Origin of the sequence: Streptomyces guryensis, assembly GCF_021261325.1 — a bacterium.
Lineage (GTDB): Bacteria > Actinomycetota > Actinomycetes > Streptomycetales > Streptomycetaceae > Streptomyces > Streptomyces guryensis.
Genome location: NZ_JAJSBI010000008.1, coordinates 170758 through 364319 on the forward strand (window position 1 = coordinate 170758; position 193562 = coordinate 364319).

At 70.5% G+C, this 193562-nt stretch carries 161 protein-coding genes, 2 tRNA genes and 4 pseudogenes (1 of these 167 running past the window's edge); 71 read left to right on the top strand and 96 right to left on the bottom strand.

Going from position 1 to position 193562, the window contains the following annotated elements; translation table 11 throughout:
• The 7 genes from LJ657_RS18310 to rsmI form a co-directional block, all read right to left on the bottom strand.
• Nucleotides 1-69, bottom strand: partial view of a peptidoglycan recognition protein family protein gene (locus tag LJ657_RS18310; protein WP_232649685.1) — the beginning only. The gene continues 1056 nt to the left of window position 1, outside the view; only the first 69 of its 1125 coding nucleotides appear in the window; its start codon is at nucleotides 67-69; its stop codon lies off the left edge, out of view.
• Nucleotides 70-576: 507 nt separating this feature from the next.
• A complete protein-coding gene (locus LJ657_RS18315) occupies nucleotides 577-1476 on the bottom strand; it encodes a 4-(cytidine 5'-diphospho)-2-C-methyl-D-erythritol kinase (RefSeq protein WP_232649686.1) in 900 nt (299 codons plus the stop codon).
• Nucleotides 1473-2393: a 16S rRNA (adenine(1518)-N(6)/adenine(1519)-N(6))-dimethyltransferase RsmA gene (gene rsmA / locus LJ657_RS18320; RefSeq protein ID WP_232649687.1), complete on the bottom strand. Its 921-nt coding sequence runs from the start codon at nucleotides 2391-2393 to the stop codon at nucleotides 1473-1475. The genes LJ657_RS18315 and rsmA overlap by 4 nt, the downstream gene beginning before the upstream one ends.
• Before the next feature lie 249 nt (nucleotides 2394-2642).
• A complete protein-coding gene (locus LJ657_RS18325) occupies nucleotides 2643-4040 on the bottom strand; it encodes a resuscitation-promoting factor (RefSeq protein ID WP_308117060.1) in 1398 nt (465 codons plus the stop codon).
• Nucleotides 4041-4204: 164 nt separating this feature from the next.
• Nucleotides 4205-5092 carry a TatD family hydrolase gene (locus LJ657_RS18330; protein ID WP_232649688.1) on the bottom strand — a complete coding sequence of 296 codons (888 nt, stop codon included), beginning with the start codon at nucleotides 5090-5092 and terminating at the stop codon, nucleotides 4205-4207.
• A 46-nt stretch (nucleotides 5093-5138) separates the two neighbouring features.
• Nucleotides 5139-5546 carry a hypothetical protein gene (locus tag LJ657_RS18335; protein ID WP_232649689.1) on the bottom strand — a complete coding sequence of 136 codons (408 nt, stop codon included), beginning with the start codon at nucleotides 5544-5546 and terminating at the stop codon, nucleotides 5139-5141.
• A 246-nt stretch (nucleotides 5547-5792) separates the two neighbouring features.
• Nucleotides 5793-6653, bottom strand: a complete 861-nt coding sequence (rsmI, locus tag LJ657_RS18340) for a 16S rRNA (cytidine(1402)-2'-O)-methyltransferase (RefSeq protein WP_232649690.1) — start codon at nucleotides 6651-6653, stop codon at nucleotides 5793-5795.
• 96 nt (nucleotides 6654-6749) lie between these two features.
• Here rsmI and LJ657_RS18345 point away from each other — a divergent pair, with 96 nt between their 5' ends.
• From LJ657_RS18345 to LJ657_RS18355, 3 genes are all read left to right on the top strand, one after another.
• Nucleotides 6750-8489 (top strand): dolichyl-phosphate-mannose--protein mannosyltransferase, encoded by a 1740-nt coding sequence (locus LJ657_RS18345; protein WP_232649691.1) that lies wholly within the window; start codon nucleotides 6750-6752, stop codon nucleotides 8487-8489.
• Between the two features lie 109 nt (nucleotides 8490-8598).
• Nucleotides 8599-10227, top strand: coding sequence for a penicillin-binding transpeptidase domain-containing protein (locus LJ657_RS18350; RefSeq protein WP_232649692.1), 1629 nt, complete (start codon nucleotides 8599-8601; stop codon nucleotides 10225-10227).
• 99 nt (nucleotides 10228-10326) lie between these two features.
• Nucleotides 10327-12003: a penicillin-binding transpeptidase domain-containing protein gene (locus LJ657_RS18355; RefSeq protein ID WP_232649693.1), complete on the top strand. Its 1677-nt coding sequence runs from the start codon at nucleotides 10327-10329 to the stop codon at nucleotides 12001-12003.
• 73 nt (nucleotides 12004-12076) lie between these two features.
• Here LJ657_RS18355 and LJ657_RS18360 read toward each other — a convergent pair whose 3' ends face one another.
• Entirely contained in the window at nucleotides 12077-12424 is a 348-nt protein-coding gene (locus LJ657_RS18360; RefSeq protein WP_232649694.1) for an SsgA family sporulation/cell division regulator, read from the bottom strand.
• 168 nt (nucleotides 12425-12592) lie between these two features.
• Here LJ657_RS18360 and LJ657_RS18365 point away from each other — a divergent pair, with 168 nt between their 5' ends.
• The 6 genes from LJ657_RS18365 (at nucleotide 12593) to LJ657_RS18390 (ending at nucleotide 17583) form a co-directional block, all read left to right on the top strand.
• Nucleotides 12593-13639 carry an energy-coupling factor ABC transporter permease gene (locus LJ657_RS18365; protein WP_232649695.1) on the top strand — a complete coding sequence of 349 codons (1047 nt, stop codon included), beginning with the start codon at nucleotides 12593-12595 and terminating at the stop codon, nucleotides 13637-13639.
• 1 nt (nucleotide 13640) lies between these two features.
• A complete protein-coding gene (cbiQ, locus tag LJ657_RS18370; RefSeq protein ID WP_232649696.1) occupies nucleotides 13641-14402 on the top strand; it encodes a cobalt ECF transporter T component CbiQ in 762 nt (253 codons plus the stop codon).
• Between the two features lie 209 nt (nucleotides 14403-14611).
• On the top strand, nucleotides 14612-15361 hold the full coding sequence (locus LJ657_RS18375) for an energy-coupling factor ABC transporter ATP-binding protein (protein WP_232649697.1): 750 nt from the start codon (nucleotides 14612-14614) through the stop codon (nucleotides 15359-15361).
• On the top strand, nucleotides 15358-15828 hold the full coding sequence (locus LJ657_RS18380) for a MarR family winged helix-turn-helix transcriptional regulator (protein WP_232649698.1): 471 nt from the start codon (nucleotides 15358-15360) through the stop codon (nucleotides 15826-15828). Before LJ657_RS18375 ends, LJ657_RS18380 begins: the two co-directional genes overlap by 4 nt.
• A 113-nt stretch (nucleotides 15829-15941) precedes the next feature.
• Nucleotides 15942-16391 carry an organic hydroperoxide resistance protein gene (locus tag LJ657_RS18385; protein WP_232649699.1) on the top strand — a complete coding sequence of 150 codons (450 nt, stop codon included), beginning with the start codon at nucleotides 15942-15944 and terminating at the stop codon, nucleotides 16389-16391.
• A 34-nt stretch (nucleotides 16392-16425) separates the two neighbouring features.
• Nucleotides 16426-17583 (top strand): serine hydrolase domain-containing protein, encoded by a 1158-nt coding sequence (locus tag LJ657_RS18390; RefSeq protein ID WP_232649700.1) that lies wholly within the window; start codon nucleotides 16426-16428, stop codon nucleotides 17581-17583.
• Between the two features lie 106 nt (nucleotides 17584-17689).
• Here the strand turns inward: LJ657_RS18390 and LJ657_RS18395 are convergent, their stop codons facing one another.
• From LJ657_RS18395 to LJ657_RS18430, 8 genes are all read right to left on the bottom strand, one after another.
• Nucleotides 17690-17965 carry a DUF1876 domain-containing protein gene (locus LJ657_RS18395; protein ID WP_232649701.1) on the bottom strand — a complete coding sequence of 92 codons (276 nt, stop codon included), beginning with the start codon at nucleotides 17963-17965 and terminating at the stop codon, nucleotides 17690-17692.
• A 113-nt stretch (nucleotides 17966-18078) separates the two neighbouring features.
• On the bottom strand, nucleotides 18079-20835 hold the full coding sequence (locus tag LJ657_RS18400) for a bifunctional YncE family protein/alkaline phosphatase family protein (RefSeq protein WP_232649702.1): 2757 nt from the start codon (nucleotides 20833-20835) through the stop codon (nucleotides 18079-18081).
• Nucleotides 20836-20883: 48 nt separating this feature from the next.
• A complete protein-coding gene (locus LJ657_RS18405) occupies nucleotides 20884-22233 on the bottom strand; it encodes an ABC transporter permease (RefSeq protein ID WP_232649703.1) in 1350 nt (449 codons plus the stop codon).
• A complete protein-coding gene (locus LJ657_RS18410; RefSeq protein WP_232649704.1) occupies nucleotides 22230-23171 on the bottom strand; it encodes an ABC transporter ATP-binding protein in 942 nt (313 codons plus the stop codon). The genes LJ657_RS18405 and LJ657_RS18410 overlap by 4 nt, the downstream gene beginning before the upstream one ends.
• 320 nt (nucleotides 23172-23491) lie before the next feature.
• Nucleotides 23492-24337 (bottom strand): EamA family transporter, encoded by an 846-nt coding sequence (locus LJ657_RS18415; RefSeq protein ID WP_232649705.1) that lies wholly within the window; start codon nucleotides 24335-24337, stop codon nucleotides 23492-23494.
• Entirely contained in the window at nucleotides 24334-24843 is a 510-nt protein-coding gene (locus LJ657_RS18420; RefSeq protein ID WP_232649706.1) for a YbaK/EbsC family protein, read from the bottom strand. The genes LJ657_RS18415 and LJ657_RS18420 overlap by 4 nt, the downstream gene beginning before the upstream one ends.
• A 59-nt stretch (nucleotides 24844-24902) precedes the next feature.
• Nucleotides 24903-25091: a DUF397 domain-containing protein gene (locus LJ657_RS18425; protein WP_232649707.1), complete on the bottom strand. Its 189-nt coding sequence runs from the start codon at nucleotides 25089-25091 to the stop codon at nucleotides 24903-24905.
• Nucleotides 25088-25933, bottom strand: coding sequence for a helix-turn-helix domain-containing protein (locus LJ657_RS18430; protein WP_232649708.1), 846 nt, complete (start codon nucleotides 25931-25933; stop codon nucleotides 25088-25090). Before LJ657_RS18430 ends, LJ657_RS18425 begins: the two co-directional genes overlap by 4 nt.
• A gap of 137 nt (nucleotides 25934-26070) precedes the next feature.
• Here LJ657_RS18430 and LJ657_RS18435 point away from each other — a divergent pair, with 137 nt between their 5' ends.
• Together LJ657_RS18435 and LJ657_RS18440 are read left to right on the top strand one after the other, a co-directional pair.
• A complete protein-coding gene (locus tag LJ657_RS18435; RefSeq protein WP_232649709.1) occupies nucleotides 26071-26541 on the top strand; it encodes an ATP-binding protein in 471 nt (156 codons plus the stop codon).
• Between the two features lie 18 nt (nucleotides 26542-26559).
• On the top strand, nucleotides 26560-28575 hold the full coding sequence (locus LJ657_RS18440; RefSeq protein ID WP_232649710.1) for a hypothetical protein: 2016 nt from the start codon (nucleotides 26560-26562) through the stop codon (nucleotides 28573-28575).
• A gap of 81 nt (nucleotides 28576-28656) precedes the next feature.
• Here LJ657_RS18440 and LJ657_RS18445 read toward each other — a convergent pair whose 3' ends face one another.
• The 4 genes from LJ657_RS18445 to LJ657_RS18465 form a co-directional block, all read right to left on the bottom strand.
• The gene (locus tag LJ657_RS18445) at nucleotides 28657-30849 is read right to left on the bottom strand and encodes a bifunctional glycosyltransferase/CDP-glycerol:glycerophosphate glycerophosphotransferase (RefSeq protein WP_232649711.1); all 2193 of its coding nucleotides are present in this window, start codon (nucleotides 30847-30849) and stop codon (nucleotides 28657-28659) included.
• 804 nt (nucleotides 30850-31653) lie between these two features.
• Complete coding sequence (locus tag LJ657_RS18455; RefSeq protein WP_232649712.1) at nucleotides 31654-32208, bottom strand: cysteine hydrolase family protein; 555 nt, start codon at nucleotides 32206-32208, stop codon at nucleotides 31654-31656.
• A 351-nt stretch (nucleotides 32209-32559) separates the two neighbouring features.
• Nucleotides 32560-34770 carry an MMPL family transporter gene (locus LJ657_RS18460; protein WP_232649713.1) on the bottom strand — a complete coding sequence of 737 codons (2211 nt, stop codon included), beginning with the start codon at nucleotides 34768-34770 and terminating at the stop codon, nucleotides 32560-32562.
• A 128-nt stretch (nucleotides 34771-34898) separates the two neighbouring features.
• Entirely contained in the window at nucleotides 34899-35495 is a 597-nt protein-coding gene (locus LJ657_RS18465; RefSeq protein WP_232649714.1) for a TetR/AcrR family transcriptional regulator, read from the bottom strand.
• A gap of 176 nt (nucleotides 35496-35671) precedes the next feature.
• On the opposite strand from LJ657_RS18465, the gene LJ657_RS18470 reads away from it, so the two are divergent.
• On the top strand, nucleotides 35672-38929 hold the full coding sequence (locus LJ657_RS18470; protein ID WP_232649715.1) for a S41 family peptidase: 3258 nt from the start codon (nucleotides 35672-35674) through the stop codon (nucleotides 38927-38929).
• Nucleotides 38930-39018: 89 nt separating this feature from the next.
• Here the strand turns inward: LJ657_RS18470 and LJ657_RS18475 are convergent, their stop codons facing one another.
• The 4 genes from LJ657_RS18475 to LJ657_RS18490 form a co-directional block, all read right to left on the bottom strand.
• Nucleotides 39019-39264, bottom strand: coding sequence for a hypothetical protein (locus LJ657_RS18475; protein ID WP_232649716.1), 246 nt, complete (start codon nucleotides 39262-39264; stop codon nucleotides 39019-39021).
• Between the two features lie 86 nt (nucleotides 39265-39350).
• Nucleotides 39351-40235, bottom strand: a complete 885-nt coding sequence (locus LJ657_RS18480; RefSeq protein WP_232649717.1) for an SDR family oxidoreductase — start codon at nucleotides 40233-40235, stop codon at nucleotides 39351-39353.
• A complete protein-coding gene (locus tag LJ657_RS18485; protein WP_232649718.1) occupies nucleotides 40232-41149 on the bottom strand; it encodes an alpha/beta fold hydrolase in 918 nt (305 codons plus the stop codon). The genes LJ657_RS18480 and LJ657_RS18485 overlap by 4 nt, the downstream gene beginning before the upstream one ends.
• Nucleotides 41146-42645: a flavin-containing monooxygenase gene (locus LJ657_RS18490; protein ID WP_232649719.1), complete on the bottom strand. Its 1500-nt coding sequence runs from the start codon at nucleotides 42643-42645 to the stop codon at nucleotides 41146-41148. Before LJ657_RS18490 ends, LJ657_RS18485 begins: the two co-directional genes overlap by 4 nt.
• Nucleotides 42646-42797: 152 nt before the next feature.
• Between LJ657_RS18490 and LJ657_RS18495 the strand changes: the two genes are divergently transcribed.
• Nucleotides 42798-43415 (top strand): MerR family transcriptional regulator, encoded by a 618-nt coding sequence (locus LJ657_RS18495; protein ID WP_269786655.1) that lies wholly within the window; start codon nucleotides 42798-42800, stop codon nucleotides 43413-43415.
• Nucleotides 43416-43561: 146 nt separating this feature from the next.
• Here LJ657_RS18495 and LJ657_RS18500 read toward each other — a convergent pair whose 3' ends face one another.
• The gene (locus LJ657_RS18500) at nucleotides 43562-44365 is read right to left on the bottom strand and encodes an exodeoxyribonuclease III (RefSeq protein WP_232649721.1); all 804 of its coding nucleotides are present in this window, start codon (nucleotides 44363-44365) and stop codon (nucleotides 43562-43564) included.
• A gap of 70 nt (nucleotides 44366-44435) precedes the next feature.
• Here LJ657_RS18500 and LJ657_RS18505 point away from each other — a divergent pair, with 70 nt between their 5' ends.
• Nucleotides 44436-44918, top strand: coding sequence for a GNAT family N-acetyltransferase (locus LJ657_RS18505; protein ID WP_232649722.1), 483 nt, complete (start codon nucleotides 44436-44438; stop codon nucleotides 44916-44918).
• Between the two features lie 149 nt (nucleotides 44919-45067).
• Here LJ657_RS18505 and LJ657_RS18510 read toward each other — a convergent pair.
• The 7 genes from LJ657_RS18510 to galU form a co-directional block, all read right to left on the bottom strand.
• Nucleotides 45068-45141, bottom strand: a tRNA-Ala gene (locus tag LJ657_RS18510).
• 93 nt (nucleotides 45142-45234) lie between these two features.
• Entirely contained in the window at nucleotides 45235-46428 is a 1194-nt protein-coding gene (gene sepX, locus LJ657_RS18515) for a divisome protein SepX/GlpR (RefSeq protein ID WP_232649723.1), read from the bottom strand.
• A 211-nt stretch (nucleotides 46429-46639) separates the two neighbouring features.
• Nucleotides 46640-47242, bottom strand: coding sequence for a GNAT family N-acetyltransferase (locus LJ657_RS18520; RefSeq protein ID WP_232649724.1), 603 nt, complete (start codon nucleotides 47240-47242; stop codon nucleotides 46640-46642).
• A gap of 20 nt (nucleotides 47243-47262) precedes the next feature.
• On the bottom strand, nucleotides 47263-47769 hold the full coding sequence (locus LJ657_RS18525) for a MogA/MoaB family molybdenum cofactor biosynthesis protein (RefSeq protein ID WP_232649725.1): 507 nt from the start codon (nucleotides 47767-47769) through the stop codon (nucleotides 47263-47265).
• Nucleotides 47766-48245 (bottom strand): cyclic pyranopterin monophosphate synthase MoaC, encoded by a 480-nt coding sequence (gene moaC / locus LJ657_RS18530; protein WP_030941990.1) that lies wholly within the window; start codon nucleotides 48243-48245, stop codon nucleotides 47766-47768. The genes LJ657_RS18525 and moaC overlap by 4 nt, the downstream gene beginning before the upstream one ends.
• 86 nt (nucleotides 48246-48331) lie before the next feature.
• Nucleotides 48332-49654: a molybdotransferase-like divisome protein Glp gene (glp, locus tag LJ657_RS18535; protein WP_232649726.1), complete on the bottom strand. Its 1323-nt coding sequence runs from the start codon at nucleotides 49652-49654 to the stop codon at nucleotides 48332-48334.
• Between the two features lie 5 nt (nucleotides 49655-49659).
• Nucleotides 49660-50559, bottom strand: a complete 900-nt coding sequence (galU, locus tag LJ657_RS18540; protein ID WP_232649727.1) for a UTP--glucose-1-phosphate uridylyltransferase GalU — start codon at nucleotides 50557-50559, stop codon at nucleotides 49660-49662.
• A 94-nt stretch (nucleotides 50560-50653) separates the two neighbouring features.
• Here galU and LJ657_RS18545 point away from each other — a divergent pair, with 94 nt between their 5' ends.
• The gene (locus LJ657_RS18545) at nucleotides 50654-51268 is read left to right on the top strand and encodes a 5-formyltetrahydrofolate cyclo-ligase (RefSeq protein ID WP_232649854.1); all 615 of its coding nucleotides are present in this window, start codon (nucleotides 50654-50656) and stop codon (nucleotides 51266-51268) included.
• Between the two features lie 90 nt (nucleotides 51269-51358).
• Here LJ657_RS18545 and LJ657_RS18550 read toward each other — a convergent pair whose 3' ends face one another.
• Complete coding sequence (locus LJ657_RS18550; protein WP_232649728.1) at nucleotides 51359-54139, bottom strand: penicillin acylase family protein; 2781 nt, start codon at nucleotides 54137-54139, stop codon at nucleotides 51359-51361.
• Between the two features lie 239 nt (nucleotides 54140-54378).
• Between LJ657_RS18550 and LJ657_RS18555 the strand changes: the two genes are divergently transcribed.
• The 6 genes from LJ657_RS18555 to mscL all read left to right on the top strand — a co-directional run bounded on the left by LJ657_RS18555 (nucleotide 54379) and on the right by mscL (nucleotide 60170).
• Complete coding sequence (locus LJ657_RS18555) at nucleotides 54379-55920, top strand: potassium/proton antiporter (RefSeq protein ID WP_232649855.1); 1542 nt, start codon at nucleotides 54379-54381, stop codon at nucleotides 55918-55920.
• Between the two features lie 276 nt (nucleotides 55921-56196).
• Nucleotides 56197-57459: an MFS transporter gene (locus LJ657_RS18560; RefSeq protein WP_232649729.1), complete on the top strand. Its 1263-nt coding sequence runs from the start codon at nucleotides 56197-56199 to the stop codon at nucleotides 57457-57459.
• A 67-nt stretch (nucleotides 57460-57526) separates the two neighbouring features.
• Complete coding sequence (locus tag LJ657_RS18565) at nucleotides 57527-57832, top strand: FmdB family zinc ribbon protein (protein ID WP_232649730.1); 306 nt, start codon at nucleotides 57527-57529, stop codon at nucleotides 57830-57832.
• A 97-nt stretch (nucleotides 57833-57929) separates the two neighbouring features.
• Nucleotides 57930-58787 carry an S-methyl-5'-thioadenosine phosphorylase gene (locus tag LJ657_RS18570; RefSeq protein ID WP_232649731.1) on the top strand — a complete coding sequence of 286 codons (858 nt, stop codon included), beginning with the start codon at nucleotides 57930-57932 and terminating at the stop codon, nucleotides 58785-58787.
• A 240-nt stretch (nucleotides 58788-59027) separates the two neighbouring features.
• Nucleotides 59028-59573, top strand: coding sequence for a CpaB family protein (locus LJ657_RS18575; protein ID WP_232649732.1), 546 nt, complete (start codon nucleotides 59028-59030; stop codon nucleotides 59571-59573).
• A gap of 138 nt (nucleotides 59574-59711) precedes the next feature.
• Nucleotides 59712-60170, top strand: a complete 459-nt coding sequence (gene mscL, locus LJ657_RS18580; RefSeq protein ID WP_232649733.1) for a large conductance mechanosensitive channel protein MscL — start codon at nucleotides 59712-59714, stop codon at nucleotides 60168-60170.
• A 19-nt stretch (nucleotides 60171-60189) separates the two neighbouring features.
• Here mscL and LJ657_RS18585 read toward each other — a convergent pair whose 3' ends face one another.
• Nucleotides 60190-60372, bottom strand: coding sequence for a hypothetical protein (locus LJ657_RS18585; protein ID WP_232649734.1), 183 nt, complete (start codon nucleotides 60370-60372; stop codon nucleotides 60190-60192).
• Nucleotides 60373-60512: 140 nt separating this feature from the next.
• Here LJ657_RS18585 and LJ657_RS18590 point away from each other — a divergent pair, with 140 nt between their 5' ends.
• From LJ657_RS18590 to LJ657_RS18605, 4 genes are all read left to right on the top strand, one after another.
• Nucleotides 60513-61769, top strand: a complete 1257-nt coding sequence (locus tag LJ657_RS18590) for a low temperature requirement protein A (RefSeq protein ID WP_232649735.1) — start codon at nucleotides 60513-60515, stop codon at nucleotides 61767-61769.
• A gap of 39 nt (nucleotides 61770-61808) precedes the next feature.
• Nucleotides 61809-62837, top strand: a complete 1029-nt coding sequence (locus LJ657_RS18595) for a P1 family peptidase (RefSeq protein ID WP_232649736.1) — start codon at nucleotides 61809-61811, stop codon at nucleotides 62835-62837.
• A gap of 147 nt (nucleotides 62838-62984) precedes the next feature.
• Nucleotides 62985-64235: a L,D-transpeptidase gene (locus tag LJ657_RS18600; protein WP_232649737.1), complete on the top strand. Its 1251-nt coding sequence runs from the start codon at nucleotides 62985-62987 to the stop codon at nucleotides 64233-64235.
• Nucleotides 64236-64403: 168 nt separating this feature from the next.
• A complete protein-coding gene (locus LJ657_RS18605) occupies nucleotides 64404-65150 on the top strand; it encodes a DUF6227 family protein (protein ID WP_232649738.1) in 747 nt (248 codons plus the stop codon).
• 91 nt (nucleotides 65151-65241) lie between these two features.
• Here LJ657_RS18605 and LJ657_RS18610 read toward each other — a convergent pair whose 3' ends face one another.
• From LJ657_RS18610 to LJ657_RS18625, 4 genes are all read right to left on the bottom strand, one after another.
• The gene (locus LJ657_RS18610; protein ID WP_232649739.1) at nucleotides 65242-65526 is read right to left on the bottom strand and encodes a hypothetical protein; all 285 of its coding nucleotides are present in this window, start codon (nucleotides 65524-65526) and stop codon (nucleotides 65242-65244) included.
• Nucleotides 65527-65664: 138 nt separating this feature from the next.
• On the bottom strand, nucleotides 65665-67752 hold the full coding sequence (locus tag LJ657_RS18615) for a PTS fructose transporter subunit IIABC (RefSeq protein WP_232649740.1): 2088 nt from the start codon (nucleotides 67750-67752) through the stop codon (nucleotides 65665-65667).
• Nucleotides 67753-68122: 370 nt separating this feature from the next.
• Nucleotides 68123-69070 carry a 1-phosphofructokinase gene (pfkB, locus tag LJ657_RS18620; RefSeq protein WP_232649741.1) on the bottom strand — a complete coding sequence of 316 codons (948 nt, stop codon included), beginning with the start codon at nucleotides 69068-69070 and terminating at the stop codon, nucleotides 68123-68125.
• Entirely contained in the window at nucleotides 69067-69828 is a 762-nt protein-coding gene (locus tag LJ657_RS18625) for a DeoR/GlpR family DNA-binding transcription regulator (protein WP_232649742.1), read from the bottom strand. Before LJ657_RS18625 ends, pfkB begins: the two co-directional genes overlap by 4 nt.
• A 170-nt stretch (nucleotides 69829-69998) precedes the next feature.
• On the opposite strand from LJ657_RS18625, the gene LJ657_RS18630 reads away from it, so the two are divergent.
• The 6 genes from LJ657_RS18630 (at nucleotide 69999) to fxsT (LJ657_RS18655) (ending at nucleotide 80932) form a co-directional block, all read left to right on the top strand.
• Entirely contained in the window at nucleotides 69999-70892 is an 894-nt protein-coding gene (locus LJ657_RS18630) for a toll/interleukin-1 receptor domain-containing protein (protein ID WP_232649743.1), read from the top strand.
• Complete coding sequence (gene fxsT / locus LJ657_RS18635) at nucleotides 70892-73423, top strand: FxSxx-COOH system tetratricopeptide repeat protein (protein ID WP_232649744.1); 2532 nt, start codon at nucleotides 70892-70894, stop codon at nucleotides 73421-73423. The genes LJ657_RS18630 and fxsT (LJ657_RS18635) overlap by 1 nt, the downstream gene beginning before the upstream one ends.
• Nucleotides 73424-73501: 78 nt before the next feature.
• Nucleotides 73502-74347, top strand: a complete 846-nt coding sequence (locus tag LJ657_RS18640) for a toll/interleukin-1 receptor domain-containing protein (protein WP_232649745.1) — start codon at nucleotides 73502-73504, stop codon at nucleotides 74345-74347.
• A complete protein-coding gene (locus LJ657_RS18645; protein WP_232649746.1) occupies nucleotides 74344-75891 on the top strand; it encodes a VMAP-C domain-containing protein in 1548 nt (515 codons plus the stop codon). Before LJ657_RS18640 ends, LJ657_RS18645 begins: the two co-directional genes overlap by 4 nt.
• A gap of 75 nt (nucleotides 75892-75966) precedes the next feature.
• Entirely contained in the window at nucleotides 75967-76887 is a 921-nt protein-coding gene (locus LJ657_RS18650; RefSeq protein WP_232649747.1) for a MoxR family ATPase, read from the top strand.
• 202 nt (nucleotides 76888-77089) lie between these two features.
• Nucleotides 77090-80932 (top strand): FxSxx-COOH system tetratricopeptide repeat protein, encoded by a 3843-nt coding sequence (gene fxsT, locus LJ657_RS18655; RefSeq protein WP_232649748.1) that lies wholly within the window; start codon nucleotides 77090-77092, stop codon nucleotides 80930-80932.
• Nucleotides 80933-80936: 4 nt separating this feature from the next.
• Here the strand turns inward: fxsT (LJ657_RS18655) and LJ657_RS18660 are convergent, their stop codons facing one another.
• Both LJ657_RS18660 and LJ657_RS18665 read right to left on the bottom strand, forming a co-directional pair.
• Complete coding sequence (locus LJ657_RS18660) at nucleotides 80937-82703, bottom strand: HEXXH motif domain-containing protein (RefSeq protein WP_232649749.1); 1767 nt, start codon at nucleotides 82701-82703, stop codon at nucleotides 80937-80939.
• Nucleotides 82704-83163: 460 nt separating this feature from the next.
• A complete protein-coding gene (locus LJ657_RS18665; protein WP_232649750.1) occupies nucleotides 83164-84726 on the bottom strand; it encodes an MFS transporter in 1563 nt (520 codons plus the stop codon).
• Between the two features lie 61 nt (nucleotides 84727-84787).
• Here LJ657_RS18665 and LJ657_RS18670 point away from each other — a divergent pair, with 61 nt between their 5' ends.
• Nucleotides 84788-85753 carry a helix-turn-helix transcriptional regulator gene (locus LJ657_RS18670; RefSeq protein WP_232649751.1) on the top strand — a complete coding sequence of 322 codons (966 nt, stop codon included), beginning with the start codon at nucleotides 84788-84790 and terminating at the stop codon, nucleotides 85751-85753.
• 606 nt (nucleotides 85754-86359) lie between these two features.
• Here LJ657_RS18670 and LJ657_RS18675 read toward each other — a convergent pair.
• Nucleotides 86360-87358, bottom strand: a complete 999-nt coding sequence (locus tag LJ657_RS18675; RefSeq protein WP_232649752.1) for a sigma-70 family RNA polymerase sigma factor — start codon at nucleotides 87356-87358, stop codon at nucleotides 86360-86362.
• Nucleotides 87359-87553: 195 nt separating this feature from the next.
• Here LJ657_RS18675 and LJ657_RS18680 point away from each other — a divergent pair, with 195 nt between their 5' ends.
• The gene (locus LJ657_RS18680; protein ID WP_232649753.1) at nucleotides 87554-88072 is read left to right on the top strand and encodes a GNAT family N-acetyltransferase; all 519 of its coding nucleotides are present in this window, start codon (nucleotides 87554-87556) and stop codon (nucleotides 88070-88072) included.
• A 75-nt stretch (nucleotides 88073-88147) separates the two neighbouring features.
• Here the strand turns inward: LJ657_RS18680 and LJ657_RS18685 are convergent, their stop codons facing one another.
• Entirely contained in the window at nucleotides 88148-88939 is a 792-nt protein-coding gene (locus LJ657_RS18685; RefSeq protein ID WP_232649754.1) for a dioxygenase family protein, read from the bottom strand.
• 106 nt (nucleotides 88940-89045) lie between these two features.
• Between LJ657_RS18685 and LJ657_RS18690 the strand changes: the two genes are divergently transcribed.
• Nucleotides 89046-89585: a MarR family winged helix-turn-helix transcriptional regulator gene (locus LJ657_RS18690; RefSeq protein ID WP_232649755.1), complete on the top strand. Its 540-nt coding sequence runs from the start codon at nucleotides 89046-89048 to the stop codon at nucleotides 89583-89585.
• A gap of 125 nt (nucleotides 89586-89710) precedes the next feature.
• On the opposite strand, the gene LJ657_RS18695 is transcribed toward LJ657_RS18690, so the two are convergent.
• Nucleotides 89711-91252: an MFS transporter gene (locus LJ657_RS18695; protein WP_232649756.1), complete on the bottom strand. Its 1542-nt coding sequence runs from the start codon at nucleotides 91250-91252 to the stop codon at nucleotides 89711-89713.
• Nucleotides 91253-91363: 111 nt separating this feature from the next.
• Nucleotides 91364-92026: a TetR/AcrR family transcriptional regulator gene (locus LJ657_RS18700; RefSeq protein ID WP_232649757.1), complete on the bottom strand. Its 663-nt coding sequence runs from the start codon at nucleotides 92024-92026 to the stop codon at nucleotides 91364-91366.
• A 257-nt stretch (nucleotides 92027-92283) separates the two neighbouring features.
• Between LJ657_RS18700 and LJ657_RS18705 the strand changes: the two genes are divergently transcribed.
• The 8 genes and pseudogenes from LJ657_RS18705 to LJ657_RS18735 all read left to right on the top strand — a co-directional run bounded on the left by LJ657_RS18705 (nucleotide 92284) and on the right by LJ657_RS18735 (nucleotide 101245).
• Nucleotides 92284-93570, top strand: coding sequence for a M6 family metalloprotease domain-containing protein (locus tag LJ657_RS18705; protein ID WP_232649758.1), 1287 nt, complete (start codon nucleotides 92284-92286; stop codon nucleotides 93568-93570).
• A gap of 121 nt (nucleotides 93571-93691) precedes the next feature.
• Nucleotides 93692-95362: an IclR family transcriptional regulator domain-containing protein gene (locus tag LJ657_RS18710; protein WP_232649759.1), complete on the top strand. Its 1671-nt coding sequence runs from the start codon at nucleotides 93692-93694 to the stop codon at nucleotides 95360-95362.
• 423 nt (nucleotides 95363-95785) lie between these two features.
• Nucleotides 95786-95950 (top strand): annotated as a pseudogene (locus LJ657_RS48960) (IS3-like element ISAar24 family transposase); the annotation flags it as partial.
• 860 nt (nucleotides 95951-96810) lie between these two features.
• Nucleotides 96811-97488, top strand: coding sequence for a hypothetical protein (locus LJ657_RS18715; RefSeq protein WP_232649760.1), 678 nt, complete (start codon nucleotides 96811-96813; stop codon nucleotides 97486-97488).
• 32 nt (nucleotides 97489-97520) lie between these two features.
• Nucleotides 97521-98051, top strand: a complete 531-nt coding sequence (locus tag LJ657_RS18720; protein WP_232649761.1) for a toxin-antitoxin system, toxin component — start codon at nucleotides 97521-97523, stop codon at nucleotides 98049-98051.
• Nucleotides 98052-98150: 99 nt separating this feature from the next.
• Entirely contained in the window at nucleotides 98151-99239 is a 1089-nt protein-coding gene (locus LJ657_RS18725) for a DUF6545 domain-containing protein (RefSeq protein WP_232649762.1), read from the top strand.
• A complete protein-coding gene (locus LJ657_RS18730) occupies nucleotides 99236-100648 on the top strand; it encodes an FAD-dependent oxidoreductase (protein WP_232649763.1) in 1413 nt (470 codons plus the stop codon). The genes LJ657_RS18725 and LJ657_RS18730 overlap by 4 nt, the downstream gene beginning before the upstream one ends.
• Before the next feature lie 524 nt (nucleotides 100649-101172).
• A tRNA-Arg gene (locus tag LJ657_RS18735) sits at nucleotides 101173-101245 on the top strand.
• A gap of 277 nt (nucleotides 101246-101522) precedes the next feature.
• Here the strand turns inward: LJ657_RS18735 and LJ657_RS18740 are convergent.
• Complete coding sequence (locus LJ657_RS18740; protein ID WP_232649764.1) at nucleotides 101523-101915, bottom strand: hypothetical protein; 393 nt, start codon at nucleotides 101913-101915, stop codon at nucleotides 101523-101525.
• A 242-nt stretch (nucleotides 101916-102157) separates the two neighbouring features.
• Between LJ657_RS18740 and LJ657_RS18745 the strand changes: the two genes are divergently transcribed.
• The 5 genes and pseudogenes from LJ657_RS18745 (at nucleotide 102158) to LJ657_RS18765 (ending at nucleotide 106329) form a co-directional block, all read left to right on the top strand.
• On the top strand, nucleotides 102158-103273 hold the full coding sequence (locus LJ657_RS18745) for an ArsR/SmtB family transcription factor (protein WP_232649765.1): 1116 nt from the start codon (nucleotides 102158-102160) through the stop codon (nucleotides 103271-103273).
• A gap of 52 nt (nucleotides 103274-103325) precedes the next feature.
• On the top strand, nucleotides 103326-104618 hold the full coding sequence (locus LJ657_RS18750; protein WP_232649766.1) for an MFS transporter: 1293 nt from the start codon (nucleotides 103326-103328) through the stop codon (nucleotides 104616-104618).
• A pseudogene (locus LJ657_RS18755) lies at nucleotides 104567-105064 on the top strand (Uma2 family endonuclease); the annotation flags it as partial. The gene LJ657_RS18750 and the pseudogene LJ657_RS18755, both read left to right, overlap by 52 nt.
• Before the next feature lie 579 nt (nucleotides 105065-105643).
• Entirely contained in the window at nucleotides 105644-105886 is a 243-nt protein-coding gene (locus LJ657_RS18760) for a type II toxin-antitoxin system Phd/YefM family antitoxin (protein WP_232649767.1), read from the top strand.
• Entirely contained in the window at nucleotides 105883-106329 is a 447-nt protein-coding gene (locus tag LJ657_RS18765; protein ID WP_232649768.1) for a PIN domain-containing protein, read from the top strand. Before LJ657_RS18760 ends, LJ657_RS18765 begins: the two co-directional genes overlap by 4 nt.
• A 559-nt stretch (nucleotides 106330-106888) precedes the next feature.
• Here the strand turns inward: LJ657_RS18765 and chvE are convergent.
• The 3 genes from chvE to LJ657_RS18780 form a co-directional block, all read right to left on the bottom strand.
• The gene (gene chvE / locus LJ657_RS18770; protein WP_232649769.1) at nucleotides 106889-107974 is read right to left on the bottom strand and encodes a multiple monosaccharide ABC transporter substrate-binding protein; all 1086 of its coding nucleotides are present in this window, start codon (nucleotides 107972-107974) and stop codon (nucleotides 106889-106891) included.
• A gap of 572 nt (nucleotides 107975-108546) precedes the next feature.
• The gene (locus LJ657_RS18775; protein ID WP_232649770.1) at nucleotides 108547-108906 is read right to left on the bottom strand and encodes a tyrosine-type recombinase/integrase; all 360 of its coding nucleotides are present in this window, start codon (nucleotides 108904-108906) and stop codon (nucleotides 108547-108549) included.
• On the bottom strand, nucleotides 108906-109766 hold the full coding sequence (locus tag LJ657_RS18780) for a TauD/TfdA dioxygenase family protein (RefSeq protein WP_232649771.1): 861 nt from the start codon (nucleotides 109764-109766) through the stop codon (nucleotides 108906-108908). The genes LJ657_RS18775 and LJ657_RS18780 overlap by 1 nt, the downstream gene beginning before the upstream one ends.
• 261 nt (nucleotides 109767-110027) lie before the next feature.
• On the opposite strand from LJ657_RS18780, the gene LJ657_RS18785 reads away from it, so the two are divergent.
• A complete protein-coding gene (locus tag LJ657_RS18785; protein ID WP_232649772.1) occupies nucleotides 110028-111065 on the top strand; it encodes a methyltransferase in 1038 nt (345 codons plus the stop codon).
• A gap of 6 nt (nucleotides 111066-111071) precedes the next feature.
• On the opposite strand, the gene LJ657_RS18790 is transcribed toward LJ657_RS18785, so the two are convergent.
• Genes LJ657_RS18790 through LJ657_RS18810 form a run of 5 tightly spaced genes read right to left on the bottom strand, consistent with a single transcriptional unit; the run spans nucleotide 111072 to nucleotide 117184 of the window.
• Nucleotides 111072-112334 (bottom strand): FAD-dependent oxidoreductase, encoded by a 1263-nt coding sequence (locus LJ657_RS18790; RefSeq protein WP_232649773.1) that lies wholly within the window; start codon nucleotides 112332-112334, stop codon nucleotides 111072-111074.
• On the bottom strand, nucleotides 112331-113998 hold the full coding sequence (locus LJ657_RS18795) for a prenyltransferase/squalene oxidase repeat-containing protein (protein ID WP_232649774.1): 1668 nt from the start codon (nucleotides 113996-113998) through the stop codon (nucleotides 112331-112333). Before LJ657_RS18795 ends, LJ657_RS18790 begins: the two co-directional genes overlap by 4 nt.
• Complete coding sequence (locus LJ657_RS18800) at nucleotides 113995-114996, bottom strand: UbiA family prenyltransferase (protein ID WP_232649775.1); 1002 nt, start codon at nucleotides 114994-114996, stop codon at nucleotides 113995-113997. The genes LJ657_RS18795 and LJ657_RS18800 overlap by 4 nt, the downstream gene beginning before the upstream one ends.
• A gap of 2 nt (nucleotides 114997-114998) precedes the next feature.
• Nucleotides 114999-116018, bottom strand: a complete 1020-nt coding sequence (locus LJ657_RS18805; protein WP_232649776.1) for a polyprenyl synthetase family protein — start codon at nucleotides 116016-116018, stop codon at nucleotides 114999-115001.
• Nucleotides 116015-117184: an aminotransferase class I/II-fold pyridoxal phosphate-dependent enzyme gene (locus LJ657_RS18810; protein ID WP_372487936.1), complete on the bottom strand. Its 1170-nt coding sequence runs from the start codon at nucleotides 117182-117184 to the stop codon at nucleotides 116015-116017. Before LJ657_RS18810 ends, LJ657_RS18805 begins: the two co-directional genes overlap by 4 nt.
• A 612-nt stretch (nucleotides 117185-117796) precedes the next feature.
• On the opposite strand from LJ657_RS18810, the gene LJ657_RS18815 reads away from it, so the two are divergent.
• On the top strand, nucleotides 117797-119002 hold the full coding sequence (locus tag LJ657_RS18815) for a cytochrome P450 (RefSeq protein ID WP_232649778.1): 1206 nt from the start codon (nucleotides 117797-117799) through the stop codon (nucleotides 119000-119002).
• Between the two features lie 635 nt (nucleotides 119003-119637).
• On the opposite strand, the gene LJ657_RS18820 is transcribed toward LJ657_RS18815, so the two are convergent.
• The 9 genes and pseudogenes from LJ657_RS18820 to LJ657_RS18855 all read right to left on the bottom strand — a co-directional run bounded on the left by LJ657_RS18820 (nucleotide 119638) and on the right by LJ657_RS18855 (nucleotide 132443).
• A complete protein-coding gene (locus LJ657_RS18820; RefSeq protein ID WP_232649779.1) occupies nucleotides 119638-120639 on the bottom strand; it encodes a cellulase family glycosylhydrolase in 1002 nt (333 codons plus the stop codon).
• Between the two features lie 199 nt (nucleotides 120640-120838).
• A pseudogene (locus LJ657_RS49340) lies at nucleotides 120839-120964 on the bottom strand (IS630 family transposase); the annotation flags it as partial.
• 110 nt (nucleotides 120965-121074) lie between these two features.
• Nucleotides 121075-124269 carry an RICIN domain-containing protein gene (locus LJ657_RS18825; RefSeq protein WP_232649780.1) on the bottom strand — a complete coding sequence of 1065 codons (3195 nt, stop codon included), beginning with the start codon at nucleotides 124267-124269 and terminating at the stop codon, nucleotides 121075-121077.
• A 115-nt stretch (nucleotides 124270-124384) separates the two neighbouring features.
• On the bottom strand, nucleotides 124385-126229 hold the full coding sequence (locus LJ657_RS18830) for an RICIN domain-containing protein (RefSeq protein WP_232649781.1): 1845 nt from the start codon (nucleotides 126227-126229) through the stop codon (nucleotides 124385-124387).
• Between the two features lie 70 nt (nucleotides 126230-126299).
• Nucleotides 126300-128036 carry an amylo-alpha-1,6-glucosidase gene (locus LJ657_RS18835; RefSeq protein WP_232649782.1) on the bottom strand — a complete coding sequence of 579 codons (1737 nt, stop codon included), beginning with the start codon at nucleotides 128034-128036 and terminating at the stop codon, nucleotides 126300-126302.
• 95 nt (nucleotides 128037-128131) lie between these two features.
• On the bottom strand, nucleotides 128132-128974 hold the full coding sequence (locus LJ657_RS18840) for a carbohydrate ABC transporter permease (protein ID WP_232649783.1): 843 nt from the start codon (nucleotides 128972-128974) through the stop codon (nucleotides 128132-128134).
• Nucleotides 128971-129987: a carbohydrate ABC transporter permease gene (locus tag LJ657_RS18845; RefSeq protein ID WP_232649784.1), complete on the bottom strand. Its 1017-nt coding sequence runs from the start codon at nucleotides 129985-129987 to the stop codon at nucleotides 128971-128973. Before LJ657_RS18845 ends, LJ657_RS18840 begins: the two co-directional genes overlap by 4 nt.
• Nucleotides 129988-130006: 19 nt before the next feature.
• Nucleotides 130007-131248, bottom strand: a complete 1242-nt coding sequence (locus LJ657_RS18850; RefSeq protein ID WP_232649785.1) for a sugar ABC transporter substrate-binding protein — start codon at nucleotides 131246-131248, stop codon at nucleotides 130007-130009.
• Nucleotides 131249-131387: 139 nt separating this feature from the next.
• Entirely contained in the window at nucleotides 131388-132443 is a 1056-nt protein-coding gene (locus tag LJ657_RS18855; RefSeq protein WP_232649786.1) for a LacI family DNA-binding transcriptional regulator, read from the bottom strand.
• Between the two features lie 387 nt (nucleotides 132444-132830).
• Between LJ657_RS18855 and LJ657_RS18860 the strand changes: the two genes are divergently transcribed.
• Both LJ657_RS18860 and LJ657_RS18865 read left to right on the top strand, forming a co-directional pair.
• A complete protein-coding gene (locus LJ657_RS18860; protein ID WP_232649787.1) occupies nucleotides 132831-133025 on the top strand; it encodes a hypothetical protein in 195 nt (64 codons plus the stop codon).
• Nucleotides 133026-133572: 547 nt separating this feature from the next.
• A complete protein-coding gene (locus tag LJ657_RS18865) occupies nucleotides 133573-134337 on the top strand; it encodes a glycoside hydrolase family 12 protein (protein WP_232649788.1) in 765 nt (254 codons plus the stop codon).
• Here the strand turns inward: LJ657_RS18865 and LJ657_RS48965 are convergent.
• From LJ657_RS48965 to LJ657_RS18885, 4 genes are all read right to left on the bottom strand, one after another.
• Nucleotides 134246-134848, bottom strand: a complete 603-nt coding sequence (locus LJ657_RS48965; protein WP_372487931.1) for a transposase — start codon at nucleotides 134846-134848, stop codon at nucleotides 134246-134248. The two genes, LJ657_RS18865 and LJ657_RS48965, sit on opposite strands and share 92 nt — an antisense overlap.
• A 75-nt stretch (nucleotides 134849-134923) precedes the next feature.
• On the bottom strand, nucleotides 134924-135868 hold the full coding sequence (locus LJ657_RS18875) for a fumarylacetoacetate hydrolase family protein (RefSeq protein WP_232649789.1): 945 nt from the start codon (nucleotides 135866-135868) through the stop codon (nucleotides 134924-134926).
• Nucleotides 135865-137463, bottom strand: coding sequence for an MFS transporter (locus LJ657_RS18880; protein ID WP_232649790.1), 1599 nt, complete (start codon nucleotides 137461-137463; stop codon nucleotides 135865-135867). Before LJ657_RS18880 ends, LJ657_RS18875 begins: the two co-directional genes overlap by 4 nt.
• Nucleotides 137464-137541: 78 nt before the next feature.
• The gene (locus tag LJ657_RS18885; RefSeq protein WP_232649791.1) at nucleotides 137542-138480 is read right to left on the bottom strand and encodes an MBL fold metallo-hydrolase; all 939 of its coding nucleotides are present in this window, start codon (nucleotides 138478-138480) and stop codon (nucleotides 137542-137544) included.
• Nucleotides 138481-138621: 141 nt separating this feature from the next.
• On the opposite strand from LJ657_RS18885, the gene LJ657_RS18890 reads away from it, so the two are divergent.
• The 3 genes from LJ657_RS18890 to bglX all read left to right on the top strand — a co-directional run bounded on the left by LJ657_RS18890 (nucleotide 138622) and on the right by bglX (nucleotide 142519).
• Nucleotides 138622-139251: a TetR/AcrR family transcriptional regulator gene (locus LJ657_RS18890; protein WP_232649792.1), complete on the top strand. Its 630-nt coding sequence runs from the start codon at nucleotides 138622-138624 to the stop codon at nucleotides 139249-139251.
• 38 nt (nucleotides 139252-139289) lie between these two features.
• A complete protein-coding gene (locus LJ657_RS18895) occupies nucleotides 139290-139958 on the top strand; it encodes an ROK family protein (protein WP_232649793.1) in 669 nt (222 codons plus the stop codon).
• A gap of 275 nt (nucleotides 139959-140233) precedes the next feature.
• Nucleotides 140234-142519, top strand: a complete 2286-nt coding sequence (bglX, locus tag LJ657_RS18900; RefSeq protein WP_232649794.1) for a beta-glucosidase BglX — start codon at nucleotides 140234-140236, stop codon at nucleotides 142517-142519.
• Between the two features lie 155 nt (nucleotides 142520-142674).
• Here the strand turns inward: bglX and LJ657_RS18905 are convergent, their stop codons facing one another.
• From LJ657_RS18905 to LJ657_RS18925, 5 genes are all read right to left on the bottom strand, one after another.
• Nucleotides 142675-144300: an RICIN domain-containing protein gene (locus LJ657_RS18905; protein WP_372487934.1), complete on the bottom strand. Its 1626-nt coding sequence runs from the start codon at nucleotides 144298-144300 to the stop codon at nucleotides 142675-142677.
• Nucleotides 144301-144780: 480 nt separating this feature from the next.
• The gene (locus tag LJ657_RS18910) at nucleotides 144781-147204 is read right to left on the bottom strand and encodes a non-reducing end alpha-L-arabinofuranosidase family hydrolase (RefSeq protein WP_232649795.1); all 2424 of its coding nucleotides are present in this window, start codon (nucleotides 147202-147204) and stop codon (nucleotides 144781-144783) included.
• 530 nt (nucleotides 147205-147734) lie between these two features.
• Nucleotides 147735-148520, bottom strand: a complete 786-nt coding sequence (locus tag LJ657_RS18915) for a hypothetical protein (RefSeq protein ID WP_232649796.1) — start codon at nucleotides 148518-148520, stop codon at nucleotides 147735-147737.
• A complete protein-coding gene (locus tag LJ657_RS18920) occupies nucleotides 148517-149047 on the bottom strand; it encodes a SigE family RNA polymerase sigma factor (protein WP_232649797.1) in 531 nt (176 codons plus the stop codon). Before LJ657_RS18920 ends, LJ657_RS18915 begins: the two co-directional genes overlap by 4 nt.
• A 146-nt stretch (nucleotides 149048-149193) precedes the next feature.
• Nucleotides 149194-150162 (bottom strand): expansin EXLX1 family cellulose-binding protein, encoded by a 969-nt coding sequence (locus LJ657_RS18925; RefSeq protein WP_232649798.1) that lies wholly within the window; start codon nucleotides 150160-150162, stop codon nucleotides 149194-149196.
• Nucleotides 150163-150403: 241 nt separating this feature from the next.
• On the opposite strand from LJ657_RS18925, the gene LJ657_RS18930 reads away from it, so the two are divergent.
• The 5 genes from LJ657_RS18930 to LJ657_RS18950 all read left to right on the top strand — a co-directional run bounded on the left by LJ657_RS18930 (nucleotide 150404) and on the right by LJ657_RS18950 (nucleotide 156121).
• A complete protein-coding gene (locus tag LJ657_RS18930; protein WP_232649799.1) occupies nucleotides 150404-152179 on the top strand; it encodes a cellulose-binding protein in 1776 nt (591 codons plus the stop codon).
• A gap of 350 nt (nucleotides 152180-152529) precedes the next feature.
• On the top strand, nucleotides 152530-152808 hold the full coding sequence (locus tag LJ657_RS18935) for a polyprenyl synthetase (protein WP_232649800.1): 279 nt from the start codon (nucleotides 152530-152532) through the stop codon (nucleotides 152806-152808).
• The gene (locus tag LJ657_RS18940) at nucleotides 152798-153853 is read left to right on the top strand and encodes a polyprenyl synthetase family protein (protein WP_232649801.1); all 1056 of its coding nucleotides are present in this window, start codon (nucleotides 152798-152800) and stop codon (nucleotides 153851-153853) included. The genes LJ657_RS18935 and LJ657_RS18940 overlap by 11 nt, the downstream gene beginning before the upstream one ends.
• 37 nt (nucleotides 153854-153890) lie before the next feature.
• On the top strand, nucleotides 153891-155051 hold the full coding sequence (locus LJ657_RS18945) for an oxygenase MpaB family protein (RefSeq protein WP_232649857.1): 1161 nt from the start codon (nucleotides 153891-153893) through the stop codon (nucleotides 155049-155051).
• A 632-nt stretch (nucleotides 155052-155683) separates the two neighbouring features.
• Complete coding sequence (locus LJ657_RS18950) at nucleotides 155684-156121, top strand: hypothetical protein (RefSeq protein WP_232649802.1); 438 nt, start codon at nucleotides 155684-155686, stop codon at nucleotides 156119-156121.
• A gap of 39 nt (nucleotides 156122-156160) precedes the next feature.
• On the opposite strand, the gene LJ657_RS18955 is transcribed toward LJ657_RS18950, so the two are convergent.
• The 8 genes from LJ657_RS18955 to LJ657_RS18990 all read right to left on the bottom strand — a co-directional run bounded on the left by LJ657_RS18955 (nucleotide 156161) and on the right by LJ657_RS18990 (nucleotide 162946).
• Entirely contained in the window at nucleotides 156161-156799 is a 639-nt protein-coding gene (locus LJ657_RS18955; RefSeq protein ID WP_232649803.1) for a hypothetical protein, read from the bottom strand.
• Nucleotides 156800-156917: 118 nt separating this feature from the next.
• Entirely contained in the window at nucleotides 156918-157163 is a 246-nt protein-coding gene (locus tag LJ657_RS18960; protein ID WP_232649804.1) for a ferredoxin, read from the bottom strand.
• Between the two features lie 5 nt (nucleotides 157164-157168).
• Complete coding sequence (locus LJ657_RS18965; RefSeq protein WP_232649805.1) at nucleotides 157169-158524, bottom strand: NADH-ubiquinone oxidoreductase-F iron-sulfur binding region domain-containing protein; 1356 nt, start codon at nucleotides 158522-158524, stop codon at nucleotides 157169-157171.
• Nucleotides 158521-159291, bottom strand: a complete 771-nt coding sequence (locus LJ657_RS18970) for a ferric reductase-like transmembrane domain-containing protein (protein ID WP_232649806.1) — start codon at nucleotides 159289-159291, stop codon at nucleotides 158521-158523. The genes LJ657_RS18965 and LJ657_RS18970 overlap by 4 nt, the downstream gene beginning before the upstream one ends.
• Nucleotides 159288-160235: an FAD:protein FMN transferase gene (locus tag LJ657_RS18975; RefSeq protein WP_232649807.1), complete on the bottom strand. Its 948-nt coding sequence runs from the start codon at nucleotides 160233-160235 to the stop codon at nucleotides 159288-159290. Before LJ657_RS18975 ends, LJ657_RS18970 begins: the two co-directional genes overlap by 4 nt.
• Entirely contained in the window at nucleotides 160232-160654 is a 423-nt protein-coding gene (locus tag LJ657_RS18980; protein ID WP_232649808.1) for a hypothetical protein, read from the bottom strand. The genes LJ657_RS18975 and LJ657_RS18980 overlap by 4 nt, the downstream gene beginning before the upstream one ends.
• A 192-nt stretch (nucleotides 160655-160846) precedes the next feature.
• Nucleotides 160847-162244, bottom strand: coding sequence for a sensor histidine kinase (locus LJ657_RS18985; protein WP_232649809.1), 1398 nt, complete (start codon nucleotides 162242-162244; stop codon nucleotides 160847-160849).
• 6 nt (nucleotides 162245-162250) lie between these two features.
• Entirely contained in the window at nucleotides 162251-162946 is a 696-nt protein-coding gene (locus tag LJ657_RS18990; RefSeq protein ID WP_232649810.1) for a response regulator transcription factor, read from the bottom strand.
• 210 nt (nucleotides 162947-163156) lie between these two features.
• Here LJ657_RS18990 and LJ657_RS18995 point away from each other — a divergent pair, with 210 nt between their 5' ends.
• Nucleotides 163157-163420 carry a hypothetical protein gene (locus LJ657_RS18995; RefSeq protein WP_232649811.1) on the top strand — a complete coding sequence of 88 codons (264 nt, stop codon included), beginning with the start codon at nucleotides 163157-163159 and terminating at the stop codon, nucleotides 163418-163420.
• Between the two features lie 278 nt (nucleotides 163421-163698).
• Here LJ657_RS18995 and LJ657_RS19000 read toward each other — a convergent pair whose 3' ends face one another.
• A complete protein-coding gene (locus tag LJ657_RS19000) occupies nucleotides 163699-164532 on the bottom strand; it encodes a PIG-L family deacetylase (protein WP_232649812.1) in 834 nt (277 codons plus the stop codon).
• A gap of 233 nt (nucleotides 164533-164765) precedes the next feature.
• Here LJ657_RS19000 and LJ657_RS19005 point away from each other — a divergent pair.
• Nucleotides 164766-164917: pseudogene (locus LJ657_RS19005) on the top strand (Uma2 family endonuclease); the annotation flags it as partial.
• 5 nt (nucleotides 164918-164922) lie between these two features.
• On the opposite strand, the gene LJ657_RS19010 reads toward LJ657_RS19005, so the two are convergent.
• From LJ657_RS19010 to LJ657_RS19025, 4 genes are all read right to left on the bottom strand, one after another.
• The gene (locus LJ657_RS19010; RefSeq protein ID WP_505016519.1) at nucleotides 164923-166173 is read right to left on the bottom strand and encodes an MptA/MptB family glycosyltransferase; all 1251 of its coding nucleotides are present in this window, start codon (nucleotides 166171-166173) and stop codon (nucleotides 164923-164925) included.
• 150 nt (nucleotides 166174-166323) lie between these two features.
• A complete protein-coding gene (locus LJ657_RS19015; protein ID WP_232649814.1) occupies nucleotides 166324-166506 on the bottom strand; it encodes a hypothetical protein in 183 nt (60 codons plus the stop codon).
• 183 nt (nucleotides 166507-166689) lie between these two features.
• Entirely contained in the window at nucleotides 166690-167964 is a 1275-nt protein-coding gene (locus LJ657_RS19020; RefSeq protein WP_232649815.1) for a COG4705 family protein, read from the bottom strand.
• A gap of 67 nt (nucleotides 167965-168031) precedes the next feature.
• Entirely contained in the window at nucleotides 168032-168280 is a 249-nt protein-coding gene (locus LJ657_RS19025) for a hypothetical protein (RefSeq protein WP_232649816.1), read from the bottom strand.
• A 292-nt stretch (nucleotides 168281-168572) separates the two neighbouring features.
• Here LJ657_RS19025 and LJ657_RS19030 point away from each other — a divergent pair, with 292 nt between their 5' ends.
• Nucleotides 168573-168794 carry a CarD family transcriptional regulator gene (locus LJ657_RS19030; RefSeq protein WP_232649817.1) on the top strand — a complete coding sequence of 74 codons (222 nt, stop codon included), beginning with the start codon at nucleotides 168573-168575 and terminating at the stop codon, nucleotides 168792-168794.
• A 339-nt stretch (nucleotides 168795-169133) separates the two neighbouring features.
• Here the strand turns inward: LJ657_RS19030 and LJ657_RS19035 are convergent, their stop codons facing one another.
• From LJ657_RS19035 to LJ657_RS19045, 3 genes are all read right to left on the bottom strand, one after another.
• Nucleotides 169134-169439 (bottom strand): hypothetical protein, encoded by a 306-nt coding sequence (locus LJ657_RS19035; protein ID WP_232649818.1) that lies wholly within the window; start codon nucleotides 169437-169439, stop codon nucleotides 169134-169136.
• Between the two features lie 303 nt (nucleotides 169440-169742).
• Nucleotides 169743-170432: an NAD(P)-dependent oxidoreductase gene (locus LJ657_RS19040; RefSeq protein ID WP_232649819.1), complete on the bottom strand. Its 690-nt coding sequence runs from the start codon at nucleotides 170430-170432 to the stop codon at nucleotides 169743-169745.
• A complete protein-coding gene (locus LJ657_RS19045) occupies nucleotides 170429-171454 on the bottom strand; it encodes an EamA family transporter (protein WP_232649820.1) in 1026 nt (341 codons plus the stop codon). Before LJ657_RS19045 ends, LJ657_RS19040 begins: the two co-directional genes overlap by 4 nt.
• A gap of 79 nt (nucleotides 171455-171533) precedes the next feature.
• On the opposite strand from LJ657_RS19045, the gene LJ657_RS19050 reads away from it, so the two are divergent.
• Together LJ657_RS19050 and LJ657_RS19055 are read left to right on the top strand one after the other, a co-directional pair.
• Entirely contained in the window at nucleotides 171534-172442 is a 909-nt protein-coding gene (locus tag LJ657_RS19050) for a LysR family transcriptional regulator (protein ID WP_232649821.1), read from the top strand.
• Nucleotides 172443-172669: 227 nt separating this feature from the next.
• Nucleotides 172670-175615, top strand: a complete 2946-nt coding sequence (locus LJ657_RS19055) for a SpoIIE family protein phosphatase (RefSeq protein WP_232649822.1) — start codon at nucleotides 172670-172672, stop codon at nucleotides 175613-175615.
• A gap of 63 nt (nucleotides 175616-175678) precedes the next feature.
• Here LJ657_RS19055 and LJ657_RS19060 read toward each other — a convergent pair whose 3' ends face one another.
• Nucleotides 175679-175972 carry a putative quinol monooxygenase gene (locus LJ657_RS19060; RefSeq protein ID WP_232649823.1) on the bottom strand — a complete coding sequence of 98 codons (294 nt, stop codon included), beginning with the start codon at nucleotides 175970-175972 and terminating at the stop codon, nucleotides 175679-175681.
• 42 nt (nucleotides 175973-176014) lie between these two features.
• A complete protein-coding gene (locus LJ657_RS19065; RefSeq protein WP_232649824.1) occupies nucleotides 176015-176959 on the bottom strand; it encodes a carbohydrate kinase family protein in 945 nt (314 codons plus the stop codon).
• A gap of 227 nt (nucleotides 176960-177186) precedes the next feature.
• Here LJ657_RS19065 and LJ657_RS19070 point away from each other — a divergent pair, with 227 nt between their 5' ends.
• From LJ657_RS19070 to LJ657_RS19085, 4 genes are all read left to right on the top strand, one after another.
• Nucleotides 177187-178203, top strand: a complete 1017-nt coding sequence (locus LJ657_RS19070) for a sugar ABC transporter substrate-binding protein (RefSeq protein WP_232649825.1) — start codon at nucleotides 177187-177189, stop codon at nucleotides 178201-178203.
• 152 nt (nucleotides 178204-178355) lie between these two features.
• Entirely contained in the window at nucleotides 178356-179369 is a 1014-nt protein-coding gene (locus tag LJ657_RS19075) for an ABC transporter permease (RefSeq protein WP_232649826.1), read from the top strand.
• Nucleotides 179366-180202: an ATP-binding cassette domain-containing protein gene (locus LJ657_RS19080; protein ID WP_232649827.1), complete on the top strand. Its 837-nt coding sequence runs from the start codon at nucleotides 179366-179368 to the stop codon at nucleotides 180200-180202. The genes LJ657_RS19075 and LJ657_RS19080 overlap by 4 nt, the downstream gene beginning before the upstream one ends.
• A 75-nt stretch (nucleotides 180203-180277) precedes the next feature.
• The gene (locus LJ657_RS19085; protein ID WP_232649828.1) at nucleotides 180278-181309 is read left to right on the top strand and encodes a LacI family DNA-binding transcriptional regulator; all 1032 of its coding nucleotides are present in this window, start codon (nucleotides 180278-180280) and stop codon (nucleotides 181307-181309) included.
• Between the two features lie 223 nt (nucleotides 181310-181532).
• On the opposite strand, the gene LJ657_RS19090 is transcribed toward LJ657_RS19085, so the two are convergent.
• The gene (locus LJ657_RS19090; RefSeq protein ID WP_232649829.1) at nucleotides 181533-182222 is read right to left on the bottom strand and encodes a response regulator; all 690 of its coding nucleotides are present in this window, start codon (nucleotides 182220-182222) and stop codon (nucleotides 181533-181535) included.
• Nucleotides 182219-183547, bottom strand: a complete 1329-nt coding sequence (locus tag LJ657_RS19095) for a sensor histidine kinase (protein WP_232649830.1) — start codon at nucleotides 183545-183547, stop codon at nucleotides 182219-182221. Before LJ657_RS19095 ends, LJ657_RS19090 begins: the two co-directional genes overlap by 4 nt.
• A gap of 204 nt (nucleotides 183548-183751) precedes the next feature.
• On the opposite strand from LJ657_RS19095, the gene LJ657_RS19100 reads away from it, so the two are divergent.
• Together LJ657_RS19100 and LJ657_RS19105 are read left to right on the top strand one after the other, a co-directional pair.
• Nucleotides 183752-184456 carry an ABC transporter ATP-binding protein gene (locus LJ657_RS19100; protein WP_232649831.1) on the top strand — a complete coding sequence of 235 codons (705 nt, stop codon included), beginning with the start codon at nucleotides 183752-183754 and terminating at the stop codon, nucleotides 184454-184456.
• A complete protein-coding gene (locus tag LJ657_RS19105) occupies nucleotides 184453-186855 on the top strand; it encodes an ABC transporter permease (protein WP_232649832.1) in 2403 nt (800 codons plus the stop codon). Before LJ657_RS19100 ends, LJ657_RS19105 begins: the two co-directional genes overlap by 4 nt.
• 144 nt (nucleotides 186856-186999) lie before the next feature.
• Here LJ657_RS19105 and LJ657_RS19110 read toward each other — a convergent pair whose 3' ends face one another.
• From LJ657_RS19110 to LJ657_RS19120, 3 genes are all read right to left on the bottom strand, one after another.
• Nucleotides 187000-190206, bottom strand: a complete 3207-nt coding sequence (locus LJ657_RS19110) for an amidohydrolase family protein (protein WP_232649833.1) — start codon at nucleotides 190204-190206, stop codon at nucleotides 187000-187002.
• 510 nt (nucleotides 190207-190716) lie between these two features.
• Complete coding sequence (locus LJ657_RS19115) at nucleotides 190717-191217, bottom strand: hypothetical protein (RefSeq protein ID WP_232649834.1); 501 nt, start codon at nucleotides 191215-191217, stop codon at nucleotides 190717-190719.
• 255 nt (nucleotides 191218-191472) lie between these two features.
• Nucleotides 191473-191787: a hypothetical protein gene (locus tag LJ657_RS19120; protein ID WP_232649835.1), complete on the bottom strand. Its 315-nt coding sequence runs from the start codon at nucleotides 191785-191787 to the stop codon at nucleotides 191473-191475.
• Between the two features lie 335 nt (nucleotides 191788-192122).
• Here LJ657_RS19120 and LJ657_RS19125 point away from each other — a divergent pair, with 335 nt between their 5' ends.
• Nucleotides 192123-192377 carry a hypothetical protein gene (locus LJ657_RS19125; protein ID WP_232649836.1) on the top strand — a complete coding sequence of 85 codons (255 nt, stop codon included), beginning with the start codon at nucleotides 192123-192125 and terminating at the stop codon, nucleotides 192375-192377.
• A 57-nt stretch (nucleotides 192378-192434) separates the two neighbouring features.
• Here the strand turns inward: LJ657_RS19125 and LJ657_RS19130 are convergent, their stop codons facing one another.
• Entirely contained in the window at nucleotides 192435-193043 is a 609-nt protein-coding gene (locus LJ657_RS19130; RefSeq protein WP_232649837.1) for a hypothetical protein, read from the bottom strand.
• An 84-nt stretch (nucleotides 193044-193127) separates the two neighbouring features.
• Nucleotides 193128-193382 carry a hypothetical protein gene (locus LJ657_RS19135; protein ID WP_232649838.1) on the bottom strand — a complete coding sequence of 85 codons (255 nt, stop codon included), beginning with the start codon at nucleotides 193380-193382 and terminating at the stop codon, nucleotides 193128-193130.
• Between the last annotated feature and the right edge of the window lie 180 nt (nucleotides 193383-193562).

Here is a 193562-nt window from a genome sequence, read left to right on the forward strand (position 1 = left end):
GATCGCGCCGCGACGGGACAGAGAGCGCTTCCTGCGATGGGCGGGGGTGGGCGTGGGGGATTCGGACACGTGCGTGACCCTTCGGCTGTGCAGATGGCGTAGGCGCGCCACACCGGGCGCTTGAAAGCTCAACCGACCCTATTGGCACCACCCGCCCCATCAGTACTGCGATTGCAGTACATCCGCGTGGAAATCCGGCTCTTCCGTGTGAAGATCGGGCGAAGATCGTGTACGGCGCCACCCGTCCGGATTCCGTGTGATCGGCGCCGAGGCGGGGGCCGGCCCGCGCCCGCCGGCCGCGCGTACGCCCACCGGCATGTCGTCGCGCGTCAGGTTCCCGGGGAGGAACACGGCGGCCGTCACACCGCCGTTCGGCGAGGACCGGAGCTCGACCCGCAGCCCCTGCGTGGACCTTGCGGCCGGCCTCGGCGAGGGCGTCCTCGTTCAAGCCGGAGCCGCTGTCCTCGACCTCGATGGGCACACCGTCCCAGTTCGGCCAGGAGGTGGATCACGTCGGCGACCGGGCCGCCCACCAAGGACACCTCGGGCACCGCGCAGGCCGTCGGACGACGGCCTTCAGCCGCCGATCACCGTCGCGCCCGCCGCCGGCCCCGACGCCGTACGGACCGTCCGGCAGGTGCCCGAACTGCGCAGTGTCTCCGCCACCTTGGCCGCCGACTCCGGGTCCCGGGCGAGGAAGGCCGTGGTCGGGCCCGAGCCGGAGACCAGCGCGGCGAGGGCGCCCGCGGCGGTCCCTGCGGCGAGGGTGCCGGCGAGCTCGGGGAAGAGGGAGAGGGCGGCGGGCTGCAGGTCGTTGGAGACGGCCGCGGCGAGCGCGTCGGGGTCGCCCTTCGCGAGGGCGCGCAGGAGTTCCTCGGAGGCGACGGGCTCGGGGATGCCGATCCCCTCCGAGAGCCGGTCGAACTCGCGGAAGACGGCCGGCGTGGACAGCCCGCGGCCGGCCATCGCGAACACCCAGTGGAAGGTGCCGCCGACCTCCAGCGTGCGCAGCTGCTCGCCGCGCCCGGTGCCCAGTGCCGCCCCGCCCACCAGACTGAACGGCACATCGCTGCCCAACTCGGCGCAGATGGCGAGGAGTTCGGCCCGGGAGGCGCCCGCCTGCCACAGCGCGTCGCAGGCCAGCAGCGCGCCCGCGCCGTCCGCGCTGCCGCCCGCCATGCCGCCGGCGACCGGGATGTCCTTGGCGATGTGGATGTGCACGGCGGGCTCGATGCCCCGCCGCCCGGCGAGCGCGATCGCCGCGCGCGCCGCCAGATTCGTCACGTCCAGCGGCACCTGGTCGGCGTCCGGCCCCTCGCACGTCACGCGCAGCTCGTCGGCGGGCGTCACGGTCACCTCGTCATGGAGGCCGACCGCCAGGAAGACGTTGGCCAGGTCGTGGAAGCCGTCGGGGCGGGCCGCACCCACCGCGAGCTGGACGTTGACCTTGGCGGGGACGCGTACGGTGACGCTCACTGGTGACCGGGCTCCTTGTTCGCAGTGTTCTCGGCGTGCTCGGCGGGCTTGGCGTGCTCGGCGTGCTCGGCGATGCGCGCGAACTCCTCGACCGTCAGGGCCTCCCCGCGCGCCTGCGGCGACACCCCGGCGGCCACGAGGGCAGCCTCCGCCGCCGCGGGCGACCCGGCCCACCCGGCGAGCGCGGCCCGCAGCGTCTTGCGCCGCTGGGCGAAGGCCGCGTCGACGACCGCGAACACGTCGCGCCGCGCGGCGGTGGTCTTGAGCGGCTCGGTGCGCCGGACCAGCGAGACGAGGCCGCTGTCGACGTTCGGCGCGGGCCAGAAGACGTTGCGGCCGATGGCGCCGGCCCGCTTGACCTCGGCGTACCAGTTGGCCTTCACGGACGGGACGCCGTACACCTTCGAGCCGGGCGCGGCGGCGAGGCGGTCGGCGACCTCCGACTGGACCATGACGAGGGTGCGTTCGATGCTCGGGAAGGTCTCGAGCATGTGCAGCAGCACGGGCACGGCGACGTTGTAGGGGAGGTTCGCGACGAGCGCGGTCGGGGCGGGGCCGGGCAGCTCGGTCACGCGCATCGCGTCGGAGTGCACCAGCGCGAAACGGTCGGCGCGCTCCGGCATCCGGGCCGCGACGGTGGCGGGCAGCGCCGCGGCCAGTACGTCGTCGATCTCGACGGCGGTGACGCGGTCGGCCACCTCCAGCAGAGCCAGGGTGAGGGAGCCGAGCCCCGGGCCCACCTCCACCACCACGTCGTCCGGGCGGACCCCGGCGGTGCGGACGATACGGCGGACCGTGTTCGCGTCGATCACGAAGTTCTGACCGCGCTGCTTGGTGGGGCGGACACCGAGGGCTGCCGCCAGTTCGCGGACGTCGGCGGGGCCCAGGAGGGCGTCGGGGGCTGGGCTGCTGCTCACGGCGACAAGGGTACGTGGCGGCAACCGAGCGGTTCGCTCGGTGCCGCGATCGGCCGTCGACCGCCTGCGGGCCGGTGGGGGCTGATCGCGCCCACGCGGCGGAGCCGCATATCGACACAGCCCCGCGCCCCTACGGGGCACGACCTGCCGCCGCTCAGCCGTGCCGCCCCAGGGGCGCGGGGAACCGCGCGACAAGCCACGACGCGCCCGCGGCGAACCACGGCCCGCACCGCCGTGCGGCCGCGCCCCTCACCCGTGCAACCGCGCCCCGCAATGCGGCCAAGGGCTCGCCCCCCGGCGTACGTACAGCTTCTTCGCTCGGAGTGTCTGCTCCTCCGGGGACGCGTCCTCGGGGCGTCCGCTGCCGCCGAGGCTCTGCCAGGTGCGGGACTCCAGCTGGTAGAGGCCGCCGTAGGTTCCCGAGGGGTCGACGGCGTGCGGACGGCCGCCCGACTCGCAGGCCGCGAGGCCCTTCCAGTTCAGGTCGTCGGCGCCGCGCACGGACGTCGGGAGCGGCTTCGTACCCACCTTGACGATCTGCGGCTGCGGCTCGCGCACCACCTCGGAGTCGGTCTGACGGGGCTTCTGCCTGACCCCGTTGACGATGCGCAGGGAGTACGTGATCCGCCGCAGGCCCGGCTGTCCCACGCGGTCGACGACCTCCGTGCCCTTGAACAGCCCTGGGTCGTCCGCCCGCTTCACCTTGAACGGGATCTCCTCCTCGCGGACCTCCTTGGTGCCGGTGACCCGCAGCACGGTGACGGTCTGCCCGTCGCGCGGGAAGCTGTCCGCCGGTACGGAGGTGGTGTCCTCGCCCTGCAGGGAGATCCCGGCCTCCTCGACGACCTCCCGCACGGTCGCCGCGTTCGTACGGACCGTGCGCGCGTGGCCGTCGGCCATGACCGTGACCGACCGCTCGGTGCGCACGTCGAGCGAGAGCCCGGCGCGTCCGATGTGCCGGGAGCGCGCGGCGGACAGATACGCGCCCTGGGCCCGCACCCCCATCTCCTCGAGCGCCTCCTGCACCGTGTGCGCGGTCGTCCACACCTCACGCCGGTGTCCGTCGATGGTGAGCCGCACGGGGCGCCCGTACTGCACCACGATCTCGTCGCCGCTGCGGATCGCGGTGCCGGGGCCGGGCGCGATCACGTCGTGCGACCCCACATCGACGCTCTCCTGTCCGAGCAGTTCGGTCACGTCGTCGGCGAAGGTGTGCAGGGTGCGCGGCTTGCCGTCGACGTTCAGCTCGATGGCCTTGTCCTTGGCGACGAAGGCGGTGGTGCCGCCGGCCAGGAAGGCGACGACCAGCGCCTGCGGCAGCAGCCGGCGCATCGAGCCGTCCGGGAGCTCGATGGGCCGCGCCCTGCGCCGGCGTGCGGCCCGGCGCCTGCGTCCGGTTCCGGTGCGCGCGGCGGGCTCGGGCTCTTCCTCGTCGGCCGCGCTCCCCACCTGCCGCGGGAGCGTCGGCTCGGGTGGCTGGGCCGCCTCGTAGGCGGGCCGGTACGTGTCCTCGTACGTCCCGGGCACCCCGTAGGCCAGGGTCTGCGCGCTGTGCACGTCGTAGGCGCCGTACGCCGGCGGGTACGCCGGGTCGTACGCCTCATGCGTCCCGTACTGCGAGTACTGCGAGTACTGCGAGTTGCTCACGCCGACACGCTCCAGGGGCCGTAGGGGTCCAGAGGGGTCCGGATCGGGCACCAGAACCTAGCGGAGCCCGTATCACTCTCCAAAGCGGCGTCGCTACACAGAGTGGCCAAGGGGGCGGCGGCGATCCCACCGCGGTGTTATCGGAGGGTTATGAACGACCACGCTCAGTAGTCGAAAGCGCGGGCCGTGTTCGCCGCGAGGGCTGTCGCCAGCGCGTCCTCGTCGATGCCCCGCACGTCGGCCATGGCGCGCACCGTGACCGGAATGAGATACGGGGCGTTGGGCCGTCCGCGGTACGGCGCCGGTGTCAGGAAGGGCGCGTCGGTCTCCACCAGGACCAGCTCCAGGGGGGCCACGGCGAGCGCGTCCCGCAGATGCCGGGCGTTCTTGAAGGTGACGTTGCCGGCGAAGGACATGAAGTACCCGGCGCGGGCGCACACCTGGGCCATGTCGGCGTCCCCGGAGTAGCAGTGGAACACCGTCCGCTCTGGGGCGCCCTCCTCCTTGAGGATGCGCAGCACGTCCGTGTGGGCGTCGCGGTCGTGGATGACGAGGGCCTTGCCGTGCCGCTTGGCGATCTCGATGTGGGCGCGGAAGGAGGTTTCCTGCGCCTCCTTGCCCTCGGGGCCGGTGCGGAAGTAGTCGAGGCCCGTCTCGCCGACGCCCTTGACCTGCGGGAGCGCGGCCAGGCGCGCGATCTCGGCGAGCGCCGTGTCGAGCGCCGCCGTGCCCCCCGGCTCGCGCGCGCCCTGCCTGGACCAGCCGTCGGGGTCGCCGTGGACGATGCGCGGCGCCTCGTTGGGGTGCAGGGCGACGGCCGCGTGGACGGCGTCGTACAGTCCCGCCGTCTCGGCGGCCCACCGCGAGCCCCGAACGTCGCAGCCGACCTGCACGACCGTCGTCACGCCCACCGAAGCGGCCTTCGCGAGAGCCTCCTCGACCGTGCCCGACTGCATGTCGAGGTGGGTGTGGGAGTCGGCGACGGCCACCCGGAGGGGTTCCGGGAGGGGCGGGGCCGGGTGCTTCTCGCTGGGGGAGCTGGAGGAGGGCATGCTCCGATCCTACGAAAGGGGCATGCCCGCCCCGCCGCCGGAGCTGTCAGCTCGCCTTGCGGTGGAAGGGGTGGAGGAGATCGGAGAGATGCCAGTGGTGGTCCCGCTCGCCGGCCTCGGCGCCCTCGGCTGCGGGCTCCTGGGTCTCTGCCTGCGGTGTCCGCCGCTGCTGCTTGTACACCGCGTCACGCACCGACGAGACCTGCCCGGGCCGCATGATCCGTACGACATGGCTGTCACAGTTCGTGCACGTCGGCTTGGACAGCGGGGACGGAACGATCTGTCCCTCGGCCACGTACATCACGAACTCGTGGCCCTCGGCGTCGTGGTGGTGCTCTATCTCGTACGACTGCTCCCAGCCGTGCCCGCAGCGCATGCAGGCGAAGGAATAGGACTCGTGTACGACTGGGTTCGCCGCGCCGCGGAGGCCGGACTGCCCTGAGATCTCGCTCATGCCAGCTCCTCTTGATCTGCTGGACCAAGGGACGGATACGTCCCTTCAACCAGTGGACGCCTCCTGCGGAGCGAATGCATCAGCCCTGTCGTCTGTTGGAGCCGATTTGGATTTTCCTTGCCATACCGGCCTCGGCAAGGGGGTCTGGGCTTTGCTTTCCACGGCCTTGCTTTGCCTGTTTGGGGGGCGCCTGCTCAGGCGAGATGCGCCCTGCTCAGAGGGGGTGTGGCTCGCTTCACGAAAGCCTCACGACCCACTCGCCGAATGGGCATTCTTCGCGGCCACAACCGCGTCGAACACCTCCCTTTTGGGCAGCCCCGCCTCTGCCGCGACCGCCGCGATGGCCTCTTTGCGGCGCTCCCCCGCCTCCTCCCTCACGCGCACCCGCCGCACCAGCTCGGCGGCGTCGAGTTCCTCGGGCCCCTTCTCGGGCGCGCCCTCGACCACGACGGTGATCTCGCCGCGCACCCCCTCCGCGGCCCAGGCGGCCAGCTCGCCGAGCCCGCCCCGCCTGACCTCCTCGTACGTCTTGGTCAGCTCCCGGCAGACGGCGGCCCGCCGCTCGGTGCCGAAGACCTCGGCCATGGCGGCCAGGGTGTCGTCGAGGCGGTGCGGGGCCTCGAAGTAGACGAGGGTCCGCCGCTCCTCGGCGACCTCCTTCAGGCGCGTCAGCCGCTCCCCCGCCTTGCGCGGCAGGAAGCCCTCGAAGCAGAACCGGTCGACGGGCAGCCCGGACAGCGCGAGCGCGGTGAGCACGGCGGACGGGCCGGGCACGGCGGTGACCCGGACGTCCTTCTCGACGGCGGCGGCGACCAGCCGGTACCCGGGGTCGGACACGGAGGGCATGCCGGCGTCCGTGACCAGCAGCACACGCGCACCGCCGACCAGTTCCTCGACGAGTTCGGGCGTACGGGCGGTCTCGTTGCCCTCGAAGTACGACACGATCCGCCCCCTGGGCGTGACGCCCAGCGCCTGCGTCAGCCGCCTGAGCCGCCGTGTGTCCTCGGCGGCGACGACATCGGCCCCCGCCAGCTCCTCGGCCAGCCGGGGCGGCGCGTCCGCGATGTCGCCGATGGGGGTGCCTGCGAGTACGAGGGTTCCGGTCACGCCCCCATCCTCCCAGGGGCACACGGATGGGGACGCATCCGATCCCTTACCGCCCATGCACGCGACTCACACAGAACGGTTCCCTACGATGGCGCGGTGACCAGTACCGCGTCCTCCCCGGACACCCGGCAAGGCCAGAGCCCGCAGGACCAGCGGCCGTCGTGGCAGCAGCGGCTGCGCCGTTTCGGCTACACGGCCGAGCCGAGAAGCGACGTCCGCGAGCGTCTGGTGCCGCCGTACGTGCGGACCGGCCCGCGGGTGTGGCAGGTGCTGGGAGCGCCGCCGCTGCTCGCCGAGCGGATCACACGCTGGTCGGCCTGGGGCGGCCCGCTGCTCGTCACGCTGATGGCGGGCCTGATGCGGTTCTGGCACCTGGGCAGCCCGAAGGCGGTGATATTCGACGAGACGTACTACGCCAAGGACGCCTGGGCACTCGTCCACCGCGGCTTCGAGGTCAACTGGGACAAGAACGCCAACGACCAGATCCTGGCGCTGAACGGACACGTCACGATCCCGACGGACGCGGCGTACGTCGTCCATCCGCCGGTCGGCAAGTACGTCATCGGGCTCGGGGAGCTGATCTTCGGGTTCAACCCGTTCGGCTGGCGCTTCATGACCGCGCTGCTGGGCACACTGTCGGTCCTGATGCTTTGCCGCATCGGCCGCCGCCTCTTCCGCTCGACCTTCCTCGGCTGCCTCGCGGGCGGGCTGATGGCGGTCGACGGGCTGGCCTTCGTGATGGCCCGCACCTCGCTGCTCGACGGTGTGCTGATGTTCTTCGTGCTGGCCGCGTTCGGCTGCCTGGTCATCGACCGTGACAAGTCCCGGGAGAAACTCGCGGCCGCGCTCCAGCCGGACGCCGACGGCCGCGTCCGCCCGGACGCGTACATCGCCGAGACCACCAGCCTGGGCCCGCGCCCGTGGCGCTGGCTGGCGGGACTGATGATGGGCCTGGCCATCGGCACCAAGTGGAACGGTCTGTACATCCTGCTCGCGTTCGTCCTGATGGCGATCCTGTGGGACATCGGCGCGCGCAAGGTGGCGGGCGCCGGGAACCCGTACAAGGCGGTGCTGCCGGACGCGGCGATCACCTTCGTGGCCACGGTCCCGGTCGCGATCGTCACCTACCTGGTCTCCTGGACCGGCTGGATCCTCTCCCCCACCAACGGCAAGGGCGGCTACTTCCGCAACTGGGCCGCCACCGACGGCAGGGGCGGCCACTGGACCTGGCTGTTCCCGGACTGGTGGCGCAGCCTGTGGCACTACGAGCACGAGGTCTACGAGTTCCACCGCCACCTGCACTCGCCGCACACGTACATGTCCAACCCCTGGAGCTGGATCGTCGACGGCCGCCCCGTCTCGTACTTCTACGAGTCCCCCTCGCCGGGCAAGGACGGCTGCCCCGTCGACGCGGGCCAGAAGTGCGCCCGCGAGGTCCTCGCGATCGGCACCCCGCTGCTGTGGTGGGTGGCCTGCTTCGCGGTCCTGTACATCCTGTGGCGCTGGCTGCTGCGCCGCGACTGGCGGGCGGGCGCCATTGCCTGCGGTATCGCGGCCGGTTATCTGCCCTGGTTCCTGTACCAGGAGCGGACGATCTTCTTCTTCTACGCCGTCGTCTTCGTGCCGTTCCTCTGCCTGGCGGTGGCGATGCTGCTGGGCGCGATCATCGGGCCACCGGGGTCGAGCGACATCCGCCGAGTGGCGGGCGCGACGGGCGCGGGCGTCCTGGTGCTGCTGATCGCCTGGAACTTCATCTACTTCTGGCCGCTGTACACCGGGATCGCCATCCCGATCGACGACTGGCGTTCACGTATGTGGATCGATACCTGGGTATAGCGGACCCGCCGGGTCTCCGATCGGACAACATACGGAAACACCCCTCACAGCTCCCCCTCACGCCACATACAGTGCGAGCACCAACGGGGAACGGGGAGGGGGGCCCTTCATGGGCAAGGGGGTCAAGGTCACCGTCATCAGCAGCGTCTTCGCTGTGATGGTGGGCGGCGCCGGATACGGCGCGTACAACATCGTGTCCGCGCTGAACGGCGACGGGGGGTCGGACGGATCGGCGTCCGTGAAGACCGGTCCGCCGAGCGGCGACGAGATCAAGGAGACGTCGGCCAAGTTCTTCGCGGCCTGGGAGAAGGGCCAGGCGGCCCGGGCGGCGACGTACACGAACAACGACACGGCGGCCGAACCGCTGCTGACCGCCTACGACAACACCGCGCACATCACCGCGGTGAAGATCACGCCGGGCACGGCGAAGGGCGCGACGGTCCCTTACACGGTCAAGGCAACGGTGTCGTACGAGGGCAGGTCGAAGCCCCTGACCTACCGGAGTGAGCTGACCGTCGTCCGCGGGAAGACCACCGGGCGGGCCCTGGTCGACTGGCAGCCGTCGGTCGTCCATCCGCAGCTGCGGAAGGGCGACACCCTGGTCACCGGCGAGGCGGCGAACCCTCCGATCGAGGCCGTGGACCGGGGCGGGGCCGCGCTCACGAAGGAGAAGTACCCGTCGCTCGGCCCGATCCTGGACGCCCTGCGCGACCGCTACGGCGACAAGGCGGGCGGGGTCCCCGGCATCGAGCTGTCGATCAAGCACGCGGCCCCGGACACGGCCGACACCTCGCTGCTCACCCTCACCAAGGGCAGAGCGGGCAGACTGCAGACCACGATCAGCGCGAGTGCGCAGGCGGCGGCCGAGACCGCGGTGAAGAAGTTCGCGCAGTCCTCGCTGGTGGCCGTCAAGCCCAGCACCGGTGAAGTACTGGCGGTGGCCAACAACCGCAAGGACCAGTTCAACGCGGCCTTCGAGGGGCAGGTCGCGCCCGGCTCCACCATGAAGATCATCACCGCCGCGATGCTCATCGACAACGGCGTGACCTCGATGAACGGGCCCGCGCCCTGCCCGCCCACCGCCACCTGGCAGAGCCAGACCTTCACCAACCTCAAGAACATGCCGCCAGACGAGAAGGCCACGCTCGCGGGCAGCTTCCTGCGCTCCTGCAACACGGCCTTCATCAAGCTCATCGACGAGAAGCCGCTCACCGACTCCTCGCTGACGACGGAGGCCCAGGACCGGTTCGGGCTCGGCCGGGACAACTGGAAGACCGGCATCGTCTCCTTCGACGGCAAGGTCCCCGCGGTGAGCGGCCCGGACCGCGCGGCGAACGCCATCGGCCAGGGCCAGGTCCAGATGAGCCCGCTGAACATGGCGTCGGTCACCGCGACCGCCATCACCGGCGACTTCCGGCAGCCGTACCTGGTGTCGCCGAAGCTCGACGACCGTCAACTGGCCACCGCGAAGGGCCTGTCCGCGGGCACGGCAGCGCAGCTGAAGCAGATGATGCGGCTCACCGCGACCCAGGGCACCGCCGCGCAGGCGATGGCCGGGCTGCGCGGGGACTTCGGCGCGAAGACCGGTTCCGCCGAGGTCGACGGACAGGCCGTGTCCAACAGCTGGTTCACGGGTTTCCGGGGTGACATCGCGGCGGCGGCCATGACCGAGGAGGGCGGCCACGGCGGCACGGCGGCCGGGCCGATTGTCGCAGCTGTGCTACGGACGGGCTCCTGAAGTCACCCGTTGAGGAAGGGACTCTAGGCTGTTGCCGTCGTTGGTTGGGATGGATGTGGGCAACGGGGACCCTGGGGATCTCTCGGAGGAACGGGAACAGTGGGCAACAGAAAGCGCGTCGCCGAGCGACGGAAGACCAAACCCGCCGTGGTCGGCGGGATGATCGCCGTGGTGGTCGGCGGCGCCGGTTTCGGCGCCTACGCGCTGTACGGCGGCGGGGCGTCGGCCGACGACCGGTCGGCCTCGACGTCCGCGACCTCCGACCACAAGGCCGTCAAGACCGGCCCGCTGTCCGCGACCGAGGTCCAGACGGCGGCCGAGCGGTTCCTCACGGGCTGGCAGCAGGGCAAGGTGACGCAGGCCGCCGCGGCCACGAACGACCCGGCGGCGGCCACCACCCTGCTGACGGGCTTCACCAAGGACGCCCACATCACGGGCGCCACGCTCACCGAGGGCACCCGCACCGGCGACAAGGTCCCCTTCTCCGTCAGGGGCACGGTCTCCTACAAGGGCACCAAGCTGCCGCTCGCGTACCGGAGTGCGCTCACGGTCGTGCGCAAGAAGGAGGACGGCAAGCCGTACGTCGACTGGCACTCCGCCGTCGTCCACCCCGACCTGAGGGACGGCGACACCCTGGTCACCGGCGAGTCCGGGACGCCGCCGGTCAAGGCGTACGACCGCCACGGCGGCGAGCTGACGACCGCCAAGTACCCCTCGCTCGGCCCGGTCCTGGACGGTCTGCGCGAGAAGTACGGCAAGACCGCCGGCGGCAAGGCGGGCGTCGAGCTGGACGTGGTGCGTGGCAAGGCGTCGCAGAAGGCCAAGCTGTCCGACAAGACGCTGCTGACGCTGACCAAGGGCACGCCGGGCAAGGTGAACACGACGCTGAGCCCGACCTTCCAGGCCGCCGCCGAGAAGCAGGTCGCGGCGAAGGACAGCTCCTCGGTCGTCGTCATGCGTCCGTCCACCGGCGAGATCCTTGCCGTGGCGAACCACAGCCCCGGCTTCAACGTCGCCTTCCAGGGCTCCCTGGCCCCGGGCTCCACGATGAAGATCGTGACGTCGACGATGCTGTTCGAGAAGGACCTCGTCCACCCCGACCAGTCGCACCCCTGCCCCAAGACGTACAAGCTCGCGGGCTGGACGTTCCACAACGACGACAACTCCGAGATCAAGCAGGGCTCGTTCAAGCTGGCCTTCGGGGCCTCCTGCAACAACGCCTTCATCAACTTCGCGCCGAAGCTGTCCAACAGCGACCTGACGCAGGAGGCCCAGCAGGTCTACGGCCTCGGCCTGAACAACTGGGCCATCGGCGTCCCGACCTTCGACGGCTCGATCCCGGTGATGAGCGGCGCACAGATGGGTGCCTCGCTGATCGGACAGGGCGGGGTGCGGATGAACCCGCTGAACATGGCGTCGGTGGCGGCGACGGTCGAGACGGGCTCCTTCCACCAGCCGTACCTGGTCGCCCCGTCGGTGGACAAACGGACACTGGCGAAGGCCTCGCGCACGATGTCGTCGAAGACGCAGGCCGAGCTGAAGGAGGTCATGTCCTACACGGCCTCCTACGGCACGGCGGCCAAGGCGATGTCGGGTCTGAGCTCCGGCTGCGGCGCCAAGACGGGCTCCGCCGAGGTCGACGGCCAGAAGAAGCCGAACGGCTGGTTCACCGCCTACTGCGGCGACCTGGCCGCATCAGGCGTGGTCCAGGCGGGCGGCCACGGCGGCGACACCGCGGGCCCGATCGTGGCAGCACTGCTCAGGATGGGCGGTTGATCAGCGCCCCTGAAGGGGCGCGGGGAACCGCGCGACCAGCCACGACGGCGTGGCAGACGAACGACGGCACAGCTCACCGGGAGACAGGCGCCGCAGCCATATAGGTGCGGCGCAGAAACCGCAGCAGGGTCTTCGACTCGAACTGCACCACCGAGACACCGTCCGCCGAGTGGAACTCGACAACGGCCTGAACCCGGCCGCAAGGCCACACCCGCACCTCACCGCTGCCGGCCGGGGCGCGCAGGCCCTGTTCCAGCAGGGAACGGGAAAAACTCCACTCGTCCGCCCCGGGCAGTCCGACCCGCACCTCACGCGGGTCGACGTCGGGGTCGTAGCGCAGGACCACCGGGACGGTCTCGTCGTCCGGTACCGCCGCATCCGTGACCAGGTGGGCTCGTGCGTACTGCTCGACTACAGACATCGTGACGGCCCTCTCACGCTGCGTGCCCTGTGCGGAAACTGTGCATCCATCCCTTCCCAATGTCCCATATTTTCCCGAATATGCCCCCTGGCGTCGTACAACCCACACAGCGACGCACGAGCGCCTCGCTCTTGCAAGTAGTTCGCAACAAGGCACTATCATCGAACGGTGCATGTGCCTGACGGATTCATCAACGCCCCCGTCTCCGCCGCGGCCGGAGTCGTCGCCGCGGGCGTCGTCGCGGTGAGCCTGCGCGGCGCGCGCCGCGAGCTGGACGAGCGGACGGCGCCACTGGCCGGGCTGGTGGCGGCGTTCATCTTCGCGGTGCAGATGCTGAACTTCCCCGTCGCTGCGGGGACCAGCGGCCATCTGCTCGGCGGCGCGCTCGCCGCGATCCTCGTCGGCCCCTTCACCGGCGTCCTGTGCGTGTCCGTCGTCCTGCTGATGCAGGGCATCCTCTTCGCGGACGGCGGCCTGACCGCGCTCGGCGTGAACATCACCGACATGGCGATCGTCACGACGGTGGTCGGATACGCCGTCTTCCGGGGCCTGGTGAAGGTGCTCCCGCGCGGGCGGCGCTCGGTGACCGTGGCCTCCTTCGTCGCCGCGCTCCTCTCGGTCCCGGCCGCCGCGGTCTGCTTCACGCTGATCTACGCCGTCGGCGGCACCACGGACGTCTCCATCGGCAAGGTCGCCACCGCGATGATCGGCGTACACGTACTGATCGGGATCGGCGAGGCGGCGATCACGGGGCTGACAGTGGGTGCGGTGATCGCCGTACGCCCTGATCTCGTGTACGGCGCGCGCGGTCTGGAGCAGAAGCTCAAGCTGCGCGTGAACGGCGAGCTCGTGGACGCTCCCCCGTCCCGCCCGGCGCCCGTCGCGGCGCGCACCTCCCGCCGCACACTGTGGATCACCGGCCTGGTCACCTCCCTCGTGCTGGCCGGCTTCGTCAGCTTCTACGCCTCCTCGAACCCCGACGGGCTGATGAAGGTCGCCCACGACAAGGGCCTCGACAGCAGGGCACAGAAGCACGCGTCGGACGGCTCCCCGCTCGCCGGCTACGGCGTCAGGGACGTCGCGGACGCAGGCCTCTCCAAGGGCCTGGCGGGCGTGATCGGTGTCGGCGTGACCGTCGTCGCGGGCAGCACGGTGTTCTGGGTGGTGCGCAGGCGCCGCACGGCCGACGCCTCTCCCGTCGGCACGGGCGTCTGACGTGGGCGCCGGGCACGCACACAGGCTCTACCGGCACGGGCACTCCCCCGTGCACGCCCTGCCGCCGCACACCAAGCTCGCCGCCGCCTTCGCGTTCGTGGTGGTCGTGGTGTCCACGCCACGGGAGGCGATGTGGGCGTTCGGCCTGTACGCCGTACTCCTGGGCGTCGTCGCGCGGCTCGCTCGCGTGCCCGCCGGGTTCCTGCTCAAGCGGCTGCTGATCGAGGTGCCGTTCGTCGCGTTCGCGGTGCTGATGCCCTTCGTGGCGGAGGGCGAGCGGGTGGACGTCCTCGGACTGTCCCTGAGCGTGAACGGCCTGTGGGGCGCCTGGAACGTGCTCGCGAAGGGCACGCTGGGTGTCGCCGCCTCCGTACTCCTCGCATCCACGACCGAACTGCGCGAACTCCTCCTCGGCCTCCAGCGGTTGAAGCTCCCGCCGCTCCTCGTGCAGATCGCGTCCTTCATGATCCGCTACGGCGACGTCATCACGGACGAGATGCGGCGGATGCGGATCGCTCGGGAGTCCCGGGGCTTCGAGGCCCGGGGCGTCCGGCACTGGGGCGTGCTCGCCAAGTCGGCGGGCGCCCTGTTCATCCGCTCCTACGAGCGCGGGGAGCGCGTCCACCTGGCCATGGTCAGCCGCGGTTACGCCGGTTCGATGCCGGTGATCGACGAGGTGACCGCGGACCGGTCGCAGTGGTCGTACGCCCTCATGCTCCCGAGCGCGGCTCTCGTTGTGTGTTTGCTGGGATGGACCCTTTGAACCCTGCCCCAGCCAGCAGCAGGGGGATTCCTGGCTCAGGAAGCCCCACAGGTCAGCGACCTGCGAGGTCCTACTCCCGCAGCACCAGCCGGGACGGAACCTGCCCGGTCTTCACAGTGAACGCCAAAAGGAATGCGCATGCTTGGTTCTCGCAATGCACCGCTCGTGATCGGCGGCACCCGATCACGCGCTGGGATTCGGAGGGTTCGGTGACGTTCTCACTGGAAGTGACCGGCCTCGCCTTCGCCTACCCCGACGGCCACCAGGCCCTCTTCGGCGTCGACTTCTCCATCGGGCACGGCGAGCGGGTCGCGCTGCTCGGGCCGAACGGTGCAGGCAAGACGACCCTGGTGCTGCACCTCAACGGCATCCTGGCCGGCGGCGCGGGCTCGGTCACGGTCGCCGGACTGCCCGTCGGCAAGCGGCACATGGCGGAGATCCGCCGCAGGGTCGGCATCGTCTTCCAGGACCCGGACGACCAGCTGTTCATGCCGACGGTCCGCGAGGACGTGGCGTTCGGTCCCGCGGCGGCCGGGCTGAAGGGGCCGGAGCTGGAGGAGCGCGTCGACCGGGCGCTCGCGCGGGTCGGCATGGCCGAGTTCAAGGACCGGCCCCCGCACCACCTCTCCTTCGGGCAGCGGCGCCGGGTGGCCGTGGCGACCGTACTCGCCATGGAGCCGGAGATCCTCGTCCTGGACGAGCCGTCCTCCAACCTCGACCCGGCCTCCCGGCGCGAACTGGCCGACATCCTGCGCTCGTTGGACGTCACCGTCCTCATGGTCACGCACGACCTGCCGTACGCCCTGGAGCTGTGCCCGCGCTCCCTGATCCTCAGCGAGGGCGTGATCGCGGCGGACGGCAGGACGGCCGAGCTGCTCCTGGACGAGGACCTGATGCGTGCCCACCGGCTGGAGCTGCCCTTCGGTTTCGACCCGCGGTCCGTGACAATGGGCGCGTGACGAACGAGGACCATACGGCGACGGGCCCCGAGGGCTCGCTGCTGCTCGACGACCAGCTGTGTTTCGCGCTGTACGCGGCCCAGCGTGCGGTGACGTCCTCCTACCGCCCGCTCCTCGACGAACTCGGCCTCACCTACCCGCAGTACCTGGTGCTGCTCGTCCTGTGGGAGCGCGGCGAGATCGCGGTCAAGGAGCTGGCGACCGCGCTGCGGCTCGACTACGGCACGGTGTCGCCGCTGCTGAAGCGGCTGGAGGCGGCGGGCCTGGTGCGCCGGGAGCGCGCGGCGCACGACGAGCGCTCGGTGCTGGTCGCGTGCACGGGGCGCGGCGAGGAACTGCGGGAGCGCGCGGCGTGCGTACCGGGCGCGCTGCTCGCGGCGACGGGGCTCGAAGCACCGGAGGTCGCACGGCTGCGCGAGGAGCTCTGGCGGCTGGCGGCGAAGGCCGAAGCCGCCGCACACCCCTGATCTCGGGTTACTCCCGGTTGCCACCCCCTGGTCAGGACTGCTGACCTACCAGCCAGTACCTTGTGCACGATGTACTTGCGCGCACTTGTTCTGGGGGGCCAACCATGAGCGCCATGAACGACGAAGTCACGGACGCCGACACCCGGCCGACGAAAATCATGTACGTCGCCGAGGCGACCGCACACGGCGGCCGGGACGGCTACGTCACCAGCCAGGACGGCCAGCTCGAACTCAAGGTCGCGATGCCACCGGAGCTGGGCGGCGACGGCAACGGCACCAACCCGGAGCAGTTGTTCGCGGCCGGCTACAGCTCCTGCTTCCACAACGCGCTGGTGCTGGTCGGCCGCCGTTCCGGCTTCGACCTCACCGGTTCCACGGTCGCCGCGAAGGTCGGCATCGGCCCCAACAAGCAGCGCGGTTACGGCCTCGCGGTCGCCCTCAGCGTCTCCCTCCCGGTGCTGGACCAGGACGTCGCGGCGAAGCTGGTGGACGCGGCGCACGAGGTGTGCCCGTACTCGAACGCGACCCGCGGGAACATCGACGTGACGATTCTGCTTGGGTGAGTGGGGAGTACACACAGGCAGGAGGCGTACGGGCGTGGATGTGAACGGTGCGGTCGCCGAGGGCTTCGAGCCGGTCAGGGAAGCGTTCGTACGGAACTTCGAGGTGCTCGGGGACCGGGGCGCGGCCGTCGCCGTCTACCGTGACGGGCACAAGGTCGTCGACCTGTGGGGCGGCACGAAGGACGTCGACGGCACGGACCCCTGGCAGCGGGGCACCGCCCAGATCGTGCGTTCGGCGACCAAGGGTGTCGCCGCCGCCGTACTCCTGCTGCTCCAACAGCGCGGTGAGCTGGACCTGGACGCGCCGGTCGGCGACTACTGGCCCGAGTTCAAGGCGGCCGGCAAGGAGCGGACGCGGGTGTGGCACCTGCTCGCGCACCGCGCCGGAGTGCCCGTGCTGGACCGCCCGCTCACTCCCGCCCAGGCCGCCGACCCCGACCTCGGTGCCGAGGCGGTCGCGGCGCAGGCACCGGCCTGGGAGCCGGGCACCGACCACGGGTACCACGCGCAGACGTACAGCTGGCTGACGGGCGAGCTGGTGCGGCGGATCACGGGACGGGGCATCGGCGAGTGGATCGCGGACGAGATCGCGGGCCCCGTCGGAGCGGACCTGTGGCTCGGGCTGCCGGCGTCCGAGGCGGGACGGGTGGGCCGGGTGTCCCAGATCGACCCCCCGGCGAACCCGCACGGCCTGCGGACCCGCCCCAAGCGCGCGGTCTCCGAGGCCTACGCCGAACCCGGCTCCCTCACCCGCCGCGCCTTCGCCGCGATCACCCCGCTGCCCGACGAGAACGACCCCGCCTACCGCGCCGCCGCCCTGCCCGCCTCCAACGGCATCGCGACAGCCGAGGGGCTCGCGCGTTTCTACGCGTCGCTGATCGGCGAAGTGGACGGCGGCACAAGGCTGTTCACGCCGGAGACCATGGAGCTGGCCCGCACCGGACGCAGCGCGGGGCCGGACCGCGTGCTGGTGGTGGGCACCCGGTTCGGCCTCGGCTACATGCTGCACGGGGCAGCGTCCCCGCTCCTCTCCCCCACCTCCTTCGGCCACCCGGGCCGCGGCGGCGCCCTCGGCTTCGCCGACCCCGACACGGGCATGGCCTTCGGCTACGTGACGAACGCCTTCCGCAAGAGCGTGACGGCGGACCCACGGGCGCAGGCCTTGGTGAGGGCAGTGCGGGCCGCGCCCTGAAGCGGCGCGGGGCTGTGGCTGTATGCGGCTCCACGCGTGGGCGCGACCAGCCACGCCTGACCCGCAGACGCCCGACGGCAGGTCCCGGCAGCCCGGGGAGCGCGGCTCACACGTTGATGGAGTGCGAGGTCCGCCCCGACGCCGAGTCGATCTCCCCATGCGCCTTGGTGAGCAACTGCATGGCGAGCTCGTTCAGCGCCCGCGCACCGGCGATCTCCTCCCCCACCCGTGGCTGATTCGAGTCGGTGTGGTGGCGGCTCGCGTGCCCGTGGGCCTTCACCTCGGTCCCGTCGGACAGCCGCACCAGCGCGACCGCCCGCGTGTGCGTCTCGTCCTCCTGGAACTCCAGCTCTATGTGCCATCCCACTGCGGTGTGCATCATGACGATCACCTCCGGAAGACCTGCTTCCAGGGTGCTCCTACGGGCCCGCGGATGCACGCAGACCCCGGGCCGGTGTGACGTCGGCCCGGGGTCTCGCGGCGGCGCGGGGCCGGCTAGCCGTCGTTCTCCGCCGACGGCAGGTAGGCGCCCGGCACGTCCTCGGGCGCGTACACCTTGCCGTCACCGGGGTACGGCTTGGTCCAGTTGTGGGTCTGGTACCAGGTGTAGCGGTTCATCTGCTCGTTGTTGGCGTAGTCGGGCACGGCGTGCGGACCGGTCAGGCGCTGGTGGGAGGCCCAGGTCTTCCACTGCGCGGCGAGCTTCTGCTGGGCCTGCGGCACCGCGGCGGTCGTCGGCGCGAGCGCCGCCCTGGTGTCCTGCGGCGCCGGGGTGTCCGAGCCGCAGGTGGGCTGGGGGCTCACGCCGAGGGTCAGGGAGGTCCGGTTGGGGACCGCCGTGAACGGCGTGTTGTCCGGCCTCAGGGAGAACGCCCCGTACATCGGGGTGGCCGCGCTGTCGAGCTGGTTCATCGGGTGGACGCCGAGGATCTGCTCTATGGTGCGGATCATCGTCATCTGCGAGTAGTAGTGGCTGTCGACGGTGTCGTGCCTGGCCCAGGGGCTGATGATCTGGACCGGGGCGCGGTGGCCGTCGACGTGGTCGAGGCCGTTCTGGGAGTCGTCCTCGACGACGAAGATCGCCGAGTTCTTCCAGAACTTGCTGTGGGAGATCTCGTCGACCATCCGGCCGACCGCGAGGTCGTTGTCGGCGACCTCGGAAGCGGCGTTCGCCGGGCCGCCGGTGTGGTCGTTGGAGAACCAGAACATGTTCAGGTTCGCCGGGCCGTTCCTCTCGAAGTCCTGCTTCCAGATCTGTTCCTTGTAGATGTCCGGGACGTCGAGGTCGAACATCGGGAAGCCCTGGACGGACACCTTGTTGAGCGAGGGGATCGCCGAGCCGGTCTGGATGGGGTACTGGGTCTGCGCCCCGGTGGCTTCCATGTTCTTGCTGTCGCAGTACAGGTTCTGCCAGGTCGCGCCGGCCGGCTTGGTCTCCAGCGACTGGAACTCACCGAAGTCCTTGACCGACTTTCCGACCGCCTGCGCACCGCTCCAGATGAAGCCGGTCTTCTGGTGGCCGAGGGCGTCGTTCTCGGTGTCGTAGCTGCGCTGGTACTCGCCCGCGGAGGACTCGGTGTACTCCGGGTTGTCCGACTGCATCAGCCAGTTGTGGCCCTCGGCGGAGTTCGTACCCACGTCGTAGAAGTTGTCGTAGAGCCCGAACTGCTCGGCCAGCGCGTGCTGGTTGGGCGTCACGTTCTCGCCGAACGTCGTGAGCGAGGGGTCTCCGTCGCCCTGCGGCAGGTCGCCGTAGACCTGGTCGTACGTCCGGTTCTCCTTGACGAGCAGGAAGACGTGCTTGATCGTCGAGGGGTCGCCGAGCCGAAGCGGGACCGGCAGCGCCTTCCCCGAGGTCTTGCCGCCCGCCGTGGTGACCGAGCCGGGCGTCCAGCCGTTCTGCCTGAAGACCTTGGCGGTCTGGGCCTTGACGGTCTTGTCGTCCGGCAGCGTGAACTGCGTCAGGCTCGACGTCGTGTCGTGGGTGTTGTGGCCGGAGGCGGCGGTGGGGCGGCGGGCGTCGATGCCGCGGGTGTTGGAGACGACGATGTTCCTGCCGACGGTGGCGATCCCGGAGGGGAAGTAGTCCGTGGGGAGCAGGCCGACGTAGCGGGCCGGCTCCTGTGGGGACTTGTACCGGTAGACGGCGACCGCGTTGGCCCGGCCGAGCGTCACCAGCAGACGGTTGTCGTCGGTGAGGGTCACCGCGTTGGGCTCGTAGCCGACCTTCGCCTCGGGCCACGGCTGGGTGGCGATGGTCTGTACGACCTTGTCCTTGGCCGTGCTGATGACCGAGACGCTGTTGTCGGCGGTGTTGGTGACGAACACCGCGCCCTTGTTCGCGTACACCGCGGTCGGGTGCAGGCCGACGTCGATGCTGCCGACGGCGGCGGACGGGTCCGCCGTGTCGATGACGCTGACGGTGCCGGTGGTTGCGGCGCCGGTGTCCGGGTCGGCGGGTACCTGGGTGCCGTAGGAGTTGATCGTGGTGTCGCCGTCCTTGGCCGGGCGGCCGCCCTCGTTGCTGACGTAGAGCTTGCCGCCGACCAGGGCGATGCCCCGGGGGGCGTTGCCGACTGCCCAGCTCTGCTTGACGGTTCCGGTCGCCGCGTCGATGGCGACGACCCGGTTCTGGCCGTTGACCGCGGAGTAGACGGTGGAGCCGTCGGCCGAGAACACCGCGGCGCCCACGAGGGCGTGCTTGGTGCCGTCGGCCGCGATCGGGACGGTCACCGGGCTGGAGAGGGTGCCGTCGGCGCCCACGGTGAACTTGGTGTAGCCGTCGGTCTGGCCCAGCCACAGCTGTGTGCCGTCGGGCGAGTACGTCGGGCCCTCCTGGCCGACGGAGCCGTTCTTGATGCGCAGGTCGTCCGCCACGTTGGTGCCGACCTTCTGGATCACCTGCCCGCTCGCGAGGTCCATGACGACCAGCGACGCGTCACCGTCGGCGACCGAGGCGGCGAGCCGGCTGCCGTCCGGGCTGACCGTCGACGACATGATCTTGCCGTCGTTGATGACGGTGCGGCTGCCGTACGGCTTGATGTACTGGTCGCTGGCGATGACCTGGCCGTTCGCGGTCTCGTCGGCGACCTGCTGGGTGCCGAACTGCCACGTCGACGCGACGGCGGTGCCCGTGACGCCGAGGGCGACCGCGATGCCCGCCGTGACCAGCACGGCGCGGCGGCCGACGCGTCTGCCGAAGAGGTTGACCTGATTCTTCTCGTTGATCCGGCGCTGGCGTGTGACCTGCACGGAGCTGTCCCTTCAGTGGACCAATCAGTGGAACCTTCGTTGGAACCTTCAGTGGGGGGTGAGCAACTCGACGTTGCCGTCGAACTGCCAAAGCGGATTCGGGGCGTCACCGGTCGAAGTCCGCAGCAGGAAGTAGCCGTTGACTTCCTTCGGACCGTCGCCGTCGGCCACGAACCGCCCGTCTGAGGTGATGTCGAGCTGGTAGACCGCCGTCCCGGGGACCGGGACCCCGGGCAGATCCCAGGTCACGACGCACCGCCAGTCGTTGCCCGCACCCTCCTGGGCCGCCTGGCCGTCGCTCTTGGTGCAGGCCGCCGAGGACCGCAGCTGCGCCTCGGTGACGGCGGGACGGTGCAGCTGCCGGGTCTGCATGCGGTAGAGATGGGCGAACGCCGTGGCCACCGACCGCTGGACCTTGTCCTGCTCGATGCCGGAACCGGTCGACGGGGTCGCCACGGCGACCACTGCGACGGTGCCGGCGGTCAGTGCCGCCAGGGGCAGCAGCCCGACGGTGATCGCGCGGCGCCCCGCACCGTCGTAGGCGAGGTTGGTGAAGTCGCGCCGCAGGAACAGCAGATACGCCAGCACGGTCGCGAGCACGGCCCACACCAGGCTGACCGCGACGCCGATCAGGAGAGGCGCGATCTGTGCCGGGCTGGTGAACAGGCCGTTCCAGGCGATGAAGGCGTAGCCGGGCAGGGCGAGGCGCACGGCGACGGGCAGCGGCAGCATCTGGGCGACCGACATCGCGAGCGCGACGATCGGGGGCAGCAGCAGCCCCATCGGGGACCGCCCCAGCGCGACCGACCCGAGCAGTCCGATCGCGGCGAGGGCCAGGGTCGGCGCGAGGGCCGCGGCCCAGGCGAGCAGGACCCGGCCGGCCGCGTCCCCGGGCGCCAGCAGGTGGCCGTCGAGGCCGACCAGCGGCTGGTTGCCGACCGACACCAGCCCGCCGGCCGCGCCGGACACGGCCAGCCCGGCCACCAGCAGCAGGATGACGCTGAGGCTGGCCAGGGACTTCGCCACGAAGATCCGTCGCGGCGACCGTACGGCGACCAGCAGATACCGCCAGGTGCCGAGCCGGTCCTCGGCGGCGAACACGTCACCGGCGACGACCGAGGAAAGCAGCGGCAGCGCGTAGGTGCCCGCGAACCCGAGCATCACCAGGGGTCCCGCCCACCCCGTGGCGTGCATCCAGCGCCCGAAGAGCGTGTCGGAGGGCAGCGTGCTCTGCTGACCGACACCCGCGACGAACAGGGCGGGAGCGATCCAGCACGCAAGCACCAGCAGCCGGATCCGCCACTGCGAGACCAGCTTGACCAGTTCGAAGCGGTAGCCGCGCGAGACGGGGACGCGGCGGGCACTGACAACCTTGTCGTCGGCGACGGTCGCGGTCATCGGCCGGCCTCCTGCTGCTCGGTGAGGTCGAGGAACGCGGCCTCCAGCGGCGATATGACGGGCGCGAGCTCGCGCACCGCGACGCCCGAGCGCACGAGGTTCGCCACCAGTTCGTCGAGCGCGGGCACCAGGGCGCGGACGACGAGCAGTTCGTCGTCCTGCCGTACCCCGGCGTCGTCGACGACCCGGATCCCGTTCGTGCCGTCGGCCAGCCGTCGCGCGGCCTGCGGATCGGAGGTCCGTACCCGGTAGTCGAGTTCACGGTTCTCGGCGGCCAGCTTGCCCAGCGGGCCGGAGAAGACGACCCGTCCGGTGGCGAGGATGGTGACCTCGGAGCACAGTGCCTCCAGGTCGTCCATACGGTGGCTGGACAGCACGACGGCGGTCCCGTCCGCGGCGAGCCGCGCAAGGACACCGTGCACGTGCCGTTTCCCGGCCGGATCAAGGCCGTTGGAGGGTTCGTCGAGCACGAGCAGCCGGGGTCTGGTGAGCAGGGCGGCGGCGAGCCCGAGCCGCTGCCGCATGCCGAGCGAGAAGCCGCGCGCCTTGTCGTCGGCGACGGCGGTGAGCCCGACCTGGTCGAGCACGTCGTCGATGCCCGCGGTGCGCGCGTCCGCGCCGCGCAGCCGGGCCAGCGCGGCGAGGTTCTGCCGGGCGGTGAGCGAGGGATAGAGACCGGGTCCGTCGACGAACCCGGCGACACCCTCGGGAGCGTCGAAGGCCCGCCCCACCGGCGTCCCCAGGATCTCGAGCCGCCCGCTGTCGGCGACGGCCAGACCCAGCAGCAGACCGAGCAGCGTCGTCTTGCCGGCGCCGTTCGGACCGACCAGGCCGTGGATCTGCCCCTGCGTCACATCCAGGTCGACACCGTCGAGCGCGACGACATCGCCGAAGCACTTGGTGATCCCGCGAGCCGCAACCGCGTGGAGCGTCCCCATGGGCCCCCCTTCTCCCGATGTCCGCAGGAACCATAGGGACACCACACAACCCAGGCACAGACGCCGAGTTGAACCCCCGTGAAACGGATCGTCAAGGCGTAGGCAAGTCGCACGCACGAACACCGACATGAATCGGACACGGGGGGTGCGGGACGCGAATCGCGCTACGGTGCAGCACCCGCCCCAAAGGGGCGCGGGGAACTGCGCGATCAGCCAAGACGAAGCAGACGACCGCGTCGCGGCACCGCCCCAAAGGGGCGCGGGTAACTGCGCGACCGGCCACGACGGCGCCGCATACGCTCGCCTGCCAAGCCGGGCGCTCAGCCGGCCCGCAGCATCAGCCCGATCCCCGCCACCAACAACACCGCCGCCGCGATCCGCGGCGCCCCGAACCGTTCCTTGAAGAACACCGCCCCTATGGCCGCCCCCACGATGATCGACGACTCACGCAGCGCGGCGATCGGCGCCAGTTCGGCCTTGGTCTGGGCCCACAGGACCAGGCCGTACGCGGCGACGGACATGGCCCCGCCGAGGAGGCCCACGCCCGCGAACGGCCGCAGAACGGCGAGGAACTCACCCCGCCAGCGGGTCAGCGCGTACACCGGGATCGCGAACCCCTCCACCGCCATCAGCCAGGCGATGTACCCGAGGGACGAGCCGGACGCCCGCACCCCCAGCCCGTCGACGACCGTGTACGCGGCGATGGTCAGCCCCGTGGCGAGCGCCGCGCCGATCGCCGCCCAGTTGGGCCGGCTGCCGCGCAACCCCCACAGGGCGACACCGGTCAGGCCCGCGCAGGACAGGGTGATTCCGGCGGCCGCCCACCCGTTCGGCACCTCGTGCGCGAACACGGCGGCGAGCAGCGTGACGACCAGGGGCGCGGTGCCGCGGGCGATCGGGTACGCCTGCCCGAAGTCGCCGAGCCGGAAGGACCGCATGAGCAGCACGTAGTAGGCGAGGTGGATGAAGGCGGAGAAGGCGAGATACGGCCAGGCCCCGGCCGCCGGGACGGGGACGAACGGCACCATCGCCAGCCCGATCAGCATGCCGCCGCCCGCGATCAGCGTGAACCCGACCAGCTTGTCCGTGATGCGGTGGGCTATCGCGTTCCAGCCGGCGTGGGTGACCGCGGCGCACAGGACGGCCGTGGCGACCAGCGGCGTCACGAGCCGAGCTCGCGCACGTCCACGAGGGTGGCTCCGGCGCGGGTGACGAGTTCCTTGGGCTCCATGGGGAACACGGCGTGCGGATTCCCCGCCGCGGCCCACACCACGTCATGCTCCAGCAGCGAACGATCGGCGAGCACCCGGGTCCTCGTACGGTGCCCGAAGGGCGGCACACCCCCGATCGCGTACCCGGTGGTCTCCCGTACGACGTCCGCCTTGGCCCGCGTCACCTTCTCGGCGCCGAGTTCCTCCCGCACCCGCTCGACGTCCACCCGGGACGCCCCGTCCATCAGCACCAGCACCGGAACCCCGTCCGCCGCGAAGATCAGCGACTTGCAGATCTCGCTCAGCTCACACCCGATCGCGGCGGCGGCCTCGGCGGCGGTGCGGGTGGCGTCCGGGAAGCGGCGGGTACGGGTGTGCAGGTCGTCGAGTCCCAGTTCGCTCAGGGCGGCGGCGAAACGGGGGTTGGCTCCGGAGCTGTCGGTGGCATCGGCGGTCGTCATGAACGGCACGCTAGCGCTGCGTGTACGTGGCACGCGACCGAGTTGTCCCCTGCGTGGGGTCAGTGTGTGGAGACGTGGCTGAGGAAGTTCTCCCACGTGGTGGGCGCCACCGCGAGGTGGGCGGTGTCGGGGGTCTTGGAGTCCCGGATGTGGATGGTGGCGGAGGTGATGGCTATCTCGACGCAATCGTTGCCATCGCTGCTGTCGCTGTAGCTGCTCTTGAACCAGTGGAGTTCCGGGGTGCTCATAGTTCTCCCAGCGCTTGCTCGATGAATGCCAGAGACTCCTCTGGCGTTAGCGCCTGAGCTCGGATGATGCCATAACGCAGCTCCATGATCCGGAGTTGCCTCGGATCAGAGACCGGACGGCCGCCGAAGCCGCCGTCGGTACGGCCGGCCCCCGTGCCGTCGCTGAACTTCAACACCTGAATCCGGCCGCCCGTCCCGGGGTGGTTCGCGCGGGAGGTCGGCATCACCTGAAGTTCCACGAACGGCAACCGGGCCACCTCCAGCAGATGTTCGAGCTGTCGACGCAGCACCATTGTGCCGCCGATAGGGCGCCGCAGCGTCACCTCTTCCTGGACAAAGCCGAGTTCCGGTGCCGGCGAGCGCTCGAAGATGCGCTTGCGAGCCATACGCGCAGCCACCATGCGCTCCAGCTCATCCGGGGAGTAAGCAGGTCGCCACGTCGCAAGCAGCGCCCGCGTGTGTTCCTCGGTCTGCAGCAGCCCATGGATGTTGTGGTTGCCGTACATCAGCAACTCGACGGCCCGCTCCTCCAGATCTGCCAGCTCCCGTACCTTCTTCGGGTACCGGGCTTTCTTCATGTCCTCCATGAACGCCTTGAGGTGCCCGCCCGCCCGCAGCACCCCGTCCGCCTTGTCCAGGAACTCCGGCCGAGGAATCCGCTGCCCGCGCTCCATCTTCCGGATCATGTCCTCGCCATAGCGCATGACATCGGCGAAATCCGCGACCCTCATTCCCGCCGCTTCGCGGCACAGCCTGAGCAGCCGTCCCACGGCCTCCACCAACGGCGCGATCTCGTCCCCCGGCTGAACATCCCAACCCGCCTCGTCCGCAACCTCGTTCATGCCCCACCTCCAACGCGCTTCCGTACCCGATCAACCCCCGAGACAGCCAAGACAGCACGAGACAAAGCCGAGACAGTCACGCTACGCACAGGCAACATCACTCACCCACCGAAGCAGAACCGGCCACGCTGAGTGACATGAATCAAGAAGCCGCCGAGCTGCGCCCCCAACTCGACAGCCCCATCCGCAACTTCAGCGTCCGTCTGTCCCCCACACCACTCGGCGCCCGCCTCGCCCGACTCCTCGCGGAGGAACAACTGCACACATGGGGGCTTCCGTTGGAGAGTGCGGCGCACATCGTTGCCGAGCTGGCGGCCAACGCCGCGACACACGGCCGCGTACCGGGAAGGGACTTCCGCCTGACCCTCTACGTCGTCGGGAGCACCCTCCGTATCGAGGTGACGGACACCCGCCCCGATCGTCTCCCTCGCCCCGCGTCGGCAGACCCCGCGTCCGAGTCGGGCCGCGGCCTGCTCCTGGTGGACGCGCTCGCGGACCGGTGGGGCGTCGCTCCGGGGCCGTATCCACGGAAAACCGTCTGGGCGGAGCTGCGCGTGCCGGTGATCGCCGACGCCGGTCTTGCCCGGGGACGGCAGACCGGGCTCTGATACAAGTGTCGAATGGCGGTGAGCACGATAAACCCGAGGAAACTGCTGGGCAGGGTGCCGGTGACGGCGGTTGCGGCGATCGCGGGGTTCCCGGCGGCGCTGCTCGGGCTGTTCGTGGCCGCGGTGGTGCCCAGCGGCTGGGCGTTCGCCGTGTTCGCGGCCGCGGACTACCTCGCCGAGCCCAAGGCACTGCGCCGGATCGCAGGCTCCATGCAGCCCCTCGGCCAGGTGTGCCTGAGCGTCACGGCGGGGTCGCTACTGCGGGGCGCGGCGGCGCTCGTGCTGCTGGCACGGCTGGGGGACGGCCGGACGGGCGCGTTCGTCCTGACCGCCCTCGGCTTCCTGGCGCTCCAGGCGCTGCGCGGCGGTTACGCGGGAGTGCTGCTGTTCGTCTGGTGGTGCCGGCGGCTGCCGGTGTTGACCCGGAACGTGGATCTGTCCGCGCTGCGGATCCCCGACGCGCCGCCGCGGCTGCTGATGGACCTCCACCGGGGGCCGCTCGCGCTCGTGGACCTGCCGCTGGTCGCCGGGGCGGCCGTCGCGGCGGCGGCCGGGGCGGAGTGGGCGGCGCTCGGCGCGGGGACCGCGGTGCTCGCCGCTCTGGCCACCGCCGCGTGGCTGGCCCTGCACGCCTGGCGGGGACGGCATCTGGCCGCGAAGGGCAAGGTGCTGCGCGCGGTGAACGAGCAGGTGGAGGCGTACCGTCCCGAGGTCGTCGTGTACTTCTCCGGCGCCCTGGAATCGGCGTACCAGCTGAACGGCTGGCTGCCGGTGCTCGACCGGCTACGGCGGCAGGTGGTCGTCGTGCTGCGCGAGCGCGAGATGCTCACCCGGCTCGATCCGACGTCCCGGCCCGTGGTGTGCCTGCCGCTGGGCAAGGACCTGACCGCCTTCCGGCTGCCCGAGGCGCAGGTGGCGCTGTTCGTGGCCAACGCCGCCAACAACACCCACCTGCTGCGGCTGCCGGAGTTCCGGAGCGTCTACCTCGGTCACGGCGACAGCGACAAGCCCACCAGCTCCAATCCGTTCACCAAGGTGTACGACGAGGTGTGGGTGGCGGGGCCCGCCGGGCGCGAACGTTACGCGCGCTCGGGGTCCGGCGTGTCCGACGCCGACGTCGTCGAGGTCGGCCGCCCGTCGCTGGGGCGGCTGGAGGCCGCCCGCGGCACTTCCTCGTCGCCGATGCCGACCGTGCTCTACGCGCCCACCTGGGAGGGCTTCCACGGCGACCCGGGTGCGGCGACGTCACTGACCGACATGGGGCCGCGGATCGTGAAGGCCCTGCTGGAGCGGGAGCCGCCGGTCCGCCTGGTCTACCGGCCGCACCCGCTGACCGGCACCCTGGACCCCCGGGCGCGCGCGGCGCACGCCGAGATCCTCACGATGATCGACGCCGCGAACACCGCCCGGGACGCCCGCGAGGAGTTCCGGCGGCAGGACACGCGGGAACAGGCCGCGCAGGCGTCCCGGCTCCCGGAGCTCGCCCGCCGCCTCGACGGGCTGCGCCGGCCCGCACGCGGGGACGAGGCGCAGGCCGCGCGGGACGCCGGAGTGTCCGAAGAGCCGCCCTCGGCTGCCTGGGAGTCGGCACTGGCGGAGTGGAACGAGGCGTACTGGGCGGCCGAGGGCTGGTGGCGCCACCGCGTGACGGGCGGCTCCCGACCGGGCCTGTACGACTGCTTCGACCACGCCGACCTGCTCATCGCCGACGTGTCCGGCGTCGTCACCGACTACCTGGCCACCGGCAAGCCGTACGCCGTCGCCAACCCCGCAGACCTCGCCCCCGAGACGTTCCGCGACCACTACCCGGCCGCCCGGGCCGCCCACCTCATCGCCCCCGACCTGACCGGCCTCGACGACCTCCTCGACCGCCTGGCCCACGACGGCACCGACCCACTGGCCGAGGAACGGCAGCACCTGCGCACCTACCTGCTGGGCGCGGGCACCAAGGACCCCCTGGCCCCCTTCGAACAGGCCCTGGACGCCCTCCTGACCCGTTCAGCGAAGTCGCGTACGGTTCGGCAGCTCCCCTAGGGGCGCGGGGCCGTGTCGGAATGCGGCTCCGCCGCGTGGGCGCGACCAGCCACGACGAGCCGGCAGACAATCGACGGCCCATCACTTCTCACCGAGAAACACCCGCCGCACAACCCGCTCAGCCGCATGCCCGTCGTCAAACGTGCAGAACCGGCGCCGGAACGCGGCGCGCAACTCACCCGCCGCGCCGGAGGCGACCGCCCCGGAGCGGAACACCTCAATGAGCTGCTCCTCGCTCTCCGCGACGGCCCCGGGCGGCTCGGCCATCAGGTCGAAGGTGACGCCCCGGGTGGCCCGGTACGTCTCCCAGTCGGGGGCGTAGACGACGATCGGCCGGTCGAGGCAGGCGTAGTCGAACATGATCGACGAGTAGTCGGTCACCAGCACATCGGCCGCCAGGCACAGGTCCTCGACGACCGGGTACGACGAGAGGTCGACGACCCGGGCGGCGCCCTCCGCCCGCCTCTCTGCGCCCGTCCTCGCGCCTTCGGCGTCGTAATAGTGGGAGCGCAGCATCAGCACATGATCCGGCCCGAGGGCGGCCGCCAGGCGGGACGGATCCGGCAGCGGACCGGCGCCCCCGTACTCCCGGAACGTCGGGGCGTACAGCACGGCGGTCTGGCCGGGCTCGATGCCCAGGCCGGCGCGGATGGCGGCGATCTCCTGCGGGCCGGTGCGGAAGTAACGGTCGTTGCGCGGATAGCCGGTCTCCAGCAGCTCGTAGCTGCCGGGGTAGACGCGCGGCCACACCTCGGAGGAGTGCGGGTTGGCCGACAGCAGGAAGTCCCAGCGGGCGGAGTGCTCACGCAGCCGCGTGAAGTTCATCCCCTGGGCACCGACCGGATAGTGCTGCTGGTCCAGGCCCATGGCCTTCAGCGGGGTCCCGTGCAGCGTCTGGACATGCACCGAGCCGCGGCGCTTGGACACGGTGTGCGGGAAGTTGACGTTGTTGACCAGGTATTTCGCCCGCGCCAGGACGCGCAGGGAGCGCAGCGAACCTTCCACGGCATGGTCCACCCCGGCGGGCAGAGAGGCGACCGCGTCCTTGCGGACCACCCACACCCCGTGGATGTCCGGGGCGAGTTCGCGGGCCGCCTCGTAGATGGCGCGGGGGTTGCACGAGTAGCTGCGGTACCAGTACGCCGCGTAGACGGCGAGCCTGTCGTCGACGGGGAGGCGCTTGTACGCCTCGTAGCAGAGGAGGGCCGGCAGGGCACGGGCCCGCCGCGTCGCCGTCCGGGCCGCGCCGACCGCTCCGCGCACGCCCCGGCGGGCCTTCAGGCGCAGCCGGTTGACCGGGCGCAGCGCGGCGAACAGCCGGTAGTCGCCGCGCTCGACCAGGCGGAACTTCACGCCTCGGGCGCCGGGCGGGTAGGTGTGATCCGCGGGCCGGAAGCGGGCGAAGTGCTCGGCCATCCGGCGAAAGAACTCCCGCTGCCGGGCCGCCGGGACCCGGCCGGGTTCGTCGATGATGGTCGTGTAGTGCCAGATCGCCCGGTCGAACAGCTGGGCGCGGAACTCCTCGGCCGCCGCGCCCCGGTCGTCCAGGAAGGCGAAGACCTTCTCGTACTGGCCGAACACGTCGAAGTGGCGGTCGCTGACGGTGGTGGTGATCGCGCCCGTGCGCCTCTCGCGGTAGAGGTAGCAGACCCGGTCCAGCAGCGATATTCGCCCCGCGGCCACCAGGATCGGGTAGGTGACCGGCAGGTCCTCGTACAGCCCCTGCCCGAAGCGCACGCCCAGACCGGTCAGGAAGTCACGGCGGATCGCCTTGTTCCACGCGGTCATCATCAGCTCGAGCACACTGGGCCTGCTCCGCAGCTCGAACGCCTCGGGCGGCGGCGGATCACGCAGCAGGTGCGCGCGGGGAGCGGGCTCGACCCCGCCCTCGGGGAGCAGTCGTGCGTAGTCGAAGAAGAGCACGTCAGGTCGGGTCGCGGTCAGTCTCTCGGCTATCGCGGCCAGCGATTCGTCGGCGATCAGGTCGTCGCTGTCGACGAACCAGACGTATTCCCCGCGAGCAAGTTCCAGCCCCGCGTTACGGGCTTCGCCGAGCCCGCCGTTGCGTTCCAGATGCACGACCCTGATCCGCGTATCCCTGCCCGCGTACTCGTCGAGGATCGCCCCGCACCCGTCGGGCGAGGCATCGTCCACCGCGATCACCTCGAAGGAGGAGAACGACTGCCCGAGCATCGAATCCAGACAGGGACGTAGATACTCCTCCACCCCGTACACCGGGAGAACGAGGCTGATCAGCACCTGGGACGGCTCCACGCATGACCTCCGGCCGACTGCGGGCGGCTAGCTCTACTGCGGAACGAAGCTACTACAACCTGTAGGAGGTATCGCGCCGGGCAAGGCGCCTCCCACCCCACGGGCACAGTTGTTCCACACAGTAACGTCGCCTTCCCGGGCCTCGCCCTTTCATGGCGCCCATGGCCGCGCCGTTGCAGGCTGTCCCCAGGTCGAACTCTCCGCGAGTGCGCACACACGGGAGGCGATGTGGGCCCCGACAGACGGGAAACTCCGCGGCACGGGACGGAGGACGGCTCGGCGCTGCACCGTAGGACCTTCCTGGAGGCCTGCGCGGGCGCGGGACTCGTCACGGCGGCGGCCGGTGCCTGCGGCCGTTCTCATGCCGCCCACGACACCCGGGCGGCGACGGCCGCGCACCGGCCCGAGGCGGAACGGGACCGCCCGGGGACACCCGACTGGCGCATCCGCTCCCTGGGCCCGGCGACGGCGGTCGTGGGGTACGCCGACCGGGTGAGTGTGACACCGGGTGAGGCGTGCGTAACGGCCCATTCCCCTCTGGTCCGCAACGGAAGCCGCAGCAACAGCGACTCGGCGTACTACACCGCCCCAAGCGGCGCCGGCGTCTTGGCGACCGGCACCTTGCGATGGGTGGAAGCCCTGATGGCCGAAACCCCCGACCGGGGCCGGGACCACGGTCTGGACGCCCGCACCCGCACCTTCGTCACCCGCACGACGGAGAACCTCCTGCACGCCTTCGCGCAAGGCCCCGCCGCCCGCCACCGTCCGGCACCGCGCCCGAACGTGACGGAGCTGAAGCGACCGTCAGACCCCGAACGTCACCTGCTTCGCCTCCGTCACCGCCGCCGTGCGCCCCGGTGCCGAGTGGTACTGCCAGTACAGGTTCGTGTGGGCGATGACCTGGTCCGGCGTCGGGGCGCCCCACTTGCTGTTGTCGTTCGTGGTGTGCGCGTCGGCGACCAGCGTGACGTCGTAGCCCCGTACGAACGCGCCGTGGATCGTGGAGCGTATGCAGGCGTCCGTCTCCGCGCCCGTCACGACGAGATGGCCGACTCCGGCCGCGGCGAGGACCTGCTCCAGGTCCGTGCCCTCGAAGGAGTCGCCGTGGTTCTTGTGCACCAGCGGTTCCGCGTCGCGGCGGGGCAGTTCGGAGACGTACTGCCAGTCGTCGCTGCCCTGCTTGAGTCCCTCGTCGGAGTGCTGGACCCAGACGACCGGCACGTCCGCGGCGCGGGCCTTGTCGACGAGGGCGGCGATGGTGGCGACGACGGCGTCCCGCTCGTGCGCGGACGCCACGACGCCCTGCTGGACGTCGATCACCAGCAGGGCGGTGTGGGGGCGTTCCTGAAGAGTGGTCATGCCGCCACGTTAGGCGGCGGCACTGACACTGATGCGCGATGACGCCTCCGACGGCCGTGGCGGCGTTCTTCTGCGTGCTGTCGTCGAGAACGGCTCCCGCACCGGCGCTCGCGGCCAGACCCGCGGCGAAGCAGCCCCACAGCAGGACGTCGACGAGGAACTTCTTGACGGCGGCGAGGGGGGAGCGCATGGCGTGTTCCTTACGGGGGAGGGGGCTGCGGGGATGTCCCGCGATCTGCCCTCGACGATCCCGTCCGGCGCCTTCCGCAAACGAGGGAGCGGCCTCCCGAACCCATGGTGTAGCGCACTACACCATGCGGGCCGGAAGGCCGCCCACCACCGGCCGGAACGTCAGGCCCGCACCAGCTCCCGGTCCTCGTCCGGGTCCTTGCGGCGGTCGTCGCCGAGGGTCTTCAGTCCCTCGCCCTCGACGTCCACGTCGGGCACCGCCCGGTCCAGCCACTTCGGCAGCCACCAGGCCTTCTTGCCGAGCAGGCCGAGGACCGCCGGGACGATCGCCATCCGCACGATGAAGGCGTCGAAGAACACCGCGATCGCGAGGCCGAAACCGATCATCTTGATCATGGACTCGCTGGAGGTGATGAAGCCTCCGAAGACCGCGATCATGATGGCCGCGGCGGCCGCCACGACCCGTGCGCTGTGCCGGAAGCCGGTCACCACGGCCTGGCCCGGGGTCTCGCCGTGGACGTACGCCTCGCGCATCCGGGTCACGAGGAACACCTCGTAGTCCATCGCGAGACCGAAGACCACGCCCACCATGAAGATCGGCATCATCGACATGATCGGCCCGGTCTGCTCGACGCCCAGCAGGCCGCCGAGCCAGCCCCACTGGAAGACCGCCACCACGGCGCCGAGCGCGGCGAGCACGCTGAGCAGGAAGCCGAGGGCCGCCTTCAGCGGGACCAGGATGGAGCGGAAGACCGCGATCAGGAGGAGGAAGGCGAGGCCGACCACCAGGCCCAGATACGGGATCAGGGCGTCGTTGAGCTTCTGTGAGAAGTCGATGTTCATCGCGGTGGTGCCGGTGACCAGCACCTTCGCTCCCGTGTCGGCCTTGACTCCGGCGCCCTGGTCACGGATGGCGTGCACCAGGTCCTCGGTCTGCACCGAGGACGGCTTCGAGCCCGGGATCACGGTGATCGTCGCGGTGTCGCCGGCCTTGTTGAACACCGCCGGGGTCACCGTGACGACGTCCTTGAGGCCCTTGATCCCGTCGGTCACCTTGTCGGCCGCCGCCTTGGGGGCGTCGCTGCCCTTGGCGTCGACCACGATCATCAGGGGGCCGTTGAAGCCCGGTCCGAAGCCCTCCGAGAGGAGGTCGTAGGCACGGCGCTGCGTCGTGGACGTCGGCTGCGAACCGTCGTCGGGCAGGCCCAGCTCCAGCTGGGTGGCCGGGACGGCGATCGTCCCCAGACCGACCACACCGAGCAGCAGCACGGCGGCCGGACGGCGGATGACGAAGCTCGCCCAACGGGCGCCCAGACCGGGCTTCTCGGGGGTTCCTTCCGCGCTCTTGCGGCGCTTCTCGCCCGCCGCCTTGACCTTCCTGCCCGCGTAGCCCAGCAGCGCCGGGATCATCGTCAGTGCGATGAGGACGGACACGACGACCGTACCGGCCGCCGCGAGGCCCATCTTCGTCAGCATCGGCACGTTGACGACCGACAGGCCCGCCAGGGCGATCACGACCGTGAGGCCCGCGAATACCACCGCCGAGCCGGCGGTACCGGCGGCGCGTCCGACCGCCTCCTCGCGGGAGCGGCCCTCGGCGAGTTCGCCGCGGTAGCGGGAGACGATGAACAGCGCGTAGTCGATGCCGACCGCGAGACCGATCATCAGGGCGAGGGTGGAGGTGGTGTCGCCCAGGTCGAGCGCCTTGGCGAGAACGGTGATGGTGGAGACGCCGATACCGACGCCGATGATCGCCGTCAGAAGCGGCAGTCCGGCCGCGACCAGCGAGCCCAGCGTGATGACGAGGACGACCGCGGCGATGGCGAGGCCGACGGCCTCACCGGCCGCTCCCGGCTCGGCCCCGGCCTGCAGCGCGTCACCGCCGATCTCGACGGTCAGCCCGGCGTCGCGCGCGTCCTGCGCGGCCCCCTTCAGGGCCTCCCGCGAGGCGTCCTTGAGCTCCATCCCGGAGACCTTGTACTTCACGGACGCGTAGGCGACCGTGCCGTTCTTGCTGACGGCGTGCGCCTGGTAGGGGTCGGCGACGGAGACGACCTCGGAGCCGTCGGCCAGCCCCTTCACCGCCTTCTCGACGGTCGCCTTGTTGGCGGCGTCGGTCATCTTCTCGCCCGCGGGCGCCTTGAAGACGACGCGTCCGGTGGCGCCGTCGGCACTCATCCCGGGGAAGCGCTGTTCCAGCAGGTCGAAGGCCTTCTGCGCCTCGGTGCCGGGTATCGAGAAGGAGGTGGAGCCGGCGGCGGGGGCACTGGCGGCGCCGACCCCCGCGAGGGTCAGCAGCGCCACCCAGAACAGGGCGACGAAGTGCCGTCGCCTGAAGGCGAACCGGCCGAGTTTGTAGAGGAACGTGGCCACGGAGGCGTACTCCCGGTCAGGTCGTGGGGTGATTCAGGGCAGGGGTGATCGCCCAGCGGGGAGGCAGGGGTGATCGTCCCGACGACTTGAGCGGTGACGTCAGGTGTGCGAGGAAACGCGGGGAGGCGTCAGGCGCAGAGGGCGGGGAGGACGACTGCGTCGATGTACGAAAGGAGGTAGTCCTGCGTCGGCGGCAGCTCATCGATCATCGTGCGGGCGGCGAAACCACCGATCATCATGTGGATCATGTAGTCGACCGCAGGGTTGTCCGGGCGGACCTCGCCCCGGTCGATCGCCCGCTGAAGGACACGGCGGAACTCCGCCATCTCCGGCTCGATCAGATGCTCCTTGAACGCCTTCAGGAGATCCGGGTTGCTGTGGATCGCCATGGCCAGACCCCGCATGAGCGCGGAGTTCTGCTCCATCTCGCAGTCGTCCGACCGCATCGTGAGGGCATGCAGATCGCCCCGGAGGGACCCGGTGTCGATCTCGCCGAGGGCCAGGCCGCCCGGCTTGTTGTGCCGCACCGCCTTCGCGACCAGCTCGGCCTTGCCACCCCACTGGCGGTAGAGCGTCGCCTTGCTGGACTTGGTGCGGGCCGCCACGGCGTCCATGGTGACCGCGTCGTAGCCCACTTCCCTGAGCAGGTCGAGCACGGCCTCGTACAACTCGGCCTCACGCTCCGGCGTGATCCGACTGCGACGCGCCGTTGCGACCTCAGTCATGCCACTCACCTTCCCGCTCGGGATGCGCTGACCACGCGCGTTCTCCGTACGTTCACGAAGATACCCTGTGCGCATGCGAAACGAAACCGTTTCGTACGTGCGCTGGCTCACGTGTGTGAAGGATCCGTAAGTTCCCACAAGTTGCCCGGCCCCATCCGGCGGAAAAGCATGGGGAGGTGAGCTATCTGCGCCTGCCCCATCTCAGCGGTGACCTGTTGTGCTTCGTGGCCGAGGACGACCTCTGGCTCTCCCCCCTGGACGGCCCGGGCCGCGCCTGGCGCCTCACCGTCGACCGTACGAAGACCGGCCATCCCCGTTTCTCACCGGACGGCCGCACCATCGCGTACACGAGCTGGCGCAGCCTGGTCCCCGAGATCCACACCGTCCCGGTGGACGGCGGACCGGGCAGACAGCTCACCCACTGGGGTTCCGCGGACACCCAGGTCTGCGGCTGGACACCCCCTCAAGGGGACAGCGGGGGCACGATTCTCGCCGTCGCCTCCCACGGCGAGCCCTTCTCGTACTTCACCTGGGCGTACAAGGTCTCCCCCGGCGGCGACCCCGGCCGCAAGCTCCCCTGGGGCCCGGTCTCCGACATCCAGGTCGCCGACATCGAGGAAGAACGCAGGACCCTCCTCCTCACCGGCACCCCGCCCCACGAACCCGCCGCCTGGAAGCGCTACCGCGGCGGCGCCATGGGCCGCCTCTGGCTGCACGGCGAACGCCTGCTGGCCGACCTGGAGGGCCATCTGCACTCCCCGATGTTCGTCGGCGGCCGCATCGCCTTCCTCTCCGACCACGAAGGCATCGGCAACCTCTACTCCTGCGCCTACGACGGCTCCGACCTGCGCCGCCACACCGACCACGAGGCCTTCTACGCCCGGCACGCGTCGAGCGACGGCACCCGGGTGGTGTACCAGTGCGCCGGCGACCTGTGGATCGTCGACGACCTGGCCGCCGACTCCGAACCGCGCCGCCTGGACGTACGGCTGAGCGGGCCGCGCGCGGGCCGGCGCACCTACCAGGTCCCGGCCGCGCAGCACGTGGACGGCATCTCGGTCGACGAGACGGGCCGCGCGAGCGCCGTCGTCGTACGCGGCAGCCTGTACTGGCTCACCCACCGGGACGGCCCGGCCCGCACGATCACCGACACCCCGGGTGTACGGGTCCGCCTCCCGGAGATGCTCGGCTCGACCGGCCAGGTCGCCTACATCACGGACGCGGAGGGCGAGGACGCCGTCGAGATCGCCAGTCTGCCGCGCGCGACCGGCGACCGCGAGCCGCGCCGGCTGGCCTCCGGCGAGGTGGGACGCGTCCAGGAACTCGTCGCCGACCCGCAGGGCGAGCGCCTCGCCATGGCCTCGCACGACGGCCGCCTGCTCCTCCTCGACGCCACGGAGGGCTCGAACGGCGAGGTCACCGAGCTGATCCACTCGGTCAACGGCCCGGTGCGCGACCTCGCCTTCTCCCCGGACGGCACCTGGCTGACCTGGTCCCACCCCGGCATCGGCCGCTCCCTGCGGCAGATCAAGATGGCGCGCATAAAGGACCACTTGATCGTCGACGTGACCAACGGCCGCTTCGAGGACGAGAACCCGGTGTTCACGAGGGACGGCCGCTATCTCGCCTTCCTGTCGTGGCGCGGCTTCGACCCGGTGTACGACGTCCACACCGGGGACCTGTCCTTCCCGCTCGGCTGCCGCCCGTACCTGGTCCCCCTGTCCTCCGCGACCCCCTCCCCCTTCGCCCTGACCCCGGAGGGCCGGCCGGCCGCCGGAGGCCTGGATCCGGTGGAGGACGAGGAGGAGGGCGGCGACGGCGCCGCGGTCACCGTCGAGATCGAAGGGCTGGAGAACCGGGTCACCCCCTTCCCGGTCGCCGCCTCCAAGTACTCGGCGCTGTACCCCGTGGCGGGCGGCGGCCTGGTCTGGCTGCGCTGGCCGATCTCGGGGGCGCTCGGCGAGACGTTCGCCAACCCGGACGACACCACCGGCCGTCCGACCCTCGAACACTTCAACATCAGCAAGGCGAAGAAGTCCGAACTCCTGGAGCACCTGGACTGGTTCGCGCTCAGCGGCGACGGCACCCGCCTGGTCGTGGTCGACGAGGGCGACCTGCGGGCCGTCCCCTCATCCGAGTCCGGCGACGGCGACACGACGGTCTGGATCGACCTGCGCCGCATCCTGCACGAGGTCGACCCGGCCGCCGAGTGGCGCCAGGCGTACGAGGAGGCCGGCCGTCTCATCCGCGCGTACTTCTGGGACCCGGGGATGTGCGGCATCGACTGGGACGCGGTGCTCGGCCAGTACCGCCCGCTCGTCGAACGGGTCGCGTCCCCCGACGAGTTCGCGGACCTCCTGCGCGAAGTGCTCGGCGAACTGGGCACCTCCCACGCCTACGTCACCGCCGCCCGCCGCAACGAGGGCCCGCCCCACTACCAGCGCCTCCAGGGCCTGCTCGGCGCCAACTTCGTCCACAGGGCGGAGGGCTGGGTGGTCAAGCGGATCCTCCCGGGCGAGTCGTCCGACTCCAAGGCCCGCTCACCGCTCGCGGGCACCGGCATCAGGGAGGGCGCCGTACTGACCCACGTCGACGGCCGCCAGGTGGACCCGCTGACCGGGCCGTACCCGCTGCTGGCGGGTGCAGGCGGCACCACGGTCGAGCTCACCTTCACCCCGGCGGAGGGCGAGGCCGGCCGCTCGCGCCGGGTCGCCGTCGTGCCCCTGATCGACGAACGCCCCCTCCGCTACCAGGACTGGGTGGCCAAACGCCGCGCTGTCGTCCGGGAGTTGAGCGGCGGTCGCTGCGGCTATCTGCACATCCCGGACATGGGCGGCTCCGGCTGGGCCCAGTTCAACCGGGACCTGCGGATGGAGGTGTCGAGACCCGCCCTGATCGTCGACGTCCGAGGCAACGCGGGCGGTCACATCAGCGAACTGGTCGTCGAGAAACTGTCCCGCACGATCCTGGGCTGGGACCTCACCCGCAACGCCCAGCCGGTCTCGTACGCCTCCAACGCACCCAGGGGCCCGGTGGTCGCCCTGGCCGACGAGGCGACCTCCTCCGACGGCGACATGATCACGGCCGCCATCAAGCTCCTCGGGCTCGGCCCCGTCATCGGCCAGCGCACCTGGGGCGGAGTGGTCGGCATGACGGGCCGCCACCGCCTGGGCGACGGCACGGTCATCACGGTCCCGATGAACGCGGCCTGGTTCGACGCCTACGGCTGGACCGTCGAGAACAAGGGCGTCACCCCCGACCTGGAAATCCTCCGCACCCCCCTGGACTGGGCGGAGGGCCGCCACGCCCAACTGGACGACGCGGTCCAACTGGCGGTGGAACTACTGGAAACGAACCCTCCGGCAACACCGCCGGACTACAGCAACGTCCCAGACCGCTCACGTCCGAAGCTGCCGCCCAGGCCAGGAATCTAAGGGCCGCGGGGAACCGCGCACAGAGGCACAGGAATGGGGTGCCCTCAAAACCACAGGGCACCCCATTCAATTCAGCTCAGGCCGACCGACTAGATGTCGTAGTCCTGATCGAACCGATCCTGCTCTTCCCGCTGCAACCGCTCCGTCTCCTCGTCACGCATACGCTCGCCCGGCTTGCCGCGCTGCTGCTGACCCTGCTCCTGGCCCGGCCGGCCGCGCTGCTGGCCCTGCTCCTGGCCGCGCTGCTGACCCTGCTCGCGGGCCTGCTGGGCCTTCTGCTTGGCCTGCTCCTGCCACTGCTCCGACTTGTCCTGGAACTTGTCCTTCATACCCATGTGGGTTCACTCCCGTAGTGGGTGGGGGGAGGCCCTTGACCGGGCCTCGACCAGATTCACACGGCCCACCACGCAGCGCATTTCGATCAACTACGGTGCGTAGCGCGGGACTCCTCGTCCGCCGCCCCACCTGCACCGACGAGCCCCGACCGCATGCCCTCCAACCGTGACCCGAACCGCCGCATCTCCCGTTGCCCCACCGTCCCGATGAGCCCCGGCAGATACCCGCGCACGCCCTGCATCCCGCGCAGCCACCACTGCCCGTACACATGGCTCGACCTGCGCTCGATCCCGGCGACGATCCGGTCGACGGCCGGGCCCAGCGGATACGTCTTGTTGGACGGCCACGGCAGCCGCTGCCGCAGCTCCCGCATCACCTCGTCCTGATCGGCGCCCCGCACCATGTCGGTGTCGGTCCACGACAGATACCCGACCCCGACCCGTACGCCCTTGTACCCGACCTCGGCCCGCAGACTGTGCGCGTACGCCTCCACACCGGACTTGGAGGCGCAGTACGCGCTCATCATCGGCGCCGGAGTCATCGCCGCGAGGGACGCGATCTGGAGCAGATAGCCGCGGCTCTCCATCAGAACCGGCAGGAAGGCACGGGCGGTCACCGCGGACCCGATGAGGTTCACCTCGATCACCCGTCGCCAGGCCTCGGGGTCCGAGTCGACGAAGGGACCGCCGGTGGCGACACCGGCGTTCGCCACGACGATGTCGACCTTCCCGAACCGCTCCTTGACCTCCTGCGCGACCCGCGCCATCGCCTGATGGTCCGTCACATCGGCGTACCAGTGGCCGCTGTCGCCGTGCAGCCGCTCGGAGACCTGTTTGAGGGCGTCCGCCTCCAGCCCGACGAGCGCCACCTTGGCACGCCGCGCCGACAACTTCCGCGCGAGCAGCTCGCCGACACCGCGCGCGGCGCCCGTGACGACGGCGACCTGTCCTTCGAGGCTGACCTTGGTCATGCGCCCTCCTTGATCGTTGCGTACGTCGTGACCAGCTCCCGGATGCGGCCCGTGACCAGCTCCGGTGCCTCCACCGGGGTCATGTGGCCGAGCCCCGGCAGCTCGGTGCTGCCCACACAGTTGGGCAGCGCGGCCACCAGCGCCCGCGCCTGCACGGGTGGTGTCAGCCGGTCCGCCGTCCCGACGACGACGGCCGTCGGCACCCTCAACTCCCGTACTCCGTGGTCGAGATCGAGCAGGGCGAGCACCTGCGACCAGGCGTACCGCACCTTGCGCGGACACGCGTGCACGATCCGCGCGCACGCCTCCACCATGTGCGGCGCCGAAGCCGGCCCCATCGTCCCGTACTTGAGGATCCGCCGGGCGACGGGCGTGACCGGCCCGAGCGGCGCCCGCGCCCCGAGGATGTGCTTGGTGAGCCAGGTCCGCAACCGCCCGGGCCCGAGGGGCACGACGGTCGACTCGGCCACCAGCCGCGAGGAGCCCGTGCTGCACAGCAGTACGGCGGCCGTGTGCTCCCGGAAGCTCTTTCTCGTGGCCGCCGCCATCACCGTCATACCGCCCATGGAGTGCCCGGCGATCACGGCCTTCTCGCCCGGCGCGAGAGTTGCCTCCAGTACGGCTTCGAGGTCGTCGGCGAGGGCGTCCGGACTGCACGCCGGGCTTGCCGGACTGCGTCCGTGGCCCCGCTGGTCGTAGGCGATGACGCGGTGGTCGGCGGCGAGGTCCCGTATCTGCGCCGCCCAGAAGGCGGTGGAGCAGGTCCAGCCGTGGGCGAGGATCACCGCGGGCGCCTTCTCGGGCCCGTACACCTCCACGTGCAGCCGGGCGCCGTCGGCGGAGACGGCGACGAGCTCGCGGACGGGGGTGGGCGGGGCGTAGGGCCCGGACTCGACGTGCATCAGCCGGCTCACGCGTCCACCTCCGCCTTCTGCTCGGCGGGCGCCCGGAGCAGGTCGTACTCGGCGAGATCCACCTGCCGTGTGGCCCGCCGGAACTCGGTCGTCGTACCCGGCCAGATGGTGGTGTTGCGACCGCTCGGGTCGAGGTACCAGCTGGTGCAGCCCCCCGTGTTCCACACGGTCCGCTTCATGCGCTCCTGCACGCGCAGGTTCCAGGCGGCGACGGCTCCCGGCCGGGCGTCGAGAGCGGCACGGCCGCCGAGGACGTCCAACTGCCGTACGAAGTCGGCCATGTAGTTGAGCTGCGACTCGATCATCAGGATCATCGACGAGTTCCCGAGCCCGGTGTTGGGCCCGATGATGGTCATCCAGTTGGGGAACCCGGCGGCGGACGCGCCTCGCAGCGACTCCATCCCGCCCTTCCACACCTCCGCGAGGGTCCTGCCCTCCGCCCCGACCACCCGCTCGGCGATCGGCATGTCGGTGACATGGAACCCCGTACCGAAGATGATCGCGTCGACCTCGGCCCCGCTCCCGTCGGCAGCGACGACGGCCGACCCACGGATCTCACTCAGCCCACTCGCCACCACATCCACATTGGGCCGGGCGAGCGCCGGATAGTAGGTGCTGCTCAGCAGGATCCGCTTGCAGCCGATGCGGTAGTCGGGGGTGAGCTTGGCGCGCAGCGCCGGGTCCTTGATGGCCCGCATCATGTTCCGCTTGGCCAGCTGCTCGACGAAACCGAGCTCGTTCGGGTGCTTGGTGAACGCCTGGACCTGCAGCTCCCGGAGCCCCCACAGCAGTCCGCGGCGGGCCTGCGCGGTGAAGGGCAGCGTGCGGTGCAGGGCCCGCTCGGCACCGCTGATGGCGCGGTCGACGCGCGGCATGACCCAGGGCGGGGTGCGCTGGAAGAGGGTGAGCCGGCCGACCTCGGGCTGGATGGCGGGCACGATCTGGATGGCGGAGGCCCCCGTCCCCACCATCGCGACGCGCTTGCCGCGCAGGTCGTAGTCGTGGTCCCAGCGGGCGGAGTGGAAGACCTTGCCGGGGAAGGAGTCGAGCCCCGGGACGTCGGGCACCTTCGGGTCGGACAGCGGCCCGGTCGCGGAGACGACGACGTCCGCGGACAGGGACCCGCTGCTGGTCTCGATCTCCCACCGCAGCTTCTCGTCGTCCCAGGTCATCATCTTCACTTCGGAGTCGAAGCGGATGTGGGGCCGCAGGTGGAAGACGTCCGTGACGTGCTCCAGGTAGGCGCGGATGTGCTCCTGCCCGGAGAAGGTGCGCGGCCAGTCGGGATTGGGTGCGAAGGAGAAGGAGTAGAGGTGGGAGGGCACGTCGCAGGCGCACCCCGGGTAGCTGTTGTCGCGCCAGGTGCCGCCCACGCTGTCGGCCCGTTCGAGGACCACGAAGTCGGTGACGCCCTCGCGCCGCAGCCGCACGGCGGCCCCGAGCCCGCCGAACCCGGACCCGATCACCGCCACCCGCACATGCTCCCGCTCAGCCATGCCGACGCCCTTCCTCACGCGACTCCGCCAGTGAACACTGGCGCAATGGGACTGTAGAGCAGCTCCGTACCGATGGGTAGGGGTGGGAGGGCAGGAATGTTACCGGCGGTACAACATAGGCTGCGTTCGTGACCGAGAAGCGCGAGTACCGCATGGAGGAACTGGCCCGCCTGGCCGGCATCACCGTACGCACCCTGCGCTTCTACCGAGAACGCAAACTGATACCGCCGCCCCGCCGCGAGGGCCGTATCGCCTGGTACGACGACCATCATCTGGCCCGTCTGAACACGATCGCGGCGATGCTGGAACGCGGCCACACCCTCACCGGCATCGCGGAACTGGCCGAAGCCCTCGACCACGGCCGGGACGTCGCCGACCTGCTCGGCATCGAGCCGACCGAGGAGGAACCGGTCCGCCTCACCCCCGAGGAACTCGCCGCCCGCTTCGAGGGCCAGGCCACCCCCGAGAACCTCGCCGCCGCGCTCGACCTCGGCTATCTCGGCACCGACGGCGACGAGATCGTCCACATCAGCCGCCGCCTCCTGGACGTGTCCTCCGACCTGGTCCGCGAGGGCATCCCCCTCGCGGAGGTCCTGGCGGCGGGGAAGCGGGTCCGGGAACACGTGGACGACCTGGCGGAGATGTTCGCCGAACTGGTCCTGCGCCACACCGGGGAGGAGGACCTGCAGCGCCTGCGGCCACTGGCGCGGAGCGTGGTGGAGGCGGAGCTCTCCCTGGCGTTGGACCGGCGTCTGCGGAAGCAGGACTGAGGGGCCTCGGCGAAGTCCGCTGCGGTTCGGCCGCCCCCGAAGGGGCGCGGGGCTGCATCGATGTCCGGCTCCGCCGCGGGGGCGCGACCAGCCACGACTGCGCCACGGACGATCGACGGCCCATCGCCGCACAGCCCGCGCAGCGCTCAGCGGTCGTACACGACGGTGACCGGCGCATGGTCCGACCACCGCTCGTCATGCGTGGCCGCCCGCTCGACATAGCCCTTGACCGCTTTGGCGGCGAGCCCGGGCGTCGAGACGTGGTAGTCGATGCGCCATCCTGAATCGTTGTCGAAAGCCCGCCCCCGGTACGACCACCACGAGTACGGCCCCTCCACCTCAGGATGCAGGGCGCGCACGACGTCGACGTACCCCCCGTCCGCGGGGTCGAGGACCCGCCCCAGCCATGCCCGCTCCTCCGGCAGGAACCCGGAGTTCTTCTGGTTGGCGCGCCAGTTCTTGAGGTCGGCCTGCTGGTGGGCGATGTTCCAGTCGCCACAGACGACGACCTCGCGTCCGCCGGCGGCGGCCCGCTCCCGCAGCGTCTTCAGATAGGCGAGGAACTCGCCCATGAAGCGGATCTTCTCGTCCTGGCGCTCGGTGCCGACCTCGCCGGAGGGGAGGTAGAGCGAGGCGACCGTGACACCCGGCAGGTCGACCTCGACGTACCGCCCACTGGCCTCGAACTCGGCCGCCCCGAAGCCGACCTGGATGCGGTCGGGCTCGCGGCGGGTGTAGAGGGAGACGCCGGCGCGCCCCTTGGCGGCGGCCGGCGCATGGACGACATGCCAGCCGTCGGGCGTGCGCACGTGCTCGGGCAGCTGCTGCGGCTCGGCGCGCACCTCCTGGAGGCAGAGCACGTCGGCGGAGGTGCCGGCGAGCCACTCCACGAAGCCCTTCTTCGCGGCGGCGCGCAGTCCATTGACATTGACGGAGGTCACAGTGAGCACGCGGGAACGATACCGGCACACTGGAACGAGCCCGGACCCCCCAACTATGCATAGGTGTACGATCTTCGACATGAATATACGCCGTGTCTCCTTCGACCACCCGGACGCCGTCAAGCTGAACGACGAGGTCCAGGCGGAGTACCACGTGCGCTACGGCGACGGCGGGGACGCCACATCGCTGGACCCGGGGGACTTCGAGCCGCCGAACGGCGTGTACTTCATCGCGTACGACGAGAACGACAGCCCCGTCGCCACGGGCGGCTGGCGCGCCCAGGACACCAACGGCGAGGGCAACCTCGACGGGGACGCCGAGGTCAAGCGGATGTACGTGGTGGCGGCGGCGCGCGGCCGCGGGCTCGCCCGGCGCATCCTGGCCGCCCTGGAGGAGGACGCCCGCACGGCCGGCCGGCTGCGGATGGTCCTGGAGACGGGCATCAAGCAGCCGGAGGCCATCGCCCTGTACACGTCCAGCGGGTACGAGCCCTGCGAGAAGTTCGGCTACTACCGGTCGTACGACGACAGCCGCTGCTTCGCGAAGCGGCTCGGTTCCTGACCCTGCGCGGCTCTTCCCGGCGTCACCAACTCGGCCCGCGGTACGCGCTGGTGGCGCATCGCGTGGAGCAACGCAAAGATCCCGCCCGATCAACCGATCGGACGGGATCTTTCCAACTCCCCCGAATCTCCTCGGGATAGTTGTTGCGGTGGACCTGAGGGGATTCGAACCCCTGGCCCCCTCGATGCGAACGAGGTGCGCTACCGGACTGCGCCACAGGCCCTTGCAACGAGTGAAACTCTAGCACCCCGATCCGCGTGCTTGGAAATCCGTTCCTGCCCCGCCGCCGGGGCAGCGGCACAGGTGGGGCGGGGGGCTACTCGTTGGCGGCCCGCGGCCGCTCGCCGTCCTCGTACTGGTCGAACAGGGGCGTACGCCCCCGCTCCCGGGCCCGCCGCGCGGAGGCCGCACGGCGGGCGTCACTGCGCCCGTCGTCGTCCGCCCGGTCCTCCGCGGGGTCGGCTGCGCCCGGTTCCACGGCGTCGGCGGCGTGTGTCTCCTGGCCCCGGGCCACGGAGCCCGAGCGCGCCGAGCTCCAGGTGTCCGGCGCCCCGAGGTCGACGTCCGCGGTGGCCCGCGGAGCGACCGGCGCGGTCACATACGTCGGCAGGGGCACCGGCACCGGGTCCCAGCTGTCCCCGTGCCCGGGCCGCCGCTGCCGCTCACGCTGCTGGTCCACCCACTCGGCGTGGTCGGTCTGCTCGACGAGGGCGCGCCGGTCGGCGGCGAGCGCGGACAGCCCGGGGTCGGCGTCCTGCGCCGGTCCCTCGCCCTGTTCGTCGGCGTCCGCCTCGGTGGCGGTCGCGCGGCGGCGCGGCTGGCGGGCGCGCTCGCGGAGCCGCTCGGCGGCGTCCTCGGCGCGGCGCCGGTCCATCTGGTAGGCGAAGCGGCGTCGCTCCTGGGAGCGCAGGTAGGCGATGTACCCGCTGAGCAGCACCGCCGGCACGCCGGGCGCCCAGAGGAACGCGAGCCCCCCGACCGCGGCGACGACCGCGCCGAGCGTGAACGCGATGAAGAGCATCACGGTGGTGCGCCGACGCCGCGCGAGCGCCTTCATCCGCCGGGCACGCGCCAAGGCCGCTTCCTCCGAGGGAGAGCGCCGGGCCGCCGGCACCCGTTTCCGCGGCGGGGCGGGAACCGGCGCAGGGGCGGGAGCCGGGGCTTCCGCCGGTTCTCGCGCCGGTTGCGCACGCCCGGACGCCTGTGGCTGTACGTCTGCGCGCACCTGGGGACGTGCCGGAGGCACGGCGAAGGCCCGGACGTCCACCGAGTCGGTGACGGCGTCCGGACGACCGGCGCTGGGCTCCCCCTCTTCGGTGGAGCGCGCCTGCAGGTCCTTGGCGTACCGGCGCTCCATACCCGCCCGTCCGGACAGCAGCCGGATGGCGGTGCTGAAGCGTTCCGTCGGACGGGCCTCGTTCAGCTCGTCCTGCCTACGGAGCCACATCGGCACCAAGTAGGCGGCCCAGGCCCCGACAATGACTGCGTAGATGAGGCCGCTGCTGCTCACGCCTCACACGGTAGAGGGGTTTGCGTGAGGCCATCTGCCAATTGAGCCGGTGTGTCGCACGATCTGGCTGATATTTCGAACTTTTTTTGTGACCGATGCGATCAGCACCCCACCGAGGGCGTGAATTTAGCGCCTTGAGGCGATCGCCACGCGATCAATTTCGAACACGTATTCAATTTCCCCGAGCTTCGCAGGGTTCCGGCCTTCCCGGCTATGCGGGATTCCCCCGAGTACGTGCCCGCTGCCAGCGGCTGAGCAACCCGTCGGGGACCTCTTCCGCAGTGAGAGCGAAGACGAGGTGGTCGCGCCAGGCTCCGTCGATGTGGAGATAACGCGGCCTGAGGCCCTCCTCGCGGAATCCGAGTTTCTCCACGACCCGGCGGCTCGGCCCGTTCTCCGGGCGAATGCAGACCTCGATGCGGTGCAGCCCGACGGTGCGGAAACAGTGGTCCACCACGAGCGCCACGGCGGTCGGCATCACTCCGCGTCCGGCCACCGACTCGTCCACCCAGTAGCCGATGTGGCCCGAGCACATGGAGCCCCAGGTGATTCCGGCGACCGTCAACTGCCCGACCAGCCGCCCCTGGTACTCGATGACGAACGGCAGCATCCGGCCGGAGTTCGCTTCGGCCCGCAGGTGCCGGACCATCTGGCGGTACGTCGGCCGGTGCGCGATCGGCCCGCTCGGAGTGGGCGGCGGAATGGTCGCCTCCCAGGGGCGCAGCCAGTCCCGGTTGCGCCGGTTGACCTCGCGCCAGGCCCGCTGGTCGCGCAGCTTTATCGGCCTGAGGACGATGTCGCCGTCCGTCAGCACGACGGGCCAGGATGGGCTGTTCAGCTCGCACCCCCACTGGTGACGCCGGGTCTGGGGTGGTCGCCGCCGCGGATCTGGTCGACGGCGTGGACCAGGACGGGTTCCAGGACGGCCAGTCCGTCCTTGACCCCACCGGTGGAGCCCGGCAGATTGACGATCAGTGTGCTGCCCGCCACTCCGGCCAGGCCCCGGGAGAGCGCGGCGGTGGGCACCTTCTCCCGTCCGAACGCCCTGATGGCCTCGGCGATGCCCGGCACCTCGTGGTCGATCACCGCGCGCGTCGCCTCGGGCGTTCGGTCGGTGGGCGAGAGGCCGGTGCCGCCGGTGGTCACGATCAGTTCGTACCCGGCGTCGAGGGCGGCGCGCAGGGCGGCCTCCACCGGGTCTCCGTCGGGGACGACCTGCGGTCCGTCGACGGCGAAGCCGAAGCGCTTGAGGCCGTCGGCGATCAGCGGGCCGCCCCTGTCCTCGTAGACGCCCGCGGCGGCTCGGTTGGAGGCGGTGACGACAAGAGCGCGATACGTCATGTCCGGCTCCAGTCGCCCGACTTGCCGCCCGTCTTCTCCTCCACCCGTACGTCCGTGATGACCGCTCCCTTGTCGACCGCCTTGACCATGTCGATCACGGTGAGCGCGGCGACGGAGACGGCGGTGAGGGCCTCCATCTCGACGCCCGTGCGGTCCGTGGTCTTGACGGTGGCCAGGATCTCGACGGCGTCGTCCGCGACCGACAGGTCCAGTTTCACACCGGACACCGACAACGGGTGGCAGAGCGGGATGAGGTCCGGGGTGCGCTTGGCCCCCATGATGCCCGCGATGCGCGCGGTGGCGAGGGCGTCGCCCTTGGGGACCCCCTCGCCGCGCAGCAGCTCGACCACTCGGGGCGAGACGAGGACACGTCCGCTGGCGCGGGCGGTGCGCGCGGTCACGTCCTTGCCGGACACGTCGACCATACGGGCGGCGCCCGCGTCGTCGATGTGGGTCAGTCGATCGTCCGTACTCATTGGCTGTGTGGCGCTCCCGTCCGGGCCCCTCGCGGTGCGGCGCGTGGGTCTGTTGTGCGCGACACGGTACCGCCAACCAGAGGCAGTCAGCCGAGCAGGACGACCTCCACCTCGGAGCCGGGCTCGACGGACTCCACGTCCTCGGGGACGACGATCAGTGCGTCGGCGTGCGCGAGGGCCGCGACCAGGTGGGATCCGGCACCGCCGACCGGGGTCACCGAGCCGTCGGCGTACGTCCCGCGCAGGAACTGTCTGCGGCCCTTCGGCGAGGTCAGCGCCTTGCCGGTGGTCAGGGTCGCGCGGGTGCGCGGCCGGTGCACGTCGTCGAGTCCCATGAGGACGCGGATCGCGGGGCGGACGAAGAGCTCGAAGGAGACGTACGACGACACGGGGTTGCCCGGGAGTGCCAGCAGCGGGGTGTGCTCGGGGCCGATGGCGCCGAAGCCCTGGGGCTTGCCGGGCTGCATGGCGAGCTTGCGGAAGTCGACGCCGCTGCCCGGCTCGTCCTCGTCACCGACGTACGACAGGGCCTCCTTGACGACGTCGTACGCCCCGACGCTCACGCCGCCCGTGGTGACCAGGAGGTCGGCGCGGACGAGCTGGTCCTCGATGGTGGAGCGGAGGGTCTCGGCGTCGTCGGCGACGGCGCCCACCCGGTAGGCGATGGCGCCGGCGTCCCGGGCCGCGGCGGTGAGGGCGAAGCTGTTGGAGTCGTAGATCTGGCCGCTGCGCAGTTGCTCACCGGGCTGGACGAGTTCGCTGCCCGTGGACATGACGACCACGCGCGGGCGCGGGCGCACCCGGACCGTGCCGCGGCCGATCGCGGCGAGCAGGGCGATCTGCGGCGGGCCGAGGACCGTGCCGGCCTCGAGGGCGCGGTCCCCGGACTTCACGTCGCTGCCCTTCGCGCGTACGTGCGCGCGGGCCTCGGCCGGGCGGTACACGTGCACGTGCCCCTCGGCGCCCTCGGGGGCCACGGCCCGGGCGCGCATGCCGGCCGCCGGGCCCTCGCCGAGGCCTCCGTCGGTCCACTCGACGGGAACGACGGTCTCCGCGCCGGGCGGCAGCGGAGCGCCGGTCATGATGCGGGCGGCCTGGCCGGGGCCCACGTGGAGCAGGTCGGCCTGGCCCGCCGCGACGTCCCCGACGACGGCCAGGACGGCGGGGAACTCCTCGCTCGCGCCCGCGACATCCGAGACCCGTACCGCGTACCCGTCCATGGAGCTGTTGTCGAACGGCGGCAGGGAGAGAGGCACCGTGACGTCCTCGACCAGGACGCAGCCCTGGGCGTCGAGGAGTTGCAGCTCGATGGGTTCCAGGGGGCGGACGGTCGTGAGGATGTCCTCCAGGTGTTCGTCCACCGACCAGAGGCGGTCCTGGCCGGCGGTGCGGGGCGCGGCGCTGCTCAACGTTGCTACATCTCCTCGGCTACGTAACTGCGAAGCCAGGTCCGGAAGTCCGGGCCCAGGTCTTCACGTTCGCATGCGAGTCTGACAATGGCACGCAGGTAGTCGCCGCGGTCGCCGGTGTCATAGCGGCGGCCCTTGAAGACGACGCCGTGCACCGGGCCGCCGACCTTCTCGTCCGCCGCGAGCTGCTGGAGGGCGTCGGTGAGCTGGATCTCGCCTCCGCGGCCGGGCTCGGTCTTGCGCAGTATGTCGAAGATGTGCGGGTCGAGGACGTAGCGGCCGATGATCGCGTAGTTCGAGGGGGCGTCGGTCGCGGCCGGCTTCTCGACCAGGTCGTGGACCTTGACCACGTCGCCGTCCTCGGTGGGGTCGACGGCCGCGCAGCCGTAGAGGTGGATCTGCTCGGGTGAGACCTCCATGAGCGCGATGACGCTGCCGCCGCGCTGCTCCTGGACCTCGACCATGCGCGCGAGGAGCGGGTCACGCGGGTCGATCAGGTCGTCGCCGAGGAGGACGGCGAAGGGCTCGTGGCCGACGTGCGGGGCGGCGCACAGCACCGCGTGGCCGAGACCCCTGGGGTCGCCCTGCCGTACGTAGTGCATGGTCGCGAGGTCGCTGGACTCCTGGACCTTGGCGAGCCGGCCCGCGTCGCCCTTCTTCTGGAGGGCGGACTCGAGCTCGTAGTTGCGGTCGAAGTGGTCCTCCAGCGGGCGCTTGTTGCGGCCCGTGATCATCAGGACGTCGTCGAGGCCGGCCGACACGGCCTCTTCGACCACGTATTGGATCGCCGGCTTGTCGACGACCGGCAGCATCTCCTTGGGAGTGGCTTTCGTGGCCGGCAGGAACCGGGTGCCGAGACCTGCGGCGGGGATGACAGCCTTGGTGATCCTGGGGTGCTGGGTCATGGCCGCAACCTTATCCGGTGCCTTTGCAGGGAATCTGTGGGTCCGGTTAATTGGCTCCCATATGAGCACATAAGGAAGGGTACGGGTGCGACCAGTGAGCCACATCGGACGTGCGACCGAGGCTGACAAGCGAACGTTGCGGCGAGAGTTCCTCGCGGTGAGAAACAGATTGACGGCCGATGACGTGCGGGAAGCCGCGGCGGCACTGGCCGGCCGCGCCCTGGAGCTGCCCGAGCTGGCGCATGCGCGCACGGTGGCGGCGTACGTCTCCGTGGGGAGCGAGCCTGGGACTCTCGCGCTCCTGGACGCGCTGCGCGAGCGGGGCGTGCGTGTCCTGCTCCCGGCGCTTCTCCCGGACAACGACCTCGACTGGGGCGCCTACGCCGGGGAGGGCTCCCTCGCGCGCATCCAGCACGGCGGAAAAATGGCCCTCTTCGAGCCCGCCGGCGAACGTCTCGGACCGGAGGCCGTGACCGCGGCCGACGTCGTGCTGCTGCCCGGTCTCGCGGTCGACGCCCGCGGGATGCGGCTGGGGCGCGGAGGAGGGTCGTACGACCGCGTCCTCGCGCGTCTGGAGCGTGCGGACGCGCACCCCGCGCTGGTCGTGCTGCTGTACGACTCGGAGGTCGTCGGGCATGTCCCGGAGGAGCCGCACGACCGGCCGGTGCATGCGGTGGTGACGCCGTCGGGAGTACGGCGGTTCACATGAGAAGTGCCCTCCACGCACGCGTGGAGGGCACTCTCCTTGGCCGGTGGCCGGCGGCCTAGGACTGGTGTCCGGCGGCCTAGGACCGGTGGCTCATGGCTTCAGGACCAGGGTGTCGCTCGTGCTCTTGTCGACGGCCTTGTCCGAGAAGTTCCAGTCGAGGAGTTCACCCTTGGCCCACTTGCTCGTCTGGTCGGTGTAGTGGGCGCTGTAGGCGTGCCCCGAGGCGCCCGTGAGGTTGATCCACTTCGACTTGTCGAGGTCGTCCAGGTTGACCACCATGCGCATCGAGGGCACCCAGACGACGCCGTAGCCGCCGGCGGCGTTCCAGCCGGTGGCGTTGACCGTCGCCTCGCCGCCGCTGAGCTTCCAGGGGCCGCGGTTCAGGATGTACTTCACGAAAGCGGGGCCGTCGGTGCCGAGGGTCTGGTTCTTCAGGAACAGGCGGTGCAGCCGGCCCCAGCTCCAGGTGTCGATGTCCTTGCCGAGCTTGGCCGTCAGCTCCCAACGGGCGTCGATCATGGCGCGCTTGAAGAGATCGTCGCGGTTGTCGCTCGCCCCCGGCCGGGTGAGCGACTTGGGCGTGGACCACCAGTCGCTCTTCTGGTCGTCCATGAGGTTGCGGACCACCTCGAACCAGCGGTCGCCGCCGTCCGGCTGCGCCTGGTCGGCGGCGCGCTCGCCGCACTCGCGCACCTTGTTCGTCTCGTCCGCGGGCCCGGTGCTGTTGACCGGATCGACCCACAGGCACTGGCCCTCGACCCGCAGCTCCTTGGGCAGCTTGTTGCCGAAGGCGAGCTTGAGGATGTTGCGCCAGACCGAGTTGAAGTAGGCGGCCGCCGCCGAGTCGGCGTCCTGGGTGTAGTCCCAGCCCTCAAGGAGGTCCTGCGCCTCGCGGACGGCCTTCGCCCCGCGGACGTCCTTGTCCTTGATGTCGATCTTCAGCAGCTTGGGCACGAGCAGCTTGGCGATCTCACTGCTGTTGTCCAGCTGCATCTGGCGCATGTCGTCGGTGGAGATCTTGCCGCCGCCGTTGATCTTCGACTCGATCAGGTCGGTGATGCGCTGGCTGCGGGTGCCGTAGCCCCAGTCGGTGGTGAGTGTGTACGGGTACTTGTTCTTGTCGATCACCGCCTGGTTGGCGGTGACGATGTAGCCGCGCTTCGGGTTGTACTCGTACGGCAGCGCGGCCTTGGGGATGTACCCGGTCCACTTGTAGCCGGAGTCCCAGCCCGGCGCCGGGATCGAGCCGTCGTCCTTCTTCGCGCGCGTGGGGATCTTTCCGGGCAGCGTGTAACCGATGTCGTTCTTGTCGGCGTAGACGAGGTTCTGCGAGGGCACGTCGAACAGGGCGGCCGCGGAGCGGAAGTCGCTCCAGTTCGACGCCCTGTCCATGGCGAAGACGGCGTCCATGGAGGTGCCCGGGTCGAGCGCGGTCCAGCGCAGTGCGATGCCGTAGCCGTCGCCGCGGTCGGGTGCGGCGGTGTTGACGGTGGCCTTCTTGCCGACCGTCACGAGCTCGTCGTCGCGGTCGGAGAGCAGGGGCATCCCGTCGGCTGTCTGGCGGACGACGATCGTCTTGGACGTGCCGCCGGCGACCTTGATGGTCTCCTCACGGGTCTTGAACGGCCGCACCGTGCCGTCGTAGAGGTAGCCGTCGCCGGAGACCTTCTCCAGGTACAGGTCGGTGACGTCGACACCGGAGTTGGTCATGCCCCAGGCGATGTCCTGGTTGTGGCCGATGACCACGCCGGGCATGCCCGCGAAGGTGTAACCGGTCACGTCGTACTGGCACTTGCTGGAGACGGTGCGGCAGTGCAGGCCCATCTGGTACCAGACGGACGGCAGCGAGGCCGACAGGTGCGGGTCGTTGGCCAGCAGCGGCTTGCCGGTGATGGTGTGATCCCCGGCGACGACCCAGGAGTTGGAGCCGATGCCCTGGCCGTTCACGCCGACGGCCGTGGGCACGTTGTCCAGGACCTTGTTGAGACCCGACAGCTGGCTCGTCAGGGCCGAGGCCGCGGAGGACGTGCCACTCGTCGACGTACCGGACGTACCCGGCGTACCGCTCGTGGATGAGCTGCCGTTCTGCTCGAACGTCTTGCTGAGCGTGTTGTACTGGCCCTCCTGGACGATCGCCTTGTTGCGGCTGTACGGGTAGTCCGGGTACAGGTCGGCGATCTGCTTGGGGCCGAGACGGCTGGTCATCAGGGCGCGGTCGATCTCGTCGTGCATGTTGCCGCGCAGGTCCCAGGCCATCGCCTTCAGCCAGGAGACCGAGTCGACCGGGGTCCACTGGGCGGGCTTGTAGTCGTTGGTGAAGCCCAGGGCCGCGTACTCCAGGGAGATGTCCTTGCCGTCCTTGCCCTGGAGGTAGGCGTTGACTCCCTTGGCGTACGCCTGGAGGTACTTCTTGGTGGAGGCCGACAACTCGGTGTCGTACTCCTTCTTCGCCACCCGGTCCCAGCCCAGGGTGCGCAGGAACTCGTCGTCCTTGACCTGGCCCTTGCCGAACATCTCCGACAGCCGGCCGGAGGTCATGTGGCGGCGCACGTCCATCTCGTAGAACCGGTCCTGCGCCTGGACGTAGCCCTGCGCCATGAACAGGTCCGCGTCGGAGGAGGCGTAGATCTGCGGGATGCCGTTGCCGTCGCGCTTGACGTCGACGGGTCCTGACAGACCGTCGAGCGTGATCGATCCCTTTGTCTGCGGGAACGACGCGCGGACGGTGCTGATGGACCAGTACGCCCCGTAGGCGACGCCTCCGATCAGGGCCAGTACCAGTACCAGCACGACCAATCGGGCTTTGCGCCCCTTCTTCCTGCCGGACTTGCCGGGCTTGTCACCCGTTGTGGCGGTGGTGTTGGGGGGCATCGCTGTCCTTGCTGTCCTAACGCGAGCGGCAGGCGGGCTGTGACGTCGAATGAGCGCTGGAGCAACCATAGGCGCAGGGCCCTGAGGGCCTTGACGCGGAGTCGGGAACCAGAGCGGAGCGCGTTCGAATCCTGCCTCCGCGAGCGTCAAGAAATCGTCAAGAGTTAGGTAAGGTAACGAAGTACTTGGATGCGGAGCTTCTCGGCTTCGTGTCCTATGTACGTGAGCTCCCGCGCGGGATGCGTGTGAGCCAGGGAAGGGAACGGCCGCTGACTGTCCACCACCTCAACCAGCTTCTGCTCGTCTGCTCGCTCGTCCTGCTCGTCGCCGTGGCAGCGGTCCGGATCTCCTCGCGCAGCGGGCTCCCCAGCCTGCTCGTTTACCTGGGGATCGGGGTCCTCATGGGCCAGGACGGGATCGGCAACATCCACTTCGCCAACGCCGAACTGACCCAGGTCATCGGATACGCGGCCCTCGTCGTGATCCTGGCCGAGGGCGGTCTGGGCACGAAATGGAAGGAGATCAAGCCGGCCCTGCCGGCCGCCTCCGCGCTGGCACTGGGCGGGGTCGCGGTGAGCGTCGGGGTCACGGCATCGGCCGCGCACTTCCTGATCGGGCTGGAGTGGCGGCAGGCGCTCATCGTGGGGGCGGTCGTCTCCTCGACGGACGCGGCCGCGGTCTTCTCGGTGCTGCGGAAGATCCCCCTCCCCGCACGCGTGACGGGCACACTGGAGGCCGAGTCCGGCTTCAACGACGCCCCGGTCGTCATCCTGGTGGTCGCCTTCTCCACGGCAGGCCCGGTCTCCCACTGGTACGTACTGCTGGGCGAGATAGCTCTGGAACTCGCCATCGGCGCGGCCATCGGCCTCGCGGTGGGCTGGCTGGGGTCCTGGGGTCTGCGGCACGTGGCGTTCCCCGCCTCCGGCCTCTACCCGATCGCCGTGATGGCCATCGCCGTCACCGCCTACGCGGGGGGCGCGCTGGCGCACGGCAGCGGCTTCCTCGGCGTCTACCTCGCCTCGATGGTGATGGGCAACGCAAAGCTGCCCCACTGGCCCGCCACCCGCGGGTTCGCCGACGGGCTCGGCTGGATCGCCCAGATCGGCATGTTCGTCCTGCTCGGCCTCCTGGTCACCCCGCACGAGCTCGGCGACGACGTGGTGCCCGCGCTCGTCATCGGCCTGGTGCTGACCATGGTGGCGCGCCCGCTGAGCGTGATGCTGTGCCTGGTGCCCTTCCGGGTGCCGTGGCAGGAGCAGACCCTGATGTCCTGGGCGGGGCTGCGCGGCGCGGTCCCCATCATCCTGGCGACGATCCCGATGGTGGAGGGCGTGGACGCCAGTCGCCGCATCTTCAACATCGTCTTCGTGCTGGTCGTCGTCTACACCCTGGTCCAGGGGCCGACACTGCCCTGGCTCGCCCGCACACTGCAGCTGGGCGAGGATGCCGAGGCAGCCGACCTCGGCATCGAGTCCGCACCCCTGGAGCGGCTGCGCGGACATCTGCTGTCCGTCGCGATCCCCGAGGCGTCCAAGATGCACGGCGTCGAGGTGGCCGAGCTCCGCCTGCCGGCCGGCGCCGCCGTCACCCTCGTCGTACGCGAAGGAAAATCGTTTGTCCCCACGCCGACGACAGTGCTGCGGCGCGGCGACGAACTGCTGGTCGTCGCCACGGACCCGGTGCGGGACGCGGCGGAGCGGCGGCTGCGCTCCGTCGGCCACGGCGGCAAGCTGGCCGGATGGCTCGGGACGAACGGGGCGGAAGCGGGAGCAGGGCGTTAATGGCGTGTTTCGCACGGTTCACACCCCCGATAATCGCAGGTGAACGCATGCATGGTGCTCGTATTCACAGGCGCATCGACCATTGATCCCTGTACGATGAAGGCGCACCCTGATCGAACCAACTCTGCCTGACGCAGTGCTGGCGCGACCGTATGGCGGCCGGGACGTCCTGAGCAGTGGACCGCCGGTATCTACCGCAGTTCCGCGCAAGAGGACAGCTCTCGGCGCCGCCCGCAAAGGGGGGCCGCGCTACCAGGCGGCAGAAAGGCACGGGCCGTGGCATCCACGGTCACCTCCCGCCCGGGCTACGGACAGCTGCTGCGCACCCGCGGCGCCTGGACGTTCCTGCTCCCCGGCTTCGCCGCACGCCAGCCGTTCGCGATGCTCACCATCTCCATCGTGCTGCTTGTGCAGCACACCACCGGCTCCTACGGTGCGGCGGGCGCCGCGGCGGCCGTCACCGGCGTCTCCATGGCACTGTTCGCGCCCTACAGCGGCCGTCTCGCCGACCGCTACGGACAGCGCGCCGTGCTGATCCCCGGCGTGCTGCTGCACTCCCTGTCGGGCCTGGCCTTCACCGCGCTTGCGCTGGCCCACGCGCCCCTGTGGGCCCTGTTCGCGGCAGCCGTGCCGACCGGCGCCTCGGTGCCGCAGGTCGGGCCCATGGTGCGAGCCCGCTGGGGCGTCACGCTCCAGGGCTCACCCCTGATGACCACCGCGGCCGCCTTCGAGTCCGTCACGGACGAACTGACCTTCGTCTTCGGCCCCCTGCTGGCCACCGCCCTGTGCACCGCAGTCACCCCGGCCGCCGGTCTGGTGACCGAAGCCGCGCTGACGCTGGTCGGCGGTCTGCTGTTCGCTGCGCAGAAGAGCACGCAACCCGCGGTCACCGCCGCCGGGCACGCGCGCGTGGAGCACGCTTCCGCTCTGCGCGTCCCTGGTGTGCGCGTTCTGATCGTGGCCTTCCTGGGCATCGGCTCCGTCTTCGGCGGCATGCAGGTCTCGCTGGCCGCGTTCACCGAGTCGATCGGCGAGCCGGGCCTGAACGGAGCCCTCTACGGCGTCTTCGCGGCGGGCAACATGCTCTCCGGCATCGTCTGCGGCGCCGTCGCCTGGAAGGTGGCCCCGCAGCGGCGCCTCGTCGTCGGGTACGGCGCCCTCGCGCTGGCGGCCTCCGGCCTGTGGGCGGCCCACTCCGTGCTCCTGCTGGCCGGCCTCGGCCTGCTCGTCGGCATGTGCATCGCGCCCGCGCTGATCAGCGGCTACACCCTGGTCGAGGGCCTGGTCCCGGCCGGCGCCCGCACCGAGGCCTTCACCTGGCTGACCGGCGCGGTGGCGCTCGGCCAGGCCGCGGCCGTCACCGTCGCCGGACAGCTGGAGGACCGCTTCTGGGGCGGGGCGGGGTTCCTGGTCCCGCTGGCCGGTACTGTGCTTGCGCTGACGACCCTCGTGGCCCTTCGGTCACGGCTCGTGGCGCGCCCGCGCAACCTGACCGTCGCACGTGGCGTCGGTCACCGAGTGCCGGTGACGGTGGACTGATCCTCAGGAATACGTCACTATGGACCCTCGTTAGCACTCATTGAGTGAGAGTGCCAGGAGGAAGACAGTGCCCACCTACCAGTACCAGTGCACCGAGTGCGGCGAGGGCCTCGAGGCGGTGCAGAAGTTCACCGACGACGCCCTGACCGAGTGCCCCAACTGCAGTGGCCGCCTGAAGAAGGTGTTCTCCGCGGTCGGCATTGTCTTCAAGGGCTCCGGCTTCTACCGGAACGACAGCCGCGGCTCCTCTTCGAGCAGCACGCCGTCGTCCTCGAAGCCGTCGACGTCCACCTCGTCATCGGCCCCGTCCTCGTCGTCCTCGGACTCGAAGACGTCGAGCACCGGCACCTCCAGCAGCAGCTCCGCCGCCTAGGGCTCCGCACGGGACCCTGTCGTCGCCCGACGGCAGGGTCTTCGGTGTTTCCGGAGCCCCTCTCTGCGCGCCGCCGGGGCCGGATACTGTGCTGGCCATGGCGAATGCAGAGATCGGCTCAGACATCGGTGCAGAGATCGGTGTGATCGGCGGCTCCGGCTTCTACTCGTTCCTCGGCGACGTGACCGAGGTCCAGGTGGACACCCCCTACGGACCGCCCAGCGACTCCCTCTTCCTCGGTGAGATCGCCGGCCGGCGGGTCGCCTTCCTGCCCCGCCACGGTCGCGGCCACCACCTTCCGCCGCACAGGATCAACTACCGGGCCAACCTGTGGGCGCTGCGGTCGCTCGGCGTACGCCAGGTGCTCGGCCCCTGCGCGGTGGGCGGTCTGCGCCCCGAGTACGGGCCGGGCACACTGCTCGTGCCGGACCAGCTGGTCGACCGTACGAAGTCCCGGGTGGGGACGTACTTCGACGGGCTGCCGCTGCCCGGTGGCAGCATCCCGAACGTGGTGCACGTGTCGCTGGCCGACCCCTACTGCCCCGCCGGACGTGCGGCCGCCCTGAAGGCCGCGCGCGGCCGGGACTGGGAGCCGGTTGACGGCGGCACGCTGGTCGTGGTCGAGGGGCCGCGCTTCTCGACCCGCGCAGAATCGTTGTGGCATCAGGCGCAGGGCTGGTCGGTGGTCGGCATGACCGGCCATCCCGAGGCGGCGCTCGCCCGTGAACTGGAGCTCTGCTACTCGACGATGACGCTGGTCACCGACCTCGACGCGGGCGCCGAGTCCGGCGAGGGCGTCTCGCACGACGAGGTGCTGCGGGTCTTCGCGGCGAACGTGCACCGGCTGCGCGGCGTGCTGTTCGACGCGGTGGCCGCCCTGCCGGCGAACGAGGACCGGGACTGCCTGTGCACGAACGCGCTGGGCGGGATGGATCCGGGGTTCGAGCTGCCGTGACGAGGTGCCGGGGAGGAGCCGGTAAGGGCGGAGCCGATAGAAGCGGAGCCGATATGGGCGGAGCCGATAGGGGCGGGACTCCGGAACTCGTGCACTCCTGAACTCGTGCACTCCGGAACTCCCCGTTCCGGTGAGGGAGTTGTCCACAACCCGTCGGTAGTCCACCGGCGTCGGCAGAGATCGCCGCGAGGCCTCATCGTGGGCCTGCAAGCCGATTCCTCGACGCAGGTGGTGATCCGCGTGTCCCTCCCTCCCCCGCTCCTCTTCCCCTCCCCCTCCACCCCTCGCCCACCCGGCACCGACGCACCCGCCACCTGCGAGGTTCCGCACTTCGCTCCCGTGCGGGTGCGCGGCGGGCGGTATCGGCTACGGCGGCTGGTACGACACCGCAGGCGAGCCGTGGCCGCAGGCCTCGCCGTGACCGCGGCCGCGCTGGTGGCGGTGGGGCCACAGGCCACCGACCCGGCGCGTGGGCATCCGGTGGCGGATCCCGTACGGAAGCACCGTGCCGTCGAGATGGTGGCCGCGCCGGTGCGGATCGCCGACGGGGCCACGGTCCGGCTGCTCAGGCCCGGCGACCGGGTGGACGTCGTCGCCGCCCAGGAGACGGCGACGGGCGGCGACGCCCGCGTGGTCGCGCGCGGGGCGCGGGTGACCGAGGTGCCGGAGCCGTCGGACAGCGGGGCCGGCAGCGGGGCACTGGTGGTGCTCTCGGTTCCCCGTTCCACTGCGGCGCACCTCGCCGGCGCGAGCGCGACGGCGCGGTTGGCGGTGACGGTGTGCTGATCCACGATGTGCGGATCCTGCGCGGATTCCCGCCAAGTCCGTCGTTCGAGCCACCCGGCTGGGATCAGCGGTCCCGCGTTGCCGTAGGTTGCGGAACTGTTTGTTCCCCAACCTGTGCGTGCGAGAAGAGGCCCCGAGGTGAGCTTGAAGAAGGAACCGAGCGTCTGGCAGGGCTTCAAGGCCTTCCTGATGCGCGGGAACGTCGTCGATCTGGCGGTGGCGGTGGTCATCGGCGCCGCGTTCACCAACATCGTGAGCTCGGTGGTGAAGGGGCTCATCAATCCGCTGGTCGGGACGATCGGCACCACGAACCTCGACAACTACAAGTCGTGTCTGAGCGAGTCATGCAAGGGCAACCAGGGGATCCAGCTCCTGTGGGGCTCGGTCCTCGGCGCCACCCTGACGTTCGTGATCACCGCGGCCGTCGTCTACTTCCTGATGGTGCTGCCCATGGCGAAGTACCTCGCCCGCGTCGAGGCCCGCCGCAAGGCTCGGGAGGGCACACACGAGGTGATCGAGGTGACCGAGCTGGAAGTGCTGAAGGAGATCCGCGACGAGCTGGTCGCACAGCGCGCGGCCAGGCGCGACGAGCGGTAGCGGCAGCGGCCCGCGCGGCTCAGAGGTGGTGGGGCGGCTTCTCGTCGAGGAAGCGCTTCAAGTCGGCCGCCCGGTCGCCGTCGGAACGCGGTCGCTCGCCCCAGCCGCGGTCGGTGTCGTCCGAGGACTGCTGGTCCAGCGGGTCGTCGAAGATCAGCGCGGGCTTGGGGGCGCGCGGCTCGGGAGCAGGGGCGGAGGTCATGCGTCCAGGGTACGGCCCCGGGGGCGCGCGGCGGCCGGGCCGTTCCGGTGGCCCGCCCGGTCCGCGGGACGTGCGCCCAGAGGGCACCTCCGTGCCTGCTGCCAAGGAAGTCCCGCCGGTTGTCTGCTGTGCTTGGTTCCATGACGACCAGCTCGACTCCGCCACCCGCGTCCTCCGGCACACCGGCGAACCGCAGACCACTGCGCAGGCTCGCGGCCAGGGACCGCGGGGAGGCGCACCGCGTCGCCTCGCCGCTCGAACTCTTCTTCGACCTGTGCTTCGTCGTGGCCATCGCCCAGGCGGGCGTGGAGCTGGTCCACGCCATCACCGGTGGGCACGCGGCCGAGGGGATCCTCAACTACGGGATGGTGTTCTTCGCCATCTGGTGGGCGTGGATGAACTTCGCCTGGTTCGCCTCGGCGTACGACAACGACGACGTGCTCTACCGGCTCGTCACCCTGGTCCAGATCGCGGGAGTGCTCGTACTGGCGGCCGGGGTCTCGCGGGCCTTCGAGGAGCACGAGTTCCTCGTCGTCTGGCTGGGCTACGTGATCATGCGGGTCGCCATGACGGCGCAGTGGCTGCGCGCGGCACGGTCGACCGAGGGCGCCGAGCGGACCATGGGGCTGCGCTATGCCGCGGGTGTGTCGCTGTGCATGATCGGCTGGCTGGGGCTGGTGGTGCTGCCGGAGGGCGCCCGGGTGTGGGTCTTCGTGGTGATGGCGGTCCTGGAGATGTGCGTGCCGCCGTACGCGGAGAAGGACCACCCGACGTCCTGGCACCCGCACCACATCTCCGAGCGGTACGGGCTGTTCACGATCATCGTGCTCGGCGAGACCATCGCGGCGGCCACCGTGGCGGTGAAGTCGGGCGTCGACGAGAACGACGCCCTGGGCGAGCTGCTGCCGATCGCGGCGGGCGGGCTACTGATCATCTTCGCCGCCTGGTGGATCTACTTCGCGGTGCCGATCCACGGCCATCTGCGCACCAACCGGCAAGCCTTCCTGTGGGGGTACGGCCACTACCTGATCTTCTCCTCGGCCGCCGCGGTCGGGGCGGGCCTGGAGGTGGCGGTGGAGCAGGCGGTCGGCAAGGCGCACCTCTCCACCTTGGAGGCTTCGGCCGCGGTGACCCTGCCCACGGCGCTGTATCTGCTCACCGTGTGGGCGCTGCACTCCCGCTACTACAAAGTGGGCATCGCCCAGCAACTGGTGCTGCCGACCACCGCGTTGCTGGTGATCGTCTGCACCTTCCTGGGCTCCTGGGCGGTGTTCGCGGCGGGCCTGGTGTCGGCGCTGGCGGTGGCGGCGGGGGTGGCGCTGGCGGCGCGCGGGGGCCTCCGAGAGCGTGGGGCGAGCGGATCGAGCGGGGAACGCGCGACGAGTCCGGCCGGCTGACCGGGGCGCTCTCGTGAGAGGCCGGGCGAGACTGGCTCCATGACAGTTGACGCATTGACGGACGTCACCGGAGTGCGGGTGGGGCATGCGACACGCACCGGCGGGGGCTGGCTCACCGGCACCACGGTCGTCCTCGCCCCGGAAGGCGGCGCCGTCGCCGCCGTGGACGTGCGCGGCGGCGGTCCCGGCACCAAGGAGACCGACGCGCTCGACCCGCGCAACCTCGTGCAGAAGGTCGAGGCGATCGTGCTGACCGGCGGCAGCGCGTACGGGCTCGACGCGGCGTCGGGGGTGATGGCCTGGCTGGAGGAGCAGGGTCGCGGGGTGCGGGTAGGAGTGGACCCTGCGCACGTGGTGCCGGTGGTGCCCGCCGCCTGCGTCTTCGACCTCGGGCGGGGCGGCGACTTCCGGGCCAGGCCCGATGCCGCCACCGGCCGGGCGGCGGTCGAGGCGGCCGCGGCGAGCGCGGTCGGGGCGCGGGTGCAGGAAGGGTGCGTGGGCGCCGGCACCGGGGCGGCCGTGGGACCGATCAAGGGCGGGATCGGCACCGCAAGCGCGGTGCTCGGCTCCGGGGTCACGGTGGCCGCCCTGGTGGTGGCCAACGCGGCGGGGTCGGCGATGGATCCGGAAACGGGCGTCCTGTACGGGGAGTTGTTCCAGGGCCGGGTGGACTACCCCGAGCCACACGTCCACGAGGCCGCGCGCGGCCGTCTCGCCGAGAGCGCAGCGAAGAACGTGCTCCCCCCGCTGAACACCACGCTCGCCGTGGTCGCCACCGACGCGGATCTGTCGAAGGCGCAGGCGCAGAAGCTCGCCGGTACGGCGCACGACGGCATCGCGCGCGCCGTACGGCCGGTGCACCTGCTCAACGACGGGGACACGGTGTTCGCCCTGGCGACCGGAGCGCGTCCGCTCGACGCCGGGCACCCCCTCGCGCTGAACGAGATCCTCGCGGCGGGCGCGGACGTGGTGACGCGGGCGATCGTGCGGGCCGTGCGCGCCGCCGAGTCTGTGGTTGGGCCCGGCGGGGTGTGGCCCTCCTACCGGGAGTTGTACGGAGGTCGGTAACAACAAGGCTGCGTTCGCACGCGATTGTCCCGGTTCTGTCACGTGATCGCCTTCATCGGGGACGGCGGGAACCTCACGGCCCGCCGATTCCCTCCTTTCACACGCACTGGAACGGACAACGCACATCACACGAACCTGGAGCAGCCCGTGACAACGCCGGACATTGCAGCGCGGCGCGTACGCGTACGCGTACTGGGGGCCTGTGCCGCCCTGATGGTCGGCGCCCTCACCCTGACCGCCTGCGGTGGCGACGCCAACGCCAACTCCAACTCCTCGAACTCCTCGAACAACGGCAAGGGCGGCGACGGCTCGTCCAAGACCTCGACGGCGAAGATCGTCATCTCGGCGAAGGACGGCTCGACCGACGCGTCGATCAACACGACCGGCGTGAAGGTCAGCGACGGCAGGCTGACGGACGTGAAGATGACGGTGGCGGGGTCGGGGCAGACCGTTGCGGGGGCGATATCCGCGGACGGCGTGGTCTGGAAGCCCAAGGACCAACTGGAGCGCGGGACGAAGTACCAGATCTCGGCGACCGCGAAGGACGGGAGCGGCCGTACGGCGGCCGCCAATTCCATCTTCACCACGGTCACTTCGGCCAACAGCTTCATCGGGACGTACACGCCGGACAACGGGACGACGGTCGGTGTGGGAATGCCGGTGTCGTTCGACTTCGACAAGGTGATCAGCGCCAGGAAGGCCGTGCAGTCGCACATCACGGTCACGTCGAGCAGTGGGCAGAAGGTGGTGGGGCACTGGTTCGGGGCACAGCGGCTCGACTTCCGGCCCGAGGAGTACTGGAAGGCCGGCTCCAAGGTCACGATGAAGATCGACCTGGACGGTGTCGAGGGTGCGAACGGCGTCTACGGGGTGCAGAAGAAGACCGTCACCTTCACCATCGGGCGTTCGCAGGTCTCCACGGTGGATGTGAACACGCAGACCATGACGGTCGTGCGGGACGGCAAGACCCTCAAGTCGGTGCCGATCTCTTCGGGCAGCCCGGAGCACACCACGTACAACGGGCAAATGGTGATCTCCGAGAAGTTCGTGCAGACGCGCATGAACAGCCAGACGGTGGGCCTGGGCGGCGAGTACGACATCCCGGACGTGCCGCACGCGATGCGCCTGACCTCGTCCGGCACGTTCATCCACGGCAACTACTGGTACAGCCAGAGCAATCCGCCCTTCGGCCGCGAGGGCACCAGCCATGGCTGCGTCGGGCTCGCGGACGTGCAGGGCGCTCAGGGCGCCACGAACGCCAAGTGGTTCTACGACAACTCGCTGATCGGGGACGTCGTGATCGTCAAGAACTCCCCCGACAAGAAGGTCGCCCCCGACAACGGGCTCAACGGCTGGAACATGCCGTGGAGCGAGTGGGTGGCGGGAAGCGCCGCCTAATCGCCTTCTGACCAGCAGCTTCTGACAGATCGTCGGGCCGTGTGGGAACTTCTCACACGGCCCGCGCGTTTTCTGTGCGTACGTTTTCTCGGTTCCCGGACATGATGTCCGACCGAGGGGCTACGGTATGCACCCACAAGGTGACATGCAGCAACGCCGGGAGAAACCTTGAGCGTTCCGTACGAGACGGCAGCGTACGAACCCGCCGAGTCGCCCGAGTCTCCGGAGGAGCATCTCGCGCGACTCCTCGGTCGTGCCCTGAACTCCTTCGAGCTGCCGGACGAGGCGATACTACGGTTGGACTGCGCGCTGGCGCACGACAGTTCGCTGCACTCCGCGCACCACAGCGCGGGGTTGCACCGCGAGACGTACCGGCACACCTGGCTGCTCGTCGACGGCTCGGCGGTCACGCTCTGGGAGCTCGTGCACAACACGGCACCGGGCAGCGCCGCGCAGCACGAGGTGTATGTCGACGAGGAGGAGCTGCGTGCGGCCACCGCGCGGCTGCCGCTGCCGCCGGACGCAGCGGACTTCGAGCTGCCGGTGACGGTGCAGCTGTCGCCGGTCCCGGCGCCGCGGCACGCGTATCTGCCGGACGACTCCGCGGATCACGCGCGGCGGCTGCTGCGCCGCGCGGAGAACCCGGACCGGCCGGGTGCGGAGACGGCCGCGCGGCTCGCCACGGCGTTCGCGCACCAGATCACACAGGCCTTCGGACGCCCGTGCCGGGCGGGCCGGGCCGGGCTGTGCTTCTCGCTCTACGAGCACGCGTTCCTGCTGCGTGACGGCGCGGAGGTCTCCCTCTGGGAGGTCGAGCACACGGCGACGCCCGACGGGCGGCACATGTGCGAGGTGTACGTCAGCGAGGACGCGGCCCGGGATGCGATGGAGCGGCGGGCGGCACAGGTCTCCTGACCCGTCGGCCCGCGGGTCAGCAGCCCGCGAGTCAGCAGCCCGCGGGTCAGCAGCCTGCGGGTCAGCAGCCTGCGGGTCAGCAGCCCGCGGGTCAGCGGCCGTCGCTGAGCTGTCGTACCAGCCCTGCGAAGGCGTCCCGCTCCGTCGGCGTCAGTTCGACGTACTCCAGGTGGGGAGGGAACTGCCGCTGGTGCGGAAGGGAGCGCAGGGGGGTGCGGCCGGTGTACCAGAGGGTGCGGAAGGCAAGCCGCAGGCTGCCGGCCCCGGAGCGGCCGCGGCGCACAAGGCGGATCAGGCCGAGCGTCCAGACGACGGCCGCGAAGGCGAGGACGGCCACGCCCAGCGACTGGAGGATCGAGACGTGCTCATCGGGCATGCGCCCCAGTAGACACCACGGTCCGGGACTTTGGCCCCGGACCGTGACGTATCTCGCAGTCGTCACAGGTAAGACACATGCCCCTCAGGTGCACTGATCAACTCACAGTGCGCCAAAGGGGCATGCAGGGCCTCGATGTCAGGCGGCCACCGGCTGCTTCGCCTGGGCCGTCGACGTCGAAGTGTCGGCCGTCGTGCCCGGGTTCGCCGCCCCCGGTGCCGGCTTGCGCATGCCCTTCAGGAAGACCACCAGCGTGGCGCTGACGCACACGCCGACCGCGATGGCGATCAGGTAGAGGAAGGCGTTGCCGATCAGCGGGACCACGAAGATGCCGCCGTGCGGGGCGCGCAGGGTGGCGCCGAAGGCCATCGACAGGGCGCCGGTGATCGCGCCGCCCACCATCGAGGAGGGGATGACGCGCAGCGGGTCGGCCGCGGCGAACGGGATGGCGCCCTCGGAGATGAAGGAGGCGCCCAGGACCCAGGCGGCCTTGCCGTTCTCGCGCTCGGTCTCGGTGAAGAGCTTGCCGCGGACCGTGGTGGCCAGAGCCATCGCGAGCGGCGGGACCATGCCGGCGGCCATGACCGCGGCCATGATCTTCATCGCGGAGTCGCTCGGGTTGGAGACGGCGATACCGGCGGTGGCGAAGGTGTACGCGACCTTGTTGACGGGTCCGCCGAGGTCGAAGCACATCATCAGGCCGAGCAGCAGGCCGAGCAGGATGGCGTTGGAGCCGGAGAGTCCGTTCAGCCAGTCGGTCATGCCCTTCTGGGCGGAGGCGATGGGCTTGCCGACCACGACGAACATCAGGAACCCGACGATCGCCGAGGAGATCAGCGGGATCACCACCACCGGCATGATGCCGCGGAGCACCGCCGGGATGTTGATCTTCTGGATCGCCATCACCACGCCACCGGCCAGCAGACCGGCGACCAGGCCGCCGAGGAAGCCCGCGTTGATCGTGGAGGCGATCATGCCGCCCACGAAGCCGGGGACCAGACCCGGCCGGTCCGCCATGCCGTACGCGATGTAGCCCGCCAGCACCGGGACCAGGAACCCGAAGGCCACGGCGCCGATCTGGAACATCAGGGCGGCCCAGCTGTCGGTCTGGGTCCACACGAAGTGGTTCATCACCGAGGGCGCGGACTTGATCTCGTATCCGCCGATCGCGAACCCGAGGGCGATCAGCAGACCGCCGGCCGCGACGAACGGGACCATGTAACTCACGCCGGACATCAGCCACTTGCGCAGCTTGGTGCCGTAGCCCTCGCCGGATTCTCCGGCCCGCTCGACCGGGGTGCCGGGCGCGGCGCCCGCGGTCACCTCACCGCGCTCGGCCTTGCCGCGCACCTCGGTGATCAGCTCGCCGGGGCGGTTGATGCCCGCCTTGACGCCGACGTCGACGGTCGGCTTGCCGGCGAAGCGCTCCTTCTCCCGTACGGGGACGTCGTGCGCGAAGATCACGGCGTCCGCCGCGGCGATGACGGCCGGGTCGAGCCGGGTGAAACCGGCCGAGCCCTGCGTCTCGACGGTGACCTCGACGCCCGCGTCACGGCCCGCGTTCTCCAGCGACTCGGCCGCCATGTACGTGTGCGCGATGCCGGTCGGGCAGGACGTGACGGCGACGACACGGAAGGGGCGCTCGTCCGCCGAGGGGGCGCCCGGCGCCGGGGCGGACGCGTTCTCGGCGCTCGCACCCGGTGCCGGGGCCGTGTTGCCCGCTGCGGCGTCGGCGGAGGCCGCCCCCGACGCCGCAGCGGAGTCTTCGGAGCCGGTCGCGGCCGGCTCGTCCCCGCGGATCAGTGCGGCCGCGGCCGCCGCGTCGCCCGCCGAGCGCAGTGCGTCGGTGAACTCGGCGTTCATCAGCTGCCGGGCCAGCGACGACAGGATCGTGAGGTGGGCGTCGTCGGCGCCGGCGGGCGCCGCGATCAGGAAGATCAGGTCGGCGGGGCCGTCCGCCGCGCCGAAGTCGATGCCGGCGGCGCTGCGCCCGAAGGCCAGCGTCGGCTCGGTGACGTGCTCGCTCCGGCAGTGCGGGATGCCGATGCCGCCGTCGAGGCCGGTGGGCATCTGCGCTTCGCGCGCGGCCACGTCGGCGAGGAAGCCCTCCAGGTCGGTCACCCGGCCCAGGGACACCATGCGCTCGGCGAGGGCACGCGCCGCCGCTTCCTTCGTATCGGCGGACAGGTCGAGGTCGACCAGGTCCGCGGTGATCATGTCGCTCATCGCGGGCTCCTTCGCACGCGTATCGCCCGGGGGGTGGGGTGGGCGGGGGTGGGGACGGGGGTGCTGCGGGGGGTGGGATCAGTGGGGGCGGGAGCGGGGCCGGGGAAACCCCGCCTCCCGTCGGCGGATACCAGTAACAGGGAGCCTCGCCGCATTGGCGCTGCGCCGGCTGTGCCGATCCGCGGTGCTGCCGCGGGGCCGTCTGCCGTCGGCCGTGTGCAGCGCCGTCGTGGCTGGTCGCGCCCGCGCGGCGGAGCCGCGTATGTCACAGCCCGGCGCCCCTTCAGGGTGCTGCCGCACCGCAGCGGCGTTCGTCCGACCTGCTTGGGGACCTGTCCGGGCAGCATGAGACCGGACAATACGGGATACGTCATGACACCGGCTCCCTCAGTACGCGGTCCACCGGCACGTCGGCCGTCACCGTCACCGCCGCCGGATCCAGGTCGCGCGGGGTCGGCATCAAGCTGCCCGGCAGCTGGACGGCCGCCGCGCCGTGCGCGACCGCCGAGGCCAGCGCCTCCGGGCCGCCGCCGCCGGCGATCAGGAAACCTGCCAACGACGAATCGCCGGCACCCACGTTGCTGCGTACGGCGTCCACACGCGCGTTGCCGAACCAGGCGCCCGAGGCGTCCACGAGCAGTTGCCCGTCGGCGCCCAGGCTCGCGAGGACGGCGCGCGCGCCCATCTCCCGCAACTCCTCGGCCGCCTTCACCGCGTCGCCGACGGTGAACAGGGGGCGACCGACGGCCTCCGCGAGTTCCTCGGCGTTCGGCTTCACCACGTCGGGCCGCTCGCGCAGCGCCGCGAGCAGGGCGGGTCCGGAGGTGTCCAGGGCGATCCGCGCGCCCCCTGCGTGCACCCGGGCGACGACATCGGCGTACCACGCCGGCGCGAGCCCCCGCGGAAGGCTCCCGCAGCAGGCGATCCAGTCCGCGTCGGGCGACTGCCGGTGCACGGTGTTCAGCAGCAGTTCCTGCTCCTGGGCCGAGAGCTCCGGGCCGGGTGCGTTGATCTTCGTGAGCACCCCGTCCGCCTCCGCGAGCGCGATGTTCGAGCGGGTGGCCCCGGCGACCGGCACCGGCGCGACCTCGATGCCCTGCGCGTCGAGCAGCTCGGCGACGAGCGCGCCCGGTGCGCCGCCCAGGGGCAGCACCGCGACCGTGCGCTGCCCGGCAGCTGCGACCGCACGCGAGACGTTCACACCTTTGCCGCCCGGGTCCATGCGCTCACCGGTGGCGCGGATGACCTCGCCACGGTAGAGCGAGGGGATCTCGTACGTGCGGTCCAGGGACGGGTTCGGGGTGACGGTGAGGATCATGCGCGCACTACTTCCGTGCCGCCGCGCTCGATGGCGGTGGCGTCTTCTGGGCTCAGCCCGCTGTCGGTGATCAGCAGGTCCACGTCGCTCAGGTCACCGAAACGCGCGAAGTGCTCCTGGCCGTGCTTGGACGAGTCGGCGAGCAGCACCACCCGGCGGGCCGCGGCCACCGCCGCGCGCTTGACCGCGGCCTCGGCGAGGTCGGGGGTGGTCAGCCCGTGGTCGGCGGAGAAGCCGTTGGCCGCCACGAACAGCACGTCCGCCCGGATCTCGCTGTAGGCACGCAGCGCCCAGGCGTCCACGGCGGCGCGGGTACGGTGCCGGACGCGCCCCCCGACGAGGTGGAGCTGGATGCCGGGGTGGTCCGCGAGGCGGGCCGCGATCGGCAGGCTGTGTGTGACGACGGTGAGCGACGCCTCCAGGGGCAGGGCGGCGGCGAGCCTCGCCACCGTCGTACCGGCGTCGAGGATCATCGTGCCCTCGCTCGGCAGCTCCGTGAGGGCGGCCTTGGCGATGCGGTCCTTCTCGTCGGTCGAGGTGCCCTCGCGCTCGGCGAGATCCGGCTCGAAGTCGAGCCGCCCGGCCGGTATGGCCCCGCCGTGCACCCGCCGGACCAGCCCCGCGCGGTCGAGGGCCTTCAGGTCCCGGCGGATCGTCTCCGCCGTCACCTGGAACTCCTCGGCCAGCGACACGACGTCCACCCGCCCGCCGTCACGGGCCAGCCGGAGGATCTCCTGCTGCCGCTCCGGTGCGTACATGTCCGTTCGCCTCCGACCCTGTGCCCGAACTTGTGGTTTCAGTGGGAGGCTACGCCCGGATTTCCGGAAAGTAAACAGGTTCGGGCGCCATCCAGACACAAACGGGCATCGGTGAAACAGGGACCGGCAGCATTACCCTGGTCTGAGGGACACACCCTCGGGGGGACGCTGTGGACCGGAGTGAGGCCGGCCTCCGTGACCGTCCGGAGCACGACTGGCACACGGAGGCCGTCGAAACGCTGCTGCGCTCAGAGACGTTCGCCAACCCCCATGCACGAGCCCTGCTGATCTGGCTGGTCGAAGCCGCCCTGGCGGAACGGGGCCCTTTAGCGGACACCCTCTACGAAAGCGCCCCGTCCTCACATCACCGACCCCCCACCACGGCCCTCCTGGAGTGCGTGGAACTCGTCCGACGCTGCGACCGCCGGCCCCGGGGCCTGCGCACCCTGGCCGCCACGTTACGGCTGTTGGAGCCGGACAGCGGACCCGCGCAGCGCGTGGCCGAGCTGGCGGAGGAACGCAAGGCCGCCCCGCCTGCGGGGGGCATGCGGCGACCGACCCTCCCGGACGCCCTTTCGGCACCGCCCGACCGGGACGAACGCAAGGATTTCTTCATCTCCTACGCCGCCGCCGACCAGCGGTGGGCGGTATGGGTCGCGTGGGAACTGGAGAGCGCCGGTTACCGAGTCCTGGTGCAGGAGTGGGACTTCGTCCCGGGCAGCAACTGGCAGCTCGGTATGGAACGGGGCATGTCCGAGTGCGAACGCGTCCTGGCAGTCCTGTCCCCGGCCTACGTCGAATCGGTGTACGGACGGCTTGAATGGCAGGTGGCGCTGGGGAGCGATCCGACCGGCTTCACGCGCAGGCTCGTACCCGTTCGGGTCACCCCCTGCCATCCAAGCGGGCTGCTGGCGGCCCTTGTCTTCATCGACCTGGTGGGGTTGACCGTGGAACAGGCGCGCACCCGGCTGCTCCACGGGATGGACTCAGTGCGCGCGGGACGGTCCAAGCCCCTCGGGCCTCCCCGGTATCCGGCCTCCGACCACGAGAAAGGGGAAGCGTGATGCCGCACGACGCCATCGGGGCCCATGCCGCGCGCGCCCGGTCCGCCCCGGCGGTCTGGGGAAACGTGCCGCCGAGCAACCCCAACTTCACCGGGCGCAAAGCCATGCTGGCGGAACTGCACCAGCGCCTGCTGCGGGACAAGGGAGCCGCCGTCGTGCCGCAGAGCCTGCACGGCCTCGGCGGCGTCGGCAAGACCTCGATGGCCGTCCAGTACCTGTACCGGCAGATGGCCGACTACGACGTCGTATGGTGGATCTCCGCCGAGCGCACCGCGCAGATCTCCGCATCGCTGGTGGAACTCGCGCCGCACCTCGATGTACCGACCGGACCGGACGTCGCCTCGACGGTCGGTTGCGTGTTGGAGGCGTTGCGCGCCGGACAGCCGTACGCCAACTGGCTGTTGGTGTTCGACAACGCCGAAAGCCCGGAGGCGATACGGCCGTTCCTTCCGGCCGGCGGACCCGGCACTGTTCTCATCACTTCCCGCAATCCGCACTGGGCAGAGATCGCCCGCCCCTTCGAGGTCGATGTCTTCATCCGCGAGGAGAGCAAGCGTGTGCTGCGCGAGCGGAGCCCGGACATCGACGACACGGACGCCGACCGGCTCGCCGCGGCGCTCGGTGACCTGCCGCTGGCCATCGAGCAGGCGGCGGCCTGGCACTCCGAGACCGGTATGCCCGTCGCCGAATACCTCCAGCTTCTCGAAGAGAAACGCGTCGAACTGCTGCGCGAGACCGCACTACCTCGGGCCCGGCATCCGGTCATAGCGGCCTGGAACGTCTCCCTGGACCAGTTGCAGGCCGAGAACCCGGCCGCGTACCAACTCCTGCAGATCTGCTCCCTGTACGCTCCCGAGCCGATCCCCCGCGCGTTGTTCGGGCGCAGGCCACGCGGCCCCGTCACGCCCGAGCTGGATCCGGTACTGGGCGATCCGATCCGGCTCGGACAGGCGATCCGAGAGATCAGTCGCTACTCGCTGGCCCGTGTCCACCGCCACGAGACCACGCTGCTCATGCACCGCCTGGTGCAGACCGCCGTGTCGTCCCGCATGACCGACGACGAACGGTCCGTCATGCTCCGGGCAGCTCATCTGCTGCTGGCCTCGAACGACCCCAACGCCCCGGACAACGCGCAGCACTGGCAGCGGTACAGCTCGCTGCATCCCCACGTCCTGGTGTCCGGCGCTGAGCGTTCCGACGAGGGCTGGGTGCGCAACCTCGTCGTGAACGAGGTCATCTACCTACTCCGGTGGGGAGACTACGAGTCCGGTCTGGAACTCGCCCGCACCGCCCACGGGACCTGGTCCCAGAAGCTCGGCCAGGACCATCCGCAGACTCTGCAGATGGCCCGCTGGCTGGGGTTCCTGCTCTTCAGCATGGGTCGCTACCAGGAAGCCGCCGACCTCAACTCAACAGTCCTGGAGGCTTATCGGCGCACGATGGGCCCCGATGCCCAGGACACCACCGACGCTCTCGGCAACGTCGCCATCGACCACCGCGTACGCGGCGCCTTCAGCGAAGCCCTCACCCTGTCAGAATCCGTCCACCGGCAATACCTGCGGTTGCTCGGCCCCGACGACCCCGAGACCCTGCGCGCCGCCCACAACCTCGGCGTCAGCCTCCGGCTCGTCGGCGACTTCGCCCGCGCCCGTGATCTCGACCGGCGGACCTGGACCGGCCTCACCCAGATCTACGGCCACGACAACGTGACCTCGCTGAACACCTGGCTCGCCTACGTTGTCGACACCCGCGAACTCGGCCAGTACGGCGAAGCGCTGGCCCAGCACCGGGAGATGGCCGAACAGATCGACCAGCTCTTCGGCCATGACATCCCCCTTCGCCTGTCCTGCCGACGCCACCTCGCCGTCACGCTGCGCAAGGCGGGCAGACACGAGGAGGCCCTGGACGCGGCGGAGCGCGCCAACGCCGCTCTGAGGCGGCGCCACGGCATGAGCAATCCCGAATCCATATGCTCCGCACTGGAGTTGAGCGTCCAGCTGCGCGACGCGGGTCGACATCAGTCCGCGCTCGCCCTGGGCATGGAGACCTGGCATCTGTACACGCAGACGTACGGACGCATGCATCCGCACACCCTGTCGGCCGCAGTGAACATGGCCGTCACCTTCCGGTGCACAGGCAACGCGGCCGCCGCCCGGCGCATCGACATTCTTGCCCTGCGGGGCTTCGTCACAGCTCTCGGTGAGACGCATCCGTCGACCCTCATCTGCCGCACCAACCTCGCCAGCGACCACTACGCCCTCGGCGACGCGGCCATCGCCCACGACCTCGACACCGAAACCCTCCGCCGCTCCCGCGAGGTCTTCGACGAGGACCACCCCTCCACCCTCGCCTGCGCCGCCAACCTCGCCATGGACCTCCGCACCCTCGGCCACACCGACCAGGCCACCACCCTCCACACCGACACCCAAGAACGCCTCAGCCGCAAACTCGGCAGCAGCCACCCCGCCGTCACCCAAGCCGCCGACTGGGAACACCGCGCCAACTGCGACATCGACCCCATGCCGTTATGAGCCGACTGCCGAAGCCCTGACGGGCTGTCACCCCATCCGTATCCTGGACTCCTGGACGCAACTTCTTCGGGGGGTGTTGTGGACACGGACGACCCCAACCCGCGTGCCCGGGCGGACGGCGGTCGCAACTGGCCCATGAACGTGGTCCAGGCGCTGCTGGCCTCGCCCAAGCTCGCGGACGGTCTGACCCGGGCGCTGCTGTTCGAGCTGGTGGGGGCGGAGCTGGCTCAGCCGCTGGAGGCGGCGGACCAGCCGAGCCTGATGCGCGAGTTCCTGGAGCTGGTGCGGTACTGCGAGGAGCAGCAGGGTGGTCTGATGGCGTTGGCGCACGCGGTGGAGCGGATCGAGGGCCCGGGCTGGACCTCCCATGTGGTGGGCGAGCTGGTGCGGCAGCGGCTGGCCCGGGCGCCGGCGGCCCAGGTCAACGGGGTCGAGGGCGCGGCGCAGCGGCGGATCGACGACCGGCGGGACTTCTTCGTCTCGTACACCGCCGCGGACCGCGGATGGGCCGCGTGGATCTCGTGGCAGCTGGAGAAGGCGGGTTACAGCGTCCTGGTGCAGGACTGGGACTTCGTCGCGGGCAGCAACTGGCTGTTCGGCATGGACGGGGGCGTGACACAGTGCGAACGCACCATCGCGGTCCTCTCCCCGGCGTATCTGGGCTCCGTCTACGGCCGGCTGGAGTGGCAGGCGGTCCAGAACGGCGACCCGGACGGACTGCTGCGCAGTCTCGTGCCGGTGATGGTGGTGCGTTGTGCTCCGCGGGGCCTGCTGGGCTCGGTCGTGCACATCGATCTGTCGTCGCCGGATCTGGGCGACGAGGCCGCCCAGGAGCTTCTGCTGGCGGGTGTCGGCGGTGCGCGCACCGGCCGCTCCAAGCCCGCCGTGGCGCCCCCCTTCCCCCGCTCGGAGGGGCCGCGTTGACGGAGGCGGGCGGCGAGGACCGCAACGCCTCCCGGATACGCCACCGGATCGGCGCGCAGACGGCGCTGACGCTGCTCGGGATGCGCGCGCTGGACACCTCGGAGGGACGCGCAGAGCTGGCCGCCGCGGTGGGCCGGGAGACCGGGCGTCCGCTCGCGACACGGGACGAGCACACCGTCGCGGAGCAGTTCCTGAACGTGTTCCGGCACTGCTCCCGGGCCCCGGACGGGCTGTCGGTGCTGGCGGACGTGGTGCACGGCCTGGATCCGTACTGTCCGCAGGTGTACGCCGTGCGGCGGCTCGCCGACGAGTGGACCGCGGTGGGGTCGCTGGAGGGGCTGGCGGTTCTCGGGACCTGGAGCTTCCTCGCCGACGCGTTGCGCCCGCTGCAGCCGCTGCCGTACCCGTACGAAATGCGGTCCGCCCTCATCTGGCTCGCCACCGGAAAACGGCTGACCGAACCGCCGCCGCACGCCGAGAACCCCTGGCACGACTTCCTGTACCTGGCGGGGCAGAACGCGGCGCCCGGTCAGCTCCCCCCGTGGATGTTCCACCTGGACCTGTGCACCCAGCAGATGAGCCGGGAGCTCAGAGACGAGGTGATGGCCCACAACCGGCACTGGTCGCTGGGCCTCGGTCTGTCCGAGCTGCTGGACGAGGAGCGGAACAGGGCGCGGGGGTCGTCGGTGTCCGGGGTGGCCCGGCAGCTGAGGCGGTATCTGGCGATCCGTATCGAGACGGACCCGTTGAACAACACCCAGTACCACGTGTTCCCGTCGCACATGGCGGACGGGCCGGGCCGCGGCTGGGTGCAGGGGCAGCCGCGGCACCAGGTGCCGGTGGAGCAGCTGGAGGACGTGGTCGGCTCGATCGTCCGGCAGACCGAGCGGCACCGGCGTACGGGGCCCGCCGATGAGGCCGAACCGGCGCCGCTCTACCTGGAGTTCGTACTGCCGTTCGAGCTGCTGAACCTGCCCGTGGAGTGGTGGCCGCACGACTGGGACTGGGCCCCGCAGGTCACGTCGGCGAGCGGGTTCTCGGTGGTCATCCGCAGCCTGGACCGCTTGCAGACCCGGGAGTGGCACGAGTTCTGGAACACCCGCTGGCGGCAGCTCGGCGCGGACGAGCCGCCGTCGCACTCGGTCTGCTACGCGGCCGACACCCGGGTGCGGTCCGGTGCGCCGCAGACCCTGGAGCAGCGTCTCGACGAGGACCAGCACCTGGTCGCCCTGGTGCTGAGCGAACCGCCGCTGACCGGCACCGGGGACGGCAGCGAGGAGTTGCACACCGCCCTGCGCATGGGGCTGCCGGTGGTGATCTGGAACCGCGCCGACCGGGCCACGACGGGGCTGCGGGAGGTTCTGGACGAGTTGCTCGACGGCGGCCTGAAGCGGTTCCCGGCCAGAGTCGACGCCTACCGCCGCGAGGCCGCCGGCCAGAACGGCGACGCCGCCTCCGCCGGCCGCACCGGCCACATCGGCCGCCATCTGACGGTCCTGTGGGACGACGCCGAACGCAACCCGATGGATCCGGACCCGGCCTGACCGCAGGGCGGGGCACGTGCACAGCCGTACGACCGGACCGCGCAGTGCGTCCGGCAACCGGAGAGGACACCGCTGATGTCGCCGACCGCCGAGTCCTGGGGCGTCTACCGAGGAACCGGCCTGCCCGGCTCCGCGGCCTCCGGCCCCTGGCCGGAGCCGCCACCCTGGCGCCGGTTCCACCACGGCCCCAGCCTGCCCCCGCCGCCCGACGACCCGTACGCCTCGTCCGTGCTCGGCGACGGAACGAAGCCGCTGCCGGCCGCCCCCGACGAGGTCGAGCGGGTCAACGCGGCGCTGGCCCTGTGCCGTCCGCTGCTGGTGACCGGCGAGCCCGGCACCGGCAAGTCGGCGCTGGCGTACCGGATCAGCCGCGAACTGGACCTCGGCCGGGTTCTGCGCTGGCGCGTCACCAGCGTGTCCACGCTCCAGGAGGGGCTCTACGACGGGACCGGCCGGCTCGGCCCGCTGGGCACCGCCTTCCTGCCGTACCGCCGACCGCGCGTCCTGCTCCTCGACCGGCTGGACCGGGCGGAGATCGCGCTGCCTGAGGACCTGTGCACCGTGCTGGACGCGGGCGGGTTCATGGTGGCCGGGGCTCCCGCGCACGTGGCGACCGACGACGACGCGGAGGCGGCGGTGCCGCTGCGCGGCGGGACCGTACGGTGTCAGGCCTTCCCCCTGGTGGTGATCACCACCGGCGGCGACCGCGACCTCTCGCCCGCGCTGGCGGGCCGATGCGTGCCGCTCACGCTGCCGCCGCCGACCCGGGCGACCCTGGAGGCCATCGCGACGGCACGCTTCCCGCAGGGTCTCGCGGAGGACGTCCTGACCGCCTTCCTGGACCGCGCCGAGACGGCCCGGGGCCCGGTGGTACGCCGACTCCTCGACGCACTGCACCTGACGGCCCAGGGCGCACTGACCTCCCTCGCGGAAGGCCGCAACTGGCAGGAGGCCCTGGACACGGTGTGGACATGGACAGCGGCGGAACAGCCGTGAACAGCGCTCCGCTGGACAGAGGGCGATGTGCCGTCTGTCATCTGCGGCGCCGTCGTGGCTGGTCGCGCCCCGCGGCGGAGCCGCTCACTGATCCAGCCCCGCGCCCCTTTGGGGCGCTGCCGGACTGCGGGGGACTTCGCGCGCCCTGGTCGGTGCAGGGCGCCGTTCCGGCCCCCACCACGGGAACGGAGGTCGACACGCCATGACCCCACCCCCCGTCTGGCCTCCGCTGCCGGCCGAACTACCCGAAGCATTACGCCGCACCGGCACGGCTCTCCGGCGGCCCGCCGCGCACCCCGCAGGCGCTCGCTGGGACGTCGCCGTGGTGGGCGATTCCGGGCCCACCATGGGGATCTGGGAGGCGACGGTGCGGGCGTTCGCGCGGGGGCTGGAGCGCACCGGCGCCTTCGGAAGGGTCACCGTGCACCGGCTCCCGTACGGGCGCGGAACGGCTCCGGCGACACTGCCGCGGCACGGCGCTGCGGGCAGGCTGACCCTGGTGCTCACCGACGGTGCCGGGCCGCACTGGCGTGACCACGGCGTGGAGCCCCTGCTGCGTCGCTGGGCGCAGGCCGGGCCGCTCTGTCTGATTCACCTCCTGCCGCATCCGGTGTGGCCGGTGACGGGTCTGCGCGGCTGGCAGGTGCAGTTGCGCTCCCCCGCTCCGGGGGCGCCCAACAACCGGCTGCGCTGGCGGGCCCGCGGTCTGGGCCCGGACCCGTACGACCTGCCGCCCACGCCGGGACGGCCCGACGTACCGGTCCCCGTGCTGGAGCTGTCCGCCCGCTGGCTGGACGCCTGGTCGAGCCTGCTGGGCGGGGCGCCCCCGCGCTGGCTGCCGCTGACCGTGACCTTTCCCCGCGCCCGCGTACCCGGCCCTCCCGAACCGGAGCCGCAGCAGCAGGACGCCCCAGCGCTGGTGGCCCGGCTGCGGTCGGCGGCACCCCAGCAGGTGTTCACGCTGGCCACCATGCTCGCCGCGATCCCCCTCACCGACCCGCTGGTCCGGCAGGTGCAGGACGCGCTGCTGCCGGGCAGTTCGCTCACCGACTTCGCGCTGCTGCTCGCGCAGGGCGTCGTCCGTCCCGCCGACCGCGCGTTCCCCGCCTACGAGTTCGCGCCCGGCGTGCGCGAGGAGCTGCTGGCCGCCGGACGCCGTACCGACCTGGTGCGGGTTGTCGAACTGGCGGGGGATCGCCGGGGACCCGGCGGGGAACACTTGTGGCGACTGCCCCGGCTGCTGCGCGGCGAGTCCGTGTCCCAAGTCCCTCCGGTGGACGCGGAGTCCGGTCCGTGGCTGCTGGCCGAAAGCGCCGTGCTGCACGCCCTGTCCGGGCCGTTCCTGAAACCGGCCGGAGAGGTGGACGAGGCGGTCGCGGACCTCCGGGAGGAGCCCGCGCACCGGCCCTCGTCCAGCACCATCGCACCTTTTCCATCCAGCGACACCGTCGCCCGCACCCCGGGCGACGCCGACCACCCGACGCATCAGGGGAACAGGAGGCCGGCGATGCCACAGCAGGCCCCGGCGAACACGGCGGGTACCGATCGCACCAGGAACACCCCCACGGTCTGGGGGAACATCCCGCCGCGCAACCCGAACTTCACCGGCCGCAAGGAGCTCCTGGAAGCCCTCCACCAGCGGCTGTTGCAGGAGAAGACGACAGCCGTCCTGCCCCACGCCCTGCACGGCATGGGAGGCGTCGGCAAGAGTCTGCTGGCCGTGGAGTACCTGTACCGGCGGATGTCCGAGTACGACGTGGTGTGGTGGATCTCCGCCGAGCGCACCGCGCAGATCTCCCTGTCCCTGGTGGAGCTCGCCCCGCGCATCGGCATCGCGGCTGGCAGCGACGCGTCCTCGACGGTCGCGGCCGTCCTGGAGGCGCTGCGCATCGGACAGCCGTACGCCAACTGGCTGTTGGTGTTCGACAACGCCGAAAGCCCGGAGGCGGTACGGGCGTTCTTCCCGGCCGGCGGCCCCGGCAACATCCTCATCACCTCCCGCAACCCCCAATGGGCCTCCATCGCCCGCCCGTTGGAGGTGGACGTCTTCCTCCGAGAGGAGAGCAAGCAGCTGCTGCGGCTGCGCGGCCCGGAGATCAGCGACGAGGACGCCGACCGGCTGGCCCAGGCGCTGGGCGATCTGCCGCTGGCCATCGAGCAGGCGGCCGCCTGGCACGCGGAGACCGGCATGCTGGTCGACGAATACCTGCGCCTGCTGACGGAGAAACGCGTGGACCTGCTGCGCGGCACGGCCCCGCTGGACAACCAGCATCCGGTCATCGCGGCCTGGAACATCTCCCTGGACCAGCTGGAGACCAAGAACCCGGCCGCCTACCAGCTCCTCCAGGTCTGCTCCTTCTACGCCCCCGAGCCCATCGCCCGCTCCCTCTTCGCCCGTATGCCACGCGGCTCGATCGCACCGGAGCTGGACCTGGCTCTGGAGGACCCGATCCGGCTCGGCCAGGTCATACGGGAGATAGGCCGCTACTCCCTGGCCCGCTTCAACCACCGCAACAACTCCCTCCAGATGCACCGCCTGGTCCAGGCCGCCCTGCTGTACCGGATGACGGAGGAGGACCGGTCGACGATGCGGCGCGGGGCGCATCTGCTGCTGGCGGCGAGCGATCCCAACGACCCGGACGATGTGCTGCGCTGGGAGCGCTACGGCTCGCTCTATCCGCACGTGGTCGTCTCCGAAGCGGCCCAGTCCGACGAGGGCTGGGTGCGCAACCTCGTCGTCAACGAGGTGATCTACCTGCTGCGCTGGGGCGACTACGACTCCTGCCTCGACCTGGCCCGCACCGCACACCGGACCTGGACCGAAAAACTCGGGGAGGACCACGCGCAGACCCTGCAGGTGGCCCGCTGGCTGGGGTTCCTGCTCTTCAGCATGGGCCGTTACCAGGAAGCCGCCGACCTCAACTCGACGGTGCTGGAGTCCTATCGGCGCACCATGGGGCACGACGCCCAGGACACCATCGACGCCCTCGGCAACGTCGCCACCGACCACCGCGTACGCGGCGCCTTCAGCGAAGCCCTCAGTCTCTCCGAATCCGTCCACCAGCAGTACCTGCGCCTGCTGGGCCCCGACGACCCCGAGACCCTGCGCGCCGCCCACAACCTCGGCGTCAGCCTGCGGCTCGTCGGCGACTTCGCCCGCGCCCACGCCCTCGACCAGGAGACCTGGCACGGCTTCATCGATGTATACGGCCAGGACCACGTCGCCTCGTTGCGCACCTGGCTCGGCCATATCCTCGACACCCGCGAACTCGGCGACTACAGCGTCGCCCTGACGTTTCACCGGGAACTCGTCGAGCGGTGCAACTCCCTGCTCGGCAGCACCAACCCGCTCAGCCTCTCCGGCCTCCGGCATCTCGCGGTGGCGCTCCGCAAGGCCGGTGAACACCAGGAGGCGCTGGAAACGGCGCAACAGGCTCGCACGGACATCATCCGCCGCTACGGCACACACAATCCCGAATCCATGGCCGCCACCCTCGAGTTGAGCGTCCACCTGCGGCACGGCGGTGACCTCGCCGAGTCGCTGCGCCTGGGCACCGAGATCTGCGGAGGATACGAGAAGGCGTACGGCAAGCACCATCCGCACGCGCTGTCGGCCGCGTTGAACCTGGCGATCACCTACCGCCTGCTGGGCAACCCGGCGGCCTCCCAGTACATCAACTCACTGGTGCTGGAGGAGTTCACGCAGACCCTGGGTGAGAACCACCCCTCGACCCTCATCTGCCGCACCAACCTCGCCAGCGACCACTACGCCCTCGGCGACGCGGCCATCGCCCACGACCTCGACACCGAAACCCTCCGCCGCTCCCGCGAGGTCTTCGACGAGGACCACCCCTCCACCCTCGCCTGCGCCGCCAACCTCGCCATGGACCTCCGCGCCCTCGGCCACACCGACCAGGCCACCACCCTCCACACCGACACCCAAGAACGCCTCAGCCGCAAACTCGGCAGCAGCCACCCCGCCGTCACCCAAGCCGCCGACTGGGAACACCGCGCCAACTGCGACATCGACCCCATGCCGTTGTAACGGGTCAGGCGCAACCGCACCCGGGCCGGCGGGCCAGCCATCGCGCGAGGGCGACCGGATCCGGCCGCCCGGGCAGCAACCGGCTGACGGCTACGACGAGTTCGGGGCTGTCGGTCAGCACCGCACCCGCGTCCCGTTCTCCGCACTCGGTCAACGCCAGGCCGAGGCCTGCCCAGGCGGCGGGTCTGGCGTCGGGCACGGCGAGCTCCTCGGCGTACAGCTTCACCGCGGTCTCCGCTTCCCCCGCCACGAGTGCCAGGTCGGCGGGACCGCACCCGCGCACCTCGGACTCGGGGGCGTCGTCAGCGAGCAGCCGCGCGAACTCCGCCGGGTCCACGATGCTGAGGCGGGCGAGCAGGGCAAGGGTGTCGAGGCGACAGGCGTCGGGGTCGGGATGCAGTTCCGGCTCCGGCGCCCGGTCGGCCGGCGGCCGGCCGTGCTCCCATCCCCGCGCCAGCTCCTCCGCGTACGCGGTGGGCGGGCGCAGGTGGTGGGCGCGCCAGGCCGCCTGATGATGTGCGGACGCCAGACGGGCGAGAGCCTGCTCGCGCTCGCCGACGGGTTCGTCACGCCAGGGGGCGCTCTGTTCCGTGAGCGCCTCGACGAGCTGACGTCCGAGCGGGGTCAGCAGAGGGTGACTGCGCAGGGTGGTGAGCGCGTGCTGCACGGCGTCACGCCACAACGCGAACTCGTAGCCCGCCAGCCCGTCGGTTCCGCGTGCACGCCAGTAGCGGGCGACACCTGAGAAGGCATACGCGCCGTGCACCAGCCCGCCGAGCGGACGCGGATCGTCCCGCCAGGGCGCGTAGAACAGGTCACCGCATTCCTCGAACAGCGGCACGAGGAAGATGAGGCCGTTCAACAGGGTGTGCCGGAACTCGTGGACGAGCGTCACGCCCAGCTCTGCCGGGAGTACCTCCGTGTCCTCGTCCGGCTCGGACAGCAGCACGCAGCCGAACGCGTCGCTCGATGAGGCGGTGCGCGATCGCAGGCGCTCCCGGTGCGGAAGGGGAACCAGGGACGACAGCCCGGCGGAGAGCGCGACGGCGTCGGCCCGGTGGTCGGTGACCAGAAGGGACCACATGGCCGAGATCCGGCGCTGCCAGTGGTCGAATTCGTCGGGTGCCAGCCGCCCGGAGGCGGCCAGGCCGGTCACCGCCTGATACGGGCCGAGGTCGTCGAGGGTGAGCGTGAGGGACAGACCCGCGTGTGCGGCACGCAGACGACGCAGTCCCTCCCAGCCCGGAGCGTCGTGTTCGGGGTCCTCGGGCAGCGTCACCGCCTCGCCGGGCACAGCGACGCGGACGACGCCGTCCCGCGCCCGAACCTCGGCGGTGCCCCAGGGCTCGGCGGTGTCCAGGTGGGCCCGCCCCAGCCCCGGGAGGAACACGCTCCCCTCCCGCACCGGCACCCGCATCAGAAAGGGAGCACCCGCCAGGATCGCCACCGCTGCGGCGAACTGCCCGAGAAACCCGAACTCCACCCACAGGGGCACCTCTTGCCCCGCCACCGCACCGTCCGTCCGGGACAGCCGGCGGAAGAGGGTGGCCGCCCACAGGCCGACCTGTGGGTCGAGCAGGGCGGCGCGCAGAGCCTCGGGGGCACGCTTCTCGGCGCTCTCCAGCAGCTGCCACGCCTCCCGCACACCGGCGGCGGCAGCCTCGGGAAGGTCGTCGGCGGCGTCGAGGATCGCGCGCATGAGCAGAAGCCGGCGGCTGTACTCGACACTGAGGAGCAGGTCGACCGCGGACTCGTCCTCAGTGGTGGCCAAGAGTGCCTGAAGGACAGGCGCAGAGACATGGTGATGGTGCATCGGCACGATTTCCTCGTTCCCTGCCGGGAGTGCGTGCGGTGCACCATAACCGCTCACGCACGCGTGGCGGGCGCGTTGCCGGTCTCAGCAGGGGTCAGCTGCCGCTGGTCCCACCGATGGTGGAAAGCGGGCGGTTGACGCATTGCCTCAGATGCTCGACCGAGGATTCCAGAACCATGCCGTCGACAGCCGTGAGCTCCCCCAGAGAGAACCCTGACAAGTCGGGAAGCCAGCTCGACCGTGCCATTTCCGACACTGCCACCTCGGATGGAGTGGCCTGATTCCTCGATGCCATGACGTCCCGCCGCTTCCCCAGATTCCACTACACGCGGAACGGTCGCCCGCGCAGGATAGACATGTGTCGAAGATTACACAACACCCTGCCCCTGCAAAGACTCGGGGCAGGGTGTCAGCTGCGCTACCGGACCGAAGCGAGATCCTCCTGGTGAGCGGCGGCATCCCGCGTGCCGCTGGTGCGCAGCTCGACGGCACCGGCCTCCTCCGCCTGCTCCACCGTCTCCCCGGCCCGCTTCGGCAGAGCGAACATCAATACGAAGATGACACCCATCACCGCGGCGACCCACCCCAGCGCGTGCTGGAAGGCGTTCACGAAGGCCGGCCCCACCTGGGACCGCGTCAACCGGTCGCCGATCTCCCCGAAGAACACGACCGACACCAGCCCGAGCCCCAGCGCGTTCCCCATCTGCTGCACGGTGTTGATGAGCCCGGACGCCGAGCCGGCATGCTCGCGCGGCACGTCCGACAGCACCGCGTCCGTCAACGGGGCGACGATCAGGCCCATGCCGACGCCCATCACGATCAGGGGCAGCGCCATCTGCCAGGAGGCGATGGCGAGGCCGTAGCGGCCGGACTCCCAGATGTAGAGCAGCACGCCCGCCGCCATGAGCAGCGCGCCCGCCTGGAGCACCTTGCGGCCGAAGCGCGGCACCAGCTGCTGCACGGACAGGCCGGCGGCCGTCGAGACGGCGATCGAGAACGGCACCCCGGTCAGCCCCGCCCGCAGCGGGCTCCAGCCCAGGCCGGTCTGCATGTACAGCGTCCACACCAGGAAGAACACCCCGAGCGCGATGCCGAACACGGTCTGGACCGCGATACCGGCCGCGAAGCTCTTCACCCGGAACAGCGACAGCTCCACCAGCGGAGACCCGTCCCGTACGGCCTTCCGCCTCTCGTGCGCCACCAGCACCGCGAAGACGACGAGAGCGCCGGCCATCGAGAGGTGGCCCCACAGCGGCCAGCCCAGCTCACGGCCACGGGTCAGCGGGTAGAGCAGCATCGTCAGACCGACGGTGACCAGGGCGACCCCGACCAGGTCCAGCTTCAGCGCCCGCGGCGCCTTCGACTCGGTGATGAAGCGACTGCCGAGGATCAGGCCCGCGATGCCGACCGGGAGATTGATGAGGAAGATGGGCCGCCACTGAAGGCCCCACAGGTTCCACTCCGTCAGCAGCGCGCCGAGCAGCGGGCCCGAGACGGCCCCCAGCCCCACGATCGCGCCGAACAGGCCGAACACCTTGCCCCGCTCGTGGGCCGGGAAGGTGGCGTGCACGATCGAGAGGACCTGCGGCACCATCATCGCCGCCATACCGCCCTGCAGGATCCGGGAGGCGACCAGCATCTCCGGGTTCGCGGCGAAGCCGCACAGCGCCGACGCGAGGGTGAACCCACCGATGCCGATGAGGAACAGCCGTTTGCGGCCGTGGATGTCGCCGAGGCGTCCGCCGGTGATCAGCCCTGCGGCGAAGGCGAGGGCGTAACCGGCGGTGATCCACTGGATCTGGCTGACGGAGGCGTCGGCGTCCCGCTGGATCGACGGGATCGCGATGTTGACGATCGTGACGTCGACGAGGTCCATGAAGGCCGCGGTCATCACGATGGCGAGGGCGAACCAGCGCCTGCGGTCGCCTGCGGCGGGCCGAGCACCCGTGGTGCCCGAGGAAGAGGTCTCGGTGGAGGTCATACCCAGAAGCTAGACCCCTATTAGGTCAGATCGTGTCCTAGTTCTGCGGCATGCTCGCACCATGACGACGGACACCCCGGCCCGGCTTCTCCAACTCCTCTCCCTCCTCCAGACTCCCCGCGAATGGCCCGGCGGCGAGCTCGCCGACCGGCTGGGCGTGTCGCGGCGCACGGTACGGCGGGACATCGACCGGCTGCGCGAGCTCGGCTATCCCGTGCAGGCGACCCTGGGCGCCGAGGGCGGCTACCGCCTGGTCGCGGGCAAGGCGATGCCGCCGCTCGTGCTCGACGACGAGGAGGCCGTGGCGATCGCAGTCGGGCTGCGGGCGGGCGCCGGGCACGCACTGGAGGGCGTGGACGAGGCATCCGTACGGGCCCTCGCCAAGCTGGAACAGGTACTGCCCGCCCGCCTGCGCCACCGCGTCTCCACGCTCCAGGCCGCGACCACGCCGCTGACCAGCGGGGACGGTGCGAGCATCGCCCCCGAGACGCTGACCGTGATGGCGTCCACGGTGGCCGGGCGGGAGCGGTTGCGGTTCGCCTACCGCGCCGGGGACGGCACCGCATCGCGGCGCCTGACGGAGCCGTACCGGCTCGTCTCGACCGGCCGCCGCTGGTACCTCGTCGCCTACGACCTCGACCGCGCCGACTGGCGCACCTTCCGCGTCGACCGGGTGAGCGACCCCTTCGCGACCGGCACACGGTTCACTCCGCGCGAGCTGCCGACCGGAAGCGCGGCCGAGTACCTGCGCCGCTCGATGCAGCGGCACCAGGAGTCGTACGACTTCGAGGTCACTTTCGGCGCCCCCGCGGAGGCCGTCGCGACCCGTGTTCCATCCTGGCTGGGGGTACCGGAAGCGATCGACGAGGGTTCGTGCCGCCTGCGCGGCCGAACGGCGGATGCGGCGGACTGGCTGGCGGTACGCCTGGCCCTGCTGGGCTACGAGTTCACGGTACGAGAGCCAACCGAACTGGTGCGGAGCGTACGGGAGTTGGGCGGACGGCTCGTACGGGCCGGGGGTGATTGACGTGCCCGAAAGGGTCGCGGGGCCGTGTCGGTCTGCGGCTCCCGCAACCGCCCACTCGCCCACCATGGGTGGGTTAGCGAAACGTGACGACCATATGGCAGAGTGTCACGTGCATGCCCGGCGCCCAGGTGGCCTCGGGCATCCTCGCCAATCGGGTCGCACGGCCCGTTTGACGCACATGACGGCGGGCCACCCCAGTGTTCAGGTCTGGGGTGGCCCGCCGTCATGTGCGTCCCAGCGAGATCCGTGCACACCCCGAAAGAGAACCGGGCCCCGGCGCCCGGGGGGAGGGGCGCCGAAGCCCGGCTCGGGGAGAGTCCCGCCGCCGGGGGGGGGATGTGCGTCGGGACTTGGTCCAGTGGCTGGCAGTGGCTGGCAGTGGCTGGCAGTGGCTGGCAGTGGCTGCCGATGGTTCCCAGTCGTTCAGGGTGCCGGATGAAGACGAACTCCTGTGCCCTGAAGTCTTGTTTCCCTGCGTTCCGGCCGTTGAAGCGGCGTTAGACCGCCATGTTTGCGCGGTCTTTCGCCACCCGGCGTGCGCGGCCACGGGCCGTCGTACGCCACCCGGCGCTCACCAGGGTGTCGTACGCGCCCCGTGACGGACCCTCAGGCCGCCGCCTCGAAGCCCGTGTCGCGCGCCAGCTTCTTCAGCTCCAGCAGGGCGTGCTTCTCGATCTGCCGGATCCGCTCGCGGGTCAGACCGTGCTCCTTGCCGACCTCCGTCAGAGTGCGCTCGCGGCCGTCGTCGATGCCGTAGCGCATCTTGATGATGGACGCCGTGCGCGGGTCGAGGCGGCCGATGAGGTGGTCGAGTTCCTCGCTGCGGAGCAGGGTGAGGACGGACTGCTCGGGGGAGACCGCGGAGGTGTCCTCCAGCAGGTCGCCGAACTGGGTCTCGCCCTCGTCGTCCACCGCCATGTTCAGCGACACCGGGTCGCGGGCCCAGTCCAGGACGTCGATCACGCGGTCCGGGTTCGAGCCGAGCTCGGCGGCGATCTCCGCGGGCTCCGGGTCGCGGCCGTGCTCACGGTTGAACTCCCGCTGCACACGGCGGATCCGGCCCAGCTCCTCCACCAGGTGGACGGGCAGGCGGATGGTGCGCGACTGGTCCGCTATCGAGCGGGTGATCGCCTGCCGGATCCACCAGGTCGCGTACGTCGAGAACTTGAAGCCCTTGCGATAGTCGAACTTCTCGACCGCGCGCACCAGACCGGCATTGCCCTCCTGGATCAGGTCGAGCAGGGGCAGACCGCTGCGGGGGTAGCGCCGCGCCACGGCCACGACCAGGCGGAGGTTGGAGCGGATGAAGACGTCCTTGGCGCGCTCACTCTCGTCCACGAGGGTCTGAAGCTCCTCACGGGTGGCGTCGGCCTTGGAGTCCTCGAACCCGTCGAGAACCTGTCGCGCGAACACACCCGCCTCGATGGTCTGTGACAGCTCGACCTCCTTGGCGGCGTCGAGCAGCGGTGTGCGCGCGATCTCGTCGAGGTACATGCCGACCAGGTCACGGTCGGCGATCTCGCCGGCGTGGGCGCGAACACTGCTTGCCGCGACGGCCGTCTCGCCGGTGGCGGACTTACGACGGGCGACGGCACGGGTTGCCATGCGTGCTCCCTTGCGATGGTGGGCTGGCGGGTGGTCCTTCAGACGCCGGGCACTCGCCTGCGAGTGCCGCTGAGCACTTTGGTCGGGTGCCCTGCATCCGATGGAAACAACGACTGGAATCCGGACAGAATTCCCAACCCGCCCCTCGATTTTTCTGATCATGCAGTACCCTGTCCGGCCACAGTGGGAGGCCTGATGGTGTCGGAGCGTACAGAGGTGCAGGTCAGACCGGGAGCCGAGGAGGACCTCACCGCTCTCACCGACATCTACAACCACTACGTACGTGAGACGCCCATCACATTCGACACTGCCGCCTTCACTCCGGAAGAGCGCCGCCCTTGGCTGCTCTCCCACCCTGTAGACGGGCCGCACCGGCTGATGGTTGCCACGGATGCGGACACACAGGAAATTCTGGGCTACGCCACATCCAGCCCTTATCGCGCGAAGGCGGCCTACGAGACGTCGGTCGAGGTCACGGTGTACGTGGCCCCGGACGCGGGCCGCCGCGGCATCGGCACGCTCCTGTACAAGGCACTCTTCGAGGCCCTGGCGGACGAGGACCTGCACCGCGCCTACGCGGGCATCGCCCAGCCCAACGAAGCGTCCACGCGGCTGCATGAAAGCTTCGGATTCCGGTACGTCGGCACATACCGGGAAGTGGGCCGGAAGTTCGGGCGCTACTGGGACGTCGCCTGGTACGAGAAGGAGCTGTAGGCCCGCAAGGGTCCTGAGGCCTCAGTCGGACTTCGGGCCCCAGTCGGACTTCGGGCCCCAGTCGGACCTCAGGTCTCAGCCGAACTGCACCGACCGCTTCGCCATCCCCATCCAGAACCCGTCGATCACCGACTTCTGCGCGTCCAGCTCGCCGGTGACCTCCGCCGCGCCCATGGTCACGAACAGCGGGGCGAAGTGCTCGGTACGCGGGTGGGCGTAACGGCCGGCCGGGGCCTTGTGGAGGAAGTCCAGCAGGCCGTCCCAGTCCCGGGCCTCCAGGGCCTTCCTGCCCCAGTCGTCGAACTCCGAGGACCAGCTCGGCACGCCCCCGCCCGTGTGCCGCAGCGCGGCCAGGTTGTGGGTGAAGAAGCCGGAGCCGACGATCAGCACGCCCTCGTCGCGCAGCGGCGCGAGCTTGCGGCCGATCTCCATCAGCCTCACCGGGTCGAGGGTCGGCATCGAGATCTGCAGGACCGGGATGTCGGCGGCGGGGAACATCTCGACGAGCGGGACGTAGGCGCCGTGGTCGAGGCCGCGGTCCGGGATGTCCTGCACGGGTATACCGGGAGCGCGCAGCAGCTTCCGTACGGACTCGGCCAGTTCGGGTGCGCCCGGGGCCTCGTACGTCACCCGGTAGTAGTGCTCGGGGAAGCCCCAGAAGTCGTAGACGAGCGGGACCGTCTGCACCGCGCCCAGCGCCAGCGGGGCCTCCTCCCAGTGGGCGGAGACCATGAGGATGGCCTTGGGGCGCGGCAGGTCGGCGGACCAGGCGGCGAGTTCGCCGGGCCAGATCGGGTCGTCCGCGAGCGGCGGGGCTCCGTGGCTGAGATAGAGGGCGGGCATGCGCTCCTGCGTGGCGGCGGACATGACAGTGGCTCCCAATGCTTCAAATGCTTGAATTCTCAAACTCTCTGTTTCAGAGCATACGCCGCGTTTGTTTAATTTTCAAGGAGAGCTCTCGTACGATGGATACATGAACACGGCACCCACATCCGCTGAAGAAGCGCGCGCGGCAGAGAAGCCCACCGAGGAGACCCGCTGGCTCAGCGACGACGAGCAGCGCGTCTGGCGCTCCTACCTGCACGCCACCACGCTCCTCGAAGACCATCTCGACCGCCAGCTCCAGCGGGACGCGGGCATGCCGCACATCTACTACGGACTGCTGGTCGGGCTCGCCGAGGCCCCGCGCCGGCGGCTGCGGATGACCGAGCTGGCCATGCAGTCGAAGATCACCCGTTCCCGTCTCTCGCACGCGATCGCGCGGCTGGAGAAGAACGGCTGGGTGCGGCGCGAGGACTGCCCCTCCGACAAGCGGGGGCAGTTCGCGGTGCTGACGGACGCGGGCGCCGAGGTGCTCGGGCGGACCGCTCCGGGCCATGTGACAGCCGTTCGGCAGGCCGTGTTCGAACGGCTCACCCCCGAACAGCAGGAGACCCTCGGCGAGATCATGCAGATCGTCGCCGAGGGCCTCCAGCCCGCCGACGCGGGCGCGGACCTGCCCTGGCTCCGCTGAGCCGCTCACTCAGGGAAACCAGGGCAGGCAGGCCCTGTCGGGCCCGGGAGTCGTACGCGGGAGGCGTCCCCTTCCTCCTGCGTACGGATGGTGCCGAAGGGGGTACCGCCGGGCGGCGGTCGCCGTCAGTGGGCGACCACCGGGACGGCCAGCTCGTCCTCGACGCCCTCCGCCGAGCCCGACACCGTGGTCGAGCCGGGACCGCCGGCGGTGACGAGGGTCACGACGATCGCGGAGGCCAGCACCAGCATGCCGACGGCGAACCAGATCGCGTTGGTGTAGCCGTGCACCGCGCCCTGCATCTGGACCAGCTGCGCCTGCGGCTTGGAGGTCGCGGTCGCGATGTGGTCCTTGATGTACGACGTCGTCGCGGACGCGGCGATCGTGTTCAGCAGGGCCGTACCGATCGCGCCGCCCACCTGCTGCGAGGTGTTGACCATCGCGGAGGCCACACCGGCGTCCCGGGGCTCGACGCCCAGGGTGGCCAGGGACATGGCGGGCATGAACGCCGTACCCATGCCGAGGCCGAGCAGCAGCATCGCCGGCAGGATGAGCGAGGCGTACGACGAGCCGATCTCCAGCTGGGTCAGGAACAGCATGCCGCCGGACGCGACCAGGAAGCCGGGGCCCATCAGCAGCCGGGCCGGGACCCGGGTCATCAGCCGGGCGCCGATCTGGGTGGAGCCGACCATCATGCCCGCGATCATCGGCAGGAAGGCGAAACCGGTCTTGATCGGCGAGAAGCCCTTGATGACCTGCAGGTAGTAGGTCAGGAAGAGGAACGTGCCGAACATCGCGATGATCGCGATACCGAGCGAGAGGTAGATACCACCGCGGTTGCGGTCGGTCACCACGCGCAGCGGCAGCAGCGGCGCCTTGACCTTCGCCTCGGTGACCACGAAGGCGATCAGCAGGACGGCCGACGCGACGAACAGGGAGACGGTGGTGGTGTCGCCCCAGCCGTCGGACTCGGCGCGGGTGAAGCCGTAGACCAGCGAGACCAGGCCGAGGGTGGACAGGAGCACGCCCGGGATGTCGAGCGGGTTGCGGTTGCGGCCGCCCTCCGGCTCACGGATGACGAAGTACGCGCCGAGCGCGGCGATCACGGCGAACGGGATGTTCACGAAGAACGTCCAGCGCCAGTCCAGGTACTCGGTGAGCACGCCGCCGAGGATGAAGCCGACGGCGCCACCGCCACCGGCGATCGCACCGTAGATGCCGAACGCCTTGGCGCGCTCCTTGGCGTCCGTGAACATCACGGCGAGCAGGGAGAGCGCGGCGGGCGCGAGCAGCGCGCCGAAGACGCCCTGCAGGGCACGGGCGCCGAACATCATGGCGCCGGTGGTGGCCGCTCCGCCCAGCGCGGAGGCGGCGGCGAAGCCGGTCAGACCGATGACGAAGGCGCGCTTGCGGCCCCACAGGTCGGCGATCCGGCCGCCGAACAGGAGCAGACCGCCGAAGGCGAGGGCGTAGGCCGTGACGACCCACTGCCGGTTGCCGTCCGAGATGCCCAGGTCGGTCTGGGCGGACGGCAGGGCGATGTTCACGATGGTCGCGTCGAGCACGACCATCAGCTGGGCGAGCGCTATGAAGACCAGCGCTTTCCAGCGATTGGCGTCGCCGGTGTTCTCGACGGCGCCTGGAGCCTTTGAGGCTGTTGCAGACATGGGGGTACCCACTTCGGGACTTCGTGACGGAAAAGGTGTCGTGACGGGGACGGCTCGCCTACCGAGACGGCCGGTGAGTTTCGTGAGTGTCGACTCTCCTGGAGTCCTGAACTAATCGGTGCAGGGCCGGCGCAGATCCTCCACGGTCACGGCTGCACCCGGCAGGACGGAGTGGGCCGGGACCCGCAGTCCGTCCAGGAACAGCTGCAGATGGCGGTGTACGAAGCGGTCGTTGACGACGCAGTCGGTGCCGGCCGGGGGCCGGCTGAGCTGCGCCACGACGATCATGAGGTCGCCGACGCCCACGTCCGGGCGGAGCTGTCCGGCCTGCTTGGCGCGGTCCATCAGCTCCTCGACGAACTCCTCGACCCGCTTGCGGGCCGCCTCCAGGTCGGGGTGGTTCTGGTCGAAGGTGGTCTGGATCATCGGGCACAGCGCGCTGATCCGCTCGTCGGCGGCGGTGTGCACAAAGCGCTCCAGTGCCTCGAAGGCGTCCCCGGTCTCGGCGAGCGCGAGCTCGGCCGCCTCCGACGTCCGGTCCATGACGGAGCAGACGACCTCGCGGACGAGTGCGTCGCGGTCGGGGAAGTTGCGGTACACCGTGGCGTTGCCCACGCCGGCCCGGCGGGCGATCTCGTCGAGCGGCACATCGGGGCCGAACTCGGTGAACATCTCCCGGGCGGCGGCGACGATCCGCTCCCGGTTGCGCAGGGCGTCGGCGCGCGGCCGGGTCACCTTGCGCTGCGCGGGCTCGGCGGTCGTCGTGGCGGTCACGGCGTACTCCTCGTTGGTGGTGCTGCTGCGATCCGGGGAAGGACTCCCCGTTTCGCTCGGACACCTGACTAAACGGGGAGACGCTCCCCGCTTATTTCAGGTTGACGGAGAGATTTGATGTGACCTGAGTCACATGTCCGTCTCGTCGAAACCCCACGTTCGGGCTCCTCCAGCGCGCGCCCGCGCATCCCCCGAATCAGGGTGATCGAAAGGGCGCAGTCCGATGCCGCCGGCTGCCATGGACGAAGGACGCGTGCATGCAGCTCTGCCGTCGGATACGTCCGCGCCGCGCGGCCGCCCTCGCGTCCGTGACCGTGCTGACCTTCGCGGTCAGCACCTCGGCAGGCACCGGACATCTGACGGCGCGTTCCGCGACGGCCGGGGCGGGCCCGATCGCACCGGCCCGCACCGCCATGCTCGACCCCTGCATGATCAGAGGGGGTCATGCCATCCAGCTGTCGGAGGGCGTTCCGACCGGCACCGGCTACTCCCGCTCCACGGGCACCGTCCACGCCCTGACCCTGATGGTCGACTTCTCCGACGCACCCGGCCCCGGCAACGCGCTCGACCGCTTCCGCGAGTTCTTCCCGAAGACCCGCCAGTGGTTCCGCACCGCCTCCTACGGCCGCCTGGACTACCGCCCCGAGACCCCGATCCCGCACTGGCTGCGCATGCCGAAGCCGTTCAAGGCGTACGGCATAGAGCGCGGCGCCCCCTTCGACTCCGGCTACCGCGAGCTCGTCCAGGACATCGTGAGCGCCGCCGACCCCAAGGTGAACTTCCAGGAGTACGACTTCCTCAACGTGCTGGTGACGCCCAACGCCGGCCCCTCCGCCCTGGACACGGTCCTGTCGGTGACCTTCGCCGGCAACACGGAGGCACCGGTCGCCGACGGCGTCCCCGTGGCCAACGCCTCCTTCGTCTACTCCCGCCAGGACGACGGCTCCGGCTCCTACGGCAGGACCGGCTACCGGGTGCTGCCGCACGAGAACGGCCATGTCTTCGGCCTCCCCGACCTCTACACCCAGGCGGGCGGCGGCGCGGTCGGGCACTGGGACATCATGAGCGAGGACTGGGGGGCCAACAACGACCTGCTCGGCTGGCACAAGTGGAAGCTCGGCTGGCTGGACCCGTCGCAGGTCAGCTGCGCCGCACGGCACGGCACCACGGAGCAGAGGCTGACGCCGCTGGAACGCGCGGGCGGCCCGAAACTGGTCTTCGTGCCGATCACCAGCCGCACCGGGTACGCCGTGGAGGTACGCACCCACGCGGGCAACGACGAGGCCGTGTGCCGCCCGGGCGTACTGATCTACAAGGTGGACGCGAGCGTGGACACCGGCATGGGACCGGTGAAGGTCTACGACTCCCGGCGCGACAGCGGCGGCTGCACCCGCAGCCCCAACGTCCAGGCGGAACTCTCGGACGCCCCCTTCACCCCCGGCGAGGTCTTCAAGGACCCGAAGCGGGGGATCCGGATCGCGGTGGCGGGCACGGAGGGGTCAGGAAACTCGCGCAGCTACCGGGTGCTGGTGACTCGGCGGTGAGGGGCCCGGAGTGACTGGGCGGGCAGCCAGGGGTGAAGGTGAAGCGGTGACGAGCCTGGAGTGAAGGTGCCTGGTCTCCGCATTACGGTGGGCGTGCCCCGACCGCCGTACCGGAGACCCGATGCCCGCGAAGCCCACGATGGACACCGACGACGCTTCTTCCGTCGTACCGGCCGAGGCGGTCGCGCCACTCATCCGTGGGGTCGCCGTGCTGCGAGGGCTGACCGAGGCCGGCGGTTCGCTGAGCCCGAGCGCCCTGGAACGGACCACGGGCCTCGCCCGCTCCACGGTCGACCGGATCACCGCCACCCTCGCGCGCATGGGGTACGTCCGCCTCGACGGCCGTGACGTGATCCTGGCCCCCCGCCTGATGGAACTGGGCAACGCCTACCTCGCCGCCCTGCACCTGCCCGCCCTGCTGGACGCACGCGCCGACGCACTCGCCGACGAACTGGACGAATCCGTGTCCCTGGCGGTCGCCGACCGCGACGGCATCCGCTTCATCCATCAGGCCACCCGCCGCCGCGCGATGTCCCTGAGCTTCCGCATCGGCGACCTGCTGCCGGCCGAACGCACCGCGCCGGGTGCCCTGTTCGCGAGGGAGTGGACAAAGAACGACTGGCGGGAATGGCGGCAGCGCAGGGCGGCGGACCGGGAAGATGCGCTCTTCCCTGCGGTACCCCCAGTCCAACACCCCACCCCGGACGAGGACTTCGAGCAGCGGGTGGCCGAATCGACCGCGGCCGGCTGGGCGTTGGACGACCAGCTGATCGAACCGGGCCTGGTGGCGGTGTCCGTCCCCGTACGGGACCCGCACACCGGCCGAATCGTCTGCGCGGCGAACGTGGTGAGCCACACCAGCCGCCACACCGCGACGGACCTGCGCGACACCCTGCTCCCCCGGCTGCGGGTGGCGGTACGAACGATGGAGGGCGACCTGCGCGAGCAACCGCCCGCCGCGCCGTCCGCCGCCCCCTCGGGCCTCGCGACCTGGACCGGCGCGTCGAAGCAGGAACTGGGCAGGGAGTTCGTCGAGTCCCTGGCACGCGGCCTGACGGTCCTGACGGCCTTCGGCGAGGGCCGCGCCGCCCTGACCCTGACAGAGGTGGCGAAGGCGACGGGCCTGGCCCGCGCGACGGCCCGCCGAGCCCTGATCACCTACGAACACCTCGGCCTGGTCCACGCACAGGACCGCACCTTCACCCTGACCCCCCGCGTCCTGTCCCTCGGCTTCCCGCCCCTCTCCCGCACGTCCCTCCCGGAGATCGCGGCCCCGCACATGGCCGAACTGGCCCAGCGGGTCCAAGAGTCGACGTCCCTGGCCGTACTGTCGGGCGAGGACATCCAGTACACGGCCCGGGTCGCCACGAGCCGCATCATGAGCGTGAACATCACGGTGGGGACGCGGCTCCCGGCATACGCGACCTCGATGGGCCGCGTGCTGCTGTCGGACCTCCCCCCGGCGGAGCGCCCCCTCCCCCACCCCCTCCTGCCCCTCACCCCCCATACGCTGACCGACCCGGAGGCCCTCACCCGCCTCCTCGCCGAGGTCCGGTCCCAGGGTCATGCCCTGGTCGACGAGGAACTGGAGGAGGGCCTGCGCTCCCTCGCGGTCCCGGTCCGCGACCGCACGGGCCGAGCGGTCGCCGCCCTGAACGTCGCCATGCACGCGGCCCGCCACACGCCCGAGGAGTGCGAACGGGACATCCTGCCCCACCTCCGCACCACGGCGACCCGCATCGAGCAGGACCTCCACGTGGCAGGCCGCTTCACCCGAGTACCGACGACCTGACCCCACACCCCGCCCGAACAGATCCGGTACGCCCACGCCTGTGGCCTTCACGGCCACGACCCCGCCTTCGTCGCCTTCGTCGCCTTCGTGGGGCTTGCAGAAAAGTCCATCGCCCCAGGTCAGCGAATGGCCAGGAGACCGCTCGGAACGTGACCCGTAGAGACGTGAAGCCGGGCACGTTCTTGTCGGCTCGAACGCGTCCTCGCACACTCAATGCTTCACCCGGAAGACCGTGAACGATGGTGTCGTACGTGGGTCCAGACTGGCAGTCAAGCCACGACCCCTTCCCGTGACAAGGGGTCTGCTACAGGTTTGGGTGACAGGTTGACCCTGCCCACCTCTCAGGTTCCAGTTTGACCTGCCCCACCTCTCAGGTTCCAGTTCTGCTGGCTGACTGACGGCCTTCACGAAAGGCTGCCGGACATGCCCCGCGCCTACCCCGCTGAGTTCCGCGCCCGCGCCATCGCGTTGGTGCGGGCAGGAAAAGAACAGAAGCAGACCGCCGTTGACCTCGGCATCCATCCGGCCGTACCGAGTCCCCGACTCTTTGCGAACTGGGTACGGTCGCCGTCATCGCGCACGGGCCGCGAAGTGCCCCGCGATGCGGCGGAGCCGGGGCAGCCACAACGAGGTCTGCCTCCTAAGAACACCCGCGATGACTCCGATTGCTGGCGTCACGGTGACACAGGCGCTCACGTGCCCTGCCTCCGATCCTGCGGATTCCACCACGCGTCTTGTTGAGTGTTCTTGAAATTTCCGCGACCAGTTGCCTGGATTCTCCGAACTGCTCGAAGATGCCGGAGGCAGACGGGTCCCATGCTCCTTCCAATGTACGTTGGCCCCCAATCGCCTCGCATGTGGTGACGAGTCCCGCCATCAGGCGATGAAATTCGGCCACATCCTCTTTCGTGAAATCGGCTTCAGTAAGCGCTATGGGCCGACTCGGCGTGCCAAGGATCGTTTTCAGCCAACTAACGATCGTTGAAATATTCCGACCCCACACCACCGCGTTGGACGGAGGAGCACTTATCGATCAGGAACTCGTGGGTTCTCGTCCAGGACGTAGCGGGCGTGTGGGGCGCCGACGGCGACAGATGCCGCGCGCCCCCCACCAGATCACGCACACCCACCCAACGACCCAGAACCCAAGCCGTTTCTGATCAATAACGAGCCGGTTCCGCTGACCGGATACCGCTATGCGTCATGGCCAAAAATCAACGATCGCTGCTTGCGGCGAAACGATCGTTGTACGCACCAGGCTGGCGGCGTAGTGTTCGAACGGCAATCATTGCCGACCCTCCAGGAGCAATCGGTGGGGCTACCCCCTCCTGCGACCCGCCAGCCTGCAGACGCGATTGTGCACACACCCAAGGGGTCCGCCAACACCCGCTTGGATCGGCTCAAGAACACGGTGAGCGATCCGGTTCGGGTCGCTGTACACCTCGATCATGACCGCCGCAGGAACTCTCGTTCCGTTTGCCCTCAAGGAAGCACCTGTGAGTGAGCCCTACCCACCGCTTGCGGAGACAGTGGCCCGTATTGCGGATTTGTGCCGCGCATCAGGCAAATCCCTCGATAAGGAGCTCGGCGTTGCACGCCTGTCCCGTGCGGCCGGCGTGATCGAGTCGGACGTGGAGACCCTGCTTGCAGGCGGCACCCCACCCGAACCAGACACGGACGTCATGGTCCGGGACCGTGTGCGCTTCCTGTACAGGACGCACACGAACGCCGACGGCAAGCCCAGAGACATCCACGACATCGCCGCCGCCATCCGGCAAACCACCACCTGGACCAGGAAGCTGGTCAGCGGGGAGGCGAAGCCGAACCTCGTCGTCGGGCATGCTCTGTGCAAGTACTACGGCGTCGCACTCGGCTTCCTCACTGATCCGCCGGCCGACGCCCTCAAGCGAGAGCTCCAAATCAGCCGATTCAACCTGGAAGTTGAGGTCGATCCGGAGCAAGCGCTCAGAGAGCTTGGCGTGATGCATATGACGAGCCGGAATCCGAACGGGTTCGAACGCTCACAGCTTGCAGCCATCGCCAAGATGGTCACGTCCATCACCAGCGATCTGGACATGGTCAAGCTCCAGTTGAATCGCCTGGGCACCCCGGAGGACGGGCGATGAGGGGGCCCATCGTCAAGGAACAGCGCAGGTTGATGGCTGAGCTCAGCGGCGCCGTCTCCAAAGCGGTCGACCTCCCGGCGGAGCCTCGGGCCGTCTTCAGCGCCCTGTGCAAGGCCATGAGCGACCGCAGGGGAGGCCGGCCGGTCACGCTGTCCATACGTCCCTTCCCCGAGACCATCGCCAGCACCACCGGGCTGTGGCTGGAACTTCCGGAGCAGGACGTAATCGTGATCGAGGAGAGCCTGGCGCCGGACCATCAACTCGTCGTCGTCGGTCACGAGTTGTGGCACATGCACGCCGGGCACCGCGGACACGACCTCGGCGGTGCGGCCGTAGCGGCACGGGCGGCGCTGAGAGGTGAGGTCGACTGGCCTGAGCTGGTCCGCCACGTAGCTGCACGATCCCACTCGGACACACACGACGAAGTGACGGCTGAGTCGTTCGGTCTCCTCCTCGGCAGCCGCCTGAACACCTGGCTGGCCCTCCCCGGCACCACCCGCACACTCGACGACATCGCACGCCGCATCAACGCGTCACTCGGCTATAACAGCAGGTGGGGTTGAGTTGTGGAACACACTCGATCGTTCCTGTCCATCGCCGTGGTGCTGGCGATCGGCTTAGGCATCAAGATGCCGTCCGTTCTGCGAGGCGGACGCAACCCCATGACCCGGCAAGTCGCCGGCCTGCTGCTGCTCGGGGGCTGCGTCTTCACCTTCGCAGCGCCGTCGAACATCGCCGCAGTGAACGACTTGACCGGCATCACGAACTTCTCGGCGCCCTGGGTCTACAGCCTGCTCACCGGGTTCTGTGCCTCTTGCCTGCTGCTGATCGTGAAGTGGCGTGGTGGGCCCCCCGATGGCATCCGGCGCACGACCCGCTGGGTGTACGGCTGCTACGGCACCCTCGTCATCGCCCTGTGGATCTGCTTCGCTCTCGGCGACCACCACGTCGAGCGATTGCAGGACCTGGACACCTACTACGCCAACACCCCGTGGACGCGCGAGATGATCGTGCTCTACCTCATCGGGCACACCGTAGCCGTACTGATCACCTCGGCTCTGCTGTGGACCTGGGAACCCCGCGTCCGCGGTACGGGCTGGCTGCACGCCGGCGTCATCCTGCTCGGTGTCGGCTACGCCGCGAATCTCGCGTTCGACCTCGCCAAGTTCGTGCCCGTCATCGCCCGATGGAACGGCAACAGCAATCTCGACTGGATGAGCACCCAACTTGCGCCCCCCATCGCCAGCCTGGTCGGCCTGCTGATCGCCCTGGGGTTCATCGTTCCCCACGCCGGTGAGCGGATGTCGCAGCGGCAGTCCGCCCGCCGCGAGTACCGGGCCCTCGGCGCCCTGGAGCGTGTCCTGCACGAGGTTCCCACCGCTTCGGCCCCCGTAGCGTTCGGGCGGTCCGCCCCCCTCGCGCTGCGCCTGACCCACCGCAAGACGTTCATCCGTGACGCCCTGCGCCACCTCCAGCCCCACCTCGACTTCACCCGGCGCGACCAGATCATGGAGTCCTACCTCGACCACGGGAAATCGCCCGCCGAGGCTAAAGCCCTCGCCGATGCCACAGTTGTCAAGGACGCCGTCGCGAGGGTGCACCACCACAGCAACGGCACGGCTGAGCAGACATCGAGGTCGGCGGCCGGTGGCCTCGGCGACCTCGTCTCCATCTCCCGCGCCGTGCGTAACCTTCCCGGCGCGGATACCGTCCGCGGGACCGCTGCCCACCCAGAAAGCGTGATCTCATGACCGCGGGCTCCACGCCAACCCCCGCCAGACCGCCCCGACGCGCCCTCGTCATCGGCGGCGGCCTCACCGGCATGCTCGCTGCGCAGGCCCTGTCGACCGTGGCAGAGGTCGTTGTGATCGAACGTGACATGCTGCCGGAACGGCCCGAACCCCGCACCGGCTTGCCGCAGGGCCACCACACCCATCTGTTGTGGTCCGGTGGCGCCGAAGCCATTGAAAGCCTATTGGCGGGCACGGCCAGGCAACTCGAGATGGCGGGCGCCCGCCGGATCCCGCTGACGACCGGGATGGTCGCCTACAGCGCACAGGGTTGGTTCCGGCGCTGGCCCGAGAGCCATTACGTCATCACCTGCAGCCGCGACCTCCTCGACTGGGTGATCCGCAGCCAGGTACTGAAGAACGAGCACATCGAGGTGAAGGAGGGCGCCGACGTCACGGGGCTGACCGGAAGCGCGGCCGCGGTGACCGGCGTCACCATCCGTACCGACGACGGCGAGGAGAGCACCCTCCACGCCGATCTGGTCATCGACGCGAGCGGCAGAGGATCGCGCGCCCCCCACTGGTTGGACGCGCTCGGCGCGCCGCCCGTCGCCACCCGCGAGGTGGACTCCGGGCTGGTGTACGCGAGCCGTGTATACCAGGCCCCGGCTGGACTGCCCGACACCTGGCCCATCATCAACGTACAGGCCGATCCTCGCGCTGACGGCCCCGGCCAGGCCGGGGTCATCATGCCCATCGAGCACGGACGTTGGCTCGTCACCCTCTCCGGCACCCGCGGCGGCCAACCCACCGACGACCTCGAGGACTTCCAGCGCTTCGCCCTCGGCCTGCGCCATCCGATCGTCGGCGAACTGCTCGGCAAAGCGGCACCGCTCGGGCCTGTCCGCGTCACGCGCATGACGGCGAATCGTCGCCGCTACTACGAGAGGACTCCGATGCCGGCCGGCTTCGTTGTTCTCGGGGACGCCTTGGCCTCGTACAACCCGACTTACGGGCACGGCATGTCGGTGGCGGCACAAAGCGCCGTAGCGCTGCGTGAAACCATCCGCCTGAAACGCGGCTGGGGCGCCCCCGACCTCGCGGCCTGCATGCAGCGGGCCGCTGCACGGCGCGTCAACACCGCTTGGACCTTCGCCACCGGCGCAGACGTCTTCTACGACGGCGCCACCGAGACCGGCCCATCCCGCAGCGAGCGAGTAGCCGCCCGCTTCGTGGATCGCCTCACCTACACCGCCACGGGCACCGGTCGCGTGGCACGCGCCCTCACCGATGTGATGACGCTGCAGACCGGCCCCGCGACACTGGCTCGTTCCAGCATTCTCATCGCGACCCTGCGCGGCCCGCTGAAGTCCGAGCTGACTCAGCCGCCGCTGACGGTCGAGGAACGGCAAGCCGTCGACTACGCCTAACCAAGATCATCCTCGCCCAAGGCACCCAGGGGGTCCCGCACAAGTCTCCGGCGACACACCAGGAACGTCCTGAACCTCCCGACGACCTGCCGCGCCTCGGACCCTCACCGAGAACCGCCCACCGGCCCCGGCCAGCCGCTGGACGGGCTGCCCGGTGACGTGGTCCTCGGAGAAGAGGACATGATGATCGAGGGGAAACTACGCCGACGGCGAGGACGGTGTTGGGAACGACTACCGTCCCAGACGGAATCAGCTCACGGCCCGTCCGCGCCTGTGCTGGTGCTGTCACGACAGGACGAGCAGGTCAGAGACCCTCACGCTGGTTACCCCACCCGCCTGCTCCCTCTACCAACGACGATCGCTGGCGCACATCCGCTACTCTGTCCTTGGTCGGCCGCCGGTTCGCTGCGCTGTCTGCTCGTGGGACACTGTGGAGGGCGTCGCACCACGTCTGACCTGTGGGCTTGTGCTCCTTGTCGAAGATCCAGCACCTGGATTTTCTACAAGGTTTCCTACAAGCCCCCGCCTTCGTAGCTCAGGGGATAGAGCACCGCTCTCCTAAAGCGGGTGTCGCAGGTTCGAATCCTGCCGGGGGCACAGTGTCTGACCAGCGCGTTTACCTCTCTGAGGTAGGCGCGCTGTTCGTCGTAGCCGCGGCACTAGCCGTCAGTAGGTTCCACGTCATGGCAAACACCAAGGTCGAGACCACTCAACGAGGCCGCATCCGACGCAATGGATCCGGCTACCAAGCGAGCGTCTACGTCGGGCGCGATCCGCTCACAAAGAAGAAGATCTACCTCTACGAGCAGGCCGCGACGCTCCCCGAAGCAGAGAAGGCCCACACGAGACCGCTCATCTACGGAGTGGGCCATGGCTACTCGGCTTCAGCAAGCCCGTCCAGCAGGGTGCGGATGGTTTCGGCATCGGCCCCTGGTGGGATCGGGGCGGTGTATTCCGGGTTCACCTCGACCATGGCAACGGCGTCGGCGCCAGCCGGGAGCAGGCCCAGGAACCAGACGATGGTGTCGGCCCAGAACTCCGGGTCCCCATCGCTGAGGATCAGGTTGCTGCGGTCGTAGTAGCTGGCGGTACGGGTCATGCCCTCCAGCTCCAGCTGAAAGTCGAGGTAGTCCTCGTCGGAGACCGGGGCGTGATGCGCGAAGATCTCGGCCTGCGGCCAGCGCTCCCCCAGCCGGGCCGCGAACTGATCCAGCGTCAGCGGCCACGTCCGGGGCTTGGGGGCGGCGACGAAGATGGTGGTCATCATCGGGGCTTCTCCTCCAGTTCCCGCTACGGGACGTAGCGGACGTTGTTCGTGACATGGTGCGAGGCGCACAAGTACTGCCAGTACCCGGTAGTCGACTGGTCGTTCGTGTCGATCTCCGAACGCGGTGAACGCGCCATGGCCGACGCCGTCCTGCACACGCTCACGACATGGGGGGCCGAAGGCCGAGAACGCGGCGCGGCGCGACTCCCGTCACGGATGCCGTGAGGCAAGGATGACGGGTCATGACGATCGTGTTCCAGGTCCCTGCCGGCGGTGCGGAGCGGGTGGGGTTCGCCTACTCGCCGACGATGGAAGCCGTGCTCAGTCTCCATGTGCTGGTGGAGCCCAAGCACCACCCCGTCCAGCACGGCTGGGTGCGTGCGATGCGCAAGCTGTCCCCGGCGCTGAAGAGGGAGATCGAGGCGTTCTCCTACGCGGTGCGCTCGTACTTCCCCGAGTTCCTCTTTCCGCAGCCGACCGGCGGACTGACGGAGTTCGAAGACGAACTGGCCGGCCTGCGCGGGGCTGATCCGGAGCTGGTCCGCCTGGAGTTCGCCGTCCCCCTGCTCACGCCCTGGCCGGGCAGCGGCGAGGGCAGGGATCCGCACGTGCTGGACGAACCGGAGATACGCCGCCTGTTGCGGGAGCGAGTCGCACGGGAAAGCGACGAACCGATGGCCGCGATGCTCCTCGACGACCCCCGCGCGCTGCTCGAACGGTTCCTGAGCATGCTGGAACGCTACTGGCGGGAGGCGTTCGAGGAGGAATGGGCACGGCTCGAACCCGAACTCGCCGCCGGCATCAGCGAGGCCGGACACCAGATCGAGCAGCGCGGCCTGTACGGGATGCTCCGCGGCCTGTGGCCGGAGGTGCGCAGCGATCCGCAGGCCGAACGCTTCTGGCTGGAGCGGCCGCACGACCACGAGGTCGCCATCGGCCCGGACGACACACTCGTACTCGCCCCCAGCGCCTATGTGTGGCCGCACGTACGCGTCAACTGCGACGGTCCGTGGCCCCTCGGGCTCGTCTTCCCGGTCTCCTCGATCGTCCGGGAAGCCCGCCCGAGGATTCCGCCGACCAGGCTCGTCGGCACGCTCCGCGCGCTCGCCGACGACACCCGACTGCGCGCCCTGCGGCTGCTCGCCGAACGCCCGCGCAGCACGCAGGAGTTGGCCCCGCTCGTGGGCGTCAGCGAGGCCGCCCTGTCCAAGCACCTGCGCGTCTTGGCGGACGCGGGCCTGCTGGAGCGCCGCCGCGAGGGCTATTACGTCCTGTACCGGCTTGCGCCCGGACAGGTGGCGGGCCTTACCCCGAGCCTGGAAAGCTTCCTGCACGGCGAGGGCGAGGCGACTGATTAGCCATCTGCCTAATGAGTGGATCAGACCTCCGACGGGACCCGACAGTGGCCGCATGTCACTGCTGAAGGATCGCAACTTCCTGCTTCTCTTCGCCGGCCAGGGCATCTCACGCTTCGGCGACGGCCTGTACACCGCCGCGACCGCCTGGCTGGCCTGGTCACTGACGAAGGACCCCACGGCCGTCGCCGTGGTGAGCGTCTCCGCGTTCGCGCCCGCGTTCGTGGCCACCTTCGTCGTCGCCTCGTACGCCGACCGCCGCGACCGCCGGAAGCTGATGATCGCCACCGACCTGGCCCGGGTCGCCGTGGTGGCCGTGGCTTCGGTCCTGCTCTTCCTCGGCCTGCTGAACCTGCCCCTGCTCGTGGCGACCACGGCGCTGCTGGCGCTGATCGGCGCCCCGTTCGCACCGGCCCGCAACGCCATCGTCACGCAGATCGTGCCGGACGACCGCCTCCAGCAGGCCAACGGACTGCTGCAAGTCGCCTTCCGGGCCGCCTTCTTCGTCGGCCCGCTCGTGCTCGCGCCGCTGCTGGCCTTCGGCTCGCTGCAGTCGGCGCTGGTGGTGAACGGACTCACCTTCCTGGGCTCGGCGGCCGCCGTCGCCGCCATCCGCGTGACCCGCCCCGCTCCTACCAGCGGTCAGACGGGGCTGTGGGCCGATCTCAGCGCCGGGCTCAGGGCAGTGCGGGCCGCTCCCGACGTACTCGTGGTCATAGTGACCTTCGTGCTCGCCCTCGCCCTGACCAACGGTTTCCTGACCGTCGGGCTTGTCGCGGTCGTGGGACAAGGCGGCCAGTACGGCCTGCTGCTCGGCGTCGCCGGGGTCGCCGAAGTGGTGGGCGCCCTGCTCCTGGCCGGCCTGCGCATCCGCAGACTCGCACCGGCCGCGGTGCTGGCGTGGGCCCTGCTCGGGATCTTCCGGGCTCCACTGGGAACGGTCACCTCCCCTGCTGTGGCGACGGTTCTCCTGACCGCCACGGGGCTGGCCTCGGCCCTCACGGACATTCCCTTGATCGCACTGGTGCAGCAGCGCATACCGAGCCATCATCTGGCGAAGGCGCTCGGCCTGTGGGAGGCCGGGGTGGCAGGAGCCCTGGCGATCTCCCCCTTTGTGGCCTCGACCGCCATCACCCTCGCCGGAGTCGAGAACGCCTTCCTGCTCTCGGGAGCCGCCGTTGTCGTCCTGGCCGCGACCGCCACGCTCACCCTCGCATGCGTCGGCGCACGGCAGCCCGGTCAGGAGCCCTTCGTCACGGCCGACGGCACGGCAAGCGTCGCGGCGCCGGAAAAGGGTCCGAGGAGCAGTGCGCCGGCATCGAGATCGTGGACGGGATGGTCGTCGTGAGTCCGAGTGCCTCCAAGCGCCACAGCCGGCCGGCCCGGATGCTGGCGAACGCCCTGGATGCCGCCGCAGGCCCGGAGCGGAACGCCGACACGGACTTCGACGTCCGTCTTCAGGACGTCCCGCTCACCAATCGCCGCCCTGACGTCGTCGTGTACCGCGCGGACACGATCGACATCACCCCCACCCGCCCCGAGCACGTGCTGCTGGTCGCGGAGGTGGTGTCGCCGGGCTCGGAGACCACCGACCGGATCGTGAAGGTCGACCAGTACGCCAAGGCAGGCATCGGCTTCTACTGGAGGATCGAGCAGGCCGCGACAGGTGTTCCTCTCGTGTACACCTACGTTCTCGACCCCGCGACGAAGACCTACCGGGACGGAGACGTGTTCACCGGCGTCCTCAAGGCAGCGGCCCCCTTCCCGGTGGAGATCGACCTCGGCCAGATCTGACCCACGCGCTGATCAGCAGCTGGCGGCGCGTGTGCGATGCGTGAGCGGACGGTCCGGCACGGGGCGGCATGAGCCGGATCAAGTGGCTCGCCCCGCGTTCCTGACCAGGGGAAACAACATCGCGCGGCAGCGCCGGGCACCATCCGGCAAGGATCCAATCCCACTCCTAAAGCGGGTGTCGCAGGTTCGAATCCTGCCGGGGGCACAACAAAGTGTCAGGTAATTGGACATAACAACCGCCCATGGATGCCACAGAGGGGCGTTTTTGTCCCAAATGGGAACCTGATGGGAACGGCGCGATGAGTAACATCAGGTAGCTTTACGTCGATTGCGCCGTGGAGTTTCGCGCGGTTTCGCCGTGACTTGCATGGCATTTCCGCCCTGGCCAGACCGCTTCGGCGATGGTGGGCGCCGACGGAAACACCTGGCCGTGTATACGAGAGAACCCTCCTGGGAAAGCGGCGCACACCGCTTCGATCGCCATGGTGCGACTCGCCCGGCGTCGCGCACTTCAGGCCCGTACCCCATGTGCACGAGGTGCCCACCGACGCACATCACTCACGTAGTAACATGTACTACATGGAGACCACGGCCCGTGAGTTCAATCAGAAGTCCTCCCAGATCCTCGCCGCAGCAGCCCGCGGCGAGACCGTCACCGTCACCAAGAACGGCACCCCCGTCGCACGGGTCATCCCGATAAACGACACCGAGGTGCCCCCGTACCCGACCGACGCCATGGGCGACCTCGACCTCCCCGACCTCGGCCTGCCCGACCTCACCGACGACGAGATCGAGGACACCCTCAAGGGGATGGGCGCGTGAGCCTGGTCGCCGTCGCCGACACCAACGGCCTGTACCGCCTGCTCGACCCGAAACTCACCGGCCACCAGGAACACAAGAAGGCCCTGGCAGCAACCAGCCACCTCATCATCTCCCCCATGGTCCTGGCCGAACTGGACTACCTGATCTCAACCCGTGCCGGAGCCCAGAAAGCCCTGATCGCGGCGCGCTTCATCGAACGTAACGTCGCAACCCGACGCTTCGAGGTGCCGTCCGTCAGCACTCACCTGAGCGCGGCGATCGCGGTCGCCGAAGGCTACGCGGACGCCGACGGCGGCAAAGACATCGGCCTCACCGACGCCATGAACGTCGCCCTCGCCGCCGCCTACCGCACCGACGCCCTGCTCACCGCCGACCACCACTTCCGCACGGTCCGACCCCTGACCGGCCACCCGGCATTCCGGCTCCTGCCCGAAGATCTGTAGTCACGGCGGCCTTGCCTGCTCCGGGACTCCCGCTCACCGCTTCGCCAGGCGTCGTCTCGCAAGGGTTCGATCACCCTTGGGTGTCCGGCCTGCAGTAGGACGCCATTTCAGTTGGTGTGATCTTGCGGCAGTCTGGGGCGATGACTGCTGCGCTTGTCGAGCGGATGGCACGGAGGACCTGTGCAAACAGTCACTGGCTCAACTCCCGGGCCGAGCGAGCGAGCCTGTCGCATGATCATGCTCCTGAAGCGGGAGTCGCAGGTTCGAATCCCACCGGGGGCACGAGAAAGTGCCAGTTAATGGGACATAGTGACCCTCCGCGAGTGTCACGGGGGGTCGCTTTTGTCCCAGATGGGAACCTGATGGGAACCTGATGGGAACCTGATGGGAACGGCACGGCGGGTGACTTGAGGTACCTCAACGTCGGCAACGCGATTGGGCCGCCATCGGCGACGCGCTCGGGCACCCCGTGCGGCAGATCCGAGCACACACCCGACCCACGTCAGGTGGCAGTGCCGTGGCGAGCGGCGTGCAGGCGTATCACACAGAGGCTGTGTCGCTATTGGAGCTCGTCGGCGGTGAAGTAGCCGCTGTTGATCAGAAGTTTGTAGTTGGTCTTGTCGATGCCGGTCGGCTGCAGCAAGCGGGCGGGCACGTCCTTGACGCCGTTGTTGTAATCGCCTCTGTTGTCCACCCACGGCACCCGGCCAGTGAGTATGTCGTCGACCATGTCTGCGGCGGCTTGGGCCAGGTCGCGGACGTCCTTGAAGACGGTCTGGGACTGCTGACCCGCGATGATCGACTTCACCGAGGGCAGCTCGGCGTCCTGACCCGTGATGACCGGGAAGGGCTTGCCCACGGAGCCGTAGCCGTCCTGCTTCAGCGCGGACAGGACGCCCCTGGAGATGCCGTCGTACGGCGACAGGACCGCGTCGACCTTCTTGCTGCCGTACCACTTGGCGAGGAGGCCGCTCATGCGCTTTTGCGCGGTTGGCCCGTCCCAGCGCAGAGTGGTGATCTTGCTGAGTTCGGTCTGGCCGGACGGGACGACCAACTGCGCGCTGTCCAGGAACGGCTGCAGGAGCGTCATCGAACCTTTGAAGAAGTATTTGGTGTTGTTGTCGTCGGGGGAGCCGGCGAACAGCTCGATGTTGAACGGGCCCCTACCGTCCTCCAGGCCGAGCTTCTTGATGATGTAGTGGGCCTGGATCAGGCCGACCATCTCGTTGTCGAAGGAGACGTAGTAGTCGACGTTCTTGGTGCCGAGGATAAGCCGGTCGTAGCAGATCACCGGAATGTGCGCATCGGCGGCCTGTTGAAGCACGCCGTTCAGCGACCTGGCGTCGACGGCCGCGATGATCAGTGCGTCGACGCCCTGCTTGATCAGCTTCTCGATCTGTGAGGCCTGGGCTTGCGGGTCGTCGTCGCCGTAGGCGAGCTTGGTCTTGTACCCGGCGCCCTTCAGGTCTTCGACGAGGCTCTTGCCGTCGGTGAGCCAGCGTTCGGAGGTCCGCGTCGGCATGGCGATGCCGACGGTACCGCGCTCGAACCTGCGCTCGGAGCTGCTCTCGCTGTTCTGGCCACAGGCGGACAGGGCGAGGGCGAGACCGGTGGCTCCGGCGAGGGCGGATCTTCGGTTGAGCATGGTGATCGTCCCTTGTTCTTCTCGTCGTTGAGCGGATGACGGCGTATGAGGCGTCGACGGGGGCGGCGGAGCGGGCGGGCGGCAGGCAGGCGAGTCCCGAGCGAGTCGGACGCGCCGTACCCGCTCCCCGGGGGTCCAGAGGCAGGTCCCGCAGAGGGGGGTGCCGTACGGGTGGATTCCCCGGCGCCCTGGACGGACCGAACTTCAGACAGAGCCGTGGGCCGGGAGGATCAGCTCGGCGCCCTCATGGATCCGCACGCAGCCGCCGAGGTCGTCGGGGGCCAGGAGCACACGTTTCAAGGCGAGTCCACAACCGGCGGGCCTCAAATCAAGTGGTTGAGGCCAGGCTGGCCCGGCACGCTGCTTGAGTCGGCACTCAGGCGCCTCGATGTCCCGCAGATCGCCGATCCCGTCGCCGGCGTGTTTCTGTACGTACGTCAGGCTGCGCCACGGCGTTCCGGCCACGCGCGTGTTGATTCCGGGGATGCACAGGACAATCGCCTTTCGAACGTTCGAAATCTCGTCATATGTTCGGAATGCTGGCGTGACGTTAAGGGCGGGTATGCGGGGTGTCAACGGGGCGAACCGGAACGGTTGCAGAAAGAGGTTGGAGTTCGCTTTCGGTCTCCGATGGAGCCGAGCCGGGCCGCAGCCTCGGCGATCGCCAGATCCGCCTCGGGAAGCAGACTCGTGCAGGTGTCAGCCGTGATGGTGATCGAGGAGTGACTGAGCATCTCCTGGATGTCCTTCAGGTCGGCCCCCGCCGCGTGGGCCGGCGTTGCGGCACCGTGGCGCAGGCCGTGGAGCAGCCGTACCGGCGGGAGACCGATCTCCTCGCACAGCTCGACGAACCAGGGGGCACGGTGGCCGCTCGACGGCGGAGATCCACGAGGCACGGTGTCCGCTGCGGCGTAGTGCACCGCAGCGGGCACTACCCCTTCGTCATCGTGTCCCCCGCGCTGTCACCCGCCCCCTGCGGCCCCCAGACCGGCCAACGCGCCGCCTCACCCTCCGGCTTGTCGCCCAGGATGGTCACCCGGCGGCCGACCCGGCGGGCCATGTAGTCGTTGACCGCGTAGTGCTGGGTGGCGCGGTTGTCCCACATGGCGATGGCGCCCGCCCGCCAGCGGTAACGGCACACCCGCTGTGGACTCTCGGACACTTCGAACAGATAACGCAGCAGCAACTCACTTTCCTCGGGCGCGAGTTGGGTGATGCGGCGGGTGAAGAGCCGGTTGACGTACAGGGACTTGCGGCCCGTCTCGGGGTGGGTGCGGACCACCGGGTGCTCCGCCTCGGCCCGGTACGACGTGCCGGGGTGCTCGAAGACGTGCACGGCCGTCAGCCCCGAGATCAGGTCCCGAAGCGGCTCGGAGACCGCCTCGTAGGCAAGATACTGATTGCTCCACATCGTGTCCCCGCCGACCGGCGGGCATTCCACGATCTGCAGGACCGACGCGATGGGCGGGGAGGCCGAAAACGTGACGTCGGTGTGCCAGACATCGGCTTTGGCGCCCTCCTCCGAATCCAGTACGACGAGTTCCTCGTGCCCGGGGAGTTTCGGCAGGAAGGGGTGGATCTCCAACTCTCCGAACCACCGCCCGAACTCTTTGTGCGCCTCCGGCTCCAGTCCCTCCGCATCAGGGAAGAACAGCACGAGATGTGTCAGGAGCAACTCTCGTACGGCGGTGTGGTCGGCCTCGGTCATCCGGCCGAACGGCACCCCCACCACCTCGGCACCCAGCGCCCCCGACACCGGACGGACCTCGAAACGACTCGTGCCCTTGGACATCACCGCATCACCATTCCCTTTTTCTTTCCCATCGTTCCCTATTACTTCCCGTTGCTTCCCGTTGCCTCCCGCTGCCTCCCGTTGCCTCTCGTTGCCTCCCAGGATTTCGGGCAACTCGAATTGACTCCGCAGCTGCGTGAACATCACGTGCGAAGGTCGCCTAATTCTTGACTGAAATTATTTTCCGGGGGCAGAATCACGATGTTCCGCCATTTGCTGCGGCGGCGCTCGTTTCTCCTTTTGGGAAGGAATCGCATGGCCATGGACCCCCGCGCTGAACTCGCCCGGCTCGTCGACCTGGCGACCCCGTTCGCCATACGCACCGCGGTGAGCCTGCGGCTGCCCCAGCTGATCGAGGGCGGGACGACGGACCTGGCAGGGCTGGCCCGGGCCGCGGACGCCCACGAGGACTCCCTGGCCCGGCTGCTGAACCACCTGGTCGCCGTCGGCTTGTTCGACCGGCCCGAGCAGGACCGGTACGCCCTCACCCCGCTCGCCGAGGCCCTGCTCGCCGAGGACGCCCGCTGGCAGCTGGCCTGGCTGGACATCGACGGTCCCGGCGCGAAGATGGACCTCGCCTACACCGGCATGCTCCACTCGATCCGCACCGGCGAGTCCGCCTACCACGGTGTGCACGGCGTCGCGTTCTGGAAGGACTACCAGCGGGACGAACGCCTGCGGGTGTTCTTCGGCGCCATCATGGCCGGGCACGCCTGGCAGACCGGCCCGGCCCTGGCCGCCGAGTACGACTGGGAGCCGGTACGCAAGGTCATCGACGTCGGCGGCGGGATCGGCGCACTGCTCAGCGAGGTCCTGCACAAGCAGCCGCACCTGGAAGGCGCGGTGCTCGACCTGCCCGAGGTGGCCCCCGAGGCGAACGAGGCGCTGAAGGAAGCGGGCCTCGCCGGGCGCGCGCGGTTCATCGGCGGCAGCTTCTTCGACCGACTGCCCACCGGCTACGACGTCCTGATGGTCTCCCGGGTCCTCACCGACTGGAACGACGAGGACGCCACCCGGATCCTCGCCCGCACCTGCGAGGCGGCGGGACCGGACGGCCGGGTGCTCATCGTGGAGGTCCTCGCCGGTGAGGAACACGCCAAGAACAACTCCTCGTTCGACCTGCAGTCCCTGACCCTGCTCGGCGGCCGCGAGCGCACCGCCGAGGACTTCCACCGGCTGGCGGCGGCCGCCGGGCTTGCCGTGCTGTCCACCCGGCACCTGCCCGGCGGGCTGCTGCTCGTGGAATGCGCCCAGGACAGCGCCGGCCAGGACACCACCACCGGAAACGGCACCGCCTGACACGGGCTACGCCCAGGCCGGCTGCTGCCGGGCCCTCGGGTCCGGCAGCAGCCCGATCTGGTACAGCCGGTCCAACGGCGTGAGCGGATGCGCGCCGAGCCCGGACATGTTGTGCATGACCGTGTACCGGATCCGGGCGTTGGCGCCCGTGTACCGCAGGGCACGCCGCCCCAGGAGCCTGCCCTGCCACGACAGATCCGTCACCATTCGGGCCGCGCTGTGGCTGGTACGGCCCACCAACGTCAGCGCCGCATGCCGCCGTTGCCCGTAGGCCGACAGGGCGCGGTCCACCGACAGGGCTGTCAACTCGCCGCAGGCATCCAGGACTTCGGCGAGGCAGGCGGCGTCGGCGACCGCGCTGTTCATGCCCTGCGCGGCCATCGGGTGCACGATGTGCCCGCAGTCGCCGACCAGCGCCAGGCCCGGCAGGGTGAGCCGGGGCGCGAGCGCCCGCGACACGGGTAGCGTCTGCCGCCGGTGCACAGCCTCCCGTATCCGGTCCTCCAACGGCGTGAGCGCCGGGGTGTCCCGGACCAGGGCGGCCGCCCAGCGGTCGACCGACTCGGGGCTCGCCGCACGCAGTTCGTCGGGCTCCACCTGCGCGTACAGGCGGATGCGACGGCCGGGCAGCGGGTAGCGCAGCCGCAGCCCGCGCGCGGTGACGTACGCGGAGAAGTCGGAGTCGATGCCGGGTGCGTCGGTCAGCTCCATCGCGACCAGCCGGTGCCGATACTCCCGCCGGTCCCACTCGATGCCGGCCGACTTCCGCAGCCGGGACGAGACTCCGTCGGCCGCGATGACCAACGGCGCCTCGACCGTCGTGACTTCGCGGCCCTCTTTGAGCCGTACGCCCGTGATCCGGCCCGCCGGGCCCCGCACCAGGCCGTCGGCGACGACGCCCCGGAGCACCTCGACGGAAGGCGGCAGCGCCTCGGTGAACGCCCGCAGGATGGCCGGATAGTCGTGCGCGAGCAGCCAGTTGGCGCCGTCGGGCAGCAGTCCGTAGTCCAGCGCCATTCGCGCGGTGCCGTCCTGGTCCCGGGCGACGAGCCGGTCGAGCCGGAGCGCACCCGCCTTCTCCAGGTGGTCGCTCACACCCCACGTGCGCAGGACCCGCAGCGAACCCGGCTGGAAGACCTCGCCCTTGGCGACCGGGCGGATCTCCGGCTGCTTGTCCACGAGCAGCACGCGCAGGCCGAGCCGCCCCAGCGCGCAGGCGGTCGCGAGACCGCCGACGCCCGCACCGCACACCACCACCTCGGGGCTCACCGGGTGCTCCCCTGCCGGAAACGGGACAGTGCGCGCAGCGCGAGCCCCTGGGTGAGGGGTGGCATCGCGTAGCGGGACACGTGCCGGACGTACTCGTTGACCGGCGCGGCCGGCCAGCCGCCGTCGGAAAGCCGGGCGGCGAGCAGCCAACGCACCGCGGACAGCAGCGAGCCGGGGTCCGCGCCGGCGGCCAGCAGAGCCGACAGCGCCCACGCGGTCTCCTCGACCGTGCCGGCGTCCGCCGGATCGCCGGTGCCCCAGGAGCCGTCCTCCCGCTGTGTGCGCTCCAGCCACTGCCGGGCGCGTACGGCGGCGGGGTCGTCGCCGAGGCCCGCGCGGACGAAGGTCTGCAGCACGGCGGAGGTCCCCGCGGTGTGCATCCGGTACCAGACCGACTCCCAACTCCCGTCCGGGTGCTGGACCTTGGCCAGCCAGCGCAGCGCCTTGCGGACCCGTCGGTCGTCGGCGCCGATCCCGGAGTCGAGCAGCCCGTCCAGGGCCTGCGCGGTCATGTGCGGGCACGGGCCGCTGTTGGCGACCTTCGTGTTGCGTACGCACAGCCCCCACGAACCACGGCTGTCCTGCTGGAGGGTGAGCCAGGTGACGCCGCGCCGGACGGCGTCGGCCTGGTCGGTGCCCGGCAGCCTGCACAGCGCCGAGACGATCTCGCCGGTCTCCAGCGTGGCCGGCCAGCCGCGCGTGCCCGACCAGCCCCAGAAACCGGGCGGGCAGCCGAACGCCGTGAACGGCTCGTGCTGCTGCAGCCGCAGGAAGAGTGACTTGACCGGACCGAGGCGGGGGTCCTCGCCGTAGCCCGCCGCGAGCAGCCCGTGGGTCGCGTACATGGTCCAGGTGAGGTCCAGGGGGCCGGAGTTCCATGAACCGTCCGCGTTGACCTGCTCCCTGAACCAGCGCACCGCGCCCTCGACCATGTCCCGGCCGAGCCCCGCCCGGGCGAGACCGGCGACGATCAGGCCGGTCACCCAGGCGTCCTCGCACCAGCCGCCGGTACTGCCCTCGTGCTCGTACACCTGGCGGATCACGGACAGCGCGTTGGGCTCGGCCCAACCGGCCAGTAGGCGCTGGAACCCGGTGAGCGGCTTGTGCCGGCTCTGCGCGAGGGCGAGGGCGGAGACCATGGGGGCACGCAGGTCGAACAGACGCCGGTACAGGCCGGGCAGCAGCGCCAGCTCCAGCGGGAAGCGACGCATGTCCCGCGGGTCCATCCAGCCGACGTAGGAGTAGAACTGACGGCACCAGGCGACCACTTCGAAGTGCGGAACGGCATCCAGCCCGCCGTAGCGGCGCATCCACTCCTGCCCGGCCTTGATCCGGTCCGACTCCGTGTCGGCCGCTACCAGTTGGAGTACGGCGGTGGCGACCGCCGTGGAACCCGGCTCCGACTCCTGCCCCGGGACCATGCTCCAGCCGCCGTCCTCGGCCTGGACGGAACCCAGCCACGCGACGCCCCGGGTCATCAAGTCCTTCGAGCCCTCCGGATCCGCGAAGTGCAGCGCGCTGACGGCGCCGACGGTGCTGAGCGTGGTGGCGAGCGACGAGATCCCGTAGTCGAACACACCGTCCGGCCGCTGCGCGGCGAACAGCGCTTCGGCGGCCTCTTCGATCGCCTGGGAGACCTCGTCCACGAGCAGGGGCGTGCTCATGTCACAGAGTCCTTTCGTAGGAGGGCGGCCGGCACGGGCGGGATTTCGTGGCCCGGACGCATCAGCTTCTGGGTGATGAGCGAGAACAGCAGCACGGGCACGACAACCGCGGCAGCAGTGCCGGGGCCTCGGCCACCGGCCAGCACGGCGGCGGCCAGCACCAGGCGTTCGGCGACCAGGACTTCGTGGGCGCGCAGCGCGGACCGGGCGTCGATCGCCGTGCCCGACCGCAGCAGCGGCACGAAGGAGATCGCGCCGATCACCGCGGCCAGGCCCAGGAACGCGTGGTAGCCGTCGGGGTCACGGGGAGTGCCCGCCGTGGCCGAGGCCAGCAGCGCGAGCCCACCCGTGTACAGGCCGAGGGCCAGCCGGACCGCGTGCCGCACCCCCCGCCGTACCGGCACCGACCGGTAGCCGCCGGCCCGGTCGCCGTCCACGTCCCGTACGGTGCCGACCAGATTGGTCGAGGTGTCGTGCAGGAGGAATCCGGCGGCAACCGGCAGCAGCGACCACGGCGGCAGCGGCTGCGCGATCATCCCGCCGATGACGATCGCCAGGGCGGTCAGGACACCGCGGGCCACGTTCCCGGACAGGCCGCGCTTCTTGAACACGCGGCTGTAGCCGACGATCCCCGCCATCGCGAGCAGGAACAGCGGCAGGATTCGCCAGTTGGCACCCACCGCGAGGACCGCGCTGGCCGCCGCACACACGATCCCGCTCGTCAGCGCGGCGTCGCAGGACAGGCGGCCCGAGGGGATGGGCCGTTGGGGTTTGCCGATGGCGTCCAGGCCCCGGTCCATCCAGTCGCCCAGATAGTGCCCCGACAGCCAGCCGAGCGCGGGTGCGACGGCGGCGACCAGCAGCGTGCCCGCGCCGGAGCCCCCGGCCCACACCGCTCCGGCGAGGCCGAGCAGGAGGGGATAGCAGGTCGTGTACGGGCGCCAGGTCTGCACATGGGCGACGACGGCCCCGCGGACCCGCTCCGATCGGCCGGGCACGACTAGGCGCCCCGGCGCACGGTCAGGTCCGCGACCGCCGCGAGCACGTCGGCGGCCTCGGACCGTGGCAGCACGCCGAGCCGGGCCTTGGCCCGCTCGGCCTGGGCACGCGACTGGACCTGGGCCAGCTCCAGCGCACCGGTCGCGACCAGCACGTCGTGCAGTTCGGCGAAGGTGGCCTCGGGGGACGTCCCGCCGCCGAGGGCGAGCTCCAGCCGCCGCCGTACCACCGGACTGCCCGTCCGGTACGCGAGCAGCACCGGGAAGGTGGGGCGCAGGTTGGCCGCGTCGCTCGTGGCGGGCTTGCCGGTGACCGACGAGTCCGCGAGATAGGGCAGCAGGTCGTCGTACATCTGGAAGGAGAGCCCCACGTGTTCGGCGAACGCCGTGACCGCGTCGGTCTCCTCCGGCGTACCGCCGCTGAGCAGTGCCCCGGCCCGGCACGCGCCGCGCAGCAGGGCCCCGGTCTTCAGCGAGGCCATCTCCCGGTAGGCGTCCAAGCTGCAGCCCTGAGGCCCGGCGGCAGCCAGCAGGGACTCCTGGACCTGGCCCCGGCACATGTCCTCACCCGCCTGCGCGAGCACCCGCACCGCGGCCAGTACGGCGGCCTCCGGTACCCCGAGCGCGGCGCACTCGGCGACGGCCGAGAACACCCGGAACAGCAGGCCGTCACCGGTGGCGATGGCGTCCGGGATGCCGTATCGGGCGTGCACGGAGTCCTGTCCGCGCCTCAGGTCGTCGCCGTCGATGACGTCGTCGTGGATGAGCGAGGCGACGTGCAGGTACTCCACGGCCAGCGCCGCCGGCACCACCTTGTCGCGCGAACCGCCGGTCGCCTCCGCGGCAGTGACCAGGAGCAGCGGCCGCAGCAGCTTGCCGGGCGCGAGCAGCCCGTAACGGGCTATCTCCTGCATCCGGTCACCGTCGGCGGGCCAGCGGACGTCGAGTTCCCGGCGAAGCGCGTCGGCCGTCGAGGACAGTTCTTGTACGGCCGCGCGGACGGCGACTGCCTCGGCGGTCATACGGGGGGCTCCTTCTCAGGGGACTGAGCTGTGGGGACGTCGGGTTCCCTAGGGGTCGGAGCGGGGGTCGGCACGGGCGCAGGCGTGGTCGTGGCGGTGGCTGTGCCGGTGGCCGCGGCGGCGACGGGCGCTGTGTTCGCCGTGGGCTCCCGCGCGGCGAACTCCTTCGCCAGCGCCAGGACCGCGTCGTTGGCCTCCGGGGAGCCGGTGCTCACGCGCACCCCCGCCCCGGCGATCTCGCGCACCACCACGCCGTGGGCCGCCAGATGGTCGACGAACGCCTGGTTGCGCCCACCGAGCGGCACCCACAGGAAGTTGCCACCGCTGGGCGGGACGTCCCAGCCCAGGTCGAGCAACCCGGCCCGCACCCGGTCGCGTTCGCGGGCCACCTCGGCGCACTGCTCCCTCATCAGGCCCTCGGCGTCGAGCGCGACCGATGCGGCGGCCTGGGCCGGCGTGCTCACCCGGAAGAACGGCGTCATCCTGCGCAACGGGGCGGCCACGGTCGGCGGTGCGACGAGATATCCGACGCGCAGCCCGAGCAGGCCGTGCGACTTGGAGAAGGTGCGCACCACGGCGACGCGCTCGTCGTCCGCGGCGAGGGCCAGCGCATCGGCGAGCGTGCCGGGCTCGGCGAACTCCCGGTACGCCTCGTCGACCAGAACCAGCACGTGGGGCGGCAACGCGGCCAGGAACTCGACCAGTTGGTCATGGCCGAGCACCTCGCCGGTCGGGTTGTCCGGATTGCACAGCAGGACGACACGCGTCCGGTCCGTCACGGCCTCGGCCAGGGAGGCCATGTCGTGCCGGGGACCGTCCGACGGCACCGCGACCGGTTCGGCGCCGGTGTTGCGGATGAGCAGCGGATACATCTCGAACGACGGCCAGGCGTGCACCACTTCGGTGCCGGGGCCGGCGTGTGCACTCAGGAACATCTGGAGCAGTGCGCCCGATCCGGGGCCGGTCACCACACGATCGGCGGGCAGTCCGAGCCGGCCCGCCAACTTCTCGGTGAGGCCCGTGGCGAGCGGGTCGAGGGTGAGATGGGCGCACTCACCGACCTCGCGGACAGCCTCGGACACGCCGGGCAACAGCGGAGACTGATTTTCGTTCAAGGCCAGCTGATGAATTACGGAAACCAAGACGGCGCCTTCCTGTCTTCGCACCGATGGGGGGTGGGCGGCGACGGCAAACCGAATCTTGACAACGCTGTCATGAAGGAAACGGAGATCATGCGCGAACGGCGCGAGGGTGGCTTCGGGGCTTCCCTGGTTCGGCCGGGTGCAATCGCGGAAAGTGGGGGGGAATTTCTTCCGACACCGGGCTTGCCGATGCCGACTGACGATCAGTCTGACCACACGACGCGGCGGTGCGCAAGAAGCAGAATCCACGCCATGAGCTTGCGGCGCACCGCCGGATTCCGCCCCAAGCAATTCCCCAACAGGCCTGAGGGACAGGCGGCAAAGCCAGATATATCCCCCATGACCCCACGTTTTTCAGCGCACGCCAAGAGCAACGCGTTTTTCGCTTTGCCGTTTATTGAAGTTTTTTTGGGTGACTATTTTGGAAGTTCAGCTGGTTGCGGGAAGTGGGTGGGTGACGTGAGGAAGTGGCGGACCTGGTACTCGCCAAGGCCGGCTGGACTCAGGGCTCCGGCAACCCGGCCGGCCCTTGGGCCTTCCCCCTGTTTGGATGCAGGCCGAACGGACAATGATCGAAAGAGAATTCACCACTCCGCTTTCACCGCGTGCTTGTGACTTCAGAGGGGAATCCCGGCCATGCCCGAGACCGCACCCGCCCGCCGGGCCATACCGAGAGAGCGGACGCAGGGCTGTCCCTTCGACCCTCCGGCAGCCCTGCGTGAACTGCAGGACAAGGACCCGGTCTGCCCGGTCGTCATGGCGGACGGGAGCAGCGGCTGGCTCCTGACCCGGCACGAGGACGTCCGCGCGGTGCTCGGCGACTACCAGCGCTTCACCTCGCGCGGTGAACTGCGCAACTCGGCGCTCGACGGCCAGGTCACCGCCGCCCGCCCCGCAAAGCCCGGCGAAATCAACTCGGTTGATCCGCCGGAGCACACGCGGCTGCGCCGCAAGCTGTCCGGCATGTTCACCACCAGCCGCATGACACAGCTGACGGAACGCATCACGGCCATCGTGGACGATGTCCTGGACGCGATGGACCGCTTCGCACCACCGGTGGACCTGGTGCAGGAGTTCGCGCAGCCCATCCCCTCCCTGGTCATCTGCGAGCTGATGGGCGTCGAATACGCGGAGCGTGACGTCTTCCAGGAGAAGACCACGAACATGCTCGCCCTCTCGGCCACCCCCGAGCAGTACCTGGCGGCGCTCGACGACATCTACGCGTACGTCACCGACCTCGTCGAACGCAAGCGCGCGCACCCCACGGACGACATCCTCAGCAATCTCGCAGCCGAGGAGGAACTGACGACCGAGGAGGTCTCCCGGATGGGTCTGGCGCTGCTCGCGGCGGGCCACGAGACCACGGCGCACATGCTGGCGCTGGGCACCTTCGCCCTGCTCCGGAGTCCCGACCAGCTCGCCGCCCTGCGCGCGGACCCGGCCCTGATCACCGGCGCGGTCGAGGAACTCCTGCGCTACCTGACCATCGCCCAGTACGGTGCGGAGCGCGCTGCGACCGGGGACGTCGAGATCCGCAGTCGGCTGATCCGCAAGGGCGACGTGGTCGTACCGGCGCTGATGGCCGCCAACCGCGACCCGCACCGCTTCGATGAGCCTGACGTCCTGGACATCACCCGCCGCACGGCCGGACATATGGCCTTCGGCTTCGGCATCCACCAGTGCCTGGGCCAGCAGCTCGCCCGCGTGGAACTGCGGATTGCCTACCGGGCCCTGTTCGACCGCTTCCCGACACTCCGGCTGGCCGTACCGCCGGACAAGGTACCGCTGCGCACGGACTCGGTGACGTACGGGCTCGCGGCGCTGCCCGTCGCCTGGGGGTGAGCCGGCCGGGTGAGGGTGGTGCCCGGCGGACCCGCCCGTCAGCAGAGGCACGTCTGCGAGCCGCCCTCCCAGCCCGAGCCGAACCCCGACCCGCCCGCTCCCGAGGAGGCGGCCCTGGTTCTGAACACCGCCTGGCAACGGGACCTGGACTGGGGAACGTTCCCGTTCATGACGATGGTCACCGGCTCACGCCGCGGCGAGATGTGCGCTCTGCGTGGGTCGGACATCAACCTCGACCGTCTCGAACTCTTCGTGAAGCACTCCAACAACGGCCGCAGGATCCGGCGAAGCCGACAGCTCCGCCCCGCTCGTGCCGTCGAGCGTCAGCCAGCGTTACCGCCGCCTCACGAAGAAGCTGAAGGTTCACGCCCACCGGCTGAAGGACCTGCGTTCGTACAACGCGACCTGACTCCTGGGCGCCGGTGCCGACGTACGAGCGGTCCCTGGCCGCGTCGGATCCGGACCGCCGGCCTCCCGCCCGGAGCAGACCGACGGCCGGACCGCACAACACCCTCGGCCACAAAGATGTCGGCCTGCCCTGAACCGGCGTTCGAGAGCACGGGGATCAGCCACGACGTCCGACTCGATCTCCCAGTTGAGGCCGTGGAGAGGAACCAGGCGCCAGGAGCTGGGCGTCAGTAGCCCCAGCCCCAGCGCACCTGGGTGACTCCGGAAGCGTTGTTGTTGGCCAGAGTGCTGCCGTTGATCCGTTCCATCGAGTACGTGTCCCCGTCTCTCAGGCCGGGCCAGTAGACACTTCCGATGCCCTGGGCTCGCGCCGTGTCTGTGACCGCGGCGAGGTAGGACTGGTACTGGGCCCCGTCGTGGTTCGACAGGTAGTCGATGCCGGTGGTCATGGGGGCGCCGAACTCGTCGATGACGGTCCGGCTCGCATAGCTTCCGATGCGCCCGCTGAGGTCGGACTGCCACTGCGACTCCTGGGTGTAGCTGTTCCAGTAGCCGTAGTAGTGCAGGGACAGCAGGGTGCCGTTCAGAGCGGAAGCGGCCCCGACGCCGGTGACATGGTCGTTGTAACCCGTGCCGCTGATGACGACCCGCCCCTTGGGGACACTGGAGAACTTCGAGAGCCAGGACGAGCAGAGGGAGATCCAGTCGCTCTGCGAGTAGCCGTAAGGCTCGTTCAGCGGCTCGAAGTACACATTGCTGTTGCCGCCGTACGCACCGATCACGGTGGACCACATCGAGTACCAGGCGGACTGGTCCGTGACCTTTCCGACGGAACTGCTCTCCGTCCACGCACTGACGATCACCTTCATGCCGTCCCCGAGCGCCGCGTCGATCGCTCCGCGGTAGGCACTCCACCAGGACGAACTGACGCTCGGCGGATTGATCGGCAGACGCACGGTGTTGGCGCCGAGGTTGGACTGGAAGGCCTTGATGTAGCTGTCTGCGACCGAATGGACCTGCGCGTAGCTGTCGGAGGCCGTCAGGCCGCTCGGAATGACCCAGCCGGACTGGTAGTTGTCCCGCGCGTCCGCCCAGTTGACTCCCTTGAACTGGTTGGTCGCGGCTGCGGCCGGCTGCGCGAGGGCGACGGTGAGAAACGGGGCCGCGCCCATGACGACGACCACGAGGAACTGCGTCAGCGCTGCTCTGACCCTGGCTCGAACGGACATGTGTGCCCCTTCCGCACGCGCTTCAGATGGTGCCCTGTGGGGGGTATTGTTTATTCCTGCGCGGCGCTGTGGGTAATAGTTGGAGCCGCCTGTAAGCGTGTCAAGACTCCTGACGGAATTTCACAACCCTCACTCAGGGTTGGCGGGTGACGCAGCCCAGCAGGATCCCCGACGCGCAGTGGGTCCCCCAATAACGGCCAGGCGGCGACAGCAGGCCGGCCCACCGCAGAGCGCGCAGACCGCCCTCGTCCCGAGCTCGCCGCCACCGCTGCACCGACCGGACGCTGACCCGTAACTCCTTCGCCCCGACGGATCCGGAGTTCCCCGTGAGAGGGCCACGACCGTGTGTCGTGGCCCTCTCGCGTGCCCCGCAGGGCGGTGGGGACTGTGTTTTCTGCCGGCGGAGCCGGGAAACCGGGCGGGATTCGCTGCTGGTCAGTCCTTTCCGGTGAGCCTCCAGATCTGGTTCTTCTTGGTGGTCAGGGTGCTGCCGGTGTCGCAGGTCCACTGGTGGATGAGGGCGCCGGGTGCGGTGGAGATGGTGCTGACGTCGACGCACTTGCCGCTGTGCACGGCGACGAGCTGGTAGTCGTGGCTGTTGCCGAGCGCGGTCACCGCCTGCAGCTTGTACCGCTGGTTGTTGCCGTCATTGCAGGTCCACTGCTGGACGGCCGCGCCATCGGCCGTGGAGAGCTGGTTGACGTCCAGGCATTTGCCGCTGGAGTGATTGACGACGGTGTAGGTGTCGGTCGTACCGGCGACGGGGTGGAAGTCGAAGATCTGTTCCTGGCCGCTGCCGCAGGTGTTCTGCTGGTACTGGGTGCCGTTGGCGGTGGACTGGGAGGGGTCTTCGAGGCAGAGCCCGCTGTGCTGGGCGACGGCCGTGGAGGAGAAGCCGGACGATGCGCCGATGTGCAGGCTCGCGGGTGCGAAGGAGACCTGGTCGAGGTGGGGCGCCGAGCTGGAGCGCATGGGCTGTCCGATGTCGCTGCCGCCGCCGGAGTAGACGACACCGATGGTGGTGCCGTCCCAGTTGTAGAGCTGGGAGGCGGTGAACTTGACGGTGTTGGCGCCCTTGGTGAGCGTCACGGGCACGGTGTAGTCGTTGAACTGGTTCCAGTGCAGGGTGCTGGCGAAGTTGACGCGGGTGGCGGTGCCGCCGTTGACGCTGACGTCGGCGTGCTCGGCGTACAGGTCGGGGTTGTAGTGGTTGGAGGGCAGTTCCTCGGCGTTGGCGTAGCGCATGGTCATGGCGTAGGTGCCGGCCGCGGGCGCGTTGACGTTGAGGGTGAGGGAGTTGGCGGTTCCGTCGCCGATGCCCTTGACGACACCGCCGTTGGCCTGGCTGTAGGTGTTGTCCACGGCCGCGGTGCCGGTGAGGGTGCCGTCCTCGGCCTGGTACGTCACGACGTTGCCGGTGGTGACGGCGGAGGTCGCGCTGAACGGCGTGACGGCCAGGTCGTCCAGGGCGAGGGTGCCACTGGTGCCGGTCACCTTGACCTTGTTGATGCCGCTGTTGAGGAAGACCCGGTTGGTGGAGGTGGACCAGGCACCGGTCGTCGCGCCGGAGAGGGTCTGGTCGTTGACGGTCTTGCCGTTGACGGTGAGGGCGGCCTGGCCGGTGTTGCGGAACCGGGCGGTCAGGTCGGCGTATCCGTCCCGTGCGGAGTAGACCCAGAACGTCGCGGACTTGCCGGAGGTGAGGTTCACCGCGCCGGCGCCGGACTGGCCCTGGGAGGTGTAGGTGGCGGTGCCGCTGTCGGACAGGTTGGCCTGCTCGGCCTCGTAGAGCGTGGTTCCCTGGACCGCGGCGTCCTTGTAGTGGAGGTCGATCTTGTCGATGAGGGCGTCACCGGTGGTCTTCGCGCCGTTGTCGCCGGTGGTGGCCAGGCTGATGGTGTGGCTGCCCGCGGTGAGGTGCACGGTGGTGTCGCTGTGCCCCCACACCACCCACTGGAAGCCCACGGGTATGTCGATCCTGGTCGAGGCGCCGCCGTCGACCCGCGCGTACACGTCCGTCGGGCCCTTGACGTCGGCGTCCTTGGCGTAGCTGTTGCCGAACACCGACAGGTCGTAGTCGCCGGTGGTGGGGACGGAGACGGGGAAGGAGATCACTGTGGTGGAGCCGGTGCGCAGACCTCCGACGTCCTTGGTGCCGGAGGTGGCGAACTTTGCGATGCTGCCGGTGGTGCCCTCGGTGTTGATGTTGTAGCCGGTGCCGCTGAGCGTGGCGTTCTCGGCTTCGTACGTACCCGTCCAGGTGCTGTCGGAGGCGGTGGTGCTGCCGGTGCCGCCCGGGGAGACGATCACCTCGTACGCGGACATCGCGTCGAGGGTGATGGGCACGGTGATCGAACCGTCGGAGCCCACGGCGACGTCGGCGTCGGAGAGCCGGGCCGGGGTGGCCGCCGAGCCGATGTAGCCGCTGTAGCGGTCCTGGAAGACGCTCACGTGCACGGTGCTGCCGAAGACCGCGGGGTCGATGTTCTTGACGACCGTGTCGGAGGCGCCGCTGGTGCCGCCGCCGGCGAGGATGACGCGGGCCTGCTTCTTGGCCGTGTCCAGGCTCGCCAGGCCCTGGAGGGTGTACGCGGCGTTGGCCCCGGTGCTGGTGACCTTGACGGTGTCGCCGCTCATGGAGCTGTACCAGTTGTACAGCCACCACTGGGCGTTGGGGATGTTCTGGGCGGCGGCGGAGTCGCCCAGGTTGCCGTTGATGTTCCAGTACGGCAGGTTGCCGTCGACCTTCTCGTCCTCGATGCCCGCGATCCACTGGACCATCTGGCCGGGGTCGGTCAGGTGGTAACGGTGGGCGTACTCATTGAGGTTGACGGGGATCGGGGAGGTGATCCCAGCGGCGGTCTCCACCGCGCGGTAGGCGTCGACGGTGCTGCGGACGCCCGCCGGACTGCCCAGGGTGTGCCAGGTCACCACGTCGGGCAGGCAGTTGTTGGCCTTGCAGAACTTGAGGAAGCCACTGAGGGAGAAGTCGGTGTAGCCGGCGAGGTTGGGCCCTGCCAGCCGTGCCGCGGGCCAGATGCCCTTGATGAAGTTGTAGGTCTGGAGCCACTCGGCGTTGAAGTTGGCCAGCGCGGTCGCGTTGGTGCCCATGCCCTTGAACCAGTTCAGGTCGGGCTCGTTGTAGGGGATGAAGACGATATGGCTCGCGTACGGGCTGGCCATCGCCTGCTCGACCTGCGTCTTCATGGTCGCCTGGTAGGCCGAGTAGCTGGTCCGTTCGTAGTTGGCGCGGTACACGTCCGTCATGTAGATGAACTCGTCCCCGCCGCCGCTGTCGGCGAAGGGCTTGGCGATCTCCAGGGCGTCCGAGCCGGGGTGCTGCTGGCCGTCCTGGTACTTGGTGTTGGTTGTCTTGAGCCCCATCCCCTCGATGAGGTTGTTGGTCGGCACGTCCTGGCCGTACAGGCCGTACAGCGCCCCGGAGGCGCCGCCGCGGAAGGCTCCGGTGCTGGTGCCCAGGTCGACGGTGAGGGTGGGATTGGCGGCGGAGGCCGGCGTTGCCGCCATCGTGGTGACACCGGCCGCCACGACGGTCAGCGGGAGGAGCGTCCTGGTGATGCCGTGCAGAAGGCGTCTGGCGGCCGAGCGTCTTTGCCCGATTCGTGCCATGTTCGTGCGTCCCTTCAGGGATGGGGCTGATTACTGCTGCGCCGGCCCCCGTGCCGGACGTGTGGGTGTGTTGCCGCTGGCGGTTCAGGTTGTTCTCGGCGAGGCGAGGGACAGGTCAGGCCTTGCCCATGAGGCGCCAGATCTGGTTCTTCTTGGTGCTCAGGGCGCTCGCGGGGTCACAGGTCCACTGGTGGATCTTGGCTCCGGCCGTCTTCGAGACATCGCTGACGTCGACGCACTTGCCGCTGTGGACCGCGACCAGCTGGTAGTCCTGGCTGATGCCGAGCGCGGTGACCGGGTTGAGGGTGAACATCTGGTTGGCGGCGCCGTTGCAGGTGTACTGGATGACGGCGGCGCCGTCGGCGGTGGAAGCGCTCGCGACGTCCAGGCACTTACCGCTGTGCTCGTTCACGACGGTGTAGGTGTTCGCCCGGCCGGCGACCGGCTTGAAATCGAGCATCTGCTGGTCACCGCCCTCGCAGTAGTACTGCTGGTACTGGGTGCCGTTGGCGGTGCTGAGGTTGGTGTCGTCCAGGCACTGCAAGCTGTTCTCGCCGAGGGCGACCGTGGAGATGGTGGTGTCGGAGGGCGGCAGGAGGGTGATGGTGTAGCCGTCCGTGGCGTTGGTGTAGGGCAGGGTCACCGAGGCGGCGTTGTTGCCGACGGTCAGGTTGGTGTCGGAGATGGTGGTGGGTCCGGCGACGCCGTTGCCGTTGGGGATGCGCTGGACGACGGCACGCACCTGGCCGTTCTCCACGACCGAGGTGGTGTCGAGCCGGTTGAGGTTGACGGTGACGTTGCCGGTGTTGCCGTTGCTGCCGATGAGGATCTTGGCGTTCTTGGCGGTGTTGTCCTTGGTGGCGAAGCCGTCGGTGCTGGTGCCGGGGACGAGGTTGACGACGTTGCCCGTCTGGGAGCCGTAGTAGCGGTACATGAACCACTCGCCGCGCGGCAGGTACTGGCCGGAGCTGTTCTTGGTGAGCAGGTTGGCCTCGTAGTCGTGCAGGGCGGTGCCCGACGCCCAGTTGCCGCGCAGGCCGTCGACGCCGGCCCGCTCCAGGCGGCTGATGTACCAGGCGCCGCCGCCGGGGCTCTGCATGGTCTTCTTGGCGTATTCGTTGATCTGGTACGGCCGGGTGTTGGTGAGGCCGTAGGTGGCGAGCAGGCTGTCCATGGCCGCGGCGTCGGCGACGGGGTCACCGTCCTCCGCGTGCCAGCTCCAGATGTCGGGGACGGCGTTGTTGGCCTTGACGTAGGGCATGAACGCCTGCCACCACGTGTTGTTCTCGGGGTTCTGGGAGTAGCTGGGGCCGACGATGAGCTGGCCGGGGAAGTTGGCGCGGACCGCAGCGTAGAAGCGGGACCACATCTGGAGGTACTGGCTCTCCGGCCGCGGCCAGAAGCCCTGGCCGTTGGGCTCGTTCCACAGGTCCCACTGGACGGTCATGTTGCTGGCTTTGACGTCGGAGAAGAGCTGGTTGACGAAGGCGTCGAACTTAGTCCAGTCGCCGTTGTCACCGGGGAAGGCTTGGCTGGTGGTGCTGTCGGCGCCCCACAGGTCGTGGGGGAGGAGGATGAAGGTGCCGCCGAGAGCCTTGGTGCGCTTGTACTGGGCGAGGGTGGCGTTCCAGCGGGTCTGGTAGGCGGCGAGACTGGTGCCGTAGCCGCCGCTGTTGAGCTGGGCGCCGCCGGCCCGCTCGAACTTCCACTTGATGTCCTTGAAGAAGTGGTCCTGCGGCAGTGAGCCGTCGGGGGTCATCCCGTACAGGGTGCCCGAGGCGCGGTAGGTGGGGGCGCCTCCGGCGGTGGCGAAGTCGACGGTGACGCCGGTGTCCGCGGCCTGCGACGGACCGGCGGGCACCAGGGTCGTGGCCAGCGCGGCCAGGAGGACGGCTGTGGACGAGGCCGCTCGGCGTCCGGTGCGAGTAGCGGGTCTGGGGAGTCTCCTGGGCGATTTCATGGTGCGGCTCCTGCGTGAGCGGGGACGGGTTCCCGGGTCCGGAATTTCGGGGCTGTGGGGAGATGGGCGGTCAGCGGCTGTCTCTGTGGGCGTGTGCTTCGGCGAGCAGCAGGTAGCTGCTGGCGGTCCAGGTGTAGGCGCGGTCGCGTAGTCCCTGGCCGGTGAGGGCGTCGAAGTTCTCGGCGAAGCCCGAGGTTTCGCACAGGGCGCGGAAGCGGGCGCTGATCTCGCCCGCGAGGTGTTCGTGTCCGGCGCGGCGCAGGCCGTCCTCGATGAGGACGGTGGTGGGGGCCCAGATCGGGCCGCGCCAGTAGCCGTCGGGTTCGTAGTGCGGTGAGGCGGGGTGTTCGGTCGCCAGGCCGAACGCGGTGAGGTGGGCTTCGATCTGTTCGGCGAGCCGGTCGCTGACCTTGTCGGGCAGGCGGGCGCCCAGCACGATCGGCATCAGGTTCAGCAGGCTCGCGCTCGTCGAGAGGGCTCCGCCGTGGGCCGGGCGGCTCAGGAACCGTTCGCCGTCCCACAGTTCGTCCAGCAGGGCCACCTGGAGGGCGTCGGCCTGCTCGGTGCGGTGGCGGGCGTCGTCCTCGAAGCCCAGTTCGCCGGCCAGCCGGGCCAGTTCGTCGAGCTGGAGGATCAGCACGGCGGTGAGGTCGGCGGTGACGGCCAGGCGTGCCGGGTCGAAGGTGGTGGCGTTGTCCCAGCCGCTGTCGTTGCCGTGCTGGTAGTGCGGCAGGGCGGTGCCGGGTGCGCGCCGCGCGGTGAGCCAGAAGTCGGTCCAGCGGGTCAGTCTGTCGTACGCCTCGGTCAGTTGCGCGGGAGTGAGCGGTTCGGGGAGCCGTCGGCGCAGGTGGCCGAAGGCCCAGCCGTGGATGGGTGGTTTGACGAAGTTGTAGAGGGCCTCGGAGTGGGTGACGGAGTCGGGCAGCGCGCCGGTCTCGTCCTGGTGGTCGAAGGGGAGCGAGAACTGGTCCCACGCGAGGTCGGGGCGACCGGGGGCCAGGGCGAGGGCGTTGAAGCAGTGGTCCCAGCTCCACACCTTGTCCATCCAGTGCTTGGACATCAGCACCGCGGGCCGGGTGATCAGACCTGCCGGGCGTACGGTCGCCGACCACACCACATAGGCGGCGAGTTCGGCGGCCGGGGTGCCGTACGAGCGCCACGGAGCGACCTTGTCGACGAACTCGGCGAACGACTGCCGCGCGGCCTCCATGACCTCGCCGAACGCCGCCGACGAGCGGTAGGGCCGGCGAGCGCTGTCGATTTCCTCGACCGCGACCTCCCATGAGCCGTCGGCCCCTGAGGTGACCGTGAGACCGCGTTCCCCGGCGCCCAGGGCCTGGGAACCGGACACGTCGGCGACCGTGCCGGACAGTACGGTGATCCGGTAGCGGCGGCCGGTCTCGTAGGAGGTGAACATGTGCGCGTCGGCCACCGGGTCGCGGTAGAAGTAGGTCCCGCTGAACGGGGTCAGGACAGGTGCCGCCGAGCTGATACCGAACCCGAGACCGGTGCCGTGTATGCGTACGGTGTCCGGCGACTCGTAGGCGAGGTCGACGCGCCCGTCCGCGCCGGTCCAGCTGAGCAGGCCCGGTGTGGCCTGGACGCTGGTCTCCGCCCGCTCGCCCGTCGCCGCGTCGAGCGGGACGAGGCGCAGGACGGCGTGCATGCCGTTCTGGTGTGAGACGAGATGCAGGTCCTCGGCGCGCGTCTGCTCCGTCAGCACGGGAGAGATACCGAACCAGGATCCGTGCGTGCTGAAGGGGATGTCGTGGATGGAGAAGGCCGGGCCGGGCGGGTCGGCGGTCATGGCGTCGGTACTCGTTTCTGAGCGGGGGGGTCTGCCGGGCGGGCGGCGGGGCTCGGGCGTCGGCTCGTGGCAGGCCCTTGTGCGGGAGGTCGGTGTCAGTCCTTGACGGCTCCGGCGGTCACGCCGGCGGCGACGTAGCGCTGGGCGAGGACGAGGATGACCGTGGCGGGCAGGGAGGCCACGACGGCGGTGGCCATGATGGCGTTCCACTGCTGGTTGTTGTTGCCGATGTAGTGGTAGATGCCGAGGGTGATCGGCTCATGGGCGCCGCCGTTGGCGAGGGTGCTGGCGAAGACGAAGTCGGACCAGGACCACAGGAACGCGAACAGCGACACCGTGACGACCGAGTTCCGGCTCATCGGCAGGACGATCGACCAGAAGGTGCGCAGGGCCCTTGCTCCGTCCATCTGCGCGGCCTGGATCAGCTCGCCCGGGATGCCGGACATGAACGCCGTGAAGATCAGGACCGCGAAGGGGACGGCGAGGGTCGAGTCGGCGACGATCAGGCCGGGGACGGACTGGAGCAGCCCGAGCTGGAGGTAGATGGCGTAGAAGCCCATCGCCATGATGATGCCGGGGACCATCTGGGCGACCAGGAGGAGGAAGCCGAGCACGCCCCCGCCGCGTGGGCGGAGTTTCGCCAGCGCGTAACCGGCGGGCGCCGCCAGCGCCACCGTCAGTACGACGGTGCCCAGGCCGATGACCAGGCTCGTGCCGAGGTAGGGCAACTGCTCGTCCAGGACGGCGCGGTAGCCCTCGAACGTGCCGTGGGTGGGGAACAGGTCGGGCGGGGACTTGCGCATGTCCTGGTCGCGGGTGAAGGACACATTCAGCATCCAGTAGACCGGGAAGAGCATGACCGCGGTGAGCAGGACGCCGAGGCTCGTCTTCACCCACGCGGCGTTGCGGCGCTTCGGGATCGTTGGTGCGTGCGTCATGACAGGGCCTGCTTTCGCTGGACCTTGAGGTAGATGAGGCCGAAGACCAGGGCGGCGGCGACGAGCAGGTTGCCGACGGCCGCGCCGGGGCCGAAGGCGGGCAGCAGGTTGCCGAAGCCGAGCTGGTAGGACCAGGTGGCGAAGGTGGTGGAGGAGTCGGCCGGGCCGCCCTTGGTCATGATCCAGATGATGTCGAAGACCTTGAGCGTGTAGACCAGGCCCAGCAGCAGGGTGATCGCGGACACCGGGCGAAGCAGCGGGAAGGTGATGCTCCAGAAACGCCGCCAGGCGCTCGCGCCGTCGAGGGAGGCCGCCTCGTACAGGCTCTCGGGGATCGACTGCAGACCGCTGTAGAGCACGACCAGGTTGAACGGGACGCCGATCCAGATGTTCGCGATGATCACCGAGGTCAGTGACCAGGACGGCGAGGTCAGCCAGTTCACCGGGGCGATGCCCAGGGAGTGCAGGGTGGAGTTGACGATGCCGGAGTCGCTGTTGAGCATCCACGACCAGGTGGAGGCCGACACGATCAGCGGCAGCAGCCACGGCACCAGGAACAGGGCCCGCAGGGTCGCCGAGAGCCGGAAGTTCTGGTTGAAGAAGACCGCCAGCGCCAGGCCGAGCGCGTACTGGAAGAACAGGCACACCACCGTGAACACCACGGTGTGCACAAGCGCCGGCGCGAATGTCGGGTCGTCGAAGACCGTCCGGTAGTTGGCCAGACCCGTGAACGGCGCGTCACCCTGGACGAAGGAGCGGACGGTGTAGTCGCGCAGGCTCAGGTCGAGGTTGCGGTAGAGCGGATAGGCGTAGAAGAGAGCGAGGTAGAGGGTGACCGGGGCGAGGAAGGCCCAGGCCGCCCTCCCCCAGGCTTCGCCCGGGGGGACCCCCAGCTGCGAGCGTGGGCGGGGGCGGCGCCGGGGCCTGGTGCGGGCCAGGGGCGGGGCGGCGGTGGCCGCCCCGTTCCGGTCGGGCACCAGCCGGCGCTCCGGCGACTGTGTCGTGTGCGTCATCGGCTGGCCGGAGTCCTGGTTACTTGACGGCGGACTGTGCCGAGCCGAGCGCGTCCTTCGGCGACGCCGACCCGCTGAGGGCGGACTGGACCGCCTTCCACATCTGCTCGGAGATCTTGGGGTACTTGGTGCCCAGGTCGTCACTGGTGCGTCCCTTGGCGGCCTGGACCGCGGCGACCCAGGGCTTGAGCTTCGGGTTGGCCGCGACCTGCTTCTGCTGGACCTCCGTGGTCGGGGCCACGTAGGACAGCGTCGTGTCGGTTTCGAGCAGGTTCTGGCTGTTGGTCAGGCAGGACACGAGCTTCTGCGTCGTGGCGTAGCGGCCGGAGTCCTTCTGGACGGGGACGGTGACGAACTCACCGCCCGTCGGGGCCGCGGCGTCGCCTCCCGAGGCGGCGGGGACGGGGATGACGCCGTACTGGAAGCCGGCCTTCTCGGCGTTGGCGAGTTGCCAGGTGCCGTTCTCGGCGAAGGCGTAGTCGCCGCTCGCGAACTCCTGCCAGCTGGTGGTCTGGGTGTTGTTGATCACCGAGTTGGGCGCGTAGCCCTTGCCCAGCCAGTTCTTCCACAGCGACAACGCGGAGACCGCCTGGTCGGAGTCGAGCGCGGTCAGCTTCGCACCCGAGCCCCAGAACCACGGCAGGAACTGGAAGCTGCCCTCCTCCGTGCCGATCGCGGAGAACGTGATGCCCTTCTTGCCCGCCTCCTTGACCTTCGCCAGCGCCGCGGTCAGTGACTTCCAGTCCTTGACCGAGGCGACGTCCACGCCGGCCTTCTTGAGCACCGCCTTGTTGTAGTAGAGGGCGAGGGTGTTGGCGCCGATCGGCGTGCCGTACGTCTTGCCGCCTGACTGGCCGGCCGCGAGGAGGTTGGGGTTGACCTTCGAGGTGTCCAGCTTGTTGTCGTCGGTCGTGGTGAGCACGCCCGCCTCCGCCAGGGTCGACACCACCGGGTTGTCGACGATGAGGACGTCCGCGGAGTTGCCCTGCTGCGCCGCCAGCAGCGCCTTGTTCGTCAGGTCACTGGTGTCGAACGCGGTCCGCTCGATCTTCACCCCGGCCTCGGTGCCACAGCCGTCCAGCAGCTTCGCCCAGTCCGAGGTCTTGTCGAACTGCGGGTACGGGTCCCAGATCGTGTACGTCTTGCTGTCCGCACCCTTCGCGGACGAACTGCCGCCGGACGAGCAGGCGGTGGCGCCGGCGGTGACGGCGACGGCGGTCACGACTGCGGCGGTGAGACGCCGTCTGGCAGATCTGTTCATTGCGTGTTCCTCATGGTTCTCGGCACAGGTGTGCCCTGGGAGGGGTGGGCGGGGGCTGGGCTCGCCGCACCCGGGCGGTGCGTCGCGCAGGCCGCCGGTCAGGGGTGCGGAAGATGAAGGGGGGTGTGCGGGGTGACGGTCAGGGGTGCGTGGGGGCGCCGAAACCCGCAGGGGGGCCGGCGGGTGCGGGGCCGGCGGGTGCGGTGCTCGCTCGCAACGAGATCGGCGGTGCGAGCAGGTGATGCCGGGCCGGTGCGTCGGGGTGGTCGAGCCGCTCGACCAGCAGGTCCACGGCGAGGCGGCCCATCTGCTCCGCCGGTACGTCCGCCGCGGTGAGCTGCGGAGTCACTGTCTCCGCCCACCTGCTGGCCACCACTCCGGTGACGGAGAAGTCGCGTGGCACATGGCGGTCGGCCTGGGCCAGCCCCCGGTAGAGGCCGCCGAGCGCTGCCTCGTTCAGGGTCACCAGGGCCGTGGTGGCGGGGTCGTCGTGCAGGATCCGCTCCAGACAGGCGAGGCCGGAGGCAGGGTCGTCCCCGCAGCAGTACGTCCGGACGGTCAGACCGCGTTCCGCCGCGGCCTTGGTGAAGCCGTCCAGACCCCGGTGGGCGGACTCGTACCCGGCCCGCAGGAGCTGCTCGGGACGGTTGACGAAGGCGATCCTGCGGTGGCCCAGGTCCGCGAGGTGGTGGACGCAGGCCGCCGCCAGTGCCATGTGGTCCAGGCCCACCCACCAGCCGCCCTCCGGGTGGGCGGTGCGGCCGATGGCGACGGCAGGGAAGTTCAGCGCGGCCAGATGTTCGAGCCGGTCGTCCTGCAGGCGGATCTCCATCAGGATCGCGCCGTCGACCCGCCGCTCGCCCAGCAGCCGCTGGAACGAGCGGTCGCTGTCCACACCGCTCGGAGAGAGCAGCACGTCGTAGTCGTAAGCCGCGGCGGCCTCGGTGACGCTGCCGATGAAGTCCAGCTGCATGCCGGTGTAGTGGTTGCCCGCCGGCGGGAAGACCAGACCGATGGTGTTGGTCCGGCCGTTGGCGAGGGCACGAGCACTCGCGTTCGGGCGGTAGCCCAGCTCGTCGATGACCCGCTGGATCTTCTGACGGGTGTCCTCGGACACGGGGCGCTTCCCGCTCAGGGCGTAGGACACGGTGCTCCGCGAGACACCGGCCCGCTTGGCGATCTCACCGATGTTCACGGGGGCTCCTTGCCGAGAGGGTTCGAACCGGTTCGATCATTCCGAAGGAGGAAAGTCGGCCAGACGCCGATCGTCGAACCGGTTCGCGTGAAGTGAAGGTAGGAGCAGCCCGAACGGACGTCAACACCCCGTGCCGAAATTCTCGTAACGACCCGGAAACGTCGGCGCACTCAGGTGCGGTGTCTGCCTCACCCAGATATGCGCCTGCCTGCCAGCAGGCCAAAGGCCGATTCGACGGACGGGAGCACCCTGCCCCCTGCCAGAAGGGTCGATCGTGCACGGCAGAGGAGATCCACATCGAGACGGTGCCGGCTTCCATCGAACCGGTTCGAAGAAGGGCTCCTCCACCAGGTCGACGAGAAGCGACACCCTTAGCGGCAGGTGCCCATGTCGTTCCTGCTCGACCACCGGCTCAGAGTCGCCGAACTCGACGAGGCACCTCGTACGGGCGGGCCGAGGGCATCATCCGCAACTACCTCAAGCCGACCTTCGCCGGTCGACCCCACCGACTTCGGGAAGTTCTTCACCCGTCACATCGGCACCTGCCCCGGCACCTTCCGCCACATCCACCAGGGCCAGTAGCGGTTCCGTGAAGGCCAGGTGGCGGGCGCGGCCGATGGTATTCGAAGCGCTTCGACAGTGATGGCCGCAGGTGAAAGAACTGTGGCTTCCTGCGCAGAGCCTTGCTGTTCAGACGTCCCATCATTACTGTCCTCAGACGCAAGCGCTTCGACGCTTTGCACGTGCGTCTGCCAAGCCCGGTGCTTGAAAGCAGGGGGACCGAGCATCGTTCCCGCAGTTCCTGAGCGCGCCACCTCGACGACACGAGCCACCCACCATCGCGAGCAGCACCGCATGCAACGGAGCGAAGGTGTCAACGCGTCAGCTGATCGACCGTCTCGGCTGTCTCGCTTTCGGCGGGGACTCCAACTGGGAGCAGCGGAAGGAACCACTTCGCCCAGGGCCGGCCATCAAGCCGATCAGTCGGCCAACTGCGCAAGCACCTCGGACGGGGCTGAGTCGCGCCGTCCCGAGCCCGGACTCGCCGGCGAGCGACACCTCGCGGCGCCAGAGTCCGCCACCAGACCGGGGGGTCCGGAACAACCCATCGCCGTCCTTGGAGGGACACATGAGATGGCAAGCCCGTAAATCCATCAGCAGCAAGTCGGCCGGGTTCGGTCGGCTGGCCCTGATCGTCGCCGTGATCGCCGGGTTCCTGAGCTTCGCGTCTCCGGCGCAGGCCCAGGCGTTCTCCACCTGCGACCGGTGGGGTCAGTACACCCAGGGCAGCTGGACGATCTACAACAACATCTGGGGCGACAACGCCGGCACGCAGTGCCAGACCGTCAACAGCATCAAGTCCTGGTACGTCGACGCCAACCACTCCGGCGGCGGGATCAAGTCCTACCCGAACACCTCGGTCCGGCCCCAGACGCCGATGTCGCAGTTGAACTCGGCGGGCTTCTGGTACAACACGTCGTCGGCTCCCGTCGCCGGCAGTGACCACTGGAACTGGACGAGCGACATCTGGTCGACCGGCAACCAGGACGAGATCATGGTCTTCACCAGCTGGACCGGAACGGCAGGCGGCTGGGGAAGGCAGATCGCGTCCAACGTGACCATCGGCGGCGTCCTGTACGCGTCGGTCTGGCAGGCCGACCCCGGCTGGAACGTCCTGCAGCTCATCCCCGCCCAGCAGAGCAACACCGGCTCCATAGACGCCTCGGCGGTCTGGCGATGGGCCGCGTCTCAGAACCTCCTGCGCAACACCACCTTCGACACGATGCAGTTCGGCATCGAGATCACCTCGACCAGCGCTGTGCAGAAGCGGTACTCGCTGAACTCCTACAGCGCCTGGTGGAACAACACCTCCGGCGGCGGATCAAGCATCTAGCCGCAATACGCGCGCCACGACGGTGCATTCCGTCCGCGCATGGAGACGAACGCCGGAGCCATTCCCAAACGCATACCTTGCCGCCGGGCCTCGAACGAAAAATTCCGGCGGCAAGGTGTGCGGAGTCTTCGAATTTAGGCGCGGGGTGGAGGCGGCCTCGGGCCCGGCGGGTGGTGACGCAGCGTGTGTGTAGGCGTTGGTTGGTGGGGTTGCGGAAGCCGTGGGCGGCTTGCGCGGCGAGCTTGATCATGAGGTTGATGCCTTCGCTCTTGGCGTTGCCGTGGCCGGTGGCGATGAACGCTTGGATCTCGGGCCACCAGCGGTCGACGGTGCGGACTTCGGGGATGTCGCAGTCGGCGCACCGCATGAGGAGGGCGCCCTGGGCACGCAGGTGCCGAATGAGCACGGTGGGTATGCCGCACAGCCCGAAGCCGCCCACTGCCGGCGCCCCTTCCGGTATGCCGGCGACCGCCTCGGCGGCCGAGGTCATGGCCTTGTCCACCTTGTTCATGCTTGTTCCTGCTTTTCTCCGGTGCCGGACGCGGTGTCCGGAACTGGGGTGGTGCCAGAGCTCATCGCACGGTGGTCATCGCCTGCGGCGGGCAGGTGGCAGAGCCACCGGGGCGACGCCCTCGACGACGGTGTTGCTGATGGTGCCGATGCCCTCGACCGTCATGGTGACGTTGTCGCCGGGGACGAGGGGCGGTGGTTCGAGGATGCCGTGGCGGCCCCAGAGTTCGGCCAGGCAGCCGCCGTTGCCGCAGGTACCGGAGCCCAGGACGTCGCCGGGGCGGATCCAGGTGCCGCGGGAGGCGTACGCCGCCATCTCCTCGAACGTCCAGGCCATGTTGGCCAGTCGGTCCTGTCCGACCGTCTTCCCGTTGACGGCGACGGTGAGGGCGAGGTCGAGGAGGCCGTCGGCGTCGCGGTGGGGTGCGAGTTCGTCGGCGGTGACGAGCCAGGGGCCGAGGGTGGTGGAGGTGTCCTTGCCCTTGGCCGGGCCGAGTCTGACCCTCATTTCGCGGCCCTGGAGGTCGCGGGCGGACCAGTCGCCCAGGATCGTGTAGCCGAGGATGTGGTCGCGTGCCTGCTCGGGCGTCAGATCCCGGCCCGCCTTGCCGATGACGGCGGCGACCTCGAGTTCGAAGTCGAAGCGCCCGCAGCCCGGCGGTACCGGCACGTCGTCGTGGGCGCCGATCATGGCGTACGGGTTGGTGAAGTAGAAGGCGGGTGCTGCGTACCACTCCTCGGGGACGGTGTCGCCGTATCCCTGTGCGACTCCCGCGACATGGCTCTCGAAGGTCATGTAGTCGCGAACGGTGGGCGGTTGCAGCGGAGGCAGCAGGTGCGCGTCGCCCAGGGGCACGGGCTGGCAGGCGGTCAGCGCGCGCTCCCCCGCCCCTCGCAGGGCCTCCTCCCCTTCCACGATCAGGTCCAGCAGGTCGACGGGGTACTCGAAGGGGTGCAGCCGGTCGTCGGCGACGACTCCCGACTGCCGTTTCCCGTCGTGGACGAAGCTCGCGAACTTCACGCGGCGCTCCTCTCCGCCTCGGCCGGCGCGTTGCCGCTCGGGCGGAAGCCGACGAAGACGGCGGCGATCACGGCGGCGGTCACGCAGGCGGCGGCGGTGAGGATCAGTCCGTTGTCGTAGCCGTGGGCCAGGGCGTCCGTCGTGTAGGGGGCGAGCTTGGCGCTGAGTGGCCCGAGGTCGACGCTGTGCAGGGCGAGCGGCCCGCCCTCGTGCAGGATGGCGGAGACGATGCCGTGCTCCTTCGGGGTGAGTCCGGCATCCGCGAGGCTCCCGGTCAGCCGGCTGGCGGCCATGCCGAGGGCGACGGCGCCGACGACGGCCGGGCCGAGGGTCTGGCCGAGGTCGCGGACCAGGCTGGTGGTGGCCGCCGCCATGCCGGTCAGGTTCTGCGGTACGACGTTGACGGCGGCGGCGGTGATCGCGGCGACGACGAGGCCGAAGCCGACGCCGTTCAGGATCAGCGGGCCCAGCATGGGCGGCAGAGCGGTCTCGTGGATCGGCAGCGCCCGCAGCCACAGCTGGCCCGCGGCCATCGCCAGGAAGCCGGTGACGAGCATGGGCCCGGGTCCGACGCGGTGCAGCAGCCGGACCAGCAGGGGCCAGATGAACGGCGTGCACGCTTGGATGATCATGACCGGTATCGCGGCCTCGAAGGGGCTCCGGTGCTGGATGACACCGAGGCGGATGCTCAGGTCGTACGCGCCGCCGAGGAAGCCCAGCATGCCGATCACCGCCATCGCGGCCGACGCGGCGAACGCCGGGATGCGGAAGAGGCTCAGCCTCAGCATCGGGGCCGCGCTGCGGTTCTCCACCACGACGAACACGGCGATGAAGACGGCGAAGGTGACGAAGGACGCGACGACGGGGGCCGAGCTCCAGCCGTCCGAGGGGCCCTGGATGATGCCGTACAGCAGGGCGAGCAGGGCCACGGCGATGGTGATCTGCCCGGGCCAGTCCAGCGAGCGGCCCTCCGGGGCGCTGGACTCGGTGCCGAGCAGCCAGGCAGCCCCGGCGGTGATCACGGCGAGCACGCCGGTCACGCCGAACGCCCACTGGAAGGGCCCGTGTTCGACGATGCCGCCGGACATCAGCGGGGCGATGAAGGCGCCGAGCGACAGGGCCGCGGTCCAGGAGGCCAGTCCCCTGGCGCGTGCGGCCGGGGTGGTCGTGATCGCGGTGATCATCGCCAGGGACGCGGGGAAGAGCGCGGCTGCTCCGATTCCGGAGATCGCCTGGCCGGTGATCAGCTGGGCCGGGGTGGCGGAGGTGGCGGACACCAGGTAGCCGACGGCGGCCAGCAGTGCCGCGCCGACGACGAGTTTCTTGCGGCCGTAGCGGTCGCCCACGACGCCGAAGGTCAGCGCCAGGATGGCGGCGGGCACCAGAAAGGCGTCACTGATCCAGGTCAGTTCCGCGCCGGACGTCTGGAGCGCGCGCTGCATCTCGCCGTTGATCGCGGCGGGCAGCACCAGGCCGATCTGGGCCAGGCAGACGGCCAGACAGCCGGCGACGATCGTGCCGGTGTGCCGGGCCGCAGCGGCCGGTGCGGTCTCGGACGCGGGGAGCGGTGGGTCGTAGGCAGGAGTGGAGACCATGTCTCCTCCTTGGAGGGGTTGGCGGGTCGTACGGCCCGAGGGGAGCGGAGGGGAGATTCGTCGGTGCGGGGAGCGTCGTCAGAGGCCGGGCGAGAGCTCGGCCATGCAGCCGAACAGTCCGGGGCCGTCGAGCGGGGGCAGTGAGGGGTCGAGCTCCCGGTAGACGGTGTGCACGTTGACGGCGAGGCGTTCGCTCTCGTCCAGGTCGGTGAAGCGGCCGAGGCGGATGTCGCGTGCCGCGTCCATGGCGGGCATGCCGGCGGTGAACCGGGCGGTGGCCTGCTCGTGGACGTGTTCCAGGTAGTCGCGGATCTCGCGGACGGACCGCTTGGCGGTGACGGGGCCGTGGCCGGGTACGACGATGTCTGCGTCGAGGCCCAGCAGCAGGTCGCAGGCGGCGAGCCAGCGGGTGAAGGGACCGTGCCAGACGACCGGCGCCGCTCCGGCGAACACGATGTCGCCGGTGTAGACGGTCCGCGCCTGGGGCACGTGGACGATCGTGTCGCCGGCGCTGTGCGCGGGCCCCACGTCGATGAGGCGGACTTCCGTGCCGCCGATGTCCAGGACGGTCTCGCCGTCGAAGACCCGGTTCGGCAGGACGGGTTCGATGTCGGTGTGGTCGAAGCGGCCGAAGATCCGGCGGGCGAAGTGTCCGGCCGGGCTGTCCATGCCGGTCAGTGCGCGCATGTCGGCCGGGCCCACCTGCCGCATGTCCGCCACGGACCCGCGGGCCGCGATGATCTCGGCGTGCGACACGAGCTGGTTGCCGAACCAGTGGTCGCCGTTGCCGTGGGTGTTGACCACGGTGGAGATCGGTGCGGGAGCGGTGAGCGGCTCCAGCGCGTCGAGCATGGTCCTGGTCAGCCGCAGGTCGTAGAGGGTGTCGACGAGCAGTGACGCGCCCCGGCCGGTGATCAGCCCGGCGTTGCTCATACCCCATCCGGCATCGCCCGCGATCCAGGCGTAACAGCCGTGTCCGAGCGCGACACGGCCCGTCCGGGATGTCACGGAAGCCACGTTGCCTCCTTGTCAGCGTCCCGCGCTCAACAGTGCGAGACTTCCATCCACTGCTGGACTCTGGTCCAGCAGTGGAGAGGAATCTAGATAGGTCTCGGGGAGGGGTCAAGAGGTGTGCGGCCCTGTGCTGTACTGAGGGCCATGAAGATCCGGGACGCGGCAGCCGCCTCCGAGGGCGGCGCGGCCGTCGGACGCCAGGAGCGCAGGCGTCGGAAGCTGCACGACGAGCTGTACGAGGCGGCGGTCGGTCTCTTCGTCGCCCAGGGATACGAGGCGACCACCATGGAGCAGATCGCCGAGGCCGCCGATGTCGCCCGGGCCACCGTCTTCAACCACTTCGCGCAGAAGGTCGGCTTCCTCGAGGAATGGGGAGTCCGCCGCCGTGCCCGCGTCGCCGAGATCCTCGGCGCGGAGCACGCCGAGGATCTCGCGGTCGGCGACCGGCTGCGCCGCTACCTGAAGGAGATGGGCGACCTCAACGCCGCCTCACGTGCCGAGACCACCGTCCTGATGGACGCCTCAGCGCGGTACGGGCACCTCCTGCAGGACCCGTCCCTGGAAGTCGAACTCGCCAGGATCGTCGAGCAAGGGCGGCGGCGCGGGGAGATCAGGGCGGGCGTCGACTGCGACCAGGCCGGCCAACTCCTGGCCGCCTGCTACTTCTCGACGATCCTGCGCTGGATCCGCGAGGAACCGGCCCCCTTCGACCTGCACGAGCGCCTCGCCGGGGCACTCGACATCATCCTGTTGGGCCTCCTTGCCATCCGCTGAGCACCCTGCCGACCCAACTCCCGCCCCACTCCCGTCCCTTGCCGCGCCCCCGCCCCGCTGACGAACTCGGCCGCCGGTTCGGCCACCCGGTGTCCGTCGCCAACGACGCCGACATGGGAGCCCGCGGCGAGCACGCCTTCGGCGCCGCACGCTCACTGGACGACTTCCTGTACATCAAGGCGTCACACGGCATCGGCGCCGGCCTGGTCCTTGCCGGGCGCACCTACCCCGGCTCGACCGGCATCTCCGGCGAGATCGGTCACACCCGGTTGCAGGACTCCACGAACCTGTGCCGGTGCGGCAACCGCGGCTGCCTGGAGACCGTCGTCTCGATCACCGAGGTCCGCAAACAACTGGCCCACGTGCTGTCGTCGGCCGGACCGGAGACGGACCCCCACTCCCTCCCGTCCCTGGCCGAACCCGCCGCCAGGCCCGCCGCCGCGCGCGTGATCACCGATGCCGGGCGGACCATCGGCCTGGTCCTGGCGGACCTCGTCAACTGCCTCAACCCCGCGGCGATCATCCTCGGCGGGGAACTCGGGGCGGCCGGGGAACCGTTGGTGGCGGGCGTCCGCGAATCCGTCGACCGATACGCGCAACCGGCCGGTGCCCACGCCGTCACCGTCATGGCCAGCAAACTCCAGCAACGCGCCGAACTGCTCGGCGCCGTGGCGACCGCCATGCGACAAGCCCCGGCCGCCGGATGAACCAGCCGCGCCGACGGCCCCTCACCGTTACAGCACATGCTTCACAAACGAAACCCAACGCTGCTGTCTGCAGACGGAGTCGGCGATTGCGGGTCACCGCTGCCGGTCACCACTGCCCCGCAGAACTGCCCGACTAACAGGGAATGTTGCTCCAAGTTCCGGACTGCAGAAGTCGTTGACGTGGACGCAACCATTCCGTAACGTGCTGCAACTGTTGAAGGAAGCAGGCCAATGATCCACCCATTGTTCGCCCCTCCTATTCAAAGGATGAAGGCATGGGTGTTGTACGCAGGCGTACGGTCATCACGGCACTCGGCGGTACGGTCGCCGCCGCAGCCGCCACGGGAACCGCACAAGCCGAGCAAACCGCTTCGGTCGCGGCCGCAAAGCGCGAGGCCGGCCCCTACGAGGCGAAGATCAAAGCCCTGTTGGGCCGGATGACCGTCGAGGAGAAGCTGGGGCAGCTGCAGCAGATGTCCTGGACGGGCGACACCGGCCCCGGCGGTGGGCAGACCGATCAGGCGGAGAAGGCCGCCCGCACGGGCAGGCTCGGGTCCGTGCTCAACATCTACGGGGCGAAATCCACCAACGAGCTCCAGCGTCTCGCCGTCGAGGAATCACGGCTGGGCATCCCGCTGCTGTTCGGCCTCGACGTCATCCACGGTTTCTGGACCACGTTCCCCATCCCCCTCGCGCAGGCGTCCAGCTTCGACCCGGCGGTGACCGAGCAGGACGCCGAGGTCTCGGCCGCGGAAGCGCGCTCCAACGGGGTGCGCTGGACGTTCTCCCCGATGATGGACGTCACCCACGAGCCGCGCTGGGGCCGCATCGCGGAGGGCAGCGGCGAAGACCCCTACCTCGCAGCGGCCTTCGCCGCGGCCAAGACCCGCGGCTACCAGGGCGACGGCACCCACCTGGACTCCGACACCCGGCTCGCGGCCTGCGCCAAGCACTTCGTCGCCTACGGAGGCGCGGAAGGCGGCCGCGACTACAACACCGTCGACACCTCCGAGGCCCACCTGCGCAACCACTACCTCCCGCCCTTCAAGGCGGCCCTGGACGCCGGGGTGGCCACCGTCATGGCCTCCTTCAACACCGTCAGCGGCGTCCCCGCCCACGGCAACCGGCACACCCTGACCGACATCCTCAAGGACGAGTGGGGCTTCGACGGGTTCGTCGTCAGCGACTACACCGGCGTCCAGGAACTGATCGTCCACGGCTTCGCCGCCGACGGCGCCGACGCCGGCCGACTCGCCCTGAACGCCGGGGTGGACATGGAAATGGTCAGCACCAACCTCGCCGACCACGGCAGACAACTCCTCAGGAGCGGCCGGATCACAGCCCGCCGCCTCGATGACGCGGTCTCCCGGATCCTGCGTCTGAAGTTCCGCCTCGGGCTTTTCGACAACCCCTACGCCGACGAGGACGCGGCGGTCACGGAGCCGACGAAGCAGACCCGTGCCGCGGCGCGGGCGACGGCCGCGCGGTCCATGGTGCTGCTGAAGAACGACAAGGACGCCCTGCCCCTGCGCCCGGGTATCGGCTCCATCGCCGTGGTCGGCCCGTTCGCCGACTCCAACGATCTGCAAGGGACCTGGTCCGGCCCCGGGGCCGGGAAGTTCCCCGCGGTGACCCTGCTGGCAGGCGTCAAGGCCGCAGCCCCCCAGGCCAAGGTCACTTCCGTCGCGGGGGTGAACGCGGACGGCACGGACACCTCCGGGATCAAGGACGCGGTCGCGGCGGCCCAGGCCGCGGACCTCACCGTCGTCGTGGTCGGCGAGCCCCCGGCCATGAGCGGCGAGGCCAGCGCCCGCAGCGACATCACACTGCCCGGGGCACAGGAGGACCTGGTCACCGCGATCGCGGCCACGGGCAAGCCGTTCGTCGTCGTCCTGGTCAACGGGCGCCCCCTCACCATCGGCAGCTGGCTGGATGCCGCCCCCGCCGTCCTGGAGGCGTGGCACCCCGGCATGGAGGCGGGCAACGCCATCGCGGACGTGCTGTTCGGCGCCGTCAACCCCGGCGGCAAGCTCCCGGTGAGCTTCCCCCGCACCGTCGGACAGATCCCGATCCACTACAACCACGAGAACACCGGCCGCCCCTACGACGCCAACAACAAATACACCTCCAAGTACCTCGACCTGCCCGACGGACCGCAGTTCCCCTTCGGACACGGACTGAGCTACACCACGTTCACCATCAGCGACCCCATCCTGAGCACCCGCCGGGTCTCGGCGGGCGCCCTGCGCAAGGGCGACACGGTCGAGGTGGCGGTCACCGTACGCAACACCGGCGAGCGCGCGGGCGACGAGGTCGTCCAGCTCTACCTGCACGACCCCGTCGCGAGCATCGTCCAACCGGTCCGCAGACTGCGTGGCTTCCGCAGGGTGAGCCTGGCCCCGGGCAAGAGCACCACCGTCCGCTTCCGCCTCGGCGCCGAGGACCTCGGCTTCTGGACACACGACACCGGGGGACGGTTCGAACTCGAAACAGGTGACATCGACATCTACGTGGGCAACAGCTCGACCGCGACGGCCAGGACGACGCTGACGATCGGCTGACCGCCCGCGTCGGCGACCCGGCGACCACCGCCCTCCCGGCGGCAGGCGTGGCCCGGTCCGTTCGCGAGCAGCGGCTTGCCCACCCGGGGCACACACGCCCACGACCGGCACCAGCCGAGAGGCCGACCAGATGCCGGCCGGCATGCGCGCCCCGCCTACTTGAGCGCTGTACCGCCCGAGTTGTGATAGGCGATCGTCTTGCTGATCAGGTTTCCGCCGTCGGTCTCGATCGATGTCTGTTCTTGCTGCCCTGCACCGAACAGCAGCCCGGCGATATGCGCGTTCGCCACCTGGTCCATGTGCCCGAGCAACCAGTCCACCTTGTCGTCCTTGTAGTGGTTGAGGGTGTTGTTCTGCGCCATGTTGCCCACCGGGATCTGCCACAGGACCACCGGCTTGCCCACGGACTCGGCCATCGTCTTGTAGAACGCCAGACGGTCAGCGGCCTTCTGGTCGGTCCAGAATTCGTCACGGCCGCCGTGGGCCGGCTGTGCATACCAGCCCGCATCGCGGTCCGACACGTCGGAGACCAGGAAGTCGGCGTTCTGTGCCCCGAGGTTCGCGTAGTCCTTGACGCATGCCTGTGTGTTGGTCTGCCAGTCGAAGCAGGAAAGGTGCAGCCCCACGGCGGTGTTCGGCGCGTACTTGTGCGCCATCGAGATCAGGCAGCGGGCGAGTCCGGCGGCGCTGTTCTCCTGCGATCCGCAATCCGTCGGATTCGCGCCCGAGACCTGTGCGGGAACCTGGTGCGGATTGCCGAGCGACCGGACGTAGCCCCAGAAGTCGGGTTCGAGGTCGATCGCGTCGTGCGACGTGCCGATCTTCTGGAGGAAGAAGCGGTAGTCGTTGAGGTAGCGGGTGAGCAGGTCGGTCCTGTTGATGGCCTTGACCTCGCCAGGACCGTCGCCCTCGCCTGCGGCATCCCCGAGGTCGCGCAACGAGTACCAGGTCCAGAGCATCTTCTGCGGGCGCGGGCTGCCCTTGTACGTCGCCTGGGCCGCCACGGAGTCCCGCCAGGTCACGTACGTGCCGGGCGCCGTGGTGCTGCCGTTCCAGCAGCCCCACCAGCCCGACCAATCGTCGTGGCAGCGCGCTGCCGAGTAGTAGTCCGACGACGGCGCGGGCCGGCTGTGCACATAGGCGTACCGCATGTCGAACGGCGCGGCGGCCGCCGAGGCGTCGGACATCGACCCGCCGATGAGCACCGTGCTGCTGCCCATGAAACGTGTCGTCGAACTGCCGCCACCGGCCACGGGAGACGGCGTCGACGACGGGTGCGAGCTGCTCGGAGCCCGGCTGGTGGGAACGCTGCCGCTCGGCGCGGTGGGCGTACCGGAGCTGCCGGCACTCCCGGCCGGGACGAGTTGCCACTGCTGATCGGCGCCGCCCCGGTCGCGGTTCTGGACGACACCGCTCCCGTTGGCTTTGGCGGCGTTGTGGACATCGACGGCCATGCCACTGAAGCGATTGACCAAACGCACGTAGCCGTTCGGCGACTTGGCCAGTGTGAACTGCTGGTTGGTGCCGTTCAGGTCTTTCCACTGCACGAGGGCGGAGCCGGCGGTCTTCGACCAGCCGAGGTCGTCCAGCACCTTGCCGGAGTTCCGGTTCTGCAGCCGGTAGTACCCGTCACCCGCGTCGATGAACCGCCACTGCTGGTTGGGGCCGCCATGACGGCTCCACTGCACCACCGCCGCGCCGTCGTTCTTGGCGGAGGCGCGGTCGTCCAGCACCTTGCCGCTGTTGCGGTTGACCAGCACGTACCACTTCTTCAGATCCACGGTTTTTTGCTGCGCCGAAGCCTGGCTGACCACGACAGCCGAGCCGGCCACGACGACCATGGCGAGACCCGCCCACAGACCCCGGCGCGCGAGCAACCGACGGCCACGATGCTTCGGGCGACCACCGCGCCCGCCGCCGTCGCCACGGTGGCCGCCGGCCTGGGGCGCCACCGATGAGGTGGGTGAGCCGGGGACATGTCTGTGCTCTCGTTCCAGGGACACGCCTGTGCTCTCTCTTTCAGCCGTTGCATCTGACCGGACCCCTTGGCCGGACAACACTGAGTGGTCCGAGAGGCCGAAAAGGTTGCCGCGAAGATCCACAGATTTTCTTCGCCTTGACCGCTTCCCGTTCGCCGCGAAGCGCGGCACGGCGAACGCCGGCGGCGGCGAACGCCTGACATGTCAGCAGGTGGGGTTGTCCACGCAGTGGACCGCTCGTCCACGTGCCGGCAGACCGCACCCGATCGCGATCACCGTGGATCAGCGCTGCAGGGTGAGGAGGCCCGGCCGCCACGGCAGTTGGTCGTAGGGGCCGCTCGCGGTGGGGGACTTGCCCTGGTAGAGGAGCTGCAGGTTGCAGGGGTCGATGGTCATGGTCTGGTCGGGGTTGTTGCGGACCAGGTCACCGTGGCTGATGTCGTTGGTCCAGGTGGCACCGCTGTTGGCCTTGCCGGCGAAGGGGTTGGACTCGGTGGCGGCCTGCGGGGTCCATGAACCGCTCAGGCTGGAGGCCGTGAACGAGCGGAAGTAGCGCTGCTCGTTCGCACCCCGCGCCTCGACGATCATGAGGTACTGGTTCTGGCCCTGGACCTTGTAGACCTGCGGCGCCTCGAACAGGTTCTTCGTCGTGTCGCTCATGACCGTCGTGTACGACGACCCGAAGCTGCCCGGGAAGTTCCCGATCGGCATGCTCGCCCGGTAGATCTTGCCGTTGTCACCGGCGAAGAACAGGTACATGTTCTGCCCGTCGGCGATCAGGGTCTGGTCGATCGGAGCGGCGCCGGGGATGCTGCCGGTGAACAGCGCCTGCGGCGCGGACCAGCCGTTGGGGTTGGTGGGGTCGCTGGAGGTGCGGTAGACGAAGGGTGACGCACCCCATTGGGACGCCAGCACCCAGATGTTCTTGGGCGCGAAGTAGAACAGCGTGGGCGCCACCGCGGCCCGGCTCATCCCGGTCTGGCCGGCCGACGCCATGTCCGACCAGTTCGTGAAGGGGGCGAACGCCATCGAGCCGTATGACGATCCCGACACGCTCGACGCGTAGACCAGGTGCTTGCCGTTGTACACCACGTCGGTGAAGTCCTTCACCGCGGACCACCCGTTCGCCGGCTGCGCCAACGCACCCGTCGACGTCCACCGGTACGTGGACGGAAGAGCACACGTGCTGCCCGTCTGCGTGGGCGTCGTCGGGGTCGACGGCCTGAAGTTCCAGTGCTGGTTGGCGGCGCCGCCGCCCGAGTCCCAGATCTGGACGGGAGTGCCGTTGGCGGTCTTTCCGCCGGGGATCTCCAGCGCCCGGCCGCTGGCGACGTTGGTCAGCGTGTAGGAGCCATCACTGTTCCGGTGGGCCCGCCAGTGCTGGTTGGCGCCGCCGCCCGAGTCCCAGACCGTCATCCTCGTCCCGTTGGCCGTCTGGTTGCCCGGCTCGTCCAGTACCCGGCCGCTGGCGACGTTGGTCAGCGTGTAGGAGCCGTCGCTGTTCTGGCCGGCCCGCCACTGCTGGTTGGAGGCACCGCCGGCGTCCCACACCTGGAGCGGGGTGCCGTTGCCGTTGTGTCCCGCGGGCTGGTCGAGAACGCGTCCGGAGGCCGCGTTGGAGAGCGTGTAGACGGTGCCGGAGGTAATGCCCCCGCTCTGCGTGCCGCCGCTGCCCAGGGCGGTGAGGACCGCGCTGTAGGCGGACTTCTTGTTGCCGCCCGCGTCGAACAGCAGCGGGTTCTCACCGGTGCGCCAGGAGTCACTGTCGCGGATGCCCCACACCGTGATGCCCGTGCAGCGAGCGACGTTCATGCACGCCTGGACGGCGTTGGCGTACGCCGTCGGCGACGCCTGGGCGATGTCGAGCTCGGTGATCTGGACGTCCACGCCGAGCGCGGCGAACCTGGACAGAGTGGTCTGGAAGCCGGCCGGCGGCCCGCCTGCGCCGAAGTGGCTCTGGAAGCCGACGCAGTCGATGGGCACACCACGGGACCTGAAGTCCTTGACCATCGCGTACACGCCCTGCGTCTTCGCGTCGGTCCAGTTCTCGATGTTGTAGTCGTTGTAGCAGAGCTTGGCCGAGGGGTCGGCGGCCCGCGCGGTGCGGAACGCCTCCTCGATGAAGCCGTTGCCCAGCACGTCCTGGAACACCGAGCTGCGGTGCCGGCCACTGCCGCCGTCGGCGAACGCCTCGTTGACCACGTCCCAGGCATAGATCTTGCCCTTGAAGTGGTTCATCTCAGTCGTGATGTGGTTCTTCATCACACTGCGAAGAGTGTCGGCGTCGGTGATGGACTTCACCCAGCCGGGCAGCTGCGAGTGCCACACCAGGGTGTGGCCCCGCATTCGCTGGCCGTGCGCGGTGGCGTGGCCGACGATCGAGTCGGCGGGGGCGAAGTTGAACGACCCGCGGGAGGGTTCGGTGGTGTCCCACTTCATCTCGTTCTCCGGGGTGATCATGTTGAACTCCCGGTCGAGAATCGTGGAGTACGTCGAGTCGCCGAGCTTGCCCGAAGGCACTGCCGTACCGAAGTAGCGGCCGCTGCCGGCCGCTGCGGCGGCCAGCGTGCGGGCATCCGGCGTGTGTGCGGCCAGAGCGACCAGCGGTACAGCAGCACCAGCGGCGGCGAGGACCACGGCCGCGGCGAGCACGCGGCGGGTGGCCGGACGGCGGCGATGAGAGCGGTTCTGATCTGACAACGGCATGTCCTTCTGACACAGCGGGCCTTGATCCGGCCCCGGTTACCCGCCAGTTGCCGCCACGCGCACAAAGGTTGCCGCGATCGAAGAAGAGTCTTCACGGCCGCCGTCACCTTCCCCAGCCCAGTTCCACTGCGACCTGCCGGCCACCATGGGGGCCACCGGCTTCGACGGGACCGACGCCGGCCCTGCCGACCGGGCCCCGTCAGCGGCTGGCGCGGCCTCCCCGCGACCGTCACCGCGACCACTGGCACCCAGCCCGGACGGACGCCGCCTGCACGTGGTCCACAACCGGAGCTGGTCGCCCACCGAGGTCCAGTCCCCCGTGGAGCTGACCGACGTCCTCAACGGCCCACCGGTCCGTACGGGGCCGCCGGTGCGCCCGGGTGCCCGGGACGTGCGGGTCTTCGCCGGGCCGGTGGCCGACCCGGCGACACCTGCTGCGCTGGTACTCGACCCGGGGCGCCTCACCGGGATCTGCTCGGCCATCGGGCTTGTGCGGCAAGGGGACTCGCCCCCTTGCCGCACAGCGGCGTTCACCGGGTCGGGACGAACCCTCCCCGGACCGACGCGGAGCCGCCCGAACCCTGAGCGTCGACGCGGTAGCCGTCGCCCGCCGCGCTGCGCACGCCGGTGCCGTTGTTGAACTGGGCGGCGAGCTCAAAGCTCCCGGCCGGCACGGTCAGGCCCGGCTTGAGGACCCAGCGGTAGACCAGCGTGCCGCCGGCCTCCTTGACGGTGACGGTGAAGTCACCACTCGGCAGGGTCTGCCAGGTGCCGGTGCTCCGCACCCCGCCGGTCTGCACGATCCGCATCTCGATCGTGAGCGAGGTGAGCGGCTGGGCCGTCTTGAGGACGAGGTTGCTCTGCGTCCAGTAGACGGTGCTGCGCGGGTCCATCGAGCCGGCCGACCACAGCGCCCCGTTCTGGCTCTCGCCGGCGGCCGGCGATGCACTGGTGGCCGGCGGAGTCGGGCGCGCGCTGCCCGGGGTGGTGACCGGGGCCGGCACAACAGGGGTGGGGCGGCCCGATGCCGGGTGCGGGGAGCTGACGGTCGGGGACGGAGCGGCAGGTGTGGTCACGGTGGCCGTCGCCGACGTTTTCGCGACGATGGCGGCGACGGCGAGGCCGCCGGTCGCCAGGATGCCGGTGGCGGCGAGCCCGGCGAGCGCGACCCTGGTCCCAGACCTCGCGAACGGCCGCGCGCGGTGACGGACGGCGGGGCCGGCCACGCCGCGTTGCACCCGGGCCAGCATCCGCGCATGGTCGGGCCGGTGGGCCTGGGCGGCCTCGCGCAGCCGACGGGCAATCTCCTCGTTCACCGCTTCCTCGTCCCTGCCACCAGGTCCCCGACCGCTCGTCCGCCAAGTGTCCTTTCCAGCTCGGCCATTCCCTTCGAGGTCTGGCTCTTCACCGTACCGACGGAGATGCCCAGCGCCACCGCCGTGTCCTTCTCCGACAGGTCGAAGGCGTGCCGCAGCACCACGCAGGCGCGCTTGCGGAACGGCAGCCGGGCGAGCGCCGCGCGGACGTCCAGCACGGCCGCCATGTCCGGCCCCTCGACCTTCTCGGGGCTGCGGGACCAGAACAGCGTGAGCCGGCGTCGCTCGCGCACCGCGCTGCGGATCCGTCCCCGCGCCAGGTTGGCCACCACACCGCGGGCGTAGGCGAGCGGGTGGTCGGCCTGGCGCAACCGGTCCCAGCGCTGCCACAGGGCGACCAGGGCATCCGCCGCGAGGTCGTCCGCCGCGTCGCTCTCGCCGGTCAGGAGGTGTGCTAGACGAGCGAGTTCGGCATAGTGGCGTTCGAAGAATTCGTGGAACTCCGCGGACGCGTCGTCGAGGAGCATCCCCCGGTCGCCCTCTCCTGGCAATGATGTGCGCGTTGGTTGCACGTTTAACAACAATGGGGGGCGCAGCCTAACAGCGCCCAGCCCGGGATACGAACGGCGGTCGTGCTCGGTTGCGGGCCGGTGAAGGCTGACCGGCGGGCTGCTCAATGCCGGGCGCACTGGACGCCGGTCGGCTGCGTGACGTCCGGCCGCACGGCGAGGCCGTCGACGGTCAGCCGCTCCCCGTGGATGTCGGTGATCCCGAGCGCTCCGCCGCGGCTGGTGCCGTCGGCGGACAGGAAGTAGTCGTGGTCGGTGCGGGGCAGCCGCCGCCGGCCGCCGGCGGTCCGCACCTCCAGCGCGGCCACCGGGTTCGGGTGGCCGATCACCTGGATCCCGCGCCACCACTTGGTGGACCCGCTCTTGTACCGGATGGCGATCGTGCCCGGCAGGTCCGGGCTCAGCAGCGACCAGGTCATCGGCAGCCGGCCCACCGACAGGTCGGCGAGCTTGGCGAACGCCTGTCGGCTGAGGTCGAGTCGCCCCGGCGCGCAGGGCCATGGGCATTCGTTGCCGATCCGTACCGTGATGGTGGCTCCGCCGGCCGCCCGGACCAGTACGTGGGCCCCGCACGCCTTGGCCGACTCATCGTCGGTGACGTTCATCGCCGCGGCCATCAGGTCGTCGGACGGCCCGTGCCGGCAGGAGCCGCTGCCGTCGCCGGCGGCGTAGGCGGTGCCGGCCCCCTGGTAGCTGACGGCCGGTCTGATCCGTCCGGCCAGGGCCGCCGCCCTGGAGCTCGCGGGCGCGGTACTGGTGGCCGAGGCCGCCGGAGTGGCCGAAGGCGACGGCGTGGCCGAGGCCGAAGCCGGGATCGCCGGACTGGCCGAGGCCGTCAGCTGCACCGTCGCACCCGCACCGCCGCCCGCCGCAGACCCGACGCCGGACGGGGTGGCCGCCCGCACGCCTGCGGCGGCCGCGTCGGCTGCCCTTCCGATACCGGTTCCGCTCCCGGTGCGGACGGTCAGGGCCAGGCACGCCGGCACACCGATGACCGGCAGCCCCAAGGGAATGCCCGTGACCGGTCCGCGCCTGCGCCACGGTTGCGGCGCGGCGTGCTTCGTTGTCCTCATGCCCGTCCATCCGGTAGTTCGACTCGGCCTTCCGGCTCCCAGTTGCCGCAGGAGACGAGAAGGTTGCCGCCCCGACGCTGATTTCTCGGCGACCGGTGCACGGACGAAAGGGATCTGACGAAGATCGGATACGGCGGCAACCTTTCCATCCCGCGCGGCCACCTAGGGGTGCACCACCGCGGCGAGCGCTGTCAGCCGCGTTGCGCCACCCGTAACCACGCACTCCGATCGGGAGCCCCACGTGTCACCTGACGACCCGACAACCGCCGATGAGCCGACGCCTCGGGGCCGTACGCACCGCCGTGGCCGAACGCGCCGCCACATCGTGGCGGGGGCGGTGGCGGCCCTGCTGGCAGGGGCCGGCGCGGGCGCCCTGGCGCTCAGCGCGGAAGCCGCGCCGACCGTCGCCGTCACCGTCGACGCAGGCACCTCACTGGGCACGATGCCCAGCACCGGGGTCGGCCTCAACACGGCGGTCTACGACGCCTACATGAACGACGCCTCGGCGGCGTCGCTGATGAAGGCGGCCGGGATCCGGCAGTTGCGCTTCCCCGGCGGCTCGGTCGCGGACGCCTACCACTGGAAGACGCATACCGTGACCGGCGGCAGCTGGGCCGCCCCGGGCACCGACTTCGACCACTTCATGGCCACCGCGAAGAAGGTCGGCGCCCAACCGATCATCACCGCCAACTACGGGTCCGGGACCCCCCAGGAGGCCGCCGGCTGGGTCAAGTACGCCAACGTCGACAAGGGCTACGGCGTGAAGTACTGGGAGATCGGCAACGAGATCCCCGGCAACGGGCACTACGGCAGCAAATGGGAGGTCGACACTCACGCCGACAAGAGCCCGACGGCGTACGCGAAGAACCTGCTCGCCTACGCGAAGGCGATGAAGGCCGTGGACCCGACGGTGAAGATCGGGGCGGTGCTCACCACTCCGGGCTCCTGGCCGGACGGGCTGAAAGCTTCCGGCGACAAGGCCGACTGGAACCACACCGTGCTCTCCATCGCGGGCAAGTCGATCGACTTCGTGATCATCCACTGGTACCCGAGCGGTGCCGGCACGGCCGACATCCTGAACACCCCCGCCCAGATCGCCGGCACCACCTCCGCGGTGCGCTCACTGCTCGACACCTACGCAGGCCCGCACGCCGCCTCGGTGAAGATCGCGGTCACCGAGACCTCCAGCGCCATGTCGCCGGCCCAGACCAGCCAGGCCGCGGCCCTGTTCGCGCCGGACACGTACATGAGCTGGCTCGAGCACGGGGCCGTCAACGTCGACTGGTGGGACTTGCACAACGGCATGGGCAAGCCCACCACCGTCAACGGCGAGACCGACTACCAGGACGGGGGCGTGCTCTCCGTCGGATCCTGCTCCGGCGGGACCTGCGAACCGGCCCGCGAAACGCCCTTCCCCACCTACTGGGGCATCCGCTCGCTGACCGCACTCGCACAGCCCGGCGACACCATGGTCAAGGCGTCCTCGGCCAACCGGTCGGTCGCCGTGCACGCGGTGCGGAGCAGCAACGGCGGCCTGAACGTCATGCTGATCAACAAGAACCCGCAGAACGCGGCGCAGGTGTCGCTCTCCTACGCCGGATACACCCCGGCCCCAGAGACGGTCAGGACCGTTTCGTTCACCAAGGGCGGCACCGCTCTGACCACGGCGACGCGGGGAACGGCGGCCGCACAGACGCTGCCCCCGTACTCGATCACGACTCTCCAGCTGAAGCGCGCGTCGGCGGCCACCCGCGCTGACGCCCCGTCTCCTGCCCCCACTCCGACCGCCGCTGCGCCGGTTGCCTCCGCCTCGGGCGCGATCGGGACCCGAGCGCAGGCCACGGCAGCCGGCGCACCCGTCGGCCGGCCGGCCCGGAGCAGCACGACCGGCGGCCTGGCTTCCACCGGGATGAGCAATGCTGTCACCTACAGCGCCGTCGGCGGCCTGCTGGCCGTGGCCGCCGGCTCCGTGCTGGTGCTTCGCATACGCCGCAGCAGGGTTTCGCACGGCAGGTGACCCCCGCCGCGCCCGCGGCTGACGGCCCGGCAGCACCGCCGCCCACCCGTGCACCCACCGTGGCGGGCGCGCCGGGCCGCCGGCCTCCGTGCCGGTGTCGACGGCACCAGGAAATGTGTCTGCAGTGAGGACGGCGGAGCGATCGTGCAGGCGTGGGCGGCGGAACCGCCACGGTGATCAGCCCGGCGCCAGACTGACGAGTGCGGGGCCGCGCAGCGGCGATCCGCACGATCGATCGACGTGATCACCCGATCGTGAGTTCTTCCGGACTCCCGCCCGATATGACGCGATGCTCGAAGGGACGGCGCGTGACCGGCGCCGCCCGGATGGGCTGTGGGTGGGGGAAGAGCATGACGCGAGAAACGGGACGGCGCGGAAGCCTGGACGAGCAGGCGTTGCTGCTGGTGGCCGGGCTGGCCGATCTGGCCGTGAGCACGCTGGGTACTGCCGTCGGCGCGATGCGGGGGCTGTTGCGCCGCTCGGACGCCGCGGAGCTCGCCGCGCAGGCCGAACACGACCTCGCGGCGCGTGGGCGCCTGGTGCTGGACCGGTACGCGGCCGTGCCCCCGGCTCACCTGGAGATCCTCGCCCGGCATGTGTCGGCTCGGAAGAGCGCCGATGATGACTGACCGGTGGGAGCCGGTCGCGTTCAAGGTCCGCATCGACGAGGTGCTGCGCCGGTTCGTCGCCCGGGAAGCCGATCAGTTCGCCGCGATCGATCCGCTCCTGAGCCCGGTGGCCGAGCAGTTGGAGGCCGCGGTCGCGGAGGGCAAACGGCTGCGCGCGGCGTTCTGCTACTGGGGCTGGCGCGCGGTGGGCCAGCCGGACAGCGACGCGCTGGTGCGGGCGGCGGCGTCCATGGAGCTGGTGCACGCCGCCGCGGTCGTTCACGACGACCTCATCGACGACAGTCCGCTGCGGCACGGGCGCCCCACGGCCCATGTCGCCCTGCGCGATGCCGTACGGCGTCGTCCGCGCGGCGCGGCGGCCGCGAGGTCGCTGGCGATGCTGGTGGGAGACCTGCTGATGGCGCTGGCCGGGCAGTTGTTCGCCACCAGCGGCCTGCCCGCCGCGTACCTCGCCCGTGCCCGCCCCCTGTGGTCGGTGATGGCCCGGGAACTGATCGCGGGCGAGTGCCTGGAGATCCTGCGTACCGGCGCAGGCCCGGACACCGAGGCGTCGCTGAAGGTGATCCGCTACAAGACCGCCAAGTACACCGTCGAGCAGCCCCTGCTGATCGGCGGCGCCCTGGCCGGGGCCGGCACACGGCTGCGCGAGGGCTACTCCGCGTACGGGCTGCCGCTGGGCGAGGCGTTCCAGCTGCGGGACGACCTGCTCGGTCTGTTCGGGGACCCGGAGCGCACCGGCAAGGCCGACGCCGACGATGTGGAAGGCCACCGGCCCACGGCCCTGCTGGCGGAGACCTGGCGCCTGGCCGGGGAGGACGACCGCGCGCGGTTGCGCGCCCTGCTGGGCCGGCGCCGCCTGGACTCGGATGCCCTGGACACGGTCCGCGAGGTGATGCGCGTGCTGAGGGCACCCGACCGCATCGAGGCCATGATCGGCGTCCGGGTGGAGGAGGCGCTCGGTGCTGTCGACGAACTGGACGTACCGGCCCCTGCCCGCACCGCCCTGACCGCACTGGCCCGCTCCGCGGCGGACCGCCAGTTCTGAGACCTCAGCCACCCCACAACGGAGCCCCGCCATGACGATGACGTACACCGACGCGTCGATGGACGCCCTGCGGCAGGCCGGTGACGAACTCGCCGACGCCACCGTCGCCACGCTCTTCGAACGCGGCCAGGTAGGCACGTTCAACAGCCTGATGCGCTACGTCTCCCTCGCCGGCGCTCCCCTGCCGGACGGTCTGCCCGAGGTCGCACGGGAGTACCTCGAGGCCACTCGTGTCCCGCCGGCCTGGGTGGACTGGTCGGAGATGGAGAAGGCCCGGCTGTTCTTCATCGACAACAACGTGCACATCTCCACCGCGCTGTCCTTCGCCTCCATGCCCGCCTGCTACGTCGTACCGCACGTGGCGAAGCTGCTGTCGGCCACCCACGGACTGAAGTACCCCTCCAAACGGATGGCGGAGACAGGCCAGTTCACCGTCTACCTGATGCAGCCCGACGCCTTTGAGGCCGGCGGACGCTTCGTCCCCGCCGCCCAGAAGGTCCGCCTCCTGCACGCCTCCATCCGCCACCACCTGGGGCGCGAGAACCAATGGGACGCGGCCGCGCTGGGAGTGCCGATCTGCCAGGAGGACATGATCGGCGGCCAGATGTTCTTCTCCCTGCTCGTGCTGGACAGCCTGCACCGCCTCGGCATCCACATGTCACAGGAAGGCGCGGAGGCCTACTACTACGCGTGGCGGGTGGTCGGAGCCATGCTCGGCGTCGACCAGGACGCGGTCCCCCAGACGCTCGACGAGGCCCGCCGGTTCCTCGACCTGTACATGATCCGGCACATGGGACCCTCGCAAGAGGGCGCGCAGCTGACCCGGCAGCTCATCGACCTCTACGAGGAGATCGTGCCCGGCACCTTCTTCGACCCGATCGTCTCCGCTCTGATCCGCCACCTCATCGGCGACACCTGCGCCGATTGGCTCGACGTACCGCACACCCCGTGGGACACCGTCGTCAAAGCCGTGCCCCACCTCCTCGGCGTCCTGGAGACCATCGAGGACCGCTCCCCCCTCGGTGCCTGGGCCCTGGACCGCATCGGCCACCTCACCACCGTCTTCGAACTGTCCTCCCTCACCCGCGGGCGCGTCATGCACTACGCCATCCCGGAACAGCTCAAGAAGGACTACGGCATCTCCCCTGCGGTACCCCGCACCCGCCGATGGGATCCCCCCGCGGCCACAGTCTGTTGATCACGCACATGCCCGGACCGCTCCCGGCGCAGGAGACGATGCGCACGGGAGCGGAGGGTGCGTTCTCGGCCAGACCTGCCGGCGTCGCCCGGGCCGGGGCACGAGGCCGGAGCTTTCGAGCGACGGCACCGCGTGCTGTCCGCACCGAACGCGGCGGGGGAGCCCGTCGACGGCTCCGCACGTCGTCCTCAGCCCCGACGACCTCGCGGCCGTTCCCACCGCCTGCTCGCCATCGACCGCCGGGAGGGACGAGGCACGGCTGATGCCCGCACGACATGGCATCGCTGTCGGCCAACACCGGTTCGGCCGACAGGCACGCGTCAGCCACATCCGCTTGTCCCGCAGGCCCACCTGACGCCGGCCCCACGGCAACGGCGCCCGCATGCAATTCGTATCGGTGACCTGCATGGGCTGCTTCTACGGCCCACCCAGGAAGAAGGAGAGCCGCCTCTCCCTCACGCCTTGAGGACAGCCGTCGTCGGTCACGCCCACCCCGGCCAGAAATTGGGGCGTACATGACAGATTTCGGCCTTGTCGCACCGATCCCGGCTCGGGACGATGTGCCCGCACTCCGCACAGCTCGGACCACAGCGTTCTGTACCCGAACCCCCCACGAAGGAAGGACGTCGGCCATGGCGATTCGCACCGAAGTCGGCGCGTCCCGGGCCATCGAGCCCAGCCGTCGGGACGAACCCGCGCGACGCGCGGTCACGGCACTCGGCCTCCTGGGCATCGCCCTGATCCACTTGCTGGACCTGCCCGGCAAGCTCAAGGAGACCCCCTACCTCGGAGCCGCGTACATCCTGCTCATCATCGCGAGCGTGGCGGTCGCGGAGTACCTGATGCGGCGTCATGACCGCCGGGCCTGGCTGGCCGCGACCGCGCTCGCCGCCGCCGTACTCCTCGGCTACGTGGTCAACCGGAGCGTCGGCCTTCCGGGGGCCATGGACGACATCGGCAACTGGCTGGAACCGCTGGGGCTGGCTTCCATGTTCGTCGAAGCGGTCGTGGTGGTGCTGGGGCTGTCGGGCCTCGTGGACTCGATGGCGCGCGGGTCCACCGACGCCTGAGCACCGGCCTGGCGCTGTCGGTTCCCCGGCCCGGCGGCGCTACCCGGACCAGGCGGAGACCAGGTGGACTCCGGCCAGTGCCACGACCAGGCCGGCACCGAGCGCGACCACCAGCAGCGACCAGCGTCCGGCGCGCCGCGGGGCGGTGATCCCGTGGCGCGCCGGACGGCGGCGCAGGTCGGCGCCGATGAGGCTCGGAAGGCGCCAGACGTAGGCGAGGACGTGCACGGCCATGACGGCCACCCAGCAGATGAAGGCGGCCTTGTGCAGCAGGAGCACCGGAACCGGACCGGTGTCGCGTCCGAGCAGGGCCAGGGCCACCCCCGTGCCGAGGACGGCGACGCTGGTGGCGACGACCAGCGGGCCCAGCACACGCAGCAGCGGTGCGGGCGGCCCCTTGCGGCGGTATGCGGGCGAGCCCGTGTAGTAGCGGTAGAAGCGGTAGCCGGTCGAGCCGATCTTCAGGCAGACCGGGCCGGTCAGCAGCAGTCCGATGAAGAAGTGCAGGGTGAGGAGTTGCCCGAGGAAGAGGATGGTGACGCCCTCGACGGCGAAGAGGACCAGCAGGACCGCACCGGTCGCGGCGGTCAGCCGCTCGTTGCCCTCCGGGCCGCCGGATGTCGTGACGGGCCCCTCGTACGGGACGTCCGTCGGTGTCCTGCCGCCGATCACGGTCACGCGTCCGTCCTCCTGGTGATCAGGCCCCGCCCAGCCCGGATGGCAGTGCTGTCCTGCCTGCTCCGCGCCGTGCGCCGGAGCGGGCAGAAGTATGTCCGACGTGGGGTTGAGAACTCGTTCACGACCGTTGGGCCGGCTTCCGGTCCGGTGCGCGCTCCGGTGCCCGGTCCAGGCGCAGTGCCAGCGCCGGGCACGCGGCCACCGCGCGCCGTGCGTGCCCGAGTGCCTCACCCGTAAGAGGGGCCGATCCCACGACCGGGTAGCCCCACTCGTCCAACTCGATCAATTCCGGGAGCAGTTCGGCGCACAGGCCGTAGCCGTCGCATGCGATGCGGTCGATTCCGACGGTGTGTGTACGGGCCATGCCGTTCACCTCCATTCCCGGTCGGCGGGTACCGGTGTGTCCGGGACCGGCAGTACGGGCTCGTGCCCGGCCGCGGCACACGGGCCGGCGCTCAGGTGGTGCCGTACGTCGTCGGCGAAGACGCGAAGGGCGGTCGCCGCGAAGCGTGAGGCGCCGTCGGGGTGCCGGCAGGCGCCGCGTCCGGCGAGCAGTCCCGTACGGCCTTCCAGACGCCGCATCAGCTCCGGGGTGGGGTCCCCCCAGGCGAGGTCCGCGAAGTCCGCGGCGACGGCCGGCAGGCCGAGTCGGCACGGTCCGCACTGCCGCGCGCTCTGCGCCGCGAGGTAGCCGAGAACCCTGGCCGCCTCGGCCAGACAGCAGGCGCGGGCGGGAAGCGCCACGATCACTCCGGCACCGGGTCCCGCGCCGAGGGACGCCAGGTCCTGCTTGGCGAACGGGACGTGCAGCGCCTGCCCCACCGGCAGCCAACTGCCGAAGAAGCCCCCCAACAGGACGGCTGCGAGCGGTTCCGCGGCTCCGCCAGCGACGTCAAGTACCTCACCGAGCGGTCGGCCCATCGGCACTTCGTAGACACCCGGTGTACGCAGCGCACCGGAGAGGGTCACCAGTGTGGTGCCCGCGGCGTCGGCGCGCCCGGCACCGCGGAACCAGCCGGGACCGTAGCGCGCGATCAGTGCGAGGTGGGCGAGGGTCTCGACGTTGTCGATCAGGGTGGGGCGCCTGCCGACCCCCTTCTCGAAGGGACGCGGCGGGGTGGCCAGCGGGCGGGCGTCGCCGCCGTTCAGCCATCGCACCAGCGACGTCTCCTCGCTGGAGACGTAGTGATGGGGCAGTTCATGCACCTGGACCGGGAACGGGTCGGTGCCGACCCTCTGGCGTTCCCCGACGGCTTCACGGAGGGCGTCCGCCTGGTCCTGCCTGGTGTGCGGCAGGCACAGATGCGCCACATCGGCGCCCACCGCGGCGGCGGCCAGTGCGGCGCCGTCCAGGACCAGGTGCGGGGCGAGGTCAAGCAGGGTCTCGTCCTTTCGGCTGGCCGGTTCGCTCTCCATGCCGTTGGCGACCACCACCGCGGTGCCCCGGCCGGCGGCGACGGCGCGCAGCTTACGTCCGGTGGGGAAGGCGGCGCCGCCCCTGCCGGTCAGTCCGGCGTCCTCCACCGCGCGTATCAGTCGGTCGGCCGCGTCCGCGGTGCGGGGAAAGGGGGGCGGACCGTATCGGCCGAGGTGCTCGTCCAGGCCGGCCGGGCCGCCGGTGGCGTACCAGCCGTGCAGCAGCCGGGAGCCGTGCGGGCCGAGCATCCCCGCACGCCCGTCACCGGCCGCCAGGGCTGTCCGCCCGTCGGTCATCGCCTCGGTCATTCGGACCCTCCCTCGTCGTCATCGGTCGGTGCGGGTGTCGAGTGGACAGTGCCCGTGCTCGTGCCGGTGCTCGTGCTCGTGCTCGTGCTCGTGGCGGTGGTTCCTCCCGCGCGCTGCGCCCAACCGGGTTGCAACGGCCCGGAGTTCATGAACGCGGCCAGCACCACGGGCACCGCCGCCGCGGTGACTCCCGCCCAGAGCCGCACCGCGACCCGGCCCGGCCCCGCCCGGTACAACCGCCACCAGACCGCCGCGACGACGAGGGCGGCGCATGCGGCGTACAAGGCGAGTTGCAGCGTGAGCCGGGTGTCCGTGCCGGTCCCGGCGGCGTGGAAGAGCGCGACCGGCCAGGCCGCGTAGGCCAGCCAGTGCACGGCCTTCCACCGCCGCTGCCCGATGCGCAGCCGTACCGCGCTGGTGGCCGCGACCGCGAGCAGCAGGTCGAACGCGACCGTGCCCAGTCCCAGCCAGAGCGGCCGGTACGAGGCGGCGAACGGCACCACCGTCACCCACCACCCCAGGTGGACGAAGGTGTCGAGGATCACGGTGACGATGTGCAGGGCCAGGAAGACCAGGGTCAGCACCGACAGGTTGCGGTGCAGCGCGCTCACCTCGAAGCGGGCGAGCCGCCGCGGTGTGTGGCGGCCGCCCACGGCGACACCGAGCGCGACGGTCACGGTGAGCAGCACCAGGGCGACGGTGCCGCCGGCCCGGGTCGCGTACCACAGCGGGCTGGGGCCGGCGGCGAGGGGGACGAGTCCGGTCATCGGGCGTCTCCCGGGTTGTCTTCGGGCCAGCCGCAGACTCGCTCGACGGTTCCGTCCACGCGGACCAGCCGTGCGGGCAGCCCTGCCCGGCGCAGTCGGCCGAGGGCGCGTTCGCCGAGGACGACGGCCTCGGTGGCGGCGGTGTTGGCGGCCACACAGCTGACGGCGGCGACACTCACGGTCCGCCAGACCGGGGCGGGAATGTCACCGGTGGCGGGGTCGACGATGTGGTGCAGTCGCCGTCCACCGCGGCGCCAGGTCCGCACGGTGGTGCCGGAGGTGGCCAGTCCGCCCCCGGTGATGCTCACCGTGGGCCGGTTCGCGGTGTCGGGCGCCGCGTGGTCATCGGCGATGGCGATCCGCCAGCCTCCCGGCGGCGCCTGGCCCGCGGCGGAGAGATCCCCGCCGAGGTTGACCAGGACACCGCAGCCCGTCACCTCGGCGGCGCGGTGGGCGGCCCGGTCGGCGGCGAGAGCCTTGGCGGTCGCGCCGAGGTCGAGCGCGGTGCCCGGGGGCAGCCGCAACCGCCGGGCAGCCCGCTCCCACTCCACCGTCCGCCAGCCCGCGGACGGTCCGGCAAGGCGTACAGGGCCCAGGTCCTGCGGTCGCAGCGCGGCGAATGTGACGTCGTAGCCGAGCGCGGCCACCGCGGTGCCGACGGTGGGGTCGACGACGCCGTCGGTCTCCTCCGCCGCGTGCAACGCCACGTCCAGGGCCTCGGCGAACAGGGCACTCACACGGAATGCGGCTCCCGCCGCGGCGTTGGCGCGCGACAGTTCCGAGTCGGGCCGGAAGCGGCTGCACGCCTCATCGACGGCGGCGAGTTCGGCGTCGAGGACCTTCCGTGCCGCGCCCAGTGCGCCCGCGTCGGTGACCAGCAGCGAGGCGGTGGTGCCCAGCGCGGGGAAGGAGACCGACGCCGGATGCGTGGCGGCGGCGGTCATGAGGCACCCGAGGTGGTGTGCGAGGGCTGTGGAGTCGGTGCCGGAGGCTTCGTGGCGGTGGGCGCGGGGGTGGACGACTGCGCGGTGCGCGGCGTGGCGGAGGTCGTCCGTTGCTTCCGCACGGTCGGGTGCGGGGACGGGGCCGCCGACCGCGACGGAGTCCCCGGGGCGGAGGGCGCGCTCGACGTGGGTGCGGGCGTGGGAGACGTGGGTGTCGGCGCGGGAGCCGACGGCCGGGAGGTGTCCCTGGGCGTGGCCGAGGACTTGCCGGGCAGGGCGTGGGCGTATCCGGTGGCGAGCACGACGGAGCCGGCCGCGGCCGCGGCGGCCACCCAGCGGGTGGTGCTTCCGACCCGGCGCAGGCCGCGGTCACGGCGCCGGGCGGCGCCGGCCGACGTGGGGTGGTCGGGGTGGGACATGGTTCCTCCTCGGCCGTCGGTGTGCCGTCGAAGCACTGGACACTGCGCGGCCGCATCTGTGGGTATCCGTCGACCAGCCTGCGCAGGCGACTGTCTGTATCCGGTTCAGGAATCCTTCAGAACCCGCAAAGATCAGCGAACGTGCTGGTCAGGAGGGCGGAGGCAATCACGTGCGCCGGCCCCTGGAGGGACTCAGGCGTCGCTCGGCCCAGGGCCGCCGGAGTCGGACTTGCCGCCGCGGTCGCGTACCCGCCGGGACGCGGGCAGCGACAGCGTCACGCTCAGGCCACCACCGGGCGAGTCCAGCAGGTCCGCGGTGCCGCCGTTGGCGGTGACCAGCCGGTGGACGATCGCCAGGCCCAGACCGCTACCGCTCGCCTCGGGGTTGCCGAACCTGCGGAACGCGCTCTCCCGCGCCGCCTGGGTCATCCCGGGGCCGTTGTCCACGACCCGCAGCTGAATCGTCTCGTGCGTCCGCTTACCGGTGATCAGCACCCGGCCGCCCTCCTGGACCGCGTCGAGGGCGTTGGCGATCAGATTGTCGAGCACCTGTTCGAGATCGCCCTCGCCGAGGAAGGCGGTCAGCCGGGGGCGGCAGTCGGCGGTGAGCCGGACACGGCCCGCGCCGGCGACGGGCTCCCAGGCGGCCACGCGTTCGGCCACGACGCGGTCCACCCGGACCGGCACCGGTCGCGGCACCGCGTGCTCGGCACGGGCCACCGCCAGCATGCCGTCCACCAGCCGGGACAGGCGGGCGATCTCGCCCTGCGCGTCGGCCAGTTCGGCCGCGGTGTCCCCTTCGGCGTCGACGGCGAGCAGGTCGAGCCGCAGCCGGAGCGCGGCCAGTGGGGTGCGCAGCTGGTGGGACACATCCGCGACGACGGCACGGTGACCGTGCACCAGGGCCTCGGTGCGGGCGGCCATGGTGTTGAACGTCGCCGCGAGACGGCGCACCTCCTGCGGCCCCGCCTCGGCCGGCGCCCGCTCGTCCAGTGCCCCCTCGCCCAGCCGCTGTGCCGCCCGGTCCAGCACCCGCAGCGGACGGCCGACCCAGCGGGCCAGCAGCACCGACATCAGCACGGCGGCGGCGAGGCCGCCGACGCCGATCAGCGCGAGCCAGCCCCACAAGGCCAGGATCCGGTCGTGCAGCGGATCGGCCGACCGGCTCAGGACGGCGACCCCGACCGGGTCCGAGGAATCGCCGACCGGTACGGCGGTGGTCAGCCACTGCTCGTCCTGGCGCACCCGGGTTTCCGGGTGGGCGAGCACGGAGGAGACCAGCCGCGCGGGATCGTTCCCGGCCACGTCGGAGCAAGCGGTCGACAGCACCACGCGGCGCGCGCTGTCGTAGACGGTCGCGCAGTCGCCTCTGCCGTGGGCCTGAGCGACAAGGCTCCGCGCCGCCGCGTCCGGCTTGCGGTCGGACAGGTGCTCCTCGACCGCGGAGGCGATCGACCTCGCCTTCGCAGCCGCTTCGTCCCGGAACGAGGTCTGCTCGCGCTGCGTCATGATCAGCCCGAGCGGCACCACCGCCAGCACCAGTACCGCGGTGATCAGGGCGAGAACGCTGAGCGCGATGCGACGGGTCACGGCGCGTCAGCCGACTTCACCGAGGCGGAAGCCGCGCCCGTAGACCGTCTCGACCAGTCCGGGCACACCCAGTTTGCGGCGCAACGCGGCCATATGGACGTCCAGCACCTTCGTGGGCCCGTACCAGTGGGCGTCCCAGGCTCGTTCCAGGATCTCCTGGCGCGTCACGACCCGGCCCGGATCGGCGACGAGGCACTGGAGGATGTCGAACTCCTTGGGGGTGAGCGCGATGTCCTCTCCGCCGACGGTCACCTTGCGGGTACGCGGGTCGACCACGAGCGGGCCGTAGGCCAGCAGCTCGGGCCCGGCGGGGCGGACGCGACGCAATACGGCCCTGATCCGCGCCAGCAGCTCCGCCAGCCCGAAGGGCTTGACCAGGTAGTCGTCGGCGCCCTCGTCGAGGGCGGCGACCCTGTCGCCCTCCTCGCCGCGGGCGGTCACCACGATGATCACCACGTCCGACCTGCGGCGCAGTGTGCGGCAGACCTCGATACCGTCCATGTCGGGCAGGCCGAGGTCGAGCAGGACCACGTCGGGTGCCGGCGCGTGGGTGAGCGCCCCGCGCGCGGTGCCGACACTGGCCGCCCGGTACCCGGCTCGGTCGAGGCCGCGCACCAGCGACCCGGCGAGGCCGGGGTCGTCCTCGACGACCAGCACCGCCAGCGCGTCCGGATCCGCCCGGGAGCCGGTTTCCTGTTCCACGGCACCAAGACTAGGACGACGCGGACGGCTCCCCGGACCGGCCGCAGGACGGCGCAGGCGAGAGAGCCGCTGCCGCAGTGACTCGGCTTTGCCACATCTGAAGCTTTCCCGAACGGCTTCCAGACGCGGCGCGACGCACGCTGATGACATGGCGTCCGCGAGCCGGACGATCGCCTTGCGGCACCGCCTTCGCCCGAAGGAGGCCGACCCATGCCCGACCCCACGCACGACTCCGACCCGGTGCGGCAGCGCGAACGCGGGCTCCGGCGGGTGAGCACCACGACCCGCCGGACAGCCACCGCCGCGACAGCCGCAGCCCTGCTGCTCGGCGCCGGCTACGCCCACGTACTGCCGAGCGTCTCCCAGCCGGCGTCCGGCGTTGTCGAGCACTCCTCCGGCCGCCACCCTCAGTCCCCGGCCAACGCCCCGGCCTCCACCACGCAGCCGGCGCAGACGACGACCGGAGCGTCCTGACCCGCGACCTCACCGTCCGTGGTGGGCATCGCGGCCGGCCCCGGGCGGCACGACGAGGTCCGACACCTACGCCAGCCCCGCCGAGCAGCTCGTCGAAGCCCCTGCCTTCGACGCCCTCACCGCTGTCCTGACCGAAGCCGAGACCACAGGCGGCGGCAGCCCAGGACAGCTCCTTCAGCGGGCTGCCGACCAGCCGGGTGCGTGCGGCCCGCTCGATCGCGCCGTGCCCTGCCCTGCCGTGCCGTCGATGAACCTTCCCGGCCGGTCGGAGCGGCGGATCAGCGCAGTCCGGCGAAGAGATCGTTCTCGGGTACGGCCGCGCCGGTGGCGTCCTTGACACGTACGAAGGTCTCGATGCCCATCAACTCGCCGAACCGCTCCTTGCCCATCTTGAGGAAGAAGATGTTCTCGCCCTGGCTGGCGTGCGCGGCCAGTGCGTCGAACTTCTGACCGCTGAACGCGGTGGTGTCCACCCACGTGGTGATCTCGTCGTCGGGGAGGCCGATCTCGGCCATCGCGGCGGCCTCGGCGGGATCCGGCTCCGGCATGTCCGGATGAAACTCGCGCATGAGCTCCCCGAACCGCTGCATCCCCGAGCGGGGAATCGTGGTCCAGTACACCTTCGGTGTCAGCTCGGTCATCTCCAGCGCCGCCATCGTGATGCGGTGGGCCTGGATGTGGTCGGGGTGGCCGTAGAAGCCGTTCTCGTCGTAGGTGACGACCACATCAGGCCGGTAGTGCCGCATGAGTTCCGCGAGTCGGGCCGCACCTTGCTGGACAGGGGTCTGCCAGAAGGATCCGGGGGCGTCGTTGCTCGGCCAGCCCATCATCCCGGAGTCGGCATAGCCCAGCATCTCCAGGTCGCTGACCTTCAGGACCTCACAGCTCGCCTCAAGTTCTTGACGGCGCATCAGGGCGACCGCCGCCGGATCGTGCCCGGGGTCGCCCGGCTTCACACCCCCCGGTCCGTCACCGCAACCGCCGTCGGTACAGGTCACGAGAACCGTGCGGATGCCTTCCGCCGCGTAACGCGCGAGGACCCCTCCGGTCCCGGTGGCCTCGTCGTCGGGGTGGGCGTGCACTGCCATGAGCGTCAAGGGCCGGTCAGTCATGAAAAGTCCTCCTGCAGAAACACGTCTCGTCCAAGTGCGCGGCGGGCGTACCGCGGTCCCGGGGCCCGGATCTGGTGGGGCGGACGACCTGGTGGTCTCCGTGTTCCCCGCCCGTGCGACGCCGGTCCCTCGGTCGGTGCAACCGTGCCGGCCGGACCGGCTGTTCCCGGCGTGGCCGTTTGGTCTTCCAGGTGTTGGCAGCGCCGAACCTGCGGGAGGCGTCGGCTCAGCCTCGCCCCGAGCACGTGCTGCTGGTCGCAGAGGTGGTGTCGCCGGGCTCGGAGACCACCGGCCGGATCGTGAAGGTCGACCAGTACGCCAAGGCAGGCATCGGCTTCTACTGGAGGATCGAGCAGACGCGACAGGTGTTCCTCTCGTGTACTCCGATGCTCACCATGTCCAGCCGTGACCACCGCTGTTGTGGGACAGGGCGAGGACGGCGGTGGTCACGGTGAGGTACGGGGTGAAGCGGTCCAGGCGGGTCAGGGCCGCCAGGGCGCAGGCCAGTCCCGTGTACCAGGGCATCGACCACGGAGCCGTGAGGACCCAGGCGAAGGCCAGCGCGAACGGCACGGCGACGACGGCCGGGGTGTCCTGCGGGACGCGGCGGCGAAGTACCCCTGCCAGCGAGAGCATCAGGACGGGCCACAGGACGCTCACGGCCGCGGCGGCCGCACGAGGGCCCAGCAAGGTGGTGCCGACGTGGTCGAACACCACCCACAGGGAGGGCTTGGACACCAGCTGGGAGGCGGCGGTGAGCGGGGCGAGAGCCTGCGCGCCGTGGACGCCGTAGAGGACCGCGAGCACCAGCGCGGCCGTGCCTGTCTGGCGGACGGCCGAGCGCCACCTGCCCGAGCGAAGGAGCGGCCAGGCCAGTCCCACGCAGAGCAGCGCGGCGCTGATCTTGACCCCGCAGGCCAGGCCGACGAGCCCTCCGACGGCGACATCGTGGTGCCACCTGGTGGATCTGCGAGCGAGGTGGACCGCGCAGACGGCCAGGCAGGCGACCAAGGTGTCCAGGTGCCCGCCCGCGACTAGGACGCCGATCAGGAGCGGGTTGGCGATCCACAGCAGGCCGGCGCGGACCGGGTCCTCGGCGGTGCGGATCAGCAGGCTGCCGGTGGCCACGAAGGCGGCCGCGTTCACGAGCATCAGCGCCCATATCGTCAGCCACGGCCGCTCCCCGCCGACGAACGCTGCGCCGGCCTGCCACCACGTGGCCACCGGCCCGTACACGGACGGCGTGTTCCGCCACGACTCGCTCACCAGATGGGCGTAGGCACCGCCGAGGTGGGCGGGGGTCGTCACATACGGGTCACCGCCGAGCGCGGCGATCCGGCCGTACGCGGCGTAACTGGCCGTGTCCGACGAACCGACCGGAGTGAGGTTCGCGACGACGAGTACGGCGATCACGCCCACCCCGAACACGAGGCGGACGTCCGGTCTCCAGCCCCGCCTGTGAGCGTGGAGCATGCCGAGTGTGCCGAGGCAGGACAGCACGATGGCCCCCCAGGTGACCGCCTCGGAGAGGGCCCCGGCCATGGCCGGGAGCCGGAACCACGGGATCGGTGCCCGTAGCGTGTTGTGATTGGGTGCGCTCGCTCCGACCAGCGCGAACAGGACCACGCCCGCCGCCGACACCGCTACGGCCAGGTGCGGCCGAGGCCGGGCTGCGGCGCTCGGTGCAGCCGACGGAGCTGTCTGGATCCAATGCGCTGAACGCCCGGCATACTCATCGTTGCTGATCGTCAAGGTTGCTCTCTGGCCGCTCGTTACTAGTTGCTCGGTGCTTCACCTCACGGCGTGGACAGCCGTGACGATCTTGCCGCAAACGTAGTCCGCCCGGCCGACAGGCATCAAGGCCACCGCCACGACACTGTCACGACGGGCGATGAACCAGCCGTTGGGTTTCTGGCCGCCGCCGACCTCCGCGGTACGGGTCTTCGCACCGGTGAAGGCGGGCAGCAGCAACACCGCGGCCTGGCGTCTTGAGACGACTCCGGCTGCCCGTCCATCCAGCACCGCGCGCCGTCGCCGCGCCCGAGTGCCATACGGCCCGACAGATGAGGCCGGTATCGCGCCGAAGGGCGATACCGGCCTCGATCGAGCGGCGGACCCGCCAAGGGCGGCGTGGGATCCCGGCGCCGATCAGGCCCGTCAGCGCATGTCTGTGAGGAGGGTGTTGAGTTCGGCCTCCTGCCGGGCCGGCTGCATCGGCGGGTTCGGGTGGTCGATGCCGAAGGTCTTCAGAACGCTGTCCATCTGGGCGTCGATGAACGTCCAGCCGGTGTTGTCCAGCGGCTGCAACGAGGCCTGGTCGGCATCCCAGAGATCACGCAGCGACTGGGCGGCGGCGTGGGCCCCGGTCGCGTTCCCCGACCGTGCGTCCTTGAGCGCGGTCGACGCGAGGGCCTTCAGTGCGTCGACCTTGGCGGGCGGGAACTTCTTCACGGCCTGGCCAGGGGCGAGCTGAACGGTGGAGGTGGCGTCGGTCTCCGGGGCCGGGCCGACGTGCGGCTGGCTGTGCGCCCAGACCAGCAGGCCCCCGGTGGCGACGGCGAGGAGGCCGAAGCCCGCCAGTCCGATGCGCTCCCTGCGCGGATCGGCCGTGATCTGCGGGGCGTGCGCCGCCTCGTAGGTCTCGGTCACGTCGGAGCGCGTCACCGTCAGGTAGATGACCGTCGCCAGGATCAGGCCGAGGAAGATCAGGCTGGTGGTGAAGGTGCCCAGCGCGAGGCCGGTCGGGTCGCCCGGGTTCTGCGCGACCTTCGGGGAGGCGAGCCAGTCGCCGATGTTGGCGCCCAGCGGGCGGGTCAGGATGTAGGCGAGCCAGAAGGACAGCACCGGGTTCGCGCCGGACTTCCACAGCAGCGTGATCGCCGCGATGAGGCCGAGCGGCAGCATGACCGAGGCTCCCGGGCTCCAGCCGGTGAGCTCCAGGGTCCAGTCGCCGGTCGCGGTGCCGAGCGCGAAGGTGACGAGAACGGCGAGCCAGTAGAACGACTCACGCGGAAGCGTCGTGACCGAGTGGATCGAGAGGGTGCGCTCGCGCATCCACCACACGCCGAAGACCACGGCGAGCAGGACCGAGAACACGGCGGAGCTGATCCACAGCGGCACGTTGAGCTGGTCGGTGAGGATGTCGGTGTACAGGGTGCCCGTGACACTGACAACGACCACGGTCAGCCAGTACGGGAACGGGACGTACCGCTTCAGCCGCAACTGGACGGCCAGAACCACGACGAACACCGCGGTGAAGATCCAGGCCGTGTTCACCAGGCCGACGCCCAGCTTCATGTTGATCCAGTCAGCGAAACTCTCACCGACGGTCGTGCAAAGGATCTTGATCACCCAGAACCAGACGGTGACCTCGGGAACCTTGTTGAGCATGAGTCGCCCGCTGCGTGTGCGTGCCTCGCTTGTCGTTGTCATGCAATGAGGTTGGCTCGACCAACCTGAACACATCCTGACTAGGTGGTCGTCCGAGGCATGCGGAATGTCACGAGCCTGCCGCGCAGCGGCTCGTCGTGGGCCGGTCTGCCGAAGGTGCGCTCCGGCGCGCGCTCGACCTCGGGCAAGCGGGCCATGGGCTTGCCCTCCTGTGCGGGGCGTCGTGGGTGTCGGTGACGAAGGTGGAGAGCCCCCGCAGGGTCGCCTCCTCCTCCGCCCCCTCGTCGATGGTGGCCACCACGATCTCCGGCAGCCGGGGGAAGAGCACCCCGACGAGATTGCTGCGCCGGGTGCGCACGCCGGCATTCCAGGGAACTCAAGGAGACCGGGGCGCCTCGACGAGCGCGCCAGGCCCTGGCCTCCTTCATGCCTTCCCGGGATGCACGGCGACAGCATTGCCGTCTGATGGCCGGAGTGTGCCCACGCCTGATCGAGGGGCGTACTCGTGGCTGGCTCGTGGGGAACCGCGGTCGAGTTTCATCGCCCCTATATTGCGAAACACCAGGTCAGCGGCGTTCCGCGGTTGTTCCCGCTGTGGATCTGTGCGGATGGCCACAGCGGACGGGAGAAACGTGGGCTCATACTGAGCCATGACCAAGCCTGCGGCACCGAAGCGTCATCTGCCCACCAGCCCCTTCAAGGCCCCGGTCACTCCGGCCCCCAAGCACTTCGCCGTGGGCGACCAAGTGACACACGACATGTATGGTCTCGGCCGGGTGATCGGCATCGAGGACGGGATCGCGGCGCTCGTCGATTTCGGCTCGACTCAGATGCGGATCTTGAGCCCGTACGCCAAGATGACCAAGCTGTAGCGCCGCCGTGCCCGGCCACGGCACGCCAGGCCCCCTCGGGGGCCAGTAACGAAAGGCAGACCTGTCATCGACCCGACGTCGCTGTTCTCCGCCCCGCTGGAAGGGCAACCCCGCCGTTCCACGGCACCGTCGCCGCCTCCGACGACGACACCCTTCCAGGCCCCGGACTTCGGAGAAGACGAGATCCACTGGTCCGAGGATGCGCAGGAGCCTGCCCCGGCCACGCGCGCGACGCGGCCCAAGGCTGCATGAGTAAGGCCCTCCGTGAAGATCACGGAGGGCCTTACTCATCTGTGCCCTGGCGCGCTGCCTGCGGACTGCCTGCGGACTGCGTACGGACTACTTGCCGAAACTGACGGTGTTGTTGCAGCCCAGGCTCGAGCCGACGTTGGTGTTCTGCGTGTCGGGCCTGCCGTCCGGCCCGAACGCGGCGGTCTCGCCCTGGACGTCGCTGTTGTCCTCGGTCACCGTGCACGTGGTGCTCTGGTTGACGCGGATCGTCTGGCTCTCACGGCCGTGGTGCTCACGCGCGTGACCGTGTCCGTGTTTCTGCCCGTCCCCGTGGGCGTAAGCGGTGCCGGCGCCGAGGAAGCCGACGGTGCCGAGGAGGACTGCCACGACAACGGTCTTGCGAGGCTTGCGCATGTCTTCTCCGGGTGTTGAAACGGACGCGAACGAGATCCGCCACGTCATAAGGTGACTGGAGGTTAATGCGCAAATTTCCTATATCTGCTCGTCGGCACGCCGGATCGTGTGATCAACGAGCGCGGGCGCCGGGCCGGCCGCCGGCCCAACTCCCCTGTGTGGTCAACACATCGCGAGGCAGAAGCGGGTGTGAGCGCTCCGCGCGGAACCACCCGTGCGGCGGTGCCGCGAGCGGGAGACGACTTGCGCCATTCGGCTCCCCGGCGGGCCGGTTACGACTGTCCGCCGGCCCCCTCGACTTGCTTACGTCGACGGGCGTTCGCCCTGGTGGACGACCGTGATGAGGGGGTCGCGGCCAGGGGTCTCCAGTTCGTCGACCACGGCGACCGCCAGGTCCTCTGCGCTGATCCAGGACCGGCCGTCGGCACCGATGAGCAGGGTGTCGGTGCCGCGTCGGTAGCGGCCGGTGCGTACGCCCGGTTCGAGCAGGGCCGGTGGGCTCAGATAGACGCAGGCGGCGTCGGCGTGGGACTGGCAGGTGCGCAGTTGGGCGATTCCGGCGGTGGCGACGGCCTTGACTCCCTCAGGCACATACGCCTCGTCGTCGGCGACGAACAGGCCGCTGCCGCCGGGGCTGCGCAGAGCGCCGGCGCCACCGACCACGAGAACGCGGATGCCGAGGCGTGCGGCGATGTCCAGCACCGTACGGGTGGTGCCGACCAGGAACTCCTCGTCGACCGGCATGGTCCGCACGGTCAGCACCACGGCGTCAACGGCCCCAGGGGAGGCGGAGCCTGCGAGCGCCTCCCGTAAGGCGTGTGCGTCGTTCGCGTCCACCGCGACCGGCGTCACGTTCGGGACCGCCGGGTTCTCGGTCGCGGGTTTCCGGGACATGGCGATCACCTGGTGTCCGCGTGCATTGGCCTCGTCGGTCACCCGGCTGCCGACCATCCCGGTGGCGCCCAGTACGGCGATCGTCATGCCGCTCTTCATCGGGTCAGCCCTTCTTGCGTGGTGCCGGGTTGTGCAGGGGCGTCGCGCAATCCGGTGTCCTCGGACCGGGCTTCTGCAGGCCCGCCGCGCGTCACCCGGCGCGAGAGCTTCGGGGCGTTGAGCTGCGCCGCCGGCAACGCGGCCAGTGCGAGGGCGAAACCGAAGGTCTGCAGCGCGCTCAGCGACTCGCCCAGGGCTACGCCGATGGCGGCCGCGACCAGCGGGGACAGCAGCACCAGCGGTGCGGACGCACCGACCGGCAGCCGTCCGACGCCACGGAACCACAGAGTGGACGCGATCAACCCGCCCACGCTGCCGAGCCACAGGTATCCGGCGGCGGCCCCGGCGTCGATGCGCGGCGGTGCCCCCTCGATCGCGAGGGTGAGAGGGAGCAACAGCAGGCCGCCTGCCGTCAGTTGCCAGCCCGTCAGGATCAGTGGGCCGACCCCCGCGGGCAGGCCCCAGCGCTTGGTGAGGACGATCCCGGTGGCCATGGTGGCCGTACCGCCGAGCCCGGCGAGGACGCCGACGACGTCCAGCCGGGCCTGCGGCCCCAGGACCACGAGTCCCACCCCGGCCACGCCGAGCACGCCCCAGGTCAGCCGCCAGGCCGTCGGCCGGACGTGGAGCAGGGCGACGGCCAGCCCGGCGACCAGCAGCGGCTGGGTGGCGCTGAGCGTGGCGGCGACACCGCCGGGGAGTCGTTGGGCCGCGACGAACAACAGGGGGTACAGGGCACCGATGTTGAGCGCGCCGAGGACGGTGGCCTTCCACCACCAGTGCCCGCGCGGGAGCACCCGGGTGATCGCCAGCGCGAGCAGGCCGCCGGGCAGGGCGCGCAGCATCCCGGCGAACAACGGATGCCCGGGCGGGAGCAGTTCCGTGGTGACGATGTACGTGGTGCCCCAGGCTGCGGGGGCGAGTGCGGTCAGTGCGGCGGTGGCCGCCTGTTGCGCGTACGAGTTCCGCGGCGGGCCGGGTGCCCGCTCGGTCGAGGCACGCGAGGAATTCGACGTCTGCATGTGATGAAGTCTCGGAATCCACCGGTGATGAGTCCAACACATGCTTGCCATCGCAGCCATGAACCAGAACGATTGACGGGTGGATCTCCAGCAGATGCGGTACGTCGTCGCCGTCGCCGAAACCCGCAACTTCACGCGCGCCGCGGAGCGCTGCTTCGTGGTGCAGTCGTCGCTGAGCCATCGGATCGCCGGGCTGGAACGGGAGCTCGGGGTCAAGCTGTTCGCCCGGTCCAGCCGCCGTGTGGAACTGACGCCCGCGGGGGCGGCGTTCGTCGCCGGTGCACGCGAGTGCCTGGCCGCCGCCGACCGGGCCGCCGCCGACGCCGCCGACGCGACCGGTGTGGTGCGCGGCCGTCTCGCCGTCGGTGTGATCGTGACGACGGCTGCCGTCGACGTACCCGAGCTGCTGCAGCGCTATCGCGCCCGGCATCCGGACGTCCGCGTCGCTCTGCGCTCCGGGCGCAGTGACGAACTGGCGGCGGCGGTCCGCGGCGGCGACCTGGACATCGCCTTCCTCGGCGTGCCGGAGAGCGCACCGCCTCTCGGTGTCGAGGCGGTTGCTCTCGATCATGACGAGCATGTGCTGGTGGTGGCGGCCGGGCACCGGCTGGCGGGAGCTCCTCGGGTCACGCTGCGGGAGATCGCCGAGGAGACGTTCGTGGACTTCGTGAGCGGGACGCCCGCCCGGGCCCAGTCCGATCAGGCGTTCGCGGCCGCGGGCCTGGTGCGCGACGTCGCGTACGAGGCCGGCGTCGTGGAGCTGATCACCCGGCTGATCGCGCGCGGACTCGGCATCGCGCTGCTGCCGTCGGCGTTCATCCGGCCGCGGGCCGCCGAGGACCCCGGACTGGCGCTGGTCCCGGTGGTCGACGGACCGCGTCGGACCGAGTATCTGGTGTGGAACCGGTTCAACCCCAGTCCGGCGACCCGGGCGATGCTCGGCGTTCTCGGCGTTCTCGGCGCGGGAGCACCGTCAACAGCGTCCTGACCCGTGACGTAAGGGGCTGCTCCGGCCGGTCAGGTTCGTCGATCGGATGCTAAAACCTCCCCAAGGCAGATGAAATCGCCTAAATTGCTCGGGCAGGATGAATTCGACGGATGCAGCGACGGACGCAGATCGCAGCAGGTCCCGATCGTCTGCGGCCCAGCGGGTACCCGAGCGGTGAGGGGAGGCGACAGGCGGGCGTGGTGAATGCCAGAGGTGCCGTTGCGCCCTTGGAGCGGCAGCGCATGCGGATGCGGCTGCTCGGCGCCGTGGACGAGGACCGGCGCGATGTCGAGGTGGTGCTGACCGCGCTCCAGCAGGCCGTGGCCGAGGTGCACGGCCTGGGCGGGATGGTGCATCTGCCGGGCGGCGGCATGAGCGGCGTCCTCTACCTGGTCGCCGACAGTGGCCTGCCCGAGTCGATGACCCGGCCCTGGCTGATCATCCCGGCCCGGGGCAAGGCGCCGCCCAGCAGGGCAGCCCGCAGTGACATCGTCGCCTGGCAGCCCGACCTGGCCCCGCCCGACCCGATGCCCGGCCGGGACCCCGCCGCCCTGTGGCCCTCCGGGCTCCCCGCCGGCATCGGTCACCTGGCCGTGCCCATTCCGGGCGGCGGTGGTCGACGCGGCGCCCTCTCCGTCCTCTTCGCCCCGGGCGTCGAGCGCGGTGCGACGGAGCACGCGTTCCTGAACGAGGTGGCCGCCTGGATGTCCGAGCGGCTCAGGTCGTCCGGGACCCTCTACCCGTCCCCCACGCTGCTGCAGGCCCTGGAGAACGGGCCGGCACAGCGGGAGGGCTCCCCGCAGGACGTGGAGGACGCGGACGACGCGGAAGGGGCGCCCTCCGTCACGTACACCTGGGATCTGCGCACCGGCGAGCTGGCGTCCGACGGGCCGGTCGAGGAGGTGCTGGGCGACATCGATCCGCTGGTGCTGAGCGACGGCATCGAGGCGTGGGCGGCGCTGATCCACCCGAAGGACCTGCCGGGGGCGGTGGCCGGCTTCGACGCGGGCATCCAGCAGCGCGGCGGTTTCCAGAGCGAGTACCGGATCCGGCGCCAGGACGGCACGTACCTCTGGATCGAGGCCTGCGCCCGGACGATCGCGGACGAGGAGGGGACTCCGGTGAAGGTGATCGGCACCCTCCGCAACAGCGACGAGACGCACGACGCCGCCGAGTCGGTGGGGCGGGCGCTGCGGCACATGAGCGACGGCTTCGTCGCCCTGGACACGGACTGGCGCATCGGTTTTCTCAACCAGGCCGCCGAGCGGCTCTTCGGCGCCGCCGGAGACGTGGCGGGAGCCGTGCTGTGGCAGGTTCCCGCGATTCGTGCCGTGCCGGGGCTGGAGCAGCGGTGCCGGGCCATCGCGGCCGAGGGCCGCCCGGCCGGATTCGACGTGCCGTGGCCGGACGGGAGGTCCTGGTACCACCTGCGGCTGGTGCCGCTGCCGGAAGGCCTCACGCTCTACATCACCGACACCACCGAGCGGCATCTGCGGGAGGTGGAGCGGGCCGCCGCGGAGCGGGCGGCCGGGGAACGGGCGGCTCTGGTGCAGCGGATCACGCGGGAGCTGGCCGAGGCGGTCACGGCGCAGGACGTGATGGCGGCGCTGGCCGACGGCGTGATGACACCCCTCGGTGCCACCGGACTCATCATGCTCGGCGTGGTCGGCGAGCGGCTGACCGTGATCGGCTCCCGGGGATACTCGCAGCGCTTCACCCGGCTGCTGGACGGACAGTGGACCGTGCGCGACACCACGAACCCGGTGGGGGACGCCCTGCGCACCCGCGCCCCGCTCTACATCGCCTCCCCGGAGGAGTTCCTGGAGCGTTACCCGGAGGCCGGGGCCCTGATCCGGGAGGGCTGCCAGGAGGCGTGGGTCTTTCTGCCGCTTGCGGTGTCGGGGCGCGGGATCGGCGCGGCGGTGATCTGCTTCGACCGGCCGCGGGGACTGGACGACAACGAGCGAACCCTGCTGACGGCGCTCAGCGGACTGATCGGGCAGGCGCTGGAGCGGGCCGGGCTCTACGACGAGGCGACGACCCGGGCCCGTACGCTCCAGCGCAGTCTGTTGCCGCAGGCACTGCCCGAGCTGCCCGAGGTGACGGTGGCGGCGCGCTACCAGCCGGCCAAGCAGGGAGCCGACGTCGGCGGCGACTGGTACGACGTCATCCCGCTCTCCGCGGCCAGGGTGGCGCTGGTGATCGGCGACGTCATGGGACACGGGATGGCCGAGGCCGCCACCATGGGCGGGCTCAGGACAGCCGTCCGCACCCTCTCCGAGCTGGAGCTGCCACCCGACGAGATCCTCGTCCATCTCAACGACATCGTGGGCGAGTTGGGCACCGACACGTTCGTCACCTGCCTCTACGGCATCTACGACCCCGTGACCCGGCAGCTGTCGTACGCCAGCGCCGGTCAGCCGCCCCCCGCGGTGGCCCAGCCCGACGGCACCGTCACCTTCCTGCCCATGACCCCGGACCCGCCGCTGGGGGTGGCCACGCCCCCCTTCGAGACCCTTGAGGCCCTGCTGCCCGCCGACAGCCTGCTCGCCCTCTACAGCGACGGGCTGGTGGAGAGCAAGGACAGGGATGTCACCACCGGCATGAACCGCCTCGCCGAGTTCCTCTTCGAGTCCGTGAAAGCCCGGCCGGCCGGGCCGGCGGACGGCTCCGACCTGGACGCCCTCTGCAGCGCCATCACCTCCGCGCTGCTCCCCGACCACGGCGCGCTGACCGACGACGCCGCCCTGCTGCTGGCCCGCACCCACCCGCTGGCGGCGGAGAACGTCGCCGAGTGGCCGCTGCCGGAGGACCCGGTGGCGGCGGGCCAGGCCCGCGAGCTGGCCCGCGGCCAGCTCGCCGAATGGGACCTGACCGACGAGGACCTGGTCATGACCACCGAACTCCTGGTCAGCGAGCTGGTCGGGAACGTCGTCCGGCACGCCTACGGCCCCATCCGGCTGCGCATGCTCCGCAGCCGGGCACTGATCTGCGAGGTCTCCGACGCGAGCCTGACCACACCGCACATCAGACACACCTCCGCCACCGACGAGGACGGGCGCGGACTGCAGCTCATCTCCGCCCTCTGCCGGCGCTGGGGCACCCGCCACACCCGAACAGGAAAGTCCATCTGGACCGAACAGCCCCTGCCCGGCGCTTCAAGTGATCTCTGACCTGGCGAGCGGATCAGGACGGATGAGGTCAGGTCAGGTCAGATCATGTCAGGCCAGATCAGGTCAGGTCAGCGGGTCGAGGAACGTCAGTACGGAGGCGTCCTCCTCGATCAGCGGGGTGAGGGCGGCGTTGAACGGGGCGCCGTACGGCTGCCTGAGGTGTGTCTGGAAGGCGTCCTCGTCGCGGTACACCTCGAAGATCCAGAAGGCGCGGGGACCGGACGCCTTGGTGTAGGCGTCGAAGGCGAGGTTGCCCTCCTCCTCGCGGACCTTCTCGGCGTACTCCCGCAGCAGACGGGCGACTTCGTCCTCCGCCCCCTCGCGGGCGGTGAACTCGGCGAACAGGGTCTTGGTCACTGGGGTGTCTCCTTGCGTTGTCGGGGTGGAGTCCGGGGGTGGTCAGCGCTTGGCCAAGTCGCCCTGCCACGGCGGATTGGGGCCGGCGACCGCGCAGGTCAGAGCCGCGACCCGAGTGGCGAACGCACAGGCTTCGGCGACCGCGGCGAGGTCCAGGTCCGGGAGCCGGCCGCCGAGGAACCCGCGGGCACCGAGGTGGTGCAGCAGCCCGGCCGTGAAGGAGTCCCCGGCCCCGACCGTGTCGACCACCTCCGTCTCGACCGCGGGCACCTGGACGCGTTCACCGTCGAGGGAGGCCAGGGCCCCTTCGGCGCCGCGGGTGATCACGACGAGCCGCGCTCCGGCGGTGTGCCAGATGTCGCAGGCCTTCTCGGGCGGCGTGTCCGGCAGGAGGAGTTCCAGGTCGTCCTCGCTCAGCCGCAGTACGTCGGCGAGGCCGCACCAGTGCTCCAGCCGGGCGCGGTAGGCCTCGGGACGGACCAGCAGCGGCCGTACGTTGGGGTCGATGCTGATGGTGGCCCGGGGAGCGGCGGCCGCCAGGAACTCCTCCACCACCGCGGCGCCGGGCTCACGTACCAGCGCGAGGGAACCGGTGTGCAGACAGGCGGTTTCGGACAGGTCCACCCCGGCCAGTTCGGGCGGTGTCCACTGCCAGTCGGCCGTGTTCTGGGCGTGGAAGGAGAACGCGGCCTGCCCCAGGGCGTCCAGCTCCGCGACCGCCAGCGTGCTGGGTTCGGCGGCCGCGACGGCATGGGACAGATCCACTCCCGACGCCTCCAGACGAGCCCGGAACAGACGGCCGAACACATCGCCGGAGAGCCGCGCGAGGAAGCGGGCCGGAGTGCCCAGCCGGGCCAGCGCCACGGCCGTGTTCGCAGGTCCGCCGCCTGGCAGCACGCGCAGGGCGAGCTCGTGCGGGGCGCCGGCCGGTTCGGCGAAGGCGTCCGCGACGCACTCCCCCAGGACGGTGATCTGACGCGAGCTCATGGGCTGGCCTTCTTTCCGGCTGAATTCCTGCTGCGTTCCGGCTGCCGACCTGCAGCGGGGGAACGTTGCCGATTTGTGACGAGTGCAAGGCATTGACGTTGCCGCGAGCCGGAGTCCATCATCCTCGCCAGGCGGTGTCAACGATGACATAAGTCAACGATGACACCGCAGGCAGTCCGCTCCGATCAGACCGCCGCTCGCCGTCCCGCATCCCGCAGGAGTCGTTCATGTCTCGCACCACTCGTCTGTCCCCCTCCCTCCTCAGGGCCGCCGCGGTCACGGGCGTCGCGGCCCTCGCTCTCACCGCCTGCGGATCCGGCTCCGGATCGAGCTCCACCAGCGCCGGCTCGGGCAGCATCAAGGTCGGTCTGATCACCAAGACCGACACCAACCCGTTCTTCGTGAAGATGAAGGAAGGCGCGGAGAAGGCCGCCAAGGCGGACGGCGCCCAACTGATGACCGCCGCGGGCAAGTTCGACGGGGACAACGCCGGACAGGTCACCGCCATCGAGAACATGGTCGCCGCCGGGGTGAAGGGCATCCTGATCACCCCGAGCGACTCCAAGGCGATCGTGCCCGCGGTCCAGAAGGCCCGCGCCAAGGGTGTCCTGGTCATCGCCCTGGACACCCCGACCGACCCGCAGAGCGCGGTCGACGCCCTCTTCGCCACCAACAACCTCAACGCCGGCAAGCTCATCGGCCAGTACGCGAAGGCCGCCATGAAGGGCAAGACGGCGAAGATAGCCACCCTCGACCTCGCACCGGGCGTCTCCGTCGGCGTCCTGCGTCACAACGGTTTCCTGCAGGGCTTCGGCGCCACGGACAAGGACGTCGCCTGTGCCCAGGACACCGGCGGCGACCAGGCCAAGGGCCAGACCGCCATGGAGAACTGCCTCCAGAAGAACCCGGACATCAACCTCGTCTACACGATCAACGAACCGGCCGCGCTGGGCGCATACACCGCGCTGAAGGCCAAGGGCCGCGAGAAGGACGTCCTGATCGTCTCCGTCGACGGCGGCTGCACCGGCACCCAGGCGGTCAAGGACGGCAAGATCGCCGCGACCTCGCAGCAGTACCCGCTGAAGATGGCCGCGGAGGGCGTCAAGGCGGTCGTCTCCTACGCCAAGAACGGCAAGAAGGCGTCCGGTTACACCGACACCGGTGTCAACCTGATCACCGACAAGGCGCAGGCGGGCGTCACGTCCAAGGACACCGCGTTCGGCCTGCAGAACTGCTGGGGCTAAGCCGCCCCCAGGCCCGCGACACCTTCCCTTCCCCCTCGCGGGGCGGCCGGCTCCTCCTCCCCGCCCGGGACGGCCGCCCCCTTGTCCTCCAGTCCTCCTGCCAGGAACGTGCCGGGCGGACAAGGACTTCTGTCTTCCGACAAGGACTTCGCATGACTGCCACGACCACGCCCCCGGGCACGTCCTCGCCGTATGCCGACCTCAAAGCGCCGACCACGCTCCGCAGACTGCTCACGGCACCGACCACCGGTCCCCTGGTCGCGCTGCTCCTGGCCTGCGCCTTCTTCTCGATCTCGACCGACCAGTTCCTCACCGGCGGTAACTTCTCGCTGATCGTGCAGCAGGTCATGGTCGTGGGCACCCTCGCCATCGGCCAGACCCTGATCATCCTCACCGCGGGCATCGACCTGTCGTGCGGTGCGGTGATGGCCTTCGGCAGCATCATGATCGCCAAGATGGCCGCCAACGGCACCCTGCCCCCGCTCGTCGCCATCGCGCTGGGCATCGCCGTATGCGCCGGATTCGGCCTGGTCAACGGGTTGTTGGTGCAGAAGATCCCACTGCCGCCGTTCATCGTCACGCTCGGCATGCTCAACGTGGCGTTCGCGCTGACCCACATCTACTCCAACGAGCAGACCATCACCAGCCTGCCCGGCCCGCTGACGGCTCTCGGGCAGACCTTCCCGCTCGGCCACACCGACATCACCTACGGCTCCCTGGTCACCATCGCCCTGTTCCTACTGCTCGCCTACGCGCTGAGCAACACCAGTTGGGGCCGGCACGTCTACGCCCTGGGCAACAGCCAGGAAGCCGCACGTCTGAACGGCATCCGCACCTCCCGCCTGACCATCGGCATATACGCGGTCGCGGGTCTGCTCTACGGCATCGCCGCCCTGCTGCTCATCTCCCGCACCGGAGTCGGCGACCCGCAGGCCGGGCAGACCGACAATCTCGACAGCATCACCGCGGTGGTGCTCGGCGGCACCAGCCTCTTCGGCGGACGCGGTTCGGTCCTGGGCACCTTCATCGGCGTGCTCATCGTCGGTGTGTTCCGCAACGGCCTGCAGCTGATGGGCGTCGCCTCCATCTACCAGACCCTGATCACCGGTGTGCTGGTGATCCTCGCGGTGACCGTCGACCAGATCTCCCGGAAGAAGTCCCGATGACCGCCACCTCCTCCCCCACGCCCGTGCTGCAGGCCCGCGGTCTGGTCAAGCGCTACGGCCATGTCACCGCCATCGACGGCGCGGACTTCGACCTGCTGCCCGGTGAGGTGCTCGCCGTCATCGGCGACAACGGCGCCGGTAAGACCAGCCTGATCAAGGCGCTCACCGGCGCGCTGGTCCCCGACGCGGGCGAGATACGCCTCAACGGAAAGCCCATCACCTTCTCCGGTCCGCAGAGCGCCCGTGCCCACGGCATCGAGACCGTCTACCAGGACCTCGCCGTGGCCGCCTCCATGGACATCGCCTCGAACATGTTCCTCGGGCGCGAGCTGCGCCGTCCCGGTGTCCTCGGCAGTGTCTTCCGCATGCTCGACAAGAAGCGCATGCGCGAGGAGGCCTCCGAGCACATGGCCGACCTGAAGATCGGCCTGCGCTCGCTCACGCAGTCGGTGGAGACCCTCTCCGGCGGACAGCGGCAGGCCGTCGCGGTCGCCCGGTCCGTCGCCTGGGCCGGCAGCGTCGTCGTCATGGACGAACCGACCGCCGCCCTCGGAGTCAAGGAGTCGGGGCAGGTCCTGGACCTGATCCGGCGCGTCCGCGACAAGGGCCTGCCGGTGGTTCTGATCAGCCACAACATGCCGCATGTCTTCGAGATCGCCGACCGGATCCACGTCCACCGGCTGGGCAAGCGGGCTGCGGTGATCAAGCCGTCCGACTACTCCATGGCGGAGGTCGTCGCCATCATGACCGGCGCGCTCACCGTCGATGAGGCCGGAGGTACCGTCGTAGCGGATTCCGAGGCCGCGAAGGCGGCCGGAGTTCAGGCCAACTGACCACACGACCCAGCTCCCGCATGTTCCGGCCGAGGCCGCGGCCGGAACCCGGGGGCTGACAGGAGACGTTCCTCCATGGCTGCGAGCCGCCGCCCCACCCTGGCCGACGTCGCCCGGGAAGTAGGTGTCAGTGCCAAGACGGTTTCCCGGGTCCTCAACGAGGACGGCCCCGTCTCGCCCCGGACCAGGGAACAGGTCCTCGCCGCCGTGGCCCAACTCGGCTTCCAGCCGAACCTCATGGCCCGCAACATCCGCGTCGGCGGCCCGGACACCACCATCGGCCTGGTCATCCCCGACCTCGCCAACCCCTTCTTCGGAGCCGTGGCCCGCGCCATAGAGGACACCGTCGGCGAGCGCGGGCTGACGCTGCTCATGGGCTCCTCCGCGGACGACCCCGGCCGGGAACGGGCCCTGACGGACAAGTTCCTGGCCCGGCGCGTCAGCATCCTGATGATCGTGCCGTCCGTGGGCGCCGACCACTCCCACCTCAAGAGCCACCGCGCGGCGGGGCTGCCCGTGGTCTTCCTCGACCGTCCGGGAGTCGGCCTGTCCACGGACAGCATCGTCAGCTCCAACCGTGCGGGCACCCAGGACGGCGTCGCCCACCTGATCGCCCACGGCCACCGCCGCATCGGCTTCATCGGCGACCTGCCCGTGAAGCTGTACACCCGCCGCGAACGCCTGGCCGGATACCGTACGGCGCTGCAGGAGGCCGATATCGCCTACGACCGCTCGCTGGTCACCAACGCCCACGACCAGCCGGCGGCGGCGACGGCGACCGCCCAGCTGCTCGCCCAGGCCGATCCGCCCACGGCCCTGTTCGCCGGCAACAACATGGTCGCGCTCGGCATGGTCGCCGAACTCGCCCGCAGCAAGCGGAAGGACATCGCCGTCGTCGGCTTCGACGACGTCCCGCTCGCCGAGGCGCTCGAACCGGCCCTGACCGTCGTCGCGCAGGACCCCGAGGAGATCGGCCGGGCAGCCGCGGCCACCGCCCTGGCCCGCCTCGACGGCGACCGCTCCCGGGCCCGCACCATCACCGTCCCCACCCGGCTGATCGTCCGCGGCTCGGGCGAACGCCCTTCGCCCGCACTGCAGGAGGCCTGACATCGGCGGCGGACCGGTGGACGGGAATGGCTTTCCCCGTCCACCGCTCCGCCGCTCCACCGCTCCGCCGCTCCACCGCTCCGGAGCGAGCAGACCTGTCTCGTACGCCATGACAACGGTCTGCGCGTCGCGGTCGCGCACGCGGATCCAGCCAACGCGCCGCCCCCGCGCTCCCGGATGCCTGACCCTGTCGGCCGAATCCCGGCGGGAGCCGCGCTCCCGCCTACGCCTCCGACCCCGTGGCGCCCACGCCCGGCGTGATCAGTCCCGTCTCGTAGGCCACGACGACGGCCTGGGCGCGGTCGCGCAGGCCGAGTTTGGCCAGGATCCGGGAGACGTGTGTCTTCACGGTGGTCTCGCTCAGATGGAAGCGCGTGGCGAGTTCGGCGTTGCTCAGGCCGCCGCCGAGCGAACGGAGCACTTCCAGCTCGCGAGGCGTGAGCACGGACAGGTCCCGGTGCAGGGCGGCCGTCCGGGGGTCGCGGGAGACGAAGCGTTCGACGAGACGCCGGGTGATGGCCGGGGCGAGCAGCGCGTCACCGGTGCGGGCCAGGCGGACGGCGGCCACGAGGTGTTCGGGGGTGACGTCCTTGAGCAGGAAGCCGCTGGCCCCCGCGGTGAGCGCGGCGTAGACGTAACGGTCGAGGTCGAAGGTGGTCAGGATGAGGACACGCGGCGGATCGGGCACCAGTCCCGAGAGGATGCGGCGCGTCGCTTCCAGGCCGTCGGTGCCGGGCATCCGGATGTCCATGAGGACCAGGTCGGGGCGGGTGCGGAGGACCGCGTCGACCGCCTCGTCCCCGTCGGCGGCCTCGGCGACGACGTCGATACCGTCCGCCGCCAGGATCATGCCGAATCCGGTGCGGACCAGCGCCTGGTCGTCGGCGATCACCACGCGCGGCGGCTCGGTCACAGCAGCTCCTCGACCGGGATGACGGCATGCACCCGGAAGCCTCCGGTCGGGCGTTCGCCCGCCTGGAGGGTGCCCCCGTAGACGGCGAGGCGCTCCCGCAGGCCGATCAGTCCGTGGCCGCCGCCGGGACCGGCCGGCGCCTCGGAGGTGCCGCCGGTGTCGGACACGTCGATGTGCACGGCGCCCGGGACGTGGTCGACGGCGATCCGCACCCGGGCGCCCGCGGCGTGCCTGACCGTGTTGGTCAGCGCCTCCTGCACCACGCGGTACGCGGCCAGGTCGGGGCCGGCCGGAAGGGGTACGGGGGTTCCGGTGACGGCCAGTTCGACGTGGACGCCGGTTTTGCGCAGGCGGTCGGTGAGGGCCGGCACCTGGCCCAGACCCGGTTGCGGTGCCAGGTCGGCCTCGGTGGCCGGGTCGGGGCCGTCGCCCGCCATGGTGAGCAGGCCCATGACGTGGCGGAGTTCGGCCATCGCGGTGCGCCCGCCGGCCTCCACGGCCAGCAGTGCCTCGCGGGCCCGGTCGGGCGAGCCGTCCATCACCTTGCGTGCCGCCCCCGCCTGGATCACCATCACGCTCACATTGTGGGTGACGACGTCGTGCAACTCACGTGCGATCCGGGACCGTTCGCGGTCGACCGCGAGCCGTGTGGCGCTCTCGTGCTCTTCCTCCAGGACCCGCAGGCGCTGCTTCCAGGTGTGGATCGCGTTGGCTGCGAGCCCCACGCCGAGCAGCGCGAGGAACGGCACCAGACCGGGGGTGAAGGACGGGAAGTTCTCGTCGTGGAACAGGGCGAGCAGAGCGGCGCCGACCACCAGACTCGTGAGCGCGGGGCCCCGGTGGGGGCTGTACACGGCGGCGCTGTAGGCGGCGACCACACAGGAGAGGAAGGTGTAGACGGTCGCGTCACCGCCGCCGAGCCGCTGGTTGAACAGCAGGCTCGCACCGATCACGGCCCAGAACGCGGCCAGCGGATACCGGCGGCGCACCACCAGCGGCAACGCGGTCAGCGCGCCCAGCACCAGCTGCCAGGGCTGGACCGCCCCGAGGTGCTGCACCACATCCGCCGGCGGGAGCGGGGCGTCCGGCGGGGTCTCCGGCACCGGCACACCCGGCGTCCACGGCACCACCACCGGCGGAACCCGGACGTCGCCGCTGCCCTGCCTGCGGGCGGCGACCAGCGTGCAGCCGGCGAGGACGAAGGCGAGGATCGCGTCGGCCGCCCACATCCACCGGGTCGGACCCGGCAGCGGGCTCCTGCCCCGCAGGGCCGCGACAGCCGCCCGCCACCGCTCCACTATCTCCGCCCGCACAGCCCCACCCATGCGATCAGTGTGGCAAGCCCCGGCCCCGGCCACATCCCTCCTGTTGTGGACGACAGCTACATCCGGCGCGTACATCGCAGGGATGACGCGGCGGACGGGTCATCCGGGGAGGGCAGACCGTCTCGCCTTCGCAGCCGACGCCCCCGGCCCGCCCCCGCCCCTACCGTCGGGCCGAACCGTCAACCGCCCGCCCCTGGAGGCACCGTGGCAGCGACCGAGCCCGTCATCGAGATCCGCGAGGTGACCCGGACGTACGGGGAGGGGCCGCCGGCCCTCGCCGACGTGACACTGAGCGTGCGCGCCGGAGAGGCGGTCGCCGTGCTCGGGCCGTCCGGCAGCGGCAAGTCCACGCTGCTCAATCTGGTCGCCGGGCTCGACCGGCCGACCGCGGGCGGCGTCACGGTCGACGGAGTGCGGGTGGACGGGCTGAGCGAGGCCGGATCGGCGCGGTACCGGCGGGCGAAGGTCGGCATGGTCTTCCAGTTCTTCAACCTGCTGGACGACCTGACGGTCACCGACAACGTGCTGCTGCCCGCCCAGTTGGCGGGCCTGCCCCGGGCCGAGGCCCGCAGACGTGCCGCGGGGCTGCTGGAGCACCTCCGCGTCGACCGGCACGCGGGCGCCTACCCCGGCACGCTGTCCGGCGGGGAGCGTCAGCGGGTCGCGGTCGCCCGCGCCCTGATGAACCGTCCGGCCCTGCTGCTCGCCGACGAGCCCACGGGCGCGCTGGACACCGCCTCCGGCGAGGACGTACGGAAACTGCTGGCCGAACTGAACGCGGAAGGGCAGACGATCATCCTGGTCACCCACGACCGGGTCCTCGCCGAGTCGTGTACGACACGGACCGTCGAGCTGGTCGACGGCCGGATCGTACGGGACACCGAGCACGCGACGGCGGTGGCCCGATGAGCGCCCTGGGCGGGGGGAGCGCCCTAGGCCGGGTGGTGCGCGCCGGTATAGGCCGGCGGCGCGTACAGACCGCGGTGATGGTCCTGACCACGCTCATGGCCGTCACCGCGTCGGTGCTCGCCACCGGGCTGCTCGTCGCGGCCCGGGCGCCCTTCGACCACGCCTTCGCCGAGCAGCACGGCGCCCATCTCACCGCGCGGTTCGACGGGACGAAGGTGACGGCCACGCAGCTCGCGGCGACCGCCTCCACGTCGGGCGTGACCGCCGCGGCGGGCCCCTTCCGGAGCCTCTCGCTGCGCCCGCGCACGGCGTCCCGCTCGGACGCGCTGCCGTCGGGTGTCGACCTGCCGCCGCTGACCGTCGTCGGCCGGGCGGACGGCGCGGGCCGCGTCGACGGGGTCACGCTCGTCACCGGCAGCTGGGCCACCCGGCCCGGCCAGATCGTGGTGGCCTACAGCGGACTGCCCGTGCAGCCGGGCGCCCGGCTGAGGTTCCCCGCCGCGCCGGGCAGCCCCACGATGACCGTGGTCGGCGTCGCCCGCTCGGTGACCGGCACCGCGGATGCCTGGGTGACTCCCGCGCAGGCCGGGGCACTGACCGCGAAGGGCAGCCCGCCCACGTACGAGATGCTCTACCGCTTCCGGCACGCGGGTACGGACGCGCAACTGGCCGCCGACCGTGCCGCGATCGCCGCGGCGGTGCCGCGGGGCGCGCTGACCGGCTCCGGCTCCTATCTGACCGTCAGGCAGCAGCAGACCGCCAACACCATGGCGTTCGTACCCTTCCTGGCCGCTTTCGGGGTCCTCGGACTGCTCCTGTCCGTCCTGGTCATCGGCATCGTGGTCAGCGGAGCGGTCGGCGCGGCGACCCGGCGCATCGGCATCCTCAAGTCCCTCGGCTTCACCCCGGCGCAGGTCGTCCGGTCCTACGTCGGGCAGGCGCTGATCCCGGCGGCGGCCGGCTGCGCGCTGGGGCTGGTCCTGGGCAATCTGCTGGCCCTTCCGGTGCTCGGTGACGTCGGCAGGGCCTTCGACGGCCCGTCGGCGTCGATTCCCGTGTGGATCGACGCCGTTGTGCCGGCCGCGGCCCTCGCCCTGGTCGCCGGTGCCGCGCTGGTGCCCGCGCTGCGGGCGGGCCGGCTGCGCACGGTGGAGGCGATCACCGTGGGGCGGACGCCCGGCGCGGGCCGGGGGCGTCTGGTGCGCCGCCTGACGGGACGGCTGCCGTTGCCGCGCGCGGTCGGCCTCGGGCTGGGGAACCCCTTTGCCCGGCCGGCGCGTTCGGCGACGACGGCCGCCGCGGTCGCCTTCGGAGCCGCCACCGTCACCTTCGGGGTCGGGCTCGCCCTGACGCTCGGGGCCGTCCAGTCGGGCCGCATGCTCGACTCGGCCGGTTCGGTCGTGGTGGAGGCGGGCGGCGGTCAGGCACCGCCCGGCGCCGAGGCGGTCCACGCGGGCGGGGGCCCCGGTGCCCCGCAGGCCGACCCGGCGGCGGTCGACGCCGCCCTCCGCGCCCAGCACGGAACCAGGCGCTTCTACGGCACGGCTCAGGCACAGGTCGACGCGTCCGGGATCACCGGCGCCACCGACGTGGTGGCCTACCGGGGCGACGCGTCGTGGGCCGCCCCGCAGATGGTCTCGGGCCGCTGGCTCGACGGTCCGGGACAGGCGGTGGTCACCACGCGGTTCCTGCACGCCGCCGGAATCCGGGTCGGAGACACCGTGACCCTGACCGAGCAGGGCCGGAAGACGTCGGTACGGATCGTCGGCGAGGCGTTCTTCACCGCGGGCCAGGGCATGGAACTCCTCACCCGGACCTCGACCCTCGCGGCACTGGGACTGGACGCGAAGCCGGGCCGGTACACCGTGCAGACGAGACCGGGCACGGATCTGACGCGGTACCTCACCTCGCTGAACGCCGCACTGGACCCGGTCGGCGCCATGGCGCAGGCAAACACCACCGAGACGTCCGATGTGATCGTGACGATGGACGCCCTGGTCGGGATGCTGACCCTGATGCTCGTGGCGGTAGCGGGCCTGGGCGTGCTCAACACGGTCGTCCTGGACACCCGCGACCGCGTCCACGACCTCGGTGTCCTCAAGGCCCTGGGCATGGCGCCCCGTCAGGCCATGACCATGGTCGTCACCTCGGTCGCCGTGATCGGCCTGCCGGCCGGCGCCGCCGCGGTCCCCGTCGGAGTGGCCCTGCACCGGTACATCACGCCCCTCATGGGCAAGGCCGTAGGCATGACCCTGCCGACACCGGACATCGCGGTCTACCACGCCCCCCTGCTGGCCCTGCTCGGCCTCGGGGGCCTGCTCATCGCGATCACGGGAGCGCTGCTGCCGGCCGGCTGGGCCGCCCGGAAGGACACGGCGAGCGCGCTGCGCAGCGAGTGAGCGGCGGTTTCACCGCCTCGGCCCACCAAGCGGCCACCGGCTGTGCCGAGGTACAGCTTCCGCCGCGGGCCGCGACGGGCCATCGACAACCTGCGCACCCGTCGCGACCCGCCGCACCCGCGTGGCGGAAGCCGCCGGAGCCGCTCAGGCGCCGTGCCCGTCGCAGCAGCCGTCCCTTCGCATCAGCCGTCCCAGTCCCAGCCAGTCGTCCTCGGCCGCCGTCGTACGCCCCGCCGACGGCTCGAAGGCGGCGACCAACTCCTCGGTCGTGTACGGCACTCCGCCCCTGAGCACCGAGACCGTACGGACGAGGGTGGCGAAGTCCGTGAACGGGTCACCATCGATCACCGTCAGGTCGGCGAGCCTGCCCTCCTCGACCGTGCCGAGGTCGTCGTCGACGCCGAAGAGGCGGGCGGGGAGGACCGTTGCGGTGCGCAGGGCCTGGGCCGGGGAGAGGCCGCCCCGGTGCAGGGCGCGCAGGCCGAGATGGAGAGAGAGGCCGACGGGGACGAGCGGCTGGTCCGTGCCGAGGGCGACCAGACCGCCGGCGGCCAGGATGCGCCGGTAGATGTCGGTCTCCGTGCGGAGGGTGGCGAGTTGGGCCGCGGTGGGCGGGACGCCCGCCGACTGGCGGACAGCGGCCGTGTCCCACGGGGGCATCACCACCGTGACCCGCGGGTCGTCCGCGAGGGCGGGGTCCGCGCCGAGGAGCGGGGCGGAGGTGAACGGGGTGGCGATCATGGAGAAGTGCACGGCCTGTGCGGTGTAGATCTCCACCACGTCCTCGTAGGCACGGCCCGTTGCCGTGATGGCGTGCCCGAACTCGGCGCGCTGTGTGGCCTGTAGATGGGTCGTCAGGTCCTGGCCGAGTTGTACGCCCGGTGAGAGCAGGTGGCCTCCCGTGCGTACGCCGAGGCGTTCGTGGGCGAAGCGGGCCGCCTCCTCCATGACCCAACCGGGCGCCCGGACATACGTCTTGACGAAGTCCCAGTCCAGGTCGGCGCCCCGTTCCAGTGACCGGCGCAGGCCCTCCCGGGTCCGGTGGGCGCGGCCCATGCTGTACGCGACGCGCGCCCCGTCGAGGAGTTCGCCGGTGGTCAGCAGCCGCGGCCCGGCGAGTTGTCCGGTGGCCACCGCCTCCCGGATGCGGGCCTGCTCGTAGGCGAAGCCGCCGAGGGAGACGGCCGTGGTGATGCCGTAGGTGAGCTGGCCGGCGGTCTGGCGGCCGCCGTAGGTGCTCTGCCAGGGATGGGTGTGGGTGTCCCACAGGCCGGGGATCACGGTGCGCGCGGAGGCGTCGATGCGGCGGAGGGCCGCCGTACGCCCGGACGACCGGTGGGTTTCGACCGCCGTGATGCGTCCGGCTCGTACGACGATGTCGGCGTCCTCGCGGGTCGTCTCGCCCGTGCCGTCCCAGAGGCGTCCCGCGTGCACCACCACGTCCGCGGGGGTGGGTCTGGGAGCGTCGAGGGGGACGCGGACGGTGCGGGCGGGGCCGCCGTCGACGGCGACGAGCCGCAGCCGGCCCCCGGACAGGTACAGCAAGGTGGTCGAGTCGCCGGACCAGGACGGGTGGTCGGCAGGTTCGGTGGTGAGGGTGCGCAGGTCGCCGGCCGGGGTGCCGTCGGGCGCGACGGGCAGCAGACACAGCGCCGACTCGACGATCACCGCCATCCAGCGGCCGTCGGGCGACCAGACGGGCCCGGAGTCGTACCGGTCGGAGATCGAGGTGTGGGGCGCCACCGCGTGCAGCCGGTCGGTGCCCGTCGACGTGTCGACGAGCCGGACGAGGTTGTAGCCCTCCCGGAAGCGGGAGTTGAGACGGTTGCGGTCGCAGAGGGCGAGGTGACGGCCGTCGGGCGACCAGCTGGGACGGCCGGGCAGACCACCGCCACCGAGGGGCGTGACGAGGACGCGTTCCTCGCCGGACGCCAGGTCGCGCACGATCAGCCGGCCGGTCAGGTCGAGACAGGCGAGCCGCCGCCCGTCCGGGGACAGCGCGGGGTGGACCCGGCCGCCGGTCGCGAGCGCGGTCTCCTCGCCGGTGGCGAGATCGTGACGGTACACACCGAGGAGGCCGTCGCGGTCGTCGGCGTAGACGAGCGACCGGCCGTCGGGGGCCCAGGCGGGCGCGAGCAGATAGCGGGTGCGGGGTGCGGTGTGCAGCCGCCGAGGCGGAAGCCCGCCCGAACTTCCCGCCAGCCAGAGGGAGTTGAGGGCGGCAAACGCGATCTGCCGCCCGTCGGGCGACAGCGCGGGCAGATGGATGGCGCGCACGGGACGGGCCCGGCCGGGCTCCCCCAGGTCGTACTCCTTGGTCGCATACCGCGGCCGCCGCACGGGGAGCACTCCCTCGAAGGGGATGGTCTGCGGCTGCTCCGGGCTCTCCGGTCGTACGAGGGTGAAGGCGCCGTCGAGGGTCAGGAGGAGCTGCCCTGCCGGTGTCCAGCGCGGGGGCACCGGAGCGATGTCGCCGGTGACCGGGACGGGGTGACCGTCGACGACCAGGGTGCAGGAGGCGTTCGGGGCGGCCGTGGTGCGCAGATACGCCAGGCGGCCGTCGGCGGCGACGGCGGGGGTCATGACCTGCGCGGCCTCGGTCTCGGTGTGCCGCACGGTGACCGGCCCGGTGCCGTCGGCGGGGACGGCGGCGATCGTACGGGCGTCCAGGCCGGTGCCCAGAGGCGTCGCGACGGGCTTGGCGCGGACGAAGAGGATGCTGCTGCCGTCCGGTGACCAGGTGGGGTCGAAGTCCTCCCACGGGCCGTCCTGGAGGGGGCCGTCCTGGCCGGTCAGGCCGGTGACGCGGGTGATACGGCCGGTGCGCAGCTCAAGGACGTGAATGCGATACGGACTGCCGCTTGCCGGGCCTTCGGGGTCGCCCCCGCGCTCGGAGGCGAAGGCGAGCCGGGTGCCGTCGGGTGACCAGGCCGGCCCGCGGTCGTCCCAGGGGCCGTCGGTGAGCCGGCGGAGGTCGGAGCCGTCGGGGCGCATGGTCCAGAGGTGGAAGCCGCCGCCCCGGTAGGCGCAGAAGGCGACGAGGGTGCCGTCCGGGGAGTGGGTGGGCCGGTTGGGTTCGAGGTCGGCCGGGGTCAGCGGTTCGGCCTTGCCGCCCGAGCGGGGCAGCGACCAGAGGGTGCCCTGCACCTCGGCGATCAGGTGGTCACCGGCGAGGGTGGCCGAGCCGTTGGTGGCCTGACTGAAGGACAGGGCGGGGAGGCCGGTGCGGGCTCGCGCGGTCGGCGCGGTCACACCCAGGAGCGGCAACGCACTGGCGGCAGCCAGGAGTTGACGACGGGTCGGACGAAAGGAGGAGGCGGCGGAGGTCTCGGAGGTCCGGTCACAGTCCATGGCAGCAACACTGCTGCACCAGCAGCCTCGGGCTCAACGCTGTCCCCGGCCATCACTCTGCCGTGTCGCCGGCGCCCGGCCATGGTCGCGTGTCAGCGCGGTGCGTCTCGGCAATTGGGGTGCGTAGTCGCACACCATGGACGCGTTCACGTACCCGGCGTACGCCCTGAGCGATCTGGCAGGTGGAACTCGACAGGACGAGCGGTTCGCCGACTTGCGGCGGATCGCTGATGCCCAACTCCACGGTCGACAACCGCTTTAGGAGTTCGGGTCTGCCCCCGGCCTGGTCGCCCAACGCCTCGTGCGTCGGTGCTGTCCGCGACCGTTGTGGGTCGCCCCTGTTTGGGGTCGTTGTTGTCAGCGTTGGATGTCAGCGGAAGAGCTCTGGCACCGGACAGACTTTCCTAGGCTCCTCCGGCCGGTCGACCCGGCGCCATTACGGGCGCACCAACGGGCAGGAACAGAAGGGGGCATGACGTCGCCGGCATTCCCACCTGGTCGGCCGAAGGCTCAGTAGAACTTCTGGGAGGGCTGGGATGTCGGGCTGGGGCTGCCATCGGACTCGAGTCCGGCGACGCGCTGGTTGTAGTCGTCGACGCTGCCAGGCTTCAGCACGTAGTCCTCGATCTGGCCGTTCGACTGCGGCACCTGCAGAGTAAGAGCGTCGCCGTCGAGGGTGCCGTCAATGACCGTGCTACCTAGCGTCAACTTCACCGTGAGGGTGACCTTGGATCCCTGCAACGTTCCCGTGACGACCGCACGCTGATGCTCCGGGCTGTTGTACTTCACCTCCGTCTCGTCGAGGGTGCCTGTGATGGTGCCGTTCTGCGTCTGGGTCTCAAGGAGGCTGACAGAGTTGTAGTCGCTGCCCACGAGCGTGTGGGGCAGCCCGGCGGCCATCGCTGGCGCGATGGGCTCGGTATCGGGGCCGGAACTGTTACCGGCGCCGCAGGCGACGGTTGTGAGTGCGCAGACGGCAGTGGCGGCGACGGCCGCACGTTTGTGGATCACGAAGCCCCCAAGGCTGTTCAGTGCAGACTCTAGCCTCGGCAGGCCATGACAGCAGGATGATCGACAACAGCCGCAGGCCATGGGTCACCTCGGAGCGGTCTCTTCGAGGTGACTCGCCGTAGGCCCGGCGGCCCTACACAAACCGGCGCATCCGTGGGTCTACCTTTCCCAGCGTGCACGCCCAGAACATCATGTCGATCATTCCCACGGTCAGGCGCAGCATCAGCCGAACCAGCGAGACCGCAAGCCCCACCACTACCGGGCAGCTTTCCAGTCGGTGTCCAGGATCGCCGCATGCACAGCCGCGACGATCAACGTGAACACCAGCACGCCGCCCGACCAGTTCTTCGCGTTGCCAACCAGTGACGCGACCACCGGCGTCCCCCAGGCGAAGATGGCGTAAAGGGCGGGCACGTACATGGCGACGACACGTTTCTTCGCCGCGATGAGGAACAACGGCGGCGCCAGCAAACCGGCAGACAGCACTACCACGACAACCCACACCACCTTGTGCAGCGTGGAGCCATACATGCGGGCTCGGATCGGCGCGTTGATGTACGAACCACTCATCGTCCCCCCCGACTCAAGACAGAGACGCCAGTGTGACCCACAACACGGCTGCCTGTAAGGAGATTGGCGAGGCTTGCAAAACATCCAAGGGCTCAGTGCTCCTAGGGGCCCGGCCCACCGTCCCGCCACTCCACCCAGTTATCTGAGGGTGTTGCAAAGCCGACGACGCCGGATCCGAAGCGGGGATCCGCGTGCGGTGCACCGATGACGGGCTGGCCATCTACGACCTCGCCGACGTGCATCGCCGTCGCGGCACCCTTAGCAAGTGAAGCTCCTCTGAGTGAAGACGAAGCCGAAGTCCGTCCCCGGCACACCGAAAAAGGGACGATGGTCGCATGACGAAGCCACGTCTCAACGAAGAAGAGCACGCCCAGATCGGACAGCAACTGGCCGAGATGCAGAGGGAACTAGTGCGCCTAGCGGTCAAGGTGGCAAATACCTTCCCCCGCACGGGGCCTGAGAGCCTTGCGCACAAGAGGCTGACGCAGGCCGAAGATGCACTAAGGGACGCTCGCTGGGCGTTGGAGAGGGAGCTCTTCCAGGACTACCCCGACGCGGGCACTTCGGTGTACTACCCGCAGCAGCCCTGAGCTGCTGGCACGCTGAGACCAGGCCCCGCCGTCGCCCCCGTCAGTGGCCGGGCCCGCTCACGCTGGTAGCGGACGATCTAGCTGCTGCTCGGTCTCCTCAAGCTTGCCGTACGAGTCCAGCGACAACCGCACCCCGCCGTCGTCGGTGAAGTACAGCGTGGGGCGGTTGTTGTGCACTGTGGTTGCCGGCCACCGCTGAGAGTGGAAGCGAACCCTTCGACTGGGGCCCACCAGGTGAAGGGGAATCGTGCGTCGTTCCCCATGGTCGGCCCGTAGAGACTCCCGACTCAGCTCATAGGCCTCGGCTGCCGTGTAAGCCGAGCTGAAGCGGACTTCCACCTGGTGCACGGGCGCATCGCTGTCATTGCTCGCAAGGACTACCCAGTGGTCGTCCGGCCCAGCGTTCCCCTCGGCGTCGGGCGTCGACCATGCGGGCTGGTGATGCATGCGCACGCGCCGTGCTTGCGCCCACCGCCGACCCTCGGCTGCGGAGCGCAGTTCAGCACGCTCCAGTTCCATCGTGGCCGACTGCTCAGCGATGAAGACCCGTTGTTCTTGGATCTGGTCTCGCTGACTCTTCAACGTCCACACTGCTGCACCCGCTGCTGCTGCAGCGAACACCGTTCCGAGCCACGTGGGGACGTCACCCCAGTTGATCACGCTCATGTGCGCGATTCTCACCCGCTCACCAGAGCGGACGCGCCAGAGTGACGAGTTCGTGACACTGGCCCAGGGCTGGCGGGCAGTCCGCTAGTCGGCGTGGGCAGGCTTGCTGGCCGCCCCGGTGCGGGCAGCCGGCCTGGGATGGGCGGGCAGCAAGTAGAACATGCGGATCGGTACGACGCTGTCCTCGTCCCCGGCGCGGACGAACGCCTTCTGCAGGTCGTCGAAGAACTCGGGCAGGCGGGAGGGAGCCACCGTCGCCACGGCCTGTCGCAGCGCCGGCAGTGTCAGCTCAGGCATGGGGATGGACGGGCCGTTTCCGTCCGCGTACGGCGTGGTCATGGGCCGCCCCTTCCACTCGTCCAGCGCCCTTCCGGCACGGGCCCACGCTAGCGCCATTGTCAATCCCCTGGTTTCGTAGAGACCTCTCCTATGCGGCCTGGCACCTCTGGTCGCTCTTCTTGCGTGCTGCGGTGACGGTCCGTTCGAACTCTTCCGGCGGCAGGCCGCCGGCCGCGCTGT

Excerpts from the sequence above, each read along its gene's own strand:
- LJ657_RS19065 (WP_232649824.1), bottom strand. The coding sequence starts at position 176,959 with ATGAGCTCGCGTCAGATCACCGTCCTGGGGGAGTGCGTCGCGGACGCC.
- LJ657_RS18940 (WP_232649801.1), top strand. The coding sequence starts at position 152,798 with ATGATGACTGACCGGTGGGAGCCGGTCGCGTTCAAGGTCCGCATCGAC.
- LJ657_RS18865 (WP_232649788.1), top strand. The coding sequence starts at position 133,573 with ATGAGATGGCAAGCCCGTAAATCCATCAGCAGCAAGTCGGCCGGGTTC.
- LJ657_RS18720 (WP_232649761.1), top strand. The coding sequence starts at position 97,521 with ATGGCTGAGCTCAGCGGCGCCGTCTCCAAAGCGGTCGACCTCCCGGCG.
- LJ657_RS18945 (WP_232649857.1), top strand. The coding sequence starts at position 153,891 with ATGACGTACACCGACGCGTCGATGGACGCCCTGCGGCAGGCCGGTGAC.
- LJ657_RS19110 (WP_232649833.1), bottom strand. The coding sequence starts at position 190,206 with ATGGACTGTGACCGGACCTCCGAGACCTCCGCCGCCTCCTCCTTTCGT.
- LJ657_RS18840 (WP_232649783.1), bottom strand. The coding sequence starts at position 128,974 with ATGACGCACGCACCAACGATCCCGAAGCGCCGCAACGCCGCGTGGGTG.
- LJ657_RS18795 (WP_232649774.1), bottom strand. The coding sequence starts at position 113,998 with ATGAGCACGCCCCTGCTCGTGGACGAGGTCTCCCAGGCGATCGAAGAG.
- LJ657_RS18890 (WP_232649792.1), top strand. The coding sequence starts at position 138,622 with ATGAAGATCCGGGACGCGGCAGCCGCCTCCGAGGGCGGCGCGGCCGTC.
- LJ657_RS18705 (WP_232649758.1), top strand. The coding sequence starts at position 92,284 with ATGCAGCTCTGCCGTCGGATACGTCCGCGCCGCGCGGCCGCCCTCGCG.
- LJ657_RS18935 (WP_232649800.1), top strand. The coding sequence starts at position 152,530 with ATGACGCGAGAAACGGGACGGCGCGGAAGCCTGGACGAGCAGGCGTTG.
- LJ657_RS18550 (WP_232649728.1), bottom strand. The coding sequence starts at position 54,139 with ATGCCCCCCAACACCACCGCCACAACGGGTGACAAGCCCGGCAAGTCC.
- LJ657_RS18975 (WP_232649807.1), bottom strand. The coding sequence starts at position 160,235 with ATGACCGCCGCCGCCACGCATCCGGCGTCGGTCTCCTTCCCCGCGCTG.
- LJ657_RS19020 (WP_232649815.1), bottom strand. The coding sequence starts at position 167,964 with ATGACAACGACAAGCGAGGCACGCACACGCAGCGGGCGACTCATGCTC.
- LJ657_RS18615 (WP_232649740.1), bottom strand. The coding sequence starts at position 67,752 with ATGAGCGACATGATCACCGCGGACCTGGTCGACCTCGACCTGTCCGCC.
- LJ657_RS18880 (WP_232649790.1), bottom strand. The coding sequence starts at position 137,463 with ATGGTCTCCACTCCTGCCTACGACCCACCGCTCCCCGCGTCCGAGACC.
- LJ657_RS18435 (WP_232649709.1), top strand. The coding sequence starts at position 26,071 with ATGAATCAAGAAGCCGCCGAGCTGCGCCCCCAACTCGACAGCCCCATC.
- LJ657_RS18360 (WP_232649694.1), bottom strand. The coding sequence starts at position 12,424 with ATGTCTGTAGTCGAGCAGTACGCACGAGCCCACCTGGTCACGGATGCG.
- LJ657_RS18725 (WP_232649762.1), top strand. The coding sequence starts at position 98,151 with ATGACCCGGCAAGTCGCCGGCCTGCTGCTGCTCGGGGGCTGCGTCTTC.
- LJ657_RS18490 (WP_232649719.1), bottom strand. The coding sequence starts at position 42,645 with ATGGCTGAGCGGGAGCATGTGCGGGTGGCGGTGATCGGGTCCGGGTTC.
- chvE (WP_232649769.1), bottom strand. The coding sequence starts at position 107,974 with ATGCTCAACCGAAGATCCGCCCTCGCCGGAGCCACCGGTCTCGCCCTC.
- LJ657_RS18730 (WP_232649763.1), top strand. The coding sequence starts at position 99,236 with ATGACCGCGGGCTCCACGCCAACCCCCGCCAGACCGCCCCGACGCGCC.
- LJ657_RS18680 (WP_232649753.1), top strand. The coding sequence starts at position 87,554 with ATGGTGTCGGAGCGTACAGAGGTGCAGGTCAGACCGGGAGCCGAGGAG.
- LJ657_RS19075 (WP_232649826.1), top strand. The coding sequence starts at position 178,356 with ATGACTGCCACGACCACGCCCCCGGGCACGTCCTCGCCGTATGCCGAC.
- LJ657_RS18505 (WP_232649722.1), top strand. The coding sequence starts at position 44,436 with ATGAATATACGCCGTGTCTCCTTCGACCACCCGGACGCCGTCAAGCTG.
- LJ657_RS18405 (WP_232649703.1), bottom strand. The coding sequence starts at position 22,233 with ATGACCGCGACCGTCGCCGACGACAAGGTTGTCAGTGCCCGCCGCGTC.
- LJ657_RS18495 (WP_269786655.1), top strand. The coding sequence starts at position 42,798 with ATGGAGGAACTGGCCCGCCTGGCCGGCATCACCGTACGCACCCTGCGC.
- LJ657_RS18910 (WP_232649795.1), bottom strand. The coding sequence starts at position 147,204 with ATGCCGTTGTCAGATCAGAACCGCTCTCATCGCCGCCGTCCGGCCACC.
- LJ657_RS18650 (WP_232649747.1), top strand. The coding sequence starts at position 75,967 with ATGTCGCCGACCGCCGAGTCCTGGGGCGTCTACCGAGGAACCGGCCTG.
- LJ657_RS18805 (WP_232649776.1), bottom strand. The coding sequence starts at position 116,018 with ATGACCGCCGAGGCAGTCGCCGTCCGCGCGGCCGTACAAGAACTGTCC.
- LJ657_RS19120 (WP_232649835.1), bottom strand. The coding sequence starts at position 191,787 with ATGAGTGGTTCGTACATCAACGCGCCGATCCGAGCCCGCATGTATGGC.
- LJ657_RS18690 (WP_232649755.1), top strand. The coding sequence starts at position 89,046 with ATGAACACGGCACCCACATCCGCTGAAGAAGCGCGCGCGGCAGAGAAG.
- LJ657_RS18960 (WP_232649804.1), bottom strand. The coding sequence starts at position 157,163 with ATGGCCCGTACACACACCGTCGGAATCGACCGCATCGCATGCGACGGC.
- moaC (WP_030941990.1), bottom strand. The coding sequence starts at position 48,245 with ATGAGTACGGACGATCGACTGACCCACATCGACGACGCGGGCGCCGCC.
- galU (WP_232649727.1), bottom strand. The coding sequence starts at position 50,559 with ATGACCCAGCACCCCAGGATCACCAAGGCTGTCATCCCCGCCGCAGGT.
- LJ657_RS18850 (WP_232649785.1), bottom strand. The coding sequence starts at position 131,248 with ATGAACAGATCTGCCAGACGGCGTCTCACCGCCGCAGTCGTGACCGCC.
- LJ657_RS19125 (WP_232649836.1), top strand. The coding sequence starts at position 192,123 with ATGACGAAGCCACGTCTCAACGAAGAAGAGCACGCCCAGATCGGACAG.
- LJ657_RS18965 (WP_232649805.1), bottom strand. The coding sequence starts at position 158,524 with ATGACCGAGGCGATGACCGACGGGCGGACAGCCCTGGCGGCCGGTGAC.
- LJ657_RS18995 (WP_232649811.1), top strand. The coding sequence starts at position 163,157 with ATGCCCGACCCCACGCACGACTCCGACCCGGTGCGGCAGCGCGAACGC.
- LJ657_RS18425 (WP_232649707.1), bottom strand. The coding sequence starts at position 25,091 with ATGAGCACCCCGGAACTCCACTGGTTCAAGAGCAGCTACAGCGACAGC.
- LJ657_RS18760 (WP_232649767.1), top strand. The coding sequence starts at position 105,644 with ATGGAGACCACGGCCCGTGAGTTCAATCAGAAGTCCTCCCAGATCCTC.
- LJ657_RS18780 (WP_232649771.1), bottom strand. The coding sequence starts at position 109,766 with ATGTCCAAGGGCACGAGTCGTTTCGAGGTCCGTCCGGTGTCGGGGGCG.
- LJ657_RS18815 (WP_232649778.1), top strand. The coding sequence starts at position 117,797 with ATGCCCGAGACCGCACCCGCCCGCCGGGCCATACCGAGAGAGCGGACG.
- LJ657_RS19045 (WP_232649820.1), bottom strand. The coding sequence starts at position 171,454 with ATGCAGACGTCGAATTCCTCGCGTGCCTCGACCGAGCGGGCACCCGGC.
- LJ657_RS18785 (WP_232649772.1), top strand. The coding sequence starts at position 110,028 with ATGGACCCCCGCGCTGAACTCGCCCGGCTCGTCGACCTGGCGACCCCG.
- LJ657_RS18410 (WP_232649704.1), bottom strand. The coding sequence starts at position 23,171 with ATGGGGACGCTCCACGCGGTTGCGGCTCGCGGGATCACCAAGTGCTTC.
- LJ657_RS18670 (WP_232649751.1), top strand. The coding sequence starts at position 84,788 with ATGACGACGGACACCCCGGCCCGGCTTCTCCAACTCCTCTCCCTCCTC.
- LJ657_RS18525 (WP_232649725.1), bottom strand. The coding sequence starts at position 47,769 with ATGACGTATCGCGCTCTTGTCGTCACCGCCTCCAACCGAGCCGCCGCG.
- LJ657_RS18480 (WP_232649717.1), bottom strand. The coding sequence starts at position 40,235 with ATGACCAAGGTCAGCCTCGAAGGACAGGTCGCCGTCGTCACGGGCGCC.
- LJ657_RS18610 (WP_232649739.1), bottom strand. The coding sequence starts at position 65,526 with ATGCCCGATGAGCACGTCTCGATCCTCCAGTCGCTGGGCGTGGCCGTC.
- LJ657_RS18710 (WP_232649759.1), top strand. The coding sequence starts at position 93,692 with ATGCCCGCGAAGCCCACGATGGACACCGACGACGCTTCTTCCGTCGTA.
- pfkB (WP_232649741.1), bottom strand. The coding sequence starts at position 69,070 with ATGATCCTCACCGTCACCCCGAACCCGTCCCTGGACCGCACGTACGAG.
- LJ657_RS19085 (WP_232649828.1), top strand. The coding sequence starts at position 180,278 with ATGGCTGCGAGCCGCCGCCCCACCCTGGCCGACGTCGCCCGGGAAGTA.
- LJ657_RS18825 (WP_232649780.1), bottom strand. The coding sequence starts at position 124,269 with ATGGCACGAATCGGGCAAAGACGCTCGGCCGCCAGACGCCTTCTGCAC.
- LJ657_RS18980 (WP_232649808.1), bottom strand. The coding sequence starts at position 160,654 with ATGTCCCACCCCGACCACCCCACGTCGGCCGGCGCCGCCCGGCGCCGT.
- LJ657_RS18420 (WP_232649706.1), bottom strand. The coding sequence starts at position 24,843 with ATGACGACCGCCGATGCCACCGACAGCTCCGGAGCCAACCCCCGTTTC.
- bglX (WP_232649794.1), top strand. The coding sequence starts at position 140,234 with ATGGGTGTTGTACGCAGGCGTACGGTCATCACGGCACTCGGCGGTACG.
- LJ657_RS18570 (WP_232649731.1), top strand. The coding sequence starts at position 57,930 with ATGGCGAATGCAGAGATCGGCTCAGACATCGGTGCAGAGATCGGTGTG.
- LJ657_RS18820 (WP_232649779.1), bottom strand. The coding sequence starts at position 120,639 with ATGTCCGTTCGAGCCAGGGTCAGAGCAGCGCTGACGCAGTTCCTCGTG.
- LJ657_RS18920 (WP_232649797.1), bottom strand. The coding sequence starts at position 149,047 with ATGCTCCTCGACGACGCGTCCGCGGAGTTCCACGAATTCTTCGAACGC.
- LJ657_RS18835 (WP_232649782.1), bottom strand. The coding sequence starts at position 128,036 with ATGACCGCCGACCCGCCCGGCCCGGCCTTCTCCATCCACGACATCCCC.
- LJ657_RS18950 (WP_232649802.1), top strand. The coding sequence starts at position 155,684 with ATGGCGATTCGCACCGAAGTCGGCGCGTCCCGGGCCATCGAGCCCAGC.
- LJ657_RS18430 (WP_232649708.1), bottom strand. The coding sequence starts at position 25,933 with ATGAACGAGGTTGCGGACGAGGCGGGTTGGGATGTTCAGCCGGGGGAC.
- LJ657_RS18830 (WP_232649781.1), bottom strand. The coding sequence starts at position 126,229 with ATGAAATCGCCCAGGAGACTCCCCAGACCCGCTACTCGCACCGGACGC.
- LJ657_RS18925 (WP_232649798.1), bottom strand. The coding sequence starts at position 150,162 with ATGAGGACAACGAAGCACGCCGCGCCGCAACCGTGGCGCAGGCGCGGA.
- LJ657_RS18740 (WP_232649764.1), bottom strand. The coding sequence starts at position 101,915 with ATGATGACCACCATCTTCGTCGCCGCCCCCAAGCCCCGGACGTGGCCG.
- LJ657_RS18860 (WP_232649787.1), top strand. The coding sequence starts at position 132,831 with ATGTCGTTCCTGCTCGACCACCGGCTCAGAGTCGCCGAACTCGACGAG.
- LJ657_RS19135 (WP_232649838.1), bottom strand. The coding sequence starts at position 193,382 with ATGACCACGCCGTACGCGGACGGAAACGGCCCGTCCATCCCCATGCCT.
- LJ657_RS18555 (WP_232649855.1), top strand. The coding sequence starts at position 54,379 with ATGCGTGTGAGCCAGGGAAGGGAACGGCCGCTGACTGTCCACCACCTC.
- LJ657_RS18585 (WP_232649734.1), bottom strand. The coding sequence starts at position 60,372 with ATGACCTCCGCCCCTGCTCCCGAGCCGCGCGCCCCCAAGCCCGCGCTG.
- LJ657_RS19030 (WP_232649817.1), top strand. The coding sequence starts at position 168,573 with ATGACCAAGCCTGCGGCACCGAAGCGTCATCTGCCCACCAGCCCCTTC.
- LJ657_RS19095 (WP_232649830.1), bottom strand. The coding sequence starts at position 183,547 with ATGGGTGGGGCTGTGCGGGCGGAGATAGTGGAGCGGTGGCGGGCGGCT.
- LJ657_RS19000 (WP_232649812.1), bottom strand. The coding sequence starts at position 164,532 with ATGACTGACCGGCCCTTGACGCTCATGGCAGTGCACGCCCACCCCGAC.
- LJ657_RS18395 (WP_232649701.1), bottom strand. The coding sequence starts at position 17,965 with ATGATGCACACCGCAGTGGGATGGCACATAGAGCTGGAGTTCCAGGAG.
- LJ657_RS18715 (WP_232649760.1), top strand. The coding sequence starts at position 96,811 with ATGACCGCCGCAGGAACTCTCGTTCCGTTTGCCCTCAAGGAAGCACCT.
- LJ657_RS18595 (WP_232649736.1), top strand. The coding sequence starts at position 61,809 with ATGACAGTTGACGCATTGACGGACGTCACCGGAGTGCGGGTGGGGCAT.
- LJ657_RS19035 (WP_232649818.1), bottom strand. The coding sequence starts at position 169,439 with ATGCGCAAGCCTCGCAAGACCGTTGTCGTGGCAGTCCTCCTCGGCACC.
- LJ657_RS18745 (WP_232649765.1), top strand. The coding sequence starts at position 102,158 with ATGACGATCGTGTTCCAGGTCCCTGCCGGCGGTGCGGAGCGGGTGGGG.
- LJ657_RS19040 (WP_232649819.1), bottom strand. The coding sequence starts at position 170,432 with ATGAAGAGCGGCATGACGATCGCCGTACTGGGCGCCACCGGGATGGTC.
- LJ657_RS18330 (WP_232649688.1), bottom strand. The coding sequence starts at position 5,092 with ATGCCCTCCTCCAGCTCCCCCAGCGAGAAGCACCCGGCCCCGCCCCTC.
- LJ657_RS18970 (WP_232649806.1), bottom strand. The coding sequence starts at position 159,291 with ATGACCGGACTCGTCCCCCTCGCCGCCGGCCCCAGCCCGCTGTGGTAC.
- LJ657_RS18465 (WP_232649714.1), bottom strand. The coding sequence starts at position 35,495 with ATGACTGAGGTCGCAACGGCGCGTCGCAGTCGGATCACGCCGGAGCGT.
- LJ657_RS19070 (WP_232649825.1), top strand. The coding sequence starts at position 177,187 with ATGTCTCGCACCACTCGTCTGTCCCCCTCCCTCCTCAGGGCCGCCGCG.
- fxsT (WP_232649744.1), top strand. The coding sequence starts at position 70,892 with ATGCCGCACGACGCCATCGGGGCCCATGCCGCGCGCGCCCGGTCCGCC.
- LJ657_RS19080 (WP_232649827.1), top strand. The coding sequence starts at position 179,366 with ATGACCGCCACCTCCTCCCCCACGCCCGTGCTGCAGGCCCGCGGTCTG.
- LJ657_RS18385 (WP_232649699.1), top strand. The coding sequence starts at position 15,942 with ATGAACGACGAAGTCACGGACGCCGACACCCGGCCGACGAAAATCATG.
- LJ657_RS19105 (WP_232649832.1), top strand. The coding sequence starts at position 184,453 with ATGAGCGCCCTGGGCGGGGGGAGCGCCCTAGGCCGGGTGGTGCGCGCC.
- LJ657_RS18675 (WP_232649752.1), bottom strand. The coding sequence starts at position 87,358 with ATGGCAACCCGTGCCGTCGCCCGTCGTAAGTCCGCCACCGGCGAGACG.
- LJ657_RS18695 (WP_232649756.1), bottom strand. The coding sequence starts at position 91,252 with ATGTCTGCAACAGCCTCAAAGGCTCCAGGCGCCGTCGAGAACACCGGC.
- LJ657_RS19130 (WP_232649837.1), bottom strand. The coding sequence starts at position 193,043 with ATGAGCGTGATCAACTGGGGTGACGTCCCCACGTGGCTCGGAACGGTG.
- fxsT (WP_232649748.1), top strand. The coding sequence starts at position 77,090 with ATGACCCCACCCCCCGTCTGGCCTCCGCTGCCGGCCGAACTACCCGAA.
- LJ657_RS18750 (WP_232649766.1), top strand. The coding sequence starts at position 103,326 with ATGTCACTGCTGAAGGATCGCAACTTCCTGCTTCTCTTCGCCGGCCAG.
- LJ657_RS18590 (WP_232649735.1), top strand. The coding sequence starts at position 60,513 with ATGACGACCAGCTCGACTCCGCCACCCGCGTCCTCCGGCACACCGGCG.
- LJ657_RS18625 (WP_232649742.1), bottom strand. The coding sequence starts at position 69,828 with ATGTACGCACCGGAGCGGCAGCAGGAGATCCTCCGGCTGGCCCGTGAC.
- LJ657_RS18350 (WP_232649692.1), top strand. The coding sequence starts at position 8,599 with ATGGGCAAGGGGGTCAAGGTCACCGTCATCAGCAGCGTCTTCGCTGTG.
- LJ657_RS18685 (WP_232649754.1), bottom strand. The coding sequence starts at position 88,939 with ATGTCCGCCGCCACGCAGGAGCGCATGCCCGCCCTCTATCTCAGCCAC.
- LJ657_RS18845 (WP_232649784.1), bottom strand. The coding sequence starts at position 129,987 with ATGACGCACACGACACAGTCGCCGGAGCGCCGGCTGGTGCCCGACCGG.
- LJ657_RS18475 (WP_232649716.1), bottom strand. The coding sequence starts at position 39,264 with ATGGGTATGAAGGACAAGTTCCAGGACAAGTCGGAGCAGTGGCAGGAG.
- LJ657_RS18335 (WP_232649689.1), bottom strand. The coding sequence starts at position 5,546 with ATGAGCGAGATCTCAGGGCAGTCCGGCCTCCGCGGCGCGGCGAACCCA.
- LJ657_RS18665 (WP_232649750.1), bottom strand. The coding sequence starts at position 84,726 with ATGACCTCCACCGAGACCTCTTCCTCGGGCACCACGGGTGCTCGGCCC.
- LJ657_RS48965 (WP_372487931.1), bottom strand. The coding sequence starts at position 134,848 with ATGAACAAGGTGGACAAGGCCATGACCTCGGCCGCCGAGGCGGTCGCC.
- LJ657_RS18455 (WP_232649712.1), bottom strand. The coding sequence starts at position 32,208 with ATGACCACTCTTCAGGAACGCCCCCACACCGCCCTGCTGGTGATCGAC.